Below are 229776 nucleotides of genomic sequence, written 5' to 3' on the forward strand. Positions count from 1 at the left end.
GTGCCGGCGGTGGTTGCCATCAACCACTTCGTCTCCGACACCGACGCCGAGATCAAGGCGATGAAGGACTTCGTGGCAGCGCAAGGTGCCGAAGCCATCCTGTGCAAGCACTGGGCACAAGGCTCGGCCGGCATCGAGGAGCTTGCCCACAAGGTGGTGGAGATCGCCGAATCCGGTGCCTCGCAGTTCTCGCCGCTCTATCCCGACGAGATGCCACTGTTCGAGAAGATCAACACCATCGTCAAGCGCATCTATCGCGGTGACGAGGCGATTGCCGACAAGTCCATCCGCGACCAGTTGCACCAGTGGGAACAGGCCGGCTACGGCCACCTGCCGGTGTGCATGGCCAAGACGCAGTATTCCTTCTCGACCGATCCGAACCTGCGTGGCGCGCCCACCGGCCACACGGTTCCGGTGCGCGAGGTACGCCTTGCCGCCGGTGCCGGCTTCGTCGTCATCATCTGCGGCGAGGTCATGACCATGCCCGGCCTGCCCTCCAAGCCATCGTCGGAGAAGATCTTCCTCAACGACCAGGGCCAGATCGAAGGGTTGTTCTAAAGGGAACGGCAGTAGGCAGTCGGGAAAGAGTTCGAACCTACTGCCTACTGCCTACTGCCTACTGCCTACTGCCTACTGCCTACTGCCTTAGAAAATATTGCCTGTCGGCACGCCAAGCGCCATAGCTCCGGCATAACGTGCCTGTGGTCCGGCCTGAAGCGGGTGGAACCGTGCGGCCTGCATGTCGCGGAAGCGGCGCTCGAGTCCCCGGTCGCGATAGAAAGATACTCCGCCAGCGAGTTCCATGGCCAACGCAGTGACTTCGAGGCCATGGCTTGCCACCAGCGAGCGCCCGATCATCACGTCATTGACGCTTTCCGCTGAAGGTGCATTCCGCTCCGCAGCTTCGACCATGGCGCGATGCGCCATCTGAGCGGCACGCAAAGCCGTATCCATCCGGCCTGCAAGGTTCAGCGCATTCTCGTTTGTGGGCTTCTTGCGGGCGATGTCGATAGCAATGTCCCGCGCGCTTTCTGCGATACCGAGATAGACCGCGTAGATCAGCGGAAAAGCAACGGTTGCAATGATCTGGAACACCGGATGCCAATGCCCGGCAGTACGCGAAAAGCCCACGGCGGCATCGGGAATGAAAAGCCCGTCGATGACCACATCGTTGGAACCGGTGCCACGCATGCCAAGCGTGCGCCAATTGTCCATGATCCGCACTTCCGGCGCTCGCATCGGCACCCCGAAATGGATAACCTTGTCGCCCCCTTCCTCATCACAGAGTATCGCGCCGGTCATAAGCAGGTCCCCAGCGGCTGCGCCGGAAGTGAAGACCTTGCGAGCGGTGATGCGGTAGCCGCCTTCAACTTTCTCGGCTTTGCCGGAACCACCGATCCAGTCGGACCCGCCGCTGGAAAGAAGGATGATCTTTTCTGTCGCGACGCGCCTGAGCAGCGGCTCGACGGCTGCAACATTCTGGTAGCGCCAGCGCCATGCGGGGATCGCCACCTGGTGCGTGTGCATGGCGAAGGCAAGCGCGGTTGAGCCACAAGACCGCGCCATGATGCGCAGCATCTCGCATAGATCCGCAATTCCCGCCCCACCGCCGCCGAGTTCGAGCGGCACAGCGGCTTCGACAAGGCCAGCCTCCTTCAGAATCGCATAGTTGTCGGCGACGAAACGATCGTCCTCGTCGAATCGAGCGGCTCGCTCGACAAGAATGGACGCCAGCTCACGGGCTGCGCCCACCACATCGGTCGGCGCCGTATTACCACCCGCGTCACTCAAGCGAACTTCTGCAATGTTTGTCATCGTATCTCCTCCTGTTGAACACAGGATCGCGCCATTGCTCGGACTGATCCAGTTCAGGAACTGAATCGCTACGGGAGGCTTACGCCTTGAGGTGTAGGGGCGGCCACCAGGGGGCGTAGGTGCGGGCCACTGGTGTTTGTGCTATTATTTGCAGGCCACCTAATAGCGGTGCGACCCAATAGCGGTGCGAAATGAGCGATCGCGGCGGCTACGGTCAATTCTGTCCGGTTTCGATGGCGTCGGAGATTCTCTGTACGCGCTGGACAACCTTGATCGTCCGCGAAATGCTCATGGGATCGAGCCGATTCAACGACTTGCGGCGTGGCGTGCCAAGAATGTCTCCGGCACTTCTGTCGAAGCGGTTGAAGGAGCTCGAACGTGCTGGCGTATTGCAAACCGAACGCAGGGCCCTGGGCACCGTCGAATACCGCCTGACAGAAGCAGGCGAGCATCTGCGTCCAATCATTCTAGGTCTCGGGGAATGGGGGCATCGCTGGGTGGAAAGCCAGCTAACCCTCAGAAATCTCGACCCTTCGCTCCTGATGTGGGACATGCGTCGGAACCTGAAGCCGGAACCCCTGCCGCCACAGCGCTGCACGATTCACTTTCTGTACCCGGAAGTTTCGAAAGCACGGCAGAATTGGTGGCTGGTGGTCGACAGCGGCAAGGTGGATCTGTGCAACTCCGACCCGGGGTTCGAGATAGACCTGCTGGTCACCGGCTCGCTGCGCAGCATGACGGCAGTCTGGATGGGGCTGGCACGGCTTAGCCAGGAGATCGATTCCGGCCGGCTGGAAGTCGACGGCGATGACCGCATCGCCCGTGCGATGCAGGCTTGGCTCGGCTTGAGCAGCTTCGCACCGATCGAGCGAAAGGTGCCTTGAGAGGCTGCTCCTCCCCGTCGGGCGGGGAGAAGCTTCTTTACAGGGGCGATCAAGCCGCAATCAGTTCGCGGGCCTTGAGGATTTCCACACAGGCGTTAGCCGCCTCTCTGCCTTTGACCTTGAAATGCTCGAAGAAGAAGCGGTGATGCTCGGCGCCATCATGGAAATTGTGCGGCGTCAGCACCGCCGAGAGCACCGGTACACCGGTCGCAAGCTGCACATTCATCATGCCGTCCAGCACCGCCTGCGCCACGAATTCGTGGCGATAGATGCCGCCATTCACGACGAAAGCGACGCCGAGGATCGCCGCATGACGACCAGTCTCGGCAAGCGTCTTGGCGTGCAGCGGGATCTCGTAAGCGCCCGGCACATCGAAGACGTCGACAACCAAGCCATCTCCGCTTAGCGCCTCGACCTCCTTGACGAAGCTTTCAACGCATTGGTCGACGATGTCGGCATGCCAACGTGCTCGGATGACGGCGACACGACGGGTTTCGAACTGTTTCTGGGATTGCTGATTCATGGGTCCTTCTTTCCGTTTCGAACCAGAATCAGGACGCACGACACGGAAAAGCGGAAGCTTGCGCCACCGTTCGTCCGCTCGTTCTCTTCCATCCGGACTGTAACCGTCGGCTCCGGAATCGCACCGGATCTGCTGACCTTTCCGGCAAGCCGGAAAGCGCTCGCGGGCTTGAGCCGAAGCTCTTACCGCCGGTGGGGACTTTCACCCCGCCCTGAGAACATTAACGGCGCTAGTAACGCGGCGGAGGGCTCGCCTGTCAACCCGCAGGAACAATGGTTTCAGCCAACTGGCCGAGCGGGATTGCCGACGACGGTGACACCGAAAGGCACGTCGCGGGTCACCACGGAGCCGGCACCGACAATGGCATTGTCGCCAATCGTCACGCCGCCAAGGATGATGGCACCGCCACCGATCCAGACATTTTCACCGATTGTGACCGGGTGCCCGATTTCCAGACCGGAGCGACGCTCGGCAGCACCCTTGTGATGTTCCGGGCAATAGATCTGCACATTCGGACCGAGCATGGCAGATCTGCCGATGCGCACAGGCGCGGTGTCGAGAATGGTGCAGGAGGCGTTCAGAAAGACGCCGTCGTCGAGAAAGATGTTGAAGCCATAGGCACAGTGGAACGGCGCTTCGATGCGCGCCCCCTCGCCTGCCTGGCCCAAAAGCGCGTGTAGCGCAGGTGCAATGTCACCACGCCGGCGAGGCGGCAGTGAATTGTGCTCGAAGATCGCCTCGCTTGCCGTCAAACGCAGGGCATCGAGTTCCGGATCGACACAATTGTACCATTCACCGGCGGCCATCTTCTGCCGTTCGCTTTTCGTCATGTCGTGTCTCCGGAACGCTTGCCGTCGATCGGGATTCGTACCGATATCAACTCGTCGCCCAAAGAGCGGTCATGGTCAAATGCCCGTCATATGATAGGTTGCTGATAATGGCTGCTGTCGGTCACTTGGGGGGTGGGATGCTCTACGTGCTTGCACTGTTGATCGGTGTTGTTGCGGGGCTAAGGACCATGATGGCGCCCGCCGCCGTGGCTTGGGCCGCCTACCTGGGCTGGTTGCCGGTAGCCGGCACATGGGCGAGCTTCATGGGGCATTGGATAACCGTCGGCATCGTTTCAGTCCTCGCTTTGGCTGAACTGGTCGCCGACCAGCTTCCGTCCACGCCAAGCCGAAAGGTGCCTCAGCAATTCGGCGCGAGACTGGTCAGCGGCGCCCTGGCCGGCGCCGTCATCGGCACAACTGGCGGCGCAATGGTCGGCGGACTGATCGCCGGCATTGTCGGCGCGGTCATCGGCACCTATGGCGGGGCCGAGCTCCGGGCCAGGATAGCGGCTGCTTTCGGGCGGGACCTTCCCGCCGCTCTGGTCGAGGATGTAATTGCAATCGTTGGAGCGCTTCTGATCGTGATGGCAGTCTCATGACGGACCGAACTAAGAAATTCGATGCAATCGTCATCGGCTGCGGCCAGGCTGGCCCCTCGCTTGCAGGCCGCCTGAGCGCCGCCGGCATGACGGTCGCGCTGATCGAGCGCAAGCTGGTTGGCGGCACCTGCGTCAATACCGGCTGCATGCCGACAAAGGCCATGGTCGCCAGCGCTTATGCCGCGCACCTTGCTCGCCATGCCGCCGACTACGGTGTGACGCTTTCCGGACCGGTCGGGGTCGACATGAAGGCGATCAAAGCACGCAAGGACAAGGTTTCCAACGACGCACGCAAAGGCCTGGAGGATTGGATAGCCTCCATGCCCGGCTGCACGCTGTTTCGCGGCCATGCCCGTTTCGAGGATCAGCACACCGTGCGTGTCGGTGAGGAATTGCTCACCGCCGACAAGATTTTCCTCAACGTCGGCGGCCGCGCCTCTGTGCCGGACCTGCCCGGCATTCACGACATCTCCTTTCTCACCAATTCTTCGATGATGGACCTCGATGTCCTCCCGGAACATCTGATCGTCGTCGGCGGCAGCTACATCTCGCTGGAGTTCGCGCAGATGTTCCGCCGTTTCGGCTCAAAGGTGACCGTCATCGAAAGGGCTTCTCGCCTGATCGGGCGCGAGGACGAAGACGTCTCCGCCACCATCCTGTCGATGTTCGAGAAGGAAGGGATCGCAGTCCATCTCGGTGCCGAAGACATCTCCTTTGCCAGGCAGGACGACCAGACCGCCGTCACCTTCGCGCACGACAAGCCCCCTGTGGTCGGCTCGCATGTCCTGCTGGCGCTTGGCCGTGTTCCAAACACCGACGACCTCGGTCTCGACAAGGCTGGCGTGGCGGTCGACAAGCGCGGCTTTGTCGAGGTGGACGATCAGTTGCACACGAGCGTGCCGCATATCTGGGCGATGGGCGACTGCAACGGCAAGGGCGCCTTCACGCATACCTCGTACAACGACTACGAGATCGTCGCCGCCAACCTGCTCGACGGCGATCCACGCAAAGTCAGCGACCGCATCGAAGCCTATGCGCTTTATACCGATCCGCCACTCGGCCGTGCCGGAATGACGGAAGCTGCCGTGCGGAAATCCGGCCGCCGTGCCCTGGTTGGCCAGCGCCCGATGACAAGGGTCGGACGCGCCGTGGAAAAGGGCGAGACGCAAGGGTTCATGAAAATCCTGGTCGACGCAGACAGCGGGGAGATTCTCGGCTGTTCGGTGCTCGGTCCCGGCGGCGACGAGGCGGTGCATTGTGTGCTCGACCTGATGTACGCCAAGGCGCCGGTGAAGACGCTGCAGCGCGCAGTGCACATCCATCCCAATGTCGCCGAACTGCTGCCAACGATTGCGCAGGAACTAAAGCCGCTGGTCTGATCTCTGGCGACGCGTTCCGGGTGCTCGCAGCAGCCGCTGCGCTCATCTTCCAGAGTGCTGGACCACTCGACACGCGCCTGCTGGCGCGGCAAGAACGGTGATCATTGGAGCATTTCCGTTTTTTCACGAAACGCGAAAACGCTCTAGCTTTTTGTTTTTACGCAATTCCGGATGCAAAACCGCTACGCACTTTTGCTGGAATTGCTCCGGACGGAGAAGACCATGGAAAAGACGATCGAGCGGCTGGCCGGCGACAGCGAGGGTGTCTCCTATGAATTTCCGGTCTATCGTTTCAAGGGAAGCGACGCCAAGGCGCCGACCGCCTATCTGCAGGCGGCGCTGCATGCCGGCGAACTGCCCGGCATGGTTGCCATCGACGCGTTGATGCCGCTGCTGGCCAAAGCCGAAGCCGAAGGGCGCATCAAAGGCTCGATCACCGTCGTGCCGTGGGCCAATCCGGTCGGTCGCGCACAATATGTCTTTGGCGAACTTGAAGGCCGGTTCCATCTGCCGAACCGCGTCAACTTCAACCGCGACTTTCCTCTGATCGATAAGCCGGATGTCTCGCTGCTGCCGGATGAAGACAGTCTGCCGACGATCGACCAGCGTCTGAAGGCGCGGTTGCTCAAGCTGTCGGTCGGCCACGACATCGTGCTCGATCTGCATTGTGACGACGAGAGCACTGCCTATCTCTACGTGCCTGCGGTGCTGTGGCCTGCCATGCAGGATTGTGCCGCCGCAATGGGAGTGGAAGCGGTGCTGCTGTGGGAAGGTGAAAGCGGCGCGGCTTTCGAGGAAGCTTCGCTGCAACCACATCTGTCCGGCGGCAGGGAGAGGCTCGACAACCTTGTCGTCACCACCGTCGAATATCGCGGCACCGCAGATGTCGATGGGAAAACCGCTGAAGCCGATGCTGCAGGTCTCTACCGGTTGCTGGTCGCGCGCGGCGTCATTGCCGATACCGCAGTGGCAAAGCCCGGCAACTTCGAAGGTGTCGTCGCTCCACTCGAGAACATCGACATGATGCCCGCCCCCAAGGCCGGTGCTGTGCTTTATGACGTCAAGCCTGGCGACTGGGTCAAGAAAGGCGCGAGGCTTGCCACCATCGTCCACATGCCAGGCGAGCCCGGCGGCCGTGAGGAGATCTTCGCACCACAGGACGGCTATATCCTGACCCGCCGCTCACATCGCATCACGCGCAAGGGGGACGACCTCGTCAAGCTGGTGGGCAGCAAGCGCAGCGACGATGCACGTTTTGGTACGCTTGAGGACTGAATCGAGATTGCGGGCTCAGGCCAGGTAGTGCTGCGGCTTGAACTCGGTCATGTCGTTGAAAGTGCAGAATGCCGGCACCTCGAGTTCAAGCACCTCGACTTCCGTCACAAGGCGCTGCGTCAGCTCAGCCAAAGCCGGCAGGTAAGCGCCTTCAGCATCTGCCGGCAGCCACGCTTTCAGATAGGCAAGCGTGACGTGGAAGGTATAGCTGTCGTGATCGGGATGGCTGTAGCCGAAAGGCACGGTAAGCCGATCACGCAGCGCACGGATGCTCTGTTCATCCGCGAGCGTGGCGCCCGTTACCACCACGCCCAGCGGCGTGACCTCAACAGGCCGCATGCGGAATTCCGACGCCTTGGGGAATGTCTTCAGGCGCTCCAGAAAGAAGGTCGTGGTTTCATCGATCGGCGCCTGGGATGCGAGCTCCTGCGGCCAGTAAGCGGGCTTGCGCCGCCCTTCGATCGTACCTTGGAAGACTGTCATATGCAGGCTGGAAACCGGCGTGTAGGCGAAACGATCGCCGTAAGGCAGCGCCTTCAGCGTCTCCCGCACCCGCACCAATGCCTGCTGCGTTGCCGATCCGTCCACAACATGACTGACGATGGTGTTGCCCGGTTGCGGCAGGAATATGCCATCCGCGTCGAACCGACGATTGAGATAGTGCGGAGGCTCACTCCTGCCGATCTCGGTGAAGGTCTTGGCGAAGGCGTCGTTTCGTTCGTAGGCCACGGCTGCTCCAGGAAAGGATGTTGCAGCAGCTCTGTAGGTTTCCGGCTTGAAGGCTGTGTGACAATTGCCGCTGGCGGCACGCTATTCGGCAGGAGAGATCGATGCCGCTCGTCCAGGGAAACGCCATCCCAAACGCACACCCAGCGTCGCGGCCGCAATCATGATCATGCCGATCGCCTGGGGTAACGCAATCGGATGGTGGTAGATCGCCCAGTCGATCAGGATGGCAACCACGGGATAGATGAAGGTCAGCACACCGATGACCGGAGTGGAAAGCCGCGGATAGGCTGAGAACATCATCACATAGGCAATGCCCGTGTGCAGCACGCCGATACCGATCAACCAGCCCCAGGATGCGGCTGCGATGTTCTCCGAGAAGTTCGCCAGCGGCGCCAGCATGAGCACTCCCACCACGGTCTGGCACAACACCGTCACTTCCGGACGCTGTTCACCGAGCCCTTTGGCGAGAACCGTCACGATCGCGTAAAGCAGCGCGCCGCCGAGCGCCATGAGAATGCCGATGGTCCAGCTCGCGGTGATCACCGTGTTCGAAGCGACAAGACCGCTCGCCAGCACGACACCGGCAAAAGCCAGAACCATCCAGACGATCTGGTCGGCGCTGACCCGTTCCTTGAGGAACACGACACCGATCAGGACCACGAAGAATGGCTGGATATGATAGATGATCGTCATCACCGCGATCGATGTCCGGGCAAAGCCCGCGAAGAAGACCACCCAGCTCGACACCATGCACACACCGCAGAGTGCCGCGCGCAGCAGCCGCGCCCTGGAAAGGCGAGGATCAGGCAGATAGCCGCGCAGCAGGCACCAGGCGCCGAGAAACAGGGTGGCGAAAAAGCAGCGCCAGAACACGGTGGTTATGGGATCGACCCCGGCTTCCGTGACGAAGGCACCGACCGTGCCGGCGATCATCATCGCAACCGCCAGGCTCAGGGCAGGAAATCGGCTGGTCGGCGTGTCGTTCATTCGGGTCAGTCCGTGTCGGTGTGGACGATCACCAAGCCACCGCCCTTTATTTCATGCAAACGAATAGATTTGGTGAAAGCTATTCGATATGCTGATAAGACTATGGCCCTGCCCCTTGACCTCGATCTGTTGAAGACTTTCGTCGCGATCGCTGATAGCGGGAGCTTTTCCAACGCCGCTCCACGTGTTGGGCGCAGCCAGTCCGCTGTCAGCATGCAGATGCAGCGGCTCGAGCAGACGATCGGAAAGCAGCTCCTTATCCGCACTCCGCGCGCGGTAACGCCGAACGCCGCAGGCGAAGAGTTCCTGGTCTATGCCCGGCGGCTGCTGAAACTCTCGGATGAAGCCTTGGCCAGCGTCACCCGCCCTGAGGAAGCCGGCAGCGTCCGGCTTGGAGTCCCGGACGACTATGCCGCCTATCTGCTGCCGCCGGTGCTGTCGCGTTTCTCCGCCGCACATCCGCTGGTGACGGTGGAGCTTGTCTGCGAGCAGTCGACCGCATTGGTGAAGACGCTGGAGGAAGGCCGTCTGGATCTCGCGATCATCACCCGTCTGCCGGACCAGGCATTGGAAGTGCTGCGGCTGGAGCGCTGCGTATGGGTTGCTTCCCCAAATCACGTCGCCTGGGAAAAAGACCCTTTACCGGTCGCCCTGTTCGAACCCGGCTGTGCGGCCAGGATCAACATGCTGCAGATTTTGGCCAACGCCGACCGTGCCTTCCATTGCACCTATTCCAGCGCCAGCCTGCTCGGCCTCATAGCCGTCGTGCAGGCCGGACTGGCCGTCGCCGGGCTGGCCCAATTGAGCGTGCCGCCATCGTTGCGCGTCATCGGTGAAAACGAGGGCCTGCCGCCGCTTCCCGATCTGGAGATCGGCATCATGCGCAATCCGATGTCCGCGACACCGGCGGTCGAGCGGCTGAACGAATTTCTTCGTCGCGACCTGACGGAGACACCCCAGCCAGGTTGAACCCTCGCCCGCGCGTAGCGGCCGCCTCGTCTGGTCCGCGATCAGGGTGTCGCTACGGAAGATGTTGCCGGCACACCACATGGCAGAACAATCTGCTTTGCGGCGCCCGCAGGCCACATCGTGGTCATGTTGAGGTGAAGAAGAAAACGCGGCTTTCAGCCCCATATTCCATACCCAAAAAAGGCAACAAACCAGAAATGACTATCATCTCGATGCTTCGGCGGTGCTTGCCGGGCATTGCGGTTCTGCCGCTCATGATCGCCGCCGGTTGCTCACAGACAATCCAGGCCAACACAAAAACCACGGCTGTCTTTCCACCGACACCAGCCGTTGCGGCAGCCGCGGCGCCCGCAACGGTCGAGCCGGTGGCCTATCAAAGCAAGGACGCGGAGCGGTATGCGGCCGTCGACGACGGCGGCTATAGCCTGCCGGCCATCGACGTCAGCAAAGTCGATCCGAAATTCCTGCGCCAGCTTGTCGATGATCCGACGGGGGAACCCGCCGGGTCCATCGTTGTCGATACGCGGCAGAACTTCCTCTACCTGGTGCAGCCGAACGGCAAGGCCATGCGCTATGGCGTGGGCCTCGGGAAGCAGGGGCACGCCTGGAAAGGTCGCGCGATCGTACAGTGGAAGCGCAAATGGCCAACCTGGACGCCGCCGGCAGCCATGATCAGCCGCGATAAAAAACTGGAAAAATGGCGGCAAGGCATGCAGCCCGGTGTGTCAAACCCGCTGGGTGCGAGGGCGCTGTACATTTTCAAGGACGGCAAGGACACGCTCTACCGCATTCACGGGTCGCCACAATGGCGTTCCATCGGCAAGTCAGCCTCCGCCGGTTGCGTACGCATGTTCAATCAGGACGTGATCGACCTTTATGGTCGTGTTTCCGGAAAGGCCCCGCTGCTGGTCATGTGAGCCTTGACCGCTCGCCCATCAAGCTTCCCGGCTGTGGTCGGAGTCGTTTCTCGAACGGATCGACTCGCGGACCGGAGCCGTCAAGCCGGATGTTGCAGCATGCTGAGCCCGCCATCCACGACCAGGCACGCAGCGTTCATGAACGGACATTCGTCGGAAATCATGAAAACGGCTGCTTTGGCGATTTCGCTCGACGTCGCGATGCGTCCTCCGGGATGCATGGCGAGCGTCTTTGCCTGGGCCGCTTCCGGATCCGGAAACGAATTCCAGTACTCCACCGCCTTTTGTGTCTCGACGTAACCTGGCGCCAACGCATTTACGCGCACGGACTGGGCCGCGTATTCGAGTGCCAGCGCCTTGGTCATACCGAGCAGCGCGTGCTTGGCGAGGGGATAAGGGAAAGTGTGCGGGATGATGGTGAACGCGTGGGTGGAGGCTATGTTGAGAATGGCACCTCCGCCGTTGGCGATCATGCCAGGCAAGATTGCCCGACAGCAGTTCCATGCCCCTTTGAGGTTGATGTCGAAACAGCGTTCCCACTCGTCGTCACTGGTTTCGAGCGGCGCATGAAAGACGTTGACGCCTGCGTTGTTGATGAGCGCGTTGACGGGACCGATGGTCCTGGCAGCTTCAGCCACGGCAGCTTCGATCGCGCGGGCATCGGTGATATCGACGACTGCAGAGCCGAGCGCACCTTGCGGTGCCTCAAGGGTTCCGACGGTATGGGCCAGCAGATCGCCGTCGCGGTCGATGAGGAAGACCCCCGCACCCTCCTCGAGGCATGCCCTGGTGATCGCCTCGCCTATGCCCTGCGCTGCCCCTGTGATGAAAATGCGTTTGCCTGCGAGCCGCTCACCCATTCTGTTCACCCACCTTTGATCGTGAAAGCGGACTGGCCTTGCGCAATTCGGGTTCACTTGCTTTCCGGACAACCCTCTCCATCTTCATGGTCTACCGGCGGCCGAGCGTGGTCGACCGCAGATTGTCGAGCAGTACGGCGATGAGCAGGATCACGCCACGGACGATGTACTGATAGAAGGCCGGAATGTTGAGCAGGTTCATGACGTTTTCAGCGATGCCCATGATGAGCACGCCGACGATCACACCCGACATCGTAGCGCGGCCACCGGCCAGTGAGACGCCACCCAGAACGCATGCCGAGATCACCGAAAGTTCCAATCCGACCGCCGCATTGGGCTGACCCGACGTGATGCGGGAAGCCAGTAATATGCCGGCCACCGCGCAGGTGAGTCCCTGGAGGGTGAAGATCCAGATACGCGTCATGTCGACATTGACGCCGGCAAGCCGTGACGCTTCGGGATTGCCGCCCACGGCCAGCGTATTCTTTCCGAAAACGGTACGATTGAGCACGAACCCAAACGCGACGAACAACAAGATCAATACCCAGATCGGTGTCGGCACGCCCAGAAGTTTCGACAGGGCCAGCTGATAGAAATTGGGATCGTTGATGCCGACCGCACGCCCGTCGGATGCGATAAGTGCCAGGCCGCGCACGATCTGCATGGTCGCCAGCGTGGTGATCAGCGCGTTGATGCGGAACTTGGCGATGACCACGCCGTTGATGGCGCCGACGAATGCGCCACAGGCCAGGGCGGCCAGAAGTCCCAGCAGGATGGACCCCGTCGCATTCGAGGCCATGACCGCGACCATGCCGGCGAATGCCACGTTGGAGCCGACCGACAAGTCGAAATCCCGTGCCGCAAGACAGAACATCATGGTGCAGGCAACGATACCGACCGTAACCACCGATTGCAGCAGCCCCAGCATGTTGCGCTCGGTCAGGAAGTTCGGAACGAGCAGTGAAACCAGCACGAATGCAAGCACGAAGATGACCACAAGGCCCTGTTCGCCGAGGAGGATCTTCTTGAGCGACGTTTGCATGAACAAGCTCCTCAGGATGCGATTGCCGCCGGCACGCTCTTGTCCGGCAAGGCGGCGGCCAGGATTTCGCGTTCGTTGAAACGGTCGCGCGTCAATTCAGCTCTTATGCGTCCTTCGCACATGACGTGGATGCGGTCGCATATACCCATGACCTCGGGCAATTCGCTGGAGATGACGACGATCGCCATGCCATCTTCGGCAAGCTGGTACAGGATTTCATAGATCTCGGACTTTGCCCCGACGTCGATGCCGCGGGTTGGTTCGTCGACGATCAGCGTGCCGATGCCCTGCTCGGAAAGCCAGCGTGCCAGAATGACCTTCTGCTGGTTGCCGCCGGACAGATTGACGACATCCTGCCTGCGCGAGGGCGTGCGGATCTTGAGCTTGCGGATGAAGGTTTCCGCCGTGTCCGCTTCGCGCTTCCTGTCGAGCAGCCCCAGCCGCGCATTGTGACGCCGTGAGGAGATGTTGATGTTTTCCTCGACCGAACGGCCCTGGATGATGCCGTCATACTTGCGGTCCTCCGAACACAGCACGACGCCCGAGCGTATGGCGTGATGTGGATCGGAGGCCAGAACGGGCTTGTCGTCGACATGGACCGCACCGGCCCAGCGCGGATCGGCGCCGAATACCAGCCGCATCAACTCCGATCGACCCGCGCCGATCAAGCCGAAGAAACCCAGAACCTCACCGGCACGCGCTTCGAAATTTGCAGGCTGCTGCAATTTTTCGCCAGCGACGCCTTCCACTTTCAGGCGTACTTTGCCGACCGGTCGGCCTCTCCAGCCCCAGACATTGGAAATCTCGCGCCCGACCATTTCGGCGACGACCTGATCGCGTGTCACACCCGCCAGATGCGGGTGGTGGGCCGCCAGCTTGCCGTCGCGCAGCACCGTCAGACTGTCGCAAAGGCGAAAAACCTCATCCATGCGGTGGGAGATGTAGAGGATGACCTTGCCCTCGGCCCGCAGGCGATCGATCAGCGAAAAGAGGATCTCGCTCTCGCGGGACGAAAGCGAGGATGTCGGCTCGTCCAGGGCGATCACCCGCGCGTCCAGCATCACGGCTTTGGCGATTTCCACCATCTGGCGTTCGCCGATGGAAAGTGTCTTGATCTTGCACCGGGGATCGATATCGATGCCCGCCGCCTTCAGTTTGTCGCCGACATCGGCAAACATCTGCCCGGACTGGATGATACCGCCACTGTTGGGGAAACGCCCCAGATACAGGTTCTCGGCGATCGTCAGCTCCGGGATAAGCTGCAGCTCCTGGTGGATCACGATGACGCCTGAGTGAAAGGCGTCGCGCGTGGAATGATAGTGCTGGGCGTGACCTTCGATCCTGACTTCGCCGGAATCCGCTGCCTGATCGCCGGACAGAATGCGGATCAGCGTCGACTTGCCGGCGCCGTTTTCTCCCATCAGGCCGTGCACTGCGCCCTTCTCGACGCCGAACGACACGCCCGAGAGCGCTTTGACGCCCGGATAGGATTTGGAGATTTCGGAAAATTCGAGAAACGACATCGGCTCCGCCCCAAGGCGGCGGCGGGCGAGAGCCCACCGCCATCAGGTTGATCTGCCCGAACCTATTCGAGACCGAGGTCCTTGCGAACTTTCTGGTAGTCGTCACGCTTGGCAAGAGAGCCGGAGGTCAGGATCAGCTTTTCCGGTTCCTTGTCGTCGGCGACCCAACTGTACATGTTGAGCGAGGTCTCGTAGCCATGCCGCTTGGGTGAGATGATGACGCTGCCGACGAAACCGGTCGGCTGCGGCTTCTTGAATTCGTTGATTGCCGAATCCGCACCACCGATGCCGACGCCGATCATGTTGGCCGCCGGAATGCCAACGCTCTCCGAAGCGCGCACCGCGCCAAGAGCGGCCTCGTCGTTAAGGCCGAAGGCAACCCATTTCTTGATGTCCGGATGAGCGTTGAGCACGACGGTCGCGGCGTTCAGCGCGGCTTCCGTGTCGGTCTTGGCCTGTGGTGCGTCGAAGATGCTGGAAGTCTTGAAGCCGTTGTTCTTCAAAACCGAGATCGCTCCTTCGATCCGGTCCACCGCAGTCGGCAACTGGTCGTAGGAAACACGGATCGCACCAACCTCATCGGCATTCCAGCCGCGCGCCTTCATCTCGTCGACGATCGCCTGCCCTACAGCCTCGCCGATCTTGGTCGCCGAAATGCCCATGTGTGGCACGTCTTCCAGCGGCTTGCCGTCGGCGCCGACCAGCCGGTCGTCGACCGTCATCAGCTTGAGATTGTTCGCTGCCGCCTTGGCAACGATGCCAGGTCCCAGCTTGACGTCGGGCGTGCAGACTACAAAGCCCTGGACGCCCTGCGCGCCCAGATTGTCGATCGCCGACATGAGCTTCTCGCCGTCTTCGGCCCCAATCTTCACAAGGGTGAAGCCTTTTTCCTTCGCAGCCTGGTCAGCGAACTTCCATTCGTCCTGGAACCAGGGCTCCTCCGGTTGCTTGACAACAAAACCGATCTTTACGTCCTCCGCATAGGCGGACGTACCCATGACAATGGCGGTCACGGCAAATGCGCTGGCGACGAGCGCCTTCCTCAGAAATCGCATGGTTTCCTCCCGAACGCGACATGGGCTGCAAGCCCCGGACAGAGCAATATTTTAAATTATCATACCAGTCAATTGTCTTGGTATGATAATTAAGATAACAGAATACGACTTGGGAAGATTGCGGTAGCCGTTGTCGCCATTAGTCTCGGCCGGGGAATCACGGGATCGCCCGCGAGGGAGGAACACATGGCTGATACGCCGCAGCGATTGCAGGAGAAGGAACGAAAGGTGCAGCGCCCTCGTGTCATGACGGACATCACGCGGGCGATCGCATCCGACATCGTTTCGGGCCGCTACAGGCCGGGCACCTTCCTGCCGACCGAAAACGACCTGGGCGCCGAGCATGGCGTCAGCAGAACGGCGATACGCGAAGCTTTGAAAGTGTTGGCCGCAAAAGGACTGGTCTCAAGCCGTCCCCGCGTGGGGACGATCGTCTGCGACGAGGACAACTGGAACATCATCGACTCCCAGGTGCTTGGCTGGCACGCGCCGCATGCTTTGGACGACAAGCTCTTCGATGCCATCCTCGAGACCCGGCGCGCGATCGAACCGCTGGTGGCGGAACTTGCCGCGGCGCGCGCGACGTTGCGTGAAGTGGCCGATCTGGAAATGGCGTGGAAGGGAATGGCTGACGCAGGCGAGGACATCGTCAAGTTCTCGCGATCGGACATCGCCTTTCACCAGATCCTCTATCGGGCGAGCCACAATCCCATCTTCAGGCAGATCGGCGGTATGATCGACACGGCACTCAAATTCTCACTGGAAGCGACGGCGATGATCTCGCTCGATCGCCGCGCCGAGGCCGTGGAAGCCCACCGCGAGGTTGTCGAGGCGCTGCGGCTGCGCGATGGCGATGCGGCGAGGAAGGCAGCCGACCACATTCTCGATCTCGCAGCCCGCGACCTGGTGAGCGCCAAGCAAGTCAAGAACAGCTGACCGGACCGACAAGATGAAGATCACCGCCCTCACCACCTATATCGTGCCGCCCCGCTGGCTGTTCCTGAAGATCGAAACCGACGAAGGTATCTGCGGTTGGGGCGAGCCGGTCGTGGAAGGACGCGCTCTTACCGTCGAAGCGGCGGTGAGAGAGCTGGCGGACTATCTGGTCGGCAAGGATCCGCGACTGATCGAGGACCACTGGTCCGTGATGCATCGCGGCGGCTTCTATCGTGGCGGCCCCATCTTGATGAGCGCCATCGCCGGCATCGATCAGGCGCTCTGGGACATCAAAGGCAGGGCGCTCGGCGTGCCGGTGCATGAGCTTCTTGGCGGACGCTGCCGCGACATCATCAAGGTCTATTCCTGGATCGGCGGTGACCGTCCCTCGGAAGTCGCGGATGGTGCCAGGCAGGTGGTTTCCCGCGGATTCACCGCGCTCAAGATGAACGGCACGGAGGAATTGCAGATCGTCGACAGCCATGACCGCATCGATGCCGCGGTCGAGCGCGTAGCTGCGGTGCGCGAAGCCGTCGGGCCGCATATCGGCATTGCTGTCGACTTCCACGGCCGCGTGCATCGGCCGATGGCGAAGGCGCTCGTCAGGGAACTGGAACCCTATCGGCTGATGTTCATCGAAGAACCGGTGTTGAGCGAGAACCGCGAGGCCCTGAAGGAAATCGCCGCCATGTCGTCCGCCCCGATCGCGCTGGGCGAGCGTCTCTACAGCCGCTGGGATTTCAAGCACGTGTTCGAGGAAGGCGCCGTCGACATCATCCAGCCGGACCTCTCACATGCGGGCGGCATCACCGAATGCCGCAAGATCGCCGCCATGGCCGAGGCTTACGATATTGCGGTGGCTCCGCATTGTCCGCTTGGACCGATCGCGCTGGCCGCCTGCCTGCAACTCGACGCGGTGAGCTACAACTGCTTCATCCAGGAACAGAGCCTCGGCATCCACTACAATACGGGCAACGACCTGCTCGACTACGCGAAGAACAAGGACGTCTTCCGCTACGAGAAGGGTTTCGTCGCCATTCCCGACGGCCCTGGGCTGGGTGTCGAAATCGATGAAGACTATGTCAAGGAACGCGCCCGGGAAGGTCATCGCTGGCGCAATCCTATCTGGCGCCATGCCGATGGATCCTTCGCCGAGTGGTGACAGGCACGGCACGTCTGGACAGTTAGCGCAACGCTTCGTGGATCAGGCCCGCGGCCTTGTGGGCGATCGCCATGGCCGGCGCATTGGTGTTGCCGCTGACGATCGTCGGCATCACCGAGCAGTCGATCACATGCAAGCCCTCCAGCCCATGGACTGTCATGGATTTCGGGTCGACTACCGCCAACGGATCATTGGCCAATCCCATCCGGCAGGTCCCGACCGGATGATAGTTTGTCTTGACCATTCGTTTGGCGTGGGCCAGCAAAAGCTGATCTTCCACAGCTGCGTCACCTGGTACAATCTCGCATTCGAGCAGGCCGGCCAGCGGCTGCTGGCGCGCGAAGGAGCGCGCCGTCTTCAGCCCCTTGACGATCGTTTCCATGTCATGCGGATCGCGCAGGAAACCGCCGTCGATGAGCGGCATGTCGTCTGGTTCGTTTGAACGCAGCATGACCATGCCGCGCGAACGCGGGCGCAGCAGGCAACAGGTCATGGTCAGGCCATCGCAAGCTTCGACGTCGGAGATATCGCGATCCACATAGACGGTCGGAACGCAATAGATCTTGAGCGTTGCATCCGCCTCGGAATCGTCGGGATTGACGAAAGCGCAGGCTTCGACACCGATCGATGTGACAGGGCCGGATCCGAACAGCAGATATTGCAGCCCGTTGCGGATCATGCGCCAGCCACGATCCTCGCCAAAATAGCCGTAGCGGCCATTGCTCCTGAAGATGACTGGCACCTCGCAATGATCCTGCAGGTTGCGTCCGACACCTGGCAGATCGCAGATCGGAGCGATCTCAAGCGATCGCAGATGATCGGCATCGCCGATCCCCGATAGCATCAACAACTTGGGAGTGATGTAGGTACCGGCGGCAAGGATGACGCTGCCGGCATGGACACGTTCGACCTGGCCTTTGTGGCGGAACTCGACGCCCCTGGCTCTGCCCGCTTCGACCAGAACCCGGTCGACCTTGGTCCGGGTACGCAGTTCCAGCCCGGGGTTCCGCTGAACCCGCGACAGGAAAGCATCCGCGGCGCTGCAACGTCGTCGGTCTCGTCCGATCGTCGATTGCATGTAACCGACGCCGCGCTGCCGGCCGCCGTTGAAATCGGGAATGAAGGCCTCACCTGCATTCTGTACGGCAGCCACGAAAGCGTCGGTCATCGCGCAGCGGTGGAACGGCGCCGACACGCTGAGCTGACCGGCGTTGCCATGAGAAGGCGCACCGAGATGGTCGTTGTTTTCAAGGATTTTGAAGTGATCGAGCATATCCGCCCACGACCAGTCGTGCCCGGTGCCCAGCGTGCCGGCCCAGTTGTCATAGTCGGCCGCCTGCCCACGCATGTAGACCATGGCATTCACCGAAGACCCTCCGCCAAGAACCCTGGCCTGCGGCACGATCGTGCTTCTTCCATCCAGTTGCGGCTGCGGCACCATGTGATGCATGTCGAGATAGGTGTCGCGTCCCAGATATTTCATGTAGCCGGCAGGCATGTGCATGAGTGGGCTCATGCCCCGCGCTCCCGCCTCCAGAAGCAGGACGCTGGCACCGAATTCCTCCACAAGGCGCCACGCTGCCACGCAGCCGGAACTACCACCGCCGACGATGATGTAGTCGTAATGCTTCATGGTTTGGCTCAGGCTGGACGCAGCCGCTTTTCGTTTGCCGTGTCGAAGAAAAAGATGCGGCTGCGGTCGAGTTTGAGGAAGACCGTCTCGCCGATACCCACCTTCCGGTTGGCGTCAGCCACCGCGCAGAAGAGATCGTCGCCGGCCTTGATCGAAACCAGGGTACTTTGACCGACGAACTCGGTGGCAAAGACCGTGGCGACGATGTCGGCGCCTTCCCGGCTTACGAGAAGCGCGACATCATCCGGGCGAATGCCCATCGTGACATTTCCACCAACCGATGCCGGCAGCCCGGCTATTTCAAACCCGACCCCTCGGAATGTCCCGTCCGACATCGTCCCGCGCAGCAGGTTCATCGGCGGCGAACCGATGAACGCGGCGACGAACAATTCCGAAGGGTCGTTGTAGATCTTTTCAGGCGTATCGAGCTGGACGATGCGGCCGCCATGCATGACGGCGACGCGTGTCGCGAGCGTCATCGCCTCGATCTGATCGTGCGTGACGTAGATCGTGGTCGTCCTCATCTCGTGATGAAGGTGCTTGAGTTCCGCGCGCATCGAAACACGCAGCTTGGCGTCGAGGTTGGATAGCGGCTCGTCAAGCATGAACAGGCGCGGGGTGCGCACGATGGCCCTGGCCAATGCGACACGCTGACGTTGCCCTCCCGATAGGGCACGTGGCTTGCGCTCGAGCAGCTCTTCGAGATGGACCCGGCTGGCGGCGGATCTGACCCGCTCGCGACGCTCATCGACCCGGACTTTGCGCAGCCGCAACGGATAGCCGATATTGTCGGCCACGCTCATATGCGGGTAGAGCCCATAGTTCTGGAACACCATGGCAATGTCGCGCTCACGGGCCAGTTTGCCCACGACCGACTGGCCTCCTATGCGAATATCGCCTGACGTCGCATCCTCAAGGCCCGCGATCATGCGCATGGTTGTGGTCTTTCCACAGCCGGAGGGACCAAGCAACACCAGGAACTCCTCGTCTTTCACGTGAAGATCGAGATTGCGGATGACCTCCACCGCGCCCCAGCTTTTTCCCACATTGGACAGTTCGACGTCGACCAAATGTCCTCTCCCTTATTCCGTCTTGACCATTAATAACTCCGATAATATGAGTATTCAAGATGTGAGTTGATCTTGTTGCCCGGCATGGTGCCGGTTCCGTTGGGAGGATGTGATGAACAAGATGAAAATGCCGACGGGAGGGTTGCACCTTACGGTGGACCGCCGCTCGTTCCTGCGTGCGACTTCGATATTGGCCGCGGGCGGTGCGATTGCTCTCCGCTCGGGACTTCCGGTCCATGCGCAGGAAAACAGCGCCGAGCTGCTCAAACTCTACGCCGACGCAAAGGTCGACTGGCAAAAACACAAAGGTCAAACGATCGTGCTCGGCGGGTTGGAACACCCCTGGATGAATGCAGTCGTGCCGCTGATCCCGCTCTTCACGCAATTGACCGGCATCGAGGTGAAAGTCGACAAACAGTCCGAAACGGAGTTTTCAGCCTCCATGCCGGTGAAGCTGGGAGGCGGCAGCGCCACACCGGACGTCTTCATGATCTGGGCACTTGGCCAGGCGATCTCAGCCAAATGGCTGCAGCCCCTCGACGCATTCCGCAACGATGCCTCCCTCTTTGATGCTGCATGGTACGACGAGCCCGATATCTTCTCGTCCGCCCGCAGCTTCGAAAAATGGAGTGACGGCGCGTCCTATGGGCTCGCCATCACCGCCGAGGCGCAGACCCTCTTCATGAACAAATCCATGCTGGATGCGAAGGGCCTTTCCGCCCCTGCCTCGATGGACGATCTGCTCAAACTCGCCGGCGCGCTGAAAAGTGAAGAGGTCGCCGGCATCGCCATGCGGGCAAAACCGACAGGCGACGCTGCGCCCTGGACGCTGGCAGGCTTCGTTTTCTCTTATGGCGGTGCCTATGTGACAAAGGACGGCAAGTCCGGCCTTGCGATGCCGGAATCGATCGCCGGGCTCGACATGTATGGCAAACTGCTTCGCGAGGCAGGACCGGTCGGCATCGCCAGCTACCATTGGATGGAATGTCTGAACGACTTCATGCAGGGAGCCGTGGCGATAGGCTGCGATTCCTCGAACTTCGCCACCGACATCGAAGACAAGTCGAAAAGCACCGTCGCTGGAAACACGCTGTTTGGCGTCCTGCCCGCGCCCGAGGGCAAACCTGCCAAGCCCAACATGTGGCACTGGATGGCCGGCATCAACGCGAAGTCCGCCAACAAGGATGCCGCCTGGCTCTTCCTGATGTGGGCAACATCCAAGCCCACCTCCACCCTGGCCGCTGCAGCTGGCCTCGCGACGCCGCGCGGCTCCGCCTGGCAGACATCGGCCTTTCGTGACCGCTTCGGCGCTCAAGCCGCAGATGCCGCGTTGAAGAACCTGCAGGCTGCCGATGGCGATCTGTTCAAGGCCGCCTGGTTCCACCCGAAGGCTCCGGAAATCCTCGATGCGGTCGGCATCGCCGTCAACGAAGTCGTGACCGGCAGCAAGGATGCGGCCAGGGCCTTTGGCGATGCCGACGGCAAGGTTCGCCAGGCTTTGGAAATGTGAGGCCAGGAATTTGCATAGAAATCAGTCGAGAAGAGTTGCGCCTGTGACGTGGCGCAACTGCCAAAAGAAGGCGTGATCTGGAAATGGACGCGCGGACGCGTTTCATCATTCTCATGCTGACACCGGCGACAGCGCTGTTGCTCGGCCTCACCATCTTTCCCTTCATCGCGTCCGTCGCGATGAGCCTCAGCAACTATTCGCTGGTGACGCCTGACTCCCTGGCGTTTGCAGGGCTGCAGAACTACTTCAAGCTCCTGCAAGCAGAAGAGTTCTGGACCGCCTTGCGCGCGACGGCGTTGTTCACCGTGTTTGCAGTCGCAATCCAGCTCGCGCTCGGCGTGGCAATTGCCACATTTCTGCATCACGAGACCCGAGCCGTTCCGCTTCTGCGAGCCATCTATCTTCTTCCCATGGCGATCACGCCGGTCGCTGCCGTCTTCACCTTCCGCATGATGCTCAACCCCTCGCTAGGCGTGTTCAACTACCTGCTGAAGCTGGTGGGCCTGCCACCACAGGATTGGCTCGGCACCCCGGCAATGGCCATGACATCATTGCTGATCGTCGACACCTGGCAGTGGGCACCCTTCATCCTGCTCATCGCGGCAGGTGGACTCGCAGCGATGGACGAAGAGCCGCTGCAGGCCGCCAGGATGGATGGCGCGACCGAAGCCCAGGTTTTCTTCCATCATACCCTGCCCGCGCTTCTCCCTTATCTTGGCGTCGCCATCGTCTTTCGGGCCATCGATGCCTTCAAGACCTTCGACATCATCTTCGTGCTGACGGGCGGCGGGCCGGGCGTCGCGACCAGAACGTTGAATCTCCTGGCCTACAAACAGGGCATAGAATTCCTCTCGATGGGTTACGCCGCCGCCATCGCGATCGTCATGCTGGCCATAACCATCATCGCCGCACAGGTCTTCCTCCGCCGCATGCGCATGTTCATGCCGAGGGCGGCGTTATGAGAGCGCTGCGTTCCTTGACACCTCTTGCGCGCCGCCTCGCCTTATCGGCCTTTGCCCTCTGGTGCATGTTCCCCATCTACTGGCTGGCCATGATGTCGCTGAAGACACAAGTCGACGCGATGGCGCGACGGCCCAAATTCCTGTTCGCTCCGATCCTCGACAACTACCTCACGGTTCTTTCCGATCCTGCGATCTGGACCTATTTCGCCAACAGCGCCATCGTGGCGCTCGCCTCGACAGCGCTTGCCTTGCTGATTGGTCTTCCAGCGGCCTATGTGCTGGCACGATACCGCTTTCGCGCCAATGCCGACTATGGTTTCTGGATTCTGACCACCCGCATGACGCCGCCGGTCGCGGTGCTGATCCCGTTCTTCGTGATGTATGTGAAGACGGGACTCATCGGCACTCATGCCGGCCTCATCGTCGCTCATGTGGCGATCAACCTTTCCATTGTCGTCTGGCTGATGAAGGGTTTCTTCGAGGATCTGCCGGGCGAATTGGAGGAGGCTGCCGCCATCGATGGCGCGACCTACTTCCAGGCCTTTGCCCATATCTGCCTTCCCGTCGTTCTGCCTGGAATTGCGGCCGTGGCGATACTGGCATTCCTGTTCTCCTGGAACGAGTTCCTGTTTGCATTGGTTCTCGGCGGCAACGATGTGCGGACCGTGCCTCTCGGTCTTTATGCCTTCGTCGGCTACCAGCAGGTCCGTTGGGGCGAGTTGTCTGCTGCTTCGATCGTCTTGCTGGTCCCCGTTCTGCTGTTCGTTCTCATTTTCCAGAAGCAGCTGATCCGCGGCCTGACCATGGGAGCCGTCAAGTGAGCTGGGTGCAGGCACAATTGGAGTTCGCAAGGTGACAAAACTGCGCTCGCAGCACTGGTTCGGCGGCTTTGGCAAGGACGCCTTCATCCATCGCAGCTGGATGAAGAACAACGGTCTGCCGGACGATGCGTTCGATGGCCGCCCCGTGATCGGTATCTGCAATACCTTCTCCGAGTTCACGCCCTGCAACGCGCATTTCCGCGGGCTTGTCGAACACATCAAGGCAGGGGTGCTCGAGGCGGGCGGCTTACCCTTGGAGTTTCCCGTATTCTCCTGCGGGGAATCCAATCTGCGTCCAACCGCCATGCTGTTTCGCAATCTCGCCTCGATGGATGTCGAGGAAGCGATCCGCGGCAATCCGATGGATGGCGTGGTGCTGATGGCCGGCTGTGACAAGACCACGCCGGCGCTGGTCATGGGAGCGGCCTCCTGCGACCTGCCCTCCATTGTCGTCTCGGGCGGGCCGATGCTCAACGGACGCTTTCGCGGCCGGGAGATCGGCTCGGGAACGGACGTGTGGAAGTTTTCCGAGGACGTGCGTGCCGGCATCATGAGCGAGCGCGAATTCGCCCAGGCCGAAAGTGCCATGTCGCGCTCTGCCGGTCATTGCATGACCATGGGCACGGCTTCGACCATGGCCTCGATGGTGGAGGCGCTCGGCATAGCCTTGCCCGGCAATGCCGCCTACCCCGCCGTGGATGCCCATCGTGCGCGGCTGGCGCGGATGAGCGGCCGTCGCATCGTGGAAATGGTGAAGGAGGATCTGCAACTGTCGCAGATACTGACAAAGGAAGCATTCGAGAATGCGATCCGAGTCAATGGCGCCATCGGCGGTTCGACCAACGCCGTCGTCCACCTTCTCGCAATCGCCGGACGTGTCGGTGTGGATCTCACGCTCGACGACTGGGACCGGCTGGGGCGCGAAGTGCCCACCATCGTCGACCTCATGCCCTCCGGGCGCTTCCTGATGGAAGATTTCTGCTATGCCGGCGGCATCCCCGCGGTCATGAAGGAGATCGCCGACCTTCTCCATCTCGACGCCCTCACGGTAACCGGCAGAACCTTGCGTGACGAACTCACGGAGGCGATGAACTACGATCCTGAGGTCATCCGACCGAGGCAGGAAGCGCTGACACAGCATGGCGGGATCGCCGTCCTGCGTGGCAATCTCGCCCCGGATGGGGCGATCATCAAACCTTCCGCCGCCTCACCCGAATTGATGTCTCACCGGGGTCGGGCAGTCGTGTTCGAAGATATCGACCACTACAAAGCCACCATCGACGATCCGACACTCGACATCGACGAAAACTGCATCATGGTGCTGAAGAACTGCGGCCCGAAAGGCTATCCCGGCATGGCCGAAGTCGGCAATATGGCGTTGCCGCAGAAGCTTCTCAAGAAAGGCGTGCGCGACATGGTGCGTATTTCGGACGCGCGCATGTCCGGCACGGCCTTTGGCACGGTGGTGCTGCACACGGCACCGGAAGCCGCCATCGGTGGACCATTGGCTCTTGTGCGCAACGGCGACACCATCGAGTTGGACGTGGATGCGCGCAAGCTTCATCTCGACGTTTCGGATGAGGAACTGGAGCGGCGCCGAAGAGAATGGGAGGCGCCGACACCCGACATGCCGGGTGGTTATCAGGGCCTCTATGTCGGGCACGTCCTGCAGGCGGATCGGGGCGCGGATCTCGACTTCCTCGTCGGATGCCGCGGTCACGCCATTCCGCGCGAAAGCCATTGAGGCGTCCGATGAGCAAATTCGACGCCGACAATTTCCATGGCATCCATGCCATCGTCTACGCGTTGTTCGACGGCGAGGAGCGATTGGATCGCACTGCCATGCGAAGGCAGGTGGAACTTTGCCTCGCAACCGGGGTCCACGGCATGGCGGCGCTGGGCCTCGCCACGGAAGTCTCGAAACTTACAGAGGCCGAGCGCCGCACGCTGATGGACTGGGTCGCGGAAGACACCGCCGCAAGAGTCCCGCTTGCCTTCACCATCTTCGGCGCTTCGGTCGCCGAGCAGATCGCGCAGATCCGCCATGCCGAAAGTGTCGGCGCGGATTGGGTCATCCTTCAGCCACCGCCGGTCGGCACCTATGGCGCTGCCGAATATATCCGCTTTTTCGGACGGATCGCGCAGGCAACCGATTTACCGGTGGCCATTCAGAATGCCCCAGCCTTCTTCGGACGCGGGTTGACCGCCGACGAAATACGCGACCTCGTCGGCCAGCATCCCAACATCCGTCTGGTCAAAGGCGAAGGACCCGTTGTCGACATAGCAGGTCTGATCTCACGCACCGACGGTCGGGTGCCCGTGTTCAACGGCCGTGGCGGACTGGAGTTGACCGATAATTTTCGCGCCGGCTGCCGAGGCATGATCCTTGCCCCCGACTGCGTCGACTACGCGGTGCGTGCCTATGAAGCTTTTCGTATCGGCGACGAAGACAGCGCGGAGGCAGAGTATCGGGCGATGTTGCCGGCAGCGGTTTTCGTCATGCAAGGCATCGAAAACCTGATCTGTTACGGCAAGCGCCTCTTTGGTGTCCGCTCCGGCATTCCGATCCATGATCGTGCTCCAGCCCTTCGTCCCGACAAGATCGGGCTTGAGATGGTGGAGCGTTTCGCGGCACAACTCGGCCCGCTGACACTATGAATAGCGGGTAACGCGAGGGGACAGCCGAAATGACGAGCGAGATGATGGAACCTGTGCCTGCTTCCGGCAGGGGGCTGCCGGCCCAGATAGCAGCCCGGATGGGACGCAGCATCTTGCGTGGCGAATTGCGGCCGGGCGACAAGCTGCCGAAGGAAACCGACCTGCTCGACCAGCTTCAGGTCAGCCGCACGACGCTGCGCGAGGCGCTCACTATCCTGACCAGCAAGGGTTTCATCGAGGCCAAGCAGCGCATCGGCACGAGCGTTCGCGCACCGGAATTCTGGAACACGCTCGATCCTACGGTCATGGCATGGCATGGCGAACAGGACGAAAAGGCCTTGGCGGAGGAATTGTTCGAGATCAGGTCGGCGATCGAGCCGCTCGCAGCGGGGTTGGCAGCGCGGCGCGGCACCAAGACCGATCTTGCTCAGCTTCGCGCGGCACTCGCGACAATGGCTCAGGATCATTCCAATCCGAGACTTGCCATGGAGGCCGACATCGCCTTCCACCTGGGCATCATCCAGGCTGCACATAACCGCTTCCTCGCACCTGTCGGTTCCGTCATCCGCGCGGCGCTCACCATCAGCGTTCCGAAGACCTTCGCCAGATTCGGCGGCATGGGTCATGCGCTCGGCATGCACGAGGCAATCGTGAAGGCGATAGAACAGCGCGATCCCGGCAAAGCCACCAAGGCGGCCGAGAGGCTCATTGCAGATACGTACGAGCGCAATTTCACATGAGCATTTGAAAGGCTGGACCCGCACGCGTCGGCTGTTCGTAACAACAACCTGATCAAGTAGTGACAGAGAACCTGGCGCTGGCTTTTAGTCCGTCCCCCGGCGCCAATCTCACCATGCCGTGCGCGATCGGGCCTTCAGGCAGATTGAAGGCATCGACAGGATGAGAGACTGGTTCAAAACAAAAGAAGTCGGCGTCGCTCGACGGCGAAAAAAGAACATACTGGTTCAGCAACTCGCTCGCCTCGACCACGACCGCCAGGTCTCGATCCGGCCAATCGATGCGTGCCTGACGATCCCAGCCGACAAACCAGTTGTTGACCCAGGATCGCGGCAGGTCATGCCTTCGGTTGAAATCCAGTTCTGAATGCGCAGACATGAGCTCCAGCGCTCTCGGCAGATGGTCGTCACGCTCGAGCCAGACGCGCTCGGCAGGAGCCGTCAGGCAGGTGCTGCGATCGCGCACGAACCACGGATGGAAACCCAGACCGTAAGGCAAGGTAAGTGCCGCCCTGTTGGTGACGGCAAGCTCCATGACAAGCGTCGCCCCCGACAGCCTGTAGGTCATCGTGGCGTCATAGCGGAAGGGACCGGGTCCATTTCCATCCAGGGAAAGCGTGACAGCCTCAGCCGTGCTTTCGACAACCCTCCAGACTGTGGAGAACCCACTGCCATGGATGGGATATTGTTCGGTCTGCATGTTCCGCTCGACCGGATGAAACGCGCCGTCGAACGCAAAGCCGCCTCCCGACACACGCCCCGAGAACGGAACCAGCAGGATGTTCGACAGGCCAAAGGGATGCTCGGTTTCAGGATCGACCGAACGGAACACCGGTGTCCAGCCGCCGCGATGCATCACATCGAATGACGTCAGTCCCGCGCCCAAATCCGGCCGGATCGTGATCCTGGCGGCCGCGTTGGACAGACTGAGAGGCTTCATCACCAGCCGCCGTCGATAGGGATGTTCTGTCCTGTGATCAGGTCGGAGGCAGGCGACACCAGGAACAAGACCAACTCAGCGACATGCACGGGTTCGATGCGAAGTTTCAGGCACTGATTCTCGAGGATCCAGTCGTTGTATTCCTGCAGCCGATCGGCAAAGACCCGCCGTTCGGCATCCGAAACGACCGCACCGGGCGAGACGGCATTGACGCGCACGCCATGCGGGCCCAGTTCTCGGGCCAGCGACTTGGTCAGGCCAAGCATGGCGCCCTTCGAGGCGACATAGGGCACGTAGCCGTCCCAGCGGCCATTCAGCGTCACCGAGCAGAAATTGACGATCTTGCCGTAGTGCTTTTGCTTCATCGCCGGCGCCACCGCGCGGGCAAGCGCGAAGGCAGCCGCGGAGTTCACCCGCAGCTGGTCCTCATATTCCTCGAGCGAGAATTCTTCGAACGGCTTGTTGATGATCAGGGCCGCATTGTTGATCAGGATATCGATGCCACCGCAGCCTGCCGCGAGCGCTTCGGCGCGCGCCTGTGTCGTGGCAAGGTCGTTGAGATCGTGACCAACATAGGACGAGCGGACCCGATGTGTCGCGGCTATCTCGGTTGCAAACGCCTCACCGCCTTCCGCGCCCGGGCGATCGAGCAGCAGGAGGTTGGCTCCCGCTCGAGCGAGCGTATCGGCCTGGGCGCGACCCAGAGTTCCCAACGCTCCGGTCAGAAGCACGGTTTTTCCGGTAAGTATCGTCATGAGGCTGCTCACAGAAGATCGTGGACTTCGTCGATCGAGGTCTCGGTCGTCGGTCGATCGAAAACGATCTCGCCGCGCGCCATGGCCACGATCCGGTCGCAGGACTGGAAGACGTGTTGCATGTTGTGCGAGATGAAGATGCCGGTCAGCCCCTGCGCCTTGAGGCCGCGCACGAAACCGATGACCTTGTTGGTTTCCTTGACCGAGAGATGATTGGTCGGCTCATCCAGGATCAGCACCTTCGACTTGAAGTGCATGGCGCGCGCGATGGCCACGCCCTGCCGCTGACCGCCCGACAATTCACCGACCAGTGCGTCCGGCGAACGCAGATGCAGATCGACGTCGGCGATCGCCTGCACGCTTTCCTGGCGCATGCGCTTCTGATCCATGAGACCGAAACTGCCGATCTTCCACTTCAACGGCTCGCGGCCGATGAAAAGGTTCCGCGCGATGGACATGGTCGGAACCATGGAATTGTACTGGTAGATCGTTTCCAGCCCATGATGCATGGCATCCTTTGGCGAGCGGAAATGAACCTCCTTGCCCTCGATCAGGATTTCGCCGGCATCCTGGTGATGCACGCCGGATAGGATCTTGATGAGGGTCGATTTGCCGGCGCCGTTGTCGCCGACGAGACCGACCGTCTCGCCGGGATGTATGGTGAGAGAAACATTCTTCAGCGCATGGACGCCGCTGTACCATTTTTGCAGGTTGCGGCACTCGATGATCGGCGTGGTCATTTGTGTGCCTCCACCTTGATCTTGCGCGACATCTTGGCCATCCAGGCATTGGCGATGACCGCGAACATGGTGAGCAGGCCGATCGCGAACTTGAACCAGTTGGCATCCACGCGAGACAAGACCAGGCCGTTGTCGATCGTGCGGATGAGCAAAGTGCCGATGATCGCGCCAAAGACGGTGCCGATGCCGCCGGCAAGCGCGGTACCGCCGATGACCGCGGCGGCCACCGCCTGCAGCTCCAGCCCCTCGCCGATCGACGGCAAGGGCGAGCCGAGGCGCAACACCTGGAGCAGGCCGGCGAAGCCCGCCAGCATCGAACACAGCATGAAGCAGACGATCTTCACGCGCTTGACCGGAATGCCCATCGAGGCGGCTGCCTCGTTGAAGCCACCTGTGGCGCGGATCCAGTTGCCGAAATTGGTCAGCGACAGGAATGCTCCGGCAAGCACCGCGATAACCACGAACCAGACGAAGGACATGCGCAGGATCGAGCCCTGCCAGATATAGTCGGTGAACAGCCAGGTCGGCAGGTTATCGGGCAGCAGCGGCGGAAAACCGCCTGAGATGACGATGGTGAGCGAGCGGGCGATGAACAGCATGCCCAGCGTCGTGATGAAGCTCGGTATCGCGAATTGCAGGGTGATATAGCCGTTGATGAAGCCGATCAGCGCGCAAAGCGCCAGCCCCAGCAGCAAGGCGACCGGAAAGGGAATTCCGCCGTTCAGCATCACTGCGATGCTCATCGGCATCAACGCGAACACAGACCCTACGGAAAGATCGAATTCGCCGCAGATCATCAAGATCGTCACGCCTATGGCCACCAGCGCCATTTCCGGCAGAAGTCCCATGACGCCGCGAATGTTCTCCACGGACAACAGGATCCCGTTCGACTTGATCTGGAAAACCGCGATCAGGATGACGAGCAGCGCGAGACCAGCCAATTCCGGCTTGTCCAGATAGATTTTCAAAAACCGCTTCATGGGGTTCACACTCGTGCTTGGCGTCCCGCACCGGGAGCGCGGGACGCCGGGGAAGACCGGGGATCAGCGCAGACCCTGCTTGGACATTTCCATGATCGCCGCGACATCCTTCGGCGTGACGATGCCCTGCCCCGTGTCGATGTCGGCCGGAGTAAGGCCGGCGGTCTTGTAGAGATAGGCCTGCATGACGGGCATGAAGCCTTGCATGTAGGGCTGCTGGTCCACCTGGACCTTTACATAGCCGGCCTGCATCTGCTGGAGGACTTCCGGCACCAGATCGAAACCGCCCAGGAGCACCTTGCCGGGTTCGACGCCGCGATCCTTGAGCACCTTGGCGACGCCGGCTTCCCAATAGCCGGTGTCGAAATAGGCGGTCGTGTTGGGATTGGCATTCAGATAGGCACCGATGCGATCGGCGGTGAGCGCAAGATCGGTGGCGGAATCGATGCGCGTGATGTTGATCTCTCGGTCCTTGTGCTCTGCCTTGTATTCTTCCAGGAACTTGGTGACGCCGGCCGCGCGCTGCTCGGACCAGGTCTGCCCAGGAGCATTCACGCCAACCAGCAGGTTGAGCGGACCTTCCTTCGGGAAATTCTCGGACTGGGCCTTTGCCAGCGCATAGCCCGCGGCGACGAAGCCTTGGCCGATAAACGCCTTTCGGGCATTGCCCTTGGCGCCCTGGCTGTCGTCCACATTGACCGCCAGCACGAGAATGCCGGCATCCGTGGCTTCCTTGATGGCGTTGTCGTAGGCCTTGTCGTCGACGATGGCGACGAAGATCGCGTCCGGCTTGGATGCGATCGCGGCCTGCAGATTGGCCACGGCCTGTTCGACCGAACCCTCCTGCTGCGTCAGGATCAACTGGCAAGTGGCCCCGACCTTGGCGCAGGCATCGTCATACCCTTTCTTGACCGACTGCCAGAACGTGTTGGACGCCGAAGAATGGCTGATGAAGGCAATGTTGAGACCTTCGGCACCAGCCGGCGAAGCCATCAGCGACAGGCCGAGAGCGGTGGCGGCCAGGAATTTTTTGAGCATGCTTTCCTCCTTTGACATGTTGTTGTTCTTGAGCGTTTCCACGCTGCTCCCGTTCAACCGCGGTCGAACAGTTCCGCACGGCTGCTGGCGATTTCCGGCAGCGAGTTCAGGATTTCCCTCAGGTGCAGGCGCATCGCCTGTTCAGCACCGGCCTGATCGTTTGTCGCGATCGCCTCGACGATGCGCTCATGCTGATCGATCAGCCGGGTGACATGCATGTCGTCGACAGACAGGAACCGCACGCGGTCCATCTGCGCCTTGACGCCTTCGATGACGTTCCAGGCGTAGCTCTTGCCCGCGGACGCCGCGAGTGTGTGGTGAAAGAGCTCATCGAGGCGCAGGAACGCCGCGCGGTCGTTGTGAGGAACTTTCTTCTGTTCAGTGATTTGTTTGCGCAACTCATCGATCGCACTGGGTTCGCCGCTTTCGGCGATCAGCCTTACGACATCGGCCTCGATCGCCTCGCGCACGAAGCGCGCATCCATCACGGCCGCGACCGAGATCTTCGTCACGAAGGTCCCGCGCTGAGGCAGCACCTGCACAAGACCTTCCTCGGACAGCTTGATGAAAGCTTCGCGCACCGGCTGGCGGCTGACGGAAAGGCTCTTGGCGACCTCGGATTCGGAAAGACGTTCGCCCGGCAGGAGCTCAGCCTGGATGATGCGCCTGCGCAGCAGACGATAGACCTGCGGTCCGACCGTCTCCCCCAGGGAAATGCCGGCAGGCACTTCGGCGATCTGCATGGAGCCCTCCCAAGGCAAAGCCAATCTACCCTACTACCATACCAGTTAATCGCATTTCTGGTTTCCGTTCAACTGGTCTTTGACGAACGACGGTGGACGGTGAATTTCCGATCGAGATCCTCGGCCAGATCGACGCCATGACCAGGACCTGGCGGAACAGTGATCATGCCGTCCTTGACGCTCGGAAGTTGCGTGGTGAGATCGGCGTACCAGGTCTTGTAGTAGGCCCGTACGCTTTCCTGGACGAGCGCATTGGGTGCGTTCAGGGAGAGATGCGTCGAGGCCGAAAGCACGACCGGTCCCGTGCAATCGTGCGGGGCAACCGGCAGATGCCAGGTCTCGGCCATCGTTGCGATCTTCTTCGCCTCGGAGAGACCTCCGCACCAGGACAGATCGAGCATCACCACGCCCGCGGCATCGGTCTCCATCAGGTCGCGGAAAGCCCATCGTGTCGCCAAGGTCTCGGAAGCACAGAGCGGCGCGCGGCTGGCAGCCGCGTAACGCTTCAGGCTCGATAGCGAATCCATCTTGATCGGGTCTTCGTGCCAGAAAGTGGCGTATGGTTCGAGCGCTCGTGCAATCTGGATGGCCGGCGTCAACTGCCACATCGAATGGAACTCGACCATGATGTCGATCTTGTCACCGACCCGCTTGCGGATCTTCTCGAACGGCTCGAGCGCCTTCCTCATATCCGGGCCTGAAATGTACTGGCCCGAGGTTTTCTCGGCGGCGATGTCGAACGGCCAGATCTTCATGGCGGTGATGCCATCGGACAGCAGATCCTCGGCAAGCTCATCCGCCCGTTCAAGGAAACCGTTCAGGTCGTCATAGTCTCGCGCCCGCTCGCCGAGGCCGTAATTGGCCGTCTGCTGCCCTTTGGCGTGGCGCATGTAGGTGTTGCCGGCGCAGGTGTTGTAGGTGCGGATTTCGCGGCGCGAGAAGCCACCAAGGAGCTGGGCAATAGGCAGGTTAGTCGCCTTGCCGAACAGGTCCCAGAGCGCGATGTCGATCGCCGAATTGCCGCGTGTTTCGACGCCTGTCGAGCGAAAGCCGAGATAGCCGGTCAGGTCCCTGGATATCTTGTCGATCTCCAGCGGATCGCGCCCGAGCAGCTTGGGCGCCGCGACTTCATGGATGTAGGTCTCGACCGTCTCGGCCATGAAGAAGGTCTCGCCGAGGCCGGCGATGCCTTCGTCGGTGTGAACGCGCACCCACAGAATATTCGGGAACTCTGTGACCCGAATGGTTTCGAAACAGGTGATCTTCATCGATCAATACACTCCAGCGGCCAGAAGCGCCTTAACCGTCAGGTCGAAATGCTCCACCATGGCGGCTTCTCCCTTGGTGGGGTCGCTATTGGCGATTGCCTGGGCGATCGCCAGATGCGTGTCGACGCTTTCCTGGCGCGTTTCGTTGCTGCCGCGGCTTGCCCATCCGATCGGCCAGGTGTGGCGCGTGACGACGTGGAAAGAACCGACGATCATCGAAAACATCGGGTTCTTGGAAGCCAGACCGATCGCCTCGTGGAAGGCGATATCGTGCTCCATGACCTTTTGCGGCTCATGGAAATCACGCTGCATAGCCTCGGCGAGCTTCAGGATCTCAGCCGCCTCCTTGTCCGTGCGCCGGAGCGCAGCCAACGCCACCGTGCGCCGCTCCACCGTGCGCCGGACATCGAAAATCTGCTGGATGGTGGCCTGGTTGGTATGAACGGCATGATCGGTGATCATGGCCAGAACATCCGCTCGCGGCGCTGCCACGCGGGCGCGCCGCCCATTGCCGATATCGATCAAGGTCAGCGCGGCAAGCGACCGATAGGCTTCGCGCACGATGGTGCGCGACGTGCCTGTCAATTCGGAGAAGGCCCCTTCGCTCGGCAGTTCGTCTCCGACCTGCAGGCCATTGTCGCGGATATGGCTCTGCACCGCGGTCATCACGCGATCGAGCAGCCCTTCACCGCCTGCGCGATCGGCCGGCTCTTGAGAGCTCAACTCCGCTTCCATCGCCTTCATACCTATCATATAGGTTGATATTGACCTTGCAATAGATTCGCTATCACCTATTGTCAATGCGATTTGCGTACGGGAGGACGAATGCAAGCCGACATTTTCTTCGATGCACGCGATGTCGTTGGCGAAAGCATCATCTGGTCCAGCGAGGAACGGAGCCTCTACTGGGTCGACATCGGCGGCAAACGCATTCACCGCCTGGAGATCGAAAGCCGTCGGCACGACAGCTGGATGACGCCGGATTTTCCGACGTCGATCGGCCTGCGCAAGGACGGCGGCTTCATCATGGGCCTTCGTCGTGAGGTCTGCTTCTGGCAACCGGATGGAAAATTCGAAATCTTCGCCGAAATCGAAAACGACCTGCCGGACAACAGGCTGAACGAAGGTCGCGTCGCCCCTGATGGATCGTTCTGGGTATCGACGATGCAGAACAATCTGAATGCGGACGGCTCACCGAAAGACATGGATCGCGCGTCCGGCGCGATATACCGGATCGACCCGTCAGGTCAGGTCAGGCAGCTGACGCCCAACGAATATGGCATCACCAACACGATGGGCTGGACGCGCGACAACCGCTTCTTGTTCGCCGACACGGTGGCCAATGCGATCTATTGCTTCTCCTATGATCCGACCGCGAAGACAATTTCCAAGCGGCGCACCATCGTTGAGGGTTTCGCGCGCGGCCTCCCCGACGGCTCGTGCCTCGATGCAGAAGACAATCTTTGGAACTGCAGGGTCGTTGGCGGCAGCGCGGTCGCCAAATTCACGGCCGATGGCGACCTCCTGCATCTTGTCGAACTGCCGGTGAGTTGGCCGACGAGCTGTACATTCGGTGGGGACGATCTCACGACGCTCTATGTCACTTCGGCCCGCTTCACCATGACGGCCGACCATCTTGCAGAACATCCGCAGGAAGGGAGTCTCATCGCAATCGGCAATGCTGGACGCGGCGTTCTCGAACCCAAATTCGGTTAGCGAGAACCGCATTGACAAACTTGTATGGTAGCATTCTAGTTTAGATCGTGATGAACACGGACATCCCCGTATGCAATTCGAAGGCAAGAGCATCATCGTTACTGGAGGCAGCCTCGGCATGGGTCGAGCCTGCGCCGAACGCTTCGCCGCGGAAGGCGGACAGGTGCTGATCGTTGCCAACGACGGCGAAACGATCGAGCGCGCCGTTTCCGAGATCGACGGCGAAGTTGCGGGTTTTGTGGGGGACGTAAGAAACGCTGCAGACATGGAACGCGCGGTCGCCGATGCCGTCCAGCGGTTCGGCGGTGTCGATATCCTCGCCTGCTGCGCCGGCATCCAGCGCTATGGAACCGTTGTCGACACGCCCGAGGATGTTTGGGACGACGTCATGGACGTCAATTTGAAGGGCATCTTCCTGGCGTCGAAATACGCAATCCCGCAGATGAAAAAACGCGGCGGCGGCGCCATCGTCGCGATCTCGTCGGTGCAGGCCTACGCATCGCAGGCTGGAGTGGCGGCCTATACCGCCTCGAAAGGTGCAATCAACGCCCTGGTACGCGCGATGGCGCTTGACCATGCGGAAGACAACATCACCGTCAACGCCGTCTGCCCCGCCTCGATCGACACCCCCATGCTGCGCTGGGCCGCCGACCTCTACAAAGGCCAGATCAGCCAGGACCAGTTGATCGAACAGTGGGGCAAGGGCCATCCGCTCGGCCGCGTCGGCAAGGCGGAAGAAATTGCCGAACTGGTCGCCTTCCTTGCCAGTGACAAAGCCCGCTTCATCACGGGCGCCGACATCAAGATCGACGGTGGCACGATGGCCAAGCTGGGCATCGTCCTTCCCGACTGAAAACAGCGAATTCGAAAGCATATGATGAAGCGGCCCAAGATCACCGATATCCGCGCCACCACCGTAACGGTTCCGCTGGAGGCGCCACTCAGGCATTCCAATGGCGCCCACTGGGGACGCTTTGTGCGAACGATCGTGGAGGTTGAAACCGACATCGGCATTGTCGGCCTGGGAGAGATGGGCGGCGGCGGTGAAAGCGCCGAAGCCGCCTTCGCGGCGTTGAAAACCTATCTCGTCGGTCATGACCCTTTCGAACTCGAACAGCTCCGGTTCAAGATCTGCAATCCAACGGCCAGCCTCTACAACAACCGCACTCAGATGCACGCGGCGATCGAGTTTGCCTGCATCGACATCATGGGAAAATTCCTGGGCGTGCCGGCCTGCGACATTCTCGGCGGCAGGATGCGCGATGAAGTCGGCTTTGCCAGTTATCTCTTCTTCCGGTTGCCGAACAAGGAGAGCGGCCAGGGCGAAATCCGCACGGCTGACCAGTTGATCGCCCAGGCGCTCGAGTTGAAGAGGACGCATGGGTTTACCGCACACAAGCTCAAAAGCGGCGTGTTCCCACCCGAATATGAGCTGGAAGTCTATCGCGCGCTCGCCAAGGCGGTCGGCTCCGACACGGTCCGTTATGATCCGAACGCCGCGTTCACCGTCGAAGAAGCGATCCGTTTCGCCAAAGGAATCGAAGATCTCAACAACGACTACTATGAGGATCCCACCTGGGGCCTGAATGGCATGCGGCGCGTGCGCGAAAACACGCACATGCCGTTGGCAACCAACACGATCGTGGTCAATTTCGAGCAGTTGGCGACCAACGTGCTCAACCCGTCCTGCGATGTGATCCTACTCGACACGACGTTCTGGGGAGGTATTCGCGCCTGTATCAAAGCAGCCACGGTCTGCGAAACCTTCCAGCTCGGCATTGCCGTGCATTCCTCAGGCGAACTCGGCATCCAGCTCGCCACCATGCTGCATCTCGGCGCCGTGCTGCCGAACCTCGTTTTCACCGCGGATGCCCACTATCACCAGCTTGTCGACGACATCATCGTCGGCGGTCCGATGAAATATGTGAACGGGAAGATCCCGGTGCCGACAGCGCCCGGACTCGGCATCGAACTCGACCGCGACAAGGTCGGCAAATATGCCGATCTCTACAGGACACTTGGTGGCTACCCCTATGACCGTGACCCTGCCCGGCCGGGCTGGTTCGCAACGGTGCCGAACACGCGATGGGCCGATCCGAATGACGACCGGGTGGTCGACTACTAGCTTGTAGCAAACCAGGCTCCATGCTGGAGCTTGCGAACATCCTGAAAATCGAACCTAATCGCCCAAACAGGAGCAAGTGACAGTGACAATCGGGCATGATGTCTTCGCCAGCGGCACATTCGTCGGGCGGGTTTGGGACCCTTCCATCGCAGGCCCCACCCTTGTCACGATCCGTGACGGCGAGCTGATCGACATTACGTCAAAGGCCACGCCCACGATGCGCGACCTGCTCGAACGTGAAGACGCGGCTGAATATGTAGCCCGCGCCGACGGTCCGGTGCTGGCATCACTGGCGGATCTGCTGCTGCAATCCGGCGACCGGGATCAGCAGGCCGTGCATCTTCTGGCACCCAATGACCTCCAGGCGGTCAAGGCCTGCGGCGTGACCTTCGCGCGCTCGATGATTGAACGCGTCATCGAGGAGCGGGCTGCCGGCGACCCCGACCTCGCCATCAAGATCCGCGAAAAGGTCGTCGCCATCGTCGGCGACAGCCTACGCAACCTGAAGGCGGGCTCGGCCCAGGCGGCCAAGGTCAAGGAAGCGCTGATCGAAGACGGGATCTGGTCGCAATATCTGGAGGTCGGGATCGGCCCGGACGCCGAGGTCTTCTCCAAGGCACAGGTCCTTTCCTCGGTCGGCCATGGTGCGGATGTCGGACTTCATCCGATCTCGAAGTGGAACAACCCTGAACCGGAGATCGTGCTTGTCGTGAATTCTGCGGGCACGGTGAAAGGCGCGACGCTCGGCAACGACGTCAACCTGCGCGACGTTGAAGGACGGTCGGCCCTGCTGCTTGGCAAGGCCAAGGACAACAACGCCTCATGTTCCATCGGACCGTTCGTCAGGCTGTTCGACGCAACCTATACGATCGATGACGTGCGCAATGCCGAACTGAGGCTGAAGGTAGTCGGCGAAGATGGCTTCGTGCTCGATGGTCGAAGCTCGATGAAGGAAATCAGCCGCGATCCGCTGGATCTCGTGTCACAGACCATCGGCCGGCATCATCAGTATCCGGACGGGCTGGTGCTGTTCATGGGCACGCTCTTCGCGCCGACCGAGGATCGCGGAACACCGGGACAAGGCTTCACCCACAAGATCGGGGACATCGTCACGATCTCCAACGACGAGCTCGGCGCGCTGACGAACCGGGTACGTCTCTCGACGGATTGCCAGCCCTGGGTGTTCGGCACGTCCCATCTCATGCGCAATCTGGCGGCCCGTGGGCTGCTTTGACTATGTATCCCCAGACTTGTCGCCTCGCTCGAACCTGACGGCGTCCCAGGCCTTGATCCGGTCACGCGTCGCATCCCAATCGCGCTCGGAAATGCTTGCGACCATCGCGTCAACGATCGCCAGGGCGCCCGCATAGCTGTCCCATGCAGTCCTGTTTTCCGTCGGCAGGGCGATGACCTCGGCGGCATAGGCGGCAGCCGGCGACATCCATTTGTCCGTAACGAGTATGACGGATGTCCCAGCCGATTGGCGCACCTTACTCGCCAGCTCGACCAGGCGCTGCTGATAGCGGCGGAAATCGAAGATGATCAGCAGATCGCGCGCCCGCATGCGCAAGATGTATTCGGGCCAGATTTCCGTGTCTGGCGGCAGGTGGAAAACGTTGCGCCTGACCTGCCGCAAATGCCGCGAGAAGTGCTGGGCGATGGCATCGCTGATACGCCCGCCGACAATGTAGATGGCGCGCTTGTCGTCGGCCAGCAGATCGCAGATGCGTTCGAACTGGCTTTGCGTCAGCGACTCGCCAACGGCACGGACGGCTTCAGCAGTCAGGTCCAGGAAGGACTGCAGGAAATCCGCGCCGTCGCTTGTCATGCGTTCGTGCAGATCGACAGGGGAACGGTGCCCTTCCTTCAGTTCGCCGATCAGGCGCCGCTGGAAATCCTGGTAGCCGTGACAGCCGAGTTTCGTGACGAAACGCGTGATCGAGGGCGCCGACACACCCGTTTGCTCGGCTAGCGTCTGGATCGTCTGCAATCCGGCGAACGGATAGTCGGACAGCAGTGCCGCGGCAAGCTTTCGCTCCGCAGGGGTAAGCGTTTCGGCAAGGCTGTCGATCTGTTGACGGAGCTCCATGCTTCACCCTTCCATATAGAAATTTTTCAGTCAATCTCGATTCATCGGTTGACATTGATGGAATTTTTTCATCATCTTTTGGAAAAAAGAATGGGAACTGAAATTGGAATTCAACTTGCCATCAGCACTGCGCACATCGCGTGTTGAGGTCCCTTCGCCTAAGGGGATCGACAGCGCCGCGCAGTGTCTGTTTTTTCTTGGCTGCAAGCATAGTCTCCAGCCCGTTCCGGCCAGCTTTCGCAGCACCGGCATGCCACCGCGTCGACCTGAAACGTCATATAGCTCAGGGCATCGACTCAGAAAATCGCGCGAAGACGGTCTCGCAGCAGCGCGCACAACGGCACCTCATTCCCGTGCATGCACCTTCATTTCCACGCCCGAAATGGACACACGCCTGAACACCGCTGGCAGTGGTGCAGCCAGGCTGGAGACTATCCTATGACACTCACCCGCGACGTGGCTCTTGTGCCCGAACAGTCCGCCCTGCTTTTCATCGATGTTCAGAACTTCTCTGCCCATCGCAAGGGCGCCGAGTTCGCCGATCTCGACGACGCCGAATTCGATCGGCAATACGGCTGGTTTTTCGGTGAACTCAGCAACCATGTCATTCCCAACATGCAGCGGCTGCAACGGGCGTTCCGGGATCGCCGCATCGAGGTGATGTACACCACCATCGAGAGCCTCACGAAGGACGGCCGCGACCGCAGCCTCGATTACAAGATCACCGGCTTCAACGTGCCCAAGGGGTCGTGGGACGGCAAGGTTATCGACGAACTGGCCCCCGACGACGACGAGATTTGCCTGCCCAAGTCATCATCGTCGGTCTTCGTCTCCACCCACATCGACTACATCCTGCGCAATCTGGGCGTTCGGCAGTTGGTCGTCAGCGGCATGCTGACCGACCAGTGTGTTGAAAGCGCCATCCGCGATGCCTGCGACCTCGGCTATCTGGTGACCCAGGTGACCGACGCGTGCGCCACCTACACGAGCGCGCGGCACGACAACTCGATCAGCACCATCAAGGGTTATTGCCGCCAGGTCACGACCGAAGCGCTGATTGCGGAATTGAGAGGAATAAGCCGATGAGCAATGGAACGAACGACGTCTGGAGCCGTATCGACGCCGATCGTGACTATGTCGTTAACCTGGCGCGAGACCTGGTTCGGATCCCCTCCGTCAACCCGAAATTCCAGGTCGAGCAAGGCCTCAATCGCGAGGCTGACGTTCAAATCCTTCTCGACGGTCACCTCAAGGACCTCGGCTTCCAGACGCGTAGCTGGGATGTCTTCCCCGATCGCCCGAACCTGATCGGCGAATGGGATGGCTCCGATGACAAGAGCTTGATCCTGTGCGGACACATCGACGTCGTCCCGGTCGGCGACACGAGCCGCTGGGCACGCGATCCTTTTGGCGGAGAGATCGCCGAAGGCAAGCTATGGGGGCGCGGCGCCGTCGACATGAAGGCCGGTGTGGCGGCCTGTGTGGCCGCGGCACGCGCGGTGAAACAGGCCGGCATCAAGCTCGAGGGCCGGTTGGCCATCCACAGCGTCGTCGATGAGGAAGCCGGCGGCTTCGGCGCCATGGATCTCGTGAAGCGCGAAAAGCGTCTCGCCCGCCGCGCAATCGTTGCCGAGCCGACCTGGGGCAACATCGTTCCGGCCGAGGGCGGGCTGACCTGGGTAAGGGTCACCATCTTCGGAAAGCAGGCTCACGCCGGCTGGCGCTTCAATTCGATGTGGCCGCAGCCGCATGTCCAGGGCCGTCTCGAGCCTGGCGTCAACGCCATTGAACTCGCGACGCGTTTCCTCATGGCCTTGCGCGATTTCGAGCAATCCCGCTGCCGCGACAACTGGCATCCGCTGACGCCAGCCGGGCTTGCCACGATCAACCCTGGTGTCATCCGCGGTGGGGCGGGTCTCGGGCCCGACGGCACGCCGCAGATCATGACCAATGCGGCGATCATTCCCGACGTCGTCACCATCGACCTCGACTACAAGTTCATGCCGCAGGAACAGTTCGAGGACGTCAAGGCGGAATTCGAGAATTTCGTCAGCCATTTCGCCCGGACGGACGCGTGGATGCGCGACCACCCCCCGGCGATCGAATGGGATCTGTTCGCCCTGAACTTCCCGCCGATGAACACGCCTGTCGACGATCCACTGGTCTCCGCCCTCGCGGAACGCGCCCGGCACGTGCAGCGCAAGGCGCCTGAGATCAAGGGATTCGAGGCCGTCACCGACGCTGCTCACTACGCGGGCGCGGGCGTCGTACCGGTGATCTACGGACCGGGCGGCGACGGCTTCCACGGCGACAATGAATGCGTGGAGATCGAGAGCCTGATCGAGACGACAAAGGTGATTGCAGCGGCGATCATCGATAACTGCGGAACACGCTAGAGCAATTCCGGCAAAAGTGCGCAGCGGTTTTGCGTCCGGAATTGCGTAAAAACAAAGAGTTAAAGCATCTCCGCGTTCCGTGAAAAACGGAAACGCTCCAGACACAAAAACGGCAAGGGGAACGACATGCTGACAAGACGTATTTTCATGGGCGCGGTCTCGGCGCTTGCGCTAACCGCCGCAACCGCTTCCGCCAGCGCCGACGTGATCAAGCTGGGCATCCTGGCGCCCCTCACCGGCCCCGCCGCCGCGGACGGCCAGGAAGTCGCCAACGGCGTCAAGCTCGCCGTGGAGGACCTCAACAAGGCAGGCGGCGTCGCCGGGCACACTTTCGAGGCCGTCGTTGCGGACGTCGGCGATGCCAGTGCCGACAAGGTCGCCACCGCTGCCGAACGCCTGCTCGGTGACCAGGCGACGGGTGCCATCTTCACTGGCTACGCATCCACCAGCAATTTCGAAATCGACATGATGGCCGAGCAGGACATGATCTACCTCGTGTCGGGCAACTCGCAACAAACGAAGGACATCGTCTCGCCCGACCCGTCCCGCTTCACCACCATCTGGTCGCTGACGCCATCCTACGATGCCTACAACACCGAGATCGTGCCGGTCATCGATGAACTCGCCACGAGCGGCAAGCTGAAGCTGCCGAACAAGAAAGTGGCGCTGGTGGCGTCCGACAATCCCTATTCGAAGGGCATCGCCAACGGCATGGCCGAGGCTTTCAAAGCCGCCGGCTGGGAAGTGACCCAGAATGACCTCCTGCCCTTCGGCGAGATCAACGACTGGCGGGGATTCCTGGCCAAGGTGCGGCAGGATCCGCCGGCCCTTCTGATCAACACCGACTACGTCTCAGCGAATGCCGCGACCTTCATGCGGCAGTTCATGGAAAATCCGACCAACAGCCTCGTCTTTATCCAGTACGCGCCTTCGGTGCCGGAATTCCTGGAACTGACCAAGGAGAAATCCTCGGGCATCGTCTACAACGCGCTCGGCGGTCCGGTGCGTGCAGCCAGCAACCCACGCGCTGACGAAGTCATCGGCAAATACAAGGCCGCATACAATGTCGAGCCGGGCTCCTATGGCGTCATGCTCTACGAACAGGTGATGCTCTATGCTGACGCCCTGGCCAAGGTCGGCGATCCTGCGAAGCGCCAGGAGATCGGTGCGGAGATCGGCAAGGCCGACAAACAGACAGCCATGGGGCGCACGCGATTTGATCCGGCTACACACCTTGCGGTCCAGGGCAAGGATGGAATGCCGATCCAGTTCTATCAGATCCAGGATGGCAACCGCGTGCTGTTCTATCCGAAGGAATATGCGGGCGGCGAGTTCAAGCAGCCGGTCTGGATGAAGTGATCCGCAGTGCCGCGCCTGAGAGCAATTCCAGGAGGAGCGTGCAACGGCTTCCGTCGGAATTGCGTAAAAACAAAGAATTAGAGCGTTTCCGCATTTCCGTGAAGAACGGAAACGCTCCAGGCACGGCACTCTCTTCCATCGAGCGACACGCATGAGCGAAAACATTCTCGAGATCGCCGGAGCCTGCAAGTTCTTCGGCGGGTTGAAGGCTGTCAACGGCGTCAGTTTCACCGTGGCGCGCCGTGAGATTCTGGGCATTGCCGGCCCCAATGGATCCGGCAAGAGCACCTTGTTCAACCTGATCACCGGTGTCCCATTCGGCCCGACCTCCGGCGAGGTGCGGTTCATGGGGGAACGCATCGATCGCTGGCCTGCGCATCGCATCTCGCGGGCCGGCCTCGTGCGCACTTTCCAGAAGGATGCCGAATTTCCGGCGCTGTCCGCGCAAGACACTTTGCTCGTCAGCGCCACCTATAACGGCCAGCTTTCCCGCACCCAGGCCGAAGCGCGCATCGACGATGCTTTCCGCTCGGTGGATTTTGGCCGGACGCGCCGCTCGATGCCGTCGCGTGAATTGTCCATTTATGAAAAAAAGCAGCTCATGATCGCCTCGGCTTTGATATCCGAGCCGGCGCTGCTGATGCTGGACGAGCCTGCATCGGGTCTGACGAAACCCGAGATCCAACGCCTCGACGATCTCCTGATCGCAGTGAACAGAAGCGGCGTCACCGTGCTCCTCATCGAGCATGTGCTCAGTCTGCTGTTGTCGGTCTCGCAGCGCCTGATCGTGCTGAACCAGGGCAGCGTCCTTGCCGCGGGCGACCCACACGACGTCGTCAAGAACCCGCAGGTGATCGAAGCCTATCTCGGAGGGCGCAGTTGATGCGGAGGCTTCTCGACATCACCGGCCTTCAAGCCGGCTACGGGGCGTCCCGCGTCCTCAACGGCTTATCGGTCCACATCGATGAAGGCGAGTCGATCGGCCTGTTCGGACCGAACGGCCACGGCAAGTCGACATTGCTCAGGGCCATCTCCGGTCTGTTGCGCCCGACTGCCGGCTCCATCGCCTTCGAAGGCAAGGACATCACGACGCAACGCCCGCCGGCGATCGTGGCGGCCGGTCTCATCCACGCACCACAGGGCAACACCCTGTTCGGCAATATGCGTATCGCCGAGACGCTGGAGCTTGCCGCATTCAGCAAGCGTGCCAAGGCGGAAGCAACACGGCGCATCGAGGAAGTCTATGCGCTGTTCCCGCGCCTTGCCGAGCGCAAGCAGCAGTTCGCCCGCACGCTGTCTGGCGGCGAGCGACAGATGCTGTCGATCGGCTGCGCCCTGATGTGTGCGCCACGCCTGCTGATGCTGGACGAGCCGACGCTGGGGCTGTCGCCGAAGCTGAAGGAAGAGCTGGCGGGTGCCATTGCCAAGATCTCCAAGACCGGCGTGCCGCTGATCGTCGTGGAGCAGGATGTCGAGTTCCTGCTGTCGCTGACCGACCGTCTCTACATGATCGAGCACGGCGAAGTGGTGCGCGAGATCAGCAGCGCCAATGCACCCGACCATGAAGAGGTCATGCGCCTCTACTTTGGTGCGGAGGGAGCACACTGATGGACGCCCTTCTCGCAACGCTCGTCTCCGGTCTCGTGCTTGGTTCGCTCTATGCTTTGATGTCCAGCGGCCTCAGTCTCGTGTGGACCACTTTGGGCGTCTTCAATTTCTCCCACGGCGCGCTGATGATGGTTGGCGCGTTCGTTGCATGGACGATCAGTGAAGTTCTCGGCCTCGGTCCGGCCGTCGGTATCCTGTCAGGCACGCTTGCCGCTGGCCTGATCGGTGTGATCATAGAGCGCCTTCTCGTCCGGCCGTTCTACAACAATCGCAACATGCTCCTGATCACCGCCATGACCACGCTTGCCGCAATGGTCATCCTCGAGCGTGGTGCACAGATGATCTGGGGGGCGCGATTGAAGCAGCTGCCGCGTCTCGTCGCTGGCGAAGTGCAGATCCTGGGCACCACCATTTCCGCTCATGAAGCCCTGCTGATCGTGCTGGCGCCGCTCATCCTGGTTGCGTTGTGGCGCTTCACGGTGATGACCAATCGCGGCCGCAGCCTTCGTGCCGTCGGCCAGAACCAGGATTCGGCGGCGCTTCTCGGCATCGACGTACCCGTAGCCTTCGCCCTGGCGTTCGGCATCTCCGCTGCGCTGGCGGGACTTACCGGCGCCTTGCTTGGCTCGATACGCTTCATCACACCCACGATGGGCAGCGAACCGCTGACCAAGGCCATGATCGTCGTCATCTTCGGCGGGCTGGGCAATCTCGGCGCGACAGCGGGCGCCGCCTATCTGATCGGCTTCATCGAGGCGTTTCTGATCTTCGGACTGGGTCTCTACTGGACGCCGTTCGTGCTGTTCCTGCTCATGATCCTGGTCCTGCTTTTCAGGCCGAACGGCGTGTTCGGAGGCAAATGATGGCCAACAAACGTCAACTCCTCGCTGTCGTCGCGCTATTTGCCACCCTGGCGCTCGTGCCCCTGTTCGTCACCGACAGCTATATCAGGCACCTGTTCATCATCGCCTTCGTCTATGCGGTCATCGCCTCGAACTGGAACCTGAGCCTCGGCCATTGCGGCGTCTTCAATTTCGGGCACCTCACCTTCTTCGGCATCGGCGTCTACACCGCCGCGATCGCCAGCAAGACATTTGGCATCAATCCCTGGCTCGCCATGCTGCTGGGTGGTGGCACGGCGGCTCTTTCGGCGTTGCTGTTGGCGGCGCCAGTCGCGCGGCTCAAAGGTATTTATGTCGTTCTGGTCACCTTCGCCTTCAGTCAACTGGTGTTGCAGCTGGTGCTCAGCCAGTCCCAGATCACCGGGGGAGCCGAAGGCATGGTCCGCCTGCCGTTCCTGCAGCTGGGCAGCTACAGTTTCCTGAAGGATTTCAAATTCGGCTACTACTATGTCGGCCTGGCGCTGCTGGCGCTTTCCTGCCTCTTCCTTGCGTTTGTGAGCAACTCCTCCTTCGGCAAATCGCTCAAGGCGGTTCGCGATGCCGAGGATTACGCAGCAGCACGCGGTATCTCCGTTGCCCGCCAGCGCATCCTGGCCCTGACGCTGAGCGCCATTTTCACCGGCATCGCCGGTGGCTTCTACGCGATATACCTGCGCGTTGCCTCGCCGGAGGTCTTCGGTTTCGGAACGCTGTCGCTGGCCCTGTCGATGGTTCTGATCGGCGGCGTCAACACCGTCTTCGGACCTGTGCTTGCCGCGCTTGTCCTCACCTTCGCCACCGAGGCCATGGCCGGCCTGCAGGGTTTCGAGGATGCGCGTTTCATCGTCATCGCCGTGGCGATGATCCTGGTGCTCAGGCTGGCTCCCGAAGGGCTGGTCGACCTTCTGGGCAAGCTGCGGCTACCGGTCCGAACGACACAGACATAATCGCAGCCCCGGCGGAATAACTGGAGGAGACAACAGATGGCCAAATCACCGATCGACAACAGCCTCGTTGAGGAGGCTACAGCCTGGCGCCGGCACCTCCATGCTCATCCCGAGACAGCTTTCGAGGAAAAGGCGACGGCCGACTTCGTCGCCACGAAACTGGAGGAATTCGGCATCGAGGTGCATCGCGGTCTTGGCGGAACGGGTGTGGTCGGCACGCTGAAGCGCGGCACCAGCCCCGTCGCGATCGGCCTTCGTGCCGACATGGATGCGCTGTTCATCCAGGAAGAGAACACGTTCGAGCATCGCTCGAAGATCGACGGCAAGATGCACGCCTGCGGACATGATGGCCACACCGCCATGCTGCTCGCCGCCGCCAGCCACCTCGCCAGGAACGGCAATTTCGACGGCACCGTGCGCTTCATTTTCCAGCCCGCCGAGGAGACAGGTGACGAGCATTGCGGCGGCAATGCCATGGTCAAGGACGGCCTGTTCGAGAAGTTCCCAGTCGATGCAGTCTTCGGCATGCACAATTTCCCCAATGCCCCGGCCGGCCGCTTCATGATGCGAACCGGACCGATGCTCGCATCGATCGACACCTTCGAATTTCATGTGCTGAGCCGCATCGCGCATCCTGCGACACAGTTCGCCGTCGCGGATCCCCTGCTCACGGCAGCCATGATCGTGCAGGAAATGCACATGTTCAAGGCGCGTTACCTGAACCCGGCCGAACCTGTGGTGCTGTCGATCACGCAATTCCGCAGCGGCGACCCGAGCCACCGGCAAAGCGTCCATGTCACGCCGGACGAAGCGGCCGTTCGCGGTACCCTCTACACGCTGAACGATACCGTTCGAGACGCCTTCGAAGTGGGGTTGGAGAAGATCGTGCGCAACGCCACCGAAGCGGTCGGCGCGGGACATAAGTTCATTTTCGAGCGTGGCTATCCCGTTCTGCACAACACCCGCAACGAAACGCGCTTCGCCGCATCCATCGCGGAAGAGGTCGTTGGCGAAAAGCTCGTCGACGATGAGATGCAGCCGATCATGGGCGCCGAGGACTTCGCATTCATGCTGGGCAGCGTGCCCGGCTGTTATGTTTTTCTCGGCGCGGCCCGCGAAGGCGAGCCAGCGCCGCGTCCTCTGCACACCGCGCAATATGATTTCAACGACGACATCATAGCAACCGGCGTGCGTTACTGGACAACGCTGGCGGAACGCTACCTGGCCGAGACGCCAGGGCGGCACTAACCTACCTTCACCGACACAGCTTGTTGTCAGGCGGCGCCCTGGGCGCCGCCTTGCTTTTTGCCTGCCCTGAGCAACATGCCGAAGAGGTCGCGCGGTTCGTCGGGATCGGCAAGCAGGTCCAGCTCCTCATGGAGGCCGGTGGCCTGCAGCTGGTCGCGCACGTAGCGCAGCGCCGAGAAATCCTCGGTGGCAAAGCCGACCGAATCGAACAGCGTGATCTGCTTGTCGCTGGTCCGGCCCGCCGCCTTGCCTGCCATCACCTGCCACAACTCGGTCACCGGGTGATCGCCATCCAGCTGCTGGATCTCGCCCTCGATGCGCGTCTGCGGCGGGAACTCCACGAAGATGTCGGAACGCAGCAGGATGTCGCGATGCAGCTCGGTCTTGCCGGGACAGTCGCCGCCGACCGCATTGATGTGCACGCCCGAGCCCACCATGTTGTCGGTCAGGATCGTCGCATACTGCTTGTCGGCGGTCACCGTGGTGATGACATCGGCCCCCTCCACCGCTTCCTGGCCGGAAGCGCAGACGGTGATGTCGAAACCCATGCCGGCGAGGTTCTTCGCACAGCGCCGCGAGGCCGACGGGTCGATGTCGTAAAGGCGCAGCCTGTCGATGCCGGTGATGGCCTTGAAGGCGATCGCCTGGAACTCCGACTGCGCGCCATTGCCGATGATGGTCATGGTACGGGCCCCCTTCGGCGCCAGGTACTTTGCGACCAGCGCCGAGGTGGCGGCGGTGCGCAGCGCCGTCAGGATGGTCATTTCGGTCAGCAGCATCGGATAGCCGGAGCCGACATCGGCAAGAACACCGAAAGCGGTCACCGTCTGCAGGCCCTCGCGCGTGTTCTTCGGGTGGCCGTTGACATATTTGAAGCCGTAGAGGTGGCCGTCGCTGGTCGGCATCAGTTCGATGACGCCGTCATGGCTGTGCGAGGCGACACGCGGCGTCTTGTCGAACAGCTCCCAGCGGCGGAAGTCCTCTTCGATATAGGCGGCAAGCTCGGTCAGGAAGCGTTCGACGCCGATGGCCAGCACCAGCTTCATCATGGAATCGACGCTCACGAACGGAACGATGTTCAGCTTTGCTGCGGTCATACCGCGGTCTCCCTTGTTCTTGCGCCGACGCTTGGCGTTCGGCCTCGATGTGGAGCAGGTGCCGTTGCCCAGACCCGGTTCGCGCGTCCAACTCGAGAAAGCTGCCGATTCCTGCCTGGTGTACGCTGCTAGCGGACCTCAGCTTCTCTGCACGCGCACCGCCGGGATAAGTCCCTGCGGCCGGATCAGCAGCACCGCGATGACACCCGACAGCACGATGGCATCGCGGTAAGGCGCAATCGCAGCCGGCAGAGTCGCCTGCAGGAGGACTTCGATGACACCGAGGAGGAAACCGCCGGCCACGGCTCCCGGCAGGCTTCCCAATCCACCGACCACGGCAGCTATGAAGGCCTTGAGCACCGGCGTGAAGCCCATCAGCGGGTCGACCGACGCGCGGCTTGCCACCCACAGCATTGCTGCAAGGCCGGCAAGCAAGCCCGACAACAGGAAAGCGGTGGCAATGATGCGATTGGCGGGTATGCCCATCAGCCGCACGACATCGAAATCCTCCGCTGCCGCGCGCATGGCCGTACCAGTCACGGTGCGCCTCAGGAAGAACTCCAGCGCGATCAGCGCCAGGATAGAGACGACGATCGAAATCGTTGGACCGACGCCGATGGTGAAATCACCTATCGAGAAAGCGCCCGTCATCCAGCTCGGTATGGCGACCGCTTGCGGGCGCGCCGATACGCCGTTCTGGAAGATGACCTTGAGCAGGCCCGAAACGGCGAAACTGGTCAGAAGAAGGCTGGTCACACTGGCGCCGCGCATCGGCCGAAAGGCAATACGCTCCATGGCCACCGCCGCAACCGCCGCGCAAATGACGGCGAGCAGCACGGCTGCTGGGAACGGCACACCGGCAATGAGGGCTGCCAGCAGTACATACCCCGTCAACGTCATCAATTCGCCATGGGCGAAGTTGATCAGCCCGACGATGGAAAACACGATGGCCAGTCCGAGCGCAAGCAGCGCATAGACGCCACCGAGGCTCACTGCATTGATGATCTGCTGCGCGATCATGATCAGGCTCCGAGATAGGCTTGCCGCACGAGATCGGAACTGGCGAGTTCGGCGGCCGTGCCTGTCAAAGCGACTTCGCCATTGGCGAGCACCGTGGCGCGGTCGGCGATCTCGAGTGCGAGCGCGACGTTCTGCTCGACCAGAAGCACCGTCAGCCCGTTGCTGCGGAGCTGCGCGATAAGGTCGAACACGGTGTCGATGATTTGAGGGGCGAGCCCGAGCGACGGTTCGTCGAGCAGGATGAGCTTAGGCCGCGCCATGAGCGCGCGCGCGATCGCCAACATTTGCTGCTCGCCGCCGGAAAGGTTTCCACCCTTCACCTGATGATACCGGCGCAGGATGGGAAAGAGCTCGAGCATCTCCTCTTCCCGCGCTTTCGCCTCGGAAGCGGTCTGGTGCACCGCGCCGCCAAGACGCAGATTCTCGGCCACGGTCAGGCTTGCGAAAATGCGCCGCCCCTCCGGCACCAGCGCCACGCCGCGACGTGCGATCGCCTCGGCCGGCATACCGGCGATGTCGTTGCCCTCGAGCAGCACCCTGCCGCCGGCAGCCGGTACCAGCCCCGCGACGGCGCCGAGCGTCGAGCTCTTGCCGGCGCCGTTGGCGCCGACAAGCGCGACGATCTCTCCGGCGCCAACCGTGAGGTCGACACGGCGCACCGCCTCGACCTCGCCGTATCGGATCCTGAGGGCTTCGACGCTCAGCATGGCATCACGGAGCCGGAACGTCGGCCGCGGCCGGCACGACGGTTTCGACATATTTCGGCTCCCCGCCTTCGTAGCGCATAAGCACCACTGGTCGCAGCGGCATGCGGTCGGTGCCGGCATAGGTTATCTTGCCGGTGATGCCCTCGAAGTCCTTGAGATTGGCGATGGCGTCGCGGATCGCCTTGGGATCATCCGAACCGGCCGTCTTCACCGCCTGGTCCAGGATCAGGCCGATCTCATAGCCATTGACCTCGTAGGTCGATTCCGGCGCATGGCCGGCATGTTTGGCGAAGGCGGCGTCGAAGGCTTCAAGCTTGCTGCCTGCCTCCGGATAACCGGCAGCGGTGTAGACGACACCGTCGACTAGCTTGCCGAGCGCCTTGATGGTCGGGGTACCTATCGCATCTGCGCCGTAGACGGGGATGGTGATGCCGGCGCCGCGCAATTGCTGGATGAAGGCCGGAAAGTCGGGCTCATAGGCTGCCGTCATGATCAGATCGGGTTGCTCGGCCAGGCCCTTGATGTTGGTGATCTCGGCCGAAAAGTCCGGCTGGTTCATCGTGAAGGTACCGCGTCCGACGATCTTGCCGCCCTTCTTCTCGAAGACCTTGCCGAAATACTCCGGCAGGTTGGCGACATAGGTCGCGTCGGGCGATGTCAGCAGGAAGACCTTGCGCTTGCCTTCGGCAATGGCGAAGTCCGCGACGGCGGTCGCTTGCAGATTGTCGGCCGGATAGGTGCCGAACATCACGTCGCCGACCGCCTGGGTCAGCACCGGTGCCGAGCCACACAGCGTCAACGACGGGATACCGAGCGGCTGAGTGAGCTGGCCGGCCGAGATCGATGGGTCGGCGTCGCAGGGCGTGATCATGATCTTGGCGCCGGCGTCGATCAGTTCCTGCGTAACTGTGGCCGTCTGCGCGGTATCGCTGCGCGTGTCCTTGATGATCAGGTTGACCTTGTATTTGCCGGCAAGGCCGCCCTTGGCATTCAGCTCGTCGATCGCCATGCGCAAACCGGCCAGCGCGGGCTGGTCATAGGGCGCAAGTCCGCCCGTCTGGGCGGTGGCGGCGCCGATGATGATTTCTTCCGCGAAAACCGGCGCGGCTGTCACGACGGCGATGGCGGATATGGCTGCGAGTAATACTGATCGATTTCGTATTTGGCTCATTTGAGTTCTCCCACTGGGTGTCCGGTTGTTCTTGTTCATTGGACGTCGTTTCCCTGGCGGGCGCGTGCCGTGCGACTGCCAAGATAGGCGGCCACGACCGCAGGGTTGTTCTGCACTTCTGCCGGTGTGCCGTCGGCGATCACGCGACCGCGATCGACCACGACGATGCGCTCGCACAGGTTCATCACCAGTCGCATGTCATGCTCGATAAGGATCACGCCGATATGCCGTTCGCTGCGCACCGCGGCCAGGATCGACACAAGCTCGGCTGTTTCCACCGCGTTCATGCCGGCTGCCGGCTCGTCGAGCAGCAGGAAGCGCGGCTTGAGTGCCAGCGCACGCGCCACCTCCAGCCGACGGCGCTGGCCATAGGCGAGACTGGCCGCTGGCCGATCTGCAAAAGCCTCCAGCCCCATGCGTGCGAGCTCATGCCGTGCGGCGGCCTCGGCGGCCGCCAGGCCAGGCTCGACCTCGCGTGCAGCCACGACAACGTTTTCGAGCACCGTCATGCGCGGAAAGACCCGAATGTTCTGGAAGGTGCGGGCGATGCCGGCGCGGGCGAAGCGGAAAGCGCTTGCCGGCCGGGCCGGCACGCCCACCGAAACAGTGCCGGAACTCGGCGTGACGTCGCCCGCGATCATGTTGAGCAGCGTCGTCTTGCCCGCACCGTTCGGGCCGATGATGCCAGTGATGCTGTCGGGCTGGAAGGTTAGCGTCACATCATCGACCGCCACCACGCCGGCATAGCGGCGCGACAGCTTCTCGACCGAGATCGGGCCGCCTTCGACACGCGCCGGAGCAGCGTCTGCCGCCAGTTTGACCGGATTTCCTTTCGTCATGCCTGGACGACGCAGCAGGTTGAGCTCGTGGTCTCCGAACAGGCCCGTCGGACGCCGCCAGATGACGAGGATCATGGCCACCGCCAGGACCCCTTGCGTAAGGCCGAACAACACGGGCATCTGCAGGCCCAATATGACGCCGCCCCCCTCGAAACGGCGCACCACCTCGACCACGAGAACCGTCACGACGACGCCGGCGAATGCACCGAGCGAAGACGTCATGCCGCCGACGATCAGCATGGCGAGCATGGTGAAACCGAAGTCGAAATAGAAATCCTTGGGCGAGAAGGCACCGAGGAACTGCGCCATCATGGCGCCGGCGGCAGCCGCGGCCACGGCGCCCAGGACCCATGCAGCCAGCCGCGCTACGCGATGGTCGACGCCGACGGCAGCGGCACCGCGCTCATCGTCGGCAGCCGCGCGTGCGGCAAGGCCGAAGGACGTCTCCCTGAATAGCCGCGCCGCCACGATCGCCAGGGCTGCGACCGCGACAGCAGTCCACAAACCGACCTCGCGCGGGACACCATAGAAAGGTTGGCTACCTCGGGTGATCTCGCGTCCCGCGACCAACAATGTGTAGACGATGATGAGCAGGGCGAGCGTGGCGATCGAAGCACTCGATCCGGAGAGCCTGAACAAAGGCATGCCCGTGATCAGGCCGATCAACATGGCCAACACCAACACCACCGTGAGCGCCGCGAAGAAAGACATCTCGTGCCCGGCCAGGAACTGCGGCAGGTCGCGCAGAGCGGTGCGTTGCAGGGCTGCGGGCATGGTCAAGATGCCTGTGGCATAGGCGCCCAGCCCGACGAAGGCGGCATGGCCGAAGGAAACGATACCGGTGTTGCCGGAGAATATCTGCAGGCCGAGCACCGCCGTCAGCATGATCGCCGCATAGGTGACCACACGCTGCATGGCGGCATTGCCGAACAGGTAGAGCGCCAGCGCCGCCAGCACCAGCGCAGCAATCATCGCCAGCGCATCCACGCCGGCATTGCGGAATGCCGCCGGCAGGATCGAACGGGCCGAGCTGCGCTCCATCGTCATGACCGCCATCACAAGGCCCCAAAACGGAGCGGAGAGAATGGCGCCAGGATGGGTTGCGCTCCATGGAGCGCGAGCTTGCCGATGGCCTCGCCCACCGCCGGCCCGGTCTTGAAGCCGTGCCCGGACGACCCCGCAGAAACGATCAGTCCTTCAACACCCGGCATCGCGCCGATCACCGGCAAGTCATCGGGACTCATGTCGTATAGACCGGCGTAGCCCGGCCTGATTCCGAGTTCCATCATCGCCGGGACACGGGAGGCGAAGGTCTCGAGGATGTCGACCGACTCGGCCTCCTCGACACCCTCCATGTAGGTATCGGGATCCTCGACCAGTCGCGGTCGGATGGTCTCTTCGTGCCGCATCCCGGTACCGCCGCCGGCCCAGGTGCCGGCGAGGATCACGCCGTCATTGTCGGGCCTGGCATAGTTGCGGGAGATGTCGTCGCACCAGGCCCACGGCATGACCTGGCGCGCCTTGCCGTTGGCATTCAGCACGGCCATCGGATGGCGCTCCACATGCAGCGGCAGGTCGAGTGAAACCGTCGCGAGCAGGCGACGTGTCCATGGCCCGGCAGCCAGGATGACCGTGTCGGCTTCGAGCACGGTTCCATCGGCGAGCATGACACCGGCGATCCGATCGCCCCTGCGCAGCAGTCTGGCAACCGGGGTGTTCTGCAGGATCCGGGCACCGCGAGCACGCGCCGCGCGGGCTATCGCGTTGGTGGCTCCGAAGGCATCGGCATAGCCATATTCCGGTTCCCAGATGGCAAGCGCCACGCCATCGGTGGAAAAGTCGGGCGCCTCGGCGGCGAATTCGGCCGGGGTCAGCGTCTCCATTCGAGCGCCTTCGTCGCGGATGCGTTCTGCGGCAGATGACCAGCCTGCGGCATTCTCCTCGCCACAAACCCACATCATACCGACCTGCGTCACGAAGGATCCCTCCTGCGCGATCTCCGGAAGCGCAACCAGGATCTCCCGCCCCCGAATGGCAAGCTGCGACAATTCCGGCATCAGATAGAAGGCATGGAGGAGCGCCGATGACTTTCCGGAAGGCCCTCCTGCAGGATGTGTCTGCTCGATGAGCGTTACGCGCGCGCCCTCGCCAGCAAGATGCATCGCCGCGCTGGATCCTACGATCCCCGCGCCCACGATGATGATGTCATCGCCGTTCTTCATTCGTCGTTCCCCACAGTCTGTCGCTGCTTCCCCATCAGCTAAGACGACATCGGAAGCGATGTCAATATTTCTTCATTGTTGACCGATAATTCCGTTTCTGTAATAAACTCTGCAACGATAAAAAGAACGGCCAGGGGAGGCAGATGGCGATACGCGATGTTCTGATGCGGCAGGATCTGGCGCTGACTCCTTCCGAGGAGAAGATCGTGCGCCTGCTGCTCACGGACTATCCGGGCGCCGGCCTCGGCAGCGCTTCAAGTCTCGCCCGCCGAGCAGGCGTCAGCGACCCTACCGTGGTCCGGCTGGCAATGAAGCTCGGCTATGAAGGCTATCCCGACTTCCAGGCAAAGCTGCTGGCGGAAGTCGAAGCGAGGCTGCATTCGCCGCTGCTGATGATGGAAGCCAAGCGTCCATCCGGCTCGGAAGACAACCCTATCCTCGCCTATCTCGCCTCGGTGAACGAGGCGATGGGAAAGGCCACGAGTATCACGCCGCTGACCACTTACGACCGTACCGCGCGCCTCATCATGGAGGCCAGGGGCGAGGTCGTGCTCGTCGGCGGGCGCTTCAGCCGCCACGTCGCGGGCATGTTTGCCGGATATCTGCTGCAGTTCCGACCGAGCGTTCGCGACATCGGCGTCCTTTCCAGCCAGTCCTTCGATATCCTTGCCGACCTTGGACGCAAGGACGTGCTCGTCGTTTTCGACTATCGCCGCTACCAGCTCGATGTCGTCTCCTTTGCCCGGCAGGCCGCCGCGCGCGACGTGCGTATCGTTCTGTTCACCGACCAATGGTTGTCGCCGGTCGCGGAATTCGCGGAGACGACCATCGTCAGCCCGCTCGAAGTCGCGTCTCCCTACGACACGCTGGCGCCGGCCATCGCCCAGATGGAAGCGCTCACCGCCCATATCCTCTCGACGCTGGGGGATGACGGCCGCGCCCGCATCGAGCGGCTGGAGGACGTGCGGCACGCCAACGCCGTCACCCTCGACAATGAGCCGTCGCAGGATGGCGTCAGGACAACCCCCGGACCGAAATCAGCAAGGCAGGACCGCAGATCATGATCCAATCCCTTCCCAGGCGCGACGAACCGTTTCGCCGCGGCGAAACCGCGCTGCTGCTCGTCGATATGCAGCGGATCTGGTTGGAACCAGGTGCCGACCCTGATCATCCGGAACTTGGCCCGGAAGACTATTTCTACCGCCAGACGGCGACGGAGACGATCCCCAACCAGCAACGGCTGCTGAAGGCGGCCCGTGCCAATGGCGTCGAGGTGCTGCACACCATCATCCAGAGCCTGACCGAGGACGGCCGCGACCGATCGCTCGACCACAAGCTTACTCCCATCCATGTTCCACCGAGCCTGCCGGAGGGCCTGCCGATAGCGCCCCTCGCTCCGGTCGGCGATGAAATCATGCTGCCCAAGACCTCCTCCGGCATCTTCAACTCGACCAATGTCGATTACCTGCTGAAGAACCTTGGCATTCGATACCTCATCGTGGTCGGCGTCCTCACCGACCAATGCGTCGACATGACGGTGCGCGATGCCGCCGATCGCGGCTATCTCGTCACCTGCGTGTCGGATGCCTGCGCCACCCGCACGCAGGAACGCCATGACATCGCGCTGAAAGCGTTCGGGGGCTATTGCTGGGTCACCGATACCGAGACCGCCGTGGCCCGCATCGAAGCGATGGGGAAGCCCGCATGACGACGCCTGTCGAAGCCCTCGTCGCCGTCGTCACGACAGACCTCGCAGCGATCACACGCGGCCGTTCGGTCACCGAAAGCCGCCTGGACAAGGTTGCCGCCACCGGCGTCGGCTGGCTGCAGGCGAATCTGTCGCTTACGCCGTTCAACTCCATCGTCGTGCCCAATCCGTGGGGCTCTTCGGGCGACCTGCGCCTCGTTCCCGATCTCAAGGCACGCTTCCGCACCGTACTGACCGGTTCGGCCACGCCGTTCGACATGGTGGCAGGCAACATCGTCGAACTCGATGGAACGCCATGGCTCGGTTGCACACGCACCATGTTGATCGATGCGCTGGCCGAGCTGAAGGCCGCGACCGGTCTCAGCCTCACGGGCGCTTTCGAGCAGGAATTCCAGATTTCCGGTGCCGATTTCGCACCTGCCCATTCCCTGTCGTTCGCAGCGCTGCGGCGTGCCGATCCCTTCGCGCCGACGCTCATGGCGGCGCTGGAGGAAGCCGGCGTCGCACCGGAGGTCATAATCGCCGAGTTCGGCGATGAGCAGTTCGAAGTCACGCATGCCCCGGCCGATGCACTCGCGGCCGCCGATCGGGCGGTGGCGATCCGCGAGATCACCCGCGAAATCGCCCGCAACAACGGCTGGCATGCGACCTTCGCGCCGAAATCCGTGCCGGATGGGGTCGGCAACGGTGTGCATATCCACTTCAGCTTCACCGACGCCTCCGGCAAGCCTGCGACCTATGACGCCGGCAAGCCAGGCGGCCTGTCAGACATTGCGGGCGCCTTCTGCGCCGGCGTGCTGAAACATTTGCCGGCAATCACCGTGCTCACGGCGTCGAGCGTGCCTTCCTACTACCGGCTGAAGCCGCACAGCTGGAGCTCTTCCTATACGTGGCTCGCTGACCGCGACCGCGAAGCCTCGCTGCGCATCTGCCCAACCGTAACGATTGGCGGGCGCGATCCGGCGCGGCAGTACAACATCGAATATCGCGCCGCAGATGCGACCGCCAACCCGTATTTGTCCATGGCGGCCATCGTACGCGCCGGGCTGGAGGGCATCAAAGCTGGTCTCGCCACGCCGCCGCTTGTCACGGGCGACCCCGAACAGATGACCGAGGCGGAAAAGGGGAAGCTTGGTCTGAAACGATTGCCGGAGAGCCTTCCCGCAGCGGTTGATGCCTTGCTCGCCGACGAGACCGTCACCGGCTGGTTCGCGCCAGCCTTCGTGGAGACCTTTGTCGGCGTCAAACGCCATGAAGTCGAGCGTCTCGCGGGTCTTGATCCTGTCGGCGTATGTGACCTGTATCGAAAGCTCTACTGAATATGGATGCCGAACCCGAACACGACTGGCCGCAGGCCGTCGAGGTGCTCAACGAGGACGGCCGTTCCGGTATCGTGCTTCTGTGCGAACACGCTTCCAATCACATGCCGGCCCGCTACCACGGGCTGGGTCTGGAGGCGCCGCATCTGCAACGCCACATCGCCTGGGACATCGGCGCGGCAGAGGTGACGCGACGTTTGTCGAAGCGGCTGGACGCGCCTGCCTTCCTCAGCAACTACTCGCGCCTGCTTATCGACCTCAATCGGCCTCTTGGTTCGGAGGGCAGCATTCCCACGCGCTCCGAAGACACCGACATTCCCGGAAATGCAGGCCTGGACGAAGTCGAGCGGACACGGCGCGCCGCAGTTATGTTCACGCCGTTTCACGACGAGGTTGCGCGCCATCTCGATACCCGCCAGGCCGCCGGGCGGCCGACGCGCATCGTCACGATCCATTCCTTCACGCCTGTTTTCCTCGGCGAAAGACGCCCCTGGCACGCTGGCGTGCTTTATGACCGGGCCACCGGGCTGGGCGAAGCGATCATAGACGGGCTGCGTCTCGACCCGTCGCTCAACGTCGCGCCCAATGTCCCCTACGTGATCAGCGACGATGCCGACTACGCCGTTCCGATCCATGGCGACCGGCGTGGCATCGAGGCGGCGCTGGTCGAGATCCGGCAGGATCTGCTGGCCAACGAGACCGGCGTCGAGGAGTGGGCCGGAAGAATGGCCGCGGCGCTCGCACGCATCCAGGACGCTCAGACATGACCAATCTTGGCCTGCGGGAACGCGACGCTCGCGCGATCGCCGAAATCGGCCGGCTGCGCTTCTCGCCGCTTTCGCTCGTCGGCGGTCGCGGTAACCGGCTGATCGAGGAAGGTGGTCGCGAGGTGCTCGACCTGTCCGGCTCGGCTGGCCCCGCGCTGCTGGGCTATGGTCATCCCGCCATCGTCGAGGCTGTAGAGAAGTCCATCCGCAACATGGCGGGCGCCAGCCTGCTGCTCTATCCCAATGAACCCGCCGTCTCCCTGGCCGAAAAGCTGCTGGCAATCACGCCCGGCGAAGGCGATCGCCGGGTCTGGTTCGGCCATTCCGGGTCCGACGCCAACGACTGCGCATTGCGCGTATTGGCGGCGGCAACCGGCAGGCCGCGGTTCATTTCCTTTATCGGTTCCTACCACGGCAACCTGTCGGGCTCGATGGGCATCAGCGGCCACACCGCCATGACCCACACACTGCCGAGGCCTGGCGTGCTGTTGCTCCCCTACCCAGATCCTTACCGGCCGCGCTTCAGTGCCGAGGCCGTGCTGTCGATGCTCGACTATCAGTTCGAGACCACCTGTCCGCCCGATCAGGTCGCGGCTGTCTTCATCGAGCCGCTGATGTCCGACGGTGGCCTGATCGTACCGCCGCCCGGCTTCCTGAAGGCATTGCAGGAGCGCTGCCGCCGGCATGGCATCAGAATCGTCGTCGACGAGGTCAAGGTCGGCCTGGCCCGCAGCGGCCTCATGCATTGCTTCGAGCATGAAGGCCTGGCACCCGACATGGTGGTATTCGGCAAGGCGCTCGGCGGCGGCTTGCCATTGTCGGCCGTGGTCGGGCCGAGGGAGATCATGGATCACGCACCGGCCTTCGCGCTGCTGACCACCGCCGGCAACCCTGTCGCAACGGCGGCCGGCGGCGCGGTGCTAAAGGCGATCGAGGACGAACATCTGGCGGAACGTTCCGCCCGCATCGGCAAACTCTTCGCCGACGGTCTGCGTACGCTGGCCGACCGGCACGAGATCATCGGCGAAGTGCGCGGCCGCGGCCTCGCCGTCGGTGTCGACTTGGTCGTGGACCGCGCCACACGCGAACCCGTGCCGGCGACCACCACGGCCAAGATCATTTACCGCTGCTACGAATTGGGCGCGGCCCTGACCTATGTCGGCCTGAAGGCCAACGTGCTGGAGTTCATGCCGCCGCTGACGCTGACCGAGGACGAGGCTGCCGAAGGCGTCGCCATCGTCGACCGGGCGATCGCCGACGTCATGGCCGGCAAGGTCGCCGATGCGGACGTCGCTTCCTTCATGATGTGGTGAGGAGAGAACCATGGGACTGGGTTGGCGTACCATCCCCGACGACATGCGGGCCTTCATCGAGGCGCAGAAACTGTTCTTTGTCGCGACGGCACCGCAGGATGGCCGCGTGAACCTGTCGCCGAAAGGGCTCGACACGCTGCGGGTCCTGGACGAGCGCACCGTGACCTATCTCGATCTGACCGGCTCGGGCAACGAGACCGCCGCTCACGTCACCGAGAACGGACGCATGACCATGATGTTCTGCGCCTTTTCAGGCAAAGCCATGACCTTGCGCCTGTATGGCAAGGCCGATTTGATCCGGCCCGATCATCCCGAATGGCCAGCCCTGCGTGCGCCGTACCCCGACCTGCCTGGCGTGCGCCAGCTCTTCCGGCTCCATGTCGAGAGCGTCGCGACCTCCTGCGGCTGGAGTATCCCCGTCGTCGGCGAGATGCAGGAGCGAGACGAACTGGTGAAATGGGCGGGCGGCCAGGGCGAGGACGAGATCGAGGCCTATCGTCTCGCCAACAATGTGGTCAGCATTGACGGACTTTCCACCGGCTACGTCTCCGACGATTTCTGATGGACAATCGGGATCATATCCGCCTCGTCTTTTCCGACGGCGAGGCGATGCACTTCCCGCCGGTCGACGGCCAGTCCATTCTCACCTCGGCCGAGAAAGCCGGCAACCTGCTGGCCAGCAACTGCCGGGAAGGAACATGCCGTACCTGCATGGCGCGCGATGCCGACGGCAATGAAGTCCTGCTCTGCATCACGTCGGCGGAACCGGGCATGGCCCTCCACTTGCCGTATCAGCGTACCGACGTGACGCCCCCCTCCCTGCGACGCGCCAAGATCAACACTTTCGCGCGTGCTTCGCGCTCGGTTTGGGAAATCCGCTACCGGCTCCAGTTTCCGCTGGCCTTCCTGCCCGGCCAGTATGTCGAAGTGCACTTTCCCGGCATGGATGGTCCGCGTCGCTTTTCATTGGCAAACCCACCCTCGCAGAAGGAGCAGGTGCTGCATGTGCGCGACCTGCCAGGCGGGGCCATGTCCACCTATCTCAACGAAAGGGCAAAGCCGGAGGATGCCTTCACCGTGCGCGGCCCGTTCGGCGTCTTCTACCTGCGCTCGACTGCTCGCCCCAAACTTTTCGTCGCCGGTGGCACCGGTTTGGCACCGATCGTCTCGATGCTGTCCAGCATCGAGCCTACGAGCGCCACGCCACCCCTGGCGGTGGTTGCCGGCTTCGCCGATGCCGAGGACGCCTATGCGTTGGAGACGTTGCAGGCGCTGGCCGAAACCTTGCCTCTGGAAGTGGTGTTGGCAGCCGACAGGGCCGGAGAAGAGTGGAAGGGGGTCGTCGGCAATCCGATCACATCTCTGGATGAAATCCGCACCATCCCGCTTGATGGTGGAACCGAGGCTTATCTATGCGGGCCGCCAGGAATGGTGAACGCGGCGCGCAACGCATTGCTGGCGCGCAACCTTCAGGCTGCGGCCATTTTCAACGAAGAGTTCGTTCACTCCTCGTGACGGTTTGCCCACCCACCTGCAACCGACGAAGATATACTCTCGCGCTGCGTGAGGGGCCGCCGTGCAAATCCGGTTGCGCGAACCCCCATTCGCAGCTAAGGAAATCGCCATGAACATGCTTTCGATCAAGACCGTTTGGTGGTGGGCCAGCTAGGAGCGGCCTGTCGAAACGCGTGTGCGTGAAAGACCAGAGTGGCCGCAGGAGAAGTCCGGCGGCCTTTTGTTTTCCAGAAATGCCTCCAGACCTCACCGCGGCGGAACAGGGAGATGGCAATGACGGTGGAAATCCTGGAAAACGGCGCCGAGCGGTTCGTGACTGCCGGCGGCATCGCAATCACACGCCAGAGGCACGACACACCCTATCAGGGCGCGATAGAATCCTATCTCGACGGGCTGAATGCGCGACGCGGCGCGGTCTTCTCGTCCAACTACGAATATCCCGGCCGCTACACGCGCTGGGACACCGCCATCATCGATCCGCCGCTCGTCATCTCCTCGCGCGGCCGCGCCATGAAGATCGAAGCGCTCAATGCTCGCGGCGAGGCTCTTCTGCCGACGGTCAACAATGCATTGGCCGGTCTTGCGGAAATCGCGATCATCGAGAGCACCAAGGCGCTGACCAGGATCGAGGTTGCGAAACCCGGGCGGGTGTTCACCGAGGAAGAGCGCAGCCGGATGCCGTCGGTCTTCACGGTACTGCGCGCTGTCACCGCACTGTTCAAAAGTCCGGAAGACAGCAATCTTGGCCTCTATGGCGCCTTTGGCTACGATCTTGCCTTCCAGTTCGATCCCGTCGATCTCAAGCTGGAGCGCAAGGAAAGCCAGCGCGACCTCGTGCTGTTCCTGCCTGACGAGATCCTGGTCGTCGACCACTATTCCGCCAAGGCCTGGACCGACCGTTACGATTATGCCGGCAACGGGTTTTCGACCGAGGGCCTGCCGCGCGAACCGGTGGCGGAACCTTTCAAGCCAGCGGACCGCATCCCACCACGCGGCGATCATGAACCCGGCGAGTATGCCAAGCTGGTGCGCCGGGCCATGGATAGCTTCAAGCGCGGCGACCTGTTCGAGGTCGTGCCCGGTCAGATGTTCTACGAGCGCTGCGAAACAGCCCCGTCGGAGATCTCGCGCCGCCTCAAGACCATCAACCCGTCGCCCTATTCCTTTTTCATCAATCTCGGCGAAGGCGAATACCTGATCGGCGCTTCACCGGAGATGTTCGTGCGCGTCAACGGCCGCCGTGTCGAGACCTGCCCGATCTCCGGCACCATCAAGCGCGGTGACGACGCCATTTCGGACAGCGAGCAGATACTCAAGCTGCTCAACTCCAAGAAGGATGAATCCGAGCTCACCATGTGCTCGGATGTCGACCGCAACGACAAGTCCAGGGTCTGCGAACCCGGCTCGGTGCGTGTCATAGGCCGACGCCAGATCGAGATGTATTCGCGTCTCATTCATACGGTAGACCATATCGAAGGCCGCCTGCGTGAAGGCATGGATGCCTTCGATGCCTTCCTGTCGCACGCCTGGGCGGTGACAGTAACTGGCGCGCCAAAACTCTGGGCCATGCGCTTCATCGAACAGAACGAGAAGAGCCCACGCGCATGGTATGGCGGCGCCATCGGCATGGTGCATTTCAACGGCGACATGAACACTGGCTTGACGCTGCGCACCATTCGCATCAAGGACGGCATCGCCGAAGTGCGCGCCGGCGCCACGCTGCTGTTCGATTCCGTTCCCGAGGAAGAAGAAGCCGAAACCGAACTGAAGGCCTCCGCCATGCTCTCTGCCATCCGTGACGCCAAGGCCGGCAACTCCGCCGGCGTCGAACGCGCCACCGCCCGCGTCGGCGAGGGTGTCCGCATCCTGCTCGTCGACCACGAGGACAGTTTCGTCCACACGCTGGCAAACTACTTCCGCCAGACCGGCGCCGATGTCTCCACCGTGCGCACGCCGGTGCCGGAAGAAGTATTCGACAGCTTCAAGCCGGATCTGGTGGTGCTCTCGCCCGGCCCCGGCACGCCGAAGGACTTCGACTGCGCCGCCACCATCAAGAAGGCAAGAGCACGAGAATTGCCGATCTTCGGCGTCTGCCTTGGCCTGCAGGCACTCGCCGAAGCCTATGGCGGCGAGTTGCGGCAGCTTGCCATTCCCATGCACGGAAAGCCGTCGCGCATCCGGGTCTCGAAACCTGGTGTCGTCTTCTCAGGCTTGCCGAAGGAAGTGACGGTCGGCCGCTATCATTCCATCTTTGCCGACCCGGTCCGCCTGCCCGATGATTTTGTCGTCACCGCGGAGACAGAGGATGGCGTCATCATGGCGTTCGAGCACAAGAAGGAACCGATTGCCGCGGTGCAATTCCATCCCGAATCGATCATGACCCTCGGTCACAATGCAGGCATGCGCATGATCGAAAATGTCGTCGCGCATCTGCCGCGCAAGGCAAAGGAAAAGGCAGCCTAAGCGGAAATGACAGCAGTAACGGCCAAGGACGCTATCAAACGGAAAGTCGCCACGCTCGCTCTCTGGTCGATCGTGGTGGCGTTTGCCGTTCTTGGCCTGAAGCTGGTCGCCTGGCTGATCACCGGCTCGGTTGCGCTCTATTCGGACGCACTGGAATCGATCGTCAACGTGATCGCTTCTGCCGCCGCCTTCTGGGCGATCCGTATCAGCCATAAGCCAGCCGACCAGGATCACCCCTTCGGCCATCACAAGGCGGAATATCTCTCGGCCGTGCTGGAAGGCGTGTTGATCGTGGTTGCCGCCATGCTGATCCTCAATGAGGTCTGGCGCACCTGGCAGAACCCGGCTCCGCTGGAGCAGCCATGGACGGGTCTCGCCGTCAATGGCCTGGCAACTCTGCTCAACGCCATCTGGGCGTGGATACTGATCAGCATCGGCCGTTCGGCGCGGTCCCCTGCGCTGGTCGCCGACGGCAAGCATATCATGACCGATGTCGTCACCTCCGTGGGCGTCTTCATCGGTCTCGTCGGCGCCGTCTTCACCGGCTGGCACGTCCTCGATCCGGCACTGGCCGTCATCGTGGCACTCAACATCCTGTGGCAGGGTTGGCATGTGATCGGCTCGTCGATGAGTGGGCTGATGGACCGCGCCGTCGACATGGACGAGCACATCCGCATCCGCGACATCATTTCGGCCAATTCCAAGGGAGCGCTGGAGGTCCACGATCTGAGGACCCGGATCGCCGGCCGCGCCACCTTCATCGAATTTCACATGGTGGTCGATGCGGATATGTCGGTCGGCGACAGCCACGTCATCTGCGACCGCATCGAAGACGCATTGAAAGCTGAAATCCCCTCGGTGCGCGTCACCATCCATGTCGAGCCGGACGACGAAGCCAAACTGCCGAAGGGAACCGTTGCGGTTCCCTTTGCCTGAAGCTTACTGCGCGCAGGCTGATTGCGGCATCGCCTCCAGGCGAAAGACCCTGTCGTCCGATTTTGTCTCGCCGCTAGCCTGGCAAAGATCGGTGAGCGGCAGGCTCTCGTTCGGGTTGGCCAGCATCATGGTGCCACCGGCACCGCGGCGCAGATAAATCTCCTTCTCCGACAGATCGCAGGAGGCGCCATTGGCGGCAGTTATCGCCGCGCAGCGCCACTGGTCGGCCTCCCCTTGGCAGGAATAGGTTTGTGTGGCCTTTGCCGCCCCCTTGCGGGAGGTTATGGCGACAACAAGGTCAGCCCCGTTCGGCCAGTCGGAAATCGTTCCCTTGGCCGCGAAGGAAGCGAGCTCCGTCTTGCTGCGAAACACACGAATGGCCTGCGTCAACTGGTCGGGATGTGACGCGAGATGTTCAGCCGAATAGTCCCTTCCAAAACAGAAAGGCTGGTCTGGCTTCAACCGCACGCGCAACGGATCACCCAATGCAGGATTGACCGGATCGATCCGTGCGAACTCAGCCTCGCAATCCGCTACAGGCCTTCGCTCGAGCAGAAAACCGTTATCATCCGTTCCAAGCGCCTGCTGTTCGTATTCCACCCTGCCGAGTTCGTCTTCCGCGCCGATGTCCAGGTAGATATCGCGGTCGAAGGCGTCGACCTTCAACCGTCCCGTCGCATCAAGGCTGAGCTCGGCCATGGTGCGGTCGCATTCCATGCCGCAATGGATCGAACTTTTATCTCCGCCTTCCTCCGAGGCATTGCACCAGCCGCCGACCCATTCAGGCTTGGGAGCGCCCCGCACGGTCGTCGCCATGAAGCCGTTATAGCCGGCAGAACCCACACCGTTATAGGGATCTTCGCTCGGTCGACTGACCGGATCACGGCCGTGGTAGAAAAATATCCGCGCAACCTTCTGATGCGGATGGGCCTTCAGATGGCTTGCATCATAAACCCGGCCGAAACAGGCGCTGCCGCCATCCGGGCTGAGCTCCTTCAATATTCGCGGTTCGTCAGCGTAGACCGTTCCTGCCAGGAAGAGTGCACCGATGATTCCAGCGCTCGCGGTTGCGATTTTTCTCGACGTCACCATCGGCCCCTCCCACCGAGATCCGCTAGCGTGGATTTTATGCTAGGAACCCGTCGAAGGCCACGCGCATTATGCTGCCGAGAACGGGACGGTTTTCATGCTTCGCAGGGATATTTTCCGCGGATTGGCGGCCTCGACCGGAGCTCTGTTCGGAGTGAAAATGGCGACCGCAGCGCCGGTGGCATCTCCGAGACAGAGGGTTGCCTATCATCTCGACGATATCGACAAGGTTGCCTTCGTTCTCGGCAACATCAAGAACCATTATGAGGGCACAGGCGGCGAAGTGGACATCGTTCTCGTGGTTCACGGTCCGGCGCTTGCCGCCTTCAAGCGCAGTGGCGCTTCCGCGGCAATTTCCAGCCGCTTTGCCGGATTGGTGAAGAAAGGCATGACACCCCATGCCTGCGCCAACACCATGCACGGCATGGATATTGCCCTGCCCGACCTGTTCGAGGGCTTTGCCAGCGCCAATGCCGGCGGAGTCGTGAAACTCGTAGAATTGCAAGCTGCAGGCTATGCTTATCTAAGGCCTTGATACCGGGCCCGTTTTCGTTCGATGATCGGCCTAGCGCATCGGCCCGAAAATCGAAATCGATTTTCGGAAACACGATGCGCCGCGTTAAAGTGTCAGAGCGACCTTTCCGCGTCCGAAGGGGCGCGCGGCGCTCGAGAGGGTGGCGATCGAAGGGAGTGCCTGATGTATGGCCTGATCGGAAAGATGCGTGCAACTCCCGGCAAGCGAGAGGAACTCCTGCAGCTCCTGCTCGAAGCCACCGATTCCATGCCCGGCTGCCTGAACTACATCGTCGCCCGCGATCCCGCCGACACCACGGCGATCTGGGTCACCGAAGTCTGGATCGACGCCGCGAGCCATAAGGCATCGCTCCAGCTTCCGCATGTGCAGGAAGCAATCGCCAGAGCCCGCCCCATGGTGGCTGGTTTCGACTTCCAATTCGAGACCGAACCGGCAGGGGGCTACGGATTGAACCAACCTGCCGACACGGGTGATGCCGTGCGAGGGTGATACCCCCGCACAGCCTGTTTGGAATTAGTCGACCTGAATCTTGGCCTGCTTGACGATCGGCTCCCACTTGGCGAGCTCCGCCTTGACGTGCGTTCCCAGTTCCTCTGGTGTCGAGCCGACGATAGTGGCGCTGAAATCCCCCATCTTGGCGATCACCGCCGGATCCTTCATCGCCTTGTTGGCAGACGCGTTGAGACGGTCGACGACCTCCTTCGGCGTGCCGGGCGGGGCAAACAGCGCATTCCAAGTGTAGGTCTCATAGCCCGGCACACCAGATTCCGCGATGGTCGGAATGTCCGGGAACGACGGCACGCGCTTGGCCGTCGTCACGCCGAGGGCCTTCAGCGTCCCGCCCTTGATATGCGACGACGAGGACGGGAGATTATCGAACATGATCGGCACCTGGTTGGCGACGACATCGTTGAGCGCCGGACCTGCTCCCTTGTAGGGGATGTGCTGCATCTCGACGCCGGCCATGATCTTGAACAGCTCGCCCGAAAGATGCAGCGGCGTGCCGATGCCTGATGAAGCATAGGAATATTTATCTGGCTCCGCCTTCAGCAGCGCGACCAGTTCCTGGACATTCTTGACCGGCAACTCCGGATTGACCACCAGCACGTTAGGCACGATGACCAGCAGTGAAACCGGCGAAAAGTCCTTTTCGGGATCGTATGGCTTGGTTTTCAGGATCAGCGGATTGAGCGCATGGGTGGCAACAGTGCCCATCAGGATGGTGTAGCCGTCCGGATCGGCCCGCGCGACGCGGTCGGCGCCGATATTGCCGCCTGCGCCGGCGACGTTCTCCACGATCACCTGCTGGCCGAGATCGTCCGACATCTTCTGCGCGATGATACGTGCGACGAGGTCGGTCGAACCGCCGGCCGCAAACGGCACAACCAGCGTCACCGTGCGGTTGGGAAACTCCTGCGCGACCGACTGCGATGCCATGCCGGCCAACGGCAGCACCGACAGTCCCAGCGCCAGGACGGCGCGCCGCGTGAATTTAGAAAATGCCATGCTGTTCCTCCTCATCCTCGCCCCATGCGCGCCTCGCGCCCGAATTGGTTACGACAATCGCCCGAAGCAGACAACAAGGACAGGCTGCGGAAGATCGCGTCAATCCAGCCGGTGTTTCAGATCCTCGTCCAACCAGCGGCTGAAGAAATAGGGAAGCTGCTTGTGCCACCACGGCCAATCGTGATCGACATCGCCACCCCAATAGTCGACCCAGGCAGGGATCGCCTTGTCGCGCAACACTCGTTCCAGCGCATGTGTCTCGGCCAGCATCTGTTCTTCCCAGGCACCTTGCCCGCAGCAGAAAATAAGCCGCAGCGAGCGCAACCGCGAAAGCAGTGCATCGTCGGAAACACCCGGCAGATAGTCGAGCGGGGAGTTGTAGTAGATATCGCCAGCCAGGCTGTCTCCCAGGAAACCTCTGGTGGAGTAAACGCCCGAGAGCGAAATCACGCCCGCCGCCAGATCAGGGTAGCGGAACACGAAATTCGACGAGTGATAGCCGCCCATTGAACAGCCGGAGAACAGCGGCTTCAAGGATCGACCGTTATTGGCCTCTGCGGCAATGACCGCAAACTCCGGCAGGGCTTCTTCGCGCAGATAGCGGAAATAAGCCTCGTGCCGCGCGATCCGCTGGGTCGGGTCGCCATGTTTGTCGAAGAAGCTCTCGCTATCGATGCCGTCCACCGTGAATAGCTGGATGCGGCCGGTGTCGATGAATTCGGCGAGCGCGCCAACACCGCCGGCATCCTCGAATTGGAAGAACCGTCCCTGCGAGGTCGGGAAGACGACGACCGGACGTCCGGCATAGCCGTAGTGCTTGTATTCCATATCGCGGCCGAGCTTACCGCTCCAGCGTTTGCTGTAGGAGATGTCCATCGTCTATGCCTCCTCGGCATGGATGTAGTCGACCGCCGCGCGCAGCGCCTGGCGATCCCGCGAACGCAGCTGATAGGCGTAGTTTCCCATGGCGCGGCTGAAGACCTCTTCGATGTCCTGATGATGGACAATCATGTCGGCGTGGGCGGCTAGCACATCGGCATGGCTGTGGCGATAGCGGATGTGCTTCTTGCGGCTGGCATAGACGGTGAAATACTTCCCCTCGAACGGCCCACCGACCTTGTTCTTGACCACCATATTGGCCCATTCGGCATAGATATCGATATCGAAGGAGTAGTTGATCGCGTCCGGCATCCAGGCGCCCGGCGGACGAATATTGACCTCCAAGGCGACGATCCGGCCCTGTTTGGTTTCGAACAGCTCGATATGAAAGAAACGTTCCTTGAGATCGAACGCCTTGACGATCTTGCGGCCGGCCTCTTCCACCTCGGTCGGAATCTCGGGCCGGCAGGTGTAGCTCATGTGCTTGTTCTTGTTGACGACATCCATGATGGAATCGTCGTATTTGGTGCTCGCGGCGAAGACGATCTCGCCGTCCCGATTGACAAGGCCGTCATAGGTTACGACCAATCCGTCGATGAACTCCTCCATGACGAAGCTCATGCCTTCCGGCTTGATGCGAAAGAACTCGTCCAGTTCGGCAACATTGGAAATCTTGTAGGTGTGCGCGGCACCCGCGCCGGAATCCGGCTTCACCACCACCGGATAGCCGACCCTGCGCAGGAAGGTCATGGCGCCTGCGCGATCGGATGTCTTGCGCTGGGCGATCACATTGACGCCGGCCTTGCGGAAAGAGGCCCGCATGCGGCTCTTGCGTTTGATGTTCTTCACATAGTCGAGTTTTATGCCTTCTATGTTGAAGTCGGTACGAATGCCGGCCTCCAGATCGAGCCAATGTTCGTTGAGCGACTCGAAGCGGTCGATGCGCCCCCATTTGTGGATGAAATGCCCCATCGCCCGATAGATCTGGTCATAGTCTTCCAGATCGGCGACGCGATAATATTCGCTGAGCGCACCTTTGAGCCTGGGCGTCAACGCTTCGTAAGGTGCGTCACCGATCCCCAGTACCGTCGCGCCGGCCTTTTTCAACCGATCGCAGAAATCGGCACCGTTGGCCGGAAAATGCGGCGAGAAGAACACGAAATTCATGATCAGCCCTCCTGGCGCATGATCCTTTCCGAAAATCGTAATCGATTTTCGGAAAGGATCATGCGCCAAATCAAAGTGCTAGAGCGACCTTTGCGCGTCCGAAAGGACGCGCGGCGCTCTTGTCGCTGCGCTCACACCGCGCCATTAGCGAACTCTGCCGCATTTGCGTGAAACCACAAAGGAAAACCGTTCAGGCACTCTGTCCGTAGACGATCGAGACGTCTCGCTTGCCTCGAACAGAACGCTCCTGTAAGAGAGCGACCATGAAGACGCGCCCAGCATCGTTTGCTTTCCGTCCGACCGGCCTCGCCGGCGAGACCGTGCGCGCCCTTTCCTCGACCCTTCTTCTTCTCGGCCTTATCGGCGATCGCCGGGTCCGCTGAAGGAGCGCCCGGCGGTCGTTGCCGCCAGGGCTTTTATCCCAGGCAAGCTCCTCAAGTCACCAAACCAATTGACTTAGCCTAATGGCGCTGCTTGTGCTTCGGCGATGCCGGCCCAGCAGCCGGGAGATTGAAAGATGAGTTCCACACAACGAAAGAGCGTCGAGGTCGACATGCCCCAAGCTTTTGCCCCCAAAGGCATGCCGAATGCCGTACGCAAATACGAACCCTATCCCTTGGTTGGCCTCACCGACCGCACATGGCCGAACAAGAAGATCGAAAAAGCCCCGATCTGGTGTTCCGTCGACCTGCGCGACGGCAATCAGGCCCTGATCGATCCGATGGGCCATGAGCGCAAGGCGCGCATGTTCCAATTGCTGCTCGATATGGGCTTCAAGGAAATCGAGGTCGGCTTTCCATCCGCCTCGCAGACCGATTTCGACTTCGCGCGCTGGTGCATCGAGGAAAGCAATGTACCCGACAATGTCGATCTGCAGGTGCTGGTGCAATGCCGGCCTGAGTTGATCACGCGCACCTTCGAGGCGCTCAAGGGCGCCAAGACGCCGATCGTTCATTTCTATAATTCAACCAGCGAGTTGCAGCGCCGCGTCGTCTTCCAGAAGGATGTGACCGGCATCAAGCAGATCGCCACCGACGCCGCCAAGATGATCACCGACATGGCAGCCAAGGCTGGCGGCGGCTATCGCTTCCAGTACTCGCCGGAAAGCTTCACCGGCACCGAACTGGAGGTCGCGCTGGAAATCTGCAACGCCGTGACCGAAATCGTGAAGCCTACCCCCGACAACAAGCTGATCATCAATCTGCCGTCGACTGTCGAGATGTCGACGCCCAATGTCTACGCCGATCGCATTGAATGGATGATCCGCCATCTCGACAATCGCGACAGCCTGATCATCTCGCTGCATCCGCACAATGACCGCGGCACTGGTATCGCAACAACCGAACTCGGCCTGATGGCCGGCGCCGATCGCGTCGAAGGCACGCTGTTCGGCAATGGTGAGCGCACCGGCAATGTCGATGTCGTCACGCTGGCGCTCAACATGTTCACGCAAGGCGTCGACCCAGACCTGGATTGCTCCGACATCAACCGCATGAAGGATGTCTATGAGTATTCCAACCAGCTCAAGATTCCCGAACGCCATCCCTATGTCGGCGAACTGGTCTACACTGCTTTCTCCGGCTCGCATCAGGACGCCATCAACAAGGGCATGAAGGCCATCCAATCCGCCAACAAGGAAGTGTGGGAAGTGCCTTACCTGCCGATCGACCCGCAGGATGTCGGCCGCAGCTATGAAGCGATCATCCGCATCAATTCCCAATCCGGCAAGGGCGGTATCGCCTATGTGCTGCAGGCCGATTACGGGCTCAACTTGCCGCGCAATCTGCAGGTCGAATTCAGCCAGGACATCCAGGCCATCACCGACGCCGAGGGCAAGGAGGTACCGGCAAAGCGGATCTACGATCGCTTTATCGACAGATACATCGAACAGCCTCATGGACGGCTGAAGTTTGTCGATCATCAGACCTTCCCCGATACCGCCATGAAAGGCCGGCGCGTCGTCGAGGCAGTGATCCTCGACAAGGGCAAGGAAACCATCATCAAGGGCACGGGAACCGGCCCGATCGACGGTTTCGTTGACGCGCTCTCGCGCCATATCGGCGTATCGATGTCGGTGCTCGACTATTCCGAACATTCCTTGCAGCGCGGTTCGAACGCCTCGGCGGTGTCGTATGTCGAAATGGAACATGATGGTGGCAAGGTTTTCGGTGCCGGCATCAACACCAACATCGTCGCCGCTTCCCTCGAGGCCGTTGTATCCGCGGCAAATCGTATAATCGGCCTCAAAACCCGCTGATTTCATCGCTTTGCGAAAACCCCGGCTGGATTTTTCCAACCGGGGTTGTAAAGATTCGAGCGGGCTTGGGACGGTATTGGCGCGGAAGTGCGAATATCGTGCGTAACGTTGTACGACCTGTGCCGGCTTGAGAGGTTCAATACTTGCAGCATTCCACGCCTGCCGCCCCCGCAGTGCGCGAAACGCTTGATAGACTCCTGGCGAGCCAGACATTTGGACGCTCCGAGCGCGCGCGTGAATTGCTGCGCTATCTGGTAGAACGGGAACAAGCCGGCGAGGCCGACAAGCTCAAAGGTTTTTCCATCGCCGTCGATGTCTTTGGCAAGGATGCCGGGTTCGACCCCTCCACCGATGCCGTGGTGCGTGTGCAGGCGGGCAGACTGAGAGAATTGCTCGACCAGTATTTTAGCGGCGAAGGCGCAGGCGAACCGATCCGCATCGTCATTCCACGCGGCAGCTATATCCCGAGCTATGAACCAAACGGGGTCAGAATCCCATCTCGGCAACAGCCGATCCAGCAGCAGGTACCCGTCGTTCCGGAGCAGGTCCCCGCGACCGCATCGGCGAAAGCTGTACCCGTTTCCGCATCCGATGCGCAGGATCTGTCGGGTACGACAGTTATCCTGTTCAAGCATCTGCATGCCTTCTGGATCGCAATAGCGCTCTTTTTCATCATCATGATCACTCTCATGGTGCTTATGCTGCGCCAGGCCTATGGGCCGGAGGTCGTTTCGGGCACCAAAAGCAACGGCGGGTCCGCAATTGGCAATTCGATGGCGGCAACATTGGAAAAGTTGCCAGCCGTCTATCTGGTTCTCGCAGAGAAGACCCCGCAGACCCAGCGCGTTGAAACGATGTTGCGAGCTGGCCTTTCCAACATGGAAACGGTCCAATTCATAGACCGCAAGCCTGGCGAGGACGAAGCTCGAGCAAACAATCCGACGACCTTCGCCTTCAATCTTGGATCGGGCGCCACTCTTGGCAGCGTGACCATCGAAGTCAAAAATCTCAAAACGGGCCGTGTCCTCAATTCGGAAACGCTGTCTGCATTCGAAACCACCGCTTCACAGGCCAGCGATCATGTCGCCAAGATTCTGGGCGACGTAACCGGCCCATTCGGTTCGATCTATGGTTATATCGAGCAAAACCGACTGCAGAACGATCTGACCACATGCGTCATCCTCTCGAAGACGTATCCGTCCGATCAGAGCGCCAAGAACCACGAAGCCGCCTATCGTTGTCTCGAAGATCTGGTCGCGCATGGCGAAGCATCCGCGATGATCTATGCGCTGCTTGCCGGGCAGCAGCTGGACGCGATCGTATGGGGCTATTCTTATCCGCCCGATCCAAGCGTGCAGCAGGCGATGGCTCTCGTGAACAAGGCCATCCAGATCGACCCGACCAGTTCCCGCGCCTATCGCATGGCCGCTTACGCCGAAGGGGTTGTCGGGAATCAGAAAGAGAGAGTTCGCTGGGCGAAGAAGGCCCTTGATGCAGCTCCCTATGATCTGAGGACTGTCTATCACTACGGCTGGGCGCTGGTGATGGCAGGAAACTATCAGGAGGGCACGGCACTTCTGGCGCGCAGCCTCAATCTTGCCAATCCGCACAGCAAATGGCTCGACTATGCCCTCTTCCAGGGCGCCTTCATGGAAGGCGATCAGGAGTTGCAGAAACGCGCAGCATTGGCGTTGTCGGCAGTGGAACCCCAGCCTGAATACCTCGCAGCGCAGCTCATCGTAGCTGTAAACAGCCGCGACAATACCGAAGCGGCGCGGATACTGACGGAGATCAACGATAAATTCCCCGAATTCGCAGCGAGCCCGCGCGCGATGTTCCTCAAAAATCACTATCCGCCCGATTTGACTGAAAAACTGCTGCAAGCATTGTCGGCTGCCGGTTTGCCACGTACCGCGCCTGCCGGGACCAAATCACTGCAAGCTCCACCCGCCGTCGCCCTTCCGGGTTCCGAAGATCTACCGACCGTGTACCTGACGGTGAAGGGAACCGGGAGCGCGGTGGAACGTGTTGTCACGGCCCTTCGCGCAGGGCTGACACATTTTGAAACCATCAATTTTGTCGGGCGGGAGCCAGCCCCGGATCGTAACAAAGCAGCGGACGGAACGAGCTTCGTCTTCAATGTCCAGTCAGGCCCTACGACAGGCAGCGTGGCTGTTGAGGTGCAAAACCTGCGAAGCGATACAGTCGTTCTGTCCCGCAATCTGGCAGCCTTCGACGCGACCACGTCCCAGGTCGGTCCGCAGGTCGGGAAGATCCTCGGTGATACCGCGCCCGTTTCAGGCGCCATTTACACCTTTCTGGCACGAAATGGCCTTGCCAGGGGTTTGGTTGATTGCCTGATCCAGGAGAATGCGTTCGAACTCGCAGCCAACGCCAAGATTCACGAAAGCGCCTATCGGTGTTTCGAAGCTCTGGCCAACAGCGATGCCAAGTCGTCAATCGTCTATTCGAGCCTGTCGACTTTAACCACGACCGGCCTGATCTGGCGCTATGCCTACCCGCTCAACGCCTCGCTGGAAAAAGCCGGGGAGTTCGCGCAACGCGCGATACAAGCGGACCCCTCGTCTCCGCGCGCCTACAATGCCAAAGCCTATATATCGAACCGACTGGGCATATGGGCAGACACCGTGCAGTGGACCTCCAAGGCGTACGAGATTAACCCATATGATCCCCAGGCGATCGCATCTTATGCTTATGCGCTCACCTTCAGCGGCGACTATGCAAAGGGCGTGACTGTCATGACTCAGGCAATCGAAGCTGCAAACGGCGCGCACGCCGCGTGGTGGGACTACGGCCTTTTCGCAAGTGCCTATATGCAAGGCGACAAGGAGCTTGCGGCCAAGGCGGTTGCTCCTCTCGCAAGCGTCGCACCCAATCCGCTTTTTCTCACGGGCAGATTGATCGTCGCATCCGAAGGCGGCAACCCGGGCCTTGTCAAAGACATCGTCGACCAGTTGGAAGCAAATTTCCCAACATTCATGGCCGACCCGCGGGCAACTCTCACCAAGCGCAACTACCCGCCTGATATGGTAGAGAAGTTCATTGGAGCCCTTCGGACAGCGGGAGTGAGCGGCGCGACCTGATGACCTCAACGAGCCTTTTTGCCCACAAACAGGGAACTGGGCCGGACACAATTGTGCTGCTGCACGGATTTGGCGGCTCACACAGCGTCTGGGCAGAGATCGGATCTCAACTTGCCAGCGAGGCTGAGATCATCGCCTATGACTTACCGGGTCATGGTGCTTCCCTGGAAGTCGAAGGCGCGCGGTCGCCCAAACGGATAGCCGCGACTGTTCTTGCCGACATCGTGGAACGTGACGTTGATCGCATCCATTTGGTCGGCCATTCGATGGGCGGGGCCGTGGCAACCTTGATGGCACTCTCGGCACCCGAGCGCTTTGCGTCGCTGACACTGTTGGCGCCGGGAGGCTATGGCGAAGAGATCGATGCACCTCTGCTGCGCCGATTTGCCAAGGCTTCTCAGGGCGATGAAATCCGGGCGTGCCTTGCCGCGATGTCAGGCCCTGGGCATGTCGTCTCCGAGCAGGCAGTTGATGACGGCGAGACCATGCGGGCCTATTCCGGCCAGGTGAAGAGGCTCACTGAGATCGTGATGGCCATCACTCGTGGAGGACGGCAGGGAGTGATCCCTGCCGAACTGGTCGCAGGTCTTGCAATGCCTGTCGCCGTGGTCTGGGGCGTATTGGACACCGTCCTGCCCGTCAGCCAGGCCGATAATTTGCCGGAGCATTTCGACCTGCACCTCGTGCCGGTCGCCGGCCATATGCTGACCGACGAAGTGCCTGGGCTGATCGTCGAGCTGCTGCGCGGTATCTTGCGAAATCGGGCAAGCGGTCCGATTTCGACATTCGAATCCCGCTGAAGCCGTTCAGAGATCATTCCGACACAATCGCGGTGGATGAAATCTGTCCCGGTTCATGTTAACCGGTGGTTTACCAAACCGCGAGGCAAGGCGATGCCGGAAGCAGGCGAAACCGTAACCCCCATCAACCAGGCGCGCAGCAAGCTGTCGGAGGCCGTTCGCGATGTGAAGAACGCTCTGGCCGATCGTGACGACGTCGTCGTCGACATGCGTGAAGCTCATCGCATGCGCCTTGAATTGCTGGCCTCGGAGCTAGCGCCGGTCTTTGCCGATGTGCCGTCCGACATCGACTATTTCGATTTCGCGCTGTCTTCAGGACTGCAGCCACGCCTGTGGATTGACGCCGTCAGCCATGTCGCGATGGGCCGGGACCGCCGAACCTATCGCTTCGTCAAAGACACCCGCCTTGGCCGTGTCGTGTTGGCTGAATCCCAGGACATGAAGATCGTTGGCGACCAGGTCACCCGCTACCTGGCCGAGCGCCTGATCGAACGGCAGCGCCTCATAGAAGGCGGTATCGAACCAATAGAACGGCCCACGCCTCAGGCCAGTTCGGAAGCGGAACCAAACCCCCAAACCGCGGACGGCCCAACGCGTGGACGCACGATCCTCGGCGGGTTTGGCCTGGTGCTACTTGGCGCCCTCGTTGGCCTCGGTGTCTCGGCGGCGCTGTTTTGGGACCGCCTCGTACCATTGATCGAAAGCCTCAAGCTGTAGATCTCTCCGGTTCGACGCCCAGTTCCAATGTCTGAAGGTCGGCAGGGGCGAGCGCAGGTCCGGTGAGGCCACGGCGCGTCAACCCGATACGCCAACCGTCCGCCGCTCTTTCGATCTCGATCAGGTTGTACTGGGCAGCAGGATGCCGCCCTCCCGGCCCCTGCCCCGCTGCCGCGACGCCCACAACCGGCAGTCGGTTGGTACGCCCGATCCAGAACAGCGTTGGGTCGTGCGAATGGCCATGCAGCACAAGCTCGGCGCCATGCTGCTTGACGAGCTTCTGAAACCGGCGGATGCCGAAAAGTCGCTTGGTCTGGGCCACGGCACCGCGGATCGGCGGATGATGGATGAGGATCACCCTGCACAGGCCCCGCTTGCCCGTTTCGTCCAGGAGCTTTGCCAAACGCTCAGCCTGCTTCTCCTCGAAGAAACCATTTGCCATGAATGGCGCGGTTGCTCGCGCAGTAGATACCCCGATCAGCGCGACTTCGCCTCGCAATCTCAGATAGGGGAAACTGTGGCGATCGACCTGGATGTTGGCGCCATCGCCGCTCATCCAGGGTGCCCAGGCGCGACATGCCTTGTCGAAGGCCCCAGGCACGTAGGCGTCGTGATTGCCGGGCACCACGGAAACATCACGTGGCGATCCAAGCATTTCCAGCCACAACCGGGCCAATTCGATTTCGCTGTCCAGCGCCAGATTGACCAGATCTCCTGTTACCGCAATGTGGTCGGCGCCACCTGCCTTGAGGTCAGCCACCAGCGTGTCGATGACGGCGTCGTGCATGGTACGGCGGCGGTTGCGTTGCCAGTTGACGTAGCCCAGCACGCGCTTGGAGGCGAGATCACGATACGATACACCGGGCAGCGGGCCGAGATGGGCGTCGGAGAGATGCGCAAGCCTGAACATGAAACCTTCTTAAGCGACCGATCGTTCGCAATCCACCTGTGGTTCATCTGAAATGACTGGCAGCGATCCCGAACAACCCTTCCGCCAGAGCGGCTGGCCGCGCCTACGGACAAAATTCTTTCACCTCCTGTTCCTGCTAAGGCGACCGATGACCCTCGGCGTGCGCGGCCTTGTCTATGACCGCGAACGCAATTCGATCTTTCTCATCCGCCACACCTATGTTCCCGGCTGGCAATTGCCGGGCGGCGGTGTCGAGAAAGGCGAGACGATGGAAGAGGCGCTGGCCCGCGAACTCGAGGAAGAGGGCAACATCGCGATTTCAGCGGCGCCAGCGCTGAAATCCATGCACTTCAACAGGCTCTCGAGCCCGCGTGATCATGTCGGACTCTACCTGATCGAGGCCTTCCGTCAGATCGGCCCGAAACGTCCCGATCACGAAATCGCCGAAGCCGGCTTCTTCCCGCTCGATCGACTGCCTGAAGGCACGACACCGGCGACCTTGAGGCGCCTCGCCGAGACATTCCATGGCGTGGCGGTTTCGCCCTACTGGTAGATCATGCTGCCTTCTTGAATCGCGCGCGGTCGTGCGGAGCCAGATGATCCATCCCCGGTCCGACAGGGACGATGCCGGTCGGATTGATGTTGCGATGGCTGGCGTAGTAGTGGGCCTTGATGTGGTGCATGTCGACCGTCTGACCCACTCCCGGCACCTGATAAAGATCGCGCAGGTAGTTCGAGAGGTTCGGGTAGTCGCCAATGCGGCGCAGGTTGCATTTGAAATGGCCGACATAAACTGGATCGAAACGGACAAGCGTCGTGAACAGGCGCCAGTCCGCCTCGGTGAGACGATCGCCGACCAGATAGCGTTGGCGCGATAATCTCGTTTCCAATCTGTCGAGCGTCGCAAACAAATCCGCGAATGCTTCCTCATATGCAGCCTGGCTGGTCGCGAAACCGGCGCGATAGACGCCATTGTTGACGGCCCCATAGACCTCTTCATTGACGGCATCGATTTCGGCGCGCAGTGCCTGCGGATAGAAATCGACCGTTGAATCTCCCCATTCATCGAAGGCGAAGTTCAACATGCGGATGATCTCGGAAGACTCGTTGGAAACGATCGTCTGCTCTTTCCTGTCCCACAGAACAGGCACGGTGACGCGGCCGGAATAAGCCGGATCGGCCTTGGTGTAGATCTGGTGGAGGAAGTCGAGACCGTAGAGCGTATCGCCTGTCGCGTCGTCTTCAGGCAGGAAGGTCCAGCCATTTTCGAGCATCAGATGGTGCACGACCGAGACGGAGACCACCTTTTCGAGCTTCTTCAGCTCCCGGAAGATAAGCGTGCGATGCGCCCAGGGGCAGGCCAGCGAAACATAGAGGTGATAGCGGTCGGGCTCGGCTTTGAAACCACGCGAACGGCCTTCCGCCGGCTTGCCATCGACGGTTATCCAGTCGCGCCACTGCGATTGGGAGCGTTCGAACCTGCCGCTGCTACCGGTATCGTACCAGCGGTCCTGCCATTTGCCATCGACAAGCAATCCCATCAACTTTCCTCCTGTCTTCCGGTTTCAATCTAGGAGGCGTGCCCGGCCTGGGGAATGCATTTTGGCTGAACACACTGTCAAACGCTGGCGCAATGCCAGCCAAAACATCGATTGCGATCAAGAAAGTTTGATGCTAGCGGAAAATCCGCATGTTCGACTTTGCAACGATCCGGTTCGACCGACGACGAAAGATCGCCCGCGCTTGAAGCGCTGACTGGCGAAACGCTGCCGCTTGCAGCAACCTTTCCTTGCATACCGGAACGCAAAGACCATGAGCCTTGCCGACGTGACCTACCTGCCGGAAACCCCGGCGTATGATCCCGAGATCGAATCCATCAACGAGGAAGCCTTCGGGCCTGGGCGGTTCACCCGCGCCGCCTACAAGATCCGCGAAGGTGGTCCCCATGAACGCGACCTCTCTTTCGTGGCCGTGAGCGGCACTACCGTGGTCGCCTCGGTGCGCATGACCCGTATCATGGCGGGTTCCGGCAAGGCATTGCTTCTTGGACCTTTGGCGGTGCGCCCTGCCTTCAAGAATCTCGGCATCGGCCGCAAACTCGTAGCTATGGCATTGGAAGCAGCGGTGAAGGCCGGTGCGACTTGCGTCGTCCTGGTCGGTGATGAACCCTACTACGGTCCGCTTGGCTTCAAACGAATCCCGCGCGGACAGATTTCCATGCCACGGCCCGTCGATCTCGATCGTCTCCTGGCACACGAAATCGAACCCGGCGCCGTGGCCAGACTGACCGGCATGGTTCATCACGCCGACCAGGTCGGCCATGATGCCGACCGTGTCGGCGCCATCGAGCCGGCGTAACGCGACGTCATCCGTCCCAGATTGCCTTGCCTGTTGCAGCGCCTGCCGCGGGCCCATAGCATATTCCAACGAGCGAGGAGAACAGCGCATGAACCCACACGGCCAGATCGCAATCGTGACCGGCGGCGGCTCGGGTCTTGGCGAAGCGACGGCGCGCGCGCTGGCGGCCAAGGGGGCCAAGGTCGCCCTCTTCGATGTTGGCATTGACCGTGCTGACAAGGTGGCAGCGGACATCGGCGGCATCGCTGTCAAATGCGATGTCTCCAGCGCAGAGAACGGGGCGGCGGCGGTGGCCGAGGTTGCGAAATCGCTTGGAGAGCCGCGGATCCTGGTGAATTGCGCCGGCATCGCCATCGGCGTGAAGACGGTTGGTAAGGACGGCCCGCATCCCCTCGACCAATACCGCAGGGTGATCGAGGTCAATCTGATCGGCAGCTTCAACATGATCCGGCTGGTTGCAGATCGCGCCGCCAAGCTTGAACCACTGACCGGTGGCGAGCGCGGCGTCATCGTCAACACCGCCTCGGTTGCCGCCTTCGATGGACAGATCGGGCAAGCCGCCTATTCGGCCTCCAAAGGCGGCGTGGTCGGCATGACCTTGCCGGTGGCGCGCGACCTCGCCCGCTCCGGTATCCGCGTCTGCACGATCGCGCCCGGCATCTTCAAGACACCCATGATGGCCGGCATGCCACAGGAGGTGCAGGATTCGCTCGGCGCTGCCGTACCCTTTCCGTCCCGGCTCGGCGAGCCGTCCGAATATGCGGCTCTAGCGCTGCATATCGTCGAGAACCAGATGTTGAACGGCGAAACCATCCGCCTGGATGGCGCCATCCGCATGGCGCCGAAATAGACCCATGACGGAGGCCACCCCGCAGGGAGCCAAAAGCGGACCGCTGGCCGGACTTGCGGTGATCGAAATGGCGGGGTTGGGTCCTGTCCCGCTTGCCGCTCTCATGCTTTCCGAGATGGGAGCAACGGTGCTTCGCATCGAGCGCAGTGCCCCCACCCGGCATATCATGCCGCTGCCGGTCGAATATGATCTCGACCGGCATGGCCGCGATATCCTTGCCTTGGATCTGAAGCGTCCCGAATGCGCCGAACTGGTGCTGCGGCTTGCCGAGAAAGCCGACATCTTGATCGAAGGCTTCCGACCGGGCGTGATGGAACGGCTCGGTCTCGGACCAGATGCGATCCTGGCGCGCAATCCGGCGCTGGTCTACGGACGCATGACAGGTTTCGGACAGGACGGCCCCCTTGCCGAGCGCGCCGGTCACGACATCACCTATCTTGCTTATTCCGGTATCCTGCACGCCATCGGTCACGAGGGTGGAAGACCGGTGCCGCCGCTCAACCTAGTTGGCGACTATGGTGGCGGCACAATGATGCTGATCGCCGGGTTGCTTGCCGCCCTGTTCCAACGCTCGCGCAGCGGCAGGGGTCAGGTCGTCGACACGGCCATGGTCGAAGGAGCCTCGATGCTCACCCTCCCGCTTCAGGCCGCAATGGCGGCGGGCTTCTGGAACGATCGGCGAGGCGTCAACCTTCTCGATTCCGGTTGCCCCTTTTATGACACCTATGAAACCGCCGACCGCCACCATATCGCCATCGGGTGTCTGGAGCCGCAATTTTTTGCGGAATTTGCCCGTCTGCTGCCGCTCGATCAGCAATTCGTAGCGGGTCAGTATGATCAGAAACTCTGGCCGCGGATGCGCGAAACCATAGCCGCGCGGGTGCGCGAAAAGTCCCGCGGCGAATGGGACCGGCTTTTTGGCGGGACCGACGCTTGTGTCGCGCCGGTATTGTCCTTCGCCGAGGCGCGGCAGCATCCACACAATCGTGCGCGCGCCGCTTTCGTCAATGTCGGCCGCTTCCCCAGACCGGCCCCTGCTCCTCGCTTTTCGGCGACGCCATCCGCTGCAAGCGAACCCACTTGCGAAAACGAACGGACGGTTGCCTCGATCCTGGCGCGCTTCGGTTTTCAGGAAGACGAAACTGCGACCCTTGTCAAAACCGGTGTCATCGGCCGATAAGTGGACAGTAATATTCATCTTATTATAGTGAGCGCCGTGGAAGAGCCGAAGAAAGACGTCATCCGGGAAACCGACGCCCAGTCGATCCAATTGGCTAAAACGCTGCTTCGCACGGCGCGCTACGGGGCGCTTGCCGTCATCGATCCGGCCTCGGGCGCGCCGCTTGCCAGCCGGGTTGGCGTCGCCACCGACCTCGATGGCACGCCGCTTATCCTGATCTCCATGCTCGCCCCGCATACGGGAGCCTTGCTCGCCGATTCGCGCTGTTCCTTGCTGGTAGGCGAACCGGGCAAGGGCGATGCGCTCGCTCACCCGCGCATGACGCTGGTTTGCCGCGCCATCCGGCTGGAGCGAGGCATGGCTGAACAGGTCCGGGCAGAACGGCGCTATCTCAACCGCAATCCCAAGGCCAAGCTTTATGTCGGCCTCGGAGATTTTTCCTTCTTCCGGCTCGAGATCGAGCGCGCCTCGCTCAATGGCGGCTTCGGAAAGGCTTATCTGCTGGATCATTCGGATCTGATCGTGAACGGCGTGATCAATGATGCATTGGCTGAAAGCGAGCAGTCCGCGCTCGACCACATGAACAGCGAGCATCTCGAAGCGATTGCGGTCTATGCCCATCACTATGCCAAAGCAGGCAACGACGGTTGGACGCTGACCGGATTTGACGCGGATGGAATGGATCTGGTCAATGGCGATCGGGCAGAACGCGTCTTCTTTCCCAAGCGGCTGGAAACGCAGCAGGATCTGCGCAAGACACTCGTGGAGATGGCGAAGGCTGGCCGCGCTGCCGCAGAACACGAAACCTTCAGAACTTGAGCGAAAATTGAACTGCCGATCACAGAGCTGTGACCTAAGGTTGCATCCGACACTTGCATCACTTAATAAAATTAGTGTATGAGTGAATCATAACGCCATTGCCCCCATGGCTTCCGTGCAGAAGAAAGGTGGGCATTTGATGCTTCCAGAAAACCAGGTGACCGAAACCGCCGCCGCGTTCCTCACGCTCATGGGCAACGAGAAGCGCCTCGCCATCATGAATCATCTCATCGATGATGAATTGACGGTGGGAACGATCGCCGAAAAAGTGGATCTCAGCCAATCTGCTCTCTCGCAGCATCTGGCGAAGCTACGCGCGTTCGGTCTCGTCCAGACGCGCCGCGACCGACAGATGATCTACTATTCCTGCCGCTCGGACGCCGTTCGCCAATTGCTTCGAACTCTCGGTACGATTTTCGGCGGCAGCTCCGAAGCGCAGCAGCCTTCGCGGTTTCTTGGCACCGGCAACTGAGCGCGATAGATCGTCCTGGTTGTATCGATATCGATGAACCCAGCCATGCAGCCGTGGAAGGCTGCAATATGGATGGCTTCCGAAACCAAGCCCATCTCGCTATAGCGATCGAGACGTCTGAGCCGGATACACATCGGCGCAGGCATGAAAACCTTTCGCTTCCCACCGGTCGCTGATGGAAACCATTCGTATCGATGATCCGGAAGATCCTCGGGTCGCTCCATATCTCGACATTCGCGAGCGCGATCTCGTTGGCAGACAAGGACGCTTCATCGCCGAAGGCAAGGTCGTCCTGAACGTGCTTCTGAACAGCAGCCGTTTCCAGGCCGAATCCATGCTCGTGCTGGAAAACCGCCTCTCTGGCCTCGACGAGACCTTCAAAGAGGCGCCGGCGCAGGTGCCTGTCTATGTGACCAGTCGCCAGGTCATGGATCGTATCGTCGGCTTTCCCATTCACCGCGGCATATTGGCTGCAGGAAAGAAGGGGACACCCCTGCAGGTCGGCGACATCCTCGACACGCTCCCGCAAAAGGCGTTGGTCATCGTGGCCGTCGGCATCGCCAACCATGACAATCTGGGCGCGATCTTCCGCAACGCGGCTGCCTTTGGCGCTGACGCGGTTTTGATCGACCCGACCTGCTGCGATCCTCTCTATCGCAAGGCGATCCGGGTTTCGGTTGGTGCCGCGCTGAAGGTGCCGTTTGCAACCGTTCCGGATCCCGCCGCCCTGGCTGCCGACCTCATGGCCAGGGGCTTCGAGAGCTTCGCACTCTCTCCGCGCGGCGACACGAATATTCGCAACGTCAAGCCATGTCCGAAGGCCGCTCTCTATCTCGGCACGGAAGGAGAAGGCCTGCCTGCTGCCCTGTTGGCGCGAATGCAAACGCTACGCATTGAGATGGCCAAAGGCTTCGACAGCCTGAATGTCGCCGCTGCTTCGGCCATCGCCTTGCATCACTTCTCTGCAAACGGCCGTTGAAGCCTCGGGCGACTTGGACGGATAAGAAACTCTGGTTTGCCAGGCCAGAGCAATCTAGCAAAGTACAAAAGCGGAAACGCTCTGGAAGCGTCAGCTGGGAGAAGCCGCCTTTTGCAGTGCCCGCACCCGTTCGGCAATGCTGCGGATTGCAGCACCATCTTCGGTTTCGTTTCCCTGCCCTTCAGAAGCGGCAAGCGCTTTGGCGACTTCCGAATTCGGCCCTTCCAGCGTGGCTGTGAGCGTGATGATTTCAGCCGCGAGATCCTGCATCTGCTCGCGCAGAAGCGCGCCCTCGCGTTGTTCTCTCACTCCCTCGTCGCGCTGACCGGTTTCGAATGAAGAGGCGCCCCCTCGCAGTTTCTTGTTCTCGCGAACAAGCGTGGTGAGCCTTGCCTCCAACCGTTCGCGGTCATTGTTGAGCTTGGCGACTGCCTCTTCGGTGTCGCCCGTGGTCCCGGAAATCAGAGGGGACAAAAGCAGAGGAGAGAGTTGCATCGCGCGATCCTCTTGCGGGCGTTGCGCGCCGTTGGCCACGGCGCCTGGTTCGTTGACGAAAACGTCCGTCTTCAGCCCCTTCTTCTTCATCTCTTCCTTGAGCCTCGCCAACTCCCGCTCGCGCCGATCCAGCGTTTCATCGCGGTCTGCCAACGTCGAGAGAAGACGTTCCAGCTTCCGTTCCCGATCCGCCAGCTTCTTCTTCTCGTTCGCGAGCGCCTCGATGGCTGCCTTGCCCTCTGTCATCATGTCCTGATGGCGCTTGTCCACTTCCTTGCGCTGAGCCCGCAACACCGAGACGTCGTTGTTCAGTTTTTCGATCTCCGATTCGCGCGCGACCAGTTCGATCTGCCTGTTCGAGGACGAGAAGCTGGCTTCTTCATACAGCTGGCCAAGTTTCTCGATCTCTTCCTTCTTCTTCACCGCATCTCCCTCGAGAGTAGCGAGCTTCCCGGACAAGCGCTCGATATCGGCCACGCGCTGCTGCAACTGCGTCTGCAATTCACTGCCGGCGGCTTCCAGCGTGGCGATGGTCTCCCCCTTCTGAACCACTTCGCTTGCGGCCAGCTTCAACTCCTCGCGAACGCGGTTGATTTCGATGAAGCGGTCATTGGCCATTTCCCTGGAGGTTTTGGCATCCATCTCCAGCCTGCGTGCCGTCACGGCAAACTCGGCACGCAGGCGATCCTTGTCCGCGGCGATTTCCGTGGAGGTAAGCGGCATTGCAGCCTGAATTCGTTTTTTTGTCAGGGCGACGGCCCGCCGCCAGGCAGCAGGCGCAATCAGGACGACCAAAAACCCGGCGCACAGGAAACCGAGAAGGAAGAAGAGGATCGACTGAACCAAGATGGTCTATCCGTTAAGTTCGGCTGCTCGCGCCGGGGTAGACGAAATTTTGCATGGTCTGGCAGGCAAAATCCAGTATTCGGCACCCTGTATTTCGGCGGGTTGTGGCCTCTCTTCCACAATCCGCCGATCACTCTCAACCAGTTCAGGTCAAAAAGGGTTCCAGGTCGGCTGCTGGGTGAGCTTCAGATAGCCCAGGTTGACACCAAGCCTGGCACCAACGCCGGTTCGGATCGGCACCAGGAGCACGTTACCGGACTTGAGGACGTTGAAGCCAAGGCCCGCAATCACATAGGCCGAGCCCGCAACGCCGCCGAACCGATTATAGAGGTTGCTGACGTCATCGAGATTGTAGACCAGCACCATGACCCTGGAGCCCTGTCCACCGAAATCCCAGCCCAGCGACGGTCCTTGCCAATAGACTTTATGGTCGCCGGCATTCTTGGTGTAGAGCTTGCCTTCGCCATAGGTGAGACCGCCCACGAACGCGCCGGAACCTTCCTCGCCCAGCACGTAGCCGTTCGGCAGGCCGTAGGTGGAGAAAATCTTCTCGACTACGGTAGCCAAGCCGCCCGAGGTTTCGCCGAAGAACTTGTGGCCCGAATCAACGATTTCCTGCGACGTGTACTGCTGGGCGTACGAAGCCTGGAGCGAAAGGGTGAAAAAGCCCAACAGGGCGATCGTCAAAGCGAGAGCGCGGGGAATGCGCCAATCGCGAAATCGGGAATGCATGCTTCCAATCTCCGTCTGGGAGCACCTTCGCCGACGCCTCGCACCCGCGACTCTCAATCGGCCGCTTCCGGTGCCATTCCCTGGCAAACTATGCCGTAATCGTTTTTCAACCATTAAGCTCTCACATGATGATGGCGGTTCGAAGGCCAGTCCGAGGGTTTCTACCGGTCGAACTGGCGCAAGGCACCATATGCGACATCTCCGGATTGGTTGCTCCACCCGAACGCGCCGTATATCCAGACGGAACTGGGGAGAGCGTGATTCGCGCGGTCGGTGCGCTGGGTGGATGTCCAAGCGCTGTTGCATCTTTTCTCGAGGGTTCCATGGCTGACCTTTTCACACTTACGCCTTCCGAACTTGCCGCACTGCTGTGCAGCAAGGTCTGCCACGACATCATCTCGCCGGTCGGCGCGATCAACAATGGCTTGGAACTGCTCGATGAAGGCGGCGCCGATGAAGACGCCATGAACCTCATTCGACAGAGCGCCCGCAATGCCTCGGCTCGACTGCAGTTTGCCCGCATTGCCTATGGTGCCGCCGGATCAGCCGGCATGCTCATCGACACCGGGGACGCCGAAGCGGTCACGATCGCCTACCTCAAGAACGAAAAACCTGAATTGACCTGGACGGGCAGCCGAGCCCTGCTGCCAAAAAACAAGGTCAAGTTGCTCCTGAACCTCGTTTTGATTGCCAACGCGGCTATTCCACGGGGCGGCAGACTCTCCGTGACGCTGGAGGAGTTGGAAACCGAACCGCGTTTCACTCTTTCGGCGAGCGGCCCGATGTTGCGGGTTCCACCGAAATTCCTCGAGCTTCACTCGGGCGGCAAGCCTGAAGAGCCGATCGACGCTCATTCGGTCCAGCCCTACTATACGCTGCTCCTCGCGCGAGACGCCGGCATGACCATTACGATCCGCGCCACGGCAGATGAGATCGTTCTGGCCGCTGTGTAATCAGCAGGGCCTAGGCACCAATTCAACATGGGCGTTCGCGCCGCCGAGCACGGCTTACCGATCAGCCCCCATCTGCACGATGGCTTGCAGTCTCGTGCAAATTTTACGCATTGCCTTTTCCGCTTTTTAAATGCCCTGCCCTAATATCTGAGGCGAAGGGCAGGATCCGCATGATACGCGGAAAGGGGGATGGCATGAAACGCTGCATGTTCGTCGACAAGTCGAGCGTGATCCGCAAGGTCGCCAAGCGTATCCTGACCAGCGAAAGCATGCTCGTCGTGGAAGCCACGGCAGGCAGGGAAGCAATCGACCTCTGCTCCGCAGAAATGCCGGACATCATCGTTTTTGACGTATCGCTGCAGGATATGCAGCTCCCCGAGTTTATCGGTCACATCCGTTCGCTCGGTAGCCCGGTCGTCCCGCAGATCGTCGCCCTTTTGGTGGAGCTCGATCTCGGCGCCATCATGCGCGCGAAGCGTGCAGGCGCGCATGGCTACCTGCTGAAACCCTTCAACCGTGTCCAGTTGCTTGACCGCTTTCGCGCGCTGCAGGCCAGCCGGGACACGGCACGCACCAGGACAGCAGCGCCAACAAAAAACCCGGCACAGGCCGGGTCTTTCGACATTCGACTGTAGGCGCGATCAGGCGCTTTCGCGGATCTCTTCCGGCTCGCGCAGCACGTAGCCGCGCCCCCAAACCGTTTCGATGTAATTCTGGCCGCCGGAGGCTGCGTCGAGTTTCTTGCGCAACTTGCAGATGAAGACGTCGATGATCTTCAATTCCGGTTCGTCCATGCCGCCATAGAGGTGGTTGAGGAACATTTCCTTGGTCAGTGTGGTGCCCTTGCGCAGCGAGAGCAGTTCCAGCATCTGATATTCCTTGCCGGTCAGATGCACGCGCTGGCCGCTGACTTCGACGGTCTTGGCGTCGAGATTGACGATCAGCTCGCCGGTCGCGATGACCGACTGGGCATGACCCTTGGAGCGGCGCACGATAGCGTGGATGCGGGCGACCAATTCGTCCTTATGGAATGGCTTGGTCATATAGTCGTCGGCGCCGAAACCGAGACCGCGCACCTTGTCTTCGATGCCAGCCATGCCTGACAGGATCAGGATGGGCGTCTTGACCTTGGAGAGGCGCAGCGTGCGCAGCACTTCGTAGCCCGACATATCCGGGAGGTTCAGGTCCAGCAGAATGATGTCGTAGTCGTAGAGCTTGCCGAGATCGACGCCCTCTTCACCGAGATCGGTGGTGTAGACGTTGAAGCTTTCGGACTTGAGCATCAGCTCGATGCTCTGAGCGGTTGCACTGTCGTCTTCTATCAGCAGAACGCGCATTTTATTCCCCTTTCTGCTGCCGAACCTGACCCGTCCGGGACCGGAGCAGTGATTGCCTGAGCCGAAGCTGCCACTGAATGGTTAACAAATCCTAATTTCGCGTTCAAAGCGATACCAGAAATTTTAACCTCTTTCCACACACACTTGAATCCAAACACGATTCATCGCGTCAAATTTTGATTCAGCACATTAAGAAAGTGCCGTAACCGACTCAACGGACTCATCTCTTACGTCCCGCGCCCGGGCCGAAATTTTTACCCGGCCTTAAGCCCTGACCCGTATGATTAACAATGCCCGTAAACGAATGGTTACCGTACGGAAAAAATCTTAGGACTTTGTTTTCCATAGAGTTCCGAAAATCGGGGGGAACACGGGCGACACGGAAGCCTCGCAAGGCCAGCGAGGCGATAGTGCAAGTGTGCGTTGGCAGGAGTACCGAATCATGAAGTCACGCGAGAACCTCGTTCGACTGAAGCAATTTCAGGTGAATGAGAAACGCCGGCAGCTTCTGCAGCTGGACATGATGATCGCCGAATTCGAGCGCATGGCTGGAGAACTGGAGTTCCAGATCACCGCCGAGGAAAAGAAAGCCGGCATCACCGACATCAATCATTTCGCCTATCCAACGTTCGCCAAGGCGGCAAGGCTGCGGCGCGACAATCTCAGGAATTCGCAGGCGGATCTCGCTCAGCAGCGCAGCGCCGCAGAAGCGCTCCTCAACGAAGCCGAGGCCGAATTGGCGAAGGCGGAGATGCTGGAATCGCGTGATTCGCGTGTACGCGAACCGGAAACCGGCGGCCGCAGCGCGATGATCGGCTAACCGCGCGATCACTGTTCCCGGTTTTATAAAAGCCAACGCAATCTTGCAGGCCAGCCGCTGACACCGATCAGCCGGCTGCAGCCTGCTTGCCGCTGCTTTCCTCCGCCGCGAGGCGCGCGCTTCTGATATCGGGCACGTGCATTTCCGACCATGACCTAATCTGGTCGAGCAAGCCGGCGAGGTCATGCCCCAGCGCGGTTAATTCATATTCCACACGCGGCGGAATGACCGGAAAAATCTCGCGCAGAACCAGCCCATCCCGTTCCAGCGTGCGCAGCGTCTGGGTCAGCATCTTTGGCGTAATGCCTTCCATCTTCCGCGCCAGCTCGCCATGGCGCATGCGACCACGCCGCAACGCGCCGACCGTCAGATAGACCCATTTGCTCGATAACATCTCAAGCACCGCGTGCGACGGACAGGTCCGCCGGAACGCGTCGTAGCCATAAGGTTCGCACTCATCGCTATACATGGGGTGCCTATATATCAAAAAGGTACGTACTGGACAATGGATAGGCACTATCTTTTGTATAGTGTAAATCAAAACAGGAGATACCCATGCGTGCCATTGTCCAGACCAGCGTCGGCGGCCCCCAAGTACTAACCCTTGCAAATCGCCCCGACCCGGTGCCGAACAAGGGAGAAGTGCTCGTGCGGGTTCATGCAGCGGGCATCAACCCCGTGGACGTTGCCGTTCGCAGTGGCGCCTATCCGCTGCTTGGCGAACCACCTTTCACGGTCGGCTGGGATATTTCCGGTGTCGTTGAGAAGGTTGGCCCGGACACGAATGACTTCGCGGCAGGAGACGAAGTGTTCGGCATGCCGCGGTTCCCCGAGGAAGCCGCCGCCTATGCCGAGCTAGTGTCGGCTCCTGCCGACGAGCTCGTCCTGAAACCAAAGGGGATAGACCATGCCCACGCCGGCGCCCTCCCCCTCGCGGGGCTGACGGCATGGCAGGCTCTGGTCGGTGCGGGGCAGATCAAGCCGGGCCAACGTGTACTTGTTCAGGCTGCGGCGGGCGGTGTCGGGCATCTGGCGGTTCAGATCGCCAAGGCCTTCGGCGCTTATGTCGTAGCGACTGCCAGCCCCTCCAAGCTTGGTTTTGTTCGCAATCTCGGCGCTGATGAAGTCGTCGACTACACGACGACCAAATTTTCTGACGTGGTGTCCGGCATCGACATCGTCCTGGAGCCGATCGGCGGCGAGAACGCGGAACAAGCCGTCAAGGTCTTGAAAGACAGCGGCACGCTGGTCTCGTTGCTCGGCATTTCCGACAAGGCCAGGGCAGAAGCCAAGTTGCGGGGTATCCGCCATGAGCACATTTCAGTTGTACCGGATCGCGAGGGGCTGAGGGAATTGGCCAAACTCATCGACGCGGGCAAGCTCGCCGTTCATGTCGCCAGGACATTTCCGCTGGAAGAAGCCGGAGAAGCTCAGGCCTTTCTGGCGACAAAGCCGACAGGCAAGATCGCACTCCAGATATGAGGCCACGAAAACAACCCATCAACGAAAAGGCGCGGAACCCGCGCCTTTTTCATTCCTGGAACCAGATCTGTCAGTGCCGGTATTGCTGAATGCGTGTAGTGCGCAGCCCAGCCAGACCATACTCGTCAATGGAGGCCTGCCAGGAAAGAAACTCTTCCGTGGTGAGCTTGTAGCGCTGGCAGGCTTCATCGAGGCTGAGCAACCCGCCTCGCACTGCAGCAACCACTTCCGCCTTGCGCCGGATAACCCAGCGGCGGGTGTTCGTCGGTGGCAAATCGGCAATCGTAAGAGGGCTGCCGTCAGGCCCGATAACATATTTGACTCGCGGTCTAACCAGATCGGTCATCTTACTCTCTACTGAAAACTCACAGAACCAATCCCTGCCACAGTACCGCCACAGCTTTAAAAATTGCCTAAGCGGTTACTCATGGATAAGTAATGTTCATGAATCTCGCGTTAGGCTTTTCGTAAGCTTTTGAGACAATTGCCGCATTTCGTGGTGCAACACCCCTCCGCGCCCTGCGCTGGCGTCCACGAAGCCTATGCCCTATATAGTCAAGGCCGCCTGTTTTGCGGCTGGATTTCGGAACTGACACCATGAACAGCCTGGACCTTCCCGGACGCCCAGAAGACACACGTGTCGTCGTTGCCATGTCTGGCGGCGTCGATTCTTCGGTTGTCGCCGGCCTCCTGAAACGCGAAGGCTATGATGTCGTCGGTGTGACACTGCAGCTCTATGATCATGGCGCGGCCACCCATCGCGCCGGTTCCTGCTGTGCGGGCCAGGACATCGAGGATGCGCGCCGGGTTTCGGAGACGCTTGGCATCCCTCACTATGTGCTCGACTACGAAGAGCGTTTCCGCAAGGCGGTGATCGATCCATTCGCCGAAAGCTATGTCGCTGGCGAAACACCGATCCCATGCGTGTCATGCAACCAGACCGTCAAGTTCGCCGACCTCCTGGCAACGGCTCAGGATCTCGGCGCGGATGCGCTGGCGACCGGCCACTATATCCGTTCCAGGGCCAATGGCGCCCATCGCGCCCTGTATCGCCCGGTCGACGCCGATCGCGACCAGAGCTATTTCCTGTTCGCCACCACGCAGGCGCAGATCGATTACCTGCGCTTCCCGCTTGGCGGCCTGCCGAAGCCGGAAGTGCGGGCGATGGCTGAACAGATGGGCCTCGTGGTCGCCGCCAAGCAGGACAGCCAGGACATCTGCTTCGTGCCGCAGGGCAAATATTCCGACGTCATCGCGAAGTTGAAGCCGACGGCTGCCAATCCGGGTGACATCGTTCACATCGACGGCCGGGTGCTCGGCCGGCATGACGGTATCCTGCGCTACACCATCGGCCAGCGGCGCGGCATCGGCGTCGCTTCCGGCGAGCCGCTCTATGTCGTTCATCTCGATGCCGACCGCTCAAGGGTCATCGTCGGTCCGCGCGAGGCGCTGGAAACCCACAAGATCTATCTGCGATCCATGAACTGGCTGGGCGACGCCGCCCTTCCCGACATTTCCTCCAGCGGGCTCGAACTGTTCGCCAAGGTGCGCTCGACGCGCCCGCCGCGGCCTGCCGTCCTGCACCATCGCGACGGCAGCACCTGGGTCGAACTGGTGGATGGCGAGTCCGGCATCGCGCCGGGTCAGGCCTGCGTGCTCTATTCCGATGACGGCAATGAGGCGCGTGTCTTCGGCGGCGGCTTCATCGAGCGGTCGGAACGGGGCGCCGAGGCCGAGGCTATGCTGAACCGCCTGACCGGCAAGCCTTCGGCTATCGCCGCAGAGTAACGGGCAGTCATAGGTCCGAGGATATCAGCTGGCGATGCGGCCGTGTGCGACCGTGCCTGCGGTCAGGATACGCAGCACTCGGATCGCTTCTTCCCCGTCCGTGCGTGGCTCTGCGCGCGTTTCGATGCATTGCAGGAAGTGCTGCAGCTCGCGGGTCAACGGCATTCCCTGCTCGACCTCGATATAGGTCGGCTCGTTACTGGTGGCCGCCCACTGGCCGCTGTCTTGCCAAACGGCGTGATGATAAACGGCAAGCTTTCTTTCCCAAGGTTCGACGTCGTCGAAAACCGCCATGGCCTTGTCGCCGACCACCGTCAGCCGGCGCTCGCGATAGGGATTGAGCCGCGAGGCAAAAAGATGGCTTCGCAGGTTGTTCGGGAAGCGCATGTGCAGATGCGCGAAATCGCTCAGATGATCGAGCAGCGCGGCCCCCTCGCCTCTCACTTCCAGAGGTTCAGTGCCGGTAAGGGCCAGGATCATCGAGAGATCGTGCGGCGCAAGATCCCACAGCGCATCGTTCTCGGTATGGAATTTGCCAAGGCCAAGGCGATGCGAATGGATGTAGCGGATTTCGCCGAGTTCGCCTTCGTCCACCAGCGCCTTCAATTTCTCGAAGGCGGGGTGGAAGCGCAGCACATGGCCAACCATGAAGACGCGCTGGTTGTCCTTTGCCGCCTGCACCGCGCGCTCGGCATCCGGCACAGTCAGCGCGATCGGCTTTTCGACCAGAACATCCTTGCCGTTCTCGACGGCGCGGATCGAGAGGTCGGCATGGAACTGCGGCGGCAGCGCCATGACGATGGCGTCGACATCCTCGCGCTTGAAGAGGTCGTCCGGCGCAATGGCAAGGCAATCCTGTTCACTGGCAAAACCTTCGGCACGCGCGAGATTGGCGTCTGAAACCGCGTGCAGTGCGCCCAGCCCCTTCAGCGTCCGGATATGGTTGCTGCCCCAGTACCCGCATCCGAGGACTGCTATACGCGGTTTCATCAAATAGGAACTCAAGCATTTCGCGCGAAAATCGTGGTTGAGACATAGCGGTGCACCTCGCCGAACTCAACCCCGTCACCTTCGCCAGATGGATTGCTCACACCGCCGATGCACCGCTTTTCGATAAGCCGGCACAACGAAGTCGCGGAACTTGGCTCGGTCAAAGCCTTTGCGCAAAGCAGTTCCGCCCCATGGTTGCACGCAAAAACTACCTGCTCTGCGACTTCCAGGCGCGCCAACCCGGTTGTAAAAACATGCGCGCCCATTTCTCTGGTTCCTGCCCCTTCTCGGTGCTTGACAGGATTAGCACCGCCACCTTATATCCGCGCGACCTTGGTGCTGCCCCCATGATCCGCTTTTAAAAGTGGTCTTCTGTGGCTCAGCATCGACCCGATGGCGGGGTAGCTCAGTTGGTTAGAGCACGGGAATCATAATCCTGGGGTCGGGGGTTCAAGTCCCTCTCCCGCTACCATCGATCCCCCGACGCGGCGATACGCATGTTGGGGTAGACTTTCGGGGCTTGCATCAGAAGCGCCAATCTCCCTTGCAATTCGAGCCTGAACCCATCGCTTTGCGGGATAACCGTTACATGCGCTATCAGGCTTCGGACACGGCATGCAGATCAGCCACTTGCTCCTCGTATCGACGCAGCGCGGCGGCCCCAACGATCGCCTCTTCCGGCGGCGCTGAAAGCTCCGCCTCAATCGCGGTCTTTTGCGCGTGCAATTCCGTCAATTTCGGCCCGGCGACCTCCATCGCAACGCGTTCGGCCTCGTAGAACTGATAGTCCTGTCGCGGAATGACCCTGCCGACCACCACGAGAACGTCCCCCGCGCCTCGCCTCTTCAGCGCCTCGACGCGTTGAGGCACGGGGGTCTTGTGCCCGGCCGTGAGCGAGGACATGCCGACGACATGGACTTCGATTTCACTGCAAGCTCTGCGGCCTCCTCCGGGGTCTGGAACAACGCACCGGCGATGACCTCGAACCGGCATCTCCAAAAGCGGACGCGACGACCTTTGGCGCCGCGATCATGGCCGTCCTGATCGAGCTTGGCTACCATGATGCGCGGTTTGTCCATAACGAACCTGCTGGCTCTGCGCGATGATCACCAACCACCTGCTCCAGATTTTTCTAGCCTTTGCAGGCCGACGGATGAATCGCCACCAGTCGGCCTCCATGCCAACCTCTTGTAGAGAAGCGATCGCAACTTGCCTGAGATCGAGGTCAGGAAAGCACCATTTTCGCTGCCCTGCTCCGCTCTAGCGATGCGGAAGCACTCTACCGCGTCGCGCCATTGCGCTTGATGAAATCGAGCACGACCCGGTTGAAGACCTCCGGGCGTTCCCAATAGGCAGAGTGCCCGCACTCCGGAACGACGAACTTCTCGGCACCGGGGATGTGGCTGTGCTGGATGCGCATCATCGACGGCGGCGTGTAGAGATCCGCATCGCCGGTCATCACCAATACCGGCAGTTTCCAGGCTGCGAGATGATCCCATACCACCTTGTTGGCGTAACCCTGGCTCTTCATCTCGCCGATCTTGGCCTTGTGTTCCAGCTCGAGCCATGCCGCGTGACCCTGTGGGTCCAGATGACGATAGGATGGGCTGAGCTCCTTGAAGTCGCCGGCCAGATCGTCGAACCCTTCCGGATAGATCAGCTTGTAGATGGCGCGGTAGTCGTCATTGGTGACGCCGACGATGGTGTTAGCGAGCACCAGCGACTGGACACGGTCCTCATGCGAAACGGTAAAGTCGGTGGCCACCATGCCACCGGCCGCGGTACCGACAAGATGGACCTTCTTCAGGCCGAGATGGTCGATCAGCTTGAGCAGATCACCCGCTCCAGTGCCGGGTTTTTCCGGATCGCCCAGTTTCGAATTCAGCCTACCGCGGCGGGAATAACCGATCACACGGTAGCCGGCGTCGGAGAACACCGGCTGCTGGTACCCCCAGACCGCGCCGCTGCCGGTGCCTGCATGCAAGAGAACGACCGCCTCGCCATCGCCGCCCGTGTCGAAATACCAGATCGAATGACCATCGCCGACGTCGAGCAGTTCTTCCTTCTGCGTTTTCTGCTTCGGCAAGGGTGTCGGCACGACGCCCGGATCTTCCTTGCTCTCGGTAGCGGCAACAGCGGCATATGGCGGCACGGCCACAGCTGCGGCGGCCGCGCCCAACAGGGCCGTCTTGAAGGCCGTGCGGCGGCTGATCGTGCCACCGGAATTTTGAGACTGCATTTTTCCCTCCTCTGAACGTACCCATCCGTGGCGGCGCTTGAATCCGCTTCGCTGGCTCGGGCTTCTTTCTGAACGGCGCGATGGTCGAAAGATTGGGCTGAATCGTCAAACAACTAATTCGCAAGGCCGTGTGACGAAACCTGCTGATGGGACGCCGGCTACCAGGAGCGTGCGGCCATCATCCACGAGATCATGGCGGCACCGACCCCGACCGCCCCCAGCACAAGCAGGGTCACCGGCATGGTCACGGCATCCGCCATGCCGCCGAAGGCGAGTGCGCCGAGGGCATTGCCGCCGATGCTGGCGAAAAGCCAGAGCCCGATGGTGGTTCCTCGATAGGCGTCCGGTGTCTCGATCTGCATGACAGACTGGGCAGCGATCGCCGTGAAAGTCCCCGACGCTCCCATCAAGGCTGCGAGGCCGAGCGCGAGAAACCAGTTCTGGATCAAGCCCATCACGACCACCGCCGCGGTACCGGCGGCCATCCAGATATAGCTGCGTTGCAGCTCCTCCAGATGCTGCGTCGTGCGCTTGCGCAGCGTGATCGAAATTCCGGCGAGCAGCGCACCGGTGCCGACGGCGGAGAGCATTTGTCCAAGCCCGCTTGCGCCCCGCTTGTACATGCCGTCGGCAACCGCCGGCAGCACCTCCAGCAGGCCGCGCGGCACCAGCGCGGTGATGGTGGTGATCGTCATCGCCTGGATCAACCAGGTATTTGCCCAGATATGGCGCGATGCCTCGACCAACTGGCTGGCGATACCCTCCTTGGAGGCAGCACTGGCTTCACGCGTCCTCGGTTGGAGAAAGGCCAAAGCCACCAGCATCGGCAAGGTCATCAGGATCGCCGCGGCGATCGTGCCACCCGGGTCGGTCTTTTCCAGAAGCAGGCCGCCGACTGCCGGGCCGATCAGGCGCGCCGCGTTGAAGTTGATGGAGATCAGCGTGATGGCGTTGGCGAGCGCCTCGCGGGAAACGATCAGCGGCACGAGGGTAAGGCGGATCGGCGTGTTGGCACTGGAGGTGACGCCGAACAGCAGCGCAAGAACGCTCAGCATCCAGATATCGAGGACGCCGAGCGCAAACAGCACGCCGAGCGCCAGCATCAGAATGCCGAGCAGCGCCTGGGTCGTGAGGGCGCCCCGCTTGATGTCGACGCGGTCGGCCAGCACGCCGAAGAACGGGCCGGCAAAAAGCGTCGGCGCAAACAGCAGGAAAGAGACGATCCCGACCCAGGCCGCGGATTGCGTCAGCGACCAGCTGAACCAGCCGAGCACTACCCGGTTGACCCAGATGCCGGTCACGGAAACGAAGTTTGCCGTCAAATAGAGGCGAAAGCTCGTGCTGTTGAGTGCGTTCAGATGCATGACGGTAATGAAGCAGGCGACGAGGATCGGCAGCTTGCCAGTCACCAATGCCCGATTGAAAAATGCTTGGATCGGATTGTGACGGGGAACACTTCCCCGTCACCGGATCTGATGAGCTACGCGGCTTCGTAACCGGCTATGCCCTTGATCTCCAGGAAGTCCTCGAGACCGTATTCGGCATACTCGCGACCGTTGCCGGACTGCTTGTAGCCGCCGAACGGCATCGCGGCGTCCCAGGCGGGATAGTTGATGTGGACATTGCCTGTGCGCATGCGCGCCGCAACCTTGCGGGCGTTCTCGATATCCTTCGACTGAATGTAGGACGCCAGCCCGTAGACCGTATCGTTGGCCAGTTCGATCGCGTGATCGACGCTGTCGTAGGGCAGGATCGACAGCACCGGACCGAAGATTTCCTCTCGCGATATACGCATCTCCGGCGCCACGTCGGCAAAGACTGTAGGACGCACGAAATAGCCGCGGTTAAGCCCTGCGGGACGACCCGGACCGCCGGTCAGAAGTGTCGCGCCTTCGTCGATGCCGCTCTGGATCAGGTCCTGAATCTTGTCGAACTGGATCTGGCTGACCACCGGTCCGAGATCGATGTCCGGTGCATTGGCCGGGCCAACGACAAACTTCTCGGCGGCAGCCTTGGCGATGGAGGCGACCTCGTCATGCCGGTCGCGTGGCACGAACATGCGTGTCGGCGCGTTGCAGGACTGGCCGCTGTTGCCGAAGCAGCCCGCGACACCCTTCTCGACGGCAACCGAAAAATCGACGTCGGGCAGGAGGATGTTCGCCGACTTGCCGCCGAGTTCCTGGCTGACGCGCTTGACCGTATCCGCCGCAGCCTTCGCCACCAGGATGCCGGCGCGGGTCGAGCCGGTGAAGGACATCATGTCGACGTCGGGATGATTGGCCAGCGCCTGACCGACCGTCGGCCCATCACCATTGACGAGATTGAACACGCCCCTGGGCACACCTGCCTCATCGAGGATTTCGGCAAAGACAATGGCATCGAGCGGCGCGATCTCGCTCGGCTTCAGCACCATGGTGCATCCGACAGCTAGGGCCGGCCCGACCTTGCAGGTGATCTGGTTGAGCGGCCAGTTCCACGGCGTGATAAGCCCCGCCACGCCGATGGGTTCACGCACCACCATCTGCCGGCCCTTCGTCTGCCGGAACGGATAATCGCGCAGTACCTCGGCCGTCTTCTTCAGATGCGCCAGGCCAATGCCGACCTGCCATTCCAGCGAGAACTCACCTGGAGCACCCATTTCGCGCGACACGACGAGCGCGAGATCCCGGCTACGCTTCTTGTAGACGTCGATGACCCGGTTCAGGAGATCGAGCCGTTCCGCCACGCTGGTGAAGCCGTAGCTCGAAAAAGCCCGCCTGGCGGCTGCGACAGCCTTGTCGACATCCGCCTTCGAGCCAAGCGAAATCTGCGCGAACGTCTCTTCCGTCGAGGGATCGATGACGTCCAGCCGCCTCGGCTCGACGGGATCGACCCAGGCGCCGTCGATGTAGAACTGCAGATCGTGAGACATGATTTCCTCCAGTGCTTGCTTTCGCCTTCGGCCGGAGCCGTCCCGGCCAGGCATGAAGCCGGCTATGCCGGCCCGGTGATTTCAAAACGGCCGACCGCGCTGGCCGTCATGGACACGCGACCGGACGGCCCCTCGATCCAGAGGCTGTCGCGCTCCTTGCCGGCACCGGCGCGGGCTGTGAGCTTGTGTCCGGCGATTGCTGGCGACACGCCGCGATAGACGAACCGACGCGGCACGCCCGCATCCTCAGTTGCCAAGTTGAGAAGCAATGTCGCCTGGATCGGCGCGTGCACGACCAGGCCTTCATAGCCTTCGGTTTCGACGGCATAAGGCAGATCGTAGTGGATGCGGTGTCCGTTGAAGCTGATGGCGGAGTATCGAAACAGAAAAGTCGGCGTCGTCATGATCGACCAGTCTCGGCTCGATCGTCGGGCAGGCTCCGCCTCGTCGCGCGCAAGCCGCTCCGTCGCGCGGAAAGGCTGACGGGCCGCTTCCCGATAGACGATGTCATGGCGCTCCCGCACGGCTACACCACGCTCGGTGACATAGTCGCGCTCGACACCGACGAACCACAATTCGCCCGAGCGCCCGTCCTTGCGGGCAATGCCGGCGATGGTCGATATGCGCCGCACCCGATCGCCGATCCGCAACGGATCGATGGTTTCGACCCAGCCGCCCGCCCACATGCGCCGCGGCGCCGGCACTGGCGGCAGTTCACGGTTCTTCATCGGATGCCCATCGGGGCCGAGTTCCGCCATCCGTGCGATCGACGGCGCCAGGCACCAGTGAATGCCGAGAGGAGCCACGCCGGAAGGCACGACGGCAAGGTGAGGATCGAACACGGCATGGAAACTCTCGACGAGCCGTTCCGTAACGACGTCCTCTTCCTCGCTCTTGCGGCCGATCCACTCGGCAAAACTCGTCATGCCACTGCCTCCGCGCAGCCTGCCGTCAGGCCGCCCAAAATCCTGCGCTCCGGCCAGTTAGGCCGGAACGATATCGCTTGCATTGCTTTCGGCTGGCCTAGCCGGACGCCTCTAACGAGGCGCTAGAACGAGATGCCGCCGCCGTTGGACCGGCGTTGCACCAGGAAATAGAAGACCATTGCAACGATGCTCATCATCGCCGACCACAGCAGGCCAAGCGCGGCGACTTCGCTGAACTGACCGTTGATGGCCTGGTCGAAGATCGCCACCGCAATCGTCTTGGTGTCGGGTCCTGCCAGGATGATCGCCGTCGACAGATCGCGCGATGCGTTGAGGAACACGAAAAGCCAGCCCGCAACGATCGAAGGCATGAGCAACGGAACCACGATGCGGCGAAGCATGCCGAGCGGCGTTGCCCCGCACACGCCGGCCGATTCCTCCAGCTCCTTGTGGAGCTGCAGCGAACCGGTGAAGGTGTAGCGCATGCCGAACGGCAGGTAGTGGACCACGAAGGCGATGACGACGATGCTCAAAGTGGAATAGAGCGGGATCGGCGAACGCAGCGCCAGGTCCATCATCGCCACGCTGAGCACGATGGATGGAATGAGCATGGGCAGCGCGATCATCTGGTCGAGCACGGTGTGATAGACGCGCCGCCTGGCCACCAGCCAGCCGCAGATGACCATCAGCAGCATCGTCACCGTGGCAGCCGACGCGGACACGATCAGCGTGTTCGTGACGAGCTCCAGATAACGATCGTCCGACAGGACCAGGGCGAAGTTGTCGGCAGTGAGCGAAGAAAATGCCGACCAGCGCACCGGCCGGATGAACGGCGTGACCGCGACCCAGAGCAGCATCAACAGCGGCAGCACCAGGACAATCAGCACGTTGAGCAGGACGATGCCGCCGCACACCCAGCGTGCCCAACCCAGGGCCAGCGGCCGCGGCTTGTAGCCCTTGCCGGTCACCGTCGCGAAGCGCGACGCGTTCATGGCGAGGCGGCTGTAAAGATAGAGCAGGCCGGCAACGACCACGGTCAAGGCAACAGAGAAAGCGCTGGCATAGCCGATTTGCGGCGGGACGGTACGGATGCTGTCATAGATATCCGTCGTCAGCAGCTTGATGCCTGCTCCTGTGCCAACAAGCTTCGGAATGTCGAAGGCCTGCAGCGAACGAATGAAGATGAACAGGGCTGCCGCGAAGGCGGCAGGCGCGGCAAGCGGAATGGAAACCCTGCGCATCATCTCGAAGACATTGGCGCCGCTCATGCGGGCTGCCTCCTCGAGTTCGGCATTGGCCATGCGGAAGCTAGCGGCAAAGAGCAGGAATGTCAGCGGAATCCAGCCGAAGCCCTCGATGATGACCATGCCCGCCATGGAATTGACGTTGAAAAGCAGGCCGCTGCCGCCAGCCAGCCGGTAGAGGTCGTTCAAAGGCCCCGTCGGCCCCAGGAAGAACAGCCAGGCCGGAACGTAGATGACGCCGGGAATACTCAGCGAAACGACCGTCATCAGATAGGCGAGATCGCGAAACGGCGCGTTGGTGCGCTCGACGATCCATGCCAGCGAACCACCCATCAGGATGGCCAGCACGGTCGAGAGCAACGCGAAGATGACCGAGTTGATCGTGCTTTGGAGAAAGTGCCCGTTTTCGGTCAGGCGGGCGAAATTCTCGAGCGTGAAAGCACCGGATGAACCATCCGGCATGGTGACGAAAAGACTGTTGCGCACCAGTGAAACGAAAGGCGGCAGGACAAGGCAACCAACGATGACGACCATCACCAGCGAAAGCAGCCAGAGCGGGTCGCGGTAACGCCGCCCGGCCCCGGAGATCCGGGGCCGGGCGTCCTGGGAGGAACCATCAATGATGGCCGTCATTTGAACAGCTCGTCATAGATCTTGAGCCAGGTCTTGAGCGGCTCGGTTTCCTGCGAGGCCACTTCAGGCGACAGCAGCGTGAATTTGAAATTGCCGGTCTTTGGACTGATCGCGGGGATTTTAGCCTGCACATTCGGATGGCCGGGCGGATAGTTGGCTTCGCGGATGATTTGCGCGCCATCCTCGGAGAACAGATATTCGAGGAACAGCTTGGCGGCATTCGGATGCGGCGCGTTCTTGACGATCGCGATGGCGCCGAGATTGGCGACCAGCGGCTCCATTTTCACCCAGCCGATCGGAGCACCCTTCGCCTTGCTGATTTCCGCATGATGGTTGTAGGTCATCACGCCGATCTCGTATTGGCCCGAAATCACCTTGTCGATCGCAACACGCTGGCTACCGGGATCGCGGGCGATCTGCTGCTGGCTGAGCTTGCGCAGATAGTCCATGCCCTTCTCTTCGCCCATCGTCTGCAGGATGTTGCCGATGAAGCCGGGAGGGCCTGAAACGCCGCGCGTGTCGGTCCACACCATCTTGCCCTTCCATTTCGGATCGAGCAGATCCTCATAGGTCTTCGGCGCCTGGTCGGCCGGAACGAGATCGGTGTTGTAGGTGGTGGTCAGGAACAGCGTGTAGATGCCCGAATAGAGCTTGGACGCCGGCTTGAACATCGGATCGTAGTCGGCAAGCGCCAGGGGCTGATACGGCTCGATCAGGTTGGCGGCGGCGAGCGGCGCGATCGCGGTGCCGGGCGTGTCGAAAAGGTCAGCCTCCATCTTGCCGACGCGCGCCTGGCTGGTCAGCTTCAGCACGGTATCGGAATCTCCGGTCGTGGCGTATTTCACCTCGATGCCGTATTTTTTCTGAAAACCTTCGGCCAGCGGACGCACGACCTGAGGAACGATCAGGCCCGTGTACCAGACCATCTGGCCTTCGGCCTTGGCGGCGTCCACGAGCTGCTGTGACGGATCGGCAAATGCCGGAGCACCAGCCAGCGACAGCGCCAGCGTGGCCCCGACCAGCCTCAAAAGATTGCGGCGGGTATTGTTCAAAGAGTCCTCCCTTGAGTAGCCGGCCTGTTTTCGCAGGCCGCGTGGCTTGGTTTGCTGCCAAGTCTCACTGATGGTGCATGTTGCTTGCCGGGTCCCGGAATCGTCAAACGACTAAAAAGACCCCATCCATGAGGAATCCTCAACCGGAAACCCTGCCGGCGGATGTCGATACGCCTGCCGGGACGGGTAATCCGGGCGCGAATCCGGCATTGTTCAGAAATGTCGCAATCGTTGCCGCGACAAGGTCCGGCGTCTCGATCGCCATTACGTGACCGGTGTCCAGGACAAGCGATTGCGCGCCAGGAATCCTCGCTGCGACTTCCGCGACATGAGCGGGCGGCCTGAAGGTGTCCTTCGTGCCAGAAGCCACCAGCACTGGGCAGGACAGGCCGGCAAGGTCGGCAGTCAGGTCGAGGCCGATCAGCATCCGCCACGTCGCCGCAGAGCTCGCAGGATCGGACAGCCGGGCACCATTGCTGGCCAGCGCGACGGTGCCTTCCCGTGCGCTTTTCTCCAGGATCTCGATCTTCTCGATCGTTGCGGCCTCGTTGCCCGCGATGAGGCCCGTGGAAGGCGCGAGAAGCACCAATGCGGCCGCGCGCGCCGGCCATTTTGCGGCAAAGCGGATCGCTACGGAAGCGCCCAGAGCCGCGCCAACGACGATCACCGGACCTGCGATTTCGAGCCCATCGAGGATGCCGGCGAGATCGGCGGCCGCTGTGTCAATGCTGAGCGATCCAACGATGCGATCCGATTGGCCGGCGCCGCGCTGGTCATAGCGCAGGATGCTCCACTGCTCACCGAGGCTTGTCGTCAACCCATCGAAACTTTCCAGCCGACCGCCCATCTCGTGCACCAGGACAAGGGTGCCCGCACCGCGCCGGCGAAACTCGTACCGAAAGCGGGCGCCATTGGCCTCGATCCACTGCGTTCGCATCCCGTCCTCCTCTGCCAAACGGTCTTCGCGACAAGGCACGGCATGCTGTTCATATCGTCAACCGATAGAAACTGACCAACCGTTGAGTTCTTTTGAGCCAGGACCTCTCAAGCTACGGGCTGCGTGGCACAGATGAGAATAGCTCAACAAACGTTACGCTTAAGTCGGTTGACGGACCAAGGCTCATCCAAGAACTCTGGCAGCGGTTGTCCAGGCCTTTTGGGCATCCATGACGACAGTGCAGATAAGCAGAATGCGGCGATGTTGCGAATGCCGCGAGTGTGGAGGCGTGATGAGACTTGCCGGCATGGCTGCCAAGACAGCTTCGGTGATCGGTATTGGCCAGACGGACTGGCCCGCGGATCATGCTCGTGTCCGAGCCGGCCAGAAGCCGCATGATTCCTACGGTTATGCTGCAGAGGCGTTCGTCGCGGCCCTCGCCGACGCCGGCATATCCAGAGCCGATGTCGATGGCCTGATCGTCGGGCCGACGGTGGCTTATGAGCGCGTCGGCGAACTTCTCGGACTGGATGTCCGCTGGGGTGGGCAAGCAGACGCAATGCTTGCGGTCCTCGAGGCCTGCATGGCCATTCATTCCGGTCAGGCCGAAGTGGTCGCCCTCGTCTATGGCAACGACCAGCGCTCCGCCGCGGTGAACTATGGCGGTGCCGACGCGCAAGGCGGATCGGCCTTTCTCTCCTATATCTACCACGCTCCCTGGGGCTTCACCTCACAGGGCGCGCTCTACGCGCTGATGGCCCGGCGCTACATGCAGGAGCGCGGCATGAGCGAGGCGGAACTCGCGGAAGTCGCCGTTGCGCAGAGGTTGGCAGCGTCGCGCAATCCGCAGGCGTTGATGCGAAAGCCGATCACGGTCGAGGACTATCTCGCTTCGCCTTACATCTGCGAGCCGCTGCATCTGTTCGACTATTGCCTGATCAATGACGGCGGTGTCGCGCTGATCATCGCCGAGGCCGGCAAAGCCAAGCGTATCGGCCGGGCACCAGTGCCCATCCACGGCATCGGGCGGCACGACCTCAATACCGGCGCCACCAGCCTCGAGCCTCGGCTGACCGATTTCTACCAGCCGGCGCAGCGGGCCGTCGGCGAGCAGGTCTTCGCGATGGCGTCGCTTGGCCCATCCGACATGGACGCGCTGCAGATCTACGACAGTTTTTCGCTGCACATCCCGCTGGCGCTGGAAGGGTACGGCTACTGCAAGACCGGAGAGGCCGGCAAGTTCATGCGCGAGCACGGCATCTCGCTTGCCAAGGGCCTGCCGGTGAACACCGGCGGCGGACATCTGTCGGAAAGCTACATGCAGGGCTGGAACCACCAGATCGAAGCGGTCCGGCAGTTGCGCGGCGAGGCCGGCGAACGACAGGTGCCTGACTGCCGCCATGTCCACTACAGCTCCGACGTTGCCGGGAAGGCCGTCTCGATCATCTACGGACACTAAGCCGATGGCAAACTCCCAACGCGTCCTGTCGCTCTACGATCTGCCCCTGTGGGACAGCATGGAACGCCAGAAAATGGCGCTGCCCAGATGCTCGCACTGCGAACGCTTCCGCTATCCGCCCGGGCCGATCTGCGCCGAATGCAATTCGATGGACTATGAGTGGACCGAGATTTCCGGCGAAGGCACCATCCTGTCTTGGGTGGTTTTCCACCGGCAATATTTCGAGGACTTTCCGCAGCCTTACAATGTCGTTGCCGTGCGGCTGGTCGAGGGGCCGATCGTCGTTTCCAATCTTGTGGGCGAGGAACCACAAGGAAGCTGGATCGACAGGCCGGTATCGATAACCTACCGGCGTCATCTCGACAGAACCCAGCACGCTTTCAAACTGAAAGCGGCGGATACCAACAGCTGACCCGAGGATAAGATGCGCGAAAACGAAGTACTCGTCGTAACCAAGCACGGCCGGATGCCGACTTTCACGGTCCGTCCGGAAGGCGAAGGCCCATACCCAGTCGTCATCCTCTATATGGATGCACCCGGCATTCGCGAGGAGCTCCGTGACATGGCGCGGCGCATCGCGGCGCAAGGCTACTACTGTGCTCTGCCCGATCTCTACTACCGCCTGGGAACGGTACGTTTCGACCTGCCCCGCAGGGATGACCGCATGTCGGCGGTCGTCAGCGCCTGCCTGCGCAGCCTCGACAATGACGGCGTCAACGAAGACACCGCCGGCCTCCTCGGCTACCTCGACGGTGAAGCAGACGCAAAAAGCGACAAGGTTTCCTGTGTCGGCTTCTGCATGAGCGGACGTTATGCCGTATCGCTGTCGGCCTATTTCGGCGAGCGATTTGCCTCGGCGGCGTCCCTGTATGGCGTCGGCCTTTTCACCGAAGACGATGGTTCTCCGCACAAGCTGATGTCACAGGTGAAGGGCGAGCTCTATTTCGGCTTTGCCGAAACCGACACGGCGACGCCGCCGGAAACGATTGCCGCGATCGAACAGGCGATCCAGGCGAGCGGCGGCAAGCACGAAGCCGAAATCCATCCCAACAGCCGCCACGGCTACTGCTTCACGGCCGGCCGTGCCTATCAGCCGCAGGCAGCGGAAGCGACCTGGGCGAAGATGTTCAAGCTGTGGGAACGCACCCTGAAATGACGCCTGCATATCCGTACGAAGGGCTGACGGTCGTGGAAGCCGTCGGCGGTCCACCTGGCAATGCGCTTCGCCTGGCTGCGGCCATGGCCGGGCGCATCTTTGCCGATCTCGGCGCGAAGGTGATCCAGGTCGAAGATCATGCGCTACAAGGTTCCGAGGCAAAACCATCGGCAACCTCTCTGGCTCTGCAACAGTTCCTTTCAGCAAGGAAGTCGGTCGTCGATTCCAGCCTTGACGATGCATTTCTGACCGGCGTCCTGCGAAAGGCCGATGTCGCCATCGTCGACCGTCATGTCCATGGCTCCATCGCCGCCAAGGACTTGCCGAAGAAAGTCGCGCTGCTTTCGCTTTTCGGCGGCAGCAATGCCGAAACCGAGATCGCAGCAACCGAATTCACCATTGCCGCCCTGGGCGGCTTCCTCAACATGGTTGGTGATGCCGAGCGCGAACCGCTGAAGCTGGTCGGTCACCAGGAAGCCTACGCACTCGGCCTTGCCACTTTCTGCGGTCTCTCCGCCTCGCTTGCCAGGGAACCAAGTTCGGACAATGCGGCAACGATCCGCGCCAGCTTGCTGGACATCGTCGTCTGGCTGAACTGGAAGGCCGTACCGCTGGAAGCGGATGCGCCGATCCCTCCGGGGCGTGCGGGGGCGTCGGCCGAATGGCGCATCGTGCGCTGCGCCGACGGCTGGATCGCACTGGTCTACCAGGAGCCGGACTGGCCGCATCTGTGCACGATGGTGAAAGACGAGCGTATCCGGCAGGACAAGTTCGCCACGCGCCAGGGTCGCCTGGAGAACGCCGTCGAACTGGCGGACGTCATCGAGCAGGCGTTCCTTTCGCGCACACGCAGGCAACTGCATGAGGAGGCATTGTCGTTCAGGCTTCCACTCGGGCCCGTGTGGGCGCCGGAGGAAGCACTCGGCGATCCACACAACGCGGCGCGTAGGCTGTTTGAAGAACTGCCGCGCCAGCGTCAGTCGCAAAACCCGATTTTTGCGCCGCGCCTGCCACTGCTGTGGAACGGTTCTGCATTTTCCAACATGATCGGAGACATGCCGGTCGCAACAGCGGTCGGCATATCGTGAGTGTACTGAAAGGCTGCCGCGTCCTCGATCTCGGCATCATCACCGCCGGCGCGGCGACATCCGCAATCCTGGCCGACCTCGGTGCCGAGGTGATCAAGATCGAATCCCCGACCTATCGCGATCCCTTCCGGTTGTGGCCGAGCGGTGAAAGCAAGGCCGACGATATGCCGCCGCTGTTTCGGGCCACCAACCGCAACAAGCTGGCCATCAGCATCGACCTCAAGCAACCGGCCGGCCGCGAGGTCATGCTGCGGCTCGTCGCGTCCAGCGATGTCGTGGTCGAGAATTTCCGCCGCGGCGTGCTGCCGAAGCTCGGGCTTTCATTCGAGGCCCTCCGAGCTGCCAACGACCGCATCATCCTTGCTTCGGTTTCCAGCCAGGGCGAGACCGGCCCGGACGCCAGTCATGTATCCTACGGCTCGACCCTCGAAGCCGTAGCCGGCTTTGCCTGGGGCACCGGCTACCAGGACGATGCGCCGGTGATCAGCGGCCGCGACGTGAACTATCCCGATCAGGTGGCGGCGATCTTCGCCACCAGCATGATTACCACTGCCCTGCGCTCGGTGCAGAAGGGCGGGCCGGCTGTCCATCTCGATCTTTCGCAACGCGACCTGACGTCCTTCCTGATCGGTGAGACGTTCGTTGCCGCCTCGATGGGAAAGGAAATCCGCAGGGGCGGGAATGCGCAGGAGCCTTTCCTGCTGCAAGACTGTTTCAAGGCAGCGGACGGCATCTGGGTCGCCGCTTCGGTTCGCGAAACGGATCTCCAAGCCCTGAGCACGTTGCTTGGACGAAACATCGAGCAGGATGATGCTGCTCTGCGCGATGCCCTGGCTGCCCATATCGCAGCTCAAGAGAGCGAGCCGGCAGCGCGCACGTTGCAGCAGATCGGTTTGGCTGCAGCACCGGTACAGGACGGCGCCGGTATTCTGAAACTCGAGGATGAAAGCTGGTCGCACGCCATCCAGTGCTTCGACGGCAAGCGCGTGAAAGGCTTTCCTTTCCAGATCGACGAACAACCTCTGTCGATCGAACGCCCTGCCCCGGGCATCGGAGCCGATACAGCGACGATCCTCAGCGAGATCGCGGGCTATAGCGACGACGAGATCGCGTCGCTGGCAAAAGCCGGTGTCATTGAGCTTGGTTCGGCTTGAGGGCCAGCACCGCCGGTCCCTGCGACTCCGCCAGCCAGGCCTCGAACTCGACCACCTGCTCCATGATCCAGTCGCGGAACTCCATGAGACGGGAGTCGTTCTCGGACTGCCGTGCGTAGGTCAGGTAATAGGCGTTGCCGTTGTCGTGAACGAAATCGAACGGAGCGACAAGCCGGCCAGCGACGAGATCGCCGGCGATCAGCGATATCTGGCCAATGGCGATGCCGATGCCCTCGATCGCTGCCTGGTAGGCAAGACTCGAGCTTTCGAAATGCAGACCGCGCTGGTCGTCGATGTCATGTCCGCCGGCGGCATCGAGCCAGTCGCGCCAATCGTCGGGACGGGCCATGGAACACAGCAGCGTCGCCTCGTTCAGCTTTTCCACCGCCATCGTCCCGCCCATCGAGGAGAGATAGGCCTGGCTGCAAACCGGTACCAGGGCGCTGTCAGCCAATCTGTGCGCGATGAGGTCGGGCCAGTCACCCTTGCCCATCTGGATCACGACGTCGGCATCACCGAGGTGCAGCAGATTGGCTGGCATCGGCAAGAGCGTGGTGGTGAGCTGGATCTGGCGCGTCGGGTAAAGCCGATGGAACAGCGGCAAACGTGGCATCAGCCACCGCAGCGTGAACGTCATCGGACAATGGATGCGCAACGAGCGCGCCCGGTGTGCGGACATCAGCCGCTTGGTCGCCCGGTTGATCTGTTCGAAGGCATCGCCCAGGGCGATCGAATATTCGCGCGCTTCGTCGGGGATCCTGAGATCGCGGCTCGTGCGCTCGAACAGTTCGAGGCCGAGCACGTCTTCCAGTAGCTTGATCTGCCGGCTGATGGCACCAGGGGTTACGAAAAGTTCTTCGGCAGCCTTGGTGAAGCTGACATGACGGCCAGCAGCCTCGAAGGCACGCAGCGCATTGAGCGGGGGAAGACGTTTCGACATGCTCATCCTTGAGAAATACTCATTCGAACATTCCGAATGGTCAATTGACCATTGCCGCGATTTCGATTTGTCTAGATATATGAATTCTGGCGATGTTGACGCAATTTTGCTTGCTAATCAACTACCCTGATGCTCCCAAGAAGAATGATTTTGTAACGGCAGCAAAGACGATGACGTTGCAGAAAATGTATGTGGCGATTGATTTTTTCTGAACCATGGCAATGCGCACAATGAAGCTCTACGGATCCTCCAGATCGCCCTATGTACGGAAGGTCTTGATCGCCGCTCATGAGACGGGAACAATCGGCGACATTGCGGTGGAACCGATGGTCGTGACGGCCTTGGCCGCGAACCCGACAATGCTTTCGGTCAACCCGCTGGGGCAGATCCCCACGCTCATCCTCGATGACGGCCAGGCGCTGTTCGATTCAGACGTGATCTGCCGCTATCTCGATCTGGTGATCGGCAAAGGCCGGTTGCATCCGCGCGAGATCGCCGCGGAAATCGCGATGATGCGCCTGCTCGTGCTGGGTGACGGCCTCACCGCGGTGCTCATGAGCCTGCTGTCGGAGAAATCACGACGCCAGCCGGAGCATTCGGAGCGGCGCCTGGCCGCATTACGAGAAAAGCTGCCGCTGATCTTCGCGACGCTGGAGGCGGAGGCGCCGAAGATGATGCAGGCTCCTTTCGACATGGCGCAGATCGCGATCGTGTCGGCCCTTTGCTACATCGACTTCCGCCTGTCAGACGACGTCGTCTGGCGTGAAACCCACCCCTCATTGGCAAACTGGTTCGCGGCAGTCGGGAGGCGGCCATCGGTCGTGGCGACAGCCTATTTCGACGAGCTGGCGGCGGCCGCTGCCGGCGCCGGAAAACAGGAAAAAGCAGGACAAGCATGAGCATCAACGGACAAGCCTATATCGTCGGCGCCTACGAACACCCCACCCGCAAGGCGCCGGACAAATCGCTGGCGCAGCTCCATGCCGAGGTTGCGTTCGGAGCGCTTGCCGATGCCGGCCTCAGCAAGGATGACATCGACGGCTATTTCTGCGGCGGCGATGCGCCGGGCACGGGACCGCTGTCGCTTGTCGAATACATGAACCTGAAGGTACGCCACGCCGATTCCACCAATGTCGGCGGTTCCTCCTACATCCTGCACGTCAACCACGCCGCACAGGCGATCGCTGCTGGCAAATGCAACATCGCACTGATCACGCTGGCCGGCAGGCCGCGTAGCGAAAGCCAGCAGAAGGGTGCGCCGCAGCGCGTCGACAACCCGGTGCAGCCGGACTTCCCGTGGGAACAGCCATTCGGCATGACGACGCTCAACGCCTATGCGATGTGCGCCATGCGGCACATGCACCAGTTCGGAACGACACCCGAGCAGTTGGCCTGGGTCAAGGTGGCTGCCTCCCATCATGCTCAGCACAATCCGAATGCGATGCTGCGCGACGTCGTGACCGTCGAAGACGTAGCCAATTCACCGGTCATCGCCGATCCGCTGCGCCGGCTGGATTGCTGTGTCATCAGCGATGGCGGCGGCGCGGTCATCGTGACCCGCCCCGAGATCGCCCGCAGTCTCAAGCGCCCCCTGGTCAAGGTGCGGGGTGCTGCCGAAGCGATCAAACATCTTGCCGGCGGCGACGTCGACCTGACCTATTCCGGAGGCGCCCGCAGCGGCGCGCTTGCCTTCGAAGAGGCAAAGCTCACCCCTGCCGACATCAAATATGTTTCGGTCTACGACAGCTTCACCATCACCGTGATCATCCAGCTGGAAGATCTCGGCTTCTGCAAGAAGGGCGAAGGCGGACGCTTCGTCGCGGACGGCAACCTGATCTCCGGCGTCGGCAAGCTGCCGTTCAACACCGATGGCGGCGGCCTCTGCAACAACCATCCCAACCACCGCGGCGGCATGACCAAGATCATCGAAGCGGTGCGGCAGCTGCGCGGCGAAGCCCATCCTGCCGTGCAGGTCGCCAATTGCGACCTCGCAATGGCGCATGGCACCGGCGGCCTGCTCGGCACGCGTCACGGCTCGGCGAGCCTCATCCTGGAACGCGAATAGGAACCACCATGTCCATCCTGTCGAACACACTTCCCCATCATCCCGAAGTACAACCATTCTGGTCCGCGCTCGAAGAAGGGCGTTTCCTGATCAAGGGCTGCCGCAGTTGCGGTCGGGCGCACTGGTATCCCCGCGCCCATTGCCCCTTCTGCACGAGCGCCGACACGGAATGGCGGGAAGCCAGCGGACGCGGCATCATCTATTCCTACAGCATCATGCGCCAGGCCAAGCCGCCTTACGCCATCGCCTATGTGACGCTGGAGGAAGGCCCGACGATGATGACCAATATCGTTGACAGCGACCTGGAAGCGATCCGCATCGGAAAGCCGGTGGAGATTGCGATCCGACGGCAGCCCGACGGCGACGTGCTGCCAATATTCAAGCTCGCCTGAACGCTGCCGCGATGAATTCTCACGCGGGCTTGCTGAAAGCTCGCTTGATCATCGCGGCATGCGTCTCGAAGCTTCCCAATCAAGAAAATCAGAGAGGAAACCGCCGATGCCCGCCCCTATTTCCCGTACGCTTGCCGAATTTGCGGCAAAACTGAAATATGAAGACATCCCCGGTCTCGCGATCGAGGCGATCAACACCGGCATGGCCGACACGGTCGGCGTGATGATGTCGGGTATCGGAACATCCGTGTCCAACATCGTGCTCGGAGAACTCGGCACGCGCGGCAGCAAGGGCGATGCGCGTATATTCCTCGGCAAGGAACGCGCCTCGACAACCGAGGCGGCCCTCGTAAATTCTGCGACGACGACCAGCGTCGTCTATGACGACGTCGCCTTCTCCGGCTGCCACACCAGCACGATCCTGATGCCGGCACTCGTCGCCGAGGCCGAGGCCAGCGGCGCTTCCGGAAAGGACGTCATCCGCGGTTACGCCGCAGGCTATGAAGCCTGGGCTCGCCTCTCGGAACGCGATCCCGATTCCTATGCCGGCAAGGGCTGGCATGCGACGGCTGCGTTCGGCCCGACGGCGGCTGCGATCGCCATCAGCAGCCTGCACGGCTTCGACGCGGAAACCACGTTGCACGCAATCGGTATCGCAGCCGCGATGCCCGGAGGCATCACGGCAAGTTTCGACACTGACGTCGGCCCGTTCCAGGTCGGACGCGGCGCTGCCGCCGGTGTCATGGCCGCGCGCCTTGCCAAGGCAGGCATGTCGACGCCGCAGGACGGGCTGGAGCGCAGCGGCCGCGGCATGCTGGTCGCACTCTCGCCGAAGGGTGCGGTCGACCTCGACACGCCGATCGAGGATCTCGGCAAGGCATGGAGGCTGGAAACCGTCGGCATCAACGTCAAGCAATATCCGTTCGGCAACATGAACCAGCGTGCCATCGACGGGGCGCTCGATCTCGTCCGGGAACACGACGTTTCGCCTGATGCGATCGAGCGTGTCGACGTGATGATCAGCGAGGCACAATATGCCGTCGTCTCGAAATCGCCATCGACGATCAACTTCGTACCGAGCCACAGCATTGCGCTCGGCGTGGCTGGCGCCATCATCTCACGGCAAGGGACCTTCCACGAACTGAGCGAGGCCTTCTACAGCCGGCCCGATGTGCAGGCCATGATGAAGGTGATCAAGCCGGCAACCGACAAGAGCATTCCGGCCGACACCCAGCCCAACCTCGGCTACAGCGGCGGCGTGCGCATCTATCTGAAGAACGGCACCATGCTCGAAAGCCCGAGCGTTCCCTACGCGCGCGGCCACTGGACCCGCCGGATGAGCGAAGAGGAGCTGTGGGGCAAGTTCGCAGCCTGCAGCAAGCAACAGCTGGATGAGGCAAAGGCGCACCGCCTGTTCGATCAGCTGATCCGCCTGCAGAACGTCGCAAAGATCAGCGACCTCGCCGCCTGATAATCGATATCATCAAGCAGTCATGAAACGCGGGCCATCGGCCCGCGTTTTTGCTTTTGCCATCCTGTTTCGCACTACCAGACGGGCACGCAAAACAGATCGAGGCGGACCTGAATCCACCTCGATTGTAGAACGGAGATCTCGAATTTGCAGCTCGACCGCGTCGATCGTCAGACGGCGGCAGCCTGGGCCGGCTGGCCAGGAACCTGTTCCCACGGAACGCCGAGTGCGGCCGAGCCCGGGAAATCGACGAACACCTCGGAGCCGATCTCGAACATCGTTTCCGGGCCGGCATTGATCTGGAAGACGCGCTCGCCGACCTTGACGTTGTAGCGGATCATGTTGCCGAGGAAGCCGCTCAGCATGACAGTACCCTTGAGGCGGTTGACGCCATCATGGACCGGCGCAAGCGTCGGCTTGATGCTCATCGCCTCCGGCCGGATCGAGACAGCGATCTCCTTTTCGGCCGGCAGCGCCTGCTGGAACGTGCATTGGATCTCATGCCCGCCTTCGAGCACGACCGTGCCGAAGCCGCTTCCATTCACCTCGCGCCGAACCTTGCCGCGCACCAGATTTGTAGCGCCGACAAAGCCCGCCACGAAAGCGCTGGTGGGACGATTGTAGATGTCCCGCGGCGGTGCCATCTGCACGACATTGCCTTTGTCGATCACCGCAACCAGATCGGACATTTCCAGCGCTTCGGTCTGGTCGTGCGTCACATAGATGGTGGTGATGCCGACCTGCTGCTGCAGGCGCTTGAGTTCCGTGCGCATCTCGTCGCGCAACGTCGCGTCGAGATTGGAAAGCGGTTCGTCGAGAAGCAGCAGTTTCGGCTGCCGCACGATGGCACGCGCCAGGGCTACACGCTGCTGCTGGCCGCCGGAGAGACGGGTCGAAGAACGCGTCTGCAGACCGTCGAGGCCGACGCGCTTCAGCGCATCGTCGACAAGCTTGGTGGTTTCCGCCCGGCTGTATTTGCGATCCTTGGCGACCCGAAGCGGAAAGGCGACGTTCTCGAATACCGTCATGTGCGGCCAGATCGCATAGGACTGGAACACCATGCCGATGTTGCGCTGGTTGAGCGGCACGGCAATGCCGCGCGAACTGTCGAACAGGACCTCGTTGCCGAGGCGGATCAGGCCACGATCAGGCCGCTCCAGACCGGCAATGCAGCGCAGCGTCGTCGTCTTGCCGCAGCCGCTGGGACCGAGAAGCGTGAAGAACGTGCCAGGCTTCAGCGAAAAGGTCGCCTCGCGTATGCCGCCGGCAGTGCTCTCGTCCGTGACGAAGAACATCTTGCTGAGGCCGGTCACCTCCAGGGTCATCGTCGAAGCCTTGTCCATGTCCTTCCCCTTGTTCTTGTTTGTCAGCGCCTCGGCGGCGCTGTTCGTCCCTTGCTCACTTCCGTTGCCGAGACCTGTGGCCGCCGGCGGCGTCGTGTTTTCCGAAAGCTCAAGCATAATGGAGCGGCGCCGCGGTCAGCTTCTGCAATTCATCCCGTGTCAGTCCTTCGACCATGTCGATGACGACAAACCCCTTGGCCGTAACGTCGAGCACCGCAAGGTCCGAATAGACGCGCGTGACGGCTTTGCCCGCAGTCAACGGATAGCCGCAGCGCTCCACCAGTTTCGGCTGGCCATCCTTGGTGGTGTGGGTGGTCATGATCCACACATTGCGCACACCTGCCGAGAGATCCATCGCGCCGCCGACCGCCGGAACGCGGTCGTTGAGCGAGGTCGTCCAGTTGGCGAGGTCGCCATTCTGCGCGACCTCGTAGGCGCCGAGCACACAGAGATCGAGATGGCCGCCACGGATCATCGCGAAGCTGTCGGCGTGGTGGAACAGTGCGGCGCCAGGCACCAGCGTGACGTTCTCCTTGCCGGCATTGACCAGCCAAGTGTCCACCTCGCCGGGCGCCGGCACAGGTCCCATGCCGAGGATGCCGTTTTCGGAATGGAACACGACCTCCCGATCTTCGGGAATATGGTCGGCAACCAGCGTCGGCAAGCCAATGCCGAGATTGACGTACCAACCTTCCGGTATATCCGCGCCGACACGGCGTGCGATGTCGAGCTTGCCCCAGGGCTTGTAGGTGCTGGCCGTCATTTCTTGCCTCCCTGTACCGTGGCAACCTTGGCCACCGGTGGATCGCCGCAAGGAACGTGGACGACACGATCGACGAAGATGCCGGGGGTGACGACGTCGTTGGGCAGGATCGCGCCAAGCGCGACGACATGCTGTGCCTGAACGATGGTCAGCCGCCCGGCCATGGCCATGATCGGATTGAAGTTCCGGCCGCTGCCGCGAAAGGTGAGATTGCCCCAGCGATCGGCTTCCCAGGCCTCGACCAGCGCGATATCGGCGGTGAGGCCATGCTCGAGCAGATAGTCCCGCTCTCCGAATGTCCGCGTCTCCTTGCCGGCGGCGAGCTGGGTGCCGACGCCGGTCGGCGTGTAGAAAGCCGGAATGCCGGCGCCGCCGGCACGGATGCGCTCGGCCAGCGTGCCTTGCGGGACCACTTCAAGCTCGATCTTGCCAGCTCTGTAGAAGGTGTCGAATGACGAGGAGCCACGCGGGAAGCTGCAGATCATCTTGCTGACGCAGCCCCTGCCGATCAGCCGGCCAAGACCGATATCAGGCTCGAAGCCGGCGTTATTGGCGATGACCGTAAGGTTCTTGACGCCCATTTCGCCCAAGGCATCCAAGAGTACGTTCGGCTGCCCTACGGCTCCAAATCCGCCAACGAGTACCGATGCGCCATCAGTTATTCCCGAAAGCGCCTGGGCGAAATCTTCAACCTGCTTATCAATCATTCCCGATCACGTCTCCTCGCGGTGCTTTGCGGCCAAGCTGCTATTTGCCTTCACCGGATCGGTGCTGCGGCGCAACTGCGCCGACAAAACCAGAGTCAGCGGCCAACATAATTCGGTGGGCGTTTTTCCTGAAATGCCCGCCGCCCCTCCAACCTGTCTTCAGTATCGCGCAGCAATCCCCAGACCAGGCGCTCTAACCGGATCGCCTCGTTGAGCGGCAATGCACGGCCATCGGTGACAAGCCGCTTGATCGCGCGCACAGAAAGCGGCGCATTGGCCGCGATCCGTCCGGCAAGGGCCTGCGCCTCCTTCAAAAGCTCGCCTGCCGACACGACACGGCTGATCAGGCCGAGACGCAGTGCCTCGGCCGCATCGATCATATCGCCGGTCAGCAGCATCAGCATGGCGTCGCTCGCGCCAATGGTCCGTGGCAAGCGCTGCGTACCGCCGGCACCGGGTATGGTGCCGACCTTGACTTCCGGCAGCCCGAAACGGGCATGCGCTGCAGCGATGCGAATGTCGCAAGCCAGCGCCAGTTCGAGGCCGCCGCCAAGCGCGTAACCGTTGATGGCGCAGATGACCGGCTTGTCGGTCGAGAAACTGGAAACGAAACTCTCGTCGCCGGCGCCGAAGGCCTTAGCAGCGTAGCTTTCCGAAATGGCCATGGTCTTCTTGAGGTCCGCGCCCGAGCAGAATGCCTTCTCGCCTGAGCCGGTCAGAACCACCGCGCGGATCCCACCATCGGCGTCGATGCGTGCCAGGACATCCCTGAGCTCGATCTCGGTCTCGGGATCGATCGCGTTCATCGCTTCGGGACGATCCAGCGTCACCGTTGCAACATTCCCCTCAACCGAAAACCGAACTGTCGCCACTCTGTGTTCCTGCAACGCTGCCGATGTCATCCATCGTGGCCGGACGGTAGGCAGCGACACCTCGACCGTCAAACGACTAAACGGCGCCGCCGTTTGACTTTTGCTCATACATACCGAGCGCGAGAGGATAGATAACGTTGCTATCCTTGAGTTTCGATCGGGCGGCCCACCGGTGATCCTCACCATTCGCCGGTTACTGAAAACCGCACTCCTCGAGGAATGACGTTACGGTGCGGCAAACCAGCCTGGGTGTCTCCATGGCCATGTAATGCGTGGTGTTTATGGAGGTCATGCGTGCCCCCGGTATCATCCCGGCAACGCGCGCAATGTCCTGCTCGGTGCGTGATGTGTCACGCGTCGCGTGCGCTACCAGCGCCGGACACGCAATCCGCGGCAGCAGCCCGGTCATATCGAGGTCGGCGAGCATGCGCCACGTTGCGCAAAGCCCCATAGGGTCGGATGCCAGGCGCAATGTGGCAAAGCGCGACGGCACGTGGGAACCACCATCGGCAAATGCCGCGCGCACACCACACTGCTCGATCGCTTCGATGCGTCGCAAGGCGGCCTCGCGCCTTTCCGCGCTTAGTCCCGTTGCCGGCGCGAGCATGACAAGGGCAGCGACACGATCGGGATGGAGTGCGGAAAAGGCAGCGGCCACGGAAGCGCCGACGGCGTTCCCCACAACCGCGACCGGCTCCTTGATCGACAAGGCGTCGAGCAGGTTCACGAGATCGCCGGCCAATTGATCGATCGTGACTGGCCCCGGCACTTTTTCGGAAAGTCCTACGCCACGCTGGTCGTAACGCAGCACGGACGCGAACTCCGACAACGGCAGAACGACATCATCCCAACTTTCAAGCGTCCCGCCCATCTCATGGATCAGAACGATCGGCGCGCGCCGCCCTCTGGTGAAGTCGTATCGCAGTTGCAGACCGTTCGCCTCGATCCATCTCTCGGCCATGCCCACCCACTCCATTTGCTCGCATGTTTGTGCGGGCGGGAGAGTTCGGGTTCAACCGACTTAAGCGAACGCGCGTGTGAGGTTCGATCAATCGGCCGCCGTCCCGATTCGGCACCGCTGTTGAGTGCAGCTCAACCGTCCATTCGGTTAAGTCGTTTGACGTAAACACGCCGGCTGACCAGTCTGAAATCTGGAATTGCCTAGGCTGCATCAGGTCCTTCCGGCCCCTTGCCGCCCAGAGAGGTTGGTTGCCGGATGGCCCACAGTATTGACGGAACAGCCCGCTTCGCCAGCCGGGAAACAGCGCAATTGCGAGCAGAGGCCGCCGCGCTTCGGGACCACGGCTGGGGCAACACCATCAGCTATTCGCGCAAGGTCTTCATTCCGCTCACCACGATGTGCCGCAACACCTGCGGTTATTGCGCCTTTGTCAAACATCCCGGGCAGGAAGGCTCCGGCTACCTCACTCCGGACGAAGTCCTGGAGATCGCGCGAAATGGCGAGCGCCTTGGCTGCAAGGAAGCGCTGTTTTCACTCGGCGAACGCCCCGAGCGGCGTTATCCGGAAGCGCGCGAGGCATTGCGGCGGCTCGGCCATGCGACGACGATCGACTATGTCATCGAAGCCTGCAGGCTGGTGCTCGCACACACCTCACTCATCCCGCATGTCAATGCGGGCACGCTGACAGAAGCCGAAATCGCCCAATTGCGCGAGGTTTCCGGTTCCATGGGCATGATGCTCGAAACGGTGAGCAAGCGGCTGATGAAACCCGGCATGGCGCATCACGCCTGCCCGGACAAGTCACCGGTGCTGCGGCTGAGGACCATCGAGGCTGCCGGGCGGCTCGGCGTTCCGTTCACCACCGGCATCCTCATCGGCATCGGCGAGACATTCGAGGAACGGGTTGAAAGCCTCGTTGCCATAGACCGCATTCACCAGCGCCACGGCAATGTGCAGGAAGTGATCGTGCAGAACTTCCGCGCCAAGGCCGATACGGCGATGGCCCGTTGGCTGGAGCCGTCGCACGAGGACATGCTGCGCACGCTTGCCGTTGCCAGGCTGGTGCTCGACCCGTCCATCAGCCTCCAGGCGCCTCCAAATCTCGACGATCGATTCGAGGACTACATCGCCTCGGGCATCAACGACTGGGGCGGCATCTCGCCGCTCACCATCGACCACATCAATCCCGAACGGGCGTGGCCTGAACTTTCCGAACTGGCACGGCGTACCAGTGCGCAAGGCTACCGACTGGTCGAGCGGCTTACAGTCTATCCGGCCTTCTTGAGCCAAAACGCGCCGCTCGCTGCCGCTTTGTCCGGTCATGCCGGTGCCGACGGCTTCGCACGCAGCCAGATCGTGAACTGAGATGCCGGATTTTCCAAACCTCATCGACCGCAAACCGACGCTGGAAGCCAGCCTGGCGGATGCGACGCCGCCCGTCGCCCGCATCCTCGATGCCGCGCTGAGGGGGCAGGAATTGACGCAGGTCGAGGGCGAAACGCTTTTCAGGACTGAAGGTGCCGACCTGGCCGCCATCCTCCATGCCGCTGATGAGGTGCGACGACAGCGTGTCGGCGACAGCGTCACCTTCGTTGTGGTGCGCAACATCAACTTCACCAATGTCTGCTACATGGCCTGCCAGTTCTGCAACTTCGGCGTCCGCAAGGATGCGGCCGGGGCGGAATGGCTGTCCCTGGACGAAGTGGCAAGGCGAGCAGAAGAAGCCTGGCGTCGAGGCGGCACCGAGGTCTGCATCCAGGGCGGCCTGCATCCGGACCTGCCTGCCGATTATTACGTGCAGATATTGGAAGCGGTGAAGCGCCGTGTTCCCGACATCCATGTGCATGCCTTCTCGCCATTCGAGATCTGGTACGGCGTCAGGAAGAGCCACATTCCGCTCGCCGCCTATCTGGCCGCGCTCAGGCAGGCCGGACTCGGATCGATGCCGGGTACCGCGGCCGAAATCCTCGATACGGAGATTCGGCTGCAGCTGACCCGCAACAAGCTGTCGGCGGATGAATGGGAAACCATCATCCGGGCGGCTCATGGCGCCGGCATCAGGACAACGGCCACCATCATGTATGGCCACATAGACGGCCCAGCCCATTGGGCGGCCCACATCGCACGCATCCGCGCCATCCAGAAGGACACAGGCGGCTTCACCGAATTCGTGCCGCTGGGTTTTATCCACGAGCAGACGCGGCTCTATCGCGACCACCCGGCCGCCAGACCTGGCCCGACGGCCACGGAAAGCCTCAAGATGCACGCGGTCGCCAGGCTGATGCTGGCCGGCCATATCGACAACATCCAGGTTTCCTGGGTGAAGCTCGGGCCTCAGATGGCGCACGCCATGCTCGGCTGCGGCGCGAACGACCTCGGCGGCACGCTGATGAACGAGAGCATCTCGCGCGCGGCGGGCGCCAGCCACGGCCAGGAGATCACGGCATCAGAGATGGTGCGGATCATCCGCGCAGCGGGGCGTGTGCCGATGCAGCGCAACACGCTCTACGGGACGGTCCAGGATTTCTCCGACCATGATCCTGCTGATATCGCCCCGCTGGTCGAGCGGTCGCGTGGAGCCAACCCGGTTGCATTCCTTGGGGAACGCGCCGCTGCCATGGCGGCGCGATAGATGCCGCCATTCGCCAGCAACGTGGTGCTGATCGCCGGAGGTGTCGGCGGCGCACGCATGGCCGAAGGCTTTGCAAGGACCCTGCCGGCAGGAGCGCTGACGGTGATCGCCAATGTCGGAGACGATGACGATTTCTATGGCCTGCGCGTCTGTCCGGATATCGACACACTGATCTACACGCTTTCCGACCGCATCGACCGCAAGCAAGGCTGGGGTGTGGCGGACGATACCGTGCGCGCGCTGGGCGTGCTCGGCACGCTGGCTGCCCCCACCTGGATGAAACTGGGCGACGCCGATTTCGGGCTTCACATCTGGCGAAGCTGGCAACTGGCAGCCGGAAACAGCCTGACCAAGGTCACGCAGGAAGCTGCGATGCGTCTCGGTGCTCGCGCGCGTATCCTGCCGGCCAGCGACGATCCGGTCCGGACCAAACTCAGGACGGCGGACGGCTGGATGGATTTCCAGCCCTGGTTCGTCGGCCGGCGCTGCGAGCCGGAAGTGCTGGAGCTTCGCTATGACGGAGCTGAGAAGGCCAAAGCCGGCCCCGAGGCGCTGGCAGCGATCGAGGCGGCGGAGCTGATCGTCTTTGCTCCCAGCAACCCGCTGCTTTCCATCGAACCCATTCTCGCCATCGACGGTTTCCGCGCCACCATCGCCGCCTCGCGAGCGCTGAAGATCGGGGTGTCGCCACTCATCGGCGGCAAGGCCGTCAAAGGTCCCCTCTCCCGGTTGATGGCGGGGCTCGGCATGAGGACGAGTTCAAGCGGCGTTGCCGTACGCTACAGCGGCCTGCTCGACGGCTTTGCAATCGACACGCAGGATTTGCCGGAAGCGGATGAGCTTCAGGGGCGTGGTCTCTCTGTGTTGCCCACCGACATATTGATGCGCGACCCGCAGGACGCAGAGCGCCTTGCAGCGGAGATCCTGGCCTGGACGGCCGTACTGCAAGAACACCGCAAACAGGCCGCGTCATGACCGTTGCGATCGCCATTCTCATGAAGGATCCGGCGGCGGCGAAAACGCGCCTCAGCCCAGTGTTGGCCAATGATGCGCGCGAAAGCCTTGCTTTGCTGCTGTTCGAAAACACGCTGCAGTTCTTCAGGCGGACACATTCCGGCGGCCCGGTCGGCGTCGTGACGGCTTCGCAGGAAACGGCGGCGATCAGCCGTAGATACGGCGCATCGGTCATCGAAGAGACGGGAGGCGGCGACATCAACGCCGCCGCCGGACACGCGGCCGAATGGGCGATCGGGATCGGCGCGACTTCACTCCTCGTCGTTCACGCCGATATCCCGACCCTTGTCGATGAAGAGGTCGACCGGCTTCTGGCCGTGCGCGGCCGCTGTTCGGTCGTCATCGGGGTCTCGGCCGACGGCGGCACCAATGCGCTGCTGTTGACGCCGCCGGACGCGATTCCTTTTTCCTATGGCCCGAACTCCGCCCATGCCCATGAGGCGGCGGCGCACAAAGCCGCGCTGTCCTGCGAAAGGCTGCAGCTTGCCTATCTGTCGAAGGACATCGATACGCCGCAGGATCTGCGTGACCATTTCGAAATGTCCCGCAGCGCGGCCGAGGCCGAGTGTTTTGCGGTCGCGACCATAGCCGAGGTCGCGCCAGGCGATGATCTGGTCACGCTGATTACGGAGGCGCTTGTCCGGACAAACCGCGCTCTCGCGGCAGGCGACATCGTGGTGGTCGCACAAAAGATCGTGTCGAAGAGCGAAGGCCGCCTCGTTGCGGCCAGGCAGTTCCAGCCGTCGCAGCAAGCGATCACCCTTGCCGCCGAGATCGGCAAGGACCCGCACAAGGTCGAGGCCATCCTTTCGGAATCCAGCGATGTGGTCCGCGCCCGCCGCCAGCCACCGGATGGGCTGCTGATCACGCGTCACCACCATGGCTGGATCTGCGCGAATGCAGGCATCGACGAATCCAATCTAGGCGATGACCGCGAAGGCATGCTGCTTCTGCTGCCGGAAGATTCGGACGCCAGCGCCCGCAGGATACGCGAAGGTCTCGAAGCGAAATATGGCGGCCCGATCGGCGTCATCGTCAGCGATACGTTCGGCCGCCCGTGGCGCAACGGATTGGTCAATGTCGCGATCGGCATTGCCGGCGTACCGGCCATCGTCGACTGGGCCGGACGAACCGATGCCTATGGCCGAGGCCTGAAGGCGACGCTCCCTGCCTTTGCCGACGAAGCCGCCGCCGCTGCCGGTCTTCTCATGCAAAAGGACGCCGGGCTGCCGGTCATCGTTTTGCGCGGCCTGGAATGGGCAGCAACCGAGGCGAGCAGTGCGCGCGATGTACTGCGCCCCGCGGCGCAGGAGCTGTTCCTGTGATGGCGTCTCGATCGCAACAATTTCGCTGAACCGCCGGCTCCCAGCCGGCCCGCAGAACGACGGAGGACGGATTTTTGACGACGACGAACTCAGGCGGCCCCAACCGGCCAACATCCTTTTCCGTTGGCCTGAGGGGTGATCCCAAGACCTTCGCAGACTTCATCCGGCTGGCTGAAGACCAGGGTTTCAACGGGATCTGGACGCAGGACACGCTGAACGACAAGAATTTCTCGCTCGATCCGCTGCACCAACTGTCTTATGCGGCGGGCATCTCCAAGCACATGCGGCTCGGAATTTCCGTGCTGTTTTCAGGTTATCGCAACCCGGCGGTGCTAGCGCGGGATCTCGCGACCATCGACCAGCTTTCGCAAGGCCGCCTTACCGTCGGCATGGGTGTCGGCAATGCCTATCACCGACCACGCCTCGCGGCACTCGGCATCCCGACCGACAAGCCGACGGTGCGCCTGGTGGAAGGCATCGCCGTCATGCGCGCGCTTTGGGCCGAAGGCGAGGCCGACTTCAACGGCGAGATCTATTCGTTCTCCGGCATCCGCATGCAACCCAAGCCGGTCCAGCAACCCGGCCCGCCGATCATCATCGGCGCACGCAGCGAACCGGCGCTGCGCCGGGCGGTGGCAATCGCCGATGGCTGGACAGGGGCGGCGATGATCCCGGCCGAAGAGCGGGACCAGGAACTGGCGATCCTTCGGGACGAGCTGGCGGTCAGCGGCCGCGACCCCTCCAGTTTCTCGATCTCCGTCAACGTCTATGCAGCGGTCGAGCCAACCCGCGAAGAGGCGCGCGACCGCGTGCAGCAGATCCTGTCCGTCGGGTTCAAGGACAATCCCGTCTACAGCGTCGAAGGCATGGCCGACCGCGTCGCGGTATTCGGCCCACCGGAGGAATGCGCCGAAGGATTGCAGAAGTTCATCGCCAAAGGTGTCGACGAGATCGTGCTGCATCCGATGTACGACCACCCCAACCAGCTCCAGCAGCTGGCGAAGGCGGTCGAACTCGTGAAACGCACTTGAGCGATCCGTGCCAGCACATTCCCGGGAAGCAGAGAGAACAAACGCATGCCAGACAGACCGATCATCGGGATCATCGGCGGAACCGGCGACCTCGGTTCGGGCCTTGCCAAGGGCTGGACCGCGGCAGGTTATGAAGTCGTCGTCGGCTCCCGCTCGCGGGAGAAAGCCGAGACGTTCGCAGCCGAGCTTGGCGGCCTTGCGAAAGGCAATGACAATGTCGGTGCTGCAGCGGCGGCAGATGTCGTGGTGCTGGCGGTACCCTTTGCCAGCCACGAGGCGACTCTGGAAGAGATCAAACCCGTATTGCAAGGCAAGATCCTGGTCGACGCCGCCGTCCCCTTGGTACCTCCGAAGGTGAGCGTGGTGCAATTGCCCGAAGCGGGCTCGGCAGCGCAGATCGCGCAGCGGCTGCTCGGCGATGGCGTCCGTGTCGTCTCGGCCTTCCACAATGTCGGCGCCAGCAAGCTCCATGCCGGCGGACGCGCCGACTGCGACGTGTTGGTGTTCAGCGATGACAGGGAAGCGCGCGATACGGTGATCGAACTTGCGACGGTGGTCGCCAACCGCGGCATTGGCGGCGGCAGTCTGGCAAATTCGGCTGCAGCGGAAGCGCTGACCTCGGTGCTCATCTGGATCAACCGCGCCTACAAGGTATCGGGTGCGGGGGTCGCCATCACCGGCCTTTGAGCCGGGTGAACGGGCGTCGATAACGAAGTCGTGAGGAAATTTCAAAAGCCCATTCTAATAACTAGTTTGAATATTTTATGACACGAAAATACCCTTCAAAATGCAGCTAAGCGCAAAACGCTAGCAAATTAAGATCTGTAGAAGGTCTTATCTGGAGGGGAAATTGAAAAATCTGTGTCTTTTGCTTAGCGCATCTGCGCTGAGCACGATCTCTTTTGCCGCATACTCAGCAGACAATCCGGTTTCTGCGGAACCTGAAACGGCGGAATACGTCCGCATCTGCGATATCTATGGTGCCGGTTACGTCTATATTCCAGGCACGGAGACCTGCCTGCGCGTCGGTGGCTTCATCCGCTACGAAGTTCGTGCCGGCGACGGTCCTTATGGAGGCCACAACGACGTTGCGGACAAGTTCGGCGGAACGAGCGATACCTATCACTCGCAAGCGCGCTTTTCGCTTCGTACCTGGACCGGCAGCGAGACGGAACTCGGCACGCTGTCGACGTTCACGCAGACCAACTTCACATTCCGCGAAAGCTTCCATGGCGATCAGAATGCCGTTGCTCTCTACTACGGCTGGATTCAGCTCGGCGGCTTGCGCATCGGAAAGGATGAATCGGTCTTCGAGACCTTTCCGAACTATGCCGGCTCCGTCATCGGCGACGACATCGTGCCTTATAGCCCGGTCGAAACCAATCTGATCAGCTATACCTACAAGAACGACAATGGCCTTTCGGCAGTCGTCTCGTTCGAACAGGGCGGCAGCTCCTACGACGGCAACTACACGCTCGACTCCTACGTCCCGCACATCGTTGGCGGCTTGAAGTATGCCGGCAAGTGGGGTGCTGCGACGGTGATCGTGGGTTATGACGCCAATTATGAAGAGATGGCGGTCAAGGCCCGGCTCGACGGCAAGATCAACGAGCAGCTCTCCCTGTTCGTGATGGCTGGTTATGGCACTGGCGACGATGACAGCTTCAACTACTACAAGCCTTGGAAGGGTGATTGGGCTGTCTGGGCCGGCGGCTCCTATCGCATCAACACCAGGCTCAAATTCAACCTGCAGGCCTCATACAGCGACTCAGGCGTCGGCAAGGGCTCGGGCGCTGCGCGCGGACAGGCCGACAATCATTTCGCGGTTGTCACCAACGTCAACTACGAACCGGTACCGGGTCTCGTGATCACGCCGGAAATCGCCTATTTCAGCCTCGACGATGGCCAGCCGGCCACGGACGATGACGGGTTCTCCGGAATGGTTCGTTTCCAGCGCAATTTCTGACAGACTGACTGACCTCGTCAAACCCGGCAGCACCCCTGCCGGGTTCTGCGTTCTCATGAACTCCGGCTGTTCTCAGCAATGCCTGAAACGGTAATCGAGAAAGGGATATCCCCTGAAAGTTGGTCCAGTTCATCCTTTCGACCTGGCGTTGCTCCATGGATATTTCGACTTGGTCGCACGGTGCTCAATGTCGTTCGTGGTGTCGGTGAAGCAACCGGCGACGGACAACGCCGTGCAACTCGCCGTCATCCTTGCCGAACGTCTTGGGCGCGCGGAACGAGACGGCGACACGCATGTTGGGGTAGCGCCAACCTCCTTTGCAATTCGAGCCTGAACCCATCGCTCTGCGGGATCGGCCGCACATCATGACCGTGCGATGAGCGCGCGAACTTGATAGTGCGACGAACTGCAGGCCTCGCCCCCACCAAGCGTCGGGACAAACTCTCGAAATGCCAGCACGCGCCTGCGGATCAGCGTTCAGGAGCAAACTGACAGCTTGCCGCGCTGCCCATCCGCCATGCGGCGTGGACGTCGTTTTCAATCAAAGTCGTCTGCCCGTTACCCCGTCGAAAAGATGCAATTTGCCCAGGTCGGGTACCAGGGACAACGTATCGCCAGCGGAGACTGCTATTCGATCCCGCAACGCCACAACAACATTCTCAGCGCCAATACGGCAGACGATCTGCGTTTCGGCGCCGGTCGGCTCGATGAGGATGACCTCGGCATCGACACCGCCTTCACCGATCGTAACGTGTTCCGGTCGTAGCCCGTAAACCACCTCTGCCCCCCGTTCGAGGTCAAACTTTCCCGGGAGAGGCATGCGGCCACCATCCGCAGCGATGAACTCGACTGGGCCGTCAGTGCTGATATGTCCGCGAATGAGATTCATACCGGGCGAACCGATGAAGCTGGCGACAAAAAGATTGTCCGGTCGGTCATAAAGATCCAGCGGCGAGCCGATCTGTTCGACGTAGCCGTCTCGCATGACCACGATCCTGTCGGCCATTGTCATCGCCTCGACCTGGTCATGCGTGACATAAACCGTCGTGGTGCGAAGGCGTTGATGCAGTTGCTTGATTTCAGACCGCATCTGGACACGCAGCTTGGCGTCCAGATTGGACAGGGGTTCATCGAAGAGGAAGACCTGCGGCTGGCGCACAATCGCCCTGCCCATCGCCACACGCTGCCTCTGACCGCCAGACAAGTTGCGGGGATAGCGATCGAGCAGATTTTCCAAGCCAAGAATCCGTGCAGCGTCGCGCACGCGTTGCTGGATCTCGTTCTTCGGCGCCTTCGCCAGTCGCAGCGAAAATCCCATATTCGCTTCGACGGTCATATGCGGATAGAGAGCATAGGACTGAAATACCATGGCTATGTCGCGGTGTTTCGGAGCGACCTCGTTGACTACCTTTCCGCCGATCGCGATATCCCCGCCGCTGATGTCCTCCAATCCCGCAATCATGCGCAACAAGGTGGATTTCCCACAGCCGGAAGGTCCGACGAGGATGACGAACTCTCCGTCCTCAATCTCGATACCCACACCATGCAGAACTTCGACATGACCATAGCTCTTGCGGACATTAGTCACGCTTACTGACGCCATCATAATCCCCAGTTAGTGTTGATTTGACTTCCTGCGCAGTGATCGATCACGTCGATCGCACGAAGCGTGGAACGGACCTATGCAATCGTCGCGGCAGAATAAGGCGCTAGAGCCATCTCGATCGCCGCAATGCAGAGATCCCGCGCGCGAGGCGGAACCTTTTTGTCGATCACAGCCGGATAGATCCGGCCGAGATACTGACTGATCAGCGTTTCCGGAATATCGCCATCCAGACGTGTAAACAGGCTCTCGACAGCTGACACTGCCCGCTTGTCCGGCCAGTAGTAGCGGATTCGATCGCTATAGCTGAAATGCCGCTGCAGCCGCTGTTCCTCAGCTGATCCGCCATAATACGAGCCCCACGACTCTGGCTTTTCAAGCATTGTTGTTTCCATGATCGCGTAAAGCGAATCCGACGACGCCTCCGCCGCGAGAACCTTCGCGATGGCATCGAGGCCATAAAGTGCCTCGCGCAACGCAAAAGTCAGACCAGGGCCGACCTTTAGGATCGCGAACCCGCCGTCCACGAGCGCTGCAAGGGCACGAGCAGGCTGATAATCCGTGGAATGTGCCTCAAAGATCAGGCCCGGCATGTGGTCCAGCGCACTGACCAGCGCATGCGTCCGATCTGGTCTGTAAACGGCAACATCGGCATTGCTGAACTCGACGCCAGGCTGAACAACGATGCCGATCACGCGCTCGATCGCTGCTTCTATACCGGCTTTCGCAAATGCAGCATGGTGCACTTCAAGTGTGCTTATCGATGCCTCTGGCCGGGTGATTTCCAGGTTATCAAGGGCATGCGAGGCACCACCAGGCGGTGGAACCTCGGTACCTATGATGTAGACAGGCGCCCGATGGCCGGACCGAAGCGCGGCGTCTTCCGCCACCCTCGCCAATCGGGCAGCGCGCCCTGCGGTCAGTTCGTCGGTCAAGGCGACAGGTTCGCCGGCACAGCCCATAGACGTGTCGAGATGAATCTTTTCAAATCCAGCCTCGACATATGCCGCCATCATTGCTTCGGCGCAGACCATCGCATCATGCGCAGGAAGCTTCTTCCAGGGATTCGGCCCGAGATGGTCGCCCCCGAGGATAAGGCGCTCAATTGGAAAGCCGACCGCGGACGCTATGTCTTCGACGAAGCGTCGAAAATCGCGCGGTGTCATCCCGGTATAACCACCCTCCTGATTGACCTGATTGCAGGTTGCTTCGATCAGGGCCGCCGAGCCCTCGGAGGCTGCGTGCTTCAGCGCCGCCTCGATGACAAGCGGATGCGCGGAGCAAACCGATGTGATCCCGCGTGGCAATTTCGGCATGCGGTTACGGAGGAGTTGCCTCAGCGCGGAACTGCGATTGTGTTCGACGGACACGTTCATCCCAGCATCACGACTTTGGTCAGGTGACGGGGGGCGATGGTGTCGACTCCTTTGGATTGCGCCGCGCGTTCGCCAAGAATCTGCAAGGCGGGAAGTGCGCAAAGGCCTGTAAAGGCAGGATCGCAACCGACACTCAATTCCAGGTCGCCTGGACCGCCGAAGCCGATGACGGTCGCTCCCTTTTCCCGCACCTCGTCGACCAGCAGCGCTTGCGCGGCCTTCTGATCGGCACCGTAAAGCATGACAACGGCGGTCTTTTCGTCGACGAGACTAATCGGTCCATGCCGATACTCCAGCGGATGGAAGCCCTGCGTGACGATCTGGCTCATTTCCATCAGTTTCAATGCGCCTTCCAGGGCGATGCCGTACAGCGAACCGCTGCCGAGGAAAACGAAATGCGAGCGTCCCGCGAGGATTCCGGGCAAGCCCGCGTCGAGTTGATCAGCCAAGCGGCGCGCAGATGAGACGATCGATGGCGGGATTTGAGCCCCGATCATCTGCATGCCCAAAAGCAGCATCAGACTTGCCGAAACTGTCATGACGATGCCTTCTTCGTCATGGGTTTCGGCTTCGATCAGCGTGTCACAATTCTTGGCAAGCGAACTTGTCGCCTCAACGGTGATTGCGCTGACATGAGCTCCGGCGATGCGGCTCGCTTTGGCCGCGGCCACGGTCTCAGTGGTTTCACCGCTACGGGAAAGTGCCACCACATGAGTCGATTTCCAGTCCGGCCAGGATAGCTTTGGATGATTGAGCCATTCCCCGCCAGGGACTGCGATTGCAGGCTGGCCAGCTGAATTGGAATAGGTAGCAAGCGAAAGCGCCAGATTATACGACGTACCGCAGCCGACGAAAACCTTCAGCTTTGAATCGGAAGCAGTTGGGATCCTGCTCATCGCTTTTTCCCAAAAGGGAAACTGTTCAAAGATGACTTTTTCTGTCGTATTCATAGTAACTCCGATTTACTTGACCGAGCCCGCCAGCAGCCCGCTGACCAGATACCGGTTGAGGAAGATGACAACGAGTGCAGGGATGATGATGGCAATCGAGCCACTTGCCGTGATCAGCCCGTAGTCGATGAAGTTCTTGGTGACGAATTCGGGGATCAGAACCGTCAGCGGTTTCGTCACATTTGGCGAGAATATCAGCGGGACCAGATACTGCCCCCAGGCGCCGAGAAATGTCAGGATTGCAGCGGCCGTCAGACCAGGCCCGGCCAATGGCAGCACGATTTTGAAGAAGATGTACAGGCGGCCAGCGCCGTCGAGTTGCGCTGCTTCCTCCAGGGAAAGCGGCAGGGCCTCAAAGACACTGCGTAGCAACCAGAGCGACAGCGGCAGATATGCCGATACATAGATCAATGCCACGCCAAGATAGGTATCGACCAGGCGAAGGCTGATCATGATCTGATAGAGCGGTATCAAGACCGCGTAAGCGGGGATGGCTAGTGTCGCGACAACGGCGCCGAACAGAAATCGCCGTCCGGGAAAAGTCAGCCGTGTGAATGCATAGGCGCCCAGGGCGGAGATCGCGACACACAGAACTGTGGCGGCAATCGACGTGACGATGCTGTTCAGAAGTGCAGAGCGAAACTGCGCCCAAACCTCCACGCCACCGATCCGCGCCAAGTCGATTCCAAGCAGGCGTGAGAAATGATCGAGCGTGAAGCGTTGCGGTAGGAAATGGATGGGGCGGGCTGAAAAATCTTCAGCCGGCGTAACCGAACTTGCAAGCGTCCAATAGATCGGCCCGAGAGACCAAATCAGCAGGACTGCAACACCGGTCCAAATGAAAAGACGATGGCCAAGGCTTTGTTTCATCAGTCCAACCGTGTGTTGCGATAGACACGTAGGACATAGACAAGCGAGACCAGCAGCGACACGAATGTGATCACAACCGAAAGAGCCATGCCGTACGAGAACCGAAGATTCTGGAACGTCTCGAGGTAGATCTGTACGAGAACAGGGCGCGTCTCCAGGCTCGAGCCCGCCAACACCCACGCCTCATCGAAAAGGTTGAATGCATTGACGGTCGCATTGGTCATGGCGACGGCTATCGCGCTGCGCACCAGCGGCAGGGTGACCAGGGTGAACATTTGCCTGTTCGTCGCGCCGTCAATCCGCGCTGCCTCGTAAAGATGGGCAGGAATGCTCTGCATCGCAGCAAGCACAATGACGACTGTCAAAGGCATCATGCGCCAAACGTGAACCACCGTAACGGCAATGATCGCGCTGGTACGGTCGTTAAACCAGACGTGGTTTTCGAACGGCAGTCCCATCGCTGACAAAATGCCGTTCAGCAGCCCCGCGCCGGGCTGGTAGATCCAGAGCCAGATCACTGCATTGACGACGCCGGGAAGTGCCCAGGGCAGCACGACTGCGGCAAGCAACCATCGCCGGCCGACCTTGACCTGGTTGATGAGCGCTGCAGCGAGCACCCCGAAGACCGTTTCGGCTACGACGGCGAGAATGACGTAAAGAAGCGTGTTGATCCACGTCGTTCCCAATTGTCCGTCGGAGAACATCCGAGTGTAGTTCTCGAGACCAACAAAGGGTGTCCCAGGCTGCATGGGATTGACCCTGTGAAGGCTATCCCAGAGCGTCCTTCCGATCGGGAAGAAGACCAGGGCGGCCATCGTTATCAGGATCGGAGAGACAAGCAGTATTCCAAGCGTGGTGTCGGCGTTAACCCCGACACCACGCTTGTTTCCCGCCGCAGCAATTGCGATCGTCATTGCGCCGCGGCCTGCTTTGCAGCCTCTGCAATGTTCTGCATGGCCTGATCGACAGTGATCTGGCCTTTCGCGGCGCTATTGATCGCAGTGTTTACAGCGCTTGAAAATTGAGGATACCAGGTCGGCGTTCCTTGCGGAAAGAGTGCGTCGACGGTCTTTGATTGCTCGACGATCGTATTGCCGCTTTGCAGCTTCCCGGCCTGGTTCAACTCCGCCAACGCCGATGTTCGGGTCGGAAGAATGCCGTTGACCGCATTCTTTTTCTGGAAATCCCTGCTGGTGAACCATTTGACGAAAGCAACGGCGGCTTCCTTGTTTTGCGAGACTCTGGGAATCGCAAGTGCTTCCGGCAGGCCGAAGCTCCGCGTCTTGCCGCTTTCTGTGGGGACCAGGATTGCCTCGGCCTGACCAGCGATCTTCGACTGCTTGGGGTCGTTCATCTGTGTGAGACGCCCCGGCTCGCCGGAAACCATGATGCTCGTCAGCCCCTGCGAGAACATCGCATCATTGATCTGGCTGTCCTTCAGACCGGTAGAAGCTGGATCGACCAAGCCTTCCTTCAAAAGCATCAACTCGAAGCTCAGTGCTTTGTGACCGGCCGAGTCCGGGGTTGTGAAAAGCGGATTGAAATCCTTGTCAAAGAGTTCCCCACCAAAGGCCTTGGTCAAAAGGTACCAGCTTGTCGAGGCGCCCTCGGTTGCCGAAAGCGGCAGTCCAATCGGATATTCGGACACCCCTTTCGCCTTGATCTTTTTCGCCGCGGCGACCAGGTCGTCGAGCGTCTTGGGCATCTCCGCAACGCCGGCATCTTCGAAATGCTTCTTGTTTACCAGCATCACCCGAAAGTCGTTGGTGTAGGGAACTCCAAGCAGCTTGCCATCGACGCTGAAGATCTTCGCGACGGCGATATCGTTGACCGTATCGGCATCGATGACGTCATTGAGTGGCATGTACCAATCGGCAGCGCTGAACTGACCGGTCCAGGACCAATCAAATTCCGTGACGTCGGCCGGCGCGGTGCCGGCAACCAGTGCAGTGACGAGTTTGGGGCGAATGTCGTCCCAGGACAGTGTTTGCAGATCGACATGAATCCCGGTCTCGGCCTCGAAATCTGCTGCGACAGTGGCACCTTGCGGGGAAGGCATCAGCACGGTGATCGATTGTCCGGCGAGCGGTTTCGCCTCCTGAGCGAGAACGGGGCCGGCGGCAATGAGCGTCGCCAGCGCGACGAATGGCAAAGTAATTTTACGCATGTTCCCTTCTTTCCTTCTTGTTGAGGTTACTCACCTGAATGCATCGCCGCAGTCTTTGCCGTGGCGGCGATTTGCGCGATCCAGCCATCATCCACTGGCCAGTCGAGGAGTTGGGCGGCCGCAAGGAGAGCACCGCCAATGGGAGGAAGCTTCGGTCTGACGGGCGGGCTTCCGATGCGCCGTTCAACTGCGGCAAGCAAAGAGCGGCTTGCAAAGGTTCCGCCCGCATAGGTCCAGTCAGCCATCCGGTCACAATGGGGCGCTATGGCTTGGACATGCTTGGCGAGTTCGACGGCAGCCCGATCAATCAGTTGTTTCGCACCGGGATCTCCAGCGCCTGCGACACGATCAACCAAAACAGAAAGGGCCGCGATATCGGCACGAGGATTGGCCAGCTTGCTCACCCATCCGCCAAGCGCGTTGACCGGATCGGAACTGTCTAGGTCCAGGAACTCAAACACGGCCTTGGCTAGTGCGGTCTGGCTTGCGCGCCGGTCGAGACTTTGACTGACAAGGCTGAGGGCCGCCCGCCCGATCCAATAACTGCTACCCTCATCCCCGATGACATCACCCCATCCTCCAACACGCGCCGAAACGCCAGCGGCGTTGCGTGCCCAAGCCATCGAACCGGTTCCGGAGAGGATGAGAATGCCGGGCTGGCCGACAAATGCGCCCAGATGGGCTGCCTCGACATCATTGAGGAGATGCTGCCGCGCCTTCGGGAAGCTGGTCCCGATAGCCTCGGCCTGCTGTTCTGACAGATTGGCCACCTCGCCATAGGCGGGCAAAGCGGCGGCGACGGCGGCAAGCCGCTGTTCCCCCTCGAACGGATGCAGGGAAAAATCCAGTTCGCGCCGCCAGTTCGGATTGTCCATCGGATTGACGCCGCCGCTGCGCGACATCCGCAGAACTGTGCCGGTTCTGTCCGCGAGTGCGACCAGTACCTTGCTACCGCCGCCATCCACGCCAAGGATCAGGTCGCCGTTCACTCTTGCGTTCCCAGATCCGCGATCGTTGTCTCAACGCCAAGGTTGGCAAGCTCGCTTCGCCAATGCGTGGACAGGCCGGTATCGGTGATCACTTTCGCTGCACTCAACGGAGCGACCTTGTACGTCGCCATGGTGCCGAACTTCGAAGAGTCAGCGAGTACAAAGCGGTGCGCGGAGCGGGTGAGCATGCATTTGTTGAGGCTCGCCTCTGCGCTGTCCACGCTGTAGATCGCCCCATCGGGGCTGATGGCACTTACCCCGAGGAAGAGTTGATCGAACCAAATTGATTCCAGCATCGCTTCAGCTTGCGGCCCGACAAGCGACGCATTTTCGCTACGCAGCTGTCCGCCAAGCAACGCGACTTCCAAATTGGGAACATCGAGGAATTCCTGGGCAACCGTCAGCCCGTTGGTAAAGATGCGAAGCGGAATGGGGTTGAGGCGGATCAGGCGCGCAAGCTGCAGCACGGTGGTTCCCGCATCGAGAAAGATCGAAGTACGCGGCGTGAGCAGACTGTAGGCCGACGTCGCAATCGCGCGCTTGGCGGATAGATGTCGCTTTGCCCGTTCCTGAAAGGCAAGCTCTACGGACGAGCCATCCGCGATCCGGGCACCGCCGTGGGTGCGGTCGATGACGCCTTCTCTTTCCAGGACCTGCAAATCCCTGCGGACGGTTGCCAGCGAGGCGCCGATGGCATCCGCAAGCGCCTGAATGGTCGAAAATCCGTTCGCATACAAATGGCTGCGAATAGCGTCGAGACGATCGACCTTCACTCCTCCCGGCTGGCTCATGAAGCTCCTCCCCTTCCCGATCGCCTCTATTTCGATCAAATATCTGCTATAAAAAATCAGTGTCAATCAGAATCTTGATGGTTTTTGATCATTTTTGATCGCACCAGGCATGCAAACGCGAAGGCGCGGCCCTTCTCGAGAAGGGCCGCGCCACAAGGTTGCTGTTCTGTTCAGATAGGGATCAATGATATGCGGGCAGCAGATCGCCGTGACGTTCGATCATATCGTCGACCAGCTTCCAGACCTGATCCGGCGATAATTCCGCCGATGTATGAGGATCCAGCAGAGCTGCCTGATAAATGCGATCGCGCTTCTTCGTGAGCGCTGCTTCAACCGTCAACTCCTGCACGGACACGCTCAACCTCATCACCGCTGCGAGCTGGGAGGGTATTCGTCCGATCCGTACAGGCTGTATGCCGTTATGATCAACATGGCAGGGCACTTCAACGATGCATTCATCCGGCAGGTTTTGGATCAATCCATTGTTTGGAACGTTTCCATAAATCAGCGCCGATTGGCCTGTCACAGCGGCATGGATGATCCCAGCGGCATATTCGTTGCTACGACAGACTTCTATCGGTTTGCCGCCCTCCAGGTCCCGACGCAATGCATGCCATTCGGCGATCTGAACCTCGCAGCGGCGGATATATTCGTCCAACGGAATGTTGAGCCGCTCGACCAGATCCTGGCGCCCTTCCTTAATGTACCAGGACGTATATTCCGAAAAGTGTTCGCTCGATTCCGTGACGAAGTGCCCAAGCCGCTTCAGCACGTCAAAACGAACACGATCGTCGGATGGAACGTGTCCTTCCACCTCAAGGGCACGCAGTCTCGGATAGAGGTCTTCGCGGCGACCGTCGGCATGCAGCTTCTCATATTTGAGAAAGAATGCGACATGGTTGATCCCGGCCGAAAGATAGTTGATGTCGGCAACCTTCTCTCCAAGACAATCCGCGAGATGGGCCGCTGTATGCTGCACACTGTGGCAAAGTCCTACAGTCCGAATGGCCGGGGCAATCTCCTTGATCGCCCAGCAATTGATCGCCATCGGATTTACGTATTGCATGAGCAAGGCGTTGGGGCACACTTCTTCCATGTCGCGGCAGATTGCCTGGAGAACCGGAATGGTGCGCAGCCCGCGAAAGATACCGCCGATTCCAAGCGTGTCGGCTATGGTCTGCCGGAGCCCGTGTTTCCTTGGAACTTCGAAATCGGTGACGGTGGCCGGTTTGTAACCGCCAACCTGCATCATAAGAATGACGAAATCCGCCCCCTGCAGGGCCAGACGGCGATCAAGCGTCGCCTCAACCCGGATCCGATCGAGATTCAGCGCCTCGCAGATGCGGCGAGTGACGATCTCCGAGGTCTTCAAGCGTTCGGGATCAATGTCAAAGAGACTTATGGTGTAGTCGCCTCTGCTCTTGCTGGACAGAACGTCGCCCAGAATGTTCTGGGCAAAGACGGTGCTGCCTGCACCGACGAGACAAATTTTGGGCATGAACGAACTTTCCGCTGGCAAGTGACGCGATGATAGTCACTCTTTTATGTGAGAGTTTCCTCCTGCATTTTTGACAATTAATCCGAGATTCGAGATTCCTAGGCCGGCGATGTCCCAGAAACCGACCGATCAGCAAGAGGCGACTATTGTATCTCAGGACGACTTCCTGATCGAAAGTCATGTTGCCTCAGCGATGGCTGCCGCTCACTGGCACAACCATCTAGAACTGAACCTGCTGCTCAATGGACGCATGACCTATCTGTTCAATGGAAGGCAGGAACATGTAGAAGCCAACCGGCTCGTACTCTTCTGGGCGGCCATACCGCATCAGACGATAGATGTTAGCGCCAACGCTGTCCTGATCTGTATTTACCTCCCGTTGGCTGATTTCCTGAGCTTACCAGTCGACCGAGGAGCCAGACGCCGAGTGATGCAGGGCACGTTCCTGTCTGAGCCGTATGAGAGCTTGACTGACGCCAGAATTTCGGAGCGGTGGGTGCAAGAATGGGATCAAGGCGACCCCACACGGCGCGAGCTCGCCATGGAAGAAGTCAAGCTTAGAATTCGCCGTCTTATTCTCGATACCAGCGGCGAGAAGGAACTCTCGCCACATCGATTGAGGTCGCTCTCATCCGGGCCTGCAATTCGTCATGTCGAAGTTCTCACCGAACTGATCAACAGACACTACGCCGAGCCCCTGACCGTACCCCAATTGGTCAATCTCGCGGCAATGCATCCGACCACTGCGAACAAGGCCTTTCGCCAGGTGCTGGGCATTTCCGTCAATGAATATCTCATCCGCTATCGTATCGCGCGCGCAATACAATTGCTGGCCGACACGGAAGAGCCGATCCTATCGATCGCATATGGCTGCGGATTTGGATCGAGCAGTCGTTTTTACGAGGTGTTCAGAAAGCGGACTGGAAATACGCCGCGGGCCTTCCGCAGATCATTCAATTTGCGGCCAAGCAAGAAGGAAGATGTGCTTGGATCGAAAGAATAGCGGCCGCAGCGCCCAAGCCTCGGCTTGTGCGCCAGATTCCAGAGCGGTCGTTGCGTAGGGTGACAGCGGGCAAAATCCGGTCGGCGCGCGCAGTTGGCCACACTGCATCTGTCGAAGCACCGGTCAGAAGGCAGGCGTCGGCGAGGCTGCTCGGAAGTGGTCGCGCAGCGTTTCCGTCTCGTATTCGTGACGGTACAGGCCGCGCTTGCGCAGGATAGGCACGAGTTCATCGACGATCACCGCGAGCCCATCGATCAGTCGATCGGGTTGCAGATTGAAGCCGTCGATGGCCCCGGCGTGGAACCAATCCTCGATGTGATCGGCAAGCTGTTCGGGAGTACCGACGAAGCCGGCATGGCCTGACCCGGTGTAGCGTGTCTGCTTGAGATATTCGCGAACGGTGGGGTTGGTCTTGCGGATCTGCGCAATGATCGACTCTCGAAAGCCTACGCTGCCTGAAAAGGTCTGAGTGTCGTTGAGAGGGCGGAGAACATCCTCGGGAAACGGTTCGTCGAGTTCGAGTTTCGAGGCGTCGTAGCCGATTGCCTGCGACAGCCAGCCGATCGAGTAGGACGCCGGGCCTGCGTCATGGAGATCATCGCTGCGGCGGCGTGCCTCTTCCTCCGTGCTGCCCAGGCTGAGCAGCAGGCCCGGCAGGATCTTGATGTCGTCAGGCGAGCGGCCGTTGTCGCGTGCGAAACCCTTGACCAGGCGATAGTGCTCGATGGCTTGATTTTTGGTGAGTTCGGCCGCGAAGACGCCTTCAGCCACGCGCCCCGCGAGTGCGCGACCCTGTGATGAGCCCCCCGCCTGGAAGATGATCGGGCGGCCTTGCTTCGACGGCGGCACGCGCAGACGGCCCTCGACATGGAAGAACTCGCCACGGTGGTGCACGTCGCTGTTCGTGGCTGCCGAATCCCACAGCGCCCGTACCACATCGACGAATTCGCTAGCGCGTTCGTAGCGGTCGTCGCGAAAGGGGATGTCGGGCATACCAAAGTTGCGCGCTGCGGGGACGCCGCGGGTGGTGACGACATTCCATGCCGCGCGACCACCCGTCTGATGGTCCCACGAGAGCAGGCGCTCGGCAAGTTCGAAGGGGTCGTTGAAGGTCGACGAAGCGGTGGCGACCAGCCCCACGCGCGAGGTCGCCGCCGCCACCTGGCCCCAGTTCACCGTCGGCTCGAGACGGATCGGATTGGCGTCATACGCCGGGTCGCCCAGCAGCGGGCCGTCAGCCAGAAACAGGGCATCGAGGGTGCCGCGTTCGGCGGTCCTGCCAAGGTTCGCCCAGTAATCTGCGTCGATGAAGGAATCCTTCTTCAGCAGCGGTGTCTTCCATGCCGCCGGGAGATAGCCCAGCACCAGCACGTTGATGCCGAGAAGAACGTGACCGGATCGCTTGGACGTCATCGGTGATGTCTCCGTTGTTGCCTGGAGCGTTTCCGTTTTCCCGGAAACGCGAAAATGCTCTAACGCTTTGTTTTTGCGCAATTCCGGACGTAAAATCGCTGCGCACTTTTGCTGGACTTGCTCTAGAGGGAGACGTGCGGCCGCGGCACCGGAAATGCGGCGCGCGCCGTGGCGGGCAGCGGCGCTGGGGCGGACAGACCGAGCGCGCCGCGCAGGGATCCACCGGGCGCAACGGGAACGAAGCCGTCGGCAAGCCACCGCTCGGCGGCGTCGAGCAAGTCGTCCACCGAATGCTCGAGGCCGGCACGCAGGACGACGCCCGCAACCCCACCCGCCGGCGGCTCCTTGCCCAGCGCCACCACGGGTATGGAGCCCCCATCCCCGATGACCAGTTCGATCGGATCGCTGCCCGGCGGGCTGTCCGCTGCCGTTGCGGCATACCACGCGATCACCGACGCCCCCGTCGCCGGCTCGGGCGCGTTCAACGGTCCCGCGATGGAGAAACTGCTGTCGATATCGACATGCACGATGCGGTTCGACTCCACCAGAATACCGGTTTCCCGGTTGCCGATGATCGAGGAGTGCGGCCAGCTTTGCTCAAGCGCACGCACCGCCCGGGCCGCATCGTAGGCTGTCTGGGCGTTGAGCGGCGCACCGCCTCCAAGTCCCGCTCCACCCCAGGCGGGGGCTTGCCTCGGGCCTTCGGGCGCATAACCATCGCGTACCCCGATCAGCAGGCCGCTGCGGCCATGCGACAGGTGGGCAAGCGAGGCGACGCGGCGCGCAATGTTGTACGGGTGGTCACGCTGCGGTGCCGCGGCAATGAAAAAGCGCCCGTATTTCGTCGCGCCCGCCAGGGTCGCGCCGACGGCACTGCTCGCAAGCGTGACCGGTGCCGGTGTGCTGCCGTCGACCCGGTCGATGCCCAGCACGCTGAACGCGACCGGCAATGCGTCCCATCGGGACAGCAGCGCACGGCTTGCGCTGAGTTCCACAAGGTGCGGTCCGGCCAGGCCAAGGGCAAGATAAGGAGCTGTCATCGTGGCGTCTCCTAGTTGCCCTGGCCGCCCCGCCCAAGTCGGGCGATGCTCGACGCGGGCGAATTGTCGTTGACCAGATAGTCCCCCAGGATGCGTGCCTTGTAGGCAACCGGGTTATGCGAGGCGAGCGTCCGCGCATTGCGCCAATGGCGGTCGAGCGCGGTTTCTTCGGAAGTGGCCGACGCACCCAGAGCGTCGAAGACATGGGTCGCCGCGTCGAGGACGCCGTCTATGATCGCGAGTTGCGCCTGCGCGACCGCCACTTCCCCGGCGACGACGAGCTTGTCTCGCAACGCGATGTCGCCCGCCGCGTGGGCGGCGGCAATGAGGTCGAGCGCGTTTGCGGCACGGCGCAATGCCGCTTCCGTGGAGAAGACCCGCACCGATACTTCCCCGATTACCTGCAGCAGTTGCGGATCGAGCGCCGGGACGGGGTTCAGGCCTTGCGGATAGTTGCGCCCGCGCGACTTGAGCGCCGCGATGCCGTCGCGCAGGATGGCGCGCGTGATGCCGGCAAGCACTGCCAGGATTGCCGTCTGGTAGAAATGCCCCTGGTAGACCACACGCTCACTCGCCGGGAAGACGTCTCCCTCGCGCGCCACGGCATCATGGTAGGTGGCGCTGCCGCTTGCCGTGGTGCGCTGGCCAAAACCTGGCCAATCGTCATTGAGCACGACGCCCGGCTGGTGGCGCGTCACCAGAGTGGTGATGAGCGAGCCGTCCTCATCTTTGCCGATCACGTCGAGCCAGTCGGCATAGAGGCTGCCGGTGGCGTAGAACTTCGCACCGGTGACCTTGTATTGGTCGTCCTCGCGGGTCACGGTCGTTTTGATGGTGGCGTAGGTACCGTTGTTTGCTTCGGTCCAACCGCCTCCGACGAACTCGCGGTCACGAAAACGCTGGAACCAGCGGTCGTTGGCCGGTGATGGCTGCGCATTGAGGCGATCTTCGATAAAGGCGAGATGATTGCGCCATACGTGGGCGATATTCGCGTCGGCTTCCGCCAGCAGGGCCAGGAGATAGTAGGTCTGCTCCAACGAGGCGCCCCACCCGCCGAACTCCTCGGGCACGCGCACGAGCGCGAAATCGGCATCCTTGAGCCATTGCACCTGCTCGAAAGGAAAGATGCGATTGCGCTCGCGCTCGACATTGCCCTCGGCGATCCGGTCGAAGATCGGCCGAAAGCGCGCCACCAGCTCGTCTTCCCTCGCTGTGGCAGGACGCAAGTAGGTCAGCGAGATTGGTTCACCCACTGCGGTCATCTTCATTCACTCCTTGTTCGTACGTGCTTCAAAATCGAGTTGATGGGGTGCAAGGTGAGGGCGGGCCGGCCCTGCCGCGTCGAAGTCCTGACTATTCGGCGGCTGCCCGATCCGTTGCCCGCCGCCGATGGTCCCAGCCAAGACCGGGCACCGCCGCTAGCAGCGCGCGCGCATAGGTGGAGCGCGGGCGCGAGAGCACCTGTCCCGACGTTCCGTCCTCGACGATCCGGCCTTCCTGCATGACCACGATCCTGTCGGCGACAGCGGAGGCGACACGAAGATCGTGTGTGATGAACAGCATGGACAGGCCGAGGTCGCGCCTGATCTCGGCGAGCAGATCGAGGATCTGCGCCTGGATCGAGACGTCGAGGGCCGAAACGGGCTCGTCCGCAACGAGCAATTCGGGCTGCAGCATCAAGGCGCGCGCTAGGCCGATGCGCTGGCGCTGGCCGCCCGAGAAGGCGTGCGGAAACCGGTCGGCCGCCGCCGCATCGAGCCCGACGCGCGACAAGAGCCCGAGCATGCGCTCTTCCGCGGCCTCGCGCGGCAAGCCGTTGACGATCGCGGCCTCGGTCAGGATACGCCGCACGCGGTGACGCGGGTTGAGCGAGGCGAAAGGGTCCTGGAACACCATCTGGATGCGTGGCCTCAGCGCCCGCTCCCGCGCCGTCCCGGCGAGTTCCCTCCCGTCGAAGCGAAGCTTGCCGGCGTCCCAATCGGCCAGTCCGACGATGCATTGGCCGAGCGTCGTCTTGCCCGAGCCGGACTCGCCCACCAGCGCAACCGTCTCCCCTCGCCCGATCGTCAGGCCGACGCCATCGAGCGCCCGCGTCTGCGACTTCGCCTGGCGCCAGGGCGCGCGTCGCTCGCGGTAGGTCTTGACGAGGCCTTCGACCGCGAGGAGCGGATCACCCGCGACGCTCTTCATGGCCACGCCGGCATGCAGTTCCGGGACAGCCTCGATGAGGCGCCGCGTGTACGGATCGCGTGGCTGCTCCAGCACGGCGGTGGCGGTGCCCGTTTCAAGCATGCGGCCTTCCTTCATGACCGACACCCGGTCAGCGATGTCGGCCACCACCCCGAAATCATGGGTGATGAAGAGTACTGCGAGCCCGAGCCTCTGCCTGATGTCGAGGATGAGCCGGAGGATCTCGGCCTGGGTCGTGACGTCCAGCGCCGTGGTCGGTTCGTCGGCGATCAACAGGTCCGGCTCGTTGGCGATCGCCATCGCGATCATCACGCGCTGCCGCTGCCCGCCCGAAAGCTGATGCGGGTAGCGGTGGACGATGTTCTCCGGGTTCGGAAGGCGCGTCGCGCGCACCAGCTCCAGCACGCGGGCGGCACGCTCCGTGCGATCGCCATTGTCGTGCGCGGCGAGCGCCTCCTCGATCTGCCGCCCGACAGTCAGCACCGGGTTGAGCGCGCTCATCGGCTCCTGGAAGATGAAGCCGACGCGTTTGCCGCGCAGCCGCCGGAACCCGGCCTCGGAAAATCTCGTCACGTCGACACCGTCGAAGCGAATGTTGCCGCCGGTGATCCGAAGCTGCTTCGGGGGCAGCAGGCCGGCGATGGCCGCGGCGAGGACGGACTTGCCCGAGCCGGATTCGCCGACCAGGCAAAGGACCTCGCCGCGGTCGATCCGCAGCGACACCCGCTCGACCGCGAGATGCCTGTCGGCATCGTCCGGCAAGGCGACGGAGAGGTTCTCGATCTCGACCAGTGCCGTCATCCGCGCTTGCCCCGGCCGCTGCTGCGCGGGTTGAGCCAATCGTTGAGGCCGTCGCCAACCAGGTTGAGCGACAGCACAGTGAGGAAGATCGCAACGCCGGGAATGGTCGACAGCCACCAGTTGACCCTGAATGCCGTCCGGCCGGTGCCGAGCAGATACCCCCACGAGACAAAGGAGCGGTTGCCGAGCCCGAGGAAACTGATGCCGGATTCGATCAAGATGACGGTGGCCGTCATCAGCGATGCCGCGACAATGACCGGCGACAGCACATTGGGAAGGACGTGGCCCCAGATGATGCGCGGCGTCGACAGTCCCCCGACGCGCGCCGCGCGGACGAAATCCTGGCTGGCCAGGCTGAGCACCTCGGCCCGGACCAGCCGCGCAATCTGCGGCCAGCTGACCAGGGCGATGGCGAGAACGATCGAGGTCAGCGACGGCGCGACGATGGCGACGATCACCACCGTGAGGAGGAAGCTTGGAATGGTCTGAAAGAACTCGGTGAAACGCATCGCGATGTCGTCGACCCGCCCGCCGAAATAGCCGGCCACCGCCCCGACCGCGACACCGAAGGCCACTGCGAGCCCCGTCACCGCCACCGCGATCAGCAGGGTGACGCGCGCACCATGCGCGATGCCGGCGGCAAGGTCGCGGCCCAGCATGTCGGTGCCCAGCAGATAACCGGGGCTGAAGGGCGGCAGGTTCGGCCGCGTTGCCATCCGCCAGGGATCGCCGGGGTAGAGAAGGTCGGCGAACACCGCCAGGAACAGGATCGCGGCCAGAAGCGCCGTGCCAACGGCTGCGCCCGGGTTCCTCGACAGAATTTCTCTCGGCCCCGCCATCGGATCAGGCCCCCAGCTTTATGCGCGGGTCGGCGGCGACGTAGAGGATATCGGCGACGAGATTGATCGCCACGACGATCGCCGAGGTGATGAAGAAGATCGCCAGCAGCAGATTGTAGTCGCGCTGCATCAAGGCGTCGAAGGCGAGACGTCCGATGCCGGGCCATGCGAACACGGTCTCGATCAAGATCGAGCCACCGATCAGATGGCCGGCCTGCAGCGAGGCGAAGGTGATGATGGGCAGCAGCGCGTTCCGCAAGACGTGCCTGCGCCAGATCAGCCCAGGTTTCAGGCCCTTGGCCCTGGCGGTGCGCACGAAATCGCGGTCGAGCACATCCAGCACGGAGGCGCGGGTCACGCGCATGTAGATCGCCATGTAGAACAGGCCGAGCGTCAGCGCCGGCAACAGGAGATGCAAGGCGATGTCGGCGACATGGGACAATCCGGAATGGCCGGCGCCGACGGTCGCCATGCCGTAGGATGGCAGCCAGTCGAGCCAGACGGAGAAGAACAGGATCGCCATCAGGCCGATCCAGAACAGCGGCATGGCGAAAAACATGACGGAGATGCCGGTGAGGACCGTGTCCAGCAGGCTGCCCGCATGCCGCGCGGCCGTCGATCCCAGCGCAATACCCGCGGCAAGGGCGAAGCCGAAGGCCGTCAGCGTCAGAAGCAACGTCGCCGGCAGGCGCTCGGCGACGATATCGACGACGGGTCGCTGCTCGCGATAGGATTGGCCGAAGTCGAGCTGCGCTAGCGACCTGGCGTAGACCCACAATTGCTCGGGAATGGAACGATCCAGGCCAAGGTCATGGCGCAGTTCCTCCACGAAGGCCGCATCGGCAGCCCCTTGATCGCCGGCCAGCACCGATGCCGGGTCGCCGGGAGCGAGCCGAAGCAGCACGAAGTTCAGCACGATCACACCGAGCAGGATGACGATTGCTCTCGCGGCCCGTCCCGTCAGAAAGCCAAGGCGGTCCATCCCCTGCCCGCCCTTATTTCGCCAGCCAGACATCGGCGAAGTTCTCGTCGGTGCCGAAGCCGGTGGTGATGAGATTGCGGACCTTCCCGCGGTAGAGCGTCGGGAAGACGATGTCGTGCGTCCAGATCAGCGGCACTTCGGCAGAGATGATCTTCTGGGCTTGCGAATAGAGGGCCTTGCGCTTCTCGGCATCGTTCTCATGCCCGGCCTCGGCCAGCAGCCTGTCGACCTCTGGATTGGAATAACCGTTCACATTGCCGCCGGTAGTGCCGGCATTGTCGCCCTCGACCGTGGTGTAGGCGTAACTGATGCCGACGGCCGGGTCAGCGGTCGTGTAGACGAAGTTCTGTCCGAGATCGTAGTCGAAGCTGGTGAGCCGCTTGAACCAGCCCGGCACGTCGGTGGCCACGAGCTCCACCTTGATGCCGACCGCAGCGAGTGCCTCGCGTGTGTACTCCGCCTGCCGCTGCCAGAGCTCGCCATAAGGCAGGGGCACGAGCTTCACCGCAAAGCGCACTCCGTTCGCGTCCGGCTTCAATCCGGCCTCGTCGAGCAGCGCGTTTGCCTTGGCCGGATCGTATTCGTATTTCGTCTCGGCCGCCGTGTCCTTGAACCGCGAGAGGCGCGACAGCGGGCCGTTGGTTTCGTGGCCGAAGCCGGCGAAGATGGTGTCGATGATGAACTGCCGGTCGATCGCATGGGCGACGGCCTGGCGCACGCGCACGTCGTCGAGCGGCTTGTGGCGGTTGTTGAGATGGATATAGCCCACCGGCTGCAGCACTTCCCAGCCTGCCTCCGTCAGTTCGACGCCGTCGAGTTCGGCGAGCCGCCTGATGTCGAAATTCTCCACGTCGCCGGCGCGCAGGACATCCACCTGGCCGGTCTCGAAGGCGATCGCGCGGCTGTTGGCGTCGGGAATGACGTGGAAAAAGATGTCGTCGAGATAAGGCTTGCCGTCGCCCCAATAGTCCGGGTTCTTCACCAGGTGGATGAAGGAGCCTTTGTTCCACTCCGCGAACTTGAACGGCCCGGTGCCGACGAATTTCGTATTGGCTCCGGCGTTGCGGAAATCGGTCACGCCTTCGTAGAGATGGGCCGGCAGCACGGCGGTGTTGTGGACGAAGATGAAGGCCGGAAACGGCGCCTTGAGGGTGAACACCACGGTGTGATCATCCGGCGTGGCGATCTCCTTCACTTCGGCAAGATTGAGCCGCGAACGCGCCTGGAGCGCCGGCAGGAATTTCTCGAAGCTGAAGACCACGTCCTTTGCTGTAAACGGCTGCCCGTCATGCCATTTGACGTTGCGCCGCAGGTTGAACGTGTAGACAAGACCGTCGTCGGAAACCGTCCAGCTCTCCGCCAGCCTGGGCACGGGCTTCAGGTCGGCGGAATAGGTCAGCAGGCCCTCATAGATCTTGTTGCCGACATAGGTGGTCGGGCCGAGGCGGTTGACGCCGACATTCAGCGTCGGCAGTTCGGGCTGGACGATGAGGTTGAGCGTGCCGCCCGCCTCCTGCGCCAAAGCGCTGCTCCAGGCCGAAAGTGAAAGGACGACGGACAGCGCGAGAGAGCGCAGGAAGCGGGACATGTCTGGTCTACCTTTGCCGAGCAGCCTTGGTTGCATCGACGAGCGCCGCAAGCGACATCCCGCGATATGTCACTTCGCAGGACCTGCCCGGGAATGGCCGATGGAACGCCGGTGGCGGCACCTGCCAGTCCACAAACGGCGGCACGAAATAACTATACTAAGATTATAGACAAAATGGATTTCGATAAGCGAAGACGCTGCGGCAGCATCCCGTCTCGCGAACTATTTTGCCAAACATCCCGACGGGAATGGGAACGGATTGCGGGAGCCTCCACCCCCAACGGCCGGGGCCGGCCTCCGGCCTGCGGACTCATGAAACGCTCGAGGGGTCGCGCCATCGGGCGATGATGTCGACGGCGAAGGTGCACAGGACGAAGCATGCCGCCGCGAAGATCGTCGTCCCGATGACGACCGGAAAATCGCCTTCGAGCGCCGAGTTGATGGCCAGGCGGCCGACCCCATCCAGCCCGAAAATCGTTTCGGTGACGATCGCGCCGCCCATGATGACGGCAAGCTCCAGTCCGCCCAGCGTGATCACCGGGTTGAGCGCCGCCTTGAGCGCGTGGTCGTAGTGGATGCGCCATTCCGGCAGGCCTTTGGCGCGCGCGGTGCGGATATAGTCCTCGCTCAGCACCTCCAGCATGCTGGCCCGCACCACCCTCTGGAAGATGCCGATTTCAGCGAGCGCCAGCGTCAGCCAGGGCAGCGCCAGATGGCGCGCCCACTCCAGCGGATCCTGCGTCAGTGCAACGTAGCCGCTGCTCGGAAACCAGAAGATCCCGTGGTTCGAAAGCTGGAAGAACAGGAAGTAGGAAATCAGGATGCCGGACAGGAAGGTCGGCACCGACAGGCCGACATAGGCAACGCCGGAGATGAGGCTGTCGACCCAGGAGCCCTGCCGGCGCGCGGCGACGACACCGAGGATGATCGAAAGCGCCATCCAGATCACCACCGCCCCAAGCGCCAGCGACAGGGTGACCGAGACCTTGGACAGGATGAGGTCCGTAACCGCCGTCTGCTTGCGGAACGAATATCCCAGCCCGGGCGGCCAGTGGGTGAGCCCCATCGGCGCACCCTGGATGTCGGGACCTCGATAGAGATAATACCACAGTTGCTGGTACCACGGCTCGTTGAGCCGCAGTGCATGGGCGATCGCGTCGATCGCCTGCTGGCTGGCATTGCGCGGCGCCAGCATCGCCGCCGGATTGCGGTAGGCGATGCGTGTGATGAAGAAGGCGATCACCAGCACGATGAGCAGCGTCGAGAGGGCGCGGAAGACCAGTCCGCCGACATGCCGGATCATGGCGTCACCCGCTGTGCCGATGCGGATCGAGCACGTTGCGCAGGCCTGCGCTCAGCGTGTTGAAGCCGGCCACCGTGAGGAACAGCGCAATGCCCGGCCCGAGAAGGAACCAGGGTTGCAGCTGATAGAGCGAGGAACGCTGCGCTTCGGCGATCATGTTGCCCCAGCTTGGCTGCGGCGCCTGCACGCCGACGCCGAGGAAGGAGAGCGTTGCTTCCGCGACGATGTTGGTCGGCAGTTGCACCGCCCAGTAGACCAGGATCACCGGCGCGATATTCGGCAGGATCTCCCGCACGATGATGCGCGCCTTGGACGCGCCGATGGTCTGCGCGGCCTCGACCAGCGGGCTGCGCCGCAGCACCAGAACCAGCCCGCGCGTCAGCCGCGCGAAATAGGTCCACGAGAACAGCGTGATGATCAGCACCACGACCAGCGAGGGGGGCACCAGAACCTTGCCGTCGCTGCCGCGGTTCAGCGACAGCAGGCTGAGCGCCGTGACGATGAAGGGAAAGGAGAGAGCGACGTCGATCACCTGCGACACGATGCGGTCGACGCGGCCGGCGAGAAAGCCGCTGATCAGGCCGACCGCCGTGCCGATGATCATGGCGAGCGTCGTCGCCGGGATGGCGATGGCCAGCGAGACGCGTGCGCCGTAGAGCGTCCTCACCAGCACGTCGCGACCGTTGCCGTCGGCGCCCAGCGGAAATTCCAGTGTCGGACCGGTGGGCAGCCCCATCTCCGTCAATGCCGTGTTGCGGAACTGCTCCGTCGGCCCGTGCCCCAGCAGCCATGCGGCCAAGGGCGCCAGCAGCGCGCCGGCGACCACGAAGGCGATGATCAACGCCCCGATGCGGAAGGATCGATCGCACAGCAATGCACCGACGACGAGCGACGCGTACGACCTGACGACCTCATTGCGGCCCTGCAGCACATCGTCGCCGAGCGCCGCGATGGCACGGATTTCAGCCATGCGCCGCGATCCGTTCCGGCGTCTCCACGCTGCGCCGCAACGCTTTTCCTGGAATCGCGTCGATCAGCCTGCGCGTATAGGGATGCTGCGGCGCTGCGAAGACGCGGGCGGTCTCGCCGGCCTCAACGACGACGCCCTTCTCCAGCACGACGACGCGGTCGCACAGTTCCGAGACGACACCGAGATCATGCGAGATGAACAGCAGCGACAATGCCCGTCGCCGGCGCAGCGCCTGCAACAGCGCGATGATCCTCGCCTGCGTGGTGATGTCCAGCGCCGAGACGGGTTCGTCGGCGACGATCAGCGACGGCTCGAGCGCAATGGCGCGGGCGATGGCGACGCGCTGGCGCTGGCCACCGGAAAGCTGCGCCGGAAAACGGTCGAGCACGTCTCCAGGCAGTTCGACGTCGCGCACCAGTTCCTCGACGCGACGGCGTATCGCCACTGCGTCGAGCCCGGTGCCGATGATGTAGGGTTCGGCCAGGATGGAGCGGATGCGGCGACGCGGATTGAGGCTTGCGTAGGGGTCCTGGAAGACCATCTGGATCTGCGACCGCAACTGCCGGTCAATGGCGACGCCACCGGGCCCTGGACGCGAATAAGCGCGATCGCGCAGCGAGATGCTGCCTCCGTCCGGCTGATCGAGACCGGCGACCAGCCGACCGATCGTCGACTTGCCCGAACCGGATTCGCCGACAAGGCCGACGATCTGGTTTTCATGTATGTCGAACGAGATGTCATTCAGCACCGGCTTGACCAGGGAGCCGTCGGCACGCGAGCGGCCGGCGAAAGAGCGCCATACGCCGTCTATGGAGAGCAGGGTCGGCCCAGCCTGTGGAGCCGGTTGGGACACCCTGGCGCGCGGGACCAGGCCGCCGAGCCGCGCCGAACCGAGCAGTTCCTTCGTGTAGGACTGGCGCGGTGCCTGATAGACCAGATCGGCCGGCGCCTGCTCCACCACATGGCCGCCGCGCATCACCGCGACGTCGTCGGCAACGTCCGAGACGACGGCAAGGTCGTGGCTGACGAAGATCATCGCCGTACCGTGTTCTTCCTGGATTCGTTTCAGCAGATCGAGGATCTGGGCCTGCACGGTGACATCGAGCGCCGTCGTCGGCTCGTCGGCGATGATCAGACCGGGGTTGAGCGCGATCGCCGCGGCGATCATCGCGCGCTGCCGCATGCCACCCGAGAACTGGCGCGGATAGTCGTCCATGCGAGCCAAGGGGTTATGGATGCCGACATCCGCCAGAAGCGCCAGCACGCGTTCGCGCAGTTCTCGCCGGCTCACCCGGCGGTGGGCGGTGATCGCCTCGCCGATCTGGTCGCCGACCGTTTTCAGCGGATGCAGGTTGCTTAGCGGATCCTGGAAGATGAAGCCGATCTCCGCGCCCCGCCTGAGCCGCAGGTCGCGGGCCGGCAGGCCGAGCAACTCCTTGCCCTTGTGCAGGACGCTGCCGCGAACCCTCGCTGAAGGCGGCAGCAGGCCGGTCGCTCCGAGCAGCGAGGCCGTCTTGCCGGATCCGGATTCCCCCACGATCGCGAGGGTCTTGCCCGGCTCGACGGCGAAGGAGACGCCGTGGACGATCTCCCTCGATCCGAACGCGACGCGCAGGTCGGCAACGGAGAAGATGGACACAGGCGCCTCCTTGCCGGCTCGATCGGATTATTGCTTGAGCGCGATGTTGGTGATGTCGGCCTGGACCGCGAGCGACGACCACACCCAGTTGGCGAGACGGTCGGAGGTGATCGCGATCTTGCGCTTCTCGAACAGCGGGATCCACGGCAGGTCGGTCGACACCACCTTGTCCGCTTTTGTCCAGATCGGACCCGGCTCGTCCGACGGATAGGCCTCTTTGGCGAGCTTGTTGAGCTCGAGGTTGCTGTAGCAGATGGCGTTGACGTTACCCGTGCCGCAGGGTGCAGCATCGGAGTTCAGCCAGCCGCCGAGCAGCATGCGCGTGCTGGGACCCTGCCAGTCGGGCGAGAAGCTGCCGCTCAGCGAGATGTCCCAGCGGGATTTCGGATCCTGGATGTTCGCATACCACTGGGTCAGCGGGATCGGCGTCAGGTTGAGCGTGATGCCGGCAGCCTCCAGATCCTCCTTCAAGGTCACCGCGATCGCCTCGTACTGGGCATTGGCGCGATAAATGGCATCGAAGGCGATGCCGTTCGGATAACCCGCCTCCGCCAGCAATTCCTTCGCCTTGGCCGGATCGCCGCGGAAGCCTTCGGTCGGGTACGGATCGAAGGCTTCGTAACCGAGGATGGTCGAGGTGATGATCTGGGTGAGCGGCACGGCGCCGATCGAACCGGCCTGCGTCTGCACCAGATGCTCGCGATTGACGGCATAGGTCAGCGCCTGCCGGACCTTCGGCTTGCGCAGCGCCTCAGCGCCTTCGCTCTTGACCTCCGGTCGCTGGTTGAAGGTGATGAAATTGGCCGAGCCGCTGTTGGTCGCGTGGATATAGGGGCTGTTCTGCGACAGGAAGCGCTGGATCGTCGCGACCGGTGGAATGTCGAGATAGAGCGACAGGTCGGCCTCGCCGGCGATGATCTTCTGGACAACGCTGTCCTCGCTGTTGGCCGTGAAATCGATGACGATCTCGTCGACATAGGCCTTGCGCGCCTGGTCGGACTCGGCCTTGAAGTTCCTGGCCTTCTTCAGGACAAGCTTCTGCCCCTGGTCATAGGTGTCGACATAGTAGGGGCCGCTGGACGGCAGGTTCTTGCGGGAGTCGAGTGAGTCCGGAAAATATTTCGAGGCGATCTCGGACGCCACCGGCGACACGAAATTCATCGAAAGGATGTTGAGGAAATCATAGTTCTTGGTGTCGGACTTGATCACCAGCGTGCGGTCGTCGGGCGCGTGGATCCCGGGAATCTCATGGCTGTCGGTGAAGGCCTTGGTCGCGGCCAGGTCGCCGGTCGGGACCTTGGCGAACTCCTTGCAATAATCGGCGAAGCCGGAGATCGCGAGGTTGAAGTAGTTGATGGCGGCGACCTGCTTGTTGGGATCGCAGAAGCGCTTCACGCCGTAGACGAAGTCGCCGGCAACGATCTTCCGCTCGGTGCTTCCGGAGAAGAAGATGTCGTCCTTCAGGTGGAATGTGTAGGTCTTGCCGTCGTCGCTGATGTCCCAGGACGACGCGAGGTCGGGCACCAGGGTGGTGTCTTCCTTGAGACCTGCCGGCGAGCCAGGATAGGTGACGAGCTGCCGCGTCGTCGCGCGCAGTATCTGCCAGGAATCGATGCTGTATCCGGTGAGCGGGTCGAAGGCATCCAGATCGGATTGGATGGAAGCGATGCGCAGCGTTCCGCCGAATTTCAGCTCTTCTGCCTGGACGGTGCCGCCCACCATGAGAAGCAGCGAGACCCCCGCCGCAAATCTCTTCCACGTCCCGAACGCCAATATATTCGCCATCTCGCTCTCCGATACTCGGTAACCCAAGATTTAATTTAATTAATGAAGTGTAATTTCTAGTAGATACAATAATCTATTTTATGTATTCCATTTTGAATTCATTTTTGTTTTTTCAATACATATCAAAACATGGTTCCGGAATGCGGCAGGAACGGAACCGCAAACAGAGCGTCGAGCGCTTCCACAGAGACCCTGTCGGCCGAGCCCAGCCGGCCTGCCTGTGCAAGCTGCCACCATTTCACGCCGCCGAGATAGGCTGCGGACAGTGCCGCAATGTCGGTCGACACCGATGCGGAGCGGTTCGTGCGCTCGGCGCCGTGCGACGAGATGCGGAGCCGGGTCGCATTGTCCGGCAGAACGGGATCCACGACTTCCAGAACGATGCTGTCCGGTCCCGCAAAGCTGCGCGAGGACAGAGCCTTCTCCACGTCCAGCAGCCTAAGCCAGGTTTCGTCGCGGACGGCAGTGACGCGTACGCTGCGGAAATCCTCGAATAGCCACGGCAGTGGGTCGTCCGCCGGCCGGCTCCAGAAGAGGATGCGGTGCGGCAGATCGACGGACAGCAGATGCGCGACCAGAGCCACATAGGTGGCCGGATCGTATGCCACGACGTCGTCGACCACGATGGTGCGCTCGGAACTGGTGAACCACGTGTCGAGCCCCACCGGATGATAACGCACGAAGCCCGTCTCGGCCCCTTCCGGCCCGTGCACGGCGACATAGGCTGGCGCAGCGCCCTTTGCCTGCCGCAACGCCTGGAAATCCCACCAGTAGTCAGAGCGCGCGATGATCCCCGGACGCGACGGGGGCTGACTTGCATAGATCCGCTTCAGGATGGGCCAGGCTTCGTCGGCATCGACGAGGCGTGTCGAGCCCGAGGCCGCCACGTCGGAACGAAGCCGGGCCCGCTGCGTGTCGACTTCGAAGCTCACGGATGTGTTGGCGATCGCATAGCCGAAATGGCCATAGATCCGCGCGTCCGAGGCGCGCAGCGTCGCCACAGCCTCGCCCTGCTCGCGCGCAGCGCGGAGCTGAGTCCTGAACAGGGCCGTCGCCACGCCCTGCCGCGTGTGGGTCGGCAGCACGCCGACATGGGTGACGGCAGCCTGCGGCAGCCAGACGCCGCCCGGCACGGCGATTCGCCCCGAATAGGAGTCGGTCGTACCGACGAGCGCTCCGTCGACAAAGGCGCCGTAGGTCCGCTCCGGCTCGTACAGCCTCTCCAGCAGCGCGTCGTCGATCGGGCCGAGCGGCGGCAATCCGACCATGGCTGTGCGGAAGGTCCGCGCGGCCTGCGCAAGGTCGGCCTTCCCCGCCAGCAGGCGTATATCGACGCTCATGATGCTTTTCGCCTGATGTCCGGCATTCCGTTCATGTTCCACTGTGGCGGTCCGGCCGGCGCCGGACCTCGTCAGGTTGCGAGCAGCCCCCTCGATCTCAGGATCGCGAAAGCGCCCTCGGCGAAATGGTAGGCCTCCTCGACATGCGGCTGCCCCGACAGGATGAAATGGTCGAAGCCGGCGCTGTGGTATTCCTCGATCAGCGCCGCCACCTGCTCGTGGCTGCCGACGATCGCCGTGCCGGCGCCGCCGCGCACCAGACCGTAGCCGGCCCACAGATGGGGCGATATTTCGAGATCGCGCACACGGGGCGCCGCCGGCAACCCGGCATCGCCACCCGCGTGCAGTGCGTTCATCCGCCGCTGGCCGAAGGATTCCGTGCGCGAGAGGATCGTCTGCGCCTGCGCGACACGCTCCGGCGTCAGCTTTTCCAGGAGCCGCTCGGCCTCCCGCCAGGCCTCGTCCTCCGTATCCCGGCTGATGACGTGCAGGCGGATGCCGAAGGTGAGCTTGCGGCCATGGCGCGCGGCGAGCTCCTGTACATGGGCGATGCGCGCGGCCTCCGCACTGGGGCTTTCACCCCAAACCAGGTAGGTGTCAACATGACGGGCGGCGACATCCTGCGCGGCGGGGCTGGCGCCGCCGAAGAAAATTGGGGGCAGCGGCCATTTGCCGAAATCGATCTGCGCGCCCTCGATGTGATAGTGCCGGCCCGCGAAGTCGAAGCGCCTCACGGATTTCCCCGGCTGGGCAACCCCGCGCACGACCTCCAGGAATTCGCCGGTGCGCTCATAGCGCTGGTCATGGCCGAGGTAATCGCCAAAACGCTTCTGCTCCAGCGGATCGCCACCGGTGACGACGTTGAGCAGCAGCCTCCCGCCGGAGATTCTCTGGAAGGTCGCGGCCTGATGGGCGACCAGCGTCGGCGAAATGAAGCCGGGACGGAAGGCGACAAGAAACTTCAGCCGCGTCGTCGCCTGCGACAGCGCCGCCGTCGTGATCCAGGCGTCTTCGCACCAGGTGCCTGTCGGCGTCAGCACGGCCTCGAAGCCGAGCGTCTCCGCCGTTTTGGCGATCAGTGTCAGATAGTCGAGCGTCGCTTCCCGGAAGGTCGAGCGCGACGGGCCACCGGCGAGATGAGAATCGTCGCCCGAGCCGACGATCTCCCGGCTGTCACCGTTGGTCGGCAAATACCAATGGAGGTGGATGCCGCTCATGCCACAGCCTCCGCAACGGCGTCACAGATGGAGTGGTCGCGCATCGCCGCGCCGGGATGGTCATGGCGTAGCCGACGCTGGCCCCGCATTCTCTCCCACACGCTAAGCGATCTACGCTCACAGGACCGATCCGCAGGATGATGCCCAAGCTCAGAGGCTGCTTGCGGGGTGGCTAACATGGGAAAGCCGTTGAGAACGACGAGGGATTGCGACATGAGCTATTGGGGAACGATGCTGTTTCTAATTCATCTATCGAATTAGTATACATTCCGAACTGCTGCGTGGGTCATTTTGCTAAATGTCGTGCTGTTCGTAACAATCAGTTGCGGCCACACTCGCTATTCGATGAGAAACAGTTGAGGCATTGAGCGGCAGCTTCAGGATCGCAGCGCCTGCGCCCGATTGCCAGATATCAGGCGCAAAGCTCCGTGCTGCCCTCAATGCCTGGTCCGCTGCCACGACAGACCGAATTGGGAATCGCGCGACAGGCATGTTGCGAAGCAATCGTCGCTGTGGCCGCACAATATCAAATTGAAAGACGCTCTCCGCCACTTCATGCGGCAGAATGGGTCAGCGCCGGAAACCCGAAAGAGGCTCCTCGTCGAGTGGAGCAAGGCTTACACGAGCAGAGCCGGTCGAAGATTGTGGGCCGCCTTGCGCCCGTCCTTCAGCGCAGCGTTCGAGCAACGAGCCGGGACACGCTGGGGCCGGCCAACAGAACCACGAGGAACCGCGCCGCCTGCAGCGCCATCACGAAGGAAAGATCGACCCGATCCGATGCCGCGGCAATGATTGCTACCGAATCCATGCCGCCCGGGCTGGTCGCCAGATAGGCGGTGAGCGGATCGACATCGAACATCATGACGATCAGCCAGGCCATCAGACCGCAAAAACCCATCAGCACGAGAATAGCGGCGATGATCGGCGGTAGAGCCCTGGCAGCGTGCCGCACCGTGTGGATTGTGAAATTCAGCCCGATGGTCCAACCGATGGCGACGTAGCTCACCGCCAGCAGCCATTCCGGTATCTGCATCGTCAGCCCAAGCGCAAGATGGACAATGCTGCCAAGAATGAAAGCGCCGAGGAAATACGGCGATGGCAAACGCCCGATCCGGCCCGCGAAACCGCCGACAGTGGCGACGACCAAGGTTATGCCGAAGGCCAGCCAGTCGAGCGGCGGAAACCAGAGGATTGCCGGTTCAGCCACGCCCGACTTGTCCACCCACAGCCGCGCCACGGCAGCTGCCGCAATAGTGACGATGACAACGCGCAGATATTGCATGAAGGCGACCAGTCGCTGATCCGCCCCGAATGCGCCCGCCATCAGCACCATTGCAGTAGACGCTCCCGGCGCTGAGCCCCAGACGCCGGTCGTCCCTGGCAGAATGTCGAGACGGCTGATCAACCAGCCCAACAGGCTGGACGCTGCCAGCGTGGCCACCACGACACCCAGCACAAGCAACCATCCTTCGGCCAGCGTCGAAAAGATGCCTAGAGAGATCGACCCCGCGATCAAACAACCGATAATCGCCTGCGCCCCCGCAAATGTCATGCGGGGCACTCGCACGGTTGCTCCATTGACGCCTGCCACGATCCCCGCGACCAAAGAACCAATCAGCAGCGCCGCCGGCAGATGGATCAGCTCAAGCAGAACAATCAACACCAGCGTCAGCGGGATCAGCACCAGCCATTGCGATGGCTTGGCAAGGACAGCAAAGCGGGAGGGCGACTCAGGATTAATGGTCATGCAAGGCTTATAATACCCTTACCGGCTACCGAGCAGTAATCTCCCGCGCTTGTTCGCGACGCACATGCTGCGATCGAGTCGCGGACGAAACCGGTGGAACCGTCCGCACTCTATTGGCTATCGGACAAAAAGGCTGAACGCGGCAGACATTTCTCGGGAAGCAATAACTACCCATGTTTGCCTCGGATCACGCTTGTGATCACTCAATATTCAGCCCATCGATCCCCGGCCTGAAGGTCCTGCTATGATCTTCAGGCCGCTTGGTTGCATTACGGTTTCGCTCCGTAAATCAGTTGCTATCGCTTTTGCTGTCTCAGGGAAACGCGATTGCCGTCCGGATCGATGGCAGTTGCTCTTAACCCGAACGGATATTCTTCGGGCTCGGTCTCGACCAATTCGACACCGCGTGCCTTGAGTTCAGCGAAATCCCGCCGAAGATCTTTCGATTCGACAAACAGAAGACCGGGCACCGAGATCGCCGGGGCACCAGGGGCCGCTTCTCCCCTACCCGCCTTGCCCGGCCAAAGCAGGATATCGAAATCCTGACCCTCGATACCGATGGTCAGGAAGCGCCCCTCTGACCATGTGTTGTCGGCGCGTTTCTGGAACCCCAGGCTGGTGTAGAATTCCAGCGCTTTTTCCTGGTCCGACACGAACACGGTTGCGAACATCACTCTGTTGAACATCTTGCGTTCCTCATCCTGGTTGATTGTGAAGGGAGACGCTGTGTTGACGATCGGGAATCCGCGAATGTGACATCCAGCGAAATAATGTCTGGTTGCTGGGCCTGGCTTCGGTGAAAATACGTCAGAAGCACCCCATACCAGCTTTCCGGTGTTGATATGGGCGACGCTCCGCAGCGGAGGATCGAGCTGCTTCCGATAGCCAGTGGCGCTAGTGAAGATGCTGTAATTTGTCGGGATTTCCCACGACGTAGATTGCCACGATTTTCCCATCCTCGATTTCGAGCGCGGTCGTCGAAAGCTCGCCATCAGCCTCGATCGAGAGGAAGCCGGGCAATCCGTTGACGAAGCCGGCGCGAATGAGTTTCGAACGATTGCCCAGGAAGAGACCCGCCAGAAATTCATGGACCCTCATGACGGCATCGAAGCCCAGGATCGGCTCGATGGAAGCCGGGCGCTTGCCGCCGCCATCGGCATAATAGCTGACATCGGCCGCCAGCATCGCACCAAGCACCTTCAAATCACCGTTGCGCGAGGCGGTAAAAAATGCCTCGGCGAGCTCGACACCGCGCTGTTTTTCCACCTGGAAGCGCGGCCTCGCCTCACGGACGTGAGCGCGAGCTCGCTTGGCCAATTGACGGCACGTCGCGGGATCGCGCTGAATTGTCTCTGCAATTTCTTCAAATGCCTGACCGAACACATCGTGAAGCAAGAAGGCTGCGCGCTCGAGAGGGGATAGCCGTTCCAGTGCAAGCATCAACGGCAACGTGACGTCTTCTTCCTCGTCGAGGACAGGGTCCGGAAGCCAAGGGCCGACATAGGTCTCGCGCTGGCGTCGCACGGTCTTGAGCTTGTCGAGACAGAGACGCGTGACGGTCCTGCGCAAGAATGCCGCCGGCTCCCGCACCTCCGCGCGGTCGGCGCGCATCCAGCGGATGAAGGCGTCCTGCACCATGTCTTCGGCGTCAGCCACCGAGCCAAGCATACGGTATGCGACCCGGACGAGCATAGGACGCAATGGCTCGAAATCCGCCGCTGCGTCCTCGAATGCCGCCCCCGTCGTCAAGCGACCACCACCATGGCGGAGGGCTTGCCCACTGCCGGCTCGGCCCAGCCACCAAAGCCAACAGCGATGCGATTCCACCCATTGATGATATTGATTATCAAGGTAAGGCTGACCTGCTCCTCCTCGGTGAACACAGCCTTCAGTGCCTCGTAGGCACGTTCGTGCTCATGGCCTTCGCAGAGACGCGTGAGAGCCTCGGTCCAACCGAGTGCGGCGCGTTCGCGATCAGTATAGCAAGGTGCGTCACGCCAAGCCGGCAACAGGAAAATGCGCTGCTCGGTCTCGCCATGCCAGCGAGAAAGGATCGAATGCATGTTGGTGCAGACGGCGCAGCCGTTGATCTGGGAAGCGCGCGTCTTGACCAGTTCGGCGAGTGCAGGATCGAGGCTATCGGATATGGCGACGGCAGCGTCGTACCAAAGCTTCATCAGCGCTGGGGCTGCAGCGACGGGGTTGAGCCTGGCGGCCATGATCGATCTCCTTCTGTCGTTTCCGACTTCATGACGATCGAGAATCCTCGAATGTGACTCGCGCGCAGTTTTTTCCAGCCACCGATGGACAGGAGTGAGCTCATGAGTTCTCTCAACCATGGCAGATTTGCCGCTCGATGCTTCAAGGCGCTGGCTGCGAAAGCGCAGCTCATAGCCGATGAAATTGCATTTTTGCGGACAATGGTAGTAATTTACGGTCTTGAGGTTGCAATGACTTTATTCCGTTTCACGAAATTCGGCCGCCTGTGCATCGCTGTGTTGGCGTGGGTTCTTATCCAACCTTTTGCGACTGCGGATACGTTGGCGGCGCAGTCCGACAATCTACATCAATACTGCCGCAAGGCCGGAAACGACGACACGGTCCGAGACTACAGGCACGATCTTTACCGCGGAACTGTCAAAGCATTCAGGAAACTGTTTCCCGAGGCCAAGGACACGCCCGACGATTCCAGTTTTCAGACGCAAGCCCAGTACCGCTGCATGAATGGAAAGGTCATGGTCTGCTTTGTCGGAGCCAACCTGCCCTGCGCGAAGATGAATTCCACGCGGAACAATCCCGGAGCCGACGGCTTTTGCCGGGAGAACCCCGACGCCGACTTTGTTCCCCTCGCTGCAACAGGGCATGATGCCGTCTATTCCTATCGGTGCCGGGACGGCAAAGCGGAAGTCACCGACAGTGCATGGGAACTCGACGGTCGCGGTTTCGCGAAGAAACTCTGGATCAAATTGCCTGATCGATGAGCCACTGTCGTGTCGCGGCCGAAAACGGGCCGCAAGCATACGTTGTTCCAAAAGGCAGAAGGCTTCGTTTGCTACCCAGCGTCGTTCAGCACCTTCGCGAACGTCCGCCTATCCGACGGGGAGATAAATCCTATCCCCTGCGAAAAGGAGCGACGGATCGACGATGTGGTCGAGATTCAGCATGACGGTCTCAGCCGTATCGCGCTGGGAACCGCGCGCGATGCCGCCAAGGGTCTGACCAGGCCTGACCTCGACCCATTCGAAGCCGTTCCGCTCGAGTTCGGGGTTGACTCGCCCTTGCGATGTCCTGCCACCTTCAGGGTGCAACATGGTGTAGTCGTCGGCAACCCAACCCTGGCGGCGGCTGCCATCGGTTGCGTACCCTTCGACGGGTACCCAGAAGCGCCCACCATCCGCCATGGGTTCGCCCGTCTGCTGGACGAATGTATCCGGCTGCAGGATCGCGACGATTTCAGCGTCCTGTTCCGGCAAGGCTCTGAGGTTCAGCCCTTCGTCCGCTGTAACAACCAGCTGCGAAAATTCGCCGGCATGTTCTTCGGGCTCAGGTTTCGTTTCGGGCTCGGGCGAGAAGTCAGGCGGAGCGGAGCTTTCTCCATTTCTTGACGCCTCGTCTTCGGGGTCTGGATTCAGACTGTTGTAGGCGAACAGCCCCATGCCGACGCCGAACGCTCCGAGCGCGATCTTATCCATGAGTGCCCATCTCTTATCGGCTTTCGCTGCCGCTGCGATGTCCTCGTCGCTTCTTGGTATGTCACGACGATATTTATTGTTCTTGCGGACCGCAGAAGCGAGAAATTCGGCACTGCCGAGGGTAAATATTGTTCCCGCAGTGACCGCCGATGGGGAGCTCAGCACCTGCGTCGTATAGAAAGCAGAACCACCCAAATAGGCTATGTTTCCAATATAGTCGCTGGCAAAGCCAAGGCTGGATCGCGCGCCCATGGCGTCATAGGTGGACTTGGTGCCGAAGATGGAGTTGCCGAGCGTAAAGGTGCCGTTGACGGCAGGATTGGCACCAGTGTCCAGAAAAGGCGCCGCGGAACCTGGAGAGGTGACGATGAACGAGATGCCGTTGGCCCCATTCAGGAACCTGCCCAGCTTGGTGTGAGATGCCGTTGTCTTGGGAAAAAGCGCTTGCGCGGTGAACGCCAATCCTCGCCAGGCGAAACCGACGACCGCGGCCTTCGCCATCCAGTCCGGCGGCAGCGAACTCCACAGCGTGTAGGATGAAGCGCCCATCGGATTGAAGATTTCCGCCGCGTTCTGCAGTTCCCGGGCCTGTGCGGATTTCAGAACCAGATCCACCGTTGCCTTCTGATCAGCCGTCATGTTCCCGGCATGCGTTTTCTGGAACGCCACCAGTTGCGGGACGCTAAGCGCGTCCCATTGTTTGGACATCCAGGTGAACTGCACGGGCGTGAATTTACGGAATTGCCCGGGGCTGACCAACGCAAGCTGATCTCCTGGAATGGTGCTGATCTGTGGCTCGGCAAGCGACTCGATCTTCGGAAGCGTCAAGGCTTCCAGATCTTCGTGGGTGTGCGGTTCGACCTTCTGCGCTTTCGGCCACGAGATCGTACCGGGGTTCGGCACCTGCGGGCTGGGTCTTGTCGTCAGATGCTCGGGAACCATGATCAGGCTTGTTTGCAACGCACCTTCCGAAGCGATGTCTACAGGTCCGGTCTTCTTGCTGGATTTGTCTTCGGCGGAACGAAGCGCCGGCGGTATCGTCGGCGCGTTCGGATCGCTGGATTGACCAGCCCCTTCCGGATGAAACGCCGCGCTCAGGCTTTGCGGCCTGCTTTGGTTACCTTCGGGCAAATTGCCGTCCGGTGGGATCGACTGGTCGGCTTTCGATGATTGCGCTGGAGCCAACCGATCGCTTGAAGACGTCACGCCATCCGGCGGTGCGAGTTCCTCGTAGATTGGCTGTCCGTGTTTGTTGACACCATCATCGGTTGCAGATCGGATTTTCGGGCTCTTTTCAATGTCCTTCAGGAAGAAGACATCCTCGACATTGATATTGCCATTTGTCTCCAGATTCAGGTTTCTAGCGAAAGCCAACTGGCTGTCGGCTTTTCGCGCGACGCTCTCGCTGACAACCACAACATGACGGGTGTGTGCTGCTGCAGGCAGATGTGGCAAGCGTGAGTTGAGCTGATTGACAAGTTTCGTGAAGGCGGCGGCGTCGTAGTTCCTGTTGTTCTTGGCTTCGATGGAGAACTGCAAATCCTTGCCGAAATAGAAATCCTTAAACAAGACGTGTCCGTCCGGATGCGCGTGAGAGCCTCCCGGATCTCCATCCTGTTGCTTGCCATTAAGGAAACGGCTCTCACCGCTCAATTCGGGTACACTCCACCCAAGCAGTTCGATTGCACGAGCCTCAAAGTATTCATCCCCAGCCCTCATTTTCGTGTCTCTGACATCCGTAAAGCGAGGTCTCAGTTCTTTGACGCGCATCTCGGCTTGTTGCAACTTCGCAGCAACGTCATCGGTAAGCTGGCGGCGCTGGGCCTGGTCTTTCAAATTCTTCAGGTGGGTCTTGGCATTGGTCCACTCGCTTTTCATCTGCAAGAAAGCGGCTTCAGCTGTTTTCATGGACGCGAGCGCGTCGGTGGCTTTTGCTGCACGCTCTTCATATCTGCTTGCGAACGGAATGTTCTGGTCCGGGCCCTCCATTTTCGGCTCTTCGACGGGGCTGAATGGCTGCCCGTCACCAGTTGCGTCAGCACGCTCACTGGAAGAACCAAATGGCCTGCTGGTTGCGTGCGGTGATGAAACAGGATCCCACTCTCCAGTCTCGTGATTGAAGATGAAACGCATATCCGGCCAAGTGTCGGCATCACCAGGGATGGCGATCCTGGCTGGATCGTCACCGCTCATTTGCTCTGGCTTCCAGAACGTGTTGACTCCGTCCGGAACGCCTCTGGGCCGAGCAGGCGTAACCAGGTCGGTATCGGCCGAACCTCCATCTCCTCCAGCCTCGGTCTTTTGAACAAAACGACCAGGATGCCCCGCCAGGTTCATAGCCACGCCAGGTACCGTCTGGATCAAGGCGACGACCACGTCATCTTCAGTCATGTCACGACCATCGATGAGAGCCGAGGCTTTGAGGACGCCGAGATTGGCCCCGAAGTCGACGACCCCTTGGGCGAAGACCTCAGCACTCCAGCGCCCGACCGAACGTCCAACCGGAGCGGCAGGAGAAAACGAAAGCGGTCGGAACGGGATGGCGCCGGAAACAAAGCCTGTCACCGGCGCAGAGGCAATGCCAAGCAGCGCTCCTTTTGCTGCCTGCCGCAACGCCTCGTCACCCTCGGCAGTGCCAAGCTTGCCCTCAAACCCGACACGCGCGAAATCGACGACAAATCGCCCGACACCATCAACAGCCTGGCCGGACGTCGCCGCCGTGGCATTGACTCCTCCCATCTTGGCAAGATTCTTGGCATTGAATTTTGTAGCGCCTGTGGCGGTGGTCTCAATACCGACCTTGGCCGTCAAAGCCCGGGCCGTCGCCATGCCCGCACCCGTGCTGAGCCCGGTCACGGCCGACGCGCCAAGATCGAGCCCCTCGTCAAGCAAGGTGGTCTTGACGGTGTCCCAGTTCACCGTCAGTTCAGCCAGGGATTCGTCAAAGCCGCCGAGCGCCCGCAAAGATGCAGCGGTTTCCTCGCCCAGCGGCGATGAACCACCCAGCAGCCATTGCATCCCGAGACCCAGTAGCGAGGAATGGCCGTCTTCATTGATATCGCGGCCATTCCGAAGGCCGTCGACATCATTGACCGTATCCCATGCCTCGTAAAACATCATGCCAAAAGAAGCGCCAGCCACAATGTTGCCGGTGCCTATGGTGACCACAGCCGCTGCAAGCATCGCAGCGGCATCGCGCCCAACGGCGTCAATCGTCGCCCAAATTTCGTCAGCCTCGTCCACCTCCTTGGTGAGCCTGATCCGCATGGGATTCGTGGTAATCAGGAAGTGGTCGAATTCTCCAACGAAGGCTGTTGCGTCGATCTCGTCGCGCTCCAACCTACCTTGCAGCCGCTTGGCGTCGTCAAGCTTGGCCTGAACTTGGGCGCGTGCGTCATAGGCGTCGTCGCCGAATAGCTCGCCCCAAAACTCGCGTAGCGGCGAATGGTTATCGATGCCGTCATTGATCTGGCCGAGCTGCTGCTGAAGATCAGCGATATTTTGATTGATGGCAGCATCGAGACTCTTCCCTTGCGCTATGTCATCGAGCGCGGCCAGCAACGAGGCACCCTGCGGCGTGGAGGCGGCGATCTCCTCGCGCTGTTTGGCGCGATATTCGGCCGCCCTGACACTGCTTTGTGATGTTGTCTCCCCCAACGCATCAAGCTTGACCTTTAGCCCCGGATTGTCCTTGCCCCACGCTTCCAGCCAGTCCTTGGCTGCGGCCACTTTTGCCGCCGGACCCGCGATCTCGAGATTGGTCAGCTTGCGTTCCAGCTCGAGACCGTTCTTTTCGTCGAACTCGTCCTCGGCCTGCCCGCGTTGCGGATTGAAGTGGCGCACGTCACCGGGTTGGGAAAGAAGGTGATTGGTCCGATCGACCCCGTAGTCGAGATTGACCTTTTGGACTTGCAGCTGCAGAAGCAGGTCGTTGGCCGCATCAAGCTCGGCCTGCGCCGGTGCCACACCGGCATACTCCCCAGGATTGGCCTTGCTCCATGCGGCCTTTTCACCTTCCAGCTTGCCGATCTGTCCCTCAACGATCCCCATGTCGGCATCCGTTAGCCGGATTTCCGCCTGTTGAAGATCCCGGCTCGCCAGCAGCTCCGCATCGCTGGCTGCCTCATAAGCTTGCCAGGCTTTGCCTTCGTCGCTGGTGTAAGGCGAATAGTCCTCTTCGGCAGCCGCCACCTCGATGTTGCGCCAGCCTTGCTCGAACCGGTTCCATTGTTCCTCCACACTCAGCGCGTTGAATTCCGCATCCGCGCTGTTCTGCTGCTTGAAAGCCTCGAAGAACGGCTCAAGCTGTTGCCGCGCATCTGCAAGCGCTGTCTGCTTCGCTTGAAGTGACGCGTCCGCCTCGGCCACCTCGAGGCCCGCATTGGCGGCGGTGAGCTGAAGACTGGCCGAGTCGGCCATATCCATGACCTTTGCCAGAAACGCATCGAGCTTCTCGATTGCATCCGGCGCCCCGCTATAGACTGCGCGGGAAATTTCCAGTGCCTCGTTGTAGAGCGCTTCACCTCCGCTCGATGCGGCCCCGTCGACAAGCTGCGCCAGGAAATCAAGATCAAGCTTTGAGCCGGTGCCCGAAACGGCGGCTTCCTTCAATGTGTTGATGTCACCGATAAGCTTGCCGATCGCCTCTTGCTGGAAACCGGCCCAAAACATGTTTGCCCGAGTCGAGGCCGTCTGCGCTGCCTTCTGTGCAGCAGCTTCAGCTTGATCGGCCTCGGTCTTGGCGTCGGCCAGTTTTTCCCTCAGCGAGGGCACAGCGTCCGGATCACGCTTTTGCGCATCCCGGATTTGGTCTTGCAGCGCTGCGATCTCGTCATGCTTACGCGGCTCGCTCTTGGCGTCACCAGCTGTTTTTCCCGCCTTCTCGGCCTCGCTATAAAGATAGCCCAGCGCTCCGGACAGCTCGATCGTCGCCACGTCACCGCTCTGCGGATCGGCGACATGGACCTCAAAAGTCGAATTCTCGTCGATCACCCGCCGGTCCGATGTGCCGTGGCGGGTGTCGTCTATCTCGATCACAAGCTTGTTGGTCTTGGGATCGGCAAGCGCGGTCGTGGAGGTATAAGCATTGTCGCTGGACGCCTCGGTTCGGTTGATCTGAACCCCATCGGCCTCGAGGATCGACAGCACCGCTTCTACGCTGAGCTGTTGCTCGCTGCCCACCTGGGCGACGCTCTTGCCATCCTCGAAGATCGACTTCGTCAGGTCGCTGGAGCCATCGCCCTTGATCTCAACCGTTTGCCCGTCCTTCGTCGCTACCGTGACAGTCGTTTGTGTTCCATCCTCTATGACGATCGTCTCGCCAGGATGGATGAGATCGGGATCACGTGGATCGGCGAAGAGTGCCGGATTGCTCTTGGCCAGTTCGTCCAGTGTGGTGCCGTGGGCCTTAGCGATGTCAGTAAGGTTGTCGCCCGGGGCCACCACATAGTCGACCGGCTTGCCGCCATTCACCGGAGCCGTCGTCGTGGTTATCTGTCGACCCTCGGCATCGGTCACAGTCTTGGCGACAGTGCCGTCCTGTTGCACCGTGGTGGTGATTTCGTTGCCTTGATCGTCGACCCCCATGGTCGTGACGGAACCTGTTTCACCGTTCTTCGTGTTGCCGGCGATGACTGTATCTGACGTCGGATCGATGATCCGGGTCGAGCTGGTATCTCTATTCTTGTCGGCTTCGACTTCTACCGTCAGGCCTGCCAGTTCGGCTTCGGTTCTGAGCTGCGTTTCCGTCATTCCCAACCCGATTGCGATCTGCCTCAGGCTCTTGCCTTGCGCGATACCATCGGTGATTGCCTTGCCGTGGGGCGAGTTTTTCAAACGTTCATTCGCCGCAGCAACCGGCCGGTTTGCTGCCGCAGCCGTGTCTCTCCAAGCCTTCTCGGCAGCCTGTAGTTTCGCGACCTCGGTTTTGGGCCCTAGATATGCACCATTGCGGTATTTGATCCTGCCGGCCAGATCGACGAATTGAACCATTTCAGCACCTATCCGCTTCGTTGCGTTGGGTGGGTCTGGCAAGGCGGACACGAACACCGCGCATGGGTCGCCAGCTAACGTGGACGTTCACCGCACAGGCGGACGCACCTTCGATCGGGTTCAAAGATTGTCAAAAAAACGAGGAGGACGCAGGCTCGATTCTTGCTTTTGTGAAGCCGGTTAGGTTTTGCGCAAAGGTGCTCCGGTCACCTCGCGGAGCTGGCCGGGCAATATCCCCAGTTGGCTCCGAAATTGGCGGCGGAAGTGATGCATATTCTCAAAGCCAAGAGACATGGCGATCTCGCTCACGGTCCGCTCCGTGGTCATCAACTGCCGTTTGGCGTGTTCGATCTTTCGGGCGAGGACGTATTTGTACGGCGCCATGCCGGTGGATTTCTTGAATGAGCGAGCAAAGTGGAAAGCACTCAGGCGGGCTTCATCCGCCAGCCGATCCAAGGTGAGGGGCTGGTCGATTTCATCCTCGATCAAATCCAATACGCGGTTCAAGGCTGTCTCCGACAACTTGCCGTCACCTCGCCAAGGCGTGTTGATGCCCACCGCATGAGCGGCAAGTAGGTGCTCCAGCGTACTCGCCTCGATGGGCGACAAAGTCAGCTGTCCCAGGCAGGCCTGGCGCAACACATGCGCCACCGCCAGCATTGTCCCGTCAGGCACGAAGTGGGGATTGGGCTCCTGGCCGAGCGTCGGACGAAGAACAAAATCGGATTGCCCGTTTTCTTCCGCAACCGCCTTCAGCAGATCCATGTCGGGATACATTTCGAGTGTGTCGCTGAATTCCGGGACCCTCAAAAGGGTCGTCGGCTCGGGTCCGACAACATAGAACCCGCCGGCTGTGACATTGACATCCAACGTCTTCCCAGCCTGCTCGATCATCACGCTGGGATGACGTGAAAACACCACTTCCATTCTGTTGGGAACCGTTGTGGACGCCCCCTCGAATGGCGGCAACCATGCATAGGTGACATTGAGGCGCCTGAGGGTAAGGCGGTGGCGGCGCTCGCCACCGAACAGGGTTGCCGCCGTCCCCTTTTTTCTTTCGAGGCGCTGTCTTTCACACCACTTTGCAAATGCTCTGTACAACGTTCACCAACCTGGTTTTCCAAGGTCCCTGCTATCAGTGGGGCTCGGCCAGCATCCTTGCATCCTGTTCGAACTGGTCGAATATCGACACCGGCTTCGGCCCGTCGAACATGCGTTGGGTTAAAAGGATTGAGGTCAGCTTCTTGGCCGGATCGCTTTGCCATCTGGTGCCGAATCCGCCACTCCAACCGACCGTGCCAACGGGTGCTCCAGTCGGCGTCTTCTCGACGGCCACCGACATGCCGTAGCCCCAGCCCTGACCTTCCTGCAGGATGATCTCGCCATCCAAGCGCTGCGCTGGTGTCAGCTGGTTGCTCATCATCGCAGCAACCGCATCGGACGGCAGCAGCTGGCGCCCCTTGTGTGCACCGCCAGCCAGCAGCATGCGAACAAAGGCGAGATAGTCGTCCGCCGTCGAGACCAGACCTCCGTCCCCCTGCTCAAACGCGGGAGGACGGCTCCAGCCGCCGGTTGCCGGATCATCCCATACCTCGAGCGAACCGTCTTTTGGCCTGTAGGCAGTGACCAGCCGCTCCAGCTTGGACGGCGGAACATAGAAGGCGGTATCCTTCATCCCGAGCGGTTCGAATATGCGTTCGGCGAGGAAGTCGCCGAACGATCGACCGGAGGCACGTGCGATCAGCACGCCGAGAATGTTCGAGCCGGCCGTGTATATCCAGCGTTCGCCCGGTTGCGCAAAAAGTGGCAAGGTCGCAAGGCGCTTCAGCCAGGCATCGCCATCGAACGGCATGTTCGGATCAGGCGGACCGAAGCCGACGATACCGAGTTCAGCAATGTCCTTCTGGATTGGATAGGTGCCTGGCGGAACAAGAAGCAGCCCGTATCCGCAACGAAACGTCAGCAGGTCCTCGACGGTGATCGCGCGGTTTGCCGGAACGGTGTCATCGACGGGGCCGCCAACACGCCGCAGCACCTTCCGATTTGCCAGCTCGGGCAGAAGCCGATCGACAGGTTCTTCGAGTTTCAAGTTGCCATCCGCAATGAGCATCATCGTGGCTGCCGCTGTGACCGGTTTGGACATGGAGGCGATGCGGAAGATAGAGTCGCGCTGCATCGCAGGGCCGTCCAGCGCCATCCGACCAAGAACCACGTGCCGCACCTCGTCGCCATGCGCTACGAGACCCACCAACCCGGGGGCATGCCCGGCGTGCAAAGAGTCCTTGAGATGATCTTGCAGGTCGTCACCGGTCGGCTTCGCCAACCCTGGCGTATCGGTTGCCGCCCTCAAAGCCCCGGGCAATCCGAATGGTTCTCGTTGATTGAATTTCATCTGCGGTCTCCTCGATATGCCGAATGAGCTTCGATGAGAAAATGACGAATGCCGGCGGGGCGATCCGACATCGCAACAACAAATCCCCGGCGCGGCGCTCTCACAGCCCAGCTCCGCGTTGCGGATATTCAAGCTGCATCGCGACGACGCGGGCGGTATCCTGCCCGTACCGGGCTCCGATATTCTGCAAGGCGCCATCCAGAACTTCAGCTGGTCGCTCGTTTGTGTGTCCCAACGACAAGCGGTCGCCGGACCAGGCGGCGGTAACTCTGTCGGGGAGGAAACGCACGCCACTGCGGGTCGTTACCGCAGCCGGAGACGCTGCAAAAAGTTCGACCCGGGAGCGGTAGGTGCGTGACCACGCATCGGCGACGAGCGCGAGCGACACTTCATCCATCCCCGGTTCGAGAGCGATGCCAAACCGATCGCGGTTCCAGAAGGAAAGGCTGTTGGCCAGCACCGTCATGGCGAAAGAGCGGGTAAGCTTGAAGGCGCCGCTGTCATGGCGCGCATCCCATCGAGCCAATCCCAGATCACCGGCGACTGCTTCCGCCTTGTCCCGACCGGCAATCGCTTCGACCAATGTCAGCATCATCGGCATGGAGGCCGTGATGCCCGTGGTGGTGCCTACGCCTCGGTCCACCACCATGCGCCGGTCGGCGACGTACCGGATCGTAGGGTGGCGCTTGAGCAAATTTCTGACGTAGTACCAATGGGTGGTCGCCCGCCGATCGTCGAGAAGGCCGGCTGCGGCAACGACTTTGGCGCCCGCACAAATTGCAATGATAACCGCACCATCCTTCGCCTGCCGGCGCAGCCATGTGGCAACAGCAGGGTCATCATCGCGGCTCATGGCCGGGACGATCACATAATCCGCTCCCTCGGGGTGGTGTGCATCAAACGCTTCGATCGTTGCATCGGCTTCGACTGTCAGCGCGGGATAGAGCTTTACGGGGCCGGGTTTGATCGAGAGGGTGACCACGTCGGCAATATCCGCCCGCCGCAAGATCCCGGTGGGCATCAGGTAGTCCGTCGTCTCCGTGGCATCATTGATACCAACGACAGCGACAAGGGGCCGAGCCCGCTTCGGTGGTTTCAGCGCCGCCAGAATGGCATCGTCTTCTGCCTGCGGAACCGGAACGGGAGAGAAGGCGGCGGGCGTAGCCGGCAAAGCAGCCAACCACAAACCGAAGCCTGCCAACGGCAAGACGATCAGCGCTAATCCGGCATAGAGGAGATAGCGCATAGGCATCAGCCTCTCCCATCGGGTGTTAGTTCCACGACAGGGTAATGAACCGGTGTTCTGGCCGAAATGACAAAAACATCGTATTTTCCGCCAATGCACCGCATCACTTTCCTCGTCTATCCAGGCTTCGAGCTTCTGGACACGTCCGGGCCGGTTTCGGTTTTCAACAGCGCCAATCGTGCCCTGGGATTGAGGGACAAGCCACCGTTCTATGCCATAGACCTGGTGTCGGCGGCGGGCGGACAAGTGACGAGCAGCAGCGGGATCGCCGTCCATACGCAAACCTTAGAAGAACGCGCGCACGACGCGGTGGACACGTTTCTCATCGCCGGCGCGGAAAGCGAGCACCTGCTGCCAGTTCTGGCAGACCCTGCACTGTCGGCGTGGGTTCCAGAAATGGCGGGCAAGGCACAACGCTTTGGCTCGGTCTGTTCCGGCGTCATCGTCCTTGCAAAGCTCGGACTGGTCGACGGGCGTCGCGTTGCCACCCATTGGGATGCCTGCGCGCCGCTTGCAGCGGGCTTTCCATCCGTCACCGTCGATCCCGAATCCCTTTACGTGACCGATGGACAGTTGTGGACCTCAGCCGGCGTAACCACCGGCATCGATATGGCGCTCGCCATGGTGGCGCACGATCTTTCCGCAGACATTGCCGGTGAAGTTGCCCAGCGACTTGTGCTCTATGCACGGCGACCCGGCTACCAATCCCAGTTCAGCCCACTGCTCCGGGCGCAGGTGAACGCCGACAGTCCGTTTGCCGAGCTGATCGCCTGGATACTGGCAAACCTCGATTCACCGCTGGACATTCCCGCGCTGGCAGACCGTACGGGCTTCAGCGAGAGAACATTTCACCGCAAATTCGTTGCGGCCACGGGCGAAACGCCGGCCCGCTTCATCGAAACCGCGCGCCTCGATGCCGCCCGGCTGTTGATTTGCCGCGGACTTTCGCTGAAGTCGGTTGCGGCCGAAGTCGGCCTCATGCCAGCCACGCGCTTCTCCAAAGCATTCGAACGTCGTTTTGGCGTCTCGCCACGGCTGTTTCGCGAGATGCACGGGGAGATCTGATTTTATCACTCCGAGGCTGGCTGCCCTGCGACGGCAGACCAAGGCGAAGCCGGGCTCGTTTGGATCATTCCCGATCGCTCCGCATGCCCGATGCTGACCGACCTTCGCCTGATCGCCGCACCCCTTCTAAATTTGCTGTGCCCTGCCCGCTCCGCTTCACCGAACCCAGTTTCGGAGCGCTGACAAGTTTCCGTTTGCATTTCAGGATCATATGTGAATAATCTTTTTATATAAGAAGACGTAGCCGATTTCGCTATGAGGCGGGCGTCGACATTCCTCAGCAGATGGGCCAGACATGACCAGCTTTGCGCCAACGGTTGGCGTCGCGACAACGAACCCCAGCGACATGCCGGCTGCGCATGCCGAACTTCCGGTATGGAACGCCGAGAACTGGTTCTATGAGGATTGGCCGGCTGGCCAGAAGATCCGGTCATTGCGGCGCACCATGGCCGAGGGGGACAGCCATCTCTTCAATACCCTGGTGCTGGACATCCATCCCTATGTGCAAGACCAGATGTTCGCCGAGCGCGAAGGCATCTTCGGCAGGCGCTTGGTTGCGGGAGCCTTTGTCTTTTCAGCTGGACTTGGCCTGGTTGCCACCAACTGCGTCAACGCCTTTTCCTACGGCTATGACAAGCTGCGCTTCATCAAGCCGGTGTTCATCGGCGACACGATCTATTCGATCCGCACCAACCTCGAAAAAAAGCCCCGCTACAAGGAAATGGGCCTGATCCGCGCCAGCTATGAAGTGTTCAAGGGCGAAGGTGAACTGGTTCTCTATTGCGAGCACCTGCAAACGGTGAAGTACCGCAACCCAGTCGATTTTGCCGGCAAGACAGAGAAGTGACCATGGCTGCAGATCTGCCTCTTACCGGTCTTATCGTTGTCGATCTGAGCCAGTTCCTTTCCGGCCCGTACTGTTCGCTGCGCCTGCTCGACCTCGGCGCTCGCATCATCAAGATCGAGCGGCCGGACGGCGGCGACCTGTCGCGCCGGCTCTATCTCAGCGACACGGAGATCGGTGGCGATTCCACCATCTTCCACGCGATCAACCGGGCCAAGGAAAGCTTCGCCGTTGACTTGAAGAACGAGGATGATCTCGCCGCCCTGCGCAACCTGCTCCTCAAGGCTGACGTGCTCATCCAGAATTTTCGTCCTGGCGTGATCGAACGGCTAGGGCTCGACTACGAGAACGTCCGCAAGCTCAATCCGCGATTGGTCTATGCCTCGATCAGCGGCTATGGCGAGGAAGGCCCTTGGGTCAAGCGACCGGGTCAGGATCTCCTTGCGCAGGCGCGGTCGGGCGTCATGTGGCTGAACGGCGACGAGGATCAGGGACCTGTACCGTTCGGGCTGGCAGTCGCCGATATGCTGGCGGGTGCCGCCTGCGCGCAAGGTATCCTTGCCGCGCTGGTTCGACGCGGGGTCACCGGCAGAGGTGGCCATGTCGAAACCAGCCTGATGGAAGCCTTGATTGATTTCCAATTCGAGGTGCTGACAACGCATCTCAACGACGGCCGACGATTGCCGCGTCGTTCGTCCTTCCGCAGCGCCCATGCCTATTTGGCGGCTCCCTACGGCGTCTATCCGGCGAAGGATGGTTATCTCGCCATAGCAATGACGCCGATCCCGAAGCTGGCGGACCTGCTCGGGACCGAGGAATTGGCACCTTATCGCGACCAACCGTCGAGCTGGTTCACCGCGCGCGACGAGATCAAGGCGATCATCGCGCAGCGCATCGCCCAGAAATCGGTCGACGAATGGCTGGCAATCCTCGAACCTCACGACATCTGGTGCGCCAAGGTGCTGAACTGGCAAGAAGTCCTGGAAAGCGACGGTTTCAAGTCGCTCGACTTGTTGCAGACGGTAACCCGCGAGGATGAGGTCTCCATCCACACCACCCGTTCGCCCGTCAGGGTGGACGGTGTGCGGGCCAAGGTCACGCGCGCAGCGCCACGCGTGGGCGAGCACAGCGAGGCGATCCGCGCGGAGTTCGGCCTGTGAGCATCACCCTCAAAGGCATGACATGGAACCATTCGCGCGGTTATGACCCGATGGCCGCCTGCTCGGCGCTCTGGCAGGAAAGAACCGGCGTCGAGATCGTCTGGGACAAGCGCTCGCTCCAGGATTTCGAATCCTTTCCGGTCGAAGAATTGGCGCGCGGCTACGACCTGATCGTGATCGATCATCCTCATGTCGGTCAGATCACCCATGAGGCCTGCCTGGCACCGCTCGATGTGCCTGGTCGCAAGGCTGAACGCGACGCCCTGGCTGCAGGCAGTGTCGGCAAATCCTATCCAAGCTACAATTGGCAGGGTCGGCAATGGGCCTTTCCCATCGACGCGGCCGCTCAGGTACAGGCCTGGCGGTCAGACCTGATCGCTGAGGCGCCTGCGACGTGGGCGCAGGTGATGGAACTGGCCCGCGCAGGCCGCGTGCTGTTGCCACTGCGGCCTCCGCATTCGCTGATGTCCTTCTTCACGCTGGCCGCCAATCTCGGCCATGCGTGCGCTACCGACGGACCGGGCGCGCTGATCGACACCGAAGCGGGCGAGGCAGCGTTCGGGATGCTCGCCGAAATCGCGGCACTCGTCGATCCCGAATGCCTGACCATGGACCCGATCGCGGTTTCGGAAAAAATGGCGGAAGCCGGTTCCCTCATTGCCTGCGCTCCGTTGATCTACGGCTATGTCTCATATGCCATGGAAGGCTTCCGACCCAACCGGCTGACCTTTGGAGACATACCTGCGGCGAACGGCAATGGTCCCATCGGTTCCGCGCTGGGTGGCACGGGCATCGCCGTCTCCGCCTTTTCCCGGGCAAGAGATGCCGCCATCGACTTTGCCTATTGGGTAGCCAGTGGCACAGTGCAGCGCGGACCTTATGCCGCCGCAGGCGGCCAGCCCGGCCATCTCGCCGCGTGGGAAGATGAAGCAGTCAACACGGTGACCGGCGACTTCTATCGCGCCACCCGTGCGACGCTGGAAGCCGCATGGATTCGTCCGCGCCACGACGGCTATATGGTTTTCCAACAGGCGGCTTCCGAACTCATCGACGAGGGCCTGGCGGAGCGCCGGCCCGCCGCGGATGTGGTGGCCGACCTCAACCGCCTGTTCCGGGGAAGCTTCAGCGGATAACGGGCTTACCTGATTGACCCTTCAGAGCCGCCAGAGCCGTTTCGCATTGCCGGACAGGAGTTTGACACGCTCGTCTTCGCTGGCACCGGCAAGCAGCGCATGCGTCGACGCCACCCAGCCGAGCAACCCGCCGCCCAGAGTGCACACGGGCCAGTCGCTGCCCCACACAACGCGGTCCCAGCCGAAGCATTCGATGGTGTGTTCGACATAGGGTCGGAGCGTCCCGACGGTCCATGTGCCAGGATCTGCATAGGCGACGATACCCGATATTTTTCCCGCAACATTGGGCCGCTTCGCTATCTCTGCGATGTTGCTTCTCCAGGGGTGTTCGCCACCGCCCTTGATATCGGGCACGCCGCAATGGTCGAGCACGAACTGCACGTGCGGCGCGGTATCGACCAGAGCAATGGCCTGCTTCATTTGGTGCGGCAGCACACACAGGTCGAAGGTCAGGCCGCTGCCTGCAATGCGCCTGATGTTTTCACGAAACAGGGGCTGCTCCGAGAGATCATCAGGTGCGACATGCAGGACGCGACGAAAGCCCTTGGCAAAGGAATTCGCCTTCACTTTCTCCAGCCATGCGGCAAATCCGGTTTGTTCCGGCCGGCACGAAACGATGGCGCCGCGCAGCAGGCTTTCCGGCGCCTTGGCCCAGCCTTCAACGCAAGCCAACTCGGCCTCGATGTCAGCCACGTCGACATCGACCTCCATGAACAGTGCCGCTTCGATGCCGGCGCGGCGCGCCTCTACCATGTAATCGCCTTGCGAAAAATCGCGATCGAGCGCCGATACGCCGGCAAGCCACGGATAGCGCAACACCGTCCTGTCGATGAGATGGAGGTGGGTGTCGACGATCATGGCGATCTCCTGTTCACATCCAGAACCATCTCACAGGAGAAATTATCATTCAAATAAGAATTAAGCCGCGGGTTTCACATCCGAACCCGCCAGTTGCGACAGCCGGGCCGCGGCATCGCGCAACAATTCGATCGTTTTGGTGATGTCGGGCGCCGCCGACATGTTGACCAAGGTGACATAGGGGATGGTGATCGCCGCGATGCCGTGACCGTCGGGACCAAGAACGGGCGCCGACAGATTGTAGACGCCTGCCGTTTGCAGCGAAGCCATCATCTCGTAGCCACGGTCGCGGATCTGGTCGAGGCGCTGGAAGAAGTCCGGTGACAGTTCGATCTTCTCGTTGCTGCGACGATGCTCCGCGATCATCATCTGCCGTTCCTCAGGGGGACGAAAGGCCAGCAGCACATGGCCGGAGCCGGTGTCGAAAAGGCTGATATGGGAGCCGACACGGATTGAAATGCCCCAATAGCGCGGCGCTTCCTGCTGGGCGATGACCACAGCGTTGCCGCGGTCGAACACCACGAGCTGGTTGGCCTGGTATGACATTTCAGCAAGCTCGCGCATGATCGACGTGGCATAGGACACGAGCCTGCGCACCGGCGCGTGCAACTGGGCCAGCCCGAACAGCTTCAAAGTCAGCGAGTAGCGGTCGCCGTCCAGGCGCGTGACATAGCCGCGCCTCACCAGCCGGTCGAGCATTCGGTAGAACTCGTTGGGGCTGCGCTCCAACCGCTTGGCGATCTCAGCCTGCGTCAGCCCGCTATCGACGCCGGCGAGCAGCTCGAGGATGTCCAGGCCCTTGTCGAGCGCCGGCGCACGGTAACGATCTTCTTCTTCCTGCGCCATTTTCTCTCTCTGGTGAATTTCGTTCTTCATATACGCAAACCCGATCCGGTTGGAAAGAAGGTTTGGCCCGAAAATCGAATTTGGCGTTGACGAAGTATGAATAGCTTGTTTGTATATAAATGAAGCGACCGAAGCTTCAGGTTACGGGCGGCCGATCGTCGCCCCAGGGAGGTTATTCATGAACAGATTGCTTTCCGGCGTCGCTGCCGGCGCGCTGGCTTTGGCTGCAAGCCTGGGCGCGGCAACCGCAGCCGATCTGCCGGGCAAGTTTCCAGGCATCACCATCGATGCCAAGCTCATCGGCGGCCAGCAGTATGAGAAGCTGTACGAGCGTATCGGCGAGTGGGAAAAGGCAACCGGCGCCAAGGTCAACGTCGTCTCCAAGAAGAACCACTTCGATCTCGACAAGGAGATCAAGTCCGACATCGCCTCCAATTCGATCACCTGGTGCGTAGGCTCCAACCACACCTCTTTCGCGCCACAGTACCCGGGCATTTATGTCGACCTGAATACGCTGCTGCCGAAGGAGGAGGTTGACGCCTTCGTTCCGGCCAACATCCAGGCGGCGACGCTGGACGGCAAACTGGTCATGCTGCCGCGCGCACAATTCGACGTTTCGGCGCTCTACTACCAGAAAAGCCTTTACCAGGACGAAGCCAAGAAGAAGGCGTACAAGGAGAAGTACGGCGAGGAGTTGGCTCCGCCGGACACGTTCGACGAAATGGCGCAGCAGGCCGAGTTCTTCGCAAATCCGCCGGATTTCTACGGCTCTCAGTTCGCCGGCAAGGAAGAGGCGATCAACGGTCGCTTCTACGAGATGCTGGTAGCCAATGGCGGCGAATATCTCGACAAGGACGGCAAGCCCGCTTTCAATTCGGAAGCCGGTGTCAAGGCATTGGATTGGTTCGTCAATCTCTATAAAGCCAAGGCCGTGCCGGCAGGCACCACCAACTATCTGTGGGACGATCTCGGCCAGGGCTTTGCCTCCGGAACCGTGGCGCTCAACCTCGACTGGCCGGGATGGGCCAGCTTCTTCAACGATCCGAAGTCGTCCAAGATCGCCGGCAATGTCGGCGTCAAGGTGCAGCCCAAGGGCCCTTCGGGCAAACGTTCCGGCTGGTCGGGCGCACACGGCTTCTCGGTGACCGAAAACTGCGCCGACAAGGAAGCTGCCGCCTCGTTGGTCTGGTGGTTGACGAACGAAGACAGCCAGAAGCTGGAAGCCGCTGCTGGCCCTCTGCCGACCCGCACGGCCGTGTGGGAATGGGACATCGAGCAGGCCAAGGGCGACGCCTACAAGACGGAGGTGCTGCAGGCTTTCCAGGAAGCTGCCAAGAACGCCTTCCCGGTGCCACAGACGGCTGAATGGATCGAGATTTCCAACGCCGTCTATCCGCAGCTCCAGGCCGCCATCCTCGGCGACAAAACCTCAAAGCAGGCGTTGGACGAGGCAGCTGCCAAGGCGACGCAGATCCTCGAGGACGCTGGCAAGCTCTGAGTGAGGAAGGCCCCTCTCCTGCGGGGTCTGGTGTGACTGCCCGCTCCGGTTTGCGCAAGGCAACCGGAGCGGGCGGACACGCCTCACCGAACCTTCGCAATCCACATGATGCCTGACATCGAATGAGACGAATGAAAGCCACGCGCATCTCACCACCCGTACTCCTGCTACTGCCCGCGGTCATCGTGCTGGCGGCGGTGGTGATCATGCCCTTGGCGCTGTCGCTCTATTCGAGCTTCACGCCGTTCCGACTGACCAAACCCGAAACCTTCTTCACCTTCATCGGCTTGCGCAACTATGCGCGCATCCTGACCGACTGGAATTTCTGGGCGGCTTTCCTGCGCACGGTTGTGCTTTTGACCGTGGCACTCAACCTCGAAATGCTGCTCGGGCTCGGCCTTGCGCTGCTGGTTGAAAAGGCAACGCGCGGTCAGCGCCTGCTACGCACCATCATGATGTTCCCGATGATGTTTTCGCCGATCCTGGTCGGCTTTCAGTTCAAGTTCATGTTCAACGACAACATCGGTCTGGTGAACAATGCGCTGCAGTCGCTTGGCCTGACCGATCGTGCGATCCCGTGGCTGATCGACGGCAAGCTCGCCTTCGCTGCCATTTCGATCGCCGAAATCTGGTCGTCGACATCGATCTTCGCCATTCTCATCCTCGCAGGCCTGCTCGCCATGCCCAAGGAACCGGTGGAAGCGGCCCGCGTCGATGGCTGCACGCCTTGGCAGACGTTCCGCTACGTGACTTGGCCCTTCGTCATGCCGTTCGCCTTCATCGCCATGACCATCCGCTCGCTCGATGTCGCACGGGCATACGATATCGTGAAGATCATGACAGACGGCGGCCCCGCCGGCCGCACGGAACTGTTGTGGACGTTGATCGCGCGCACCGCCTACAGCGATGCGCGCATGGGACCGGCCAACGCGATGGCCTATTTCTCCATCCTGCTGTCGATCGTCTTCACCGTCTATTTCTTCCGTAAACTCGCTGCGGCCCGAACGCAGATCGGTGCGGAGTGGTGATGATGGACGCCAACACATCCGCCCGCCTGAAGCGCCGGCTGGGGGCTGCCGCCCACGGCGTCGGCCTGTTCCTGGCCATGCTGATAATCTGTCTGCCCGGCCTGTGGATCGTCTTGTCCTCGTTGCGTCCAACTGTCGAGATTCTGGCCAAGCCGCCCGTCTGGATTCCGCAGGAGATCTCATTCGACGCCTATGTCGCCATGTTTTCCGGCGTCGGCAAAGGCGGCATTCCGGTCTTCGAATATTTCCGCAATTCGCTGATCATCTCTGTGACCTCGACGGCCATCGCCATCGCCATCGGCATGGCCGGTGGCTACGCTTTCGCCCGCTACCGCTTTCGCGGCAAGTCGGCGATGTTCCTCGGCCTGATGCTGACGCGCACCGTGCCTGGCATCGCATTGTCGCTGCCGCTGTTCTTCGTCTACGCGCGGCTCGATATCATTGATACCCATTTTGGACTGATCCTGGCTTATGTCGCGCTCAACGTGCCGTTCACCATCTGGCTGATCGACGGCTTCTTCCGGCAAGTACCGCGCGATCTGGCTGAAGCCGCGCAGATCGACGGCTGCACGCGCTGGCAGGCTTTCTGGCAGGTCGAGTTCCCGCTTGCCGGGCCCGGTATCGCGTCTGCCGGCATCTTCGCTTTCCTCACCTCTTGGAACGAATTTGCACTCGCCTCGCAATTGACGCGCTCGATCAACTCGAAGACCTTGCCCGTTGGGCTGCTCGATTACACAGCTGAGTTCACCATCGATTGGCGTGGCATGTGCGCGCTTGCCGTTGTGATGATCGTTCCAGCTCTCGTCCTCACTTTCATCGTCCAGAAGCACCTTGTCGGCGGCCTGACCTCCGGCGCGGTGAAAGGCTAATCTCATGGCGACCGTATCACTGAAGAAACTTACCAAGCGCTACGGCACGATGGAGATCGTTCACGGCATCGATCTCGATGTCGCCGACCGCGAATTCATCGCGCTGGTCGGGCCATCCGGCTGCGGCAAGTCCACGACGTTGCGCATGATCGCAGGACTGGAGGAGATTTCCGGCGGTACGATCGAGATAGGGGGTCGCATCGTCAACGACCTTGCGCCGCGCGCGCGCAACATCTCCATGGTGTTCCAGTCCTATGCGCTCTACCCGCATATGACGGTGCGCGAAAACCTTGGTTTTTCACTCAAGATCGCTGGCGTCGCCGAGGACGAAAAGGCGCGCCGGGTGGCCGAGGCTTCAACAATCCTCGGACTCGACACACTCTTGGAGCGTCGTCCCTCGCAACTTTCCGGCGGCCAGCGCCAGCGCGTCGCCATGGGGCGCGCCATCGTACGCGACCCGGACGTGTTCCTGTTCGACGAGCCGCTTTCCAATCTAGACGCCAAGCTGCGCACGCAGATGCGTACCGAGATCAAGAGGCTGCACGCCAAGGTGCGTTCCACAGTCATCTACGTCACCCACGACCAGGTCGAGGCGATGACGCTGGCCGACCGCATCGTCATCATGCGCGATGGCCATATCGAGCAGGTCGGGACGCCCGACGAAGTGTTCCGGCGACCGGCGACGCGCTTCGTCGCAGGCTTCATCGGCTCGCCACCGATGAACCTTCATGAGGCGACGGTGGCCGACGGCAAGCTTGTCTTCTCCGGCGGCCAGAGCCTGCCGCTGCCCCGCACCTTCAAGGCCGCAACCAATGCCGGCGACAAGGTGGTATTCGGCCTGCGTCCGGACGACCTCTATCCGGTCGGCCATGGTCTCCAGTCAGGCGACGCCGCCGACCTGCATGTGCTGGAACTGCCGGTGGCGGTGACCGAGCCGCTTGGCAACGAAACGCTGGTGTTTACCGAGTTCGACAGCCAGGACTGGGTGTCGCGCATGCTCAACCCGAGGCCATTGAAAGCCGGCGATCGCGTCGCCATGAGCTTCGATCTTTCCCAGGCGCACCTGTTTTCCGCCGAAACCGGCAAATCCCTGAGGGTCTGACCATGGCGAAGATCGAAAAAGTCGAACTTGGCATGGTCGATCTGGTGCCGAAAGTGAAGCGCACCGACGCCATCCAGAGCTTCGTCTCTCAAGAGACGCCCATCGTCACCATCACCGATGCCGACGGTGCGGTCGGCATCGGCTACAGCTACACCATAGGTACCGGCGGCTCTTCGGTGATGCGGCTGCTAATCGACCACCTGGTGCCACGCCTGATCGGCCGCGACGCCGACCAGATCGAAGCGATTTGGCACGAACTGGAATTCGCCTCCCATGCCACGACCATCGGCGCGATCACAGCGATCGCTCTGGCCGCCATCGATACGGCGCTGTGGGATCTCCGGGCGAAGAAACAAGGCCTGCCCCTGTGGAAGCTTGCCGGCGGCGCCAGAGAAAGCTGTCCGCTATACACCACCGAGGGCGGCTGGTTGCATATCGAGGCCGAAGCGCTGGTCGAGGACGCGCTGGCGGCCAAGGCAAAGGGTTTTGCAGGTTCCAAGGTGAAGATCGGCAAGCCGCACGGGGCGGAAGATTTTTCCCGGCTTTCTGCGATACGCAAGGCGGTCGGCGACGGCTACGAGATCATGACCGACTGCAACCAGGGCTTTGCCGTCGACGAGGCGATCCGCCGCGCCGAGCGCCTGCGCGACCTCGACCTTGCCTGGATTGAAGAGCCGTTGCCGGCCGACGACATCGATGGTCATATCCGGCTCAACCGCTCGACAGCGACGCCTATAGCGGTGGGTGAATCGCTCTATTCGATCCGCCACTTCCGCGAATACATGCAAAGGGGCGCCTGCTCCGTCGTGCAAGTCGATGTCGGCCGCATCGGCGGCATCACGCCATGGCTCAAGGTGGCGCATATGGCTGAAGCCTTCGACATGCCCGTCTGCCCGCATTTCCTCATGGAACTGCATGTCAGCCTGACCTGCGCGGTGCCGAACGGCAAATATGTCGAGTACATTCCGCAATTGGACGACCTGACCGGAAAGAAGATGCGCATTGAGAACGGCCGCGCGCTGGCGCCGAGCGAGCCGGGTATCGGTATCGACTGGGATTTTGATGCCCTGAAAGCCCGAAGCATCGGCGAGTTCAACGTTACCATTACCGAAAAGGGCCTTTGAGATGCAACGCATGGGCATGGTGTTGGGCCTCAAACCAGAAAAGGTCGAGGAATATGTACGCCTTCATGCGGCCGTCTGGCCCGACGTTCTTGCCATGATCTCGGCCTGCAACATCCGAAACTATTCGATCTACCTCAAGCGCCCGGAAAACTTGCTGTTTTCCTATTTCGAATACCACGGCGCGGATTTCGCCGCCGACATGTCCAAGATGGCTGCAGACCCGAAGACGCAGCAATGGTGGGCGCTGTGCATACCCTGCCAACAGCCTTTCGAGACGCGCACCGAAGGTGAATGGTGGGCATCGATGGACGAGGTGTTCCATCATGACTAGCCGTTTCGACCCCGCCAGCCTCGCGCAGGCATCGCCGATGCCGTCGAAGCCGCTGCCTATTGTCACTTTCGGTGCGGGCTCCATCGTCGGCGATGCGCATTTCCCCGCTTATCGGAAGGCCGGCTTTCCGATTGCCGGGCTCTACGACCCTGACCGGACCAAAGCGGAAAAGCTGGCGGCGGAATGGGGCGTCAGAGCTTTTGTATCGGCGTCTGAAGCCGCCGCCGTGCCTGGTGTGATCTTCGACCTTGCCACCCCGCCCGCCCGCCATGGCGAGGTGCTGAAGACCTTGCCAGACGGCGCCGTGGTGCTGATCCAGAAGCCGATGGGCAACGACCTCACCGAAGCAACGGAAATCCTCGCCATATGCCGGCAGAAGAAGTTGAAGGCGGCAGTCAATTTCCAGCTTCGTTTCGCGCCGACGATACTCGCCTTGAACGATGCAGTCCGCAAAGGCTGGCTCGGCGAGGTTGTGGATTTCGACGCCTGGTTGGCACTCGACACGCCTTGGCGGCTTTGGGAGTTCGTGCTCAAATCACCGCGCGTCGAAATTGCCTTGCATTCGATCCACTATCTCGACTTGATCCGACAGCTTCTCGGCGACCCAGCAGGCGTCCATGCCAAGACGCTTGGCCACCCGAACCACACGGTTGCGCAGACGCGCACCAGCGCCATCCTGGACTACGGCGATACGGTGCGCTGCTCGCTGTCGATAAACCATGACCACAAGTTCGGTCGCCGTCATCAGGCTTGCGAATTCCGCATTTGCGGCACCGAGGGCGCGGCCTACGTACAGCTTGGCGTCAACCTTGACTATCCGCGCGGCGAGCCGGACATCCTCGAAATCTATCCCAAGGGCAGCGACGGCTGGGTTACGGTACCGCTCGCCGGCGCCTGGTTCCCCGATGCCTTCATCGGTCGCATGGCCAACGTCCAGCGCTTCGCCGCGGGCGAAGACGCTGAACTGATCAGCTCCGTCGAGGATGCCTGGACCACCATGGCACTGGTCGAGGCGGCCTATCGGTCGAACAGCGAGCCGGCAATGCCGCTGGCAAGGAAACCTTGATGGAACAGACCATCTATTTCGAGGACTACGAGATCGGCACGTCGCGCAAGACGAGCGGGCGCACCATCACCGAGACCGATTTCGTCGTTCATGCCGGCCATACCGGGGATTTCTTTCCACATCACATGGACGCCGAGTTCATGAGGGAAACATCGTTCGGCCAGCGCATCGCCCACGGCACGCTGGTGTTCTCGATCGGCGTGGGATTGACCGCCAGCGTTATCAATCCGGTCGCCTTCTCCTATGGCTACGACCGGCTGCGTTTCATACGGCCGGTCTTCATCGGTGACACCATTCATACCCGCACGACGATCGCCGCCAAGGAGGATGACCCGAAACGGGCCGGTGCCGGGCGCGTGATCGAGCGCGTAGAGGTCGTCAACCAGCGCAGCGAAGTCGTGCTGGCAGCGGATCACATCTATATCGTCGAGCGGCGCATGAAGCCTGCTTGAGGGAAACGGGAGACAAGGTATGACGCAGAAACTGGAAGGCAAGGCGGCGCTCGTCACGGCGGCGGCAGCAGGCATCGGTCGCGCCAGCGCGTTGGCCTTTGCAGCCGCCGGCGCCAAGGTGATCGCCACGGATATCGACACGGCAGCACTGGCCGGGCTGGAGGGCATAGAAGGCGTCGTCACGCGCAGGCTCGACGTGCTTGACGATGGAGCCGTAAGAGCTGCCATGGCGGAAATCGGCACGGTCGACATTCTGTTTAATTGCGCCGGCTTCGTGCATGGCGGCACGATCCTGGAGATGCAGGACAAGGACCTCGATTTCGCACTGGACTTGAACGTTCGTGCCATGGTGCGCACCATCCGCGCCGTCCTGCCCGGAATGCTGGAGCGCGGTGACGGCACCATTATCAACATGTCGTCGCTGGCAAGCTCCCAGAAGGGCGTACCCAACCGCTTCGCCTATGGACTTTCCAAAGCCGCCGTGATCGGGCTCACCAAGGCTGTCGCGGCCGACTATGTGACCCAGGGCATCCGCTGCAATGCCATTTGTCCCGGTACGGTCGAGAGCCCTTCTCTGGAAGGCAGGATGCGTGCGCAAGGCGATTACGAAGCGGCACGCGCGACCTTCATCGCCCGCCAGCCGATGGGCCGGCTGGGCACGCCGGAAGAGATCGCCGACCTCGCTGTCTATCTGGCGACCGCGACCTATACGACGGGGCAGGCCTACAACATCGATGGCGGCTGGTCGATTTGAAAAGCCGGCTAAAAGGAGAACTCAAGTGAAACTGCTGCGCTATGGTGAACCGGGAACGGAAAAACCCGGCCTTGTCGATGCGGAAGGTGTGATCCGCGATCTTTCCGGCCACGTTGCCGACATCGGCGGCAAGGCGCTGGACCCGGCGTCACTCGCGACGCTTGCCAGGCTCGATCCGAAGTCGCTGCCGGCAGTCACCGGCAAGCCGCGTTTCGGCGCCTGCGTCGCCGGCACCGGCAAGTTCATCTGCATCGGCCTCAACTATGCCGATCATGCCGCCGAATCCGGCCTGCAGGTGCCGCCGGAACCGGTGGTCTTCATGAAGGCGACGTCCGCCATTGTCGGCCCGGATGACGACGTCTTGATCCCGCGCGGCTCGCAGAAGACCGACTGGGAGGTCGAACTCGGCGTCGTCATCGGCAAGACCGCGAAATATGTCTCGGAAGCCGAAGCGCTGGATTATGTCGCCGGCTACTGCGTCGCTCACGATGTCTCGGAGCGAGCGTTCCAGACCGAGCGCTCCGGCCAATGGACCAAGGGCAAGAGCTGCGACACCTTCGGCCCCATCGGCCCGTGGCTGGTGACCAAGGACGAGGTCAAGGATCCGCAGGATCTCAAGATGTGGCTGACCGTGAACGGCGATACGATGCAGAACGGTTCGACCAGGACGATGGTCTACGGCGTCGCCTTCCTGGTCTCGTATCTGTCGCAGTTCATGAGCCTGCAGCCGGGCGACATCATCTCCACCGGCACGCCGCCCGGCGTCGGCATGGGCATGAAGCCGCCGCGCTATCTCAAATCAGGCGATGTCGTCGAACTCGGCATCGAAGGGCTCGGCAGCCAGCGCCAGACGTTCCGCGCCGATAGCTGAGTTGGGTAGAACATGACAAGCATCACCGGCCTTCGCGTTTTCGACTTGCGCTTTCCGACCTCGCTGAGCCTCGACGGTTCGGACGCGATGAACCCGGATCCGGATTATTCGGCTGCCTATGTGATCCTCGACACCGACAGGTCAGACCTCAAGGGACACGGTCTGACCTTCACCATCGGTCGTGGCAACGAGATTTGCTGTGCCGCCATAGAGGCATTGCGCCATCTCGTCGTCGGATTGGACCTCGATTGGGTCAAGCATGATCCAGGCCGTTTCTGGCACCACCTCACCGGCGACAGCCAGTTGCGCTGGATCGGACCCGACAAGGGGGCCATGCATCTTGCCGTCGGCGCGGTGGTCAACGCGGTCTGGGACCTTTGGGCCAAGCAAGCAGGCAAGCCGGTCTGGCGGTTGGTCTCGGAAATGAGCCCCGAGGAGCTCGTGCGCATCGTCGACTTCCGCTATCTCACCGATGCGATCACGCCCGCCGAGGCGCTTGAAATCCTGAAGAAAGCCGAAGCCGGCAAGGCCGAGCGCATCGCGACGCTCGAGCGCGAGGGCTATCCCTGCTATACCACTTCTGCTGGTTGGCTCGGCTATCCCGACGATAAATTGAAGCGCCTTTGCCAGGAGGCGGTGGACCAGGGATTCAATCACATCAAGCTGAAGGTGGGCCGCGACCGCACCGACGATATCCGTCGCCTTCGGATCGCTCGCGAGGTCATCGGGCCGCAACGCTTCCTGATGATCGACGCGAACCAGGTCTGGGAAGTCGATCAGGCGATCGACTGGCTGAAGGACCTCGCCTTCGCCAAGCCCTATTTCATCGAAGAGCCGACCAGCCCCGACGATGTGGCCGGCCATGCCAGGATCCGCAAATCAGTAGCGCCGATCAAGGTCGCCACCGGCGAGATGTGCCAGAATCGCATCCTGTTCAAGCAGTTCATCGCCGGCGGCGCCATCGACGTGGTGCAGATCGATTCTTGCCGAATGGGCGGGTTGAACGAGGTGTTGGCGGTGCTGCTGATGGCGGCCAAGTTCGATCTGCCCGTCTGGCCGCATGCGGGCGGGGTCGGCCTGTGCGAATACGTCCAGCACCTGTCGATGATCGATTATGTTGCCGTCTCCGGGACCAAGGATGGGCGCGTGATCGAGTATGTCGACCATTTGCACGAGCATTTCCTTGATCCCTGCGTGATCGCAAACGCTGCCTACATGCCACCTATGACGCCGGGGTTTTCGATCGAGATGAAGGAAACGACACTGGATAGCTATCAGTTCAAGGGTTGATCGACGCCGGCATGAGCGGCGAGCATGGTCGACGGCCGCAGCTTCAGCTTCGTCAGCTCCAGCGCATCATCTTCGGACAACACCTCCGGACGTCGTGGACAGGAGTCTATATCAACGGTTCGTCTCTCTCCGGCCGCGACCAGAATGGATTCCATCATGTCCAGAACGTGGCTTGCAAGCACACCCGAGGAGCGATGCGGCTTGCCAAGCAGGATGGCGCTCGACATTTCCGCGACGCCAAGCCCGCGATAATTCGCGAATTGCTGCGATGGGTCCCCCGATGGGGACCAGTTCGGATGGCCGAGCGGAGCCGTGTCGCTTCCCCTCACATCCCATGCTCCGCCGCCAATTCCGATCGAAACCGAACCACCATACGTGTCTGGGTCGGGGACCAGCATCGTGCCGGCATTTCCATGGATTTCGATCAACTGGCGCCCATGAAGCCTGACATCCCAACTGAACATGGCATTGACGACAGCACCGCTGCGAAACTTCAGGAGCGCCATGATGGTCGTCGGCGTTTCGACAAGGATGCGCCGCCCCTGTTGCGGGCCGGCCGCTGTGACGAGCCGCTCCCGGAACCCCGTGCTCGCTTCGGCCTGCACACTGGCGACCGGCCCCAGAAGGTTCACAAGGGTCGTCAAGTAGTAGGGGCCGATATCGAGGACGGGTCCACCGCCTGCCTTGAAGAAAAATTCGGGATTGGGATGCCGATGCTCCATGCCCGAGGACAGGAACATGCAAACGCCGGAAGTGACCGTTCCGATCTCTCCGGCGTCGATCACGCCGCGAGCCAGCCTTCCGCCCGCGCCAAGAAAAGTGTCTGGTGCGCAGCCGAGCAGAAGAGAGCGGCTCCTCGCCTCGGCCACAAGGGCGCGACCCGTAGCGGCTTCGACAGCCAGGGGCTTTTCACTAAAGACATGTTTGTCTGCGCTCAAGGCATCCCGCGTTACGTCGGCATGGCTTGCAGGCGGAGTCAGGTTGACGACGATGCCGATATCGTCACGCTTCAAAAGCTGGTCGACATCGAGCGCCTCGATCCCGAATTGAGCCGCACGGCGCGTCGCGGCGTCCCTGTTGCGTCCCGCGCAGGCGACGACGCGAACTCCCGCAAACAAATTGAGATTGCGAAGATAGATTGAAGAAATGTCACCCGTACCGATGACCCCTACCCCGATCCTTTCCATATCTATCCGGCTCTCCTTGGCGGCTTCGTGGCAGCAAATTTGTTGAAGCGGCAGCCGGACTGAGGCTCCATCTTCAACCCTGCGTCTCCGAGGCACGATAGGCGGCGCCGATCAGCCCGGCGTCGTCTCCAAGTTCTGCCCGAACGATCTCGGGAATGGGATGTCCCGACAGAATACGCTCTTCCATGCTGCGCACGATTTGCGCATGCATCAGGTCCAGTGCGTTTGACACCCCGCCACCAAGCACGATGCGTTGTGGCGAATAGAGATGCTGGATATTGGCGAAGCCAGCCGCCAGCCATTCCGCCTCGACATTGAGAATGGCCAGCGCCGCCGGGCACTTTTCCCTGGCGGCGCGGCTCACATGTTCGCCGGTCGGCGCATCTTCTCCCGCCACTTTCGCCAACAAGGACGAGGGCGCTTTTTCAATCGCCGCCTTGGCGGCGCGCGCCAGTGCCGTGCCCGAGGCCACGGCCTCCCAGCAACCCTGGCGCCCACATGAGCAAACAGCCGAATGGTCCGTTATGCGCGTGTGCCCGACTTCGCCGGCAAGGCCGCGAAAGCCGCGTATCATTCTGCCCTCCGCCACGATCCCCCCCCCAATGCCCGTGCTGACGGTTACATAGGCGAAATTCGAAAAGCCTTTGCCGCCTCCGGCGCGCCACTCGCCCAGCGCCGCCACCTTTGCGTCGTTTTCGAGAATCACGGTCAAGCCCGTGCGATCGGAGAGGATCTTTTCCAAAGGCACGCTGTTCCATCCCGGCAACGCCGGAATATCGAGAACCATCCCCTTTTCGCCATCGAAAGCTCCGGGAACACCAATGCCGATCGCCACCGTATCCCGCTGGCGCACTGCACCGACAAGCGCCTCCATTTGAGCGACAACGGCCTGCGGGCCGCCAAGCCGATCCGTCGTGGCGTGACGCCGGTCGAGCATTGCCCCGTCGAGACGCGCCGCCGCCACGCGAAGCTGCGTTCCTCCCAGATCGATTCCAATGAAGGATGGCTCAGGCATGATTGCTTTCCTGGCTGCAGCGGAAAATCGGCGGGCGCGCCGTCTTCGGGATCGGTCCTGGGGCAATGCTTGCACTTGCCCCGGGAGTTCCGGCTAGGCGGTAACCTTGGTCGTGAAACGCGGCGAGCCAATGCCTTGCGGGATAAGGCGGCGGGCTACAGCTATGTTGAAGTTCTGCAAAGCGAGCAGCATGCTCACCGCCGCACCAAGTCCGGCGCCCACAGGCAATTCGACATGTGTGCATCCATCGATCGCCGTGCCGCCTGAAGCGTCAAACAGGACCACATTGCAACCGCCCTCGACGGATGTTTTCGCCAGTTGCGCAACGCCCGGCGCGTCGCAGGCCGCGCTGCGCAACAGGAGGACAGCCAGACCGGGGCGGAGGACTTCGAATGGTCCGTGTCTGAATTGACCGCCTTCGAAGCCGATGGTCGGGACGCGGGCCAGTTCCATAAGGGACAGCGCCGCGCTTTCCGCAACGCCGGCCATGGAATGACGTCCTGAGAATATGTAGGCGTCCGACCCCGCCAGAGCTTCGTCCACAGCCTCTATCGAGGCGGGCGCAGTGGCGAGAGCCGCGCGCAGCTGATCCTGCGGCGCCCCAAGCGCTTCCAGGACGGCCCCATGCATGGCTACCGTCAGAATGATGGAACGGGTCGCCGCAAACGCGTGTTCGGTGCCGCCTGCCGCCGCGATGAACGCCTTGACGTTCTTCGCCAGCGTGCTGCCGCTTTCCAGAGTCAATCCGAAACGCTCCTCCTGGCCTGCCGGTGTCCGGAGAAACTCGACGATTTCCCCGGACTCGCCAGATTGCGATACGATAACAGCCGTTCGAGGTCCGTCCGGCAGCGGAGACATCAGAACCTCGGATGCATTGATCGCGCGGGTGTCGATCCCAAGGTCGCGATAGAGCGGTTCCGCGATCCGGTTGACGTGCTGCGATCCTCCCATTGCATAAAGAACAAGTCTTTTCGTACGGCGAATGCTTTCGGCGATCTGTTCCGCGATCGGCCTGGCGGCGTCGAGCGTGGCCAGTGCATCAGAGCATTGCCGGCCCATTTCGACATGCATCAGATCAAGGCCGGGATGTTGGGACATGATGGAACTCCATTCAAAGAAAAGCGAAAGACAGATTGTGAGGGCGTGGCGGCGCGCCGGCTTCAAGGCGATCCAGGCGCACGCTGATCCGCGCTTCCGGGGCGCCCCCGATGAGAGCGCGCCCGGCGGCTAAATTCTGCCCATCTATTTACCGGCGCCTCCGAGCAAGCCGCGCACGAAGGATTTCTGGAACACGAGATACGCAACCATCACCGGCAGAATCGACACGAGCGTCCCCGCCATCAATGGCCCGTATTCGACCTGAAGACTGGACGCGAAGCCCGAGATCTGAACGGTGACGGGGCGCGATTGATCGCTCGATGTCAGCGTTATCGCAAACAGCAGGTCGTTCCAAATCGCCCGGCTTTGAATGATTGCAAGCGCCGCGAGGCCCGAGGTCGAGGCGGGCAGCAGAAGCTTCCAGAAGTAACGGGCGGGACCACACCCGTCGATGAGCGCCGCCTCGTACATGGAGCGCGGAACGGAGGCGAAGAAATTGCGCATGAAGAAGGTGCAGAATGGAACCGCATAAGCGGTGTGCACGAGCCACATTCCTGCGATGGTGTCGTACAGACCAAGTCCCTGGACAAGGAAGAAGAGCGGGATCTGTACGATCTGGAACGGCACGAGCATGCCGGTCAGCAGAATGAAATATACGAACTTCCCCCCTGCGCCTCGCATATAGGCGAGCGGATATCCGGCCACCGCTCCGATCAGGATGGAAAGCGCGACCGCTGGAACGGTGATCGCAATGGAATTGATCAGGCCGCGGCCCATCCGCGAGAAGGCGATCGAATAATTCTGCCAATAGAATTCGTCCGGAAAGGAGAGCACCTGGGTCAGTTCCGGAGGCGACTTGAAGGATGTCAGGACGGCAATGACGAGCGGCGCCATGAAGATCACGGCGAAGACGACAAGGACCGTTCTGGTCAGCGCGGTCTGACGTTGTTGCAAGGCGGCACTCATTATTCGGCCTCGCTGTCTTGCACACGGCTCGACATGTAGAGGATGTAGGGCATGATCACGACGGCAGCGATCAGCAGCAGGTAAACCGACACGGCGCTGGCGCGGCCCATCTCGAAGCGGCCGAACGCCAGATCGTACATCTGGGTCGCCAGCACCTCCGACGAATAGGCAGGCCCGCCCTGCGTCATCGCCCAGACGATGTCGAACAGGCGCATGGCGTCGATGGCCGACATCCCGAGAACGATGATGGTGGATGGCCAGAGCAGCGGGAAGCTGACTTGCCAGAAAATCTGCCAGGACGTGGCGCCCTCGATGCGCGCCGCCTCGATGCATTCAGTTGGAATATTGCGCAACCCGGCGAAGAAAACGAGGAATGCGAAACCTGTCGTCCACCAGGCGACCGCACCCATCAGCGAAGCATTGACGACCGCGGGGTCGCCCAGCCAGTTCTGTGCCGCCCAGCCCAGGCCGGCGAGATCGAGCACTGTGGTGATCAGTCCGTTTGTCGGCTCATACATCCAGCGCCATATGGCGGCCACGGCGACGGCGGGGATGGTGAAGGGCAGAAAGAATATTATCCTGTAGACGCTTTCGCCGCGGATGCCACGATCGAGGATGGCGGCGAGCATGAGGCCAATGCCCGTGGGGACAATGAGCATGAACGCGACCCAGGCTATGTTGTTCAGGACGGCGTTGAAGAAGCGGGGCTGGGCGAGCAGCGTCTTGTAGTTTTGCAGGCCGACCCAGCGCATGTCCGGCGAGAAGCCGTCCCAGCTGTGCATCGACAGATAGACGCTTGAGATGATCGGATAGACATAGAACGTCGCGAACAAGGCCACGGGCAGCGCGAGAAACGCCAGATGCGTACGCGTTGTACGGTTGGGAATCCATTCGCGCGGAATCATGCCGGACCCTTCGATGCCAAAAATAGGAGCGGCTCCTCGCGAGCCGCTCCACGACTCTTACCAAGCTATGAAGGCCTTGTTGGCCAACGCTTCCTGGCGAAGCCCCTCAAGAGTCGAGATCACCTCGGCCTTCGTGGCATCCGAGGGATCTATGGCGAAACGCTGGATCTGGTTGCCGAGTTCTGTTCCCAGTGCGGTGGGCAGGAGGAAGAAGAGGTTCGGCAGGACGGCGTCTTTCGCCGAAGCGTCGGAAAACTGCTTGGCCAGCTTCGCGCCGGCATAGTTATAGACCGAAGCGTCCACTTTCACATTGGGTGCGAGCGAGCCCTTCGGCACCGCGAAGGCCGCCTGCCCCTCCGGCGATGCGGCGGCGACGAGGAACTGGTTGGCCGCGGCTATCGTCGCCTCGGGGCCGGCGGGAACGGCCAGCACATCCATCTGGAAGACCGACTTGCCGACTGTGCCGGGCGCCTGGAAGAGATCGAAACCCTCGCCGCCCTTGAAGCCTGCTTGTTCGAAATAGGCGGCGACCCATGCTCCCATCATGAACATGCCCGTCGAGCCGTTCACGACATCGTCGGCGGTCTGCGTCCAGGTCTTACCACTCCAGTTCTTGGCGTAACAGGGGATCATCTTGTCGCGATAGAGATCGAGAGCCTTGGAAAATTCCGGGCTGTCGAAGCCCAACTCGCCGCGTGCGATCTTGTAGTAGCCTTCCTCGCCCACGATCGAAACAAGCGGGGAATAGAAGTTGTAAAGGCTCCAGAACGTGCCGCCTGCATTCCCGAGCGGCTGGTATCCCGCCTTGGAAAGGGCGGAGCAGGCCTTTGCGAAGCTGTCCCAGTCGGTCGGCACCTCAAGCCCCAGCTCCTTGAAGAGCTTGACGTTGTAGAAGACGTTGTTGATCAATGAGAGATCGAACGGGACACCGTAAGGCTGGCCGCCGATCTTCACGACCCTTTGCACGCCGGCGGGAAAAATCTCGTCCCCCTTGATCTGTTCCCAGACGTCCGGGATCGGATGCAGGCGGCCGCCATCCACAAAGGCTTTGAGCTCGAAGGCCATCGAGCTTTGATAGGCTGCCGGCGGGCGGCCACCGAGAAACGCTGTCTGCAGTTGGCGGCGCAACTCGACGACGTTGCCCGGAACGACGACGCCGGTGAATTTCGCGTCCTTCGCTTGGCTATTGCTGTAGTCGATAAGCGCGTTCATGCCGGCAAGTTCGGAACCTGCCGCGTAGTAGTGCCATACCTCGAAATTGTCCTGCGCATAGGCGGATGAGCCCAACAGGGCCGTCAACGCCATCGCGCCAAGAAAAGTGGATTTACTCATGACCGGACCTCACCATTGCGCGCCCCTCGAGCGCCTTAAATAATCTTCTTACAAGAAAAATACTGCGACACGGAGACGGGCCTTGTCAACACAGCCAGCGCGTGGCCGCTGACAAATCTGAAAAGAAAATATCCAGGACCACGCGAAAATCGGCATAAGTACGTTTAATTTCAAATGATTAAAGAAAATCCTCCGAAATGGCCGCTATTTGCGCCGGCTGTGAAGCTTCGCTTTTTTAGCTTGACCGTCAGCCATATTTCCAACTATTTTTCTGTTAAATAGAAAAAGATACACCAATGGATCGTTCCTACCTGCGGCGCTATCACGCCAACGCAATATTCCATCGGATCAGGCTTATCCCGTTGATTTCCCAGCGTGAAATCATCGAGCAGACAGGTTTCGACAAATCCGTCGTTTCCTCGATCGTCTCGAAATTCACAGAGATGGGACTGATAGAACGGCAGAGTAAGCCTGACGCCAACCGCCGCGGACGACCGTCGGAGGGGTTGCTCATTTCCCCCGCGTCGGGGCTTCTCGTGGGTGTGGAGATCGAAGCCGATGCCGTGGGCTTTGTCGTGTGCAGCCTGGACGGCTCCATATTGACGTCAAAAATCGAACCGTTCGACGGTGACCTCGGCGGCATTCCGCAATTTCTGAAGCGCGGCGTCGCGGCGGTGGTCGAGGCTTCCGGTTCGAGCGCTCCGGTGCTCGGCCTCGGGGTGTCCCTGCCCGGCCTCGTCAACAGCGACGGCACGCTGGTTCACGTGCCTGTTCTCGGATGGCGGGACGTCGACATACTGGCGCATCTCCAGTCGGTCACCGACGCTCCGGTATTCGTCGGAAACGACGGCAAAGCGGCTGCGATGGCCGAGCGCATGTTCGGGGCCTGCACCGATATCGACGATTTCATCTACCTCTTCTCCGGCTCGGGTGTCGGCGGTGCGCTCTTTCTCGACGGCAAGATCTATGGCGGCGCAGACGGTCTCGCCGGCGAACTCGGGCACATAAAGGTTGTGCCCCAGGGACGGTTCTGCTCCTGCGGAGCGTCCGGCTGTCTTTCCGCTTACCTCTCGGAGCCCGCCCTGTTGCATGAGATCGAGCGGCTGGGTGGCAAGGCCCCCGCCGACTTTTCGTGCATCCTGGAAGGAGCGGAAGGCGGCGACGAGATCATTCTGAACGTTCTCGATCATGCCGGCGAGGTTCTGGGGTCCGCGGTTTCGAGCCTCATCAATGTCTTCAATCCGCCTGTCGTTCTGCTCGGCGGCAATCTGTCCCGTGCAAAGGCCTATCTCGGCGCGTCCATGCAGCGGGCGCTGATACGCCTCGCCCATCCGGCGATGTACTCGCGCAGCACCGTCCAGTTTTCCAAGATATCGGAAGGCATGCCCTTGCTGGGCGGCGTCGCCATAGCGCTCGATGGCGTCACCAGCCTCGACGGTCCTCACGTCTTCAAGTGACGGGCGCCAAATTCCCTTACTCATCAAGGTTTCACAATGCGTATAGCCATCGTCGGTCTTTCCATCGAGGTCATGTTGTCTTCTCCCATCCAGACCGGCAAGGAGCTCCTGCAAGAATATTCCGCGCAGGAGATGCGCGATGGCGACCTGTGGATGGTGCGCGGCATGCTGGCGAGGCTTGCCGAAAGCGCTGCGTTAGAGGCGGTTCCGCTTTATTGGGTCACTGCACTGCCAGGCGGCGCCATGACAGGCAACGCATACGGAGCGGTCAAATCGAGGACTCTCCAGCTTCTGGAGGAAAACGGTCCTTTCGACGGCGTTCTCGTCGCCAATCACGGCGCGCTTGAGGTCGAGGGGCTTGGCGTCGACGCGGACACCGACTTCATCTGCGCCATTCGCGACCTCGTGGGCCCCGATATCCCTCTCGGCGTTGCGCTGGATCTGCATGGCGACATGACACCGGAACTCCTGTCCGCGGCGACGGTGTTTTCCGTCCTCAGAACCGCGCCGCATCGCGACGACCGTGAAACCGGTTATCGGGCGGCCGATCAATTGATCACGGTGCTGGAGAAGGGCCTGAAGCCCAAGAAAGTCGCCGTCAGCGTTCCGATGCTCGTTCCCGGCGAGACGGCGATCACCACGCAGGAGCCTGGCGGCGAGCTTTATGGAAGCCTGCCCGGCTTCGACCGCGTTCCGGGAATGATGGAAGCCAATATTCTTGTCGGTTTCGCATGGAACGACAGGCCGTGGACAAGCCTCACGGCCTTTGCCGTCGCCGAGGACGACGCCGCCGTCGCCAGGGAACAGGCGATCGCGCTGGCGCGCAGCGTCTGGCGCAAGCACACCGAATTTATCCCGAAGATGGAGACATCCGGGATCGCCGAGGGCCTGAAGCTCGCGGTGGAGACGGCCGAGGCCCCTGTCTTCGTTTCCGACTCCGGCGACAATACGACCGCGGGCGCCGCCGGAGACTTGACGACTGTTCTGCAGGCCGCGCTGGATATGCCGTCGAGCCCGGACATCGTGGTCGCCGGGATCACAGCCCCGCAAACGGTCGAGAGGCTCTTGTCAGCCGGTGTTGGCGCAGAAGTGGAGATCGTGCTGGGCTCGGAGCATCTGTCACGCCCCCGGACCCACAGAACTGTCAAGGCTGTCGTCGAGGCCAGCGGAGAATGGCTGGAGCTCGGCGGGTTCCAGCCCTATCGTTCCAAGGAAGCGGCGTGGGCGAAGGTTCGCATCGGAAGCGTCGTTGCCACCTTCCATGCACAACCCATCGGCGTCACGACTCCCGGCCATTTCGCGGCCATGGGCATCGATCCACAGAACCACAAGGTCTATGTCGTCAAGCTCGGATACCTGCATCCACAGCTGGAGGATGTGGCCGCGCGGCACATCCTGCTTTTGAGCGACGGAACCTCTCAGCTCGACATGACGAAGCTCGAATGGAAGCAGCTCCCTCGCCCGACCTGGCCACTCGACCGCGATTTTGAATGGTCGCCCGAGCAAGCGCTCTATGGCGACACAGCCTGATCCGTTGAGGCCACCACGAGAAAAGGAAGACGCAGATGGCCAGCGTAACACTTGAAAAACTCAGGAAGTCATACGAGGCGTTCGTCACGATCCACGATATCGATCTGGATATCGCTGACGGCGAGTTCATCGTGCTCGTGGGTCCGTCGGGTTGCGGCAAGTCGACGACCTTGCGAATGATCGCCGGCCTCGAGACTATTTCCAGCGGTCAGGTGATGATCGATGGCAAGCGCGTCAATGACCTGCAGCCGGGCGAACGCGACATCGCGATGGTCTTCCAGAACTATGCGCTCTATCCGCATCTCAGCGTCGCCGACAACATCACGTTCGGACTGCGGCTTCGAAAAACCGGCAAGGCCGAGATCGACGAACGCTTGAAGCGCACCGCCGAAATCCTCGGCCTTCAGGATTTGCTCGGCCGCAAACCCCGCCAGCTCTCGGGGGGACAGCGCCAGCGCGTGGCGATGGGCCGCGCGCTTATCCGCAATCCGTCCGTGTTTCTGTTCGACGAGCCTCTCTCCAACCTCGACGCCAAGCTTCGAGTGCAGATGCGCACCGAGATCAAGGAACTCCACTCCCGTATCCCCACAACGACCGTCTACGTGACCCATGACCAGATCGAGGCCATGACCCTCGCCGACCGGGTGGTCGTCATGAACAAGGGGCGGATCGAGCAGATCGCGCCGCCCGAGGAACTCTACAGCAATCCGGCGACACGCTTCGTCGCCGGATTCATCGGCTCTCCAGGCATGAATTTCTTCGATGCGACGATCGTGGCCGACGAAAAAGAGATAAGCATACGGCTCCCCGACAACCAGACTCTGTCCGTCCCCGGGACTCGGACCGAACTGTTCCGCCCGCACACAGGCAAGGCCATGGTGGTCGGCGTCAGGCCAGAACATTTCAGTGTCGTTGCGAAGGAAGGACGCGACACGCTGAAAATCGAAACCGCGCTGGTGGAGCCCCTCGGGATGGATACGCTGGCGCACTTCAAGATTGCCGGCCTCGACGTTGTTTCGCGGCTCATGCCGATTCCGGGCCTGAAGGCGAACACGCCGTTGACGTTGAACGTAGACATGTCGAAGATTCACCTGATCGATCCGGCGAGCGATAGAGTCCTCGGATAGTCGATGCGATTGCTGTCCCGGCCCGATTTCCTGCGCGTACTGGCCGCCATTGCGCCGGACCCGGTCCTAGGGTCGGTGGCGATGAACACGCCGGCCTATGTCGGCACGCGTATTCGCGAAGCAAAAGGGCCTGATGTCGTTGTTGCCATAGAGGCCGGCTTGCAATCGCTCGGAGAGCGTTCGGAGCAATTGCACGGGACGCCGCTTGCAGAGTTGGACGAAACCGCACTGTGCCACCTGTTGACGGACGTGCAGGACGTCCCGTGGTTCGTCGCGCTGTGCCGATGGTCGGCGGAAGCCATCTACGCGAATCCCGCCAATGGCGGGAACCCGGGCGGGTTGTCGTGGCACGAAGTCGGCTACAGACACGGGATGCCCGAAGGCCCGGACGGGCCAGCCAGAATTTCGCCGCCGCCTGAACCCGAACGGCGCTTCGACGATCGTTATGACGCGATCGTCGTGGGCGCCGGCGCCGGCGGCGCAATCGTGGCCGGGCAGCTTGCCCTCGCCGGGCGCAAGGTGCTGCTCGTGGAACGAGGCCGGCGTCTGGATTACTTGAATGCCGGGCACCGCGATCATCTGCGCAACCATCGGCACCCCGTCTACGGCCACAACACCGGGCCGGATCTCGAAGACGGGTTCAGGGTCCTTGTGCGGCCGGATGGAACCGAAGAGCTGGCAGAGCCGCATATGGTCGAGTTCGGCAACAATGCAGCCTGTCTCGGCAGTGGCACGTTTATCTATGGAGGGCTCGCCTGGCGCTTCCATCCCGATGACTTTCGCATGGCCAGCAAATACGGCGTGCCGGCAAATTCGTCTTTGGTGGACTGGCCCATCGGTTATGACGATCTCGAGCCATGGTATGAGATGGCCGAAAATGAAATCGGCGTCAGCGGACATCAGGGACGGCTGCCGCACGAGCCCTGGCGCAACCGCTCGCTGCCGATGCCTCCCTTGCCCCGCTATGAAAGCTCCAGGGTGCTGGCGCGCGGCGCTGAGGCGCTGTCGATCGAAACCTTCGCTCCGCCGCTTCTTATCAATTCAATGCCGCGCGCCGGCCGCGACGCCTGCATCGAATGCGGAACCTGCGTTGGCTTCCCCTGTCCGTCCGACGCCAAGAACGGAACGCAGAACACGATCCTTCCGCGCGCGCTGGCCAGCGGCAATCTCACAATCGTCGCCGAGACGACGGCAGAACGAATTGTGACCGACGCGGCAGGACGCGTGACTGGCGTCGCGCTCGCCTGGGATGACGGGGAGTCGGGGATTGTCCGGCGCGAAGTGCGATCCGGGATTGTCGTGCTGTCCGCCGGCGCGATCGAAACTGCCAGGCTTCTGCTCCTGTCGGCGACAAGCGAGGAACCGGATGGCATAGGCAACAATTCGGGTCATGTCGGACGCCACCTGCAAGGGCACACTTACCCGACCGCGTTCGGACTGTTCGACGAAAACGTCTATGCCGACCGCGGTCCGGGTGTGACCATCGCCACCACCGCTTACGTCCATGACAACCCCGGCATCATCGGTGGCGCCATCCTCGCCGACGATTTTATCATCCCGCCGGTGATTTTCTGGGATCAGGCGCTGCCGCCGGACCTTCCGCGCTGGGGTCAGGGCGCGCACGATTTCATGCGGAGGAATTACCGTCGCGTCACGCAGGTGAAAGGCCCCGTCCACGAAATCCCGTCACCGGATTGTCGGGTGACGCTCGACGCCCGGGTAACCGACAAGTGGGGAAGGAAAGTGGCCCGGCTCGCCGGTGTCGTTCATCCGGAAACACAAAAGGCCGCCAGCCTTCTACTCGATCGCGCGAAACAATGGCTGAAGGCTTCCGGCGCTTCACAGGTGTGGGGATACGCGCCACCCCCTCGCCTGTCTGCTTATCAGCATCAGGCCGGGACCTGCCGCATGGGCGTGGACCCCAAGCGATCCGTCACCGATCCCTACGGACGGGTCTGGGGTCACGAAAATCTCTTTGTCGCGGACGCCGCGCTGCACCCCACCAATGGCGGCTTCAATCCGGTTCTGACGATCATGGCGTTAGCGTTCAGATCGGCAGACCATATAAATAGACGCCTGTAAACACCGCGACCTTCACCTGGCGAGATGGATCGATCCTAAGGTTCGACACCCCGAATTCAAGAGCCAATACAGGCTCTTCCAATCAAGGGGATAAACGGTAGCGGACCTCGGGCTACAAAATTTATTCGGACGGCGCGCTGCTACTGGTCATCCCGGTGATCTGCAATCTCCAGCGGTACATGTCGCCTTCACGAACGCGGCGCACCTCTGTTCCTTCTTAATGATCAGGGTCCGCGTCAGGCTCAAAAAATGAGAAGCAGGATTGCACTGTTATTTCTCTTGTTGTACGAACGTTCAACAAGAGAAATCTGCGAGTGCGCGCAATGGTGCGAACCGACTTTCCCTTCGCTGTGGACACCTTCGATCCGCTATGGATTGCGCTCTCCGACGGCACGCGTATTGCCGTCACCCTGTGGCGTCCCCGAACGGAAGCCCAGGTCCCCGTGGTCGTCGAGATGGTGCCCTACCGCCGCCGCGACGGCACGGTGGCGCGTGATATCGATATCCACCCTTATCTCGCCGGCCACGGCATCGCCTGCGCACGCATCGACATTCGTGGTAGCGGCGATTCCGACGGCGATCTCGCGGATGAATATCTGCCTCGTGAGCAGGAGGACGCCTGCGAGATCATCGCCTATCTCGCAGCGCAATCCTGGTGCAATGGCAATGTGGGCATGACCGGCATTTCCTGGGGCGGCTTCAATGCGCTCCAGGTCGCCGCGCGCTGCCCACCCGCATTGAAGGCCATCATCACACTCTGCGCCTCGGACGACCGCTACAGCGACGACATCCACTACATGGGCGGCGCGCTTCTGACCGAGCAGGAGATGTGGTCGAACTTCATGCTGGTGAAGAATGCCATGGCGCCTGATCAGCAGATCGTGGGTGACGCCTGGCGCGCCATGTGGGAGCGCCGCCTCGCCGCCACCAGCTCGCTGTCGGAGATCTGGCTCGCGCACCAGCGTCGCGACGACTATTGGCGGCAGGGTTCGGTCTGCGAGGACTATGCCGCGATCGAATGCGCCGTCATGGCCGTCTGCGGCTGGGAGGACAGCTACTCGAATTTCGTGCCGCGCCTGCTCGAACACCTGCCGGGACCCAAGCTCGGCATCGTCGGGCCGTGGTCGCATGTCTATCCTTGCCGCGGCGCGCCGGGCCCGCTGATCGGCTATCTGCAGGAAGCATTGCGCTGGTGGCGTCACTGGCTGTGCGGCGAGGAAACCGGCATCATGGCCGAACCGCTCTACCGTGTGTGGGTCACCGGCGAGGAGCGGCCGCAACCTTTCTACCTGCCCGATCATTCCGGCAGTTGGGTGGCAGAGGACCAATGGCCGTCGCCGCGCATCGAACGTCGCCGGCTGCATCTGAATGCCGGTGGATTGAGCCACGAGGCCGTGCCCGACGGCATGCTTTCCGTGCGCTCGCCGGCGACCGCCGGACGCGACTGCGGCCGCTGGGGCGGCTATGGCGGCAGTTGCCCCGACATGCCGATCGACCAACGGCGCGAGGACAGCCTGGCGCTCTGCTTCGACACCGCGCCGCTCGACGGCGATCTGACCCTGCTTGGCGCGCCGGAACTGGATCTGCTCGTCACCGTCGATCAGCCCCATGCCAATCTCGCCGTCCGGCTGTGCGACGTCTATCCTGACGGCACCTCGGCGCTGATGACCTATGGCGTGCTCAACCTCAGCCATCGTGACAGCCATGAGCATCCCGCGCCCTGTCCCGTCGGAACGCCTTTCCCGGTACGGCTGAAGCTCAACGATTTTGCCCGCACGGTGCCCAAAGGCCATCGCATCCGGCTGGCACTCGCCAATCAGCACTGGCCGATCCTGTGGCCGCAGCCGAAACTGTCGACGCTGTCGGTTGCAGGCGGCCAAAGCATGCTGACGCTTCCGGTGCGTCCGCCATCGCCGCGCGACCGCGATGTGCGATTCGAACCGGCCGAGACGGCGCCTCCCGTTCCCACAACGACGTTCGACGAAGGCTTCGACCGCCGCATCGTCACGGATGATGTCGGCGATGGCCTGCAGACCATTGCATTGACGTCCGACCATGGCCGCAGGCGCTATGACGATCGCAACATCACGATGTCCTCGGCCAACAGCGACACGATGAGCATCCGCGCCGACGATCCGCTGTCGGCGAAGCTCGTCACCGAATACCGTTGGGCCATAGCCAGCGCCGATGCCGACACCGAGGCGACGGCACGCACTGAACTGACAGCCGACGAGACACATTTCAACCTGAGCTGGCGCATCGAGGCGCGAGAACGAGGCAAGCTCGTGCACAGTGCTTCGGCGACGCGGCGTATCAGGCGCGATTTCGCCTGAGGAAACGGGAGGGGAGCATGCTCGCATACGCAATCAAGCGCATCGGTCTCGGCCTCCTGATCCTCGTTCTCGTCATGGTCGCCATGTATGCGGCCGTCTTTCTCGTACCGGGCGATCCGGCAAGCGTGGCGCTGGGCCCCCGCGCCACACCGGAGCTGAAGCGGCTGCTGATCGAGCGCATGGGGCTCGACCAGCCGATCTGGTGGCAGATCGTGGAATTCTTCCGCAACGCCTTGACGGGCAATCTCGGCTACGACGTCTGGTCGAACCGGCCCGTCTCCACCCTGGTCATGGAGGCGCTGCCGAACACGCTGATCCTCGGGCTCACCGCGCTTGCCGCCGCTCTTGTCATCGGCGTGCCGCTCGGTTGCCTGTCGGTGATGCGGCGCGGCACCGTTGCCGATGCCGTCATCGGCGTGCTCTCGGTCGGCGTCATCGCCGTGCCATCCTTCGTCGTTGCCATCTATTCGCTGCTGGTGTTTGCGGTGACGCTGCGCTGGCTGCCGGCGATCGGAGCGGGTGAGGCCGGTGACATCGCCAGTCAGGCCAGGGCGCTGGTCTTGCCGGCGCTCGCCATCGCGCTCGGCTGGATCGGCTATATCGCGCGCATGGTGCGCGCTTCGATGATGGAGGTGATGGGCGAACCGTATATCCGCACGGCCCGTTCCTTCGGCCTGCCGGAATGGAAGATCGTCTCCAAATACGCGTTGCGCATCGCCATCATCCCGACCATTTCGCTGGTCGCGGTGGGCCTCGGCAGCATCCTCTCCAGCGCGGTCTTCGTCGAGGCGGTGTTTGCCCGTCCCGGTATCGGCAAGCTGATCACCGACGCCGTCAACACCCGCAACTATCCCGTCGTCATGGGCACGGTTCTGGTCATGACGGCTATCTACGTTTCCATCACCATAGCCGCCGATCTCCTGATCGCACGGCTCGATCCGAGGGTCCGCGATGTCTTCCGTGGCTGACGCTTCGGTCTCAATGCCAGACCGACAACGATTTCCGCTGCTGCGTGCCCTGCTCGCCGACCCATTCACCTGCGTGGCGCTTGTCCTCGTTGCCGGTTTCCTCCTCACCGCCACGTTCGCACCGTGGCTGGCGCCCTATTCGCCGGTCAAGATCGACGTGCTGCACAAGCTGCAGCCGCCTTCGAGCGCGCACTGGCTCGGCACGGATCATCTCGGCCGCGATCTTCTGTCACGCATCATCTACGGCGCACGCACCGCACTGACGATCGCCATCATGTCCGTTCTCATCGCAGGCGCGATCGGCCTGCTGCTCGGCTTGATTGCCGGCTATGGACCACGCTGGCTCGACGCCATCCTGGTGCTGACCTTCGACAGCCTGAATTCGCTGCCGATGATCATGTTTGCGCTCGCCATCATCACCGTGCTCGGCGCCGGCACAGGCACGCTGATCATCGTCATCGCCGCGACCTCGTTCCCGAGCTATGCCAGGCTGATCCGGGCGCAGACACTGGCATTGAAGAACAGCGATTACATCCTGGCCGAGCGCCTGCTCGACGCGAGCGCGGCGCGCATCATCTTCATCCATCTGTTGCCCAACGTCGTCGGGCCGCTGATCATCCTTCTGTCGATGGACATTCCGGTCGTGATCATGGTCGAGGCCGGTCTCAGCTTCCTCGGCCTCGGCGTCCGCCCTCCGACGCCGTCCTGGGGCTCGATCCTCTATGACGGCTACACCAGCATCCGCTCGGCGCCATTCATGGTCATCTTCGGTGGCATGCCGCTGGTGCTCGCCACGCTCGGCTTCACCTTCCTCGGCGAAGGCCTGCGCGACTATCTCGACCCGCGCCTGCAATTGCGGAGGCCGGCATGAGCGGATCGCTTGCCGCCAGCAATCTCAGCGTCCGCTACGAAACACCGGGCGGCAGCGTGCATGCCCTGCGCCATGTCGACATCGAGGCGCATCCCGGCGAAGTCATCGGCATCGTCGGCGAGAGCGGTTGCGGCAAGTCCACGCTGGTCACCGCCATGGCCAACCTGCTGCCGGTCAACGCAAGGATCGACGGCTCCATTTCCTGGAACGGCATCGAGCTGGCGAAGCTCGACGCCCATCGCCAGCGCCTGCTGCGCGGCGATGAGATCGCGCTGGTAAGCCAGGATCCCATGACGGCGTTCAACCCGGTGCTGACCATCGGCGACCAGCTCGTCGACTTCCAGCACCACCGCAAGGACCTCGGCCGCGCCGAGAAGCGGGCGCGGATCGCCGCGATGCTCGGCCGCGTCGGCATCTCGGATGCCGAGCGGCGCATGCACAGCTATCCGCATGAATTGTCGGGCGGCATGCGACAGCGCGTGGCGATCGCCGCGGCGCTGCTGACCGACCCCGGCCTTCTCATCGCAGACGAGCCGACGACGGCGCTCGATGTGACGATGGAAGCGCAGATCATCCATCTGCTGCGCGAACTCAGGCGTGACTACAACGGCATCATCATCATCGTGTCGCATCATCTCGGCGTCATCGCCGAGCTCTGCGACCGCGTCTATGTCATGTATGCCGGCGAGGTGGTCGAGAGCGGCGAGGTCGATGCGATCTTCCACGACGCCACGCACCCTTACACGCAGGCGCTGCTCGCCTGCGACCCGGCACGTTTTCAGCAGAAGCTCGACAGGTTGCCGACCATCCCGGGCATGCTGCCGAACCTCACTCAGCCGCCGTGCGGATGTGTCTATGCGCCGCGCTGCGACCGCGCCTTGGCATCATGCGGCACAGTCGCGCCGCCGCTGGTGAAGCTTTCCGCCTCGCATATCGCCCGTTGTCATGCGGTGAGCTCATGAACCCGCTTCTGACCGTCGAGGACCTGTCGGTCAGTTTTGTCCGCAAGGGCCTGCTCGACCGCCTGATCGAACTGGAACCCCTGCCCGGCTTCAACGTCATCGATCGCGTGACGCTGTCGCTGATGCCCGCCGAGACGCTTGGATTGGTCGGCGAATCCGGCTCCGGCAAAACGACCCTTGCCCGCAGCATCCTTGGCCTCGTTCGCGCCACCGCCGGCCGCATCGCGTTCGAAGGCAAGGACGTGGCCACGCCGGCCGATTTCCGCGCCATGCGCCGGCGCTCGGCGATGATGTTCCAGGACCCGATCGCGTCGCTCAGTCCGCGCCTGCGCATCAGCACGCTGCTCAGCGAACCGCAGATCATCCAGGGTGTGCCGACGCCCGACCGCCGCGCCGCCGCCACGGCATTGCTTTCGCTGGTGGGCCTTCCCTCGTCCTTCGCCGACCGCTTTCCGCACGAATTGTCGGGCGGACAGGCGCGGCGGGTCGGCGTCGCCCGGGCGCTGGCGATGAAACCACGTCTGCTGCTTGCCGATGAGCCGACGGCCGGTCTCGATGTCTCGGTGCAGGGCGACGTGCTCAACCTGATCGGCGAGTTGAAGCGCCAGCTCGGTTTTGCCGCCATGATCGTAACCCACAACCTGGCGATGATCCGCCACGTCAGCGATCGTCTCGCCATCATGTATCTCGGCCGGCTGGTCGAGACGGGACCGACACAGGAGGTGTTTTCGGCCCCGCTGCACCCTTACACGGCAACGCTCATCCAATCCGAGCCGCTGCCCGATCCGCGCCGGCGCAGCCATGGCCCGGCGGTCAGCGGCGAGATCCCGAGCGTGCTCCGGCGACCTTCCGGATGCGAGTTCCACACGCGCTGCCCAGTCGCCCAGCCGCGCTGCGGCGCCGAGGCGCCGGCCTACCGAGAGGTCGGCGCCGGCCGCATGGTGCGCTGCCATTTCCCGCTGGAGACAAGCGGGCAAGAAAAGGAAGCCTTCTCACGCGCTTCCACCAACAAAAAGGGGAAAACGAGATGACGCATTGGAACATCGACAGGCGCGCGTTTCTGAAAGCAGCCGGTGCGCTGGGCATCGGCATGGCGATGAAGCCCGGCTTCGCCTGGTCGGCGGCCGGCGATACGCTGCGCATCCGCATGGAAGGCGACCTGCAGACGCTCGATCCGGCCTTCATGAATGGCGGCATCGAGGATGTCATCATGCGCGGCATCTATGTGTCGCTGAACCGCTTCGGCGATCTGAGGGAAGGCTCGCCCTGGTCGTTGTGGGGAGCGGAGAAACTCGAACAGAGAGATCCGAAGACCATCGCCTTCACCTTGATCGACGGGCTGAAGTGGTCGAACGGGCTCGGTGCGGTCACCGCCGAGGACGTGAAGTTCTCATTCGAGCGCATCGCCGACAAAACCCTGTCATCGCCCTGGGCCTACCAGTTCGAGAAGCTCGACCGCGTCGAGGTCGTCGACGCCCGCAACGGCATCATCCATCTGAAGGACCCGTACCAGCCGATCTTCGTGACCAGCCTGCCCTACTATGGCGGACACATCATCAGCCGAGCCGGCACCGAAAAGGCCGGCGGCAAGTTCACCACCGAACCACCGGCGAGCTGCGGTCCTTACATCCTCAGCGACTGGCAGCAGAAGCAGAAAGTGACGCTGACCGCCAATCCGGACTGGCCGGGACCGAAGCCGGATTTCGGCAAGGTCGAGATCTATATCGTCGCCGACGATCAGGCCGCACAGCTGGCCTATGAAGCCGAGGCCTTCGACTACACCAAGATCACCACCTCCGCGGCCAAGGCGGTCAAGGCAAGTCCGCCCGCCAAAACGACGGTCATCGAGGCGCAGTCGACCCGGTATGTCTGGCTGACGATCAATATGCTCAGCCCGCGCCTCAAAGATCTCAAGGTGCGCCAGGCGGTGCAGTATGGCGTCGATGTCAGCCAGGTCCTGACGGGGGTCTATGACGACCTTGCCAAACGCTCCACCGGCGTCGTTCAGCCCGGCACCAAATTCGCGCGCGCCAGCAATCTGATCGCGGCACCCGACTATGAGAAATCCGCGGCGCTGCTCGCCGAAGCCGGTGTCAGCGACCTGTCGCTGACCCTGACCGTCATGAACGATTCCATCCGCGCGGCGACCGCGCAGATCATCCAGGCCAGCCTCGAGCAGGCCGGCATCAAGGTCGAGATCCAGCCCTATGACGAGGCGGCCTATTGGGGCGTTGGCGACAAGACGCAGGGCGACGGCTACAAGAACATCGACCTTGCGCTGATGGATTTCGCCGGTGGCGTAGACCCCTCCGAAAACCTGGTGTGGTTCCGTCCCGATCAGATCGGGGCCTACAATTGGTCCGGTTTCGACAGCCCCGAATTCGAAACCTCCTACCAGAAGCTGACGGCGGAAAGCGATCAGGCCAAGCGCATCGCGTTGTCCAATCGCATGGAGGATCTGATGGAGGAATCCGGAGGCTTCGTCTTCATCTGCCACCAGCCCCTGGTTGCCATCCACAGGACAGATTTCGAGCCGGTCATCTATCCGGACGGTCACCCCAATCCGGTTCTGTTCAGGAAGAAGGCCTGATCGCCTCCGTGGACAGTTCGGTGACGATCGATTAGAGCATGATCCCGAAAAGCTGCAGACTTTTCGGACAAAGATCATGCGCTAAAACAAAGGGATAGAGCGGAATGCCGATTCAACGTCATCGCATGCCGCTCTAGTTGGATTGCATGAGCGAAACACAGCCAGCAATTGCCAAGCGCAAGCGCGGCGCGAAGAAAACGCTACCGCGCTTCAGCCGCGAACAGGCGGATGTGCGCCGCGCCATGCTGATCGAAGCGGCGACCCGCTGCCTCTCTGTCGGTGGCATCGGCGCCTTCACCGTCGATCGCATCTGCAAGGAGGCTGGTGTTTCGCGCGGTCTGATCAACCATCATTTCGAAGGCCGCGACGGGCTGTTGGTCGAGGTCTACAAATCCTCGCTCTATGCCAGCGTCAACAACCAGATCGCCGAGGCCAAGCGCCGCCGCGCCGAAGCGTCCGACTGGCCGCCCGAGGCATCGCTGGCCGCCCTGGTGCGCTCCAATTTCTCGCCGGAGTATTTCAGCCGCGAGAACCTTTTGATCTGGCTGTCGCTTTGGGGAGAGATCGCCGTCAATCCGCGCCTCAAGGCAGCGCATAGCGAGCTCTACGATGCCTACCGGGCGGAACTTGCCGAAGACATTGCCGCCGTCGCTACGACGCGGCGCAGGAATGTCGACGCACCGGCCCTCGCGCGCAATTTCATCGCGCTGGTCGATGGGCTCTGGCTCGAATGGTGTCTCGACGAAAGCGTGGTGACGCCGCAGGCAGCGGAAGCCGCAGGTTTTGAAATTCTCGAAGCGCAGGTCGGGCCGCTACGCGACTAACTCTTTGTTTTTCGCAATTCCGAACGGAAAACCGCCAGACACTTTTCTAATTCAGAGGCGAGCCGCCTTCGCGCTTGCGGCGTTCCATGTAGTCGCGCAACGCCTCGTCGATGCCGGGATCGATCGGCGGTTGCTCATATTCGGCCACCATGCGTTTCCAGACAGCGTTGGCGCGCTCGCGTGCCGTCACCTGGCCGCGTTCCATCCAGGTGTCGTAGTTGTCCCAGTTGGAAACCAGCGGCGAATAGAATGCCCGCTCATAGCGCTGCATCGTGTGCGCCGCGCCGAAGAAATGGCCAGCCGGACCGACCTCGCGCACGGCTTCCAGCGCCAGTGCGTCGATATCGACCGCCGGCGGGTCGAAATAGGCGGACATCATCTGCAGCATCTCGGCGTCGATGACCAGTTTCTCGAACGATGCCGTCAGCCCCCCGCCAAGCCAGCCTGCCGCATGCAGCACCAGGTTGGCGCCGCCCATCAGGCAGCCCCACAGCGACATGGCGCTTTCATAGGCGGCCTGGGCATCGACCGAATTGGCCGCGGTGACATTGCTGGACCTGAAAGGCACGCCGATCAGCCGGCAGAGCTGGCCGGTGATCTGCGCGGCCTGCGTGTATTCGGGCGTGCCGAAAGCCGGGGCGCCGGTCTTCATGTCGACATTGGACGTGAAGCCGCCATACATCACCGGCACGCCGGGGCGCACGATTTGGGTCAGCGTGATCCCGGCCAGCGCCTCCGCATGCTGCTGCGACAGCGCGCCGGCGAGCGTCACCGGGCTCATCGCGCCGGCCAGCGTGAACGGCGTGATGACATTGACCTGGCCATGTTCGGCCAGCGTGATCAGCCCTTCAGCCATCGGCTCGTCGAGCTGCAGCGGTGAATTCGTGTTGATGATGCCGGTGAACACCGGCATCTCGCCTGCGAGGTTCTCGCGCGTCGTGCCGAGCGAGATGGCGACCATTTCCAGCGCGTCGATGGCGCGGCCGCGGCCGAGCGCCTGCGGCTGCCAGTTTTTGTCGAGCAAGGTGATCTCGGCATAATAGAGGTCGAGATGGCGCGTGTTCTGGTGCAGGTCGAGCGGCTCGAACGGTCCGCCGCCCTCCTGATGCAGCACGTTGAACGACTGGATCAGCTTGAGATAATCGCACATCTCGGCATAGGTGCCAGGGCGGCGGCCGCGATCATTGTCCATGACATAGGCCGGCCCGCCGACCGACGACAGGATGCAGTGCCGGCCGCCGACCTTGACGTTCCTTTCCGGATTGCGGGCGCGCAACTCGAATGACGACGGTGCTGTCGCAATTCGCTCCATGACCATGGCGCGGTCGAAGCGCACGCGCATCTCGCCATTGTCGACATCGGCGCCGGCGGCGCGATAGAGCTGGCGCGCCTGCGGCTGCAGCACCCGCATGCCGATCTCTTCGAGGATGGTGAGGCCCATCTCGTGGATCGACTGGACCTGGTCGGCCGACAGCACCTCGATCGGCGCATAGGGCCGTGTCAGCTGCTTCCACGGACGCTGCGCGATGCCGCCGATTTCACGCTGCGGGCGGCCGGGCCTGCGACGGGCTGTACTGCGTTCCATGGCTTGTCTCCAGTGGCGAAGGAGGGGCGCTCGCGCAGCGGGACGGTTGCCTCCGCCGGCAGGTCGAGATGGCGAGCGAATTTATGGCCTGCGTGAACCGCATCGGCGATCGAGGCCGGCGCCAGGCAATCGCCAATCCGCGTGATAGACGGGATGTCGCCGTGCGCGTCTGTTGCAGCGGAAAGCGCATCGAACAGCGCCGTTTCGGCGATGCGCCCGGTCACCAGCACCAGCGCGCCGAAATCGCGGCGCGTGATCCGGCCTGTGTAGGCGCAGGCGAAATCGGCAACGCCGTCGGCCACCGAAGCCAGATTATGGGACAGCAGCAGATCGATGCCGGCTTCCATCAGTTGCTTCTGGACGAAGAACTGCTCGTCGGTCATCTGCGTCCAGCTCGACAGCACTGGCAGCGTCGTGGCGATGGTCACAGCGTGACCGGCGAGGCGAAGTTTTTCCGCCAGCGCACCGCCCATGAAATAGTGCTCGTCGTCATAGACCAGCACCGGACCCTTCACTGCGGCACCGTCGAAAATGTCGTCCGGTGTCAGGATCGACGCCGACGCCGCCATCGGTACCGGCATTTCGACGCTGGCGCCGATGCCGTCACGGCGCCAGGAACTGCCGGTCGCCAGCACGACATGGTCGACGCCGAGCGACAGCACGTCCTCGGCGCCTAGCCGACTGCCGGGATAGATTTCGACCGACGGCTGTTTGCCCAGCATGTGCAGGCGGTGATCGCGAACCCGCGCCCATGCGGCCAACCCAGGCAGCGTCGCCTCGCGCGAAACGCGGCCGCCGAGCGTGTTGCCGGCCTCTGCCAACATCACGCCATAGCCGCGCCGGCCAAGCGTCAACGCGCATTCGAGCCCGGCCGGGCCCGCCCCGACCACCAGCACGCGTGCCTGCGAACCGCTGCCGGCGATCCGCTCGGGATGCCAGCCGCGCCGCCACTCCTCGCCGATCGTCGGGTTCTGCGTGCAGCGCAACGGCACGCTTTCATTGTTGGCCGCACGGCAGATATTACAGCCGATGCACTCGCGGATTTCGTCCTCGCGGCCCTCCAGGATCTTCTTCGGCAGGAACGGATCGGCAATCGACGGACGGGCGGCGCCGATGAAATCCTGTATGCCGCGCCGGATCTGGCCTGCCATCGTATCCGGCGACGTGAAGCGTCCGACACTGACCACCGGTTTGGTCGTCACGCGCTTGACGAAGCCGACATGGTCCTCCTGGAAACCTTCGGGGCTGAAGCGCGACGATTTGGAGTCATTGCCGAGCGATCCGGCAACATTGACGTCCCAAAGGTCGGGCAGTTCGGCCAGCATCTCGACGACTTCGCGACCTTCGCCCTCAGATGTGATGCCATGCGAGCCGTGCAGCTCATCGACCGCCAGCCGCACCGCCACCGCGCAGGTGTCGCCGACGGCGTCCTTGGTATCCTCGATCATTTCGCGCAGCAGGCGTACGCGGTTCTCGAGCGCTCCGCCATATTCGTCGGTGCGGCGATTGGTGCGCCGCGACAGGAACTGGAACGGCAGATAGTCATGCCCTGCATAACAATAGACGATGTCGAACCCCGCCCGCCGCGCGCGGATCGCCGCTTCGCGCTGCCAGCGGCGAAAATCGGCGATGTCCTGCCGGTCCATGGCACGCGCGCCACCGGGCTGAACGAATTTCGCCGACTGCGCCGACGGCGCGAGCAATTGCTCGCGCGTCAGCCGATTGTTGGTATGAGCGCCACCATGCCACAGCTCGATCGCCGCCAGGCTGCCATGGGCGTGGATGGCATCGGCGGTGCGCGCCAGGTCGCGGACATCGTCCTCGTCCCACAATGTGAGAAAGCCGAACGGCGAATCGTCGGAACTCGGATGGATCGAGCAATATTCGGTCGAGACCACACCCCAGCCGCCTTCGGCCTTGATGCCGCGCAAAGCGGCGCCGCTGAAGGGCTTCTGATAACCCATGCCGGTCGCGTGCGGCGTCTGGTAGAATCGGTTCGGCGCGGTGACCGGGCCGATCCTGACCGGTTCAAAGAGGATTTCGTAGCGGGGATTGCAGCGCATCAGGGGTTCACGAATATGCTTATTGAACGATCGTACAACAAGCATATTCGCGCGATTGACGAAACGCAATGCCCCGCGGGAAGAGCGCGCCATTTCGGTTGCATGAGGAGTTGGAGACTCCCCCTGGCTGTCGCAGGGTGAGGCGGCTCCGGCGGGATAATCGTCCGGCTACCGACCGATCTGAACGATCGCGAAGAGCCAGGCGAGGATATTCATCAGCAGGAAAATCAGAGCGATCTGCAGCGCAACGCGAAGCCGTTGGATAATCCGCCAGTTGTCCGCCATGTCCGCTTTGATCCGAAGGGCAAGCGCACGATGCATGACCGACATGGTCGCCGCTCTGTCTCCGTCGACATATTGGCTGAGCAGTTCCTCGGGATCGAAGCGGAATGTATATTTGTGGTAAGGCCAGAGCAGGAAGACAACCAGGGCGCCGATGCAGAACAGCAAGGCAACGGCAAGCCAATCCCACGGACCGACGCCGTCCGCCAAAGCCCGGCCGCCGAGCAGCGAACTCGCAAATGCGGTCGCGAAGATCAGGCTTCCAGCGCGTGTGTTCATATTCTCCACGAGGGCTTGTTGTTGCGTCAGTCCTCTGATTGCTTCTTGAAAGATGAACGCGACACGGGGATCATCACCGCTGTCGTCACGTGCAGCACCCTGCATCTGCCCTCTCTCACTCGGGTTTTCGGCCATGACGAACTCCTTCCGCCGCGTAGAAAACTCTGTTCGAAGCAGCCGCCGCGTCCTCTGATGAGCGGCGGCATCGCATGCATAAATAAAGCATGTCTCCCCGAAAGGGAGAATCGGGTCCGGGGAAAGACAATCCAATAGGTCCGGAGACCTGAACCGCTGCAGACGTTTTTCACGAATCCGCTTCGCTCGTCGTCGCTGGCAAGAACGGGCAGGAGCGTTGGAACGCCCCGCGCAGTGGATACGTTTTATCCTCCAGACACCGGAAGCTGGCCATCCGCAGCCAGGTGCTTCCACATGAAACGTAGCGATCCCGGAGGTGCAGCAGCATGTCTACCTCATCAATGGAGCAGGCAACGAAGCGCAAACCCTGGCCCGGAGAATCGGAGGACTACGCGCAGGCGCGGCGAAAACTGCTGGCGGAAGAAATCGAACTGCAGCGGCGTATCGACGGCGTGGCCGAGCAACGTCGAAAGCTTCCGCCGGGCCCGGCTGTCGAGAAGGACTATCGATTCAAGGATGTGAACGGCACAGAGGTCGGTCTTGCCGACCTGTTCGGCGACAAGCAGACACTTGTCACCTATTTCTGGATGTATGGTCCAGAGCGGGAGCGGCCTTGTCCGATGTGCACCAACCTGCTCGGGCCCTTGGACGCAAACGCCAATGATCTGAAACAGCGCGTGGCGCTGGCCATTCTTGGGCGCAGTCCCGTGGAGCGGCAGGTTGCGTTCGCCAGGGAACGCGGCTGGCATCACCTGCAGTTCCACCAGACGGTCGGAGATAGCTATGCTCTCGATTTCGGCGGCCTCGATCCGGCCAATGGTTGGGAATATCCGGTGATGGCGGTGTTTCAGAAGTCCGACGACGGCGTCAGACTGTTCTGGAAGGGTGAAATGACGGGCGAGATGGCCGACGCCGGCAAGGATCCGCGTGGGGGCCCGGATTTTGCGCCGTTATGGTCCGCACTTGACCTCACCCCTGAAGGACGCGGCGACAAATGGTATCCCAGGTTGGAATATTACTGACCTGACGCACTCCGCCCTGCCGTCATACGTGGAACGACAACGAGGCGACTTGTCGAACGCCAGCCACCTGTCCGTTCGCGGAACGATGGCTGGCGCCGAACCTTAACTCGCGATCTTGGTGTCACTCTGCTTGTAGCGGAACTTGACGTCGGTCAGGCCCGCGGCGTCCGACAGTTCGGCCGCGAGGATCTGCGCCGGCAGGATGTCGATGATGCCGCGCAGGATCAGGTTCTCGCTCGCCGGAACATGAATCACGGACAACTTGCCTTTGTCCTGGACATCGGTCCTGGAAGTGACCAGCGCCGCCGGGCACTCGATCGCATCGAGATTTTCGGCAAGCGGCAGTTCACGGCCATCGCCGAACAGAACAACGCCGGTTGCGGCATCCATCGATTCCATCGGCCCATGCAGATAATGGCGCGTCTCGTAGCCCGACGCGGGAAGCCGCGCCGCCTCGCGCAGTAGAAGCGAGGCGCCATCCGCGGTTCCGATCGAGGCACCGGCGCCGACGCAATCGATCGCGCTGCGATCTCTGAAAAACCCGGCAAGGCGCGGCATCTTCTCGGCAGCGCGGCGCTGAACCTCGGCGGTCGTGCCTGGAAGAGCCGCCCAATCGGTGCCGCTGTCGCCATGGATGGCGTCGACTGCGAGGCCGGCGGCGAGAAGCGTGGCCGTATAGCCGGTGCTCGACGGTGTCGCGTCCGAACCGTTGTCGAGGCGGATGTGATGGGTAGCGGCCTTAGCCAGGGGGCTGTCCGGATCGTTGGTGATGGCGAGGCTTCTCGCCTTCGGCAGCTTCTGCAGGGCCTCGACGGTCTCGATGCTGCGGCCGCGATGCGACAGCGCAATCACCGTATCGGCAATGTCATAACCGGCCATCATCTCGCCGGAGCGCACAGCGAAGGCGCGTTGTCCACGGCGCTGCAATTCCGCGGCCACGACGACGGCTGCCGCATAGCTCGCGCCGATGCCGGTGACGACGGTCAGGCCGGATGCCAGCGCCTTCAGATCCTTGGTGGCCAGTTCCGCCTTCGCGGCGATCAATGTGTCGCCAAGCGACTCGGATTGCCGCGCGACGGTGGAACGGTAACTCATCTCAATGTCCTTTCGTGCTTGATGTCTGCTGGGCAGCCAGCCTGTCGGCCAGAACCATCGCGCCTTCGACCGGCGCGCTCCGATGGAGATGCAGGGTGAGCGCCGGCCCGCCGATCGCCTCGACGCCCGCCCGGAATGCTTCCCACAGCCGCGGCTGCGATGCGATCACGCTTCCGCCAGCGACAACGGTGTCAGCTTTCGATCCGCGCAAGCGCAGGCGCGAAACCAGATCGGCCAGCGCGAACCCGCCTTCCCGGATCACCGTCTCGGCCGGCACAGAACCTTCGTCTGCGGCATCGAAGATGAGCGCGGCGTGCCGGCCGACCTCCTTGGCGCTGCCAAGACCGGCCAGCCGGCTGCCGATCCGCGCAGCCGACGGAATCTCGAGCTCGCGGAAAAGGTGACGGACCAATGGATCGTCCGGCGACCCGCCACGGTCGAGGTGCAACGCGACAGTGCGGGCCGCCTCGCGCATCAGGCTTGCGGCACTGCCTTCGTCGCCAATGATCCAGCCCCACCCGCCGGCGACGAGCATGTCGCCGTCATCGGTACGGCAGACCGCGATGGAACCGGTTCCTGAGACGACTCCGATCTGCCGTTCAAGTCCAAAGGCCGCCGGCATGAGCTCGGCATCGTTGACCACCCGAACCGGAATGGGCGTTGCTGTCTTGAAGGCGGCCTCGAACGCCTCGCATTCGAGCTTGTCGTCGCAGCCATGCGCCCCGATGCCGATGGCAGCGATCGTCACGCCCTCGACGAAGCGCTCGACCAGTTCGGTGAGGCTATGCGCATCGCGCTGCCATTCCCGGCAGCGCCAGTCGCTGGTTTGCAGCACCAGATCGCGCTCACGGCTATCGTGACGCAATCGCAGATGCGTCTTCGTCCCACCGATATCGATCCCCACCACACTGGCTTGCGGAGCCAGTGCTTCCACCTGAGCAAAGGACATCGTGGTCAGTTCCCGTCTGCGCGCAGGCGACGGCCGTCGGCATCGAATAACCGTATGCCCGCAGGATCCAACGCGACGTTGCAGTCGGTCTGGCCGCTGAAGCGTCCCTTGTCGCTGCGGATGATCATGGGGCTGCGCCCGGGCGTCTTGCCGTGGAGATAGGTGACGTCGCCGAGCTCTTCTGCAAAGCCGACGCTGACCGGCACCGTATCGGGACCGCTTTCGCCGAGGCGCGCATGTTCGGGGCGTATGCCCACCACCACCTCCTTGATGGATGGGTCGAAGCCCTGGAAGGCGAGCCGCAGGCTGCGATCGCTGCCGCCGAGCTTGCCCAGGGTCACGTGGCCGGGTCCGGTTTCCAGAACCACCGCATCCAGGAAGTTCATCTTGGGCGAACCGATGAAGCCGGCAACGAAACGATTGTCGGGATCGTCATAGAGATCGAGCGGCCGGCCGAACTGCTGCACGACACCACCGTTCAACACGACGATGCGGTCGGCCAATGTCATCGCCTCGACCTGATCGTGCGTGACATAGATCATCGTCGCGCCGAGACGACGATGAAGGTCGATCAGTTCGGCGCGCATGTTGACGCGCAATTCGGCGTCGAGGTTCGACAGCGGCTCGTCGAACAGGAAGACCTTCGGGTTGCGCACGATGGCGCGGCCGATGGCGACACGCTGCTTCTGGCCACCGGACAATTGCGCCGGGCGGCGGTCGAGCAATTTCTCCAGGCGCAGGATCGCCGCCGCCTGGCCTACCTTCTCGCGGATGATGGCTTTCGGCTCGCCGGCCATCTTGAGCCCGAACCCCATATTCTCGGCGACCGTCATATGCGGGTAGAGCGCATAGGACTGGAACACCATGGCGGTTCCCCGCCGGGCAGGATCGACGTCGTTGACGCGCTTGCCATCGATGGAGATGTCGCCGGAGGTCTCGATCTCCAGTCCGGTGATGGTGCGAAGAAGCGTCGACTTCCCACAGCCGGAAGGGCCGACGAAGACGATGAATTCGCCGGAGGCTATCTTTAGATTGATGTCACGCAGGACCTCGACGGAGCCGAAGGACTTCGAGACGGATTTGATTTCGAGTTCAGCCATGATCTTTTTCTCTTGTCCTCAGCCCTTGGAGCCCGACATGGCGATGCCTTCGACGATCTTGCGCTGGAAGATCAGGAAGAAGAGCAGCGGCGGCAGGACGGCCAGAAGGTTGGCCGTCATCACCACGTCGACGGTCTGGTGCGAGAAGGGTGCGTTGAAGAGGCCGACCACCTGGCCGACCGTGTAGATTTCGGGCTTTGGCGCCACGATCAGCGGCCAGGCGAAATTGCCCCATGTCTTCATGAAGGTCAGGATCGCCAGCGTCACCATTGCGTTGCGCGACAGCGGCAGCGCGATGTACCAGTAGATCTTGAAGTGACTGGCCCCGTCGAGCCGCGCTGCCTCGATCATTTCGCGCGGCAGCGTGCGCATGAACTGCACCAGCAGGAACAGGCCGAAAGCGGATGCCAGGCCGGGCACCACGAGCCCCTGCATCGTGTTCAGCCAGCCCAGATCCGCCACCAGCAGATAGGTAGGGATGATGGTCACGACGGTCGGCACCATCAGCGACAGCATCACCAGACCGAACAGGATGCGCTTGCCGGGAAAATCGAAGAGCGCGAATTCGAAGGCCGCCATCGAGCCGATCAACAGCATGCCCAGAATGGTCAGCAGCGCATAGGCGATGGTGACGAAATAGGCCCTGAGATAGGCGGTCTCGGTCAGGATGGTCTGTATCTTCGAAAGACCGGAACCCAACGAGGTCGGGTAGAGCCGCGGATTGATCGAAACCGGCACGCCGGGATCGGCGAAGACCACATTGACCATCCACCAGATCGGGAACACCGCCACGACCGCAACGCAGATCGCGACCACCCATTTGAGGAAACGCCAGGTATGGAGTTCGGCAACTATCGCGCGATTGGCCGCACTCATTTCGGTGTCCTCCAGGCGCGAAGGCCGAACATCAGCGCGGTGAACAGGATGATCACGAAGGTCAGGATGAAGCCGTAGGCGGTCGCCTCGCCGAAGCGGACGGCGCCGAATGCACGCCCCATCATGTCCATCACCGGGAACATCAGAGCGCTGCGGCGCCCGCCATAGGCGGTGAAGGACGAGCCGGTGAGCAGCCAAGGCACGTCGAAGACCTGGAGCGCGGAGATAAAGCCGTAGGTGACGACGAAGAACAGGACCGGCGCCAGCATCGGAATGGTGACGTAGCGCACCTGCTGCAGGCGGCTTGCGCCGTCGAGCCGCGCGGCTTCGTAGAGGTCCTGCGGGATGTTCTTCAGGCCGGCCAGCAGGATGACCATGTTGAAGCCGGCCGAGACCCAGACGTCCACCGCGATCAGCGCATAGAGCATGGTGCCGGTGTCGTTCAGGAAGTTGACGGACGGCACGCCGAACCAGCCGAGGATCATGTTCACCAGGCCGAAATTAGGAGCATACATCCAGCGCCAGATCGTCGCCGCCAGGAAGGCCGGCAGGACAACGGGCAGGAAGAAGGCGCTGCGAAAAAAGTTCGCCCAGAAGCCGGTGAAACTGTCGACCAGAAGCGCCAGCGCGAGCGCCACGGCAATACCAAGGGGAACCGTGATGACGATGTAGATGCAAAGGTTCGTCATGGCGCGCGCGAAGTCGCGGGACTCCAGCACCGCCTGGTAATTGGCCAGGCCGATGAAGCGCGGCTCGGTCGCGGCGTTCCACTCATGGAAGCTGTAATAGAAGCCGCTGATGATTGGATAGAGAAAGAAGGCCGCGAACAGCAGGGCGAACGGTAGCACCATCGCGTAATGCGGCAGAAGTCGTCTGGCATTCATGACGTGTCCTGCTTTTTCGAAGGTAGGCGGGCGCGGATCCAACAGCTCCGCGCCCTCTATCGTGCCTTATTTGGCAAGACAGTCGTTCAGCTCGGCGATCAGTTCCTTGGCGCCTTCCGCGGCGTCGTACTCGCCATCGGCAACAGCCGAAGCCGTATCGGTCATGATCGAGCGGTAGCAGTTCGGCACCGTGCCGACGAAATAGGGCGGCGTGACATCCATGGCCTGCTTCACCGCCTCGACGGACTTCACGATCAGCGGCAGGGCGCTGACCTCCGGATCCTGCATGGCCGCCGCATTGGCGTTGTAGCGCGACAGGAGCTTCGCCCAGCGCGCCATCTGCTTCTTCTCGGTGATATAGGCCGCAAACTTCCAGGCGATCTCGCGGTTCTTGCCCGGCGCGACGCCAACGAACTCATAGCTCTTGACGCCGCCATGATCGCCGGCCTTGCCGCCCGGCACCAGCACGTAGTCGTATTTCAGTCCCGACTCCTTGGCCGCTTGCTCGTAGCTCGGATTGACCCATGGGCCGACGACATGGAATGCGAGCTGGTTGGTGATGAACAGGTCCTTGGTGCCCTGGTCATTGCGGCTGGTTCCGCTTTGCAGCGGCTTCATGTCGATGAAGGTCTGCAGAGCGCGTGTCGCCGCTTCGGGCTGGATCAGCGTCTGCTTCTTGTCGAAGTCGATGCCCCACTGTGCCTTGTCGCCGGCCACGGCAAACATGGAGGCCACGGAGTTGAACACCTGGGTCTGGTCCGGAATGGCGGATTTGCCGCTTTCCTTGACCTTCTTCATCTGCTGCAGCCATTCCTCCCAGGTTGCCGGAGGCGTGGCGGTATCGATACCGGCGGCTTCAAGGACCGTGAGGTTGCGGTACATGATCTCGCCGAAGCCGGTATAGGGGATGCAATACATCGTCTCGGGTTTCGGCGAGCAGCTCTTGATCGCGTCGGCGTCGAACTGATCGCGGAACTCCTGCGGCATCGCCATCCACTCGGGATAGATATTGGCAAGCGCGCCGACCTCAACGAGCTGCGCACCGACATTCAGGCCGTTCATGAAGACATCCGGCAGCGTTCCGGAAGCTGCCCCGGCAATCTGGCCCGAGGTCAGGTCATCGTCTCCACGGCCCGAGATCACGATCTTCACGCCCGGATTTGCGGCCTCGAATTCGGCGATGAACTCCTGCTGGAGCTTCAATGCGTCGCCTTGCGCGAAATCGGAATAGACCCAGTACTGCAATTCCTGCGCCGAAACGGCGCCGGTGCCGATCAGGGTTGCCGTGGCCGCCATGAGCGCCCGGCACATTGATGAGATCATTTCTTTCACTCCCGGTTGAACAACCCTCAGGGCCGGCCCTCGCACCGGCTCATTATTATGTTAGGCAGCCTAACAAAATTTTTGGGATGCGCAACAGGAATCGTGGAAGCCGATTTTCAAACTTGCGGGAATGTCAGGGCTTGGCTTCGCCGAGGATCAAGTTCACGGCGTGTTCGGTTGCCAATTTCTCGATGCCGAGCACTGTCGCGTCCTGGCCAAGCGAACTCGTGCGCACTTCCACCGGATAGCTCAGTCGGTTCGCGACTTCATGCACCGTCGGCAGTATCAGTGGATTGGCGCCCAATCCGCCGCCCAACACCACCAGCCCCGGATCGACCATGCTGACGCAGCTGGCAACGATGGCGCCGATGTCCTCGGCGTGACGCTCGACATGGGCCCGCGCAGCGGCATCACCCTTAGCAGCGCGCTCCATGAGATCCGCAGCGTCTGCGGGTGGCGCGCCGGCAGACTGTGGCCATTCGCCGGCGACGCGCTGTATCAGCGCCTCCGTGCCCATATAGTGCTCGATTTCTCCTGGTATCGGCCGCATGCCATTCGCCATCGGAAAGGCTAGGTGGCTGATTTCGCCGGCAGCGCCGTTGCGGCCGCGCAGCAGCTTGCCGGCGAGCATGATGCCCATGCCGATTTTGAAGCCGATCTGGACATAGGCAAACGTCTCATGATCCTGTGCAATCCCGTTGCTATGCTCGGCAACGGCGGCGCAGTTCACATTGTTTTCGAGAACGACGGGGATATCGGCTGGCGGCTCGAAACAGCTGAAAATCGCCTGCTGACGCGTCGCCTTGGCATCTCCCTGCGGGCCGACCACGCGCGCGGGCAAGGCGATGCCGATCGCCTGAAGCGGCCCCCAGGCCGGATCCGCTTCCGCCAGTGCCGCAGCGACTTCTTCGGCAACCGCCCGGCTGATCTCCTCGCCGAGGAAGAACTGGCTCGACGGCAGGCGATAGATCCTGCTGTGCAGGAGCCTGCGGTCGATCGATGAAACACGCAGCCGGATATGCGTGGAGCCCGCATCGACCGCGATGACATGGCCAGCGTTCAGGCCGGGGCGGTAGACCGAAGCCTTGCGGCCCAGCGCACCCTGCAGCTCGCCGACTTTTCTTGCAAGGCCGGCATCCTCCAGTTCGGCGATCGCCGCCGACAGGGTCGGTCGAGACAGGCCAAGCACCTCACCGAGCTGCGGCCGCGTCGACGCACCGCGCGCGGCAAGCAGCCGGAACATCGACTTGGCGCTGCCTGTGAGAGAAGCCGCCGGAATTGCGTGTTGCCTGCCCTGCAAACAAATCACCTGAAAATATTGTTATTCAGCTTTACAAACAAAATCGCATGCAATGGTCAAGCTGGGCAACCAGTTGGTGAGGGCATCGGTACATTCTTCTCCTGGAATGCCCCCTGCCCGGTCCGACCCGCCGCCTCATGGCTTTACCGAAATCCGGACAACGGCGCTACTGAGCGAACAAGGCGCCGGCAAAACGCGGCCGGCATGGAACTGCCCTGTCATCCCATCCATCTTTGCGCTATTTTTGTATTTAAAAACTGCTTGCACAAATGAAAACAATGACTATGAATTTGAGAAGAAGGAAGCCAGGAGGAAATTTCGAGAATGACGAAGCTGCGCGGATTGGCCTGGGATCATGTGCGCTGCTGGGGTCCACTCGACGCAAGCACCGAACCTTATCGCGCGATGCACCCCGATCTCGAAATCGAATGGGACCGCCGCAGCTTGTACGAATTTGGCGAAGGAGCACTCGGGCCGGCGCTTGAGGCTTACGATCTGATCGTCTTCGATCATCCATTCATCGGTGAGATCGCGAGCGGCGAACTTATGGTGCCCTTTGACCCGTTCATGACGGATGATCTCAAGAGGCACTTCCAACAGGATTCGACGGGCGCGTCCTGGCGATCCTACGCGCGGGACGGCCGCCAATGGGCACTGCCCATAGACGCGGCTTGCCAGGTCGCCTCCTACAGGCCCGACCTCTTGACGCGCTACGGATCCGTGCCGACCAGCCATGAAGACGTGATCGACCTTGGGCGGCGCGCGCGCAGGGACGGGAAGTGGCTCGGTCTGCCGCTCGTTCCGACCGATGCGATGTGCCTCCTGCTGACGCTCGGCAATCCGCAGGAACACGGCGACGAGTTCATTTCGCAAGACGATGCAGACCGCGCCATAACGCAATTGCGTGACATTGCGGCGCTATCCCATCCGGGGTCGGCGACGTGGAATCCGATCCGCTGCTATGACCACATGGTCGCGAACGAGGATGTGGTCTACGTCCCCTTCGCCTTCGGCTACGTGAACTATTCTTCAAAGTCCGCGCCGTATCTGCGATTTGCCGATGTGCCGACCCAAAATAGTGCCGGCGCTCTGCTCGGCGGCGCAGGCATCGGCGTGAGCGCGCGCACGAAACATCGCCAGGCTGCCATCGACTATGCGCTCTACCTGTGCTCGGCCGAATATCAAAGAGGCGGCTACGTGAAAGCCGGTGGCCAGCCCGGATCGCTTGCCGCCTGGCAGGACGATGGCGTCAACGCGTCTACGCGCGACTTCTTTGGCGCAACGCTCAAGTCGATACAGTCGTCTTATCTGCGCCCGACGCATCCCGGTTTCATGGCATTCTTCCGCGAATGCGCACCGCGGGTGGCATCGGCAATTGCCGGCGAGACCTCGGTGCACGAGCTGTCGGAGTGGCTCAACCGGCGTTATCGCGAAAGCAGGCTGGAGGCTGACCTGCAAAGAAGCGTCGCCTGATAACCGCGGCGTCCGATATTCGATAAGCATGCACAAAACTGGGAGGAAGAATATGAAACAGCTCAAGTCGATTCTTTTCGCATCTGCGGCGCTCACACTGGCCGCCTTGCCCGCGCAGGCGCAGAACATGCCCAAGCGCATCGGCTACGTCACCAACTACGCCACGCATGAGTGGTATCAGAACGTCATCAAGGGCATGCAGGCTCGGGCCAAGGAGCTCGGCATCGAGCTCGAAGTCCAGGACGCGAATCTCGACATCGCCAAGCAGGTCGCCGCAGCGGAGGACTTCATGGCAAAAGGCGTCGACGTCCTGATCGTCACACCGGTGAATGAAGAAGGCGTCGTACCGCTGCTGCGTCAGGCAAAGTCGAACGACACACCGGTGGTGCTGGAAGGCAATCCGGTAAAGGGCATGACCACGATGGTGGCCATCTGCGACTACGATACCGGTTACTTCTCCGGCGTCGAAGCCGGCAAATATGCCAAGGAGAAACTTGGCGGCACCGCCAAGGTGATGAATGTCGGTCTGCCGCTGCTGTCGGCCACGGTGCTGCGCTCGCAAGGCTTCATGGATGGCCTCAAGACGATCGTCCCGGAAGCCGTCATGGTTCATGACCTCGACGGCGGCGGCAATCCCGACCGCGCGCTGGAGGTTTCCGCCGCCGCACTCGCCAAGAACGCCGACATCAACATCATCTACGGCATCAACGACTCGTCGTCGCTGGGTGGCCTGCAGGCCTGGAAGGCAGCCGGCAAATCCCAGGATGCTTTGCTGACGGTCGGCACGGGCGGCGAAGGCCTGGCGTTCATCAACGCGATGGAAAAGGAACCATCCTATCGCATCGAGGCCGCAATGTTCCCCGAAAAGGAAGGGTACACCGCAATCGACGCCGCGGTAAAACTCTTCAACGGCGAAGAGGTGCCTGAGCACATCGTGAGCCCGACCGCGCCGATGATCGGCGAAGACTGGAAGAAGTTCTACGACTACGACGCCAGCACGCGGAGCATCAAATGGGATGCGGTGAACGCACTGAAGGCGCCGGAAAAATGCATGAAGACGGCCGCCGACCTGAAGTAGAAGCCGTCAATCGGCTCGCCCGCTCCGGCGGGCGAGCCTTCATGATCGGGCGACGGGTTCACGTCGCCCATCGATGTTTCGATGCGCCCTGCCGATCACGCGGGCGGCTTCGAGGAGCAGTTTGACATGAGCGAGATCGTACATCCTTCTCCATCGAGGCGACTTGCGGGCGGCCAGCTCCTGGGGAGCAGCCAGCTCGTGCTCGCTGTGATCCTGGCAGCGCTCTGCATCGCCATCTCGCTTGCCGCGCCGCAGTTCTATTCCGAGGCGAACGTCATCGCCATCCTGCGCCAGTGTGCCCTGGTGCTGATCGTTGCCTCGGGCATGACGATGCTGATCATCACAGCGGAGGTCGACCTGTCGGTTGGAGCCTCGCTTGCCTTTGTCGGCTGCATCGGCATGGCCGTGCTTAACGCGACCCACAGCCTGACACTTGGCATCCTGGCGTCGCTTGCCTTTGCCGGCGGTGTCGGCCTCGTCAACGGCCTTGTGGTCACGAGGCTCAAAGTGAATTCCCTGATCGGCACGATCGGCATGATGATGATGCTCCAGGGCGGCGTCTATCTGTTCACCCGGGAAGCCGTGCAGAACCATCACCAGCTTCCCAGCTTCACCGGGCTCGGCGCGGGTTATGTCGGCCCTATCCCCGTGCCGGTCATCTTCGCCGCCGCCATCTTCATCATCGCCTATGTGACGCTGCGCTTCACAACGCTAGGCCGCTACCTCTACGCCGTGGGTGCAAACGAGAAGGCCGTCCGGCTCTCGGGCCTGCGCTCGGAACGACTGAAGCTGCTCGCTTTCGTCGTCACCGGTCTGTGCGTCGGCATCGCCGGCATGATCCTCGCATCGCTGATGAATGCCGGCCAGCCAACGGCCGGCCGCGGCTTCGAGCTTACCGTGATCGCCGCGGTCATCCTCGGCGGCACCAGCCTGCTCGGCGGGCGTGGTTCGTTGTTCGGTACTCTACTTGGAGTCCTGGTGCTGAAGGTCATCGACAACGGCATCATCATCCTCGGCTGGAACCAGGATTTGCAGATGGTGGTTCCCGGCGTGGTGATCATCCTGGCGAGTTATCTCGACATCGTCCGGAACAAAGCCAATGTCCGCTGACCTGCTGCACACCGCCGTCGAGGCGACCGCGCCCACGCTCGAGATGCGCGGCATCGACAAGCGCTTTCCTGGCGTCATCGCGCTGGAAAATGTCGACCTCACGCTGCAGCCCGGGAAGGTTCATGCCTTGATGGGCGAGAACGGCGCCGGCAAATCCACCCTGATCAAGATCATGGCGGGCGTCTATGAAAAGGACGCCGGCGCCATCCGGATGCAGGGACGCGAAGCCGACATAAAGTCGCCGCGCGACAGCTTGCGGCAAGGCATCAAGGTCGTGTTCCAGGAGATCGCGCTGATCTCGGAATTCACCGTCGCCGAGAACATCTTTCTGGAAGGCTATCCCACCGGCCGCGGGGGCGGGATCGACTGGAAGAAGATCCGCGCCGACTCCGCTGCGCTGTTCAAGCGCATCGGCTTCGATGTCGACCCTTCGGCCCGCACCGGTTCGCTGCCGGTCAGCCAGCAGCAGATGGTCGAGATCGCGCGCGCCCTCGCCCACGAGGCCAAGGTGGTGGTGATGGACGAGCCGACCTCCTCGCTCACGCCGAACGAAGTTGCCCTGCTCTTCACCGTCATCCGTCGCCTCACCGCGCTCGGCATCGCTGTCGTCTATGTCAGCCACAAGCTCGATGAGGTGTTCGAGATTGCCGACACCGTGACTGTCCTGCGCGACGGCCGTCACATCTCGACCAGGCCGATCGGCGAACACACCAATGAAACGCTGATCCAGGACATGATCGGCCGGCGGATCGACAATCTTTTCCCGCGCCAGCGCGCCGCCGCCGGCACGAAGGTGGCATTGTCGGTGCAGGGTCTCAGTACGGCGAAGAAGATCAGGGACGTGTCCTTCGAGGCGCGCGCCGGCGAGGTTCTCGGCTTCTTCGGTTTGATGGGCGCCGGCCGCACCGAACTGGCAAAAGCGATCGTCGGTTACGACCCGATCACCGCCGGCACGATCGCCATAGACGGAAGCGTGCTTGCCCCGCACGACACGCGGACGGGTGTTCGCCTTGGTATAGGGCTGCTTACGGAGGATCGAAAGACCGAGGGCCTCATGGCCGAACTGCCGGTTTACCAGAACACCAGTCTTGCTTCGCTCGGGGCGTTCGCGAAGATGGGTTTCATCGACACGGCCAGGGAACGCAGGGCGGTACAGGAATATGTCGACCGCTTCCGCATCAAGACGCCAGGTCTGTTCCAGCAAATCAAGAACCTCTCCGGCGGCAACCAGCAGAAGGTACTGATCTCGCGCTGGCTGATGCGCGGCTTGAAGGTGATCGTCGTCGACGAACCGACACGCGGCATCGACGTCGGCGCCAAGTCCGAAATCTTCGCGCTCATCGACCGGTTGGCGGGCGAAGGCCTGGCAGTCGTGATGATGACCTCGGAAATGCCGGAACTGCTCGGCCTGGCCGACCGCATCGCGGTGATGTGCGAGGGCCGCCTCACCGCCACCATGTCGCGCGAAGACGCCACACAGGAGAAAATCCTCAATGCGGCGATCGGTTGACGCGATGACAATGGCTGCCAATTGGCCCGCTTTCGGGAGCACGCAGCAATGAGCCACACCTCGATGACGGCCGCCCCTGACAACGCGGAACCGTCCTTTCTCGCACGGCTGCTCAAGCGACAGGAAATGGCGCTGTTCCTCTGCCTCGTCCTGGTGATCGCCTTCTTCTCCTTCACAGCGGAGAACTTTCTCTCCGTGCGCAACATGACCAATGTGTTCGGCCAGGCCTCGCTCGCGCTGACGGCAGGCATCGGTTGCGCCATCGTCTTCATCTCCGGCGAGGTCGACATCTCGATCGGGGCGTTGCTGGCAACCATTGCGCTGCCGCTGATCCTGATCATGAACGGCACGGAGTCGCTTGCCCTGGGCATCGGTGGGGCGCTGCTGTTCGGCCTGATCATCGGTATCGTCAACGGCTATCTGACGGCCTATGCAGGCATCAATTCGCTGATCGTGACGCTCGGCATGATGTTCATCCTGCGCGGTGGGGTCTATCTCTACACTGGCCAGCGCGCGATCCCCGATGACGCGGCGCTCGACAGCTTCATCGCGCTGTCGGACGGCCGCCTGTTCGGTGTCATTCCCTATTCCGCCATCATCGCATTCGGGCTGCTGCTGATCTTTGCCTACATGATGCAGCATCGCCCGTTCGGACGACAGATCTATGCCGTTGGCGGCAACCCCGAAGTGGCGCGCCTGGCCGGTTACGACGTGCGCCGCGTCAAGTTCACCTGCTTCATCATCTCCTCGCTTCTGGCAACTGTCGCCGGCATCATTCTGGCGGCGCGCGTCGGGTCGGCGCAGCACACGGCCGGTCTCAATTTCGAGTTCCAGGTCGTCGCCGCCACCGTGCTCGGCGGCGTCAGCCTTGCCGGCGGCATCGGCAGTCTGACCGGCATGGCACTCGGCGTGCTGATCCTGCAATTCCTGTCGAATGGCCTGCGCGGTCTCGGGCTGCCGACCGAATGGCAACTGGTCATCACCGGCATCATCATCATCGCGGCCGTCGCTTTCGACGAGGCCAAGCGCCGTCGCGCGATCGGAGGTTGATATGGCACGTCTCACCGGCAAATCCGCTGTCATCACCGGCGCCGCCGATGGCATCGGCCATGCGATCGCCGAGGCCATGGCAAAGGAAGGAGCGCATGTCTTCCTGGGCGACATCGCCGATACGCAAGGCGAGGCTTTCGCCGCCGACCTTCGCGCCGCCGGATGCAGCGCCGAATACGTGCATTGCGACGTCTCGAATGAAGACGACATCGCCAACCTCGTCGCCAACGCGATCGCCAAGACGGGACGCCTCGACATCCTGGTGAACAACGCCGCCATCGCCATCGGCGGAATGCCCGTCTATGAGATGAATGACGCTCAATGGCATCGGCTGATCGAGGTCAATCTGACCAGTGTGTTCCGCGGATGCAAATATGCCTTGCCGCATATGATCGCGCAGAAGTCCGGAGCGATCATCAACATGGCGTCGGCGCAGGGTCACATCGGCCTCGACGGCTGGACCGCCTATGCGGGCGCCAAGGGCGCGGTAATGGCGATGACGCGCCAGATGGCGGTCGAGTTCGGCCCGCTCAACATCCGCGTCAACTCGATCTCGCCCGGCACGATCAACACCCCCATGAACGAGAAGGTCGTCGCCGAGATCGGCGGCAATCTCGCCAAGGCCTGGGTGAAGATGCATCCGATCGGTCGCATCGGAAAACCGGAAGAAGTCGCTGAAGCGGCTGTCTATCTCGCCTCCGACGCCGCCGGCTTCACCACCGGTATTGACTTGCGCGTCGACGGCGGCCTGACCGCCGCCCCGCGCTTCGTTCCCGACTTGCTTTGAAAGAAACGAGACTGACATGAACAAAGCCCTCGAAGGCATCCGTATCCTCGATTTCAGCTATCTGCTGCAGGGGCCGTTCGCCACTCAGATGCTGGGCGACATGGGCGCCGACGTCATCAAGATCGAACGCGCCGGCTCGGGCGACATGTTCCGCGGCATGACGTTCTTCGCGAAGTGGGTCGGCGGCTCCGAAAGCCCGAACTTCCTCGCCTGGAACCGCAACAAGCGGTCGATCGCGCTCAACCTCAAGAGCCGCAAGGTGCATGCCATCATCATGGAGATGGCCAAGACAGCGGACGTCGTGGTGCAGAATTTCCGGCCCGGCGTGCTGGCCAAGCTCGGCTACGGCTACGAGGACTTCAAGGCCGTCAATCCACGCATCATCTACTGCTCCGGCTCGGGCTACGGCGAGGAAGGTCCCTATGTCGAGCGCCCCGGCCAGGACATGTTGATCCAGGGCCTGGCCGGCGTCGTGGCCAACACCGGCCGCGGCGATCAGGCGCCCGTTCCTGCCGGCGCGGGGCTTGCCGACCAGATCGGCGCCATGAACATGGTATACGGTATACTGTCGGCACTCTACTACCGGGAGAAGACAGGCAAGGGTCAGAAGATCGAGGTGAACCTGCTCGCCGGCATGTTGGCGCACCTCAATCAGGAATATGTCGCCGTGCTCAATCTCGGCGAGGATTTCGTCAGGCCGAATTCCGGCATCGGCCATCCCGGCATGCAGGCTCCCTTCGGCATCTACGAAAGCCGGGACGGCGGCCACGTCTCCATTGCCATGAGCCCTTTCAAGACACTGTATGAAGTCCTGGAAGCACCGCAGCTTGCCATCTACGACGATCTCAAGACCTTGTTCGACAAGCGCGACGAGGTTTTCGACAAGGTCAACGCCGAGACCAAGAAGTTCTCCACCCAGGACCTGCTGGCGCGGTTGCTGGCCGCCGACATCTGGTGCGCCGAAGTCAAGGACATCCGCCGGGCGGCGGAAGATCCGCAGGTCACCCACATGGGCATGATCACCACATACGACCATCCGCGCGGCGGCAGGGTCAAGGTCGTCGCACCGGCCGTGCGCATGAGCGAGACGCCTGCGTCGATCGAGCGTCCGGCCCCGCTGGTCGGCCAGCACGGGCGCGAGATCCTGGCGGAACTCGGCCTGTCGAAAGACGAGATCGCCGCGCTCGAGGCAGCCGGCGATATGACGGTGGATGCAGCATGACCACTGGAGCGTACCAAACCCTTTCGGTCGAGACGTCCGGGCGGGTCGCCGTCGTCACCTTGCGGCGCGCCGACCAGCTCAATGCGATGAACAAACGGATGCAGGGCGAGATCACCGCCGCCTTCGAAGCCCTCTCGCAGGATGAAGGTATCGGCGCGATCGTGGTCACCGGCGAAGGGCGTGGCTTCATGGCGGGCGCCGACATCAAGGAATATGCCGCACAGACGGAAGCGGACTTCGACGCCTTTCAGGCGGCGGGCACACGCATGTATGCCGCCATAGAAGACAACCGCAAACCGGTGATAGCGGCGCTCAACGGTTATGCATTGGGCGGCGGCATGGAGTTGGTTCTGTGCTGTGACATCGTCATTGCCAACCAGTTCGCGAAACTCGGCCTGCCGGAGATCAAGCTCGGCCTCGTTCCCGGCGGCGGCGGGACGCAAAGGAGCGTTGCGAAACTGGGCCGCAACCGTGCCAACATGCTGTTGATGACCGGCGCGATCGTGCCTGCTTCGGAATTCGTCCACGCCGGTCTGGTCAACGAAGTAGTGGATGCTGAAAAGCTGATGTCGCGGGCATTGGAACTCGCCGAAATGATCGCCGCCGAGCCACCGGCCGCCATCGAAGGGTTAAAGCGGCTGACGGCGCATGCGGCCCGCGGCGACCTCGCCAAGGGTCTTGCCATGGAACGCGACATCCTTGGCGAGCTCTATCGCAGCGAAATCGGCCAGAAACGCGTCCGCGAATTCGCCGAAAAGAGCGCCGCCCGCGCCGGCAAGGCGAATTGATGAGAACCTCGCTCGTAAAGCCGAACCGCCCGCCTTTCGTCGGCCTCCAGCATCTGGCGGCGATGGTGAAACCTGGCGACATCTTCGGTGTCGGCGGCCACCATTTCGCACGACTTCCGATTGCCATGCTTCGCGCCATAGCTCGGTCGGGCACCAGGGACCTGCGCTACGTTTCCTGGGCCGGCGGGCTGCCGCTCGAACTGCTGCTCGAGGCGGAAGCGGTTGCTGAAATAGACATCTGCTTCTCCAGCCTCGACATTTTCGGCCTGCCGCCACGGTTTCGGGCGATTGCGGAAAAAAACACCCTGCCGGTGCGCGACTGGACCGCGCTTGCCATGATCCAGGCGCTGCGGGCCGCGCAGCAGAACCTGCCGTCCATGCCATTCCAGCTTCCTGTCGGATCGGACATGCTGGCGCGCGTTCCAGGCGCGGTCGGCACCGTGGATATCGTCGACGGCTCGGCCGTCGGCGTTATCCCCGCGCTGCGGATCGACACCCTTGTCCTTCATGCCCAGCGCGCCGACGAAAGCGGTAATGTCCAGATCATTGGCCCGCGCGCCTTGGACTTCGCCATGCTCGGCGCCGCGCGGCGGGTGCTGGTGACGGTCGAGGAGATCGTACCCGTCGGCGCGCTGCGGAACGACGGCCGCCAGAGCATCGTGACGCGCAACCAGGTGACGGCCATTGCGAAGGTTCCAGGCGGCGCCTATCCGGCCTCCTGCCTGCCCTTCTACACGACGGACTACGAGGCTTTGACCCGCGTCTTTGGCGGC

The 229776-nt window shown here is 61.6% G+C and carries 208 protein-coding genes, 1 tRNA gene, 1 pseudogene and 1 riboswitch (1 of these 211 only partly in view); of the genes and pseudogenes, 110 read left to right on the forward strand and 100 right to left on the reverse strand.

Going from position 1 to position 229776, the window contains the following annotated elements:
* Window positions 1-558 (forward strand): formate--tetrahydrofolate ligase (locus ACFWXH_RS26550; protein WP_379124434.1); only part of this gene is annotated, 558 nt, incomplete at its 5' end.
* 87 nt (window positions 559-645) lie between these two features.
* On the opposite strand, the gene ACFWXH_RS26555 is transcribed toward ACFWXH_RS26550, so the two are convergent.
* Window positions 646-1815, reverse strand: a complete 1170-nt coding sequence (locus ACFWXH_RS26555; protein WP_379124435.1) for an acyl-CoA dehydrogenase family protein — start codon at window positions 1813-1815, stop codon at window positions 646-648.
* 191 nt (window positions 1816-2006) lie between these two features.
* Here ACFWXH_RS26555 and ACFWXH_RS26560 point away from each other — a divergent pair, with 191 nt between their 5' ends.
* Window positions 2007-2699 carry a winged helix-turn-helix transcriptional regulator gene (locus ACFWXH_RS26560; protein ID WP_379124436.1) on the forward strand — a complete coding sequence of 231 codons (693 nt, stop codon included), beginning with the start codon at window positions 2007-2009 and terminating at the stop codon, window positions 2697-2699.
* 49 nt (window positions 2700-2748) lie between these two features.
* On the opposite strand, the gene ACFWXH_RS26565 is transcribed toward ACFWXH_RS26560, so the two are convergent.
* Both ACFWXH_RS26565 and ACFWXH_RS26570 read right to left on the reverse strand, forming a co-directional pair.
* A complete protein-coding gene (locus tag ACFWXH_RS26565; protein ID WP_379124438.1) occupies window positions 2749-3222 on the reverse strand; it encodes a 6,7-dimethyl-8-ribityllumazine synthase in 474 nt (157 codons plus the stop codon).
* 76 nt (window positions 3223-3298) lie between these two features.
* A riboswitch (FMN riboswitch) is annotated at window positions 3299-3445 on the reverse strand.
* A gap of 55 nt (window positions 3446-3500) precedes the next feature.
* Entirely contained in the window at window positions 3501-4052 is a 552-nt protein-coding gene (locus tag ACFWXH_RS26570) for a sugar O-acetyltransferase (protein WP_379124440.1), read from the reverse strand.
* Between the two features lie 137 nt (window positions 4053-4189).
* Here ACFWXH_RS26570 and ACFWXH_RS26575 point away from each other — a divergent pair, with 137 nt between their 5' ends.
* The 3 genes from ACFWXH_RS26575 to ACFWXH_RS26585 all read left to right on the forward strand — a co-directional run bounded on the left by ACFWXH_RS26575 (window position 4190) and on the right by ACFWXH_RS26585 (window position 7305).
* Complete coding sequence (locus ACFWXH_RS26575) at window positions 4190-4651, forward strand: DUF4126 domain-containing protein (RefSeq protein WP_379124442.1); 462 nt, start codon at window positions 4190-4192, stop codon at window positions 4649-4651.
* Window positions 4648-6030: an FAD-containing oxidoreductase gene (locus ACFWXH_RS26580; protein WP_379124443.1), complete on the forward strand. Its 1383-nt coding sequence runs from the start codon at window positions 4648-4650 to the stop codon at window positions 6028-6030. The genes ACFWXH_RS26575 and ACFWXH_RS26580 overlap by 4 nt, the downstream gene beginning before the upstream one ends.
* Before the next feature lie 222 nt (window positions 6031-6252).
* The gene (locus ACFWXH_RS26585; RefSeq protein WP_379124444.1) at window positions 6253-7305 is read left to right on the forward strand and encodes a succinylglutamate desuccinylase/aspartoacylase family protein; all 1053 of its coding nucleotides are present in this window, start codon (window positions 6253-6255) and stop codon (window positions 7303-7305) included.
* 15 nt (window positions 7306-7320) lie between these two features.
* Here the strand turns inward: ACFWXH_RS26585 and ACFWXH_RS26590 are convergent, their stop codons facing one another.
* Both ACFWXH_RS26590 and ACFWXH_RS26595 read right to left on the reverse strand, forming a co-directional pair.
* A complete protein-coding gene (locus ACFWXH_RS26590) occupies window positions 7321-8034 on the reverse strand; it encodes a DUF1868 domain-containing protein (RefSeq protein WP_379124445.1) in 714 nt (237 codons plus the stop codon).
* An 81-nt stretch (window positions 8035-8115) separates the two neighbouring features.
* The gene (locus ACFWXH_RS26595; protein ID WP_379124447.1) at window positions 8116-9021 is read right to left on the reverse strand and encodes a DMT family transporter; all 906 of its coding nucleotides are present in this window, start codon (window positions 9019-9021) and stop codon (window positions 8116-8118) included.
* 102 nt (window positions 9022-9123) lie between these two features.
* Here ACFWXH_RS26595 and ACFWXH_RS26600 point away from each other — a divergent pair, with 102 nt between their 5' ends.
* Window positions 9124-9990, forward strand: a complete 867-nt coding sequence (locus tag ACFWXH_RS26600; RefSeq protein WP_379124448.1) for a LysR substrate-binding domain-containing protein — start codon at window positions 9124-9126, stop codon at window positions 9988-9990.
* 197 nt (window positions 9991-10187) lie between these two features.
* A complete protein-coding gene (locus ACFWXH_RS26605) occupies window positions 10188-10907 on the forward strand; it encodes a L,D-transpeptidase (RefSeq protein WP_379124758.1) in 720 nt (239 codons plus the stop codon).
* 80 nt (window positions 10908-10987) lie between these two features.
* Here ACFWXH_RS26605 and ACFWXH_RS26610 read toward each other — a convergent pair whose 3' ends face one another.
* From ACFWXH_RS26610 to ACFWXH_RS26625, 4 genes are all read right to left on the reverse strand, one after another.
* Window positions 10988-11767, reverse strand: a complete 780-nt coding sequence (locus tag ACFWXH_RS26610) for an SDR family oxidoreductase (RefSeq protein ID WP_379124449.1) — start codon at window positions 11765-11767, stop codon at window positions 10988-10990.
* Between the two features lie 91 nt (window positions 11768-11858).
* Complete coding sequence (gene araH, locus ACFWXH_RS26615; RefSeq protein WP_054311701.1) at window positions 11859-12809, reverse strand: L-arabinose ABC transporter permease AraH; 951 nt, start codon at window positions 12807-12809, stop codon at window positions 11859-11861.
* A gap of 11 nt (window positions 12810-12820) precedes the next feature.
* Window positions 12821-14332 carry an L-arabinose ABC transporter ATP-binding protein AraG gene (araG, locus tag ACFWXH_RS26620; RefSeq protein ID WP_379124450.1) on the reverse strand — a complete coding sequence of 504 codons (1512 nt, stop codon included), beginning with the start codon at window positions 14330-14332 and terminating at the stop codon, window positions 12821-12823.
* A 62-nt stretch (window positions 14333-14394) separates the two neighbouring features.
* Window positions 14395-15387, reverse strand: a complete 993-nt coding sequence (locus ACFWXH_RS26625; protein WP_379124451.1) for an arabinose ABC transporter substrate-binding protein — start codon at window positions 15385-15387, stop codon at window positions 14395-14397.
* 186 nt (window positions 15388-15573) lie between these two features.
* Here ACFWXH_RS26625 and ACFWXH_RS26630 point away from each other — a divergent pair, with 186 nt between their 5' ends.
* Window positions 15574-16323 (forward strand): FadR/GntR family transcriptional regulator, encoded by a 750-nt coding sequence (locus tag ACFWXH_RS26630; RefSeq protein ID WP_379124452.1) that lies wholly within the window; start codon window positions 15574-15576, stop codon window positions 16321-16323.
* 13 nt (window positions 16324-16336) lie between these two features.
* Window positions 16337-17485 carry a galactonate dehydratase gene (gene dgoD / locus ACFWXH_RS26635; RefSeq protein ID WP_379124453.1) on the forward strand — a complete coding sequence of 383 codons (1149 nt, stop codon included), beginning with the start codon at window positions 16337-16339 and terminating at the stop codon, window positions 17483-17485.
* Between the two features lie 22 nt (window positions 17486-17507).
* Here the strand turns inward: dgoD and ACFWXH_RS26640 are convergent, their stop codons facing one another.
* Both ACFWXH_RS26640 and ACFWXH_RS26645 read right to left on the reverse strand, forming a co-directional pair.
* Window positions 17508-19118: a GMC family oxidoreductase gene (locus ACFWXH_RS26640; RefSeq protein ID WP_379124454.1), complete on the reverse strand. Its 1611-nt coding sequence runs from the start codon at window positions 19116-19118 to the stop codon at window positions 17508-17510.
* An 8-nt stretch (window positions 19119-19126) separates the two neighbouring features.
* Window positions 19127-20188 (reverse strand): ABC transporter ATP-binding protein, encoded by a 1062-nt coding sequence (locus tag ACFWXH_RS26645; RefSeq protein ID WP_379124455.1) that lies wholly within the window; start codon window positions 20186-20188, stop codon window positions 19127-19129.
* A 112-nt stretch (window positions 20189-20300) separates the two neighbouring features.
* On the opposite strand from ACFWXH_RS26645, the gene ACFWXH_RS26650 reads away from it, so the two are divergent.
* From ACFWXH_RS26650 to ACFWXH_RS26675, 6 genes are all read left to right on the forward strand, one after another.
* Entirely contained in the window at window positions 20301-21698 is a 1398-nt protein-coding gene (locus ACFWXH_RS26650; RefSeq protein ID WP_379124456.1) for an ABC transporter substrate-binding protein, read from the forward strand.
* An 83-nt stretch (window positions 21699-21781) separates the two neighbouring features.
* Complete coding sequence (locus ACFWXH_RS26655; RefSeq protein WP_379124457.1) at window positions 21782-22660, forward strand: carbohydrate ABC transporter permease; 879 nt, start codon at window positions 21782-21784, stop codon at window positions 22658-22660.
* A gap of 14 nt (window positions 22661-22674) precedes the next feature.
* A complete protein-coding gene (locus ACFWXH_RS26660; protein WP_379124458.1) occupies window positions 22675-23481 on the forward strand; it encodes a carbohydrate ABC transporter permease in 807 nt (268 codons plus the stop codon).
* A 31-nt stretch (window positions 23482-23512) separates the two neighbouring features.
* On the forward strand, window positions 23513-25225 hold the full coding sequence (gene araD, locus ACFWXH_RS26665) for an L-arabinonate dehydratase (RefSeq protein WP_379124459.1): 1713 nt from the start codon (window positions 23513-23515) through the stop codon (window positions 25223-25225).
* An 8-nt stretch (window positions 25226-25233) separates the two neighbouring features.
* On the forward strand, window positions 25234-26139 hold the full coding sequence (locus ACFWXH_RS26670) for a dihydrodipicolinate synthase family protein (protein WP_379124460.1): 906 nt from the start codon (window positions 25234-25236) through the stop codon (window positions 26137-26139).
* A 29-nt stretch (window positions 26140-26168) separates the two neighbouring features.
* Window positions 26169-26879 carry a FadR/GntR family transcriptional regulator gene (locus ACFWXH_RS26675; protein ID WP_379124461.1) on the forward strand — a complete coding sequence of 237 codons (711 nt, stop codon included), beginning with the start codon at window positions 26169-26171 and terminating at the stop codon, window positions 26877-26879.
* 52 nt (window positions 26880-26931) lie between these two features.
* Here the strand turns inward: ACFWXH_RS26675 and ACFWXH_RS26680 are convergent, their stop codons facing one another.
* From ACFWXH_RS26680 to ACFWXH_RS26715, 8 genes are all read right to left on the reverse strand, one after another.
* A complete protein-coding gene (locus ACFWXH_RS26680; protein WP_379124462.1) occupies window positions 26932-27816 on the reverse strand; it encodes an aldose 1-epimerase in 885 nt (294 codons plus the stop codon).
* Window positions 27816-28571 (reverse strand): SDR family oxidoreductase, encoded by a 756-nt coding sequence (locus tag ACFWXH_RS26685; RefSeq protein WP_379124463.1) that lies wholly within the window; start codon window positions 28569-28571, stop codon window positions 27816-27818. The genes ACFWXH_RS26680 and ACFWXH_RS26685 overlap by 1 nt, the downstream gene beginning before the upstream one ends.
* An 8-nt stretch (window positions 28572-28579) precedes the next feature.
* On the reverse strand, window positions 28580-29311 hold the full coding sequence (locus ACFWXH_RS26690; RefSeq protein WP_379124464.1) for an ATP-binding cassette domain-containing protein: 732 nt from the start codon (window positions 29309-29311) through the stop codon (window positions 28580-28582).
* Window positions 29308-30291 (reverse strand): ABC transporter permease, encoded by a 984-nt coding sequence (locus ACFWXH_RS26695; RefSeq protein WP_379124465.1) that lies wholly within the window; start codon window positions 30289-30291, stop codon window positions 29308-29310. Before ACFWXH_RS26695 ends, ACFWXH_RS26690 begins: the two co-directional genes overlap by 4 nt.
* Window positions 30292-30354: 63 nt before the next feature.
* Window positions 30355-31329: a sugar ABC transporter substrate-binding protein gene (locus ACFWXH_RS26700; protein WP_379124466.1), complete on the reverse strand. Its 975-nt coding sequence runs from the start codon at window positions 31327-31329 to the stop codon at window positions 30355-30357.
* Between the two features lie 53 nt (window positions 31330-31382).
* On the reverse strand, window positions 31383-32072 hold the full coding sequence (locus ACFWXH_RS26705) for a GntR family transcriptional regulator (RefSeq protein ID WP_379124467.1): 690 nt from the start codon (window positions 32070-32072) through the stop codon (window positions 31383-31385).
* Between the two features lie 68 nt (window positions 32073-32140).
* Window positions 32141-33340: a mandelate racemase/muconate lactonizing enzyme family protein gene (locus ACFWXH_RS26710; RefSeq protein ID WP_054311685.1), complete on the reverse strand. Its 1200-nt coding sequence runs from the start codon at window positions 33338-33340 to the stop codon at window positions 32141-32143.
* 3 nt (window positions 33341-33343) lie between these two features.
* Entirely contained in the window at window positions 33344-34006 is a 663-nt protein-coding gene (locus ACFWXH_RS26715; RefSeq protein WP_379124759.1) for a FadR/GntR family transcriptional regulator, read from the reverse strand.
* Window positions 34007-34165: 159 nt separating this feature from the next.
* Here ACFWXH_RS26715 and ACFWXH_RS26720 point away from each other — a divergent pair, with 159 nt between their 5' ends.
* The 4 genes from ACFWXH_RS26720 to ACFWXH_RS26735 all read left to right on the forward strand — a co-directional run bounded on the left by ACFWXH_RS26720 (window position 34166) and on the right by ACFWXH_RS26735 (window position 38415).
* Window positions 34166-35056, forward strand: a complete 891-nt coding sequence (locus ACFWXH_RS26720; protein ID WP_379124468.1) for an SMP-30/gluconolactonase/LRE family protein — start codon at window positions 34166-34168, stop codon at window positions 35054-35056.
* A gap of 70 nt (window positions 35057-35126) precedes the next feature.
* The gene (locus tag ACFWXH_RS26725) at window positions 35127-35909 is read left to right on the forward strand and encodes an SDR family NAD(P)-dependent oxidoreductase (protein ID WP_379124469.1); all 783 of its coding nucleotides are present in this window, start codon (window positions 35127-35129) and stop codon (window positions 35907-35909) included.
* A 21-nt stretch (window positions 35910-35930) separates the two neighbouring features.
* The gene (locus ACFWXH_RS26730) at window positions 35931-37181 is read left to right on the forward strand and encodes an enolase C-terminal domain-like protein (RefSeq protein ID WP_379124470.1); all 1251 of its coding nucleotides are present in this window, start codon (window positions 35931-35933) and stop codon (window positions 37179-37181) included.
* A gap of 82 nt (window positions 37182-37263) precedes the next feature.
* Window positions 37264-38415: a fumarylacetoacetate hydrolase family protein gene (locus tag ACFWXH_RS26735; RefSeq protein WP_379124471.1), complete on the forward strand. Its 1152-nt coding sequence runs from the start codon at window positions 37264-37266 to the stop codon at window positions 38413-38415.
* Here the strand turns inward: ACFWXH_RS26735 and ACFWXH_RS26740 are convergent, their stop codons facing one another.
* Window positions 38416-39270, reverse strand: a complete 855-nt coding sequence (locus ACFWXH_RS26740) for a MurR/RpiR family transcriptional regulator (RefSeq protein ID WP_054311682.1) — start codon at window positions 39268-39270, stop codon at window positions 38416-38418.
* A gap of 438 nt (window positions 39271-39708) precedes the next feature.
* On the opposite strand from ACFWXH_RS26740, the gene ACFWXH_RS26745 reads away from it, so the two are divergent.
* From ACFWXH_RS26745 to ACFWXH_RS26780, 8 genes are all read left to right on the forward strand, one after another.
* Window positions 39709-40356 carry an isochorismatase family cysteine hydrolase gene (locus ACFWXH_RS26745; RefSeq protein ID WP_379124472.1) on the forward strand — a complete coding sequence of 216 codons (648 nt, stop codon included), beginning with the start codon at window positions 39709-39711 and terminating at the stop codon, window positions 40354-40356.
* A complete protein-coding gene (locus ACFWXH_RS26750) occupies window positions 40353-41666 on the forward strand; it encodes a M20 family metallopeptidase (RefSeq protein ID WP_379124473.1) in 1314 nt (437 codons plus the stop codon). Before ACFWXH_RS26745 ends, ACFWXH_RS26750 begins: the two co-directional genes overlap by 4 nt.
* Before the next feature lie 126 nt (window positions 41667-41792).
* Complete coding sequence (locus ACFWXH_RS26755; protein ID WP_054311679.1) at window positions 41793-43025, forward strand: ABC transporter substrate-binding protein; 1233 nt, start codon at window positions 41793-41795, stop codon at window positions 43023-43025.
* Between the two features lie 151 nt (window positions 43026-43176).
* Window positions 43177-43908 carry an ABC transporter ATP-binding protein gene (locus ACFWXH_RS26760; protein WP_379124474.1) on the forward strand — a complete coding sequence of 244 codons (732 nt, stop codon included), beginning with the start codon at window positions 43177-43179 and terminating at the stop codon, window positions 43906-43908.
* A complete protein-coding gene (locus ACFWXH_RS26765) occupies window positions 43908-44633 on the forward strand; it encodes an ABC transporter ATP-binding protein (protein ID WP_379124760.1) in 726 nt (241 codons plus the stop codon). The genes ACFWXH_RS26760 and ACFWXH_RS26765 overlap by 1 nt, the downstream gene beginning before the upstream one ends.
* Complete coding sequence (locus tag ACFWXH_RS26770) at window positions 44633-45496, forward strand: branched-chain amino acid ABC transporter permease (protein WP_379124475.1); 864 nt, start codon at window positions 44633-44635, stop codon at window positions 45494-45496. The genes ACFWXH_RS26765 and ACFWXH_RS26770 overlap by 1 nt, the downstream gene beginning before the upstream one ends.
* Window positions 45496-46461, forward strand: a complete 966-nt coding sequence (locus tag ACFWXH_RS26775; protein WP_379124476.1) for a branched-chain amino acid ABC transporter permease — start codon at window positions 45496-45498, stop codon at window positions 46459-46461. Before ACFWXH_RS26770 ends, ACFWXH_RS26775 begins: the two co-directional genes overlap by 1 nt.
* A 36-nt stretch (window positions 46462-46497) precedes the next feature.
* A complete protein-coding gene (locus ACFWXH_RS26780; protein ID WP_379124477.1) occupies window positions 46498-47709 on the forward strand; it encodes an amidohydrolase in 1212 nt (403 codons plus the stop codon).
* 26 nt (window positions 47710-47735) lie between these two features.
* Here ACFWXH_RS26780 and ACFWXH_RS26785 read toward each other — a convergent pair whose 3' ends face one another.
* The 6 genes from ACFWXH_RS26785 to ACFWXH_RS26810 form a co-directional block, all read right to left on the reverse strand.
* Window positions 47736-48806: an ornithine cyclodeaminase gene (locus tag ACFWXH_RS26785; RefSeq protein ID WP_379124478.1), complete on the reverse strand. Its 1071-nt coding sequence runs from the start codon at window positions 48804-48806 to the stop codon at window positions 47736-47738.
* A 138-nt stretch (window positions 48807-48944) separates the two neighbouring features.
* Window positions 48945-49826, reverse strand: coding sequence for a branched-chain amino acid ABC transporter permease (locus tag ACFWXH_RS26790; RefSeq protein WP_054311420.1), 882 nt, complete (start codon window positions 49824-49826; stop codon window positions 48945-48947).
* A 2-nt stretch (window positions 49827-49828) separates the two neighbouring features.
* On the reverse strand, window positions 49829-50533 hold the full coding sequence (locus ACFWXH_RS26795; RefSeq protein WP_379124479.1) for an ABC transporter ATP-binding protein: 705 nt from the start codon (window positions 50531-50533) through the stop codon (window positions 49829-49831).
* Between the two features lie 4 nt (window positions 50534-50537).
* Window positions 50538-51704, reverse strand: coding sequence for an ABC transporter substrate-binding protein (locus ACFWXH_RS26800; RefSeq protein ID WP_379124480.1), 1167 nt, complete (start codon window positions 51702-51704; stop codon window positions 50538-50540).
* Between the two features lie 35 nt (window positions 51705-51739).
* Window positions 51740-53590: a branched-chain amino acid ABC transporter ATP-binding protein/permease gene (locus tag ACFWXH_RS26805; RefSeq protein WP_379124761.1), complete on the reverse strand. Its 1851-nt coding sequence runs from the start codon at window positions 53588-53590 to the stop codon at window positions 51740-51742.
* Between the two features lie 8 nt (window positions 53591-53598).
* A complete protein-coding gene (locus tag ACFWXH_RS26810) occupies window positions 53599-54765 on the reverse strand; it encodes an NAD(P)/FAD-dependent oxidoreductase (protein ID WP_379124481.1) in 1167 nt (388 codons plus the stop codon).
* A gap of 143 nt (window positions 54766-54908) precedes the next feature.
* On the opposite strand from ACFWXH_RS26810, the gene ACFWXH_RS26815 reads away from it, so the two are divergent.
* The 9 genes from ACFWXH_RS26815 (at window position 54909) to ACFWXH_RS26855 (ending at window position 64786) form a co-directional block, all read left to right on the forward strand.
* Window positions 54909-55829 (forward strand): MurR/RpiR family transcriptional regulator, encoded by a 921-nt coding sequence (locus ACFWXH_RS26815; RefSeq protein ID WP_379124482.1) that lies wholly within the window; start codon window positions 54909-54911, stop codon window positions 55827-55829.
* Complete coding sequence (locus tag ACFWXH_RS26820; protein ID WP_379124483.1) at window positions 55826-56473, forward strand: cysteine hydrolase family protein; 648 nt, start codon at window positions 55826-55828, stop codon at window positions 56471-56473. The genes ACFWXH_RS26815 and ACFWXH_RS26820 overlap by 4 nt, the downstream gene beginning before the upstream one ends.
* Window positions 56470-57792, forward strand: a complete 1323-nt coding sequence (locus ACFWXH_RS26825; RefSeq protein WP_379124484.1) for a glutamine synthetase — start codon at window positions 56470-56472, stop codon at window positions 57790-57792. The genes ACFWXH_RS26820 and ACFWXH_RS26825 overlap by 4 nt, the downstream gene beginning before the upstream one ends.
* A 2-nt stretch (window positions 57793-57794) precedes the next feature.
* Window positions 57795-58559 (forward strand): N-formylglutamate amidohydrolase, encoded by a 765-nt coding sequence (locus ACFWXH_RS26830; RefSeq protein ID WP_379124485.1) that lies wholly within the window; start codon window positions 57795-57797, stop codon window positions 58557-58559.
* Complete coding sequence (locus ACFWXH_RS26835) at window positions 58556-59872, forward strand: aspartate aminotransferase family protein (RefSeq protein ID WP_379124486.1); 1317 nt, start codon at window positions 58556-58558, stop codon at window positions 59870-59872. Before ACFWXH_RS26830 ends, ACFWXH_RS26835 begins: the two co-directional genes overlap by 4 nt.
* A 10-nt stretch (window positions 59873-59882) precedes the next feature.
* Window positions 59883-60434, forward strand: coding sequence for a pyridoxamine 5'-phosphate oxidase family protein (locus ACFWXH_RS26840; protein ID WP_379124487.1), 552 nt, complete (start codon window positions 59883-59885; stop codon window positions 60432-60434).
* Complete coding sequence (locus ACFWXH_RS26845) at window positions 60434-61387, forward strand: 2Fe-2S iron-sulfur cluster binding domain-containing protein (RefSeq protein ID WP_379124488.1); 954 nt, start codon at window positions 60434-60436, stop codon at window positions 61385-61387. The genes ACFWXH_RS26840 and ACFWXH_RS26845 overlap by 1 nt, the downstream gene beginning before the upstream one ends.
* A gap of 273 nt (window positions 61388-61660) precedes the next feature.
* The gene (locus tag ACFWXH_RS26850) at window positions 61661-63850 is read left to right on the forward strand and encodes an anthranilate synthase (protein ID WP_379124489.1); all 2190 of its coding nucleotides are present in this window, start codon (window positions 61661-61663) and stop codon (window positions 63848-63850) included.
* Between the two features lie 6 nt (window positions 63851-63856).
* Complete coding sequence (locus tag ACFWXH_RS26855) at window positions 63857-64786, forward strand: cation diffusion facilitator family transporter (protein ID WP_054311432.1); 930 nt, start codon at window positions 63857-63859, stop codon at window positions 64784-64786.
* A gap of 3 nt (window positions 64787-64789) precedes the next feature.
* Here ACFWXH_RS26855 and ACFWXH_RS26860 read toward each other — a convergent pair whose 3' ends face one another.
* Window positions 64790-65878, reverse strand: coding sequence for a hypothetical protein (locus ACFWXH_RS26860; RefSeq protein WP_379124490.1), 1089 nt, complete (start codon window positions 65876-65878; stop codon window positions 64790-64792).
* A 157-nt stretch (window positions 65879-66035) separates the two neighbouring features.
* Between ACFWXH_RS26860 and ACFWXH_RS26865 the strand changes: the two genes are divergently transcribed.
* Both ACFWXH_RS26865 and ACFWXH_RS26870 read left to right on the forward strand, forming a co-directional pair.
* Complete coding sequence (locus tag ACFWXH_RS26865; RefSeq protein WP_379124492.1) at window positions 66036-66410, forward strand: DsrE family protein; 375 nt, start codon at window positions 66036-66038, stop codon at window positions 66408-66410.
* A 162-nt stretch (window positions 66411-66572) separates the two neighbouring features.
* Window positions 66573-66899: a putative quinol monooxygenase gene (locus ACFWXH_RS26870; protein ID WP_379124493.1), complete on the forward strand. Its 327-nt coding sequence runs from the start codon at window positions 66573-66575 to the stop codon at window positions 66897-66899.
* A gap of 24 nt (window positions 66900-66923) precedes the next feature.
* On the opposite strand, the gene ACFWXH_RS26875 is transcribed toward ACFWXH_RS26870, so the two are convergent.
* The 3 genes from ACFWXH_RS26875 to ACFWXH_RS26885 form a co-directional block, all read right to left on the reverse strand.
* A complete protein-coding gene (locus tag ACFWXH_RS26875; protein ID WP_054311435.1) occupies window positions 66924-67916 on the reverse strand; it encodes a tripartite tricarboxylate transporter substrate binding protein in 993 nt (330 codons plus the stop codon).
* 99 nt (window positions 67917-68015) lie between these two features.
* Window positions 68016-68792, reverse strand: coding sequence for an esterase family protein (locus ACFWXH_RS26880; protein WP_379124494.1), 777 nt, complete (start codon window positions 68790-68792; stop codon window positions 68016-68018).
* Window positions 68793-68795: 3 nt separating this feature from the next.
* Complete coding sequence (locus ACFWXH_RS26885; protein WP_379124495.1) at window positions 68796-69962, reverse strand: ATP-grasp domain-containing protein; 1167 nt, start codon at window positions 69960-69962, stop codon at window positions 68796-68798.
* 580 nt (window positions 69963-70542) lie between these two features.
* Between ACFWXH_RS26885 and leuA the strand changes: the two genes are divergently transcribed.
* The 4 genes from leuA (at window position 70543) to ACFWXH_RS26905 (ending at window position 76840) form a co-directional block, all read left to right on the forward strand.
* Window positions 70543-72219, forward strand: coding sequence for a 2-isopropylmalate synthase (gene leuA, locus ACFWXH_RS26890; protein WP_054311439.1), 1677 nt, complete (start codon window positions 70543-70545; stop codon window positions 72217-72219).
* A 143-nt stretch (window positions 72220-72362) separates the two neighbouring features.
* Complete coding sequence (locus tag ACFWXH_RS26895) at window positions 72363-75323, forward strand: hypothetical protein (RefSeq protein ID WP_379124496.1); 2961 nt, start codon at window positions 72363-72365, stop codon at window positions 75321-75323.
* Window positions 75323-76123, forward strand: coding sequence for an alpha/beta fold hydrolase (locus tag ACFWXH_RS26900; protein WP_379124497.1), 801 nt, complete (start codon window positions 75323-75325; stop codon window positions 76121-76123). Before ACFWXH_RS26895 ends, ACFWXH_RS26900 begins: the two co-directional genes overlap by 1 nt.
* A gap of 93 nt (window positions 76124-76216) precedes the next feature.
* Window positions 76217-76840: a hypothetical protein gene (locus ACFWXH_RS26905; protein ID WP_379124498.1), complete on the forward strand. Its 624-nt coding sequence runs from the start codon at window positions 76217-76219 to the stop codon at window positions 76838-76840.
* On the opposite strand, the gene ACFWXH_RS26910 is transcribed toward ACFWXH_RS26905, so the two are convergent.
* Window positions 76830-77750: a metallophosphoesterase gene (locus ACFWXH_RS26910; RefSeq protein WP_054311443.1), complete on the reverse strand. Its 921-nt coding sequence runs from the start codon at window positions 77748-77750 to the stop codon at window positions 76830-76832. The two genes, ACFWXH_RS26905 and ACFWXH_RS26910, sit on opposite strands and share 11 nt — an antisense overlap.
* Window positions 77751-77802: 52 nt before the next feature.
* Here ACFWXH_RS26910 and ACFWXH_RS26915 point away from each other — a divergent pair, with 52 nt between their 5' ends.
* Entirely contained in the window at window positions 77803-78303 is a 501-nt protein-coding gene (locus ACFWXH_RS26915) for an NUDIX domain-containing protein (RefSeq protein WP_379124499.1), read from the forward strand.
* Window position 78304: 1 nt separating this feature from the next.
* Here ACFWXH_RS26915 and ACFWXH_RS26920 read toward each other — a convergent pair whose 3' ends face one another.
* Complete coding sequence (locus ACFWXH_RS26920) at window positions 78305-79291, reverse strand: glutathione S-transferase family protein (RefSeq protein ID WP_379124500.1); 987 nt, start codon at window positions 79289-79291, stop codon at window positions 78305-78307.
* Window positions 79292-79562: 271 nt separating this feature from the next.
* Here ACFWXH_RS26920 and ACFWXH_RS26925 point away from each other — a divergent pair, with 271 nt between their 5' ends.
* The 6 genes from ACFWXH_RS26925 (at window position 79563) to ACFWXH_RS26950 (ending at window position 84408) form a co-directional block, all read left to right on the forward strand.
* Window positions 79563-80108, forward strand: a complete 546-nt coding sequence (locus ACFWXH_RS26925; RefSeq protein ID WP_379124501.1) for a GNAT family N-acetyltransferase — start codon at window positions 79563-79565, stop codon at window positions 80106-80108.
* 88 nt (window positions 80109-80196) lie between these two features.
* Window positions 80197-80958 (forward strand): 3-hydroxyacyl-CoA dehydrogenase, encoded by a 762-nt coding sequence (locus ACFWXH_RS26930; RefSeq protein ID WP_379124502.1) that lies wholly within the window; start codon window positions 80197-80199, stop codon window positions 80956-80958.
* A gap of 4 nt (window positions 80959-80962) precedes the next feature.
* Window positions 80963-82138 carry a CaiB/BaiF CoA transferase family protein gene (locus tag ACFWXH_RS26935; protein WP_379124503.1) on the forward strand — a complete coding sequence of 392 codons (1176 nt, stop codon included), beginning with the start codon at window positions 80963-80965 and terminating at the stop codon, window positions 82136-82138.
* Between the two features lie 36 nt (window positions 82139-82174).
* Window positions 82175-82957, forward strand: a complete 783-nt coding sequence (locus tag ACFWXH_RS26940; protein WP_379124504.1) for a HugZ family protein — start codon at window positions 82175-82177, stop codon at window positions 82955-82957.
* Between the two features lie 139 nt (window positions 82958-83096).
* Window positions 83097-83429, forward strand: coding sequence for a helix-turn-helix transcriptional regulator (locus tag ACFWXH_RS26945; protein ID WP_054311467.1), 333 nt, complete (start codon window positions 83097-83099; stop codon window positions 83427-83429).
* 175 nt (window positions 83430-83604) lie between these two features.
* Window positions 83605-84408 carry a TrmH family RNA methyltransferase gene (locus ACFWXH_RS26950; protein WP_379124505.1) on the forward strand — a complete coding sequence of 268 codons (804 nt, stop codon included), beginning with the start codon at window positions 83605-83607 and terminating at the stop codon, window positions 84406-84408.
* A gap of 90 nt (window positions 84409-84498) precedes the next feature.
* Here the strand turns inward: ACFWXH_RS26950 and ACFWXH_RS26955 are convergent, their stop codons facing one another.
* A complete protein-coding gene (locus tag ACFWXH_RS26955; protein ID WP_379124506.1) occupies window positions 84499-85626 on the reverse strand; it encodes a hypothetical protein in 1128 nt (375 codons plus the stop codon).
* A gap of 273 nt (window positions 85627-85899) precedes the next feature.
* Window positions 85900-86481, reverse strand: coding sequence for a DUF1134 domain-containing protein (locus tag ACFWXH_RS26960; RefSeq protein ID WP_054311451.1), 582 nt, complete (start codon window positions 86479-86481; stop codon window positions 85900-85902).
* Between the two features lie 323 nt (window positions 86482-86804).
* Here ACFWXH_RS26960 and chpT point away from each other — a divergent pair, with 323 nt between their 5' ends.
* The gene (chpT, locus tag ACFWXH_RS26965; protein WP_379124762.1) at window positions 86805-87434 is read left to right on the forward strand and encodes a histidine phosphotransferase ChpT; all 630 of its coding nucleotides are present in this window, start codon (window positions 86805-86807) and stop codon (window positions 87432-87434) included.
* 194 nt (window positions 87435-87628) lie between these two features.
* A complete protein-coding gene (locus tag ACFWXH_RS26970) occupies window positions 87629-88069 on the forward strand; it encodes a PleD family two-component system response regulator (protein ID WP_054311453.1) in 441 nt (146 codons plus the stop codon).
* A gap of 6 nt (window positions 88070-88075) precedes the next feature.
* Here the strand turns inward: ACFWXH_RS26970 and ctrA are convergent, their stop codons facing one another.
* A complete protein-coding gene (gene ctrA, locus ACFWXH_RS26975) occupies window positions 88076-88771 on the reverse strand; it encodes a response regulator transcription factor CtrA (RefSeq protein ID WP_054311454.1) in 696 nt (231 codons plus the stop codon).
* Between the two features lie 442 nt (window positions 88772-89213).
* Between ctrA and ACFWXH_RS26980 the strand changes: the two genes are divergently transcribed.
* On the forward strand, window positions 89214-89591 hold the full coding sequence (locus ACFWXH_RS26980; RefSeq protein ID WP_379124507.1) for a flagellar export protein FliJ: 378 nt from the start codon (window positions 89214-89216) through the stop codon (window positions 89589-89591).
* Window positions 89592-89658: 67 nt separating this feature from the next.
* Here the strand turns inward: ACFWXH_RS26980 and ACFWXH_RS26985 are convergent, their stop codons facing one another.
* Window positions 89659-89985 (reverse strand): winged helix-turn-helix transcriptional regulator, encoded by a 327-nt coding sequence (locus tag ACFWXH_RS26985; RefSeq protein ID WP_379124508.1) that lies wholly within the window; start codon window positions 89983-89985, stop codon window positions 89659-89661.
* A gap of 161 nt (window positions 89986-90146) precedes the next feature.
* Here ACFWXH_RS26985 and ACFWXH_RS26990 point away from each other — a divergent pair, with 161 nt between their 5' ends.
* Window positions 90147-91073 carry an NADP-dependent oxidoreductase gene (locus ACFWXH_RS26990; RefSeq protein ID WP_379124509.1) on the forward strand — a complete coding sequence of 309 codons (927 nt, stop codon included), beginning with the start codon at window positions 90147-90149 and terminating at the stop codon, window positions 91071-91073.
* Between the two features lie 70 nt (window positions 91074-91143).
* On the opposite strand, the gene ACFWXH_RS26995 is transcribed toward ACFWXH_RS26990, so the two are convergent.
* The gene (locus tag ACFWXH_RS26995; protein ID WP_013529904.1) at window positions 91144-91419 is read right to left on the reverse strand and encodes a DUF1153 domain-containing protein; all 276 of its coding nucleotides are present in this window, start codon (window positions 91417-91419) and stop codon (window positions 91144-91146) included.
* Window positions 91420-91670: 251 nt separating this feature from the next.
* Between ACFWXH_RS26995 and mnmA the strand changes: the two genes are divergently transcribed.
* Window positions 91671-92861, forward strand: a complete 1191-nt coding sequence (gene mnmA / locus ACFWXH_RS27000) for a tRNA 2-thiouridine(34) synthase MnmA (protein ID WP_379124511.1) — start codon at window positions 91671-91673, stop codon at window positions 92859-92861.
* Window positions 92862-92885: 24 nt separating this feature from the next.
* On the opposite strand, the gene ACFWXH_RS27005 is transcribed toward mnmA, so the two are convergent.
* On the reverse strand, window positions 92886-93851 hold the full coding sequence (locus tag ACFWXH_RS27005; RefSeq protein WP_379124512.1) for a Gfo/Idh/MocA family protein: 966 nt from the start codon (window positions 93849-93851) through the stop codon (window positions 92886-92888).
* 50 nt (window positions 93852-93901) lie between these two features.
* Here ACFWXH_RS27005 and ACFWXH_RS27010 point away from each other — a divergent pair, with 50 nt between their 5' ends.
* Both ACFWXH_RS27010 and ACFWXH_RS27015 read left to right on the forward strand, forming a co-directional pair.
* Complete coding sequence (locus ACFWXH_RS27010) at window positions 93902-94213, forward strand: hypothetical protein (RefSeq protein WP_379124513.1); 312 nt, start codon at window positions 93902-93904, stop codon at window positions 94211-94213.
* Between the two features lie 33 nt (window positions 94214-94246).
* A tRNA-Met gene (locus tag ACFWXH_RS27015) sits at window positions 94247-94323 on the forward strand.
* A gap of 245 nt (window positions 94324-94568) precedes the next feature.
* Here ACFWXH_RS27015 and ACFWXH_RS27020 read toward each other — a convergent pair.
* The 8 genes and pseudogenes from ACFWXH_RS27020 to ACFWXH_RS27055 form a co-directional block, all read right to left on the reverse strand.
* Window positions 94569-94924, reverse strand: a pseudogene (locus ACFWXH_RS27020) (cobalamin-dependent protein); the annotation flags it as partial.
* A 206-nt stretch (window positions 94925-95130) separates the two neighbouring features.
* The gene (locus ACFWXH_RS27025; RefSeq protein WP_379124514.1) at window positions 95131-96090 is read right to left on the reverse strand and encodes an alpha/beta fold hydrolase; all 960 of its coding nucleotides are present in this window, start codon (window positions 96088-96090) and stop codon (window positions 95131-95133) included.
* 158 nt (window positions 96091-96248) lie between these two features.
* Window positions 96249-97499, reverse strand: coding sequence for an MFS transporter (locus ACFWXH_RS27030; protein ID WP_152979961.1), 1251 nt, complete (start codon window positions 97497-97499; stop codon window positions 96249-96251).
* 71 nt (window positions 97500-97570) lie between these two features.
* The gene (locus tag ACFWXH_RS27035; RefSeq protein ID WP_379124515.1) at window positions 97571-99001 is read right to left on the reverse strand and encodes an aldehyde dehydrogenase family protein; all 1431 of its coding nucleotides are present in this window, start codon (window positions 98999-99001) and stop codon (window positions 97571-97573) included.
* 62 nt (window positions 99002-99063) lie between these two features.
* The gene (locus ACFWXH_RS27040; RefSeq protein ID WP_379124516.1) at window positions 99064-99927 is read right to left on the reverse strand and encodes a MaoC family dehydratase N-terminal domain-containing protein; all 864 of its coding nucleotides are present in this window, start codon (window positions 99925-99927) and stop codon (window positions 99064-99066) included.
* Window positions 99928-100049: 122 nt separating this feature from the next.
* Window positions 100050-101804, reverse strand: a complete 1755-nt coding sequence (locus tag ACFWXH_RS27045; protein ID WP_379124517.1) for an ABC transporter permease — start codon at window positions 101802-101804, stop codon at window positions 100050-100052.
* The gene (locus tag ACFWXH_RS27050) at window positions 101801-102856 is read right to left on the reverse strand and encodes an ABC transporter substrate-binding protein (RefSeq protein ID WP_379124518.1); all 1056 of its coding nucleotides are present in this window, start codon (window positions 102854-102856) and stop codon (window positions 101801-101803) included. The genes ACFWXH_RS27045 and ACFWXH_RS27050 overlap by 4 nt, the downstream gene beginning before the upstream one ends.
* Before the next feature lie 139 nt (window positions 102857-102995).
* On the reverse strand, window positions 102996-103793 hold the full coding sequence (locus ACFWXH_RS27055; protein ID WP_379124520.1) for an alpha/beta fold hydrolase: 798 nt from the start codon (window positions 103791-103793) through the stop codon (window positions 102996-102998).
* Between the two features lie 292 nt (window positions 103794-104085).
* Between ACFWXH_RS27055 and ACFWXH_RS27060 the strand changes: the two genes are divergently transcribed.
* Genes ACFWXH_RS27060 through ACFWXH_RS27080 form a run of 5 tightly spaced genes read left to right on the forward strand, consistent with a single transcriptional unit; the run spans window position 104086 to window position 108650 of the window.
* Window positions 104086-105252: a thiolase family protein gene (locus ACFWXH_RS27060; RefSeq protein ID WP_379124521.1), complete on the forward strand. Its 1167-nt coding sequence runs from the start codon at window positions 104086-104088 to the stop codon at window positions 105250-105252.
* Window positions 105253-105256: 4 nt separating this feature from the next.
* Window positions 105257-105664, forward strand: coding sequence for a Zn-ribbon domain-containing OB-fold protein (locus ACFWXH_RS27065; protein WP_379124522.1), 408 nt, complete (start codon window positions 105257-105259; stop codon window positions 105662-105664).
* A 12-nt stretch (window positions 105665-105676) separates the two neighbouring features.
* A complete protein-coding gene (locus ACFWXH_RS27070) occupies window positions 105677-106408 on the forward strand; it encodes a dienelactone hydrolase family protein (protein WP_379124523.1) in 732 nt (243 codons plus the stop codon).
* Window positions 106405-107496, forward strand: coding sequence for a CoA transferase (locus ACFWXH_RS27075; protein ID WP_379124524.1), 1092 nt, complete (start codon window positions 106405-106407; stop codon window positions 107494-107496). The genes ACFWXH_RS27070 and ACFWXH_RS27075 overlap by 4 nt, the downstream gene beginning before the upstream one ends.
* The gene (locus ACFWXH_RS27080; RefSeq protein WP_379124525.1) at window positions 107493-108650 is read left to right on the forward strand and encodes a CaiB/BaiF CoA transferase family protein; all 1158 of its coding nucleotides are present in this window, start codon (window positions 107493-107495) and stop codon (window positions 108648-108650) included. The genes ACFWXH_RS27075 and ACFWXH_RS27080 overlap by 4 nt, the downstream gene beginning before the upstream one ends.
* On the opposite strand, the gene gcvA is transcribed toward ACFWXH_RS27080, so the two are convergent.
* A complete protein-coding gene (gene gcvA / locus ACFWXH_RS27085; protein WP_180883040.1) occupies window positions 108628-109590 on the reverse strand; it encodes a transcriptional regulator GcvA in 963 nt (320 codons plus the stop codon). The genes ACFWXH_RS27080 and gcvA overlap by 23 nt on opposite strands.
* A gap of 230 nt (window positions 109591-109820) precedes the next feature.
* Here gcvA and ACFWXH_RS27090 point away from each other — a divergent pair, with 230 nt between their 5' ends.
* The 4 genes from ACFWXH_RS27090 to ACFWXH_RS27105 all read left to right on the forward strand — a co-directional run bounded on the left by ACFWXH_RS27090 (window position 109821) and on the right by ACFWXH_RS27105 (window position 113518).
* Window positions 109821-110489, forward strand: coding sequence for a glutathione S-transferase family protein (locus ACFWXH_RS27090; protein WP_379124763.1), 669 nt, complete (start codon window positions 109821-109823; stop codon window positions 110487-110489).
* On the forward strand, window positions 110486-111655 hold the full coding sequence (locus ACFWXH_RS27095; RefSeq protein ID WP_054312759.1) for a thiolase domain-containing protein: 1170 nt from the start codon (window positions 110486-110488) through the stop codon (window positions 111653-111655). Before ACFWXH_RS27090 ends, ACFWXH_RS27095 begins: the two co-directional genes overlap by 4 nt.
* Window positions 111656-111663: 8 nt before the next feature.
* Window positions 111664-112047, forward strand: coding sequence for a Zn-ribbon domain-containing OB-fold protein (locus ACFWXH_RS27100; RefSeq protein WP_379124526.1), 384 nt, complete (start codon window positions 111664-111666; stop codon window positions 112045-112047).
* A gap of 106 nt (window positions 112048-112153) precedes the next feature.
* Window positions 112154-113518 carry an MmgE/PrpD family protein gene (locus tag ACFWXH_RS27105; RefSeq protein ID WP_379124528.1) on the forward strand — a complete coding sequence of 455 codons (1365 nt, stop codon included), beginning with the start codon at window positions 112154-112156 and terminating at the stop codon, window positions 113516-113518.
* A gap of 170 nt (window positions 113519-113688) precedes the next feature.
* Here ACFWXH_RS27105 and ACFWXH_RS27110 read toward each other — a convergent pair whose 3' ends face one another.
* From ACFWXH_RS27110 to ACFWXH_RS27130, 5 genes are all read right to left on the reverse strand, one after another.
* Window positions 113689-114861: an ABC transporter ATP-binding protein gene (locus tag ACFWXH_RS27110; RefSeq protein WP_379124529.1), complete on the reverse strand. Its 1173-nt coding sequence runs from the start codon at window positions 114859-114861 to the stop codon at window positions 113689-113691.
* A 109-nt stretch (window positions 114862-114970) separates the two neighbouring features.
* Complete coding sequence (locus ACFWXH_RS27115) at window positions 114971-115624, reverse strand: 3-oxoacid CoA-transferase subunit B (protein ID WP_379124530.1); 654 nt, start codon at window positions 115622-115624, stop codon at window positions 114971-114973.
* Window positions 115621-116328, reverse strand: coding sequence for a CoA transferase subunit A (locus tag ACFWXH_RS27120; protein ID WP_379124764.1), 708 nt, complete (start codon window positions 116326-116328; stop codon window positions 115621-115623). Before ACFWXH_RS27120 ends, ACFWXH_RS27115 begins: the two co-directional genes overlap by 4 nt.
* Before the next feature lie 98 nt (window positions 116329-116426).
* Entirely contained in the window at window positions 116427-117203 is a 777-nt protein-coding gene (locus ACFWXH_RS27125) for an enoyl-CoA hydratase/isomerase family protein (protein WP_379124531.1), read from the reverse strand.
* A gap of 193 nt (window positions 117204-117396) precedes the next feature.
* Complete coding sequence (locus ACFWXH_RS27130; protein ID WP_379124533.1) at window positions 117397-118164, reverse strand: alpha/beta fold hydrolase; 768 nt, start codon at window positions 118162-118164, stop codon at window positions 117397-117399.
* 255 nt (window positions 118165-118419) lie between these two features.
* On the opposite strand from ACFWXH_RS27130, the gene cofG reads away from it, so the two are divergent.
* The 7 genes from cofG (at window position 118420) to ACFWXH_RS27165 (ending at window position 126132) form a co-directional block, all read left to right on the forward strand.
* The gene (gene cofG, locus ACFWXH_RS27135) at window positions 118420-119529 is read left to right on the forward strand and encodes a 7,8-didemethyl-8-hydroxy-5-deazariboflavin synthase CofG (RefSeq protein ID WP_379124535.1); all 1110 of its coding nucleotides are present in this window, start codon (window positions 118420-118422) and stop codon (window positions 119527-119529) included.
* 1 nt (window position 119530) lies between these two features.
* Entirely contained in the window at window positions 119531-120796 is a 1266-nt protein-coding gene (cofH, locus tag ACFWXH_RS27140; protein WP_379124536.1) for a 5-amino-6-(D-ribitylamino)uracil--L-tyrosine 4-hydroxyphenyl transferase CofH, read from the forward strand.
* Complete coding sequence (gene cofD, locus ACFWXH_RS27145) at window positions 120797-121771, forward strand: 2-phospho-L-lactate transferase (protein WP_379124537.1); 975 nt, start codon at window positions 120797-120799, stop codon at window positions 121769-121771.
* Window positions 121768-123135 (forward strand): coenzyme F420-0:L-glutamate ligase, encoded by a 1368-nt coding sequence (cofE, locus tag ACFWXH_RS27150; protein WP_379124538.1) that lies wholly within the window; start codon window positions 121768-121770, stop codon window positions 123133-123135. The genes cofD and cofE overlap by 4 nt, the downstream gene beginning before the upstream one ends.
* Before the next feature lie 74 nt (window positions 123136-123209).
* Complete coding sequence (locus tag ACFWXH_RS27155) at window positions 123210-124166, forward strand: LLM class flavin-dependent oxidoreductase (RefSeq protein ID WP_379124540.1); 957 nt, start codon at window positions 123210-123212, stop codon at window positions 124164-124166.
* A gap of 45 nt (window positions 124167-124211) precedes the next feature.
* A complete protein-coding gene (npdG, locus tag ACFWXH_RS27160) occupies window positions 124212-124853 on the forward strand; it encodes an NADPH-dependent F420 reductase (protein ID WP_379124541.1) in 642 nt (213 codons plus the stop codon).
* Window positions 124854-125016: 163 nt separating this feature from the next.
* Window positions 125017-126132, forward strand: coding sequence for a porin (locus ACFWXH_RS27165; RefSeq protein WP_379124542.1), 1116 nt, complete (start codon window positions 125017-125019; stop codon window positions 126130-126132).
* Window positions 126133-126673: 541 nt separating this feature from the next.
* Here ACFWXH_RS27165 and ACFWXH_RS27170 read toward each other — a convergent pair.
* The 9 genes from ACFWXH_RS27170 to ACFWXH_RS27210 all read right to left on the reverse strand — a co-directional run bounded on the left by ACFWXH_RS27170 (window position 126674) and on the right by ACFWXH_RS27210 (window position 136376).
* Entirely contained in the window at window positions 126674-127735 is a 1062-nt protein-coding gene (locus ACFWXH_RS27170; protein WP_379124544.1) for an ABC transporter ATP-binding protein, read from the reverse strand.
* A gap of 77 nt (window positions 127736-127812) precedes the next feature.
* Window positions 127813-129111, reverse strand: coding sequence for a D-tagatose-bisphosphate aldolase, class II, non-catalytic subunit (locus tag ACFWXH_RS27175; protein ID WP_379124545.1), 1299 nt, complete (start codon window positions 129109-129111; stop codon window positions 127813-127815).
* Entirely contained in the window at window positions 129108-130061 is a 954-nt protein-coding gene (locus ACFWXH_RS27180) for an SIS domain-containing protein (protein ID WP_379124547.1), read from the reverse strand. Before ACFWXH_RS27180 ends, ACFWXH_RS27175 begins: the two co-directional genes overlap by 4 nt.
* A gap of 12 nt (window positions 130062-130073) precedes the next feature.
* On the reverse strand, window positions 130074-130931 hold the full coding sequence (locus ACFWXH_RS27185; protein ID WP_054312716.1) for a carbohydrate ABC transporter permease: 858 nt from the start codon (window positions 130929-130931) through the stop codon (window positions 130074-130076).
* Window positions 130931-131845 carry a carbohydrate ABC transporter permease gene (locus ACFWXH_RS27190; RefSeq protein WP_054312715.1) on the reverse strand — a complete coding sequence of 305 codons (915 nt, stop codon included), beginning with the start codon at window positions 131843-131845 and terminating at the stop codon, window positions 130931-130933. The genes ACFWXH_RS27185 and ACFWXH_RS27190 overlap by 1 nt, the downstream gene beginning before the upstream one ends.
* Window positions 131842-133098: an ABC transporter substrate-binding protein gene (locus tag ACFWXH_RS27195; protein WP_379124548.1), complete on the reverse strand. Its 1257-nt coding sequence runs from the start codon at window positions 133096-133098 to the stop codon at window positions 131842-131844. The genes ACFWXH_RS27190 and ACFWXH_RS27195 overlap by 4 nt, the downstream gene beginning before the upstream one ends.
* A gap of 26 nt (window positions 133099-133124) precedes the next feature.
* Window positions 133125-134087: an N-acetylglucosamine kinase gene (locus tag ACFWXH_RS27200; RefSeq protein WP_379124549.1), complete on the reverse strand. Its 963-nt coding sequence runs from the start codon at window positions 134085-134087 to the stop codon at window positions 133125-133127.
* Window positions 134084-134878 carry a DeoR/GlpR family DNA-binding transcription regulator gene (locus ACFWXH_RS27205; protein WP_054312712.1) on the reverse strand — a complete coding sequence of 265 codons (795 nt, stop codon included), beginning with the start codon at window positions 134876-134878 and terminating at the stop codon, window positions 134084-134086. Before ACFWXH_RS27205 ends, ACFWXH_RS27200 begins: the two co-directional genes overlap by 4 nt.
* Before the next feature lie 181 nt (window positions 134879-135059).
* Window positions 135060-136376: an alpha-glucosidase/alpha-galactosidase gene (locus ACFWXH_RS27210; RefSeq protein WP_379124550.1), complete on the reverse strand. Its 1317-nt coding sequence runs from the start codon at window positions 136374-136376 to the stop codon at window positions 135060-135062.
* A 109-nt stretch (window positions 136377-136485) separates the two neighbouring features.
* Here ACFWXH_RS27210 and ACFWXH_RS27215 point away from each other — a divergent pair, with 109 nt between their 5' ends.
* A complete protein-coding gene (locus tag ACFWXH_RS27215; protein WP_379124551.1) occupies window positions 136486-137379 on the forward strand; it encodes a helix-turn-helix domain-containing protein in 894 nt (297 codons plus the stop codon).
* 123 nt (window positions 137380-137502) lie between these two features.
* On the opposite strand, the gene ACFWXH_RS27220 is transcribed toward ACFWXH_RS27215, so the two are convergent.
* The 17 genes from ACFWXH_RS27220 to ACFWXH_RS27300 all read right to left on the reverse strand — a co-directional run bounded on the left by ACFWXH_RS27220 (window position 137503) and on the right by ACFWXH_RS27300 (window position 158452).
* Window positions 137503-138792 (reverse strand): NtaA/DmoA family FMN-dependent monooxygenase, encoded by a 1290-nt coding sequence (locus ACFWXH_RS27220; protein WP_379124552.1) that lies wholly within the window; start codon window positions 138790-138792, stop codon window positions 137503-137505.
* Window positions 138793-138914: 122 nt separating this feature from the next.
* Window positions 138915-139832 carry a hypothetical protein gene (locus ACFWXH_RS27225; RefSeq protein ID WP_379124553.1) on the reverse strand — a complete coding sequence of 306 codons (918 nt, stop codon included), beginning with the start codon at window positions 139830-139832 and terminating at the stop codon, window positions 138915-138917.
* A gap of 11 nt (window positions 139833-139843) precedes the next feature.
* Window positions 139844-141094 carry an acyl-CoA dehydrogenase gene (locus tag ACFWXH_RS27230; RefSeq protein WP_379124554.1) on the reverse strand — a complete coding sequence of 417 codons (1251 nt, stop codon included), beginning with the start codon at window positions 141092-141094 and terminating at the stop codon, window positions 139844-139846.
* Between the two features lie 91 nt (window positions 141095-141185).
* The gene (locus tag ACFWXH_RS27235; protein WP_379124556.1) at window positions 141186-142823 is read right to left on the reverse strand and encodes a dipeptide ABC transporter ATP-binding protein; all 1638 of its coding nucleotides are present in this window, start codon (window positions 142821-142823) and stop codon (window positions 141186-141188) included.
* On the reverse strand, window positions 142820-143662 hold the full coding sequence (locus tag ACFWXH_RS27240) for an ABC transporter permease (protein ID WP_379124557.1): 843 nt from the start codon (window positions 143660-143662) through the stop codon (window positions 142820-142822). The genes ACFWXH_RS27235 and ACFWXH_RS27240 overlap by 4 nt, the downstream gene beginning before the upstream one ends.
* A 4-nt stretch (window positions 143663-143666) precedes the next feature.
* Window positions 143667-144644 carry an ABC transporter permease gene (locus tag ACFWXH_RS27245; RefSeq protein WP_379124558.1) on the reverse strand — a complete coding sequence of 326 codons (978 nt, stop codon included), beginning with the start codon at window positions 144642-144644 and terminating at the stop codon, window positions 143667-143669.
* A gap of 13 nt (window positions 144645-144657) precedes the next feature.
* Window positions 144658-146232, reverse strand: coding sequence for an ABC transporter substrate-binding protein (locus ACFWXH_RS27250; RefSeq protein WP_379124559.1), 1575 nt, complete (start codon window positions 146230-146232; stop codon window positions 144658-144660).
* Window positions 146233-146542: 310 nt separating this feature from the next.
* Window positions 146543-147535 carry an ABC transporter permease gene (locus ACFWXH_RS27255; RefSeq protein WP_379124560.1) on the reverse strand — a complete coding sequence of 331 codons (993 nt, stop codon included), beginning with the start codon at window positions 147533-147535 and terminating at the stop codon, window positions 146543-146545.
* Window positions 147536-147539: 4 nt separating this feature from the next.
* On the reverse strand, window positions 147540-148505 hold the full coding sequence (locus tag ACFWXH_RS27260; protein ID WP_379124561.1) for an ABC transporter permease: 966 nt from the start codon (window positions 148503-148505) through the stop codon (window positions 147540-147542).
* Window positions 148498-150144 carry a dipeptide ABC transporter ATP-binding protein gene (locus ACFWXH_RS27265; RefSeq protein WP_379124562.1) on the reverse strand — a complete coding sequence of 549 codons (1647 nt, stop codon included), beginning with the start codon at window positions 150142-150144 and terminating at the stop codon, window positions 148498-148500. Before ACFWXH_RS27265 ends, ACFWXH_RS27260 begins: the two co-directional genes overlap by 8 nt.
* A 27-nt stretch (window positions 150145-150171) precedes the next feature.
* The gene (locus tag ACFWXH_RS27270; protein ID WP_379124563.1) at window positions 150172-151929 is read right to left on the reverse strand and encodes an ABC transporter substrate-binding protein; all 1758 of its coding nucleotides are present in this window, start codon (window positions 151927-151929) and stop codon (window positions 150172-150174) included.
* A 122-nt stretch (window positions 151930-152051) separates the two neighbouring features.
* Window positions 152052-153269, reverse strand: a complete 1218-nt coding sequence (locus tag ACFWXH_RS27275) for a GNAT family N-acetyltransferase (protein ID WP_379124564.1) — start codon at window positions 153267-153269, stop codon at window positions 152052-152054.
* 71 nt (window positions 153270-153340) lie between these two features.
* Window positions 153341-154486, reverse strand: a complete 1146-nt coding sequence (locus tag ACFWXH_RS27280) for an LLM class flavin-dependent oxidoreductase (protein ID WP_379124565.1) — start codon at window positions 154484-154486, stop codon at window positions 153341-153343.
* A 667-nt stretch (window positions 154487-155153) separates the two neighbouring features.
* Window positions 155154-156233: an AbrB family transcriptional regulator gene (locus tag ACFWXH_RS27285; protein WP_379124566.1), complete on the reverse strand. Its 1080-nt coding sequence runs from the start codon at window positions 156231-156233 to the stop codon at window positions 155154-155156.
* A 296-nt stretch (window positions 156234-156529) separates the two neighbouring features.
* Window positions 156530-157189, reverse strand: a complete 660-nt coding sequence (locus tag ACFWXH_RS27290; protein WP_379124567.1) for a VOC family protein — start codon at window positions 157187-157189, stop codon at window positions 156530-156532.
* Window positions 157128-157982, reverse strand: a complete 855-nt coding sequence (locus ACFWXH_RS27295; RefSeq protein WP_379124568.1) for a sigma-70 family RNA polymerase sigma factor — start codon at window positions 157980-157982, stop codon at window positions 157128-157130. Before ACFWXH_RS27295 ends, ACFWXH_RS27290 begins: the two co-directional genes overlap by 62 nt.
* Window positions 157979-158452, reverse strand: coding sequence for a carboxymuconolactone decarboxylase family protein (locus tag ACFWXH_RS27300; RefSeq protein WP_379124569.1), 474 nt, complete (start codon window positions 158450-158452; stop codon window positions 157979-157981). The genes ACFWXH_RS27295 and ACFWXH_RS27300 overlap by 4 nt, the downstream gene beginning before the upstream one ends.
* 102 nt (window positions 158453-158554) lie before the next feature.
* Between ACFWXH_RS27300 and ACFWXH_RS27305 the strand changes: the two genes are divergently transcribed.
* On the forward strand, window positions 158555-159214 hold the full coding sequence (locus tag ACFWXH_RS27305; protein WP_379124570.1) for a hypothetical protein: 660 nt from the start codon (window positions 158555-158557) through the stop codon (window positions 159212-159214).
* A 108-nt stretch (window positions 159215-159322) separates the two neighbouring features.
* Here the strand turns inward: ACFWXH_RS27305 and ACFWXH_RS27310 are convergent, their stop codons facing one another.
* From ACFWXH_RS27310 to ACFWXH_RS27325, 4 genes are all read right to left on the reverse strand, one after another.
* Window positions 159323-165916 carry a LysM peptidoglycan-binding domain-containing protein gene (locus tag ACFWXH_RS27310; protein WP_379124571.1) on the reverse strand — a complete coding sequence of 2198 codons (6594 nt, stop codon included), beginning with the start codon at window positions 165914-165916 and terminating at the stop codon, window positions 159323-159325.
* A gap of 180 nt (window positions 165917-166096) precedes the next feature.
* Entirely contained in the window at window positions 166097-167017 is a 921-nt protein-coding gene (locus ACFWXH_RS27315) for a helix-turn-helix domain-containing protein (RefSeq protein WP_379124572.1), read from the reverse strand.
* Between the two features lie 34 nt (window positions 167018-167051).
* The gene (locus tag ACFWXH_RS27320; RefSeq protein WP_379124573.1) at window positions 167052-168440 is read right to left on the reverse strand and encodes a serine hydrolase domain-containing protein; all 1389 of its coding nucleotides are present in this window, start codon (window positions 168438-168440) and stop codon (window positions 167052-167054) included.
* A complete protein-coding gene (locus ACFWXH_RS27325) occupies window positions 168409-169560 on the reverse strand; it encodes a DJ-1/PfpI family protein (protein ID WP_379124574.1) in 1152 nt (383 codons plus the stop codon). The genes ACFWXH_RS27320 and ACFWXH_RS27325 overlap by 32 nt, the downstream gene beginning before the upstream one ends.
* A gap of 87 nt (window positions 169561-169647) precedes the next feature.
* Between ACFWXH_RS27325 and ACFWXH_RS27330 the strand changes: the two genes are divergently transcribed.
* The 4 genes from ACFWXH_RS27330 (at window position 169648) to ACFWXH_RS27345 (ending at window position 173756) form a co-directional block, all read left to right on the forward strand.
* Complete coding sequence (locus tag ACFWXH_RS27330) at window positions 169648-170619, forward strand: GlxA family transcriptional regulator (RefSeq protein ID WP_379124765.1); 972 nt, start codon at window positions 169648-169650, stop codon at window positions 170617-170619.
* A gap of 295 nt (window positions 170620-170914) precedes the next feature.
* Window positions 170915-171466, forward strand: a complete 552-nt coding sequence (locus tag ACFWXH_RS27335) for a MaoC family dehydratase (RefSeq protein ID WP_054312688.1) — start codon at window positions 170915-170917, stop codon at window positions 171464-171466.
* Window positions 171467-171468: 2 nt separating this feature from the next.
* The gene (locus ACFWXH_RS27340; protein WP_379124575.1) at window positions 171469-172623 is read left to right on the forward strand and encodes a CaiB/BaiF CoA transferase family protein; all 1155 of its coding nucleotides are present in this window, start codon (window positions 171469-171471) and stop codon (window positions 172621-172623) included.
* On the forward strand, window positions 172620-173756 hold the full coding sequence (locus tag ACFWXH_RS27345; protein ID WP_379124576.1) for a carbohydrate ABC transporter substrate-binding protein: 1137 nt from the start codon (window positions 172620-172622) through the stop codon (window positions 173754-173756). Before ACFWXH_RS27340 ends, ACFWXH_RS27345 begins: the two co-directional genes overlap by 4 nt.
* A 21-nt stretch (window positions 173757-173777) precedes the next feature.
* Here the strand turns inward: ACFWXH_RS27345 and ACFWXH_RS27350 are convergent, their stop codons facing one another.
* Complete coding sequence (locus ACFWXH_RS27350) at window positions 173778-174614, reverse strand: amidohydrolase family protein (protein WP_379124577.1); 837 nt, start codon at window positions 174612-174614, stop codon at window positions 173778-173780.
* Window positions 174615-174674: 60 nt separating this feature from the next.
* Window positions 174675-175460: an IclR family transcriptional regulator gene (locus ACFWXH_RS27355; RefSeq protein ID WP_379124578.1), complete on the reverse strand. Its 786-nt coding sequence runs from the start codon at window positions 175458-175460 to the stop codon at window positions 174675-174677.
* A 178-nt stretch (window positions 175461-175638) separates the two neighbouring features.
* On the opposite strand from ACFWXH_RS27355, the gene ACFWXH_RS27360 reads away from it, so the two are divergent.
* From ACFWXH_RS27360 to ACFWXH_RS27410, 11 genes are all read left to right on the forward strand, one after another.
* A complete protein-coding gene (locus ACFWXH_RS27360) occupies window positions 175639-176958 on the forward strand; it encodes an ABC transporter substrate-binding protein (RefSeq protein WP_379124579.1) in 1320 nt (439 codons plus the stop codon).
* Between the two features lie 131 nt (window positions 176959-177089).
* Complete coding sequence (locus tag ACFWXH_RS27365; protein ID WP_379124580.1) at window positions 177090-177986, forward strand: carbohydrate ABC transporter permease; 897 nt, start codon at window positions 177090-177092, stop codon at window positions 177984-177986.
* A gap of 2 nt (window positions 177987-177988) precedes the next feature.
* Window positions 177989-178855 (forward strand): carbohydrate ABC transporter permease, encoded by an 867-nt coding sequence (locus tag ACFWXH_RS27370; protein ID WP_054312682.1) that lies wholly within the window; start codon window positions 177989-177991, stop codon window positions 178853-178855.
* 4 nt (window positions 178856-178859) lie between these two features.
* A complete protein-coding gene (locus ACFWXH_RS27375) occupies window positions 178860-179957 on the forward strand; it encodes an ABC transporter ATP-binding protein (protein WP_379124582.1) in 1098 nt (365 codons plus the stop codon).
* Window positions 179958-179959: 2 nt separating this feature from the next.
* Window positions 179960-181081 carry a mandelate racemase/muconate lactonizing enzyme family protein gene (locus ACFWXH_RS27380; RefSeq protein ID WP_379124583.1) on the forward strand — a complete coding sequence of 374 codons (1122 nt, stop codon included), beginning with the start codon at window positions 179960-179962 and terminating at the stop codon, window positions 181079-181081.
* Window position 181082: 1 nt separating this feature from the next.
* Window positions 181083-181412 carry an L-rhamnose mutarotase gene (locus ACFWXH_RS27385; RefSeq protein ID WP_379124584.1) on the forward strand — a complete coding sequence of 110 codons (330 nt, stop codon included), beginning with the start codon at window positions 181083-181085 and terminating at the stop codon, window positions 181410-181412.
* Window positions 181405-182478, forward strand: coding sequence for a Gfo/Idh/MocA family protein (locus ACFWXH_RS27390; protein WP_379124585.1), 1074 nt, complete (start codon window positions 181405-181407; stop codon window positions 182476-182478). The genes ACFWXH_RS27385 and ACFWXH_RS27390 overlap by 8 nt, the downstream gene beginning before the upstream one ends.
* On the forward strand, window positions 182475-182930 hold the full coding sequence (locus tag ACFWXH_RS27395; RefSeq protein ID WP_379124586.1) for a MaoC/PaaZ C-terminal domain-containing protein: 456 nt from the start codon (window positions 182475-182477) through the stop codon (window positions 182928-182930). The genes ACFWXH_RS27390 and ACFWXH_RS27395 overlap by 4 nt, the downstream gene beginning before the upstream one ends.
* A gap of 19 nt (window positions 182931-182949) precedes the next feature.
* On the forward strand, window positions 182950-183684 hold the full coding sequence (locus tag ACFWXH_RS27400; protein ID WP_379124587.1) for an SDR family oxidoreductase: 735 nt from the start codon (window positions 182950-182952) through the stop codon (window positions 183682-183684).
* A 25-nt stretch (window positions 183685-183709) separates the two neighbouring features.
* Window positions 183710-184555, forward strand: coding sequence for a fumarylacetoacetate hydrolase family protein (locus ACFWXH_RS27405; RefSeq protein WP_379124588.1), 846 nt, complete (start codon window positions 183710-183712; stop codon window positions 184553-184555).
* A 12-nt stretch (window positions 184556-184567) separates the two neighbouring features.
* Window positions 184568-185845: an L-fuconate dehydratase gene (locus ACFWXH_RS27410; RefSeq protein ID WP_379124589.1), complete on the forward strand. Its 1278-nt coding sequence runs from the start codon at window positions 184568-184570 to the stop codon at window positions 185843-185845.
* Here ACFWXH_RS27410 and ACFWXH_RS27415 read toward each other — a convergent pair.
* The 6 genes from ACFWXH_RS27415 to ACFWXH_RS27440 form a co-directional block, all read right to left on the reverse strand.
* Complete coding sequence (locus ACFWXH_RS27415; protein WP_379124590.1) at window positions 185830-187032, reverse strand: Gfo/Idh/MocA family protein; 1203 nt, start codon at window positions 187030-187032, stop codon at window positions 185830-185832. The two genes, ACFWXH_RS27410 and ACFWXH_RS27415, sit on opposite strands and share 16 nt — an antisense overlap.
* Window positions 187033-187105: 73 nt before the next feature.
* On the reverse strand, window positions 187106-188047 hold the full coding sequence (locus tag ACFWXH_RS27420; protein ID WP_379124591.1) for an ROK family protein: 942 nt from the start codon (window positions 188045-188047) through the stop codon (window positions 187106-187108).
* A gap of 93 nt (window positions 188048-188140) precedes the next feature.
* On the reverse strand, window positions 188141-189145 hold the full coding sequence (locus tag ACFWXH_RS27425) for an SIS domain-containing protein (protein ID WP_379124592.1): 1005 nt from the start codon (window positions 189143-189145) through the stop codon (window positions 188141-188143).
* A 144-nt stretch (window positions 189146-189289) separates the two neighbouring features.
* Window positions 189290-190111, reverse strand: a complete 822-nt coding sequence (locus tag ACFWXH_RS27430; protein WP_379124593.1) for a carbohydrate ABC transporter permease — start codon at window positions 190109-190111, stop codon at window positions 189290-189292.
* Complete coding sequence (locus tag ACFWXH_RS27435; protein ID WP_379124594.1) at window positions 190111-191016, reverse strand: carbohydrate ABC transporter permease; 906 nt, start codon at window positions 191014-191016, stop codon at window positions 190111-190113. The genes ACFWXH_RS27430 and ACFWXH_RS27435 overlap by 1 nt, the downstream gene beginning before the upstream one ends.
* A gap of 57 nt (window positions 191017-191073) precedes the next feature.
* Window positions 191074-192348: an ABC transporter substrate-binding protein gene (locus tag ACFWXH_RS27440; RefSeq protein ID WP_082407445.1), complete on the reverse strand. Its 1275-nt coding sequence runs from the start codon at window positions 192346-192348 to the stop codon at window positions 191074-191076.
* A gap of 296 nt (window positions 192349-192644) precedes the next feature.
* On the opposite strand from ACFWXH_RS27440, the gene ACFWXH_RS27445 reads away from it, so the two are divergent.
* From ACFWXH_RS27445 to ACFWXH_RS27495, 11 genes are all read left to right on the forward strand, one after another.
* Window positions 192645-193805: an ROK family protein gene (locus ACFWXH_RS27445; RefSeq protein WP_379124595.1), complete on the forward strand. Its 1161-nt coding sequence runs from the start codon at window positions 192645-192647 to the stop codon at window positions 193803-193805.
* Between the two features lie 36 nt (window positions 193806-193841).
* Window positions 193842-195335, forward strand: coding sequence for a M81 family metallopeptidase (locus tag ACFWXH_RS27450; RefSeq protein WP_379124596.1), 1494 nt, complete (start codon window positions 193842-193844; stop codon window positions 195333-195335).
* Between the two features lie 35 nt (window positions 195336-195370).
* The gene (locus ACFWXH_RS27455; protein WP_379124597.1) at window positions 195371-196462 is read left to right on the forward strand and encodes an ABC transporter ATP-binding protein; all 1092 of its coding nucleotides are present in this window, start codon (window positions 195371-195373) and stop codon (window positions 196460-196462) included.
* 3 nt (window positions 196463-196465) lie between these two features.
* Window positions 196466-198544, forward strand: a complete 2079-nt coding sequence (locus tag ACFWXH_RS27460) for a GMC family oxidoreductase (RefSeq protein ID WP_379124598.1) — start codon at window positions 196466-196468, stop codon at window positions 198542-198544.
* A 323-nt stretch (window positions 198545-198867) separates the two neighbouring features.
* Complete coding sequence (locus tag ACFWXH_RS27465) at window positions 198868-200877, forward strand: CocE/NonD family hydrolase (RefSeq protein WP_379124599.1); 2010 nt, start codon at window positions 198868-198870, stop codon at window positions 200875-200877.
* A gap of 17 nt (window positions 200878-200894) precedes the next feature.
* Window positions 200895-201845: an ABC transporter permease gene (locus tag ACFWXH_RS27470; RefSeq protein WP_379124600.1), complete on the forward strand. Its 951-nt coding sequence runs from the start codon at window positions 200895-200897 to the stop codon at window positions 201843-201845.
* The gene (locus tag ACFWXH_RS27475; RefSeq protein WP_379124601.1) at window positions 201829-202716 is read left to right on the forward strand and encodes an ABC transporter permease; all 888 of its coding nucleotides are present in this window, start codon (window positions 201829-201831) and stop codon (window positions 202714-202716) included. Before ACFWXH_RS27470 ends, ACFWXH_RS27475 begins: the two co-directional genes overlap by 17 nt.
* Window positions 202713-203678, forward strand: a complete 966-nt coding sequence (locus ACFWXH_RS27480) for an ABC transporter ATP-binding protein (RefSeq protein ID WP_379124602.1) — start codon at window positions 202713-202715, stop codon at window positions 203676-203678. Before ACFWXH_RS27475 ends, ACFWXH_RS27480 begins: the two co-directional genes overlap by 4 nt.
* The gene (locus ACFWXH_RS27485; RefSeq protein WP_379124603.1) at window positions 203675-204709 is read left to right on the forward strand and encodes an oligopeptide/dipeptide ABC transporter ATP-binding protein; all 1035 of its coding nucleotides are present in this window, start codon (window positions 203675-203677) and stop codon (window positions 204707-204709) included. Before ACFWXH_RS27480 ends, ACFWXH_RS27485 begins: the two co-directional genes overlap by 4 nt.
* The gene (locus ACFWXH_RS27490) at window positions 204706-206268 is read left to right on the forward strand and encodes an ABC transporter substrate-binding protein (RefSeq protein WP_379124604.1); all 1563 of its coding nucleotides are present in this window, start codon (window positions 204706-204708) and stop codon (window positions 206266-206268) included. Before ACFWXH_RS27485 ends, ACFWXH_RS27490 begins: the two co-directional genes overlap by 4 nt.
* A 146-nt stretch (window positions 206269-206414) precedes the next feature.
* Window positions 206415-207092, forward strand: a complete 678-nt coding sequence (locus ACFWXH_RS27495; RefSeq protein WP_379124605.1) for a TetR/AcrR family transcriptional regulator — start codon at window positions 206415-206417, stop codon at window positions 207090-207092.
* A gap of 46 nt (window positions 207093-207138) precedes the next feature.
* On the opposite strand, the gene ACFWXH_RS27500 is transcribed toward ACFWXH_RS27495, so the two are convergent.
* The 3 genes from ACFWXH_RS27500 to ACFWXH_RS27510 all read right to left on the reverse strand — a co-directional run bounded on the left by ACFWXH_RS27500 (window position 207139) and on the right by ACFWXH_RS27510 (window position 211436).
* Window positions 207139-208677 (reverse strand): trimethylamine methyltransferase family protein, encoded by a 1539-nt coding sequence (locus ACFWXH_RS27500; RefSeq protein ID WP_379124606.1) that lies wholly within the window; start codon window positions 208675-208677, stop codon window positions 207139-207141.
* Window positions 208593-210740 (reverse strand): FAD-dependent oxidoreductase, encoded by a 2148-nt coding sequence (locus tag ACFWXH_RS27505; RefSeq protein ID WP_379124607.1) that lies wholly within the window; start codon window positions 210738-210740, stop codon window positions 208593-208595. The genes ACFWXH_RS27500 and ACFWXH_RS27505 overlap by 85 nt, the downstream gene beginning before the upstream one ends.
* Before the next feature lie 168 nt (window positions 210741-210908).
* Entirely contained in the window at window positions 210909-211436 is a 528-nt protein-coding gene (locus ACFWXH_RS27510; RefSeq protein WP_379124608.1) for a hypothetical protein, read from the reverse strand.
* 326 nt (window positions 211437-211762) lie between these two features.
* Here ACFWXH_RS27510 and ACFWXH_RS27515 point away from each other — a divergent pair, with 326 nt between their 5' ends.
* Complete coding sequence (locus tag ACFWXH_RS27515) at window positions 211763-212458, forward strand: DUF899 family protein (RefSeq protein ID WP_379124609.1); 696 nt, start codon at window positions 211763-211765, stop codon at window positions 212456-212458.
* Window positions 212459-212560: 102 nt separating this feature from the next.
* On the opposite strand, the gene ACFWXH_RS27520 is transcribed toward ACFWXH_RS27515, so the two are convergent.
* The 7 genes from ACFWXH_RS27520 to ACFWXH_RS27550 form a co-directional block, all read right to left on the reverse strand.
* On the reverse strand, window positions 212561-213553 hold the full coding sequence (locus ACFWXH_RS27520) for an SIS domain-containing protein (RefSeq protein WP_379124610.1): 993 nt from the start codon (window positions 213551-213553) through the stop codon (window positions 212561-212563).
* 1 nt (window position 213554) lies between these two features.
* On the reverse strand, window positions 213555-214502 hold the full coding sequence (locus tag ACFWXH_RS27525; protein ID WP_379124611.1) for an N-acetylglucosamine kinase: 948 nt from the start codon (window positions 214500-214502) through the stop codon (window positions 213555-213557).
* A gap of 5 nt (window positions 214503-214507) precedes the next feature.
* A complete protein-coding gene (locus ACFWXH_RS27530; RefSeq protein WP_379124612.1) occupies window positions 214508-215602 on the reverse strand; it encodes an ABC transporter ATP-binding protein in 1095 nt (364 codons plus the stop codon).
* An 18-nt stretch (window positions 215603-215620) separates the two neighbouring features.
* Window positions 215621-216478: a carbohydrate ABC transporter permease gene (locus tag ACFWXH_RS27535; protein ID WP_379124613.1), complete on the reverse strand. Its 858-nt coding sequence runs from the start codon at window positions 216476-216478 to the stop codon at window positions 215621-215623.
* Window positions 216475-217362, reverse strand: a complete 888-nt coding sequence (locus ACFWXH_RS27540) for a carbohydrate ABC transporter permease (protein ID WP_379124614.1) — start codon at window positions 217360-217362, stop codon at window positions 216475-216477. Before ACFWXH_RS27540 ends, ACFWXH_RS27535 begins: the two co-directional genes overlap by 4 nt.
* A gap of 66 nt (window positions 217363-217428) precedes the next feature.
* Window positions 217429-218685: an extracellular solute-binding protein gene (locus tag ACFWXH_RS27545; RefSeq protein WP_379124615.1), complete on the reverse strand. Its 1257-nt coding sequence runs from the start codon at window positions 218683-218685 to the stop codon at window positions 217429-217431.
* 133 nt (window positions 218686-218818) lie between these two features.
* Window positions 218819-219985, reverse strand: a complete 1167-nt coding sequence (locus tag ACFWXH_RS27550; protein WP_379124616.1) for an ROK family transcriptional regulator — start codon at window positions 219983-219985, stop codon at window positions 218819-218821.
* A 324-nt stretch (window positions 219986-220309) separates the two neighbouring features.
* On the opposite strand from ACFWXH_RS27550, the gene ACFWXH_RS27555 reads away from it, so the two are divergent.
* From ACFWXH_RS27555 to ACFWXH_RS27595, 9 genes are all read left to right on the forward strand, one after another.
* A complete protein-coding gene (locus tag ACFWXH_RS27555) occupies window positions 220310-221458 on the forward strand; it encodes an ABC transporter substrate-binding protein (RefSeq protein WP_379124617.1) in 1149 nt (382 codons plus the stop codon).
* Window positions 221459-221510: 52 nt separating this feature from the next.
* Entirely contained in the window at window positions 221511-222536 is a 1026-nt protein-coding gene (locus tag ACFWXH_RS27560) for a sugar ABC transporter substrate-binding protein (RefSeq protein ID WP_379124618.1), read from the forward strand.
* A 126-nt stretch (window positions 222537-222662) separates the two neighbouring features.
* Window positions 222663-223646, forward strand: coding sequence for an ABC transporter permease (locus ACFWXH_RS27565; protein ID WP_379124619.1), 984 nt, complete (start codon window positions 222663-222665; stop codon window positions 223644-223646).
* Window positions 223636-225156, forward strand: a complete 1521-nt coding sequence (locus ACFWXH_RS27570) for a sugar ABC transporter ATP-binding protein (protein WP_379124620.1) — start codon at window positions 223636-223638, stop codon at window positions 225154-225156. The genes ACFWXH_RS27565 and ACFWXH_RS27570 overlap by 11 nt, the downstream gene beginning before the upstream one ends.
* Before the next feature lie 48 nt (window positions 225157-225204).
* Entirely contained in the window at window positions 225205-226206 is a 1002-nt protein-coding gene (locus ACFWXH_RS27575) for an ABC transporter permease (protein ID WP_379124621.1), read from the forward strand.
* Between the two features lies 1 nt (window position 226207).
* Window positions 226208-226993, forward strand: coding sequence for an SDR family NAD(P)-dependent oxidoreductase (locus ACFWXH_RS27580; RefSeq protein WP_379124623.1), 786 nt, complete (start codon window positions 226208-226210; stop codon window positions 226991-226993).
* Between the two features lie 16 nt (window positions 226994-227009).
* Entirely contained in the window at window positions 227010-228215 is a 1206-nt protein-coding gene (locus tag ACFWXH_RS27585) for a CaiB/BaiF CoA transferase family protein (protein ID WP_379124624.1), read from the forward strand.
* Complete coding sequence (locus ACFWXH_RS27590; protein WP_379124625.1) at window positions 228212-229003, forward strand: enoyl-CoA hydratase/isomerase family protein; 792 nt, start codon at window positions 228212-228214, stop codon at window positions 229001-229003. The genes ACFWXH_RS27585 and ACFWXH_RS27590 overlap by 4 nt, the downstream gene beginning before the upstream one ends.
* Window positions 229003-229776, forward strand: partial view of a CoA-transferase gene (locus ACFWXH_RS27595; RefSeq protein WP_379124626.1) — the beginning only. Its footprint extends 1032 nt past the window's final position; 774 of the gene's 1806 nt are visible here — the first part of the coding sequence; the start codon lies at window positions 229003-229005; the stop codon falls past the right edge of the window. The genes ACFWXH_RS27590 and ACFWXH_RS27595 overlap by 1 nt, the downstream gene beginning before the upstream one ends.

Source organism: Mesorhizobium sp. NPDC059054 (assembly GCF_042739215.1).
GTDB lineage: Bacteria > Pseudomonadota > Alphaproteobacteria > Rhizobiales > Rhizobiaceae > Mesorhizobium.

Excerpts from the sequence above, each read along its gene's own strand:
- ACFWXH_RS26555 (WP_379124435.1), bottom strand. The coding sequence starts at position 1,815 with ATGACAAACATTGCAGAAGTTCGCTTGAGTGACGCGGGTGGTAATACG.
- ACFWXH_RS26560 (WP_379124436.1), top strand. The coding sequence starts at position 2,007 with ATGAGCGATCGCGGCGGCTACGGTCAATTCTGTCCGGTTTCGATGGCG.
- ACFWXH_RS26565 (WP_379124438.1), bottom strand. The coding sequence starts at position 3,222 with ATGAATCAGCAATCCCAGAAACAGTTCGAAACCCGTCGTGTCGCCGTC.
- ACFWXH_RS26570 (WP_379124440.1), bottom strand. The coding sequence starts at position 4,052 with ATGACGAAAAGCGAACGGCAGAAGATGGCCGCCGGTGAATGGTACAAT.
- ACFWXH_RS26575 (WP_379124442.1), top strand. The coding sequence starts at position 4,190 with ATGCTCTACGTGCTTGCACTGTTGATCGGTGTTGTTGCGGGGCTAAGG.
- ACFWXH_RS26580 (WP_379124443.1), top strand. The coding sequence starts at position 4,648 with ATGACGGACCGAACTAAGAAATTCGATGCAATCGTCATCGGCTGCGGC.
- ACFWXH_RS26585 (WP_379124444.1), top strand. The coding sequence starts at position 6,253 with ATGGAAAAGACGATCGAGCGGCTGGCCGGCGACAGCGAGGGTGTCTCC.
- ACFWXH_RS26595 (WP_379124447.1), bottom strand. The coding sequence starts at position 9,021 with ATGAACGACACGCCGACCAGCCGATTTCCTGCCCTGAGCCTGGCGGTT.
- ACFWXH_RS26600 (WP_379124448.1), top strand. The coding sequence starts at position 9,124 with ATGGCCCTGCCCCTTGACCTCGATCTGTTGAAGACTTTCGTCGCGATC.
- ACFWXH_RS26605 (WP_379124758.1), top strand. The coding sequence starts at position 10,188 with ATGACTATCATCTCGATGCTTCGGCGGTGCTTGCCGGGCATTGCGGTT.
- ACFWXH_RS26610 (WP_379124449.1), bottom strand. The coding sequence starts at position 11,767 with ATGGGTGAGCGGCTCGCAGGCAAACGCATTTTCATCACAGGGGCAGCG.
- araH (WP_054311701.1), bottom strand. The coding sequence starts at position 12,809 with ATGCAAACGTCGCTCAAGAAGATCCTCCTCGGCGAACAGGGCCTTGTG.
- araG (WP_379124450.1), bottom strand. The coding sequence starts at position 14,332 with ATGTCGTTTCTCGAATTTTCCGAAATCTCCAAATCCTATCCGGGCGTC.
- ACFWXH_RS26625 (WP_379124451.1), bottom strand. The coding sequence starts at position 15,387 with ATGCGATTTCTGAGGAAGGCGCTCGTCGCCAGCGCATTTGCCGTGACC.
- ACFWXH_RS26630 (WP_379124452.1), top strand. The coding sequence starts at position 15,574 with ATGGCTGATACGCCGCAGCGATTGCAGGAGAAGGAACGAAAGGTGCAG.
- dgoD (WP_379124453.1), top strand. The coding sequence starts at position 16,337 with ATGAAGATCACCGCCCTCACCACCTATATCGTGCCGCCCCGCTGGCTG.
- ACFWXH_RS26640 (WP_379124454.1), bottom strand. The coding sequence starts at position 19,118 with ATGAAGCATTACGACTACATCATCGTCGGCGGTGGTAGTTCCGGCTGC.
- ACFWXH_RS26650 (WP_379124456.1), top strand. The coding sequence starts at position 20,301 with ATGAACAAGATGAAAATGCCGACGGGAGGGTTGCACCTTACGGTGGAC.
- ACFWXH_RS26655 (WP_379124457.1), top strand. The coding sequence starts at position 21,782 with ATGGACGCGCGGACGCGTTTCATCATTCTCATGCTGACACCGGCGACA.
- ACFWXH_RS26670 (WP_379124460.1), top strand. The coding sequence starts at position 25,234 with ATGAGCAAATTCGACGCCGACAATTTCCATGGCATCCATGCCATCGTC.
- ACFWXH_RS26675 (WP_379124461.1), top strand. The coding sequence starts at position 26,169 with ATGACGAGCGAGATGATGGAACCTGTGCCTGCTTCCGGCAGGGGGCTG.
- ACFWXH_RS26680 (WP_379124462.1), bottom strand. The coding sequence starts at position 27,816 with ATGAAGCCTCTCAGTCTGTCCAACGCGGCCGCCAGGATCACGATCCGG.
- ACFWXH_RS26685 (WP_379124463.1), bottom strand. The coding sequence starts at position 28,571 with ATGACGATACTTACCGGAAAAACCGTGCTTCTGACCGGAGCGTTGGGA.
- ACFWXH_RS26690 (WP_379124464.1), bottom strand. The coding sequence starts at position 29,311 with ATGACCACGCCGATCATCGAGTGCCGCAACCTGCAAAAATGGTACAGC.
- ACFWXH_RS26695 (WP_379124465.1), bottom strand. The coding sequence starts at position 30,291 with ATGAAGCGGTTTTTGAAAATCTATCTGGACAAGCCGGAATTGGCTGGT.
- ACFWXH_RS26700 (WP_379124466.1), bottom strand. The coding sequence starts at position 31,329 with ATGCTCAAAAAATTCCTGGCCGCCACCGCTCTCGGCCTGTCGCTGATG.
- ACFWXH_RS26705 (WP_379124467.1), bottom strand. The coding sequence starts at position 32,072 with ATGCAGATCGCCGAAGTGCCTGCCGGCATTTCCCTGGGGGAGACGGTC.
- ACFWXH_RS26710 (WP_054311685.1), bottom strand. The coding sequence starts at position 33,340 with ATGAAGATCACCTGTTTCGAAACCATTCGGGTCACAGAGTTCCCGAAT.
- ACFWXH_RS26715 (WP_379124759.1), bottom strand. The coding sequence starts at position 34,006 with ATGACCGCGGTGCAGAGCCATATCCGCGACAATGGCCTGCAGGTCGGA.
- ACFWXH_RS26720 (WP_379124468.1), top strand. The coding sequence starts at position 34,166 with ATGCAAGCCGACATTTTCTTCGATGCACGCGATGTCGTTGGCGAAAGC.
- ACFWXH_RS26725 (WP_379124469.1), top strand. The coding sequence starts at position 35,127 with ATGCAATTCGAAGGCAAGAGCATCATCGTTACTGGAGGCAGCCTCGGC.
- ACFWXH_RS26730 (WP_379124470.1), top strand. The coding sequence starts at position 35,931 with ATGATGAAGCGGCCCAAGATCACCGATATCCGCGCCACCACCGTAACG.
- ACFWXH_RS26740 (WP_054311682.1), bottom strand. The coding sequence starts at position 39,270 with ATGGAGCTCCGTCAACAGATCGACAGCCTTGCCGAAACGCTTACCCCT.
- ACFWXH_RS26745 (WP_379124472.1), top strand. The coding sequence starts at position 39,709 with ATGACACTCACCCGCGACGTGGCTCTTGTGCCCGAACAGTCCGCCCTG.
- ACFWXH_RS26750 (WP_379124473.1), top strand. The coding sequence starts at position 40,353 with ATGAGCAATGGAACGAACGACGTCTGGAGCCGTATCGACGCCGATCGT.
- ACFWXH_RS26755 (WP_054311679.1), top strand. The coding sequence starts at position 41,793 with ATGCTGACAAGACGTATTTTCATGGGCGCGGTCTCGGCGCTTGCGCTA.
- ACFWXH_RS26760 (WP_379124474.1), top strand. The coding sequence starts at position 43,177 with ATGAGCGAAAACATTCTCGAGATCGCCGGAGCCTGCAAGTTCTTCGGC.
- ACFWXH_RS26765 (WP_379124760.1), top strand. The coding sequence starts at position 43,908 with ATGCGGAGGCTTCTCGACATCACCGGCCTTCAAGCCGGCTACGGGGCG.
- ACFWXH_RS26770 (WP_379124475.1), top strand. The coding sequence starts at position 44,633 with ATGGACGCCCTTCTCGCAACGCTCGTCTCCGGTCTCGTGCTTGGTTCG.
- ACFWXH_RS26775 (WP_379124476.1), top strand. The coding sequence starts at position 45,496 with ATGGCCAACAAACGTCAACTCCTCGCTGTCGTCGCGCTATTTGCCACC.
- ACFWXH_RS26780 (WP_379124477.1), top strand. The coding sequence starts at position 46,498 with ATGGCCAAATCACCGATCGACAACAGCCTCGTTGAGGAGGCTACAGCC.
- ACFWXH_RS26785 (WP_379124478.1), bottom strand. The coding sequence starts at position 48,806 with ATGACCGCAGCAAAGCTGAACATCGTTCCGTTCGTGAGCGTCGATTCC.
- ACFWXH_RS26790 (WP_054311420.1), bottom strand. The coding sequence starts at position 49,826 with ATGATCGCGCAGCAGATCATCAATGCAGTGAGCCTCGGTGGCGTCTAT.
- ACFWXH_RS26795 (WP_379124479.1), bottom strand. The coding sequence starts at position 50,533 with ATGCTGAGCGTCGAAGCCCTCAGGATCCGATACGGCGAGGTCGAGGCG.
- ACFWXH_RS26800 (WP_379124480.1), bottom strand. The coding sequence starts at position 51,704 with ATGAGCCAAATACGAAATCGATCAGTATTACTCGCAGCCATATCCGCC.
- ACFWXH_RS26805 (WP_379124761.1), bottom strand. The coding sequence starts at position 53,590 with ATGACGATGGAGCGCAGCTCGGCCCGTTCGATCCTGCCGGCGGCATTC.
- ACFWXH_RS26810 (WP_379124481.1), bottom strand. The coding sequence starts at position 54,765 with ATGAAGAACGGCGATGACATCATCATCGTGGGCGCGGGGATCGTAGGA.
- ACFWXH_RS26815 (WP_379124482.1), top strand. The coding sequence starts at position 54,909 with ATGGCGATACGCGATGTTCTGATGCGGCAGGATCTGGCGCTGACTCCT.
- ACFWXH_RS26820 (WP_379124483.1), top strand. The coding sequence starts at position 55,826 with ATGATCCAATCCCTTCCCAGGCGCGACGAACCGTTTCGCCGCGGCGAA.
- ACFWXH_RS26825 (WP_379124484.1), top strand. The coding sequence starts at position 56,470 with ATGACGACGCCTGTCGAAGCCCTCGTCGCCGTCGTCACGACAGACCTC.
- ACFWXH_RS26830 (WP_379124485.1), top strand. The coding sequence starts at position 57,795 with ATGGATGCCGAACCCGAACACGACTGGCCGCAGGCCGTCGAGGTGCTC.
- ACFWXH_RS26835 (WP_379124486.1), top strand. The coding sequence starts at position 58,556 with ATGACCAATCTTGGCCTGCGGGAACGCGACGCTCGCGCGATCGCCGAA.
- ACFWXH_RS26840 (WP_379124487.1), top strand. The coding sequence starts at position 59,883 with ATGGGACTGGGTTGGCGTACCATCCCCGACGACATGCGGGCCTTCATC.
- ACFWXH_RS26845 (WP_379124488.1), top strand. The coding sequence starts at position 60,434 with ATGGACAATCGGGATCATATCCGCCTCGTCTTTTCCGACGGCGAGGCG.
- ACFWXH_RS26850 (WP_379124489.1), top strand. The coding sequence starts at position 61,661 with ATGACGGTGGAAATCCTGGAAAACGGCGCCGAGCGGTTCGTGACTGCC.
- ACFWXH_RS26855 (WP_054311432.1), top strand. The coding sequence starts at position 63,857 with ATGACAGCAGTAACGGCCAAGGACGCTATCAAACGGAAAGTCGCCACG.
- ACFWXH_RS26860 (WP_379124490.1), bottom strand. The coding sequence starts at position 65,878 with ATGGTGACGTCGAGAAAAATCGCAACCGCGAGCGCTGGAATCATCGGT.
- ACFWXH_RS26865 (WP_379124492.1), top strand. The coding sequence starts at position 66,036 with ATGGCGACCGCAGCGCCGGTGGCATCTCCGAGACAGAGGGTTGCCTAT.
- ACFWXH_RS26870 (WP_379124493.1), top strand. The coding sequence starts at position 66,573 with ATGTATGGCCTGATCGGAAAGATGCGTGCAACTCCCGGCAAGCGAGAG.
- ACFWXH_RS26875 (WP_054311435.1), bottom strand. The coding sequence starts at position 67,916 with ATGGCATTTTCTAAATTCACGCGGCGCGCCGTCCTGGCGCTGGGACTG.
- ACFWXH_RS26880 (WP_379124494.1), bottom strand. The coding sequence starts at position 68,792 with ATGGACATCTCCTACAGCAAACGCTGGAGCGGTAAGCTCGGCCGCGAT.
- ACFWXH_RS26885 (WP_379124495.1), bottom strand. The coding sequence starts at position 69,962 with ATGAATTTCGTGTTCTTCTCGCCGCATTTTCCGGCCAACGGTGCCGAT.
- leuA (WP_054311439.1), top strand. The coding sequence starts at position 70,543 with ATGCCGAATGCCGTACGCAAATACGAACCCTATCCCTTGGTTGGCCTC.
- ACFWXH_RS26900 (WP_379124497.1), top strand. The coding sequence starts at position 75,323 with ATGACCTCAACGAGCCTTTTTGCCCACAAACAGGGAACTGGGCCGGAC.
- ACFWXH_RS26905 (WP_379124498.1), top strand. The coding sequence starts at position 76,217 with ATGCCGGAAGCAGGCGAAACCGTAACCCCCATCAACCAGGCGCGCAGC.
- ACFWXH_RS26910 (WP_054311443.1), bottom strand. The coding sequence starts at position 77,750 with ATGTTCAGGCTTGCGCATCTCTCCGACGCCCATCTCGGCCCGCTGCCC.
- ACFWXH_RS26915 (WP_379124499.1), top strand. The coding sequence starts at position 77,803 with ATGACTGGCAGCGATCCCGAACAACCCTTCCGCCAGAGCGGCTGGCCG.
- ACFWXH_RS26920 (WP_379124500.1), bottom strand. The coding sequence starts at position 79,291 with ATGGGATTGCTTGTCGATGGCAAATGGCAGGACCGCTGGTACGATACC.
- ACFWXH_RS26925 (WP_379124501.1), top strand. The coding sequence starts at position 79,563 with ATGAGCCTTGCCGACGTGACCTACCTGCCGGAAACCCCGGCGTATGAT.
- ACFWXH_RS26930 (WP_379124502.1), top strand. The coding sequence starts at position 80,197 with ATGAACCCACACGGCCAGATCGCAATCGTGACCGGCGGCGGCTCGGGT.
- ACFWXH_RS26935 (WP_379124503.1), top strand. The coding sequence starts at position 80,963 with ATGACGGAGGCCACCCCGCAGGGAGCCAAAAGCGGACCGCTGGCCGGA.
- ACFWXH_RS26945 (WP_054311467.1), top strand. The coding sequence starts at position 83,097 with ATGCTTCCAGAAAACCAGGTGACCGAAACCGCCGCCGCGTTCCTCACG.
- ACFWXH_RS26950 (WP_379124505.1), top strand. The coding sequence starts at position 83,605 with ATGGAAACCATTCGTATCGATGATCCGGAAGATCCTCGGGTCGCTCCA.
- ACFWXH_RS26955 (WP_379124506.1), bottom strand. The coding sequence starts at position 85,626 with ATGCCGCTTACCTCCACGGAAATCGCCGCGGACAAGGATCGCCTGCGT.
- ACFWXH_RS26960 (WP_054311451.1), bottom strand. The coding sequence starts at position 86,481 with ATGCATTCCCGATTTCGCGATTGGCGCATTCCCCGCGCTCTCGCTTTG.
- chpT (WP_379124762.1), top strand. The coding sequence starts at position 86,805 with ATGGCTGACCTTTTCACACTTACGCCTTCCGAACTTGCCGCACTGCTG.
- ACFWXH_RS26970 (WP_054311453.1), top strand. The coding sequence starts at position 87,629 with ATGAAACGCTGCATGTTCGTCGACAAGTCGAGCGTGATCCGCAAGGTC.
- ctrA (WP_054311454.1), bottom strand. The coding sequence starts at position 88,771 with ATGCGCGTTCTGCTGATAGAAGACGACAGTGCAACCGCTCAGAGCATC.
- ACFWXH_RS26980 (WP_379124507.1), top strand. The coding sequence starts at position 89,214 with ATGAAGTCACGCGAGAACCTCGTTCGACTGAAGCAATTTCAGGTGAAT.
- ACFWXH_RS26985 (WP_379124508.1), bottom strand. The coding sequence starts at position 89,985 with ATGTTATCGAGCAAATGGGTCTATCTGACGGTCGGCGCGTTGCGGCGT.
- ACFWXH_RS26990 (WP_379124509.1), top strand. The coding sequence starts at position 90,147 with ATGCGTGCCATTGTCCAGACCAGCGTCGGCGGCCCCCAAGTACTAACC.
- ACFWXH_RS26995 (WP_013529904.1), bottom strand. The coding sequence starts at position 91,419 with ATGACCGATCTGGTTAGACCGCGAGTCAAATATGTTATCGGGCCTGAC.
- mnmA (WP_379124511.1), top strand. The coding sequence starts at position 91,671 with ATGAACAGCCTGGACCTTCCCGGACGCCCAGAAGACACACGTGTCGTC.
- ACFWXH_RS27005 (WP_379124512.1), bottom strand. The coding sequence starts at position 93,851 with ATGAAACCGCGTATAGCAGTCCTCGGATGCGGGTACTGGGGCAGCAAC.
- ACFWXH_RS27025 (WP_379124514.1), bottom strand. The coding sequence starts at position 96,090 with ATGCAGTCTCAAAATTCCGGTGGCACGATCAGCCGCCGCACGGCCTTC.
- ACFWXH_RS27035 (WP_379124515.1), bottom strand. The coding sequence starts at position 99,001 with ATGTCTCACGATCTGCAGTTCTACATCGACGGCGCCTGGGTCGATCCC.
- ACFWXH_RS27040 (WP_379124516.1), bottom strand. The coding sequence starts at position 99,927 with ATGACGAGTTTTGCCGAGTGGATCGGCCGCAAGAGCGAGGAAGAGGAC.
- ACFWXH_RS27045 (WP_379124517.1), bottom strand. The coding sequence starts at position 101,804 with ATGACGGCCATCATTGATGGTTCCTCCCAGGACGCCCGGCCCCGGATC.
- ACFWXH_RS27055 (WP_379124520.1), bottom strand. The coding sequence starts at position 103,793 with ATGCGAACGCAGTGGATCGAGGCCAATGGCGCCCGCTTTCGGTACGAG.
- ACFWXH_RS27060 (WP_379124521.1), top strand. The coding sequence starts at position 104,086 with ATGAGACTTGCCGGCATGGCTGCCAAGACAGCTTCGGTGATCGGTATT.
- ACFWXH_RS27065 (WP_379124522.1), top strand. The coding sequence starts at position 105,257 with ATGGCAAACTCCCAACGCGTCCTGTCGCTCTACGATCTGCCCCTGTGG.
- ACFWXH_RS27070 (WP_379124523.1), top strand. The coding sequence starts at position 105,677 with ATGCGCGAAAACGAAGTACTCGTCGTAACCAAGCACGGCCGGATGCCG.
- ACFWXH_RS27075 (WP_379124524.1), top strand. The coding sequence starts at position 106,405 with ATGACGCCTGCATATCCGTACGAAGGGCTGACGGTCGTGGAAGCCGTC.
- gcvA (WP_180883040.1), bottom strand. The coding sequence starts at position 109,590 with ATGTCGAAACGTCTTCCCCCGCTCAATGCGCTGCGTGCCTTCGAGGCT.
- ACFWXH_RS27090 (WP_379124763.1), top strand. The coding sequence starts at position 109,821 with ATGAAGCTCTACGGATCCTCCAGATCGCCCTATGTACGGAAGGTCTTG.
- ACFWXH_RS27095 (WP_054312759.1), top strand. The coding sequence starts at position 110,486 with ATGAGCATCAACGGACAAGCCTATATCGTCGGCGCCTACGAACACCCC.
- ACFWXH_RS27100 (WP_379124526.1), top strand. The coding sequence starts at position 111,664 with ATGTCCATCCTGTCGAACACACTTCCCCATCATCCCGAAGTACAACCA.
- ACFWXH_RS27105 (WP_379124528.1), top strand. The coding sequence starts at position 112,154 with ATGCCCGCCCCTATTTCCCGTACGCTTGCCGAATTTGCGGCAAAACTG.
- ACFWXH_RS27110 (WP_379124529.1), bottom strand. The coding sequence starts at position 114,861 with ATGGACAAGGCTTCGACGATGACCCTGGAGGTGACCGGCCTCAGCAAG.
- ACFWXH_RS27115 (WP_379124530.1), bottom strand. The coding sequence starts at position 115,624 with ATGACGGCCAGCACCTACAAGCCCTGGGGCAAGCTCGACATCGCACGC.
- ACFWXH_RS27130 (WP_379124533.1), bottom strand. The coding sequence starts at position 118,164 with ATGGCCGAGAGATGGATCGAGGCGAACGGTCTGCAACTGCGATACGAC.
- cofG (WP_379124535.1), top strand. The coding sequence starts at position 118,420 with ATGGCCCACAGTATTGACGGAACAGCCCGCTTCGCCAGCCGGGAAACA.
- cofH (WP_379124536.1), top strand. The coding sequence starts at position 119,531 with ATGCCGGATTTTCCAAACCTCATCGACCGCAAACCGACGCTGGAAGCC.
- cofD (WP_379124537.1), top strand. The coding sequence starts at position 120,797 with ATGCCGCCATTCGCCAGCAACGTGGTGCTGATCGCCGGAGGTGTCGGC.
- cofE (WP_379124538.1), top strand. The coding sequence starts at position 121,768 with ATGACCGTTGCGATCGCCATTCTCATGAAGGATCCGGCGGCGGCGAAA.
- npdG (WP_379124541.1), top strand. The coding sequence starts at position 124,212 with ATGCCAGACAGACCGATCATCGGGATCATCGGCGGAACCGGCGACCTC.
- ACFWXH_RS27170 (WP_379124544.1), bottom strand. The coding sequence starts at position 127,735 with ATGGCGTCAGTAAGCGTGACTAATGTCCGCAAGAGCTATGGTCATGTC.
- ACFWXH_RS27175 (WP_379124545.1), bottom strand. The coding sequence starts at position 129,111 with ATGAACGTGTCCGTCGAACACAATCGCAGTTCCGCGCTGAGGCAACTC.
- ACFWXH_RS27180 (WP_379124547.1), bottom strand. The coding sequence starts at position 130,061 with ATGAATACGACAGAAAAAGTCATCTTTGAACAGTTTCCCTTTTGGGAA.
- ACFWXH_RS27185 (WP_054312716.1), bottom strand. The coding sequence starts at position 130,931 with ATGAAACAAAGCCTTGGCCATCGTCTTTTCATTTGGACCGGTGTTGCA.
- ACFWXH_RS27190 (WP_054312715.1), bottom strand. The coding sequence starts at position 131,845 with ATGACGATCGCAATTGCTGCGGCGGGAAACAAGCGTGGTGTCGGGGTT.
- ACFWXH_RS27195 (WP_379124548.1), bottom strand. The coding sequence starts at position 133,098 with ATGCGTAAAATTACTTTGCCATTCGTCGCGCTGGCGACGCTCATTGCC.
- ACFWXH_RS27205 (WP_054312712.1), bottom strand. The coding sequence starts at position 134,878 with ATGAGCCAGCCGGGAGGAGTGAAGGTCGATCGTCTCGACGCTATTCGC.
- ACFWXH_RS27210 (WP_379124550.1), bottom strand. The coding sequence starts at position 136,376 with ATGCCCAAAATTTGTCTCGTCGGTGCAGGCAGCACCGTCTTTGCCCAG.
- ACFWXH_RS27215 (WP_379124551.1), top strand. The coding sequence starts at position 136,486 with ATGTCCCAGAAACCGACCGATCAGCAAGAGGCGACTATTGTATCTCAG.
- ACFWXH_RS27220 (WP_379124552.1), bottom strand. The coding sequence starts at position 138,792 with ATGACGTCCAAGCGATCCGGTCACGTTCTTCTCGGCATCAACGTGCTG.
- ACFWXH_RS27225 (WP_379124553.1), bottom strand. The coding sequence starts at position 139,832 with ATGACAGCTCCTTATCTTGCCCTTGGCCTGGCCGGACCGCACCTTGTG.
- ACFWXH_RS27230 (WP_379124554.1), bottom strand. The coding sequence starts at position 141,094 with ATGACCGCAGTGGGTGAACCAATCTCGCTGACCTACTTGCGTCCTGCC.
- ACFWXH_RS27235 (WP_379124556.1), bottom strand. The coding sequence starts at position 142,823 with ATGACGGCACTGGTCGAGATCGAGAACCTCTCCGTCGCCTTGCCGGAC.
- ACFWXH_RS27240 (WP_379124557.1), bottom strand. The coding sequence starts at position 143,662 with ATGGCGGGGCCGAGAGAAATTCTGTCGAGGAACCCGGGCGCAGCCGTT.
- ACFWXH_RS27245 (WP_379124558.1), bottom strand. The coding sequence starts at position 144,644 with ATGGACCGCCTTGGCTTTCTGACGGGACGGGCCGCGAGAGCAATCGTC.
- ACFWXH_RS27250 (WP_379124559.1), bottom strand. The coding sequence starts at position 146,232 with ATGTCCCGCTTCCTGCGCTCTCTCGCGCTGTCCGTCGTCCTTTCACTT.
- ACFWXH_RS27255 (WP_379124560.1), bottom strand. The coding sequence starts at position 147,535 with ATGATCCGGCATGTCGGCGGACTGGTCTTCCGCGCCCTCTCGACGCTG.
- ACFWXH_RS27260 (WP_379124561.1), bottom strand. The coding sequence starts at position 148,505 with ATGGCTGAAATCCGTGCCATCGCGGCGCTCGGCGACGATGTGCTGCAG.
- ACFWXH_RS27270 (WP_379124563.1), bottom strand. The coding sequence starts at position 151,929 with ATGGCGAATATATTGGCGTTCGGGACGTGGAAGAGATTTGCGGCGGGG.
- ACFWXH_RS27275 (WP_379124564.1), bottom strand. The coding sequence starts at position 153,269 with ATGAGCGTCGATATACGCCTGCTGGCGGGGAAGGCCGACCTTGCGCAG.
- ACFWXH_RS27280 (WP_379124565.1), bottom strand. The coding sequence starts at position 154,486 with ATGAGCGGCATCCACCTCCATTGGTATTTGCCGACCAACGGTGACAGC.
- ACFWXH_RS27285 (WP_379124566.1), bottom strand. The coding sequence starts at position 156,233 with ATGACCATTAATCCTGAGTCGCCCTCCCGCTTTGCTGTCCTTGCCAAG.
- ACFWXH_RS27290 (WP_379124567.1), bottom strand. The coding sequence starts at position 157,189 with ATGGGAAAATCGTGGCAATCTACGTCGTGGGAAATCCCGACAAATTAC.
- ACFWXH_RS27300 (WP_379124569.1), bottom strand. The coding sequence starts at position 158,452 with ATGGCCGCCAGGCTCAACCCCGTCGCTGCAGCCCCAGCGCTGATGAAG.
- ACFWXH_RS27305 (WP_379124570.1), top strand. The coding sequence starts at position 158,555 with ATGAGTTCTCTCAACCATGGCAGATTTGCCGCTCGATGCTTCAAGGCG.
- ACFWXH_RS27310 (WP_379124571.1), bottom strand. The coding sequence starts at position 165,916 with ATGGTTCAATTCGTCGATCTGGCCGGCAGGATCAAATACCGCAATGGT.
- ACFWXH_RS27325 (WP_379124574.1), bottom strand. The coding sequence starts at position 169,560 with ATGCCTATGCGCTATCTCCTCTATGCCGGATTAGCGCTGATCGTCTTG.
- ACFWXH_RS27330 (WP_379124765.1), top strand. The coding sequence starts at position 169,648 with ATGCACCGCATCACTTTCCTCGTCTATCCAGGCTTCGAGCTTCTGGAC.
- ACFWXH_RS27335 (WP_054312688.1), top strand. The coding sequence starts at position 170,915 with ATGACCAGCTTTGCGCCAACGGTTGGCGTCGCGACAACGAACCCCAGC.
- ACFWXH_RS27340 (WP_379124575.1), top strand. The coding sequence starts at position 171,469 with ATGGCTGCAGATCTGCCTCTTACCGGTCTTATCGTTGTCGATCTGAGC.
- ACFWXH_RS27350 (WP_379124577.1), bottom strand. The coding sequence starts at position 174,614 with ATGATCGTCGACACCCACCTCCATCTCATCGACAGGACGGTGTTGCGC.
- ACFWXH_RS27355 (WP_379124578.1), bottom strand. The coding sequence starts at position 175,460 with ATGGCGCAGGAAGAAGAAGATCGTTACCGTGCGCCGGCGCTCGACAAG.
- ACFWXH_RS27360 (WP_379124579.1), top strand. The coding sequence starts at position 175,639 with ATGAACAGATTGCTTTCCGGCGTCGCTGCCGGCGCGCTGGCTTTGGCT.
- ACFWXH_RS27365 (WP_379124580.1), top strand. The coding sequence starts at position 177,090 with ATGAAAGCCACGCGCATCTCACCACCCGTACTCCTGCTACTGCCCGCG.
- ACFWXH_RS27370 (WP_054312682.1), top strand. The coding sequence starts at position 177,989 with ATGGACGCCAACACATCCGCCCGCCTGAAGCGCCGGCTGGGGGCTGCC.
- ACFWXH_RS27375 (WP_379124582.1), top strand. The coding sequence starts at position 178,860 with ATGGCGACCGTATCACTGAAGAAACTTACCAAGCGCTACGGCACGATG.
- ACFWXH_RS27380 (WP_379124583.1), top strand. The coding sequence starts at position 179,960 with ATGGCGAAGATCGAAAAAGTCGAACTTGGCATGGTCGATCTGGTGCCG.
- ACFWXH_RS27385 (WP_379124584.1), top strand. The coding sequence starts at position 181,083 with ATGCAACGCATGGGCATGGTGTTGGGCCTCAAACCAGAAAAGGTCGAG.
- ACFWXH_RS27390 (WP_379124585.1), top strand. The coding sequence starts at position 181,405 with ATGACTAGCCGTTTCGACCCCGCCAGCCTCGCGCAGGCATCGCCGATG.
- ACFWXH_RS27400 (WP_379124587.1), top strand. The coding sequence starts at position 182,950 with ATGACGCAGAAACTGGAAGGCAAGGCGGCGCTCGTCACGGCGGCGGCA.
- ACFWXH_RS27410 (WP_379124589.1), top strand. The coding sequence starts at position 184,568 with ATGACAAGCATCACCGGCCTTCGCGTTTTCGACTTGCGCTTTCCGACC.
- ACFWXH_RS27415 (WP_379124590.1), bottom strand. The coding sequence starts at position 187,032 with ATGGAAAGGATCGGGGTAGGGGTCATCGGTACGGGTGACATTTCTTCA.
- ACFWXH_RS27420 (WP_379124591.1), bottom strand. The coding sequence starts at position 188,047 with ATGCCTGAGCCATCCTTCATTGGAATCGATCTGGGAGGAACGCAGCTT.
- ACFWXH_RS27425 (WP_379124592.1), bottom strand. The coding sequence starts at position 189,145 with ATGTCCCAACATCCCGGCCTTGATCTGATGCATGTCGAAATGGGCCGG.
- ACFWXH_RS27430 (WP_379124593.1), bottom strand. The coding sequence starts at position 190,111 with ATGAGTGCCGCCTTGCAACAACGTCAGACCGCGCTGACCAGAACGGTC.
- ACFWXH_RS27435 (WP_379124594.1), bottom strand. The coding sequence starts at position 191,016 with ATGATTCCGCGCGAATGGATTCCCAACCGTACAACGCGTACGCATCTG.
- ACFWXH_RS27440 (WP_082407445.1), bottom strand. The coding sequence starts at position 192,348 with ATGAGTAAATCCACTTTTCTTGGCGCGATGGCGTTGACGGCCCTGTTG.
- ACFWXH_RS27445 (WP_379124595.1), top strand. The coding sequence starts at position 192,645 with ATGGATCGTTCCTACCTGCGGCGCTATCACGCCAACGCAATATTCCAT.
- ACFWXH_RS27450 (WP_379124596.1), top strand. The coding sequence starts at position 193,842 with ATGCGTATAGCCATCGTCGGTCTTTCCATCGAGGTCATGTTGTCTTCT.
- ACFWXH_RS27455 (WP_379124597.1), top strand. The coding sequence starts at position 195,371 with ATGGCCAGCGTAACACTTGAAAAACTCAGGAAGTCATACGAGGCGTTC.
- ACFWXH_RS27460 (WP_379124598.1), top strand. The coding sequence starts at position 196,466 with ATGCGATTGCTGTCCCGGCCCGATTTCCTGCGCGTACTGGCCGCCATT.
- ACFWXH_RS27465 (WP_379124599.1), top strand. The coding sequence starts at position 198,868 with ATGGTGCGAACCGACTTTCCCTTCGCTGTGGACACCTTCGATCCGCTA.
- ACFWXH_RS27470 (WP_379124600.1), top strand. The coding sequence starts at position 200,895 with ATGCTCGCATACGCAATCAAGCGCATCGGTCTCGGCCTCCTGATCCTC.
- ACFWXH_RS27475 (WP_379124601.1), top strand. The coding sequence starts at position 201,829 with ATGTCTTCCGTGGCTGACGCTTCGGTCTCAATGCCAGACCGACAACGA.
- ACFWXH_RS27480 (WP_379124602.1), top strand. The coding sequence starts at position 202,713 with ATGAGCGGATCGCTTGCCGCCAGCAATCTCAGCGTCCGCTACGAAACA.
- ACFWXH_RS27485 (WP_379124603.1), top strand. The coding sequence starts at position 203,675 with ATGAACCCGCTTCTGACCGTCGAGGACCTGTCGGTCAGTTTTGTCCGC.
- ACFWXH_RS27490 (WP_379124604.1), top strand. The coding sequence starts at position 204,706 with ATGACGCATTGGAACATCGACAGGCGCGCGTTTCTGAAAGCAGCCGGT.
- ACFWXH_RS27495 (WP_379124605.1), top strand. The coding sequence starts at position 206,415 with ATGAGCGAAACACAGCCAGCAATTGCCAAGCGCAAGCGCGGCGCGAAG.
- ACFWXH_RS27500 (WP_379124606.1), bottom strand. The coding sequence starts at position 208,677 with ATGGAACGCAGTACAGCCCGTCGCAGGCCCGGCCGCCCGCAGCGTGAA.
- ACFWXH_RS27505 (WP_379124607.1), bottom strand. The coding sequence starts at position 210,740 with ATGCGCTGCAATCCCCGCTACGAAATCCTCTTTGAACCGGTCAGGATC.
- ACFWXH_RS27510 (WP_379124608.1), bottom strand. The coding sequence starts at position 211,436 with ATGGCCGAAAACCCGAGTGAGAGAGGGCAGATGCAGGGTGCTGCACGT.
- ACFWXH_RS27515 (WP_379124609.1), top strand. The coding sequence starts at position 211,763 with ATGTCTACCTCATCAATGGAGCAGGCAACGAAGCGCAAACCCTGGCCC.
- ACFWXH_RS27520 (WP_379124610.1), bottom strand. The coding sequence starts at position 213,553 with ATGAGTTACCGTTCCACCGTCGCGCGGCAATCCGAGTCGCTTGGCGAC.
- ACFWXH_RS27525 (WP_379124611.1), bottom strand. The coding sequence starts at position 214,502 with ATGTCCTTTGCTCAGGTGGAAGCACTGGCTCCGCAAGCCAGTGTGGTG.
- ACFWXH_RS27530 (WP_379124612.1), bottom strand. The coding sequence starts at position 215,602 with ATGGCTGAACTCGAAATCAAATCCGTCTCGAAGTCCTTCGGCTCCGTC.
- ACFWXH_RS27535 (WP_379124613.1), bottom strand. The coding sequence starts at position 216,478 with ATGAGTGCGGCCAATCGCGCGATAGTTGCCGAACTCCATACCTGGCGT.
- ACFWXH_RS27540 (WP_379124614.1), bottom strand. The coding sequence starts at position 217,362 with ATGAATGCCAGACGACTTCTGCCGCATTACGCGATGGTGCTACCGTTC.
- ACFWXH_RS27545 (WP_379124615.1), bottom strand. The coding sequence starts at position 218,685 with ATGATCTCATCAATGTGCCGGGCGCTCATGGCGGCCACGGCAACCCTG.
- ACFWXH_RS27555 (WP_379124617.1), top strand. The coding sequence starts at position 220,310 with ATGACGAAGCTGCGCGGATTGGCCTGGGATCATGTGCGCTGCTGGGGT.
- ACFWXH_RS27560 (WP_379124618.1), top strand. The coding sequence starts at position 221,511 with ATGAAACAGCTCAAGTCGATTCTTTTCGCATCTGCGGCGCTCACACTG.
- ACFWXH_RS27565 (WP_379124619.1), top strand. The coding sequence starts at position 222,663 with ATGAGCGAGATCGTACATCCTTCTCCATCGAGGCGACTTGCGGGCGGC.
- ACFWXH_RS27570 (WP_379124620.1), top strand. The coding sequence starts at position 223,636 with ATGTCCGCTGACCTGCTGCACACCGCCGTCGAGGCGACCGCGCCCACG.
- ACFWXH_RS27575 (WP_379124621.1), top strand. The coding sequence starts at position 225,205 with ATGAGCCACACCTCGATGACGGCCGCCCCTGACAACGCGGAACCGTCC.
- ACFWXH_RS27580 (WP_379124623.1), top strand. The coding sequence starts at position 226,208 with ATGGCACGTCTCACCGGCAAATCCGCTGTCATCACCGGCGCCGCCGAT.
- ACFWXH_RS27585 (WP_379124624.1), top strand. The coding sequence starts at position 227,010 with ATGAACAAAGCCCTCGAAGGCATCCGTATCCTCGATTTCAGCTATCTG.
- ACFWXH_RS27590 (WP_379124625.1), top strand. The coding sequence starts at position 228,212 with ATGACCACTGGAGCGTACCAAACCCTTTCGGTCGAGACGTCCGGGCGG.